We start from the raw sequence: 230,686 nt of genomic DNA on the forward strand, positions 1-230,686 counted from the left end.
ATATTATGTGCCGTGGGCACATCGAATCGGGCTCCGACGAGGCCCTGCACATCGAAAAAGGCGACGGGGTACTGCTGGAATGGACCGGAAAGGGCACGCCGATGATGCGCGACAGCTTCAACGTGTACTTGTGGGGCGAAAAATTCGGCACCCTGCACGCCAACCCCCGCAGCGAGGGCAAAGGATTGAAGCCGGACAGCGTGCAGGTACACGTAGACAACGCCCTGCTTTATACCGACCACTGGTATGAGGATTTGCAAACGGTGGTGCAGGCATGCGGCCTGCACGTGAAGAACGTGACGCGGCTGGATATCGCCCTCGACGGGCTGAATTACATCATTGAGTTTCTGAACCTCTACCAGAAACAGTTTGAGTGGAACAAAACCGTGCACCACAAGGGCAAGGCCCGCTTCACGGCTGGCGTGCTCGACAAGCGGACGATGCTGTATGACCACTTTAAAATCGGCTCTGGCTCCAGTGAGAAGCAAATCAGCGTCTACAACAAAACCAAAGAGTTAGAGCGCTCCAACAAAACATACATCGCCAAATACTGGCAGGCCAACGGGCTCCAGGATGGTGGGCTCGACTGCCCGGTGTACCGCGTGGAGCTACGCATGAGGGGCAAGGCCGTGAAGGAGGTGAAGGATTTTGCAATCCATAAGCTGACGGATTACAGCTACTTATTCGACCTGTTTCGGACGGGTTGTCACAATTACTTCGAATTTACCGAGACGCAGGGCCACCAGAACGTCAGCCGGCAGAAGCCCATCGACCTGATACCGTTCGACGCCCTGGGCGCCCGCCTGCTGGAGAAAGTGCCCCGCGCCCTGAGCGACGGCCGCTACAAAGCGAAGATGGCCGTGCATCTCACGGTGAAGGATATCGTGCTCGACCTTATACCCGACGACTCGCGCCCGCAGGCCCTGGGGGTGATGAAGGAGCAGATAGAGCGCTACGACCTCTACCCGTGGATGGCGCGCCGCCTGCCCGACTGGCTGAAGCACTACGGCAAGCTGGCCGACCGGCGCGGAATGCCCAACGGGGGAGGCCGGGCGGGCCACTGTGGGCTGATGGATATTCTGAAAGGCTACGCCCCGCCCCCCAATTGACAGCACGGCCGCGCCTGAGCTGCGCCCTCGACGCGCTCCAGGACGGAAGAAGTGACAGCAAAACGAATCGAGCTGAAGCCTGGCCGCGGCCGATAGTGACAGCAAAAGAGAATGCCGGCGAGCTGCTGCACCGGTGCAAATGACAGCAGCAATCAACCAACCCAACCCCCAATCCCACTATTATGGCCTACGACATGACCGGCCCCCTCATCGAAATTTTCGAAGAGCAACAAGTAAGCGAGAAATTCCGCAAGCGTGAATTTGTCGTGGAACTGCAAGGGCAGTACCCCGAGCACATTAAATTTCAGCTGGTGCAAGACAAGTGCGCCCTGCTGGATAACTACCAAATCGGCGACGAAGTGAAGGTGACCTTCGCCCTACGCGGCCGTGGCTTCAACAAAAACGGCCAGATGATTTACTTCACCAACCTCGAAGCCTGGCGCGTTGAGCCCGCCGGCAATACGCCGAACCGTAGCCAGCAGCGGCCGGCCGCTCAGAACCCCGCCCCGCGTGCTCAGCCAGCGGCCGCCCCGATTGCCAGCGACGACGACAACGATTTGCCTTTCTAAGCAATGGCAGCGGACGCAGAAACTACCGGCCGGAAAACCTTCCGGCTCGAAGCCGACGTGCTGAAGTTGCTAACGAGTGACGACACCAGCCGACGCTACGCCACCGAGAACGCAGCTATCAATGGGCTGCTGCGCGAACTGGTGAAGGCCCGCGAGAAGCTGGCCCAGCAGGAAATTTTTCAGGCCAACCAGAAGCAGCAGATTACCGAAGCGAACGAAATCGCCCGGCAATGGAAGCAGAAGCATGACGACAAATGCACTGAGCTAGGCCAACTGCAAGGTGCGCTGCAACTCATCGGCAAGTTTCTGCGCCCGCCCGAACTGTAGAAACGGACCGATACGGCACAAAAAAGCCGCTCCATGTGGGGCGGCTTTTTTTATGGGGTTTGGTAGCCGGTTTCGGCGCGGTTGTGCAGCGGTTTCGACGCGGTTTTGCAGCGGTCAGGAGAACGCGGCGCGAATCATGTCGGCTTCGGAGCGCCGGAAAATGCGCTTGGTGAGGTCGAGCCGTTCATTCTCGGGCAGTGCGTCGTTCCAATCCTTCACCCAGCGCATGAAGGTGCGCACCGAAACACGGAATTCACGAGCTAAGCTCCCCTTGGATTCGGTAGCAACAGGAGCCGGATTGGTAGTTTTCGCAGACATTAGAATAACATTAAGGCTCAAAGTTACTCAGCTAATAAACTCGGCACAAGCTGACAGAAGCTGAATTAAGCGGCATAAACTGAAATAAACGGCATAACCTGACAAGGCATCTGGGGAGGTTGCAGATTTGGACCCTGCTAACAAATCCACCCGCTGTGCTCAAGTTTCTACTTCCTCTCGGTGCCCTCGCTGCCTATGCCCTCTACAACAAGGGCGCCGGCGCGAAAAAACTCGACTATGAGGTGGTAGGCGTGCGGGTTCACAAGTTCACGCTGCCGGCCACCGTGGATTTGCGCATTGCGGTGCGTTTCCTCAATCCGTCGTCGCAGTCGTTCAAAGTGAACAGCGTGCGGCTGAACATCAAACAGGCCGGCACGCTGCTGGGCGACTGCTACGCCAACCTGGCATTTGCCATCGCCCCCGGCAGCCAGCCGGTGCAGGAATTTCCGGTGAACGTGCGCGGCCTGGCCGTGCTGCAAAAGCTGGTGCCGCTGCTGCTGGCCAATAAGCCGCTGCCCATTCTGGACATTTCGGGCTTCCTGACGGTGGAGGGCATCGAAGCCCCGTTGAGTGACATTCAGGTGCCCTTGGCCGCCTACGACCCGCGCAAGACAGCGGCCGCCACTACGCCGCCCAAGCCTGCCGCGAAAGCTCCAGCGGCCCCGGCCAAGCCTGCCCCCACGACCAAGCCCGCCGCGAAAACGCCGGCCAAGCCTGCGGCACCCAAGAAGAAAGCAGCCGCGCCCGCCAAGAAGAAGGCCGCGCCGGCTAAGAAGAAATATGCCACGAGTGCCCCCCGCCGATAATGCGAAGCGCGACGCTATTACAAGCTCAGGGCCTCGTGGCCCCACCTACCGGCGTAGTGCGGACGATTCACCGCGACGGCATCACCACCGAAATCATTTCGGAGGTGCGGGCCGTGAGCCGCGAAAGCGCCGGCCAAACGGCCCGCCTGGCGGAGCAGCTGCGCGGCGCCACCCCAGCCGAAAGCTGCGCGAACGTGTACCGCTTCGTGCGGAAAAATATCGCCTACCAGCTCGACCCGCCCGGTAAGCAATTCATCAAAACCCCCGCCGCCACCATCGGCAGCGGGTATTGCGACTGCAAGGGCTACGCCATTCTGACGAACGACCTGCTGCGCTGCCTAGGCATTCGAAGCGCGTTTCGCTTCGTCTCCTTCAGCCGGAACAGCCAGAATGTAACGCACGTGTACAGTGTGGCTTGGCCCCAAGAAGGCGGCCCGCTCGTGGTGCTCGATGCCTGCCTGCCCCGCTTCAATCAAGAGAAGCCCTACACTTACCACGAGGACCACATGACTGAAATCATCCGCGTGAGCGGCATCGGCCAGGCTGACCGCCGCCGCACCCTGCGCCCCGGCCGCGCCGGTCGGCCTGGCCGCCGCATCCGCCGCAACGAAACCCCGCTGGGTATTCACGGCTTCGAAACCAACGAGGAAATGACCCTGAAGCTTATGCGCCAAGGGGCTGAAGTAGAACGCAACACGGCTGCCCGCGTGATGGGCATCGGTAGCGTTTCTGTTGGCGACCATCAGGCCGCCGTGGACGACTACACCGAAGCCCTGGCGGCCCTGCACGGTGGCCCGGCCGCCGTGGGTGCCTTCCTCAGCAAGCTTAAGTCGAAGCTGAGGAAAATCCGGAGCGCAGTAAACCCGCTGGCCAAGCTGCATGACAAATTCAGCCCGCTCGCGCTGCTGAAGAAGAAAGTAGTCAGCAAGGCCCCGAATTGGGTGCGTAGCGTGATGCCCCAGGTGAACGGGGTGCCGTCGCTGTATGCCTACCGGGCCGACCGGGAAGAGCGCCGCATCGGCTTCCTGAAAAAGGTTTTCAAGAAGGTAAAAGCCGTTGCCAAAAAGGCCGGCGGCGCTATCAAAAAAGCCGCTAAAGCCACTGGTAAGGTGGTCGTAAAAGCGGCCAAAGCCACCGGCAAAGCAGTAGTGAAAGCGGGCAAATTTGCGCTGAAGGTAGCCACGCTGCCCATGCGCCTGCTGGCCAAGGGCGTGCTGGAAGTCTTCCTGCCGAAAATGGCGCCGATGTTCCTCTACCTGTTCGTGACGAACCAGAGCACCATCGCTAGCCTGCCAGCCGCCGCCGCCCGCAAGCGCAAGAAAGCGCTGAGCTTCGCCCGGTTCATCACCAACACCATCGGCATGAAGGAAGCCCACTTCCTGAAAATCGTGCGGACGGGTATTCAGCGGAAGATGGGCGGCACGCCGGAGCAGATTCTGGCGAAGAGCGTGAAGGGCCCCATTTCGGGTATCGGTGTGGCCCCGCTGCTGGCGCTGGTGCCGATGGCGCTCGACCTCATCAAGAAACTGGCCTCGGTGTTCGGCAAGAAAGCCAGCGCCGACGAGACGCCCAGCGCCAGCGACATGCCCGACCCCGAAGCGGATTTCGAAGCCGCCCCGGCCAAAGTGGTCCGCAAGGTGCAGGCCCACGCCGCCACCAAGCCGGCCAGCCAGCGCGGCGAAGAGCCCGACACCTACACCAACGAAATGGCCCAGGAGGCGGAGGAGGCCGCCACGCAGTACGCCGTGGACAACGAGCCTGCCGATACGCCGGTGGATGCCCCCCTGCCCGAACCGGACTACTCGGAGGCCGAAGCGCCCACCGACTACGCCGACGAATCGACGGACTACGCCCCCGGTGATGACTACGGCGCCGGCGACGAGTACGCCTCGGCCGAAGAAGGCGAGCCCCTCGAAGAAGAGATTTCGGGCATCGGTAACTACTTGTAACACTTCATTTTTTCATTCACCTTCATACCCCTAATGTTATGGCACGCAGTGCAATTGCTGGTGTTAAATCCAGCTCGCGGAAACTCGATTCCCAAATCAACAAAGAGTTGAAAAAAATCGAGAAAAAGAAAGAGCTCGAGAAAGCGAAGTCGGAGCGCGACGCGAAAAAGAAAAAGCTGGACAGCCTGCGCAAAAAACGCTAGTAAAGCGGCGCAAAGAGCTAGAAAGCAATCATCAACCGTCTAACATTCACAACCGTGAAACAAATCAATTTCAAAGGACTGGGCACCAAAGTAGCGGGCCTGGCTGCCGGCACGGTAGCCGCCGGCTTCGTGCAAAAGGGCATCAGTAAGCTGGGCCTTTCCGGCATGCTGTCGAACGTGGCGATTATCGCCGTGGGCGCACTCGGACCGGACCTGCTCGGCAAGCGAAACCCCCTCATTGGCTTCGCTGGCGACGCTGTAATGGTGAAAGGCATCAACGGCATCATAACCGAGCAGTTCCCCTCTCTCATCAGCGGCACCGAGGATGTGGCCGGCGCCTATGGCGACTACGAAGTGGGCGACGCCGCCGACGACGAAGTGGGCGATGTGGACGAGCAGGGTTTCGTGAGCGGCGCCGAATACGATGTGGCAGGGGTGGTGGGTGGGGGTAACTCGCTCTAGTAATACACCGGTAGCGGTGGCCCCGCCCCCGGTTTTATCAGCAACAATCTAACTTTTCAACACCGTGCAAAACATTAGCACTCGTGACCGCGCCCTGTACGACAAGGTGCTGAAGATGGCACCGCAAGGCACCATTCCTACCCTCGCCACCCTGCGCGAAGAAGCTGTATTGGTCAACAATAACGGCGTTTATACCTTCGAATTCAACGAGCAGCGCGCTGGCGTCCGCAAAACTGAAACGCTGCTGAGCATCAAAGACGCCTTTGTTGCCAACCGTATTGGCCTGAAGCTGCTGGTGGAGCGCAAAACCAAGCCGGGCAGCGGCGTACTGCTGGCTTTCCCCTGCCAGCATGCGCTAGTGCAGGCCGGTGCCGTGAGTGCGCAAGACCTGGAAGCCTTCTTCAATGGCACCCTGAAAGTGCAAATTGACCAACAAGTAATGATGGACCGCTTTTCGACGCGCCGGTTCCGTCATGTGCCGCAAACGCCCGGTATCGTGGTGGCCGAAGCCTTCACCGGCCCGTCGCAGTCCAGCGCCGACGACGGCATGGTGAACGTGGAACCGAACCTGGTTTTGCGCGGCACTAAGAAGAACACCTTCACCCTGTCGGTGCCGACGTTCGACGGCGTTGCGGCGGCTTGGGCCGCCGTAGATGCCGCCTTCGATGTGCGCGTGGTACTGCTGCTGGATGGCTTCATCATCCCCGGCGGCGCGGGCCTCAACTCGTAGCCCACCGGCAGCTACTCCACCGAGAGAAAAAGCCCCGGCCGTTCGCGGTCGGGGCTTTTGCGGTGCCGGCTGACAGCACCGCCGCCCCTGAGCTGCGTCCTCGACGTCATCCAGGGCGCAAGAAGTGACAGCATTTCACCCAGGGCGCCGGCGCTGCAGCGCAAAATTTTGACAGCAATTCAACCAGGCCTGGCGCAGCTGCGCCGGCAAAAATGACAGCATTATGATACAGTCCCGGACCCTCAAGAACAGCCTAACCATCGACCTGAAGGTGAATGGCAGCGTCCGAACCGCAATCGGCAATCAATCCACGCTGGCCGGTCGCCGCATCCTGGCAATCATTACCCGGATGAACGTCACCGGCGCATATGCCCCGGTGGGGAATGCATTGGCGGCAAATGTGGGATTTGCCTACCTGCAACTCGTGAATAGCAAAAACGAGGTGATTCACGATGCCTTCCCGCTGTCGTTGCTCGACCCGTCTATTTCGGTGAGCGGCATCACGTGGATTGATTCGCCTGATATCGACTGGACGAAATCGGCCGTGGTGTATCCGTCGGCCGCAATGGCTAACGACGACAACGGTAAGTCGATTCTGCTTACCATTATTTACGAGTAGGCCGATGTTTCGCAACCTAGGCGACTGTCTGGAAACGCTGGAGGATGCCGGCGCCCGGTTCTACACCATTACGGGCGCCGGTACCAACCTGTCGTTTGCGCCCGACGACGAAAACGGCGCCACCGTAGAAGCGGCCCTGCTACGCTTTGAGAAGGATTTCCAGAAGCTGGGGCCGGGCCGCTACACCGTCACCCACAAGAAGAACAGCGCCGCCAACCGCAACCCCGCTAGCTTCAGCTTTTTCAGGGCCGCCGAAGGAGCCGTGAGCGGCATCGGGGCTGACCCCGCCGGCTCGCAGATTGCTGCTTTACAAATGGAGATGCAGCAAATGAGGAATGAGATTGCGCTTAACGACATTAAGCGCGGCTATGAAGAGCAGATAAAGGCCCTGAAGCAGAAAGCCGACCAGCCGGACGGCACCGACAAACTGATTAACGCCGTGGGGCAAATCAACCAATTGTTCCAAAATTCCAAAACCCTGCCCGCGCCGGCCGTAGCCGGCACGAGCAGCGCCCCGGCCGTAGCCGGGGCCAGCGACGAGCAAAGCGCCATTGTGCAGGAAACCGTGGAGGCTATTCACGCGGCGCTGGGCGGCACCGAAGCCGAAACCTTCACCTTCCTGAAGCAAATCGGCGAAAAGGCCCGGACCCAACCGGCCGTTATCAATCAACTTAAAATGATGCTGTAACCTATGGCAACGGCTTATAAACTTGGTACCAATACCCGCTTTCGTGGTGCAGCAGTCTATCCCAAGGGCAGCGGTGTTCGGGTGCGCCGTCTCACGGCCGCCGGCCAGCCCGACATGCGCGAAGCCGGCGTACTGCGTTCGGCCTCGCGCCCGGCCGCGCTGGGCACCGGCACCGGCCGCCAGCTCGTGCCCGCCACCGGCACCGGCCCGGGCTGGCTGGAAGTAACGGACAGCAAGGGCAAGGCCGGCTGGGTGCGGTATGACCTACTGGGGCCGAAGCCAGTTGATGCCTTCAAATCGAATGAGGGGGAGGCGTTGGTGAAGGCTTACGTGCAGAATGAAATCACGCTAGGCAAGGTACTGGCTCGTAATCGGGTGATGCTCGATTTGATGGGTAAGCGCATCAGTGGGCCGAATACTGACAGTATTCTGAACGAGCAGAAACGCCTTGAGCTTCGGATGAAAGACCGGCAGCGCCGCCTAATGGCCTCAAAGGATGTCATCAAGGTGACAAGCTTTATTGACCCGCTTCACTTGGTATTCAAGCCCGCAGCTATTCGGCGTTGGTATGGTGTAGGTGTGCAGGGTGTCGGTGCTATTCCGTTTGCCGCCTGGGCGATTGGGGTAGGAGTGGTAGCCGGTATTGCATTAGTGTCTAGCATTACGTGGTCAATGGCTGCTAAACACTATACCACCGATGCGAAAGCTTCTATTGAGGATTTTGGGAAAGCCGAAACAGTACAAGCTTGGCTTAACGGCTTGCCTCCTGAGCAACGCAAAGCAGCAGAAGCAGAACTTGTGGAAGTTGGGCAGAATCTCATGGACAAAGGCGCGGCCGCTGCCGTGACCGAAAACGACAAGAAAGAAACCGGCGTGGTAGGGCAATTTGCTGACCTCATAAAGTGGGGTGGTGTCGTCTTTCTCGCTGCTAAAGTGTTACTGTAATGACGTGGGCTGAGAAAATCGCATGGTTCGGCAAGTGGTACCCGTTAGCCCTTGCCACTGAAAAGAAGTACGGCGTTCCCGCGCTGGTGACATTGGCCCAACACGTTTTCGAAGGTGGCTGGAACAATAAAAACAAAGGCTTTAACCTGTTCGGGGTAAAGCCCTGGGCCGGGTGGAAAGGAGCAACGCAGCTGCAGCGCACGTGGGAAGTACATAGCACTACCACGGTGAAATACCCAAAAGTCTATTCGGTAACGAAGCGGGCTGATGGGAAATACCGCTACGATTGTGAAGCCTACTTCTGCAAGTACGACAGCCCGCAGCAGGCGTACGACGAACACGCCCGTTTCTTGGTGGTGAACCCGCGCTATAAGCCGGCCTTCGCCGTGAAGCACGACGCCGAAGCCTTCGCCCGGGCCATTGCCAAAGCTGGCTACGCCACAGACCCCGAATACGCCGGTAAGCTGGTGAGCATGATTCGGGAGTTCAGCCGGCCCGACTTTGCAAAAAAGCCCGTGCCGCAGCCGGCGGCGGCCTTGGGCTCCTCCTCCTCGCCGGCCTCTGGTGGTACAGTCGCCGGCCAGAATCCAACGCCCCAGCCTAAATAGCAGGCGCTCTACCTCTATTTATCAGCGTGTATTTATCAGCGTGACCAATGAGTGTGATTGAATATATCCTGACGGGGTTGGGCAGCGTGGTGGGCCTGCTGATAGTAATTGTCGGCTGGTTCACTACGCGAACCATGCAGCAGCTCGATACCACAGTGAGCAACCTCACTACGGAAGTATCGGCGCTGAAGGAAGACCGCAAGGCCCAAGAGCAGTTGAACGACTTGCTGAGTTCTCAACTCAATGAGGTGAAGGAAGAAAATAAGTCATTCCGGCGCATCCTCAATGCACTGGACAAAATCATTTACAAAGCCTTGGGCATTGACATAAATTCGCTATGAGCTTCAAACTACGCAACATCGGCGGGCACCCCGTCAGCACCCTGTGGGGTATTCTGTTCATGTCGGCCCTGCTGGCTTTCGTGTACTTGGGCAAATGCAACCTGCATGACATTGAGCCCCTAACCGTGCTCGTGATACCCTTCCTGCTCTACGGCCCGGGGGGCAACTCGCCCGGCGCCACGCCGGCATATGACAGCAGTGCCGACACTGAGCAGCGCGGCATCGGTGAGCCAGGCGCCGACGGCTGACAGCAAAAAAGCCGGCCGTTCGCGCTGCAGTTTTCCTCGAGGAGAAAAGCGTGACAGCAAAACGCCGGCCGCGCGGCCGGCCAGGCGCCCAATAGTGACAGCAAATCAACCTGGCCACGTGCAGCTGCACGGCCGAAAATGACAGCAGCCATGCAACCAGAATTTGAAGCCCGGCCGGAAGTGGTAGAATTGCCCGCCGGCTACTCGGGCGAAATAGTCACCAACTGTCATGCTATCCGCATTCGCAACCGGAGCACGACGGCCCCACTGACGCTCAACGTAAGCGGTATGGCCTTTAAGGTGGCGGCCGGCAAGAGTTGGGGGATGGATACGGGCGATGTGCGGACCATCATCCAGAAGTCGTTCGAGATTTCTACCGGCAGCGCTACGGCGTTGGTTGAGCGTGTTTTTCTTTCCAAAATTTAAAGCAAGGGTATGCTCATTTCGGACAATGCGGTAGAGGGCAGCGGACCGCTGTATGAATTGGCCAAGATTCTGGCTTCATATGCACTTGGCGATACTACGCCTGTGGTGCTGATGCTGGCCAATGGCAACGAGGTCGGAAATGTTGGTGCACCAGCAGAAGTCTACATTGTCAAAGCTATATGCGCCAGTGGCATGCCAGGTGTCACTAGCCTAGTATTGCCATTCGGGCCCGGATTTGCATCTATTCAGCCCGCCACACTTGAGGCTTCTGGCGGCGTTATGATTTTCACCCATTATCAGGCTACAGAAGATACGATGTTGATTGGTTATAAAGTACAGCTTAAAACCGATGTTTAGTGAGTACAAACGATGGTTTGATGCGTTGCCTTATGCGAAGCAACTAGCCCTACAGCGTCAAGCCGGATTCAGCGAAGCCGACCCCGATTATCAGAAGCTAGTGGCGGCCGCCGCTGAGCAGGCCGGCTTGGCCCGCACAGCAGCGGCCGTCGAAGTTTTGTACGCCCGGCAGCACGGCGCTATCGGCTGCCCCTCGTGCGGTGGCAAGTGTGCCGACGCCCCGGTGGGGGAGCCGGCCGACTGCGTAGCCGTCGAATTTCCGCTGAAGGAAATCAGCCTCGACCCCGCCCGCTTCCAAAACCGCACCGACGCCTTTTCGGAGTTGAGCGCCGAAGCCGTGGCCCGCCACTACGACCCCAACAAGTTCGACCCGGTGGTACTCTGGCGCGACCCGGCCCAGGATGGCCGCGCCTACATGCTCAGCGGGCACAGCCGGTATGAGGGCATGGCCCGGCGCAAGGCCCGCACCATCCCGGCCCGCTTCTTCGCCGGCACCGAAGCCGAAGCAATCCAGTTTGCCCGCGTCGATGCCAACCGCGCCGCGACGGCTGAAAACTTGGTGGAGGACCTGGCCGCCTACCGCCTGATGCGCGACGGCGACGAAGCCCGCAACCTGAAGCCCGCCAAGAAAACGCAGCTCAGCCAGGCGTTCAAAGGGAAGCAGTCGAAGTTGGAAGCGTGGAGCCATTTGGCCCCGGGCGGCTTGTTCGTGGCGACGCTTGGCCAAGACAACCGCACCGAATTCCCCTACCTCGAAAAATTCGCCCTGTGGGTGGGCCAGCTGCGCGGCCGCCATGTCGCCGACTTCACCAACACCCACGAAACGGACTGTTTCAACTTCTTCTACTCGGACGCCAAAAATCACCGCATCACCCGCGAGGATTTTGAAACCGAAATTGAAAAGCGGCTGGCCTGGGGCAAGGCCCGGCTATTCCCCGAGTGCGACCGGGGCGGCTGCGTCAATCTTCAGGACTTGGCCAAACGCGGCGCGCAGGCCGAAACCTACCGGCACCTCGAAGCCCTCGCCAAGTTCCGCGCTACCATCACCGACCGCCTGCGCACCACCGACCGCGGCCTGCGCGTGTACACCGATACAGAACGCGAAAAGCTGAAGGAGCAAGGCCAGCTGATAGATTTGGAAATGCAGCGCCTGCGCCGTGACTTGGGCCAGGCAGAAGCCGCGCCCGGCCTGTTCGGCCCCGGCGACGTGCGCCGCGACGGTCCGCGCTACTTCCCCGGCCTGACGGTGGAGGCCGGCGACTTCCGCGACCTGGAAGAAATGCTGTACCTCATCCGTCAGCATTTGGAGGCCGTTGGCTACAACGACCAAGACCAGTTTACGGCCTTCCGCGTGTATGCCGACGAAAAGAAGGTGACCCGGCTACTGCTCGACTTGGAGGCCGTAGAGCCGCAAATCGTCGTCAGGGCCCCGCTGCCGGTGTTTGTGGTCGTTATTCCGAAGAAGTTTTTCGGCCTCGTGGATTCGCTGCTGCGGCAACGCCGGATAGATTATCAGTACCAGTTGCCGAAGTAGCGGCCTTAGTTTGCTGTCAAAAAATACGTGCACGCAGCTGGTCAGGCTCACAGAATGCTGTCACACTTTTTACACGTGGAAAAGCTCGAGTCGAAAACTCGGGCTTTGCTGCTGTCACTACTTTCGCCCTGGGGAAAGCCACCGGCGCCGGCGCCCGGGTGTGCTGCTGTCAAAAGTCCGGCATTGCGTCTATCGCACCGCCGTCGTGCAGTGCCCCAAGTTTGCGCAGATAGGTTGCCGTGATGCCAGCGTGAGTGTGTCGGCAGTGCCGCCGCACCAGTTCAATATCCTTTGTGGCTAGGTAAAGATTAATTGCACCGGTGTGTTTGTAGCCGTACATCGTGTAGTTCCCGTTATCAAGGCCGACAGCCGCGAGGATGGCCCGATGCCGCTTCGCAAACCAGTTTTTGCCTACTGCTACCGGGCCGGGCTTACGGCCCTTCGTGAACACGTAAAAGTCGGCAGGGTAGGAGCGTAGCCCATATTGTTGTATCAGGGCTTCCAATTGGCGGGGAATGGCTACGTGTTCGGCTTGGTCGTTTTTGGCCCGCGAGCCCGGCACCCGCACTGTACCAGGTAGCAGGTCGCGGACCTGCAGCAATCGCAGTTCGCTGCCAATCCGGATGAAGCAGTAATACACGAAGGAAATGAACAATTGCAACTGTTCATCATCACGCCGGGCTATTTCCTCCCGGATGGCTTGCCGCTGCTGTTCGGTGTAAGGTTGGTGCATATCACTAGCTACCACCTTGCGCCGGTCCACGCCCCGCACCGGGTTACGGTTCACTGCCTCCAACTTTAGCAGGTAGTTGAACACGGCTGATAGGGTGTCACGATAACCGTTGTAGGTTTTGGGCTCCATCCCACGCGCTGCCAAGTTATCCAAGAAAGCCAGCACATTCACCGGCCGGGCGTGCTCCAGTGCCGCATTGGCCAGCGGGGGGAACGACGTCAGCTCACGTAGCAGTCGCGGGTAATTTTCATGCTTGCGGCCGCTCGCCAGCTTGCGCTCAGTCACGAGCTTCACTGCATCGAGCACCGTAGGGTTTTTGGGCAATCCAATGTTTACGGCCGGTGTGGTGCCAGCCGTGAAACCATCTAATAGCAATTGGGTAATTTCGCGTAGCTTCGCATTAGAGTGCCGCCGCCTTTCCGTCAGGCTGCGATACTTGTTCATGCCGGTGTACTGCTTCCGTACGTACTTCTGTTTGTCAGTATCCCAAATCTGAAAATCAATGTACCACCGCTTAGTCATGTCTCCTTCGGCGTCGAATAGCCGGGGTTTACGGTCGGGGGGTAGCATTTTTTTCGTCTGTGTAAATTCTGTGATAAAAAACTTTTGACAACAAAAAAACCGCCCTGGCAATACTGCCAACGCGGTTTCTGAATGTAGCGGGGACGAGAGTTGAACTCGTGACCTCAGGGTTATGAATCCTGTGCTCTAACCAACTGAGCTACCCCGCCGGGTTTTGTGGGTGCAAAGGTACGGTGAAAAACCGCCTATGCAAGCCGTGAGGCCAAAAAACTTGTTTTTCCTGCCCGATTTCCGCGCCTTAAATTCGCGGCAAAATGGCTTTCTTTTTCTTAGCTGGATGACTTTGCCTGATACTCACAATAAAACCCGCTTCGTGGCGGAATACCCCATCAACGCGTCGCCGAAAATTCTTTTTCCCTACCTCTCCACGGCCTCGGGCCTGGCCCGCTGGTTTTGCGACGACGTGCGCTACGTGGAAGGACAACGCTTCAACTTTATCTGGGACCGCGAAAACCACTACGCCGAAATCGCCACCCAGCGCCTCAATAAGGCCGTGCGCTTCGTCTTCCTCGACGACCGCCGTCAGCCCATCGCCGACGCCAACTCCCTGGAGTTTTCGCTCGACTACTCCGAAGTGACCGACGAAGTGTACCTGCGGGTGGTCGATTATTCGCCCACCGTGGAAGCCGAAGAGCAGCAGGAAATGTGGGAAAGCCTGGTTTATAAGCTTCGGGAGCAGGTGGGCGGCTAGTTAGCCCTTCAAATACAATTAACGCGCGAACTTTGCGTTTGTGCCCCGGGCCGCTGGCTCCGGCGCGAACGTTGGAGTTCGCGCGCTTGTCTGTTAGCCGGCCGGGCCGCTGCCTGAGTCTTGTGAAGAACGTATGCTGAAAAAGCTCGATAAACTCATTCTGAAGGCCTTCGCCGGGCCGTTTCTGCTCACCTTCGCCGTGGTGCAGTTCATTCTGCTCACCCACACGCTGCTGAAATACCTCGACGATATCATCGGCAAGGACCTGGGCGCGGCGGTGTTGCTGAAACTGCTGTTTTATTTCAGCGTGCTCATCGTGCCGGTGTCGCTGCCGCTGGCCGTGCTGCTGTCGTCGCTCATGACCTACGGTAACCTCGGCGAGCACCACGAGCTGACGGCCATCAAGGCCTCGGGCATTGCCCTCACGCGCATTCTGCGGCCGGTATTTCTCGTGAGCATTGGCTTGGCCGGGGCCGCTTTCTGGTTTAATGAAAACGTAGTGCCCTGGGCTAACCTCAACGCCTACAGCCTGCTCTGGGACGTGCGCCAGCAAAAGCTGGCCCTCGACATCCGCGAAGGCGTGTTTTACAGCGGCATTCCGGGTTATACTATTAAGGTAGATAAGAAAACCGGCGAAAACGGCGACCGGCTGCACGGGGTGATGATATACGACCACACCCAGAAATCCGGCAACGCCACCGTGATGCTGGCCGACTCGGGCCGCATGTTCAGCCGCTTCAACGGCGCCTACCTGTGCTTCGAGCTTTTCAACGGCCACAGCTACGTCGAGCAGCCCGACGTGCAGAATCGCGCCGGTGCCAGCTTCATTCGCCAGGGCTTCACGCATAATACCATCACGTTTTCGATGGCTTCCTTCGGCCTGGGTATGACCCCCAAGGAATTATTCAAGGAAAACCGCATGATGCTCAACATCAATCAGCTGAAATACGCCGACGACTCCATGCGCCGGAAGCTGCATGTGGAGCGTCTGCAACTGCCCCGCCAGCTCGACGGCTACTACACTTACTTCCGCTTCGATACCCTCGGCCGGGCTGCCAACCGTAAGGTGGAGCACCTGCAGGTACCCGCCTCCCGTCTGCCCGCGCCTACCGTAACCATTATCCAGGCGGGCCAGAACCGGGCCCGTAACGCCCGTGCCCAGGTCGTTTCCGCCGCTGAGCGCCAGGATGATTCAATGCGCAACTCCGCCATGTTCCGCATCGAGATTTACCGCAAATACGCGCAGTCGGTGGCCGTGTTGATGATGTTCCTCATTGGCGCGCCGCTCGGAGCCATTATTAAGAAGGGCGGTCTGGGCGTGCCCATTCTGGTGGCTATTCTGTTCTTTATTATCTACTATGTGCTCAGTATCATGGGCGAGAAGTACGGCAAGGAGTTCGTGCTGCCGGTAGGGCTGGGCATGTGGCTGTCGAACCTGGTTTTGTTGCCGGTAGGGCTGTTTTTCCTCTACCAAGCTTACAATGACTCTGGTTTGCTGGAAATAGATTTCTGGCGGCGGCTGCCGCAGCGGCTGGGCATTCCGGCACTGCGCAAAATCACCGAGCCGGAAGTGGAGCCGGCGTAATTTCCTTGTCTTGTCATCCTGAGCGTAGGGAAAAATGACGGGACAAGGAAATCCAACAGCCTCTTTCATTCCCCAAAAAAACACCGTACCTTTGCGGCACCCCGAACTATGGGGTAAAACGTTTTTTATTTTTTCATCTTTAAATCCAAGACGGGAGTAGCCTCCTATCAACCGATGATTCTTACCACCGAAGCTAAACAGGCTCTTTTCGAAAAAAACAGCCTGCAACACGTGAAAACCGACACTGGGTCGGCCGAATCGCAAATCGCTCTGTTCACGCACCGCATCAACCACCTGACGGAGCACCTGAAAGTGAACAAGAAAGACCACAGCACCCGCCTGGGCCTGCTGAAGCTGGTTGGTAAGCGCCGTAGCATGCTGAATTATCTGCAGAATACGGAAATCAACCGTTACCGCGCGATTATCAAGGAGCTGGGCATCCGTAAGTAAGCCCAAATTAAGAGAGTAGGGGACCTTCAGCCGAAGGTTCCCTACTCTTTTTTATGCTATTTCCGAAACGGGGGAACGTTAGACATGAGACGGGGGAAACCGGCACGGTGCCGGGCTGCCCTGCTCGCCAAGCTGCCGGTTCCCACGTTTTTTCGCTGCCACGTCTCATGTCTGAACTCCCTATGTCCCAACCCACCGTCATTACCAAATCCGTGACGCTGCCCGACGGCCGCGCCATCACCATCGAAACCGGCAAGCTGGCCAAATTCGCCGACGGCGCCGTCGTGGTGCGCCTCGGCGACACCATGCTGCTCGCTACCGTCGTTTCGGCTCCCAGCCAGCGCGAAGGCATCGACTTCCTGCCGCTGTCGGTTGATTACCAGGAGAAATTCGGCTCGGCCGGCAAGATTCCCGGCTCGTTCCAGCGCCGCGAAGGCCGCCTGAGCGATTACGAAATCCTGATTTGCCGCCTCGTCGACCGTATCCTGCGCCCGATGTTCCCCAAGGACTATCACTACGAGGTGCAGGTGATGATTTCGCTGATTTCGGCCGATAAAGAGGTGCAGCCCGACGCCCTGGCCGCCCTGGCCGCCTCGGCCGCTATTGCCATCACCGACATTCCCTTCGCCGGCCCGATTTCGGAAGTGCGCGTGGCTCGCATCGACGGCAAGCTGCAAATCAACCCCAAAACCTCCGACCTGGCCCGCGCCGACATCGACCTGATGGTGGGTGCCACCGGCGACTCGGTAGCCATGGTGGAAGGCGAAATGAAGGAAGTGAGCGAGGAAGAAATGGTGGAAGCCATCAACTTCGGTCACGAAGCTATTAAAGCCCAGGTGGCTATGCAGCTGGAGCTGGCTGCTGCCGTCGGCCGCACGCCCGACGCCCAGCCCCGCGAGTATCCCAAGTACGAGGAAAACGACGCGCTGAAAAAGCTCATCCACGAAGGCATTTATAAAGGTGCTTACGACGTGGCCCGCGGTGGCAACACCAGCAAAGCCGGCCGCAAGGAAGGCTTCTCGGGCGTTAAAAAAGCGTTCCTCGATAAGCTGATTGCCGAGCAGCCGGAGCTGGACATGAAGATGTTCAGCCGCTACTACGGCTCGGCCGAGAAGAAAGCCATCCGCGACATGATGGTGAAGGAGCGCGTGCGCCTCGACGGCCGCCAGCTCACCGAAATCCGTCCTATCTGGTCGGAAATCAACTACCTGCCGGGCGCGCACGGCTCGTCCATCTTCACCCGCGGCGAGACGCAAAGCCTCACCACCGTGACGCTGGGCACCAAGCTCGACGAGCAAATCATCGACCAGCCCCTCACCAAGGGCTACTCGAAATTCATGCTGCACTACAATTTCCCCGGTTTCTCGACCGGCGAGGTGAAGCCTAACCGGGGTGCCGGTCGCCGCGAAATCGGTCACGGCAACTTGGCCCTGCGCTCGCTGAAGCAAGTGCTGCCCTCCGACGAGGAAAACCCCTACACCATCCGCATCGTGTCGGACATCCTGGAGTCGAACGGCTCTAGCTCGATGGCCACCGTATGCGCCGGCTCGCTGGCGCTGATGGATGCGGGCGTGAAAGTGCGCTCGGCCGTGGCGGGCATCGCCATGGGCCTCGTGCAGGATAAGGAAACCGGTGAATACGCCGTGCTTTCGGACATTCTGGGCGACGAGGACCACCTCGGCGACATGGACTTCAAGGTCACCGGCACCGAGAAAGGGATTTGCGCCTGCCAGATGGATATCAAAATCCAGGGCCTGAGCAACGAGATTCTGACTGCCGCGCTACACCAGGCCCGCGAAGGCCGCCTGCACATCCTGCGCGAGATGGCCAAGACCATCAACGCCCCCGCGCCGGAGCTGAAGCCCCACACCCCGCGCTCGCACAAAATGCTCATCGATAAAGAGTTTATCGGTGCCGTTATCGGGCCGGGCGGCAAGGTTATCCAGCAGATTCAGAAGGATACCAACGCCACGGTTATCATCGAGGAGAAGGACGAGAAGGGCCACGTGAGCATCTACGCCTCCAACCAGGAAGACATGCAGGGTGCCATCGACCGCATCCGGGCCATCGCGGCGCAGCCGGAAGTGGGCGAAACCTACAAAGGCAAGGTGCGCAGCATCCAGCCCTACGGTGCCTTCGTGGAAATCATGCCCGGCAAGGACGGCCTGCTGCACATCTCGGAGGTGACGCACGAGCGCATTGCCACGCTGGAGGGCCTGCTGGAAGTGGGTCAGGACATCGACGTGAAGCTGGTGGACATCGACAAGAAGACGGGCAAGTACCGCTTGTCGCGCAAAGTGCTGCTGCCGAAGCCCGAAGCTGCTAACTAAGAACGTTGTGGTAGGACGAATTCCGCGCAGCGGTTCGTCCTACCACTCTGACGTTGCACAATGAATCTGGACGATAAAGTGGTAGTACGAACCCTTCGGGGATTCGTACTACCACATCGGCCATTCGACCCCCAACTTCCGCCGCGAACTTTCGTTACTCGGGAACGGTTGTTCCCCGTTGACTTTCGGGCTAGCTCGGGGACGAATTTTCTCCCACTGCCTTCCCCTTAAAAATATCGTTCTTATACCGCTACAATGAGACAGCTAAAAATCAGCAAGCAGATTACCAACCGCGAAAGCCAGTCGCTGGATAAGTATCTCCAGGAGATTGGTAAGGTGGACCTGCTGACGCCCGACGAAGAGGTAACCCTCGCGCAGCGCATCCGCGACGGGGACCAGCAGGCGCTGGAAAAGCTGACCAAGGCCAACCTGCGCTTCGTCGTATCGGTGGCCAAACAATACCAAAACCAGGGTCTTAGCCTCGGTGACCTCATCAACGAGGGCAACCTTGGCCTTATCAAGGCCGCTAAGCGTTTTGATGAAACCCGCGGCTTTAAGTTCATCTCCTACGCCGTGTGGTGGATTCGCCAGAGCATCCTGCAAGCCCTGGCCGAGCAGAGCCGCATCGTGCGTCTGCCCCTGAATCGGGTGGGCTCGCTGAATAAAATCAGCAAATCCTTCTCGGAGCTGGAGCAGAAATTTGAGCGCGAGCCCTCGCCCGAGGAAATCGCCGAAGTGCTGGAGCTGACCACCTCGGAAGTGGTGGACACGCTGAAAATCTCGGGCCGCCACGTTTCCGTGGACGCGCCGTTCGTGCAGGGCGAGGAAAACCGCCTGCTCGACGTGCTCGAAAACGAGGACGAGGAATCGCCGGACATGGGCCTGATGAACGACTCGCTGCGTAAGGAAGTGCAGCGCGCGCTCTCGACCCTTACCAAGCGTGAGGCGGACGTGATTACGCTCTACTTCGGGCTGAACGGCGAAGCTGCCCTGACACTCGAGGAAATCGGCGAGAAGTTCAACCTGACCCGCGAGCGGGTGCGCCAGATTAAGGAAAAGGCGATTCGTCGCCTGCGCCACACCTCGCGCTCCAAGGCTCTGAAGCCGTATTTGGGGTAATTCTGGTTAGTTTTGTGAAGTTGAAAAACCCCGGCCAGTAGGTTGGGGTTTTTTGTACAAGTAGAGCCAAACAGAACGTGTCATGCTGAACGCAGTGAAGCATCTTCTCACGTTTTAACGAGGCAGTAACTCAATTCTTCTGGCGTGAGAGGATGCTTCACTGCGTTCAGCATGACAGGTATCATCTGATAACATTCAAGACGGCAAGCTAAAGCTTACCGCACATACAATGTCCGAACACATTAAATGCCTCATCATCGGCTCGGGCCCGGCTGGCTACACCGCCGCCATCTACGCCGCCCGCGCCAACATGAAACCCGTGATGTACATGGGCCTGCAGCCCGGTGGCCAGCTCACCATCACTAACGACGTAGAGAATTTTCCTGGTTATCCTGACGGAGTTATGGGTCCGCAGATGATGGAGGACTTGAAGAAGCAGGCCGAGCGGTTTGGCACCGACATTCGCTACGGCATTGCCACGGCGGTGGACTTTTCGGGCCACCCGCACAAGGTGACCATCGACGAAAAGACGGAGCTGACGGCCGACGCCGTCATCATCGCTACTGGTGCTTCGGCCAAGTGGCTGGGCATTCCCTCGGAGGCTAAGCTGAATGGCTCGGGCGTATCGGCCTGCGCGGTGTGCGACGGGTTTTTCTACCGGGGGCAGGAGGTGGCCATCGTGGGCGCCGGCGACACGGCGGCGGAGGAAGCCACGTATTTGGCTAACCTCGCCAGCAAGGTGACGATGATTGTGCGCAAGCCGGAGATGAAGGCCTCGAAAATCATGCAGCAGCGCGTGCTCGACAACCCGAAAATCGAGGTGCTGTTCAATACCGTGACGGATGAAATTTTGGGTGAGCACGCCGTGGAAGGCGTGCGGGTGAAAAACGTGTTGAGCCACGAAACCCGCGAGATTCCGCTGACGGGTTTCTTTGTGGCCATCGGGCACGAGCCGAACTCCAAAATCTTCCAGCCCTACCTGCACCACGACGAGCAGGGCTACCTCAAAACCCTGCCCGGCACCAGCAAAACGAACGTCGATGGCGTGTTTGCCTGCGGCGACGTGCAGGATTTTACTTACCGCCAGGCCGTGACGGCCGCCGGCACCGGCTGCATGGCTGCGCTGGATGCGGAAAGGTACCTAGCCTCGCTTGGCGTGCATTAGAATAGGTGTCAGGTTTTTGGTGTTGGGTATTAGGTCATCTGACATTGAACCCAATACCTAATACCAAAAACCTAACACCCAAACAGGTTTTTTCACTTCGTCAGCTTGCCTGACGATTTGCTTTTCTGCTTTTGCAACTACTGAAAATAACCACCCTGCGCCCGGTGCTGCTCCTGACTGCCCTGCTGCTGTTGCTGCTGGGCGTGGTGCAGCCGGCGCTGGCGCAGCGGCGCAAGCCGCCGCGCCCTAAGGCCCGCGCCGGTAATACCAACGGCAAGGGCGACTTCTTCCGCATCAAAACGCCCACCATGCGGTACGTGCGGCCGGATACCACCACTATTATCGAGACGGAAGAGCTGCCCGAGGAAGACTCGGACGCCATGAAGTCTATTTACTTCAACCCGGCCAAGGAACTGAGTATCGTGAGCGAAGACACGACGACGCTGGACCTGGGCAACCAGGAAATCGTGGAAATGTCGGAGGAAGTGCTCATCGACTCCAGCTGGATTAAGGTGGCGGGCTACTATTCCATCTGGGACACGCGGGTGGTGAACCCGTACCGCACCGATGGCCGCCGCATTAAGGACACGCTGGAGCTGAAGCTGACCGACCCGCCCCGGGAGCGGTACGCCAAGATGCCGCTGCACACGACGCCCATTACGTCGGGTTTTGCCTTCCGGGGCTACCGCTGGCACTTTGGGGTTGATTTGGACCTCGAAACTGGCGACTCGGTGAAGGCCGTGTTCGACGGGGTGGTGCGGATGAACAAGTGGGACGGTGGCGGCTATGGCAACTATATCCTGGTACGGCACTACAACGGGCTGGAAACCATTTATGGGCACCTGAGCAAGGCGCTGGTGCCGGTGGGTACGTTCGTGAAGGCCGGGCAGCTCATTGGGCGGGGCGGCAGCACGGGGCGCAGCACGGGTTCGCACCTGCACTTTGAGGTGCGCTACGAAGGGAATCCGATTGACCCGACGCTGCTCTATAACTTCCCGGGCTACGAGCTGCGGGGGGACAATTTTACGATTACCTCGGCCCTGTTTAACTATTACAACCGGGCGCTGCGGGCCAAGCGCAGCAGTGGCGGTGGCAGCAGTGGTTCAAGGAGCAGCGGGCAGCCCTCGGGGGCGCGCCGCACCGTCACGCACACCATCCGCAAGGGCGATACGCTGTCGGAAATCGCGGAGAAGTACGGGGTAGGGCTGAGCACTATTAAGCGCCTGAACCCGGGGCTGAAGACCTTGCAGTTGGGGAAGAAAGTGCGAATCAAATAACAGTTATCAGTTGCTCGTTGCCCGTTGTTAGCTAAGTTGTAACAACGGGCAACAGGGCCTGACAACTGACAACGAATAATGAACAACTGATAGATGAAACTCGATATCCTGGCTCTGGGTGCCCACCCCGACGACGTAGAAATGTCCGCTGCCGGCACGCTGCTGGCGGCCGCTGCCGCTGGCAAAACTATTGGCATCGTCGACTTCACGCGGGGCGAGCTGGGTACCCGCGGCACGCCCGAAACCCGGGCGGCGGAAGCGGCGGCGGCCAGTAAAATCCTGGGTTTGAGCGTGCGCGAAAACCTGGGCCTGCCCGATGGCTTCTTTCGCAACGACCGGGAGCACCAGCTGCCGCTCATTGCCGCGCTGCGCCGCTACCAGCCCGACGTGGTGCTCTGCAACGCCATTACCGACCGCCACCCCGACCACGGCCGCGCTGCCCAGCTGGCCGTGGATGCCTGCTTTCTGAGCGGCCTGCGCATGATTGAGACGCTGGACGAAAACGGCCAGCCGCAGGCTGCCTGGCGGCCCCGCGTGGTGTACCACTACATTCAGGACCGGGCCATTGCGCCGGCTTTCGTGGTGGATATCACCGAGTATTGGCCCGGTAAGTGGGCTTCCATTCAGGCGTATAACACTCAGTTTTTCAACCCCGACCTCAATGCGCCGCAGACGTATCTGTCGAGCCAGGAGTTCGGTCGCTTTATGGAGGCGCGGGCGCGGGAATACGGGCACATGATTGGGGCCGAGTTTGGCGAAGGCTACACGGTGGCGCGGCCGGTGGGCGTGAAGCAGGTGACGGACTTACTGTAGCGCGAACTTTGTAGTTCGCGTTCCTGCGCCGTTAAAGCCGTTCTGGGACGCGAACTACAAGGTTCGCGCTACACATAAAAAAGGGCATCCCGGTACTGGGATGCCCTTTTTTATGTGCCGAAGCCTGACTCAACGCCGCGCCGCTGACTTGGCTACGATGGCACTCACGCGGGCCTCGCGCCGGGCCGAGTGCTGCAGGTAGTGCGTCAGCTTGGCGCGCATGCTGGTGTCGGTATCGGGCGACAGTACGGGCTTCTGGAAGCCGTCGAGCAGGAATGAGAAGTCGGTGCCCTTGAGCTGGGTGACGCCGTGGCAGCCCTGGCAGCCGCCGGCGGTGAGCAGCTGGCCTTTCAGCAGGGTGTTGGCGCCGTTGTCGAAGGGTGTGCCAATGCCGCTGCCGTGGAAGTTGGCCAGCGTCGAATCCGATTCGACCACGTAGTTGGCCAGGAAGTAGTTGGAAGTGTTGGTATTGCCGGTAGGGGTGCCCTGCACGCCCGTCAGGCGGTAGTTGAGCCACACCGAGTTTGGGTTTAGGGCCTTCAGCTTGCGGTGGGCGGCGGCGGTGGCATAGTTCGTTACCGGCTCAATGGGGTGCAGGCGCTTGTAGGGCTGCATGTAGGGTGGTATCTCGCTGCCGTTGCTGTTGAGCAGCGACAGGCCCATGTTTTCCTTTTCCACGTCGATGTGCTCCCAGGTGGCAAACACGAAATCGGGGAAATTCACGGTTTTGTGGATGATGTGCATACCCACGAGGGCAAACGTGGCGTTGTCGTAATACACCTGCGTGCCCTTGGTGCGGTAATATATAACCTTGCGGGTGAAGAACTTGGTGGCATCCTCCGCCGGTGTGAGCATGCGCCAGGCCGTCTTGATTTCGATGGTGCCCTGGCCCTGGCCGCCCTGGGCCGGGGCGCCGCCGCAGGGCAGGCACAGTACGCCGGGCACCGCCACGGTGTCGCAGCTGCTGGTAGCGCCCTTGTAGTAAGCCTTGTACTTCTTGATGTGCACGGCCGTGGTATCGGCGGCCGCCTGCAGCTTAGCGGGGGTGTTGTAATTGGTGCCGATGTAGTTATACTCGGCGCGGTTCACCTTGGCCTGGTAGAGCACCATGCGGTTGCCGCCGGGCTGGCCCACCTGCCCATACAGGTCGCAGGAGCCGATTTCGTTGTTCTCGTCGAGGTTGTTGAACAGCGTGAAGCTGGGCTGGGCCGGGCCCGGGTAGGGCAGGGGCATCTTGCCAAAGCTGTAGTGCGGCGCCGCGTCGAAGGGCAGCACGGTGTAGGGCTGGTTGGGCAGCAGCTCGGTGCGGTGGGCGTAGGTTTCCCACACGGCCAGCGTGGCGTCGGGCTTCCTGAAATTCCAGGTAACCGTATCGGTGGGCGTGGCGCGCAGCTTGCTAGTGTTGTACGACGACTGCCAGTTCAGCGCGAAGAACTCGGCCCAGGCAAACTCGGCCAACTGCTGCGGCGTGGCGTCAGCCGGCAAATCCTGCGGCGGCAGGGCCGCGATGGTGATGTTGAACGCCGTGGTATCGACCGCGGCGGGCGCGGGGGCTTGCACGGTGTCGGTTTCGGTCTTGGTAGTGCTACCAGTACCGCAGCTGGCGAGCACACAGGCGCCGCCCAGCAACAAGGGAATCAGCTTTTTCATCTGAAAAAGAAGGGTAAAAGGTGGAAAATAAGGAAGAGTTGGTGGGGCAGGCGGCCGGTTACCGGTCCGACGCCTCAGGCGTCGGACCGGTTGGGCTTTCGCACCGATGTGGTTCCAATGTCAACCGGTCGAACGCCTAGGGCGTCGGACCGGTGGGCGAGCTACTTTGCTTGTTTCGCGTGCTGCTGGCGCAGCAGCATGGCCTGCAGCTGCGGGGCCGTCACCTGCCGGGCCCGGGTCGGAATCGACCACAAAAAGTCCGTTTCCAGGTTGTTCTGAAAGAACTTCGGGTCGCCGGCGCCGATGAAGCCGCCGGGCACGTAGTCGTTGTTGGGCCAGGCGGCCATGCGGTGGCAGCTCATGCAGTTTGAGAAAACGCCGAACCAGGTGGTCGTCGAGTCGCCGCGGCCGTTGGGCACGGTGCCGGTGAGGTTGGTTTCGAGGTAGGGATTGTACACCACCAGGGGCTGGCCGCCCACAGCCATGCCGCCCGAGTAGATGTTGGGCGGGGCCACCATGTAGTAGGCCGCCAGCATGTCATAGTTGTTCCAGGGCTTGCGCAGGCTGCGGGGCCGGTCGTTGCCGAAGTTGGAATCGTGGTGGTTGGGGCTCCACCAGAAGGTTTGCCAGGTCCAGTTGCTGATTTCCTTGCCTGTGACGTGCATACCCATGAGCAGCGCGTAGTTGCCGGCCTTCACCATCACCTTGATGGCTTGGGGGCTGCCCTGGTCGTGGCGGCCCACTTCATCGCCCGACGAGTCAGCGAACGTGCTGTAGTTCTTCGCCTCCTCCGCGGTGATTTTAATGTGGTAAAACTCATCCAGCGACACCACCGGCATGTCCAGCAGCTCGCCGTTGCAGCGCATGCGGGCCGTGGTGCCGACTTTCAGCTTGCCGGTGGGGTCCACTATCACGCCCTGGCGCCAGGTGTGGGGCTCGGGCTGGGTGAGGTTGGTGGTGGCTTGGGTCACGGCCCCGGCCCAGTAGGGAATCACCGTCGGCCGGTCGCCGCTGATGAACTGAAAAACCGGCTTGAGGGCAAACGACTTAGCGTCGGTGCTGTCTTTCGAGGTCTGCAGGCCCAGCTGGGCCAGCGGCGTGCCAGCCTGTACCAGCTGCCGGTATTTCTGCCCCAGCACGGCGCTGTCGTAGAGCTGGTTGTTCCAGATAAAGTGCGCCAGGCTGGGCGAGTAGCGGTTAAAGGCCACCGGCCGCTCGGCCACATCCACCGGGATGCGGGCTTTGTGGCCCTTGGCGTGCGCCATGTGGAAAAACTGCTGCGGCGAGTTGAAGTCGCGTAGCGTCAGGCGCGGCCCGCCCACCTGCTCAAACAACTCGTGGCCCGAGTACCAGTTTTCCCAGATGGGCAGCCCGTTGGGCGCCGTGGTGTTGATGGATTCCCAGATGTCCCAGGCGTGGGCGCGGATGGCGGGCATGTCCTGCCGCTTTATCCACTCGTTTACCCGGGCGGCCGAAGTGGGGAAGCTGCGCACTCGGGGCGCGTGGTAGGCCTGCCCGGCATCGGGCTGGTCGAGGGCGGCCGGGCCGTCGGCAGTGGCGGGGTTGGAGGAGGTGGGCGCGGTGTGCTCGCAAGCAACCAGCAGCCCCAGCGCCAGTACGGCGGGGTAGGGGTATCTCATCGGTTTGCAGAAAAAAAGTGGAACAGCTTAGCCGATGACATAAGACAGGGCCTGCACTGGGCAAGCGCTTTATGTCATTGGATGACCCAAATGTAGAGCTTGTAATTGGATATGCAATAGCCTGAGAAAATTTTTTCCCAAAGCCCGGCAGCTGCCGCCCACGGTCAGGAGTTGTCGACCGGCGAAACCTCCCCCGCTTCTCTTCCTGAAAGCGGGGCGGGGCGCTTTACAGCGGCACCCGCACCTGCACCCGGGTGCCGCGTCCCGGGGCGGCTTCCAGCCGCACGCTGCCGCCCAGCAGGGCCACGCGGTTGCGCAGGCTGGGCAGGCCGATGCCGGCGCTGGGGGCGGCGGGGTCGAAGCCCCGGCCGTTGTCTTCGGCGCGCAGCACGAGCCAGCCAGGCAGGGTTTCGACCTCCAGGGTGGCCTGGGTGGCGTGGGCGTGCTTTATCACGTTCTGGGTCAGCTCCTGGGCCAGGCGGTAGGCGGCCACCTGCAGGTGCTCGGGGACGGGGTATTCCTCGTCGAGATGGACCAGGCACTGCCAGTACAGGCCGGGGGACTTGAGCTTGTGGCAGATATCGTGCAGGGCGGCGGCCAGGCCGAAGTCGGCCACGATGCCGGGCGTGAGCTCGTGCGACAGGGTGCGGGCCTGCCGGATGGCGTCGCTTAGCAGGCCGGTGGCCTGGCGCTGCATGGCGGCCAGCTCGGGCACGGCCTTGAGCGCCGGGGCCAGGCCCAGCTGGTCAAACTGCAGCTTCACGGCGTAGAGCAGCTGGCCCACGCCGTTGTGCAGGCTTTCGGCGATGCGGCGGCGCTCCTCCTCCTGGGCCGTGAGCACGGCCTCGATGCGGGCCTGCTGCTGCGTCAGGCGCAGGTGCAGGTTTTCCTCGGCCAGGCGCTGGCTTTCGGCCTCGGTCTGCTTGCGGGCGCTGATGTTGAGCGTGGTCGTGACCAGGCCGTCGCCGAGCCGCACAAATGACGCGGAGTACCACTGGTTGCGGTCTTCGTAGGGATAAAAGTACTCCAGCTGCTGCGGCACGCCGGTTTCCACCACCTCGCGCATCTGGTCGAGCAGGCCGCTGGCCCGCACGCCCGGAAATTCCTCGGCGTAGAGCTTGCCCACTAAATCGGTGCGGCCCGATTCCCGGGTCAGCTCCTGGTTCACGGAGGCCATGCGGAAGTCGAGCACCGTGCCGTCGGCCCCGCGCACGGCTTCCAGCACGGTCATGCCCACCAGGGTAGTGTCGTAGATGGATTGCAGCACGTCGCGGCTGGCGCGCAGGGCCTGGGTGCGCTCGGCCACCTGCTGCTCCAGCGAGGCCGTGAGGGCCTGCAGCTCGGCCTCGGCCTGCTTGCGGGCGCTGATGTCGGTGGCGGCTCCAAACCATTCTACAATCTCACCTTGCTCGTCGAGCACCGGCACAGCGCGCGAGTACACCCAGGCCACCCGGCCATCGCCCTGCACCACGCGGTGCTCCAGCTCAAACACCTGCTTGCTGGCAATGGCCGTGGCTACAGCCGCCGCAATAGTGGCCCGGTCGTCGGCAAACGAATACTGCTCGGCCCAGGTGCTGCTGGGCGTGGGGGCCGCGCTCTGAAAGTGTTGCCCGTCCATGTACAGCAGCTGCTGCCAGTCGGGGCTCATGCGGTAGAGCGTGTCGGAGCTGGCCGTCACGAACAGCCGGAACTGCTCCTCGGAGGCCCGCAGGGCGGCGTCGGCGCGGGCCTGGCGGGCGTCTTCGGCCAGGTGCCGCTCGTGGATGTCGGTGGCCGCGCCCACCCACTGGCTGATGCGCCCCTGGGCGTCGCGCACGGGCTTCGAGCGGATTTGAAACCAGCGGTATTCCCCGCTGGCGCTGCGGATGCGGTGTTCCTGCCGCAGCGTGCTGCCTTCGGCCAGGGCCTGCTGGTAGCGGCTCATCGACGGCCCCCGGTCGGCGGGGTGCAGGGCCTGCAGCCAGCCGTCGGCCACGGCCTCGGCCGGCGTCTGGCCGGTGTAGTCGTACCAGCGCTGGTTATACCAGTCGGGGCTGCCGTGCGCGTCGGTGCGCCACAGCAGGTCGGGCACCAGCTCGGCCAGCGCCCGGAAGCGGGCCTCGGCCTCGGCGGCAGTCAGGGAAGCAGATTCTTCGTCGTTCATTGCGGGCCTCTACGGCACTTGGTAGCGCTACCGTTGCGGCTAAGTGGGCGGGCAACTTACAACACTTCCACTACTTTGCCATACACCAGCTTGGTCCAGCCGTTCACGTGGCCCTTGTTATTGCCTATCTGGCAGCCTTTGTCGGCGTTTTTGGCCTTTACGAGGTGCGTGAAAAACCGGCCGGCCACCTTGCAGTACACGATGTCGCCCACCGCCACTTCCTCCCAGCTGGCCGGGGCCAGCCGGTGCTCCTGGTTCGATTTGATGAGCGGCACCATCGAGTGGCCCTTTTCCTTCGTCACGAAGGATTCGCCCCGGGCTAGGCGCTCCATCTTGAAGTTCTTCATGCAGCAAAAATAGCTGGGCCGCTGGCGCGAGTTTAGCGCAGCGTAACTCGTGCCACACATTCGGGCGAGGCTGCGCCTCGCAATAGCGCGACCCGCCAAGAGGATTCTACTGGCGCTACCGGGGAGGCGCAGCCTCCCATGATAATCGGCACGAGTTACGCTGCGCTAAACTCGCGCCAGCTCTGCCAGCTACCCGCGCCCCACCCGCCCCAGGTGCGTATCCTGAAAGCCGCTGCCGTATTTCATCCCGTAGCCCAGTAGCCGGTCGAAGGCGCTGTGGCCCAGCAGCACGGCGCCCGCCAGTAGCAGCAGTGGCTGCCCCAGCAGCCAGCCGGCCAGCCCCACGGCCACGGCCAGCCCCTTGTGATGAAACAGATTGTAGCTCGCCGCGCCCACCCGCGGCCCGGCCAGGTAGCCCAGCATGCTCAGGTCGGGGAGCAGGAAGGTGGTCGGCAGCACCCACCAGGCGAAGGGCAGGTGGATGAATACGGCCACGGCCAGCAGCAGCTCGGCCAGCTCTTCGATTTTCAGGAGGGTTTTCATGGGACAGCGGTGATGGGAAATGATGCCACAAAATTCCGCCGGGCCTGCCGCTGGTTTCGTTAACAAAAGCTAAGAAATGCAGTCGGCCAACCTCACCCCCCGGCCCCCTCTCCAAAAGAGAGGGGGAGCCTGACGCCTACTAACGTAAGCGCCGAACCGGTGCCCCCCTCTCTTTTGGAGAGGGGGGCAGGTTGGCCGCCCGCGCCGCCAGAACGAAGGTCACCCCCGCGCCACCCGCGCCCGAATCCGGCTCAGCGACACCGCCGTTATCCCCAGGTAGTTCGCCACCAGGTGCTGCGGCACCCGCTCCAGAATCTTCGTCTTGCCGCTGCTTAATAAGGCCCGGTAGCGCTCCTCGGGCGAGAGCAGGAGCTGCTCCGTCAGCCGGGCGTCAGTGCCCAGCAGATGGTACTCGGCCACCAGCCGCCCAAACCGCTCGTACACCGGCCACTCGTCATACAGCCGCCGCAGCACGGCGTAGTCGAACGTCAGCAGCTCGCAGTCCGTCAGGGCCTGGATGTTGAGCTGGCTGGGCTGCCCCGTCAGGCAGCCGGGGTAGTCGCCCAGCAGGTGGTTTTCGAAGAAGAAGTAGGTCGTGCGCTCCTCCCCATCGGCCCGTAGGTAATACAGCCGGCAGGCCCCGCGCAGCAGCAGCGCCAGCTCGGGCCGCCGCTGCCCCGCCGCCACGAAGTGCGTACCCCGCGCCAGTGTTAGCGGCCGCAGCGCCGGGGCCAGCGCGTCCCACTCGGGGTCGGTGAGCGTGGGGATGAAGCGTTGCAGGTAGGCGCGGAGGGGGTGGAGCATGGGGGCAAAGGTCGCGGGTGCTGGCCTGAACGCAATAAGTCCCAGCTGCAACTCCGGGATTAATCGGAAGCCACGGCTGGGACTTATTGCGTTCAGAAACTGGTTTTACACGGCCACGCTATCAATACCTTTTTGCAAAGCAGTGGGCTCGAGCTCCGGGAGTTTGAGCCCTTCGGCCCGGGCCACGGTCACGTCGGTCATACCCAGAAAGCCCAGCATCCAGTGCAGGTAGGGGGTGGCAAAATCGTAGGGCTGCATGGGGCCCTCGGAGTAAACGCCGCCGCTGGCCACGGCCAAGTACACCTTCTTGCCCTTGATAAGCCCCTCGGGCCCGGTGGCGGAGTAGCGGAACGTGAGGCCCGCCCGGGTGAGGTGGTCGAGCCACGACTTGAGCGACGAGGGGACGTTGAAATTGTAGAACGGCACTCCAATCACGAGTACGTCGGCCGCCAGCACCTGCGCAATGGCCTCATCGGAGTGGCGCACGGCCTCCTGCTGCTCGGGCGAGCGGCCTTCGGCGGGCGTGAAGTAGGCCTGCAGGTGCGCCTCCTCGAGGTGTGGAAACGGCTGGGTGGCCAGGTTGCGCACCACCACGGTGCTGCCGGGCTGCGCGGCCCGCAGCTTGTTGATGATGCCCTGGCTGAGGCGGGTGCTGTACGACTCGGCGCCCCGGGCGCTGGCAATGACTTGCAGAATCTGCATAAAAAAAATGGGGGAGTGGGATAGTGAAATGCGCCCGCCGCCCGGGACCCTCCGGCCCCGGCGCTTAGCTGGTACGCTGGTTACCCCAAGTAATCAGCTGCCCTTTTGTTCGTAACTTGCGTCAACTACCGATTACGCCGCCGTAGTCTGATTACCGGTCGGTAATCAGCTGTGCCAGTCTCATTCATCCCTTTCTCCCCGCTGCCATGCCCAAGTCCGAACTCCACCAGTGCGCCCACACCATGCAGGGCCTGCGCAATTCCCTGCTGGTGGTCAACAGCAAGTGGAAGCTCCTGATTTTGGTGGCGCTGCAAACCGGCACCCGGCACTTCCGGGGGCTGGAGCGCAGCGTGCCGGGCATCTCCACCAAAGTGCTGGCCAAGGAGCTCAAGGATTTGGAAGCCCACCACTTCATTGCCCGCACGGTGCATTCCGGCCCGCCGGTGGTGGTGGAGTACGAGGTGCTGCCCTACGCCCGCACGCTCGACCCGGTGATTGAGGTGCTGAAGGCCTGGGGTATCCAGCATCAGCAGCGGCTGGAGGCGGGGGAGGCATCGTCCGCCGCATAAACCTCACCCCCTGACCCTCACAACACCTCCCAGGGTCTGTGGACAGTGGTGCGATAAGTAACGCGAAACTCCGTTTCCGCGACGAGCGCAGCGAGTATCTAACGTTTGGAACTCGCTGCGCTCGTCGCGGAAACGGAGTTTCGCGTTACAGAATGAGAACTGTCCACACAGCTTAGTCCAGCCCGGCCCGGCCACCAAACCAGCGGGCGGCGGCCTGTTGGAGTTCGCTGCCCGCCGGGGCGTGGTCGGCCGCCCAGGCCACAAAGCCATCGGGGCGAATCAGGGCGGCGCTTAGGCCCAGGTCGGCTTTGGTCCGGCCCGCCACATACTGCAGCTGGTCGCCGAACTCACCCGCCAGGGCTTGCAGCGACGCATTCGAGTCAAAATCAAGCAGCATTCCCCGCCCATCGCGCAGGAGCTCGCCCATCGTCGTGCCGTCTTCGAATTCAAAGTTGGGCACGCTGCGGCCGGCCAGCGGGTGGTCGCCGCCGAGCGGGTAATGCGTGGCGATGCCCCACACCCGGCCGGCAAAATAAGTGGCCCCATCGCGCGTGTTCAGCAGGTCGCGCACAATGGCTTGCAGGGCGCGGGCCTGGGGGCCGGGGCGCATAATGGCCACCTGTGCCCGCGACCAGTCCAGCACCTTGGCCCCAACAGGGTGCCGTTCGATGGTGTAGCTGTCCAGCAAGCCCGCTGGTGCGTGCCCCTGAATGGTGGCGGCCAGCTTCCAGCCCAGGTTCATGGCATCGCCCAGCCCCAGGTTGAGCCCCTGGCCGCCCAGAGGCGAATGAATGTGCGCGGCATCGCCGGCCAGCAGCACCCGGCCGTGGCGGTAAGTGGTGGCCTGCCGGGCCCGGTCGGTCCAGGTGGTGGCCGTGTGCAGGGCGCTGATGGTAACGTCAGTGCCCGAGATGCGGCGCAGCACCGCCTGCACGTGCTCGCGCGTGACGGGCTGGCCGGAGTCCCGGAAGGCCCCGCCGTCAAAATCCTGCAGCATCACGTAGCCCGGCTGCGATTGCAGGTACATGCCGGTGGGGGGCAGGTTGCGGCCGGGCCGGAGCTTCTCCGGGTCGGCAATGTCAACCTGGGTGGTGTAGCCGGTGAACTCCGGCTCGGTACCGGCAAACTCAAAGCCGCCGGCCTTGCGGACCACGCTGCGGCTGCCATCGCAGCCCACGAGCCACTTTCCGGCGAAAGCGTGGTCACCGGCCTGCACCGTCACCCCGTCCGCCGTTTGCTGAAAGTCCGTCATCCCAAGCCCGCGCCGGATGGCTGCTCCCAGCGTTTCGGCGCGGCGGGCCAGCACCGCTTCCAGCTCCGCCAGCTCCGTCATTAGGCTGGTTTCGGTCGAGCTGGGCAGGCGGTACGGCCACTGCGAGGGGTCGATGTCGCCGGCATGAAAGGGAATCCCGGCGAAGTGCCCCACCTGCCGGCGGGCCCCTTCGCCGTTGTGTTGGTGGGGGTTTTTAAATCGTTTATGCAGCTCCAGCTCCTGGAACAAGCCCCGGCGGTCGAGCGCTTCAATGGAAAGCGCATTCAGCCCCCGGACGCCGAACGGCAGCTGCTTCAGGGGCGACGACGGGCTTTCGGCCTGTTCCAGCACCAGCACCGAGCAGCGGCGCAAAGCCAGCTCACCGGCTAGGAATAGCCCGACCGGCCCGGCGCCGGCAATAATGACATCGTACCCCGACTGGCTTGGGGCGGATTGCGGGCTTTCGAGGGGAGTTTTCATGCCGCAAAGTTCCGGCCGGCTCCCGCGTCAGGCTTGTACAAACGCGACAAAATCGGGGCTGGCGGCCGGCGGCCCGTTCCGGGCTTTCCGCGCAAAGGCCGCCGGCGTAGTGCCGCTGTAGCGCTTGAACTCCTTGCTTAGGTGGGCCTGGTCGGTATAGCCCAGCTCCTGCGCCAGGCCGGCCAGGTTGGTCGTCGGGTGCAGCAATAAGTGGTTGCGCACCTGCTCGAAGCGCATCAGGCCCGACACGTCTTTCACCGTGTAGCCCGCCGCCTGCTTAAACTTCCGCTCCAGGGTGCGCACCGTGGCGTGGGCCGCCGCCGCTACCCGGCTTACCGGCAGCGTGCCGTGGGCCTCACTCATCGCCACGCCCGCTTTGGCCAGCAGCCGGTCGCCCGCCAGCGGTGGCCGGGCCTCCAGGAAATACTGGCTTACCTGCGCCAGGGCTTCGGCTACCTCTCCGGCCCGCATGCACGCGGCCAGCCCGACGTGCAGCCGGGCCAGGGGATGCTCGATAACCCGCACGCCGCCCTTACCGGCGGGCAGGCCCAGCAAATCGAACACCGTCCAGGGAAAGCACCGGACCCCAATGATTTCGAAGCGGTTTTGCGCCAAAAAAAGCGCCGGCTGCTGGAGCAGCCCCATCATAAACGGGGAGGGCAGGGGCTGCCAGCCGCCCGGGGTAGCCAGGCGGCAGCCGCTGCCGAAATGGAAGATGATTTCCGCGTAGCCATCCGGCTGCACCTCAAACTCCGAGAGCTGTTCCCCCAAATTCATCCGGTTATACCAAAAGCACTTGATGACATCCCGGAGCGCGGCCGGCGGTTCAAATTCCTGGTGCTGCATGGGGGATGGGGTAGTAGCGGGCATGGGAAGGCGGGAGCCGGTGGGCGGCCGCAAAGTACGGGGCTCACGTCGCGTCAGTCAGTGTCGGGATGAAGCGGGGGAGGGAGGGGCGGCCGGGCCGGAGCATTGGGGAGTGGGTTAGTAATACCGACACTATCTTTGTCAGGGGCACAATTGGCAGATATGAGCAAGTTAAAAGTTCAAAACTTTGGACCCATCACCTCCGGTTTTACCGAAGGCGACGGCTTCATGGATTTTCGCAAAGTCACCGTTTTTATCGGTAACCAAGGCACGGGCAAAAGCAGCGTAGCAAAACTGTTTTCTACCTGCAGCTGGCTGGAAAAGGCGTTGTTTCAAGGCCGGATTACCTCAGATTATGTAATAAAGTATAATCGATTCGTCAAGGAATACTGCGCTTACCAAAACCTCAAGAATTACTTTCGGGACGATACCATAATTGAATACCGGGGCCGTGCCTATACAATTATCTATCGCGACCGAAAGCTGGAAATTCATGCCATGCTACCCCATGCGCCAGCTTATCAGGTGCCGCAGGTAATGTATGTGCCAGCCGAGCGCAATTTCCTGAGTGCAGTAGACGACCCTGATAAATTAAAAGGATTGCCCAAGTCACTAGTGACTTTTTGGGATGAGTTACGCCAAGCGCAACGCGAAACGCCGACCGATTTTGTGCTTCCGATTGGCAATGCCCGCTTTGTGTTTGATAAGTCAAATAAAATTGCGCGTCTCGTCGGGCACACCAGCGGCAATGTTTCCTACCGGCTTCGTCTTTCGGAGGCATCCAGCGGCTTTCAATCCTTTGTGCCTCTTTTGCTGGTGTCGCGCTACCTGGCGGGTTCTATTTCTCGGGAGTACGACCCTTCCCGTAGTGAGTTGAGCGGCGAAGCTCTCCAGAAACTACGCGCCCAAATTGCTCAGATATTGGCAAATGATAAGCTTGTTCCCGAAGTACAACAACGTGCTTTAGAGGAATTGTCTTCCCAGTTTCGTAATGAAACGTTCCTCAATATTGTGGAAGAGCCCGAACAAAATCTGTTTCCGAAATCGCAGCAGATTATGCTCTACCAGTTGCTGGAATTTGCGAACACTACGCCGGGTAATGCTTTAGTGCTTACGACGCACAGCCCATACATTATCAACTACCTCACGTTGGCTATCAAAGCCGAGGAAGTACGTCGGGAAGTTGGTGCCGCTGCCCAATCGGCCAGGCTTCTAAAAAAGCTGGAGGCAATAGTGCCCAAGCAGGCAGCAGTGGCAGCTACCGATGTAGTGGTGTACGAATTAAACGAGCTAGGACAAATTGCGGAGTTGCCGACCTATGACGGTCTGCCTTCCGACGAAAATGACCTGAACGAGGCGTTAGGTGAGGCCAATGCTCGTTTCTCAGACATGGTAGAAATCGAGCTGGCCGCTGAAAATGGCTGATTTCCTCACCGGCTTTTGCCAGAATGGTAGTCCCTCCGACACTATTCTGGCCGACCCTCTTTTCGGTATCTGCGACGACCCCACCCCACCGGGCGCAATCCCAACGCCTGCTTATATCAACACTGACCTGACTAAAAAAGCAACCTGGATTGCAAGAGTTAATAACAGTGCTGGCTACGAGGTCACCTTCAAAGCTGTTGACCATTGCATCTTAGTGCTCAAAGCAAATGGCCAGTTACAAAAGCGCTGTGATGGCATCTTGCTCTATAATGCGCACATTGTTTTTGTAGAATTGAAAGAGCAGAAAGACCCTGGTCGAAAATGGGCTTCAGAAGGTGCCGAGCAAGTAAAGCAAACTATCAAAGATTATCAGGCCGCGCATAGTACCGAAGGCTTGACTGTGCGAGCCTATGTGGCTAATCGTATCCAGCCAAACGCTCAACAGTCGCATTTCAGCATCATCCAGAATTTCAGAAAAACTCTCCGAATTGCCCTGCGAATAGAAGGTGCAATTGACCTCTGAATCCCACCCCCGCCCCACCATCGAATAGCTACCAGCGAAACACAAAAAAGCCCCGCCTGCCAAACGCAGCCGGGGCTTTTCATTTTTAACCTCAATCTACACCGTCTTCCCATCATCCTCCTTCGGCCCTTGCCCGGCGTCAATCACCTGCCGGGCCTTCCAGTAGGCCTTCACCAGGTCGGGGAGGGCGCTTTCTAGGTTGGGCACCCGCACATCGAGGCCTTTAATGGCCTTCTTCGCCTCCTTCATAAACTCCACGTAGTCGTCGCGCAGCAGGCTTTTGGCATTGATTTGCTCGTGCGGCGTGCCCACCATCGGCTTATACAGCTTGATTTCGTCATCCAGCTTTTTAATCTGGTCCCCCGTCACCATTTCCCCGGCCAGGTCATCAGCCAGGGCCACGGCCTGCTTGTGCAACTCTTCGAGCGCCGCCACCTGCAACGAGTCGCGCATCTTATCCAGTTTGGCAAACGTGTACTTCGCCATTTTCTTCAGGCCAGGGTAGTCGCCATCGTGCGCCAGCGCCTTTATCCCCTTAATGATGGGCAGTGCTGCGTTGAGCGTCTTGATTTCGGCCTTGTCCTTGTTGGCGGTATAGCCTTCGCTGCTCAGGCCGCTCACTTTTTGCAGCTTCGCATCGATGCCGGCCAGCGCCGTATCGAGGCGGGAGTAGTCGGGCACCATCTTCGGATAGAGCGCCTCCCATTGCGGGCGCGCCGCCTCCAGCAGCTTGCGCACCTCCTTGGTCATGGTCCAGTAGTTTACTTCGTCGTCTGTCATGGTAAATAATGGGGTTGTAACTGGTGAAAGAGAAGCACCTACCTGGCTTTATTGCCAGTTAGGTGGCCAAATGTACTGAAAGGTTTGAAATAACCTATGCCGCTCACCAGCTACTGCTTAACTTTTTTTTGCCAGACCAGCCAATTTCTGCCTCCAAGTAGGATATTCTGGCAACCGAGTTGGATGCGCGTGTAGTCGAGTAGGATATTCTGGCAGTCGAGTTGGATATTCTCCGTCCCCAGCCGCATTTCCGGGCTCCAAGTAGGATATTCTGGCAACCGAGTAGGATGCGCGGGTAGTTGAGTAGGATATTCTGGCACGCGAGTAGGATATTCCCCTTAGCATCGCCGAAGTGCAAGCTCAAATAGGGCAGGGGCAAGCTTCCGAAAGCTCCCTTTCTTACCTTTGCCCCCGTAGAAACCACCCTACTCCGATGAAGTAAGCCCCCAAGCCCGACCACTCCTGGCCCCCGCGCCGCGCTCCTGAAGCCCGCCGCCCGCCACTGTGTCACCCAGTTGCCCCCGCCGCCCGGCGGCGCGGCCACGTCGCTTGGTCTTATGTAATTCATCGCCTGCCAACCATTCGGGTATCTCCCCGGTCCGACGCCCCCGGCGTCCGACCGGTTGCCATCTGCGCCAGTCGCGCCGGCCGCCGCTGGCGCGCGTCTCCGACGCGTGCCGACTGGCCCGGCGTCTCCCGACGCCCCAGTCGCGCCGGCTGGCCCCGCCTGCCCGATGCACCCAGGATTGCAGCACCCGCCAGTCGTTCTGGATAACGAGCCTGAGGCTCGGACCCAATCGGCACGCGTCAGAGACGCGCGCCAGCCGCGGCCAGCCCCGCCCTCATTCCCCCCGCTCTATGACCCTCACCGTCCACCACCTCCACTACCAGCACCCCGACCGTCAGCCCCTGTTCCACGGCCTCAGCTTCACCCTCAACCCCGGCGACAAAGCCGCCCTCGTCGGCCCCAACGGCGTCGGCAAAAGCACCCTGCTGCGCCTGCTGGCCGGCCAGCTGCCGCCCACCGCCGGCACCATCACCACCGCCGAAAGGCCTTATTACGTGCCCCAGCACCTCGGCCAGTTCGACCACCTCACCCTCGCCCAGGCCCTCGGCGTGGCCGACCAGCTGCACGCCCTCCACGCCATCCTGGCCGGCGACGCCGCGCCCGAGCACTTCGCCACCCTCGCCGACGACTGGGAGCTCGAAGACCGCATCCGGGCCGCCCTCGCGCCCTGGCAGCTGCCGCCCGGCCTAGCCCTCCGGCAGCCCCTGCACACCCTCAGCGGGGGCGAGAAAACCAAAGTCTTCCTGGCCGGCCTCCAGCTGCAGGCCCCCGGTCTCGTGCTGCTCGACGAGCCCAGCAACCACCTCGACACCACCGCCCGCGCCCGGCTCTACGACTTCATCCACACCACCAAAGCCACCCTGCTCGTCGTCAGCCACGACCGCGCCCTGCTCCGCCAGCTGCCCCTCACCCTCGAGCTCGGCCCCGCCGCCCTCACCACCTACGGCGGCAACTACGACTTCTACCACGCCCAGCAGGCCACCCAGCTCCAGGCCCTGCAAGCCCAGGCCGCCGAGCAGGCCAAAGCCCTCCGGCAAACCCAGCAAAAAGCCCGCGCCGTGGCCGAGCAGCGCCACAAGCTCGACGCCCGCGCCCCCGCCCAGGGCGCCAAAAAGGGCCTGCCGCGCATCGTGGCCGGCCACCTCCAGCGCCAGGCCGAGCGCAGCACCGCCCAGCTCCAGGCCACCCAGGCCAGCAAAATCAACGACTTAGCCGATAACCTCCACCAGCTGCGCACCCAGCTGCAGGCCCGCCAGCCCCTGGCCCTGCAGCTGCCCGCCTCCCCGCTGCCCCCCGGCAAGCTCCTGCTCGACGCCCAAGGCCTCAACCACGCCTATGCCCCCGGCCAGCCGCCGCTCTGGCCCGCGCCGCTCACGTTCCAGCTCCGCGCCGGCCAGCGCCTGCGCCTGGCCGGCCCCAACGGCAGCGGCAAAACCACCCTGCTCCGCCTGCTGCTGGGCCAGCTCCCGCCCACCCACGGCCAGCTCACCCGCGCCCCTTTCGCCGCCCTCTACCTCGACCAGGAATACTCTCTCATCGACCATAACCGGACGGTGCTGGAACAAGTGCAGCGCTACAACGCCCGCCACCTGCCCGAGGCCGAGCTGGGCACCCGCCTGCACCAGCACCACTTCCCCCGCGAGCGCTGGCTCAGCTCCTGCGCCACCCTCAGCGGCGGCGAGAAGCTCAAGCTCCTGCTCTGCTGCCTCGCCGTCAGCCATGCCGCCCCCCACCTGCTCGTGCTCGACGAGCCCACCAACAACCTCGACCTGCCCAGCCAGCAGGTGCTCACCCGCGCCGTGCAGGCCTTCACGGGCACCGTGCTGGTTATTTCGCACGATGAGGTGTTCATTGAAGAAATCGGCGTGACGGGCACGCTGGAACTGTAGCGCGGACGTTGTAGTCCGCGAGTGTGAACGTTTGCGGTTGTTCAGACTCGCGGACTACAACGTCCGCGCTACTGCGGCCCCGTCTCATCCAGCCGCTGCTGGTGCTGCATGCCCCAGTCGCGCAGCATAAAAATCACCGGGTCCAGCGTCTCGGCGTAGGGCAGCGCCTCGTAGTCCACCGCCACCGGCGGCCCTGGGTGCACCGTGCGCTTCAGCAGCTGCTGTGCCTCCAAATCCTTGAGCTCCTTGGCCAGCACCTTCGAAGAGATGCCCGGAATGCTGCGCTCCAAATCCCGAAACCGCCGCACGCCCGAGCGCAGCGCCATCAGTATCGGCAGCTTCCACTTACCGTTGATGATGGCCATGGCATTGCGCAGAAAAGGCATGGCCGCAATGCAGTGCGTATTCGAGTGTTCCAGCATGGTAACGAGGGGCAAAGACCGGCGCAAAGGTACGCCCCGCTTACCCGCAGGTTAGCAGCCGGGCCCTGGGCACCCTCACCAGCGCGCCGAAGGTGCCGGGCGGGGGCTTGGGCCGCCGGCTACTGCTGCAGCCACTGCCAGCCCGCCCGCAGCAGCACCGCGCTGCCCCAGCCCACCAGCCCCAGCAAGACAATAAAGCCCAGCAGCAGCAGCGCTACCAGCCCGCGCCCGCTGCCCTGGTGCCGGCCCTCGGCGTAGTGGCGGCGCAGCAGCTCCACGTTGCGCTCGTTGCTCTTGTAGGCAAAGTCGAAGATGTTGCCCAGCAGCGGAATGGCCCCCACGACGGTATCGAGCAGAATATTAAGTGCCATGCGCACCACCACCGCGCCGCTGGCGCCGTGCCGCAGCATCGTCAGCAGCAGGCTCACCGATACGGCCGTGGTGCCCAGGTCGCCGAGCACCGGAATGAAGCCCAGAATAGGGTCGAGCCCGAAGCGGAAGTTGGTGCCGGGCAGGCGAAACTGGCTGTCGAGCAGGCGCGAGATGCGCGCCACGTGGCGCAGGCGCGGGTCGGCATCGAAGGCGGCCGGGGGCGGGGTAAGGCGGTCGGGGAGGGGCATGGAGAAGGAGATTAGCGGGATGCTATACGAGTCAGGTGGTCAGAACGACGTAGAGGGCGGGGCTTGGCTAACTCCTACCTGCGGTGGCCCCCGCCCGCTCGCGGTCGCGCAATCAAAATAGCGCTTAACGCCAATGTTTTTTTACTGTCAATGCTTGTTTTTTAACCAGTGGCCGGACGGGGAATCCTCCGCTCAAGCGCCCATTGGTGCGCACTAGGCGCCCCAAGCGTGTCGGATAAGTGTATAAGCCGCCTTCCCAGGCAGCCGCCGGGAAGGGGAAACAAGGGCCGGAACCCCGCCTTTGGATGAACATTTGCGGGGTATGGCCCGGCATTGGGCCGTGTCCGGAGCCCCTGTTGCGGCTCCCATCCCGCCCGTTCCCCGTTTCCCCCAGTCCCACCCATGAACCTATTCGTTACCCGCCTGGCGGGGCTGCGCCGCCGCGGTGCGGCCGCTGGTGCCCTCGTTATTCTGCTGCTCACCCTGGCCGGGGCCGTCCGCGCTCAGGCGCCCTGCGTGGCCATTGCCGGGGCCGACCGCGACATCTGCTCGGGCCAGACCACGGCCTTGGGCGTGGGCCCGGTGGCCGGCTTCACCTACCGCTGGAGCCCCACCACCGGCCTCAATAACCCCAACATTGCCAACCCCACGGCGCGGCTCTTCAACCGGGCGGCCACGCCGGTGGTGCGCTCCTACACCCTCACCGTGACCGGCACGGCCACGGGCTGCACCGCCACCAGTACCGTCAACATCACCGTGAAGCCCGGGCCCGTGGCCGACCCCGGCCCCAACCGCACGGTGTGCTCGGGGCAGGTGTTTATGGTGGGCACGCCGGCCATCCCCGGCTACACCTACCAGTGGCCGGTGGGCAACGCCCAGGCCGGCCTCAGCATCGACAATCCCAACCTGGCCCAGCCCACCTACACCGCCACCAACCCCAACCAGGCCTCCTTTTTCCGCAACGTGCTGCTGCGCGTGACGGCCCCCAACGGCTGCGATACGCTGGTGACGCTGGTCGTGACGGTGCTGCCCGCCATCAGCGCCCAGGCCGGGCCCGACGTGAGCCTATGCGCCGGCACGCCCACCACCATCGGCACCCCCGCGCAGCCCGGCTTCACCTACAGCTGGAGCCCCGCCACCGGCCTCAGCAGCCCCACCGTGGCCAACCCCACCGTGACCCAGGCCAACCCCGGCAGCGCCCCGCTGGCCACCACCTACACCCTCACCGTGACCAACGCCGCCGGCTGCACCGCCACCGACCAGACCGTGGCCACCGTATATCCGCCCGCCGTGGCGCCGGCCGCCCCGGCCGTGGCCGTGTGCGCCGGCCAGGCCGCCACCCTGGCGGCGGGCGCCGCGCCGGTGCCCGGCACCACTTACAGCTGGAGCCCCGCCACCGGCCTCAGCAACCCCAATGTGCTCAGCCCTATGCTCACGCTGGCCACGCCCGGCAGCTACACCTACACCCTCACCGCCAGCGTGGCCCCGGTAGGCGGCACCGCCTGCACCGCCACCACCACTGTACCGGTGACCATCGCGCCGCGGCCCGTGGCCCAGGCCGCGCCCAACGGCCCGGTCGCGTTTTGCGCCAATGACACCCGGCCGCTGGGCGGGGCCGCCGCCGAGCCGGGCATCACGTACCGCTGGCGCCCCGCCACCGGCGTGGCCGACCCCACGGCGCCCACTACCACCATTACCCTCCCCAACACCACCGCCGCGCCCCTCACCACTACGTACACACTGGTAGCCACCTCGGCCGCCGGCTGCGCCGACTCCAGCCAGGTGAGCGTGACCGTGAACCCCGTCGCCGTAGCCGATGCCGGGCCCGCCGCCACCCTCTGCCCCGGCCTGGCGACCACGCTCGGCACGCCCGCGCAGCCCGGCTACACCTATAGCTGGAGCCCCGCCACCGGCCTCGACGATGCCACCGCCGCCCGCCCCCGCCTCACGGCCACCAATCCCACCGCCGCGCCGCTGGTGCTGAAATACTACCTGACGGCCACCCCCGCCGGCAGCGGCGCCGCCTGCCCCGGCCGCGACTCGGTGCTGGTGACCATCAACCCGGCGCTGGCGGCCGTCATCAGCGGCCCGGCCGTGCTCTGCGACCTCAGCCAGCCGCAGCAATACGAGGTGACGTCCGCGCCGGCCGGCACCACCTACCAGTGGAGCGTGACGGGCGGCAGCCTCGTCGCGGGCCAGGGCACGGCGCGGGTGACGGTGCAGTTTGCGCCGGGCACGAGCTACGGCTTGAGCGCCACGGCTACGTCGAGCCAGGGCTGCGCCAGCGCGCCCGGCGCCCTGGCCATCCGCTACGAGCCGGCCCGCGTGGAGCTGGCCGTGGCCTCCGTCGACGCCGCTTCCAACAGCTCGCTTACCATCGGCTTCGCGGCCGGGGGCAGCAACCCGGTGCAGGTGCTGCGCCGCGTGGCGGGCCAGGGCAGCTTTGCGGCCGTGGGCACCGCCTCGGCCACTGCCACGTCCTTCACCGATACCAGCGTCGATGCCGCCGCTAATTCCTACGAGTACCGCCTCGACCTGACCGATGCCTGCGGCACCGTGTTCAGCAGCAGTCTGGCTCAGACTATCCGCCTGCAGGCCAGTGCCACGGCCGGCTCCGGCGGCCGCGACGCGGGCACCATCACCCTGAGCTGGAATGCCTACGTGGGCTTTCCAGTGCAGGAATACCGCCTCTACCGCAGCCTCGACGGCGCCGTGCCCGAGCTGCTGCGCACCGTGCCGGGCAGCACCCTGCAGGCCAGCCTGCCGGCGGGCGCGGGCTTCAGCCAGCAGTTTCGGGTGGTGGCCGTGAGTGCCGCCGCCCCGGCTCTGCAAGCCGGCTCCAACACGGCCAGCGTCAGCTTCGCCAATGCCGTGCACACCTACAACGTCATCACGCCCAATGGCGACCAGCTCAACGACGTGCTGGTGGTCGACAACATCAGCCTCTACCCCGGCAACCGCCTGCGCATCTTCAGCCGCTGGGGCCGCGAGGTGTATGACGCCACCAACTACCAGAACAACTGGGGCACTGACCCCGGCCTGGCGCCCGGTCTGTACTATTACCTGCTCACGCTGCCCAGCGCTGGCACCACCATGAAAGGCTGGGTGGAGGTAGTGAAGTAGGAGCGGGGCTTGGCTAATGCCGACCTTCGGCTGCCCCCGGCCTCGCATCAACATGCTATGGCGCCGTATGGCGTAGCGGCCGTGCTTTGCAGAAAAATAGCCCCGCCTCGCGCGGGCTGGCCTCCTGCCCGCTTTTCTCACCCGCTATTCTGCATGAAGATTTCCTATTCACTTTGGACCAAAGCCTTGGCTTTGGTTGCCATTCTGGTGCTGGCGCGGTTCGTCAATCCGATGTAGGCGCTGCCGCGTGGGGGTAGCCCCTTTGGAGCCGCGCCCGCGCAGTATCTTTCGCTTGCCCCACCCATCGGCGGGGGTAGTTGCTATGTCAAGAATAGTTGGTTGCTTGCTGGTGCTACTGAGTTTGGGCGGTTCGCTGCGGGCGCAGTCGGGGCGGGGTAGCCTGCCGCCCGCGCCCGACAGCCTGCGCGCCCGGCTACAATCCGCGCGCACCCCCGCCGCCCGGCAGGCCGCCCAGCTGCGCGTGGCCGCCGCCTACGCCGCCGCCGTCGATTCGGTGGGCACCATGGCCTATGCGCAGGCGGCCGCCGCCCTGGCCCGCTCGCGCGCCGACTCGGCCGCCCTGGGCCGGGCGCACAGCCTGCAGGGCTTTCTGCTGCTGCAGCTGGGATTCCCTACCGCCGCCGCCCCGCTACTGCAGCGCGCCGAACGCCAGCTAGCCACCGCCCCGCTGGCCTGGCAGGCCGACAACCACGGCTACCTGGCCTGGCTGCTGGGCGATACTGACCAGCCCGCCCCCGGCATGCGCTACCTGCGCCGCGCCTACGCCGAGTATGGCCGCCTGGGCAACGCGGCCGCGCAGGCCGAGTTGTCGGGCACGGCCACTGTCATCTACCTCTACCAGGGCCGCGGCGACTCGGCGGCCTACGTGCTGCTGCGTGCCGCCCGCCAGCAGCACCGCCTGGGCCTGGCCCAGGAAGAAGCCAATACCCTGGGCACGCTGGCTACCGTGCTGCACCAGCTCGACCGCCTGCCCGAGGCCGAGCGCTACGCCCGCCAGGCCCTGGCCACCCTGCTTCGCCTCGGCAACGAGCCCTACCAGGCCCCCGTGTACCAAACCCTGGGCAACATCGCCTGGGCCCGCCACCGCCCCGCCGAAGCCGTGCCGCACTACCGGGCGGCCATCCGGCTGCTGCGCAAGCTCAATCAGGAAGGCAACCTCGTTCCCACTTACGGCAGCCTGGCCGGCGCCCTCAGCGACCTCGGGCAGGGCGACTCGGCCATCTACTACCAGACCAAGGCGTTGCGGCTCACCCAGCAGCTGGGTCTGAGCACCCAGGCGGCCGTCGAGATGAGCTCCCTGGCTTATATATACGCCCATCTGCGCCGCTGGCCCGAGGCCGAGCGCTGGGCCCGCGCCAGCCTGGCCGCCCAGGGCACCAAGCTGCTGCAGAACGAGCGCCCTCTGCTGGTGCTGGCCCAGGCCGCCGAAGCCCGCCGCGATTTCCGCGAAGCCCTGCGCTACGAGCGCGAGGTGCGCCGCCTGGCCGCCGCCCGCGCCACCCGCGAAAGCCAGGAGCTAGTGCAGAAAGAGCGCGCCCGCTTCGAAACCGACCGCGCCGAGCAGCAGGTGGCCCTGCTTACGGCCCGTACGCAGGTGCAGGCCGACCAGCAGGAACTCGAACGCCTGCGCTACCAGCGCCAGCTGCTGGGCCTGGCCGGCACCCTGTTGCTGCTATTATTGCTGGGCGGCACCGCCCTGTGGTACGTGCGCCGCCGCCAGGCCCGCCGCGAAGAGGCCCTGCGCAACCGCCTCGCCGCCGACCTGCACGACGACGTGGGCACGCTGCTCTCCCAAATCAGCCTGCAAAGCGGCCTGCTGCAGGAAGGCCTCGCCGACCCCGCCGCCCAGCGCCAGCACCTGAGCCAGATTACCGAGGCCAGCCGCTCGGCCGTGCGCCAGCTCAACGACGTGGTGTGGAGCCTCGACGCCCACAACGACAACCTCCAGCAGCTCGCCGACCGCCTCCGCGACTACGCCTACGAGGTGCTGGAGCCCACCGGCGCCCAGGTGCAGGTGGAAGTGCCCGAGCACCTGCCCGCCCTCACCCTGCCCGTGCTGCTGCGCCGCAACCTCTACCTTATCTATAAGGAAAGCCTGCACAATATCCTCAAGCACGCGGCCACCGCCACCCACATCCATATTCGCCTCCAGCTGCAAGGCTCGCTGCTCCGGCTTACTATCGACGATAATGCCCCGAGCCTGGTGTTGGCTGACGGTGAGATTAGCCGCCCCGCCCGCCGCTCCGGCCACGGCCTGCGCAACATGCAGGCCCGCGCCGAAGCCATTGGCGGCCAGCTCACCAGCGCCCCGCACCCTGATGGAGCTGGTTTCGGGGTGCAGCTGCGGGTGCCGATGTAATAAGAAACTGTCATCCTGAGCGCAGCGAAGGAACTTCTCACGGCAGAACGATTAGATTACCGCGTCGTCCAAGCGGATAAGTTCCTTCGCTGCGCTCAGGATGACAGAAGGTCGCATTAACATGCGATACCGCCGCATACCCGCGGTCAATACCTTTGCCCCATGCAAATCTCTCTGGCCATTGTCGAAGACCAGCCCGCCATCCGGCAGGCACTTAGCACCTACCTCTGCGCCCAGCCCGAGTTCAAGTGCGTGCTCGTGGCCGAGTCGGTCGAGGAGCTGCTGGCCGCTCTGGATTCCGGGGAGGGCATTGCCCCCCAGATTATTCTGTCCGATATCGGCCTGCCGGGCATCACCGGTATTGCGGGCATTCCGCTCGTTCGGCAGCGGCTGCCGCAGGCTGAGGTGGTACTGATTACCGTGTATCAGGACGCCGACCGGGTGTTTCAGGCGCTGTGTGCCGGTGCGGTGGGCTACCTGGTGAAAACCACGCCGCTGTCCGAAATCAAGCAGGCCCTGCTGGATGTGCGGGCCGGCGGCTCGCCGATGTCGTCGGCGGTAGCGCGGCACGTGGTGCGCTACTTCCGGCCCGCCCCAGCCGCCCAAAGCCCTCTCACGGCCCGCGAGGAGCAGATTGTGCAGGCCATCGAGCAGGGCCTGAGCTACAAGCTGGTGGCCGACCGCCTCGGCATCAGCCTCAACACCGTGCGCGCCCACATCCGCACGGTGTACGAAAAGCTGCAAATCAGCTCCAAAGGCGAGTTGATGGCCCGCCAACGCGCCCGCTGAGCCAGCGCGGCGTCTAGCATCTTTATGCTATTGCGCCCGGTTGGGCAGGCCGGTACTTTTGCTGTTATTGACTACAGCCCCGCCGTGATGGCGTTTTTGACTTGGCTGTCAGTCCGCCAGCATTGGCTTTTCTCTCTTTTTTTCTGCTGAATGGCCCGTGCAGTTGACACGGGCTTTTTTCTTGGGAATGTGCCAATTGGCAGTATATCAATTAGGCATGCCTACCTGTTTCGATAGAAAAAAACGGGCGGCCAAAAAAAATATCCTATTACGAGAATACGAGTTTCGAAAATCTTGCGTATGTTTGGGCCGTTGACCAGGGGTAGACTGGTTAGCATTCCCCGGAAAAGCCCGCGCCATTGGCGCGGGCTTTTTTGGTTAAGTTGTTTTGGGACGAAAAAAACAGGTCCCAAAGGCGAAGCCTGTGGCCGCAATACGCCACCGCCGGAACGGGCAAAAGCTATTTTTTTTAGCTTGCCTGCTGCCGAAAATTCGCGTAAATTTGACCGACAGGCGCAGGTTGTCGAAAACGGCAAGGTCGGAAAGCAAGGAGGGGTTGGCTAATATTTTTGGGAACTTTCTGCCCGGCTTCTTTCCTTTCGACTATTGCGCTCCGCGCTCCCAACGGTACTTTTGACAGCAACTCGGCTGATATTCCCTTTCCCTCGTGGCAACTCCTGATACTCCCACTCCCGATTCGCAACAACCCGATTTCCTCCAGCCCGGTGACTCCCTGGATTTTGATTTGACGGCCAGCACTGCGCCCGCCGACCCGGCCGAAGCCAGCGCCGCCAACTCCCCGGTTGAGGAAGGCCCGCGTGACCTCTTCGGCAACCCCACCGGCTCCATTTCGGAGCTGCCCGACGAGCTGCTGGCCGCCGAAGCCGAGCAGGCCGCCGAGGAGGAGCAGGCCGCCGCCCTGGCCGCCGCCGAGGAAGTCGCCATTGAGGAAAAGTTTGCCCCCGGCGAGGTCATTCACGACGTGGCCTCGGTGCGCGGCATGTACCAGAACTGGTTTCTGGATTATGCCAGCTACGTGATTCTGGAGCGCGCCGTGCCGGCCATTGAAGACGGCTTCAAGCCGGTGCAGCGCCGCATCATGCACGCCATGAAGGAGATGGACGATGGCCGCTTTAACAAAGTGGCCAACGTCATCGGCCAGACCATGCAGTACCACCCCCACGGCGACGCCTCCATCGGCGACGCCATGGTGAACCTGGGCCAGAAGGACTTACTCATCGAAACCCAGGGCAACTGGGGCGACGTGCGCACCGGCGACAGCGCCGCCGCCGCCCGCTACATCGAAGCCCGGCTTTCGAAGTTTGCCCTCGACGTGGTGTTCAACGCCGACACCACCGAGTGGCAGATGAGCTACGACGGCCGCAAGCGCGAGCCCACCACGCTGCCCGTGAAGTTCCCGCTGCTGCTGGCGCAGGGCGTGGAGGGCATCGCCGTGGGCCTGAGCACCAAGATTATGCCCCACAACTTCCGGGAGCTGTGCAAGGCCAGCATCGACGTGCTGCGGGGCCGCGAGGTGCAGCTGTTTCCAGACTTCCCGACCGGTGGCCTGTGCGATATTACCAACTACAACTCGGGCGTGCGCGGGGCCAAAATCCGCTTGCGCGCCACCATCGAGAAGGTTGATAAAACCTTGCTCATCATCCGCGATATTCCCTACGGCACCACCACCACGGCGCTGATGGAGAGCATCGTGAAGGCCAGTGAGGCGAATAAAATCAAAATCAAAAAGGTGGTCGACAACACGGCCGCCGACGTGGAAATTCAGGTGCAGCTGCCGCCCGGCGTCAGCCCCGACCTGACGATGGACGCGCTCTACGCCTTCACCGACTGCGAAATCAGCATTTCGCCCAACACCTGCGTCATCATCGACGACAAGCCGCGCTTCGTGGGGGTGGAGGACGTGTTGCGCCAAAGCACCCGCGCCACGCTGCGCCTGCTGGAGCGCGAGCTGGAAATCCGCCAGGACGAGCTGCAGGAAAAGTGGCACAACGCCTCGCTGGAGAAGATTTTCATCGAAAACCGCATCTACCGCAAAATCGAGGAGTGCGAAACCTGGGAGCAGATTCTCGAAACCATCGACACGGGCCTGAAAAAGTACGTCCGTATCGAAGGCGAGAAGCCCAAGGCCAACGACCTGCGCATCGTGCTGCGCCGTCCCATCACGGAAGACGACCTGACGCGCCTGACCGAAATCCGCATCAAGCGCATCTCAAAATTCGACGGTTTTAAGGCCGACGAGTACATCCAGCGCCTCGACGCCGAGCTGGCCGAAGTGGCCGACCACCTGGCCAACCTCACGCGCTACGCCATCAATTACTTCGAGGGCCTGCTGAAAAAGTACGGCGCCGGCCGCGAGCGTAAAACCCAGCTCCGTACCTTCGATGTGGTTACGGCCCAGAAGGTTGCTATCGCCAACCAGAAGCTGTACGTGAACCGGCAGGACGGCTTCGTGGGCTTCGGGCTGAAGAAGGACGAGAAGGCCGAGTTCGTCTGCGACTGCTCCGACCTCGACGACATCATCGCCATCAAGCGCGACGGTACGTTTATGGTAACGCGCATCGCTGAAAAGACCTTCGTGGGCAAGGACGTGCTGCACGCCGGGGTGTACAATAAGAACGACGACCGGCTGGTGTACAACATGATATACCTCGACGGGGCCAGCGGCATCAGCTTCGCCAAGCGCTTCCTCGTTACGGGCATCACCCGCGATAAAACCTACGACCTGACCAAAGGCACCAAGGGCACCAAAGTGCTATACCTCACCGTTAATCCTAATTCGGAATCGGAAATCGTGAGCATTCAGCTCTCCGACAAGGCTCCGGCCCGGGTGAAGCAGTTCGACTTTGATTTTGCCGACCTCGGCATCAAGGGCAAGGGCTCAATGGGCAACATCGTGACCAAGCAGCCGATTAAGAAAGTCACTCAGAAAGCCGTGGGCGACAGTACGCTGGGTGGCCGCGAGGTATTCTTCGACAGCGTGGTGGGCCGCCTCAACCACACCGGCCACGGCCGCTACCTAGGCACCTTCGACACCGAGCATCATGTGCTGGTGGTGTTTAAGGACGGCTCCTACGAGCTGACTGCGCCCGACCCGGCGCTGCATTTCGACGTGGCTAATATTGTGCTGCTGCGCAAGTTCGACCCCGAACTGGTGCTCTCGACCGTGCACATGGATGGCGAGTCGAAGCTCAGCTACGTGAAGCGCTTCCGCATCGAAACGCTCACGCTGGCCAAGCGCTTCAGCTTCATCAGTGAGGCCAAGGGCAGCAAAATGCTGGCCGTGACAGCCAACCCCGAGCCCGAAATCGAGGTGAAGCTGCAGCGCGACAAAAAGGCCGACAAGGAAACCGAGCACATCAAGCTGCACGAGTTTATCGACGTGAAAGGCTGGAAGGCGCAGGGCAACAAGCTGAACTACTATAAAATCCACGGCCTAACCCTGCTTACCGATGAGGGCCCCGAGCCGCAGCGCCGCGAAGTCAAGAAGCGCGGCCCGGCTGCCCCGCCCAAGCCCGGCGAACCTACTGATACACCCGCGCCAGCCGAAAACAACGGTCCCGTGGACGTGACGGCCGAGGAAGTGGCCCAGGCCCGCGAGCTGCTCAGCAGTAAGCGGCCGAAGGCGCAGTTGGGGCTGTTCTAGCACTGGATTAGCGTCGGCTGGCCGCGCTTGGGTAAAAGCCTTACCGCTGCCCCAAATCAGATATTTCTGATTTGGGGCAGCGGTAAGGCTTTTTTATGCCGGTATCGGCAACTGTTAGCTGGCGGCTAAGCGGTAAGCGGTTGGGGGTAGTGCCGGCGTACCCCGCTCCCAATTGGTTTACGCAGGGGTAGGCTGTTTATTGGAGCAGTGGGACGTTATTACATTTTCAGGGAATACTCTGATGCGGTGAAAAGAGGTGTGTTTAGCAGCCTCGTTTGTTGCGAGAAGTATAATAATGCAGTCGGGTTTCTCCCGCTCAATGTCACAAACCGAGTGGTTTTTGCAAAAAACTCGCGTGTAATCGTCGAATTAACGTATTGATGGACAGTCGATAAATATTTAGCCTATTCGATAAATACCAAAAACGGGGGGGGGTAAACAGGACGAAACTACGTGTCTGATTTAAGGCCTGTTCTTCCTTTTTTTGCGCTTGCGAACCTCGGAATTTTGTGCTGTTGGGAGAAAGAGAGGCGTATCTTGGCGCTTCACCATTTTCTCCCTATTGCCATGCTGTTTCGCTCGTCATTTCCCGTTTCGTTTCGTCTGTTCGTGTTGCCCTTGGTGCTGGGTGCCGGAGCTGTGGCCGCCCAGCCCGCTGCCGCCCCGCCCGACACGGCCCGCAGCTACCGCCACCACCTGGGCCTGACGGCCAGCCCGCAGCTCGACCAGTTCTTCACCGCCAACCGCTCACTGCCCATTGGCCTGCTTTATCGGCACCAGACGCGGCCTAGCCGGGCTTGGCGGGTGCGGGTAGTAGGGAGGTATGATTTCGACCAAGGGACAGCACCGCTGCTGGTTGGTAGAGCGTACGAAACCAGTATACTTCAATCAGAATTCGCTGGTGGGTTAGAAAGGAATGTGCGACTAAGTCCGCGCTGGCAAGCGTACGCAGGAGCGGAAACAGGAGTACGTTATAGTGCTTGGCGTACGCGCTATAAAGAATACACAACCAACGTTGAGGTCTTTAATCCTGGCTATCCTTCAACCCGAACCACGGTTGTACTTGATGGTATTAGAAAAGAACAGCTATTAGGCATGTTTCTGCAACCCTATGCTGGTATAAGATACCAATTAGCTAGGTGCATAAGTGCGGAAATAGAAAGTGCATTTCCTTTTTATTTTTATAGATTCACCTATAAAGAGAATGCTAAAGCCTATGATACAAAGACTGGTCTTGATTTATTTGGAGCAGGACCAATTGGTGTCAAAGGCGACAATACTTTTTATAAGTTCAGCGGCAAGTATCTACCAATTTGCAGAATTCACCTCGTTTACCTTTTTTAACCAAACATTTCATGAAAGCAAAACACTCCTTTGTTGGACTATTATTTTGGCTACTGACAGCTTTTTGCAGTAGCTCCGTCTCAGCACAAACTGGAACGTGGTCGATTGGTCTGCCAAGTGCAGTTTGTGCGGGACAAGAAACACAACTCCAATTGAACGTTGGAACTGACATCACTGCAGCCAACTATGTAACAGTAGATGGTGGAAACGTGATAGCCGGACCATCTAAAAACGGCAACGTTATTAGCTTGACGGTGCGTTGGGGTAATCAGAATGACCGCGGGTCAGTCGTTGTTAATTTAACACGTACGGTTACTAATCAAGATGGTACCACTAGCACAGTTCCAGTTGATTCTAACCCTACCAATTGCGGCCTGCGCAACTTCTATTCGCGTGCTCCACAGCAGATAAACGGCACCAGTACCTACAGCCTGCCTCTATGCAGTGGCGGTTCACCCATCACCCTGTCCGTGCCGGTAGAAACCTACACCGGCATCCCCTCCGAAACCATTGCCGACTAGACATGGATAGTGTCCAATACTTGGACGGTTGCCGGCAGCGGGGTGTCAGCATTCAACGGGCCATCTCAACCGGCCCCGGCGGGCTACCAAATGTACCGGGCGGGCCGCAGCATTAATGTCACGCCCGCTGTGGGCGAAGGCGACCGGGTAGTTGTTGCACGTTTCTACTCGCGCTATTGCAGTGAAACGTATTCGCCCGGCAACCCGCTGGTGAGCCTGCCCCGGCAAATTCAGTTTGTGCGCGAACCCACGCTCACTGTTTCGAACGTGCCGGCTACGGTGCGCTGCGGCAACCGCACGGCATTTACCCCCTCCGTTTCGGCCAGCCAGGCGGTGGCGGTTTCCTACGCCTATTCGGTGGGCACTGGCTGGACAACCGGCTCGGTGAAAAACGGACCTATTATGGTAACGCCCAGTGGCACGAATGGGACGACGCTTACCATCACGCCGACTTATAATTGTGGCGGTACGTCGGTACCCGGAACACCCAAAGCAGTAGCCATTGGGTTTGACGCTACCCAGCCCGTGCCTACGCTCGTAACCATCCCCGAACTGTGCCCTGGCCAGCGGAAAATAATCGTCGCCACCCAAGTGCCCGGTGCCAGCAGCTACACCTGGAGCGGCGTCAGCGCCCCGCTCACACTCACGCAGAATAATCCGACGGACTGGTTTGCCTATATCACGGCCCCGGCCAACCTGACTACATCCGTAAGGCCGGTGGTGCGCGTGACCGCCAACAGCGCCTACGGCTGTGCAGCCACCTATTCGGAAGCGCCGGTGAAGGCAGGCTATGGCAATTCGTACCTGGATATCTATCCGGCCCCGGTGAATGTGCAGGGCGTGCCCACGGTGTGTGCCAACAGCGTGCTAACCTACCGGCTACTGGAATCGCAAGCCATCGGTACCAATACAGAGCTGGAATGGACCGCTTATAACTGCACCATTCTGACGGACCTGACCTATGGCGCGCCGCCCGTAATTCAGGTACAGGCCCCATCCTACAACCCGGGTCAGAATGGCTTTTGGGTTAAGCTGCGCTATAAAGACGGTTGTGGCGAATATCGATTGCCGTATCCGGTAAATGGTACGTGGCAGCCCACTATTTTCGCAGGCAACAGCATCAACGGGCAGCCTTGCTCCGCCGGGCCAGACAACCCGCGTCCCACGGCCTACCCCAGCCCCGCCAACGAAAGCCTCACGCTGAAAAACCTGCGCGGCACTGCCGAACTCTACAACGCCCAAGGCCGTGTAGTGCGGCAGCAGCAACTGCCCGCAGTGGGCCCCGCTACCCTCGACATCCGCGCCTTGCCAGCAGGACTTTACTACCTGAAGGGAATGGATGCCACCGGCCAGGCCGTGCGGCAAACGGTGCAGGTGCAGCACTAAGCCATTCGTCCATCTTAGCTGCCGGGGAGGTTTCCATACGGGAGCCTCTCCGGTTTGCTGTTTCAGGCTGGTTGTATCTTTAAACTCCAACTACTCATCCACCTCAGTTATGAACCGTTTGCCATTGCTGGCCGCGCTGCTACTCCCGGCGCTGCTGACCCTGACGGCCCCCGCCCAGGCCCAAAACCCGCGTATCGACCCCAGCTTCTTACTCACCAATATGTACCGGCCAGCCAGTGGCACCGGGGCCCTGCAATTGCGCGATGGCAGCCGAGTGGTAGTGGGGAATTTCACCCGCGCCGAGGGGCAGGCCACACTCTCGGGCCTGGTGCGCTACCTGCCCTCCGGCGTGCCCGATGTGGTGTTCAACACGGCAATAGAGACGATGGGCATCGCGATAACCAGCATGGCGGAGGCCGCCGATGGCCGGCTCCTGCTGGGCGGGCTGGGGGGCATCACGCAGAGTGGTCGGGTTTTGCCGCCGCTGGTGCGCCTCAATGCTGATGGCACCCGCGACGCGACGTTTCAGGTGCCGACGCCGAATCCTCAGAGCGGCCACGTGACGGCCCTGCTGGTGCAGCCCGATGGCAAGCTGCTGGTGGGTGGCAACCTGAGCTTTATGGGCCTAAGCACTGGCCTGGCCCGCCTCAACCTTAACGGGACGCTGGATACCAGCTTTCAACCCCAGCTAACAGCCGGAGTGCTGACAGGGGTGCGCAGCCTAGTGCAGCAAGCTGACAGTAAACTGGTTGTAGCCGCTTACGTACAGCCTGCAGGCAGCCAGAACGGCACCTTCGAGCTGCTGCGCCTGCTGGCCAATGGCACCCAGGATACCAGCTTCCAGCCCGCCTTGGCGCCGGGCGTGGTGCTGGCGGCCGTGGCTCTGCAGCCCGATGGCCAGCTGCTGTTGGGCTCGGTTAGCGGCCCAGTGCTGGCGGGCGGCACGGCTTCTTTGGCGCGTCTGAGCCCGACTGGCCAAGCCGATGCCACATTCGCACCCCCCACCCAGCTGGTACCGAACACGCTGGCCGTCATGCCTACGATGGCCGTACAGGCCGATGGGCGCATTGTGCTCACGAATAACGGGGCCATGGTTACCGGCCAGCAGCCCGTGGCCCGGCTGCTGCCTTCCGGCGCCTACGACCCCAGCTGGAGCGTACCCCAGGCGCCGGCCGATATATTCCCCTTCGCCTCCACGGTGCAGCTGCTGCCCGGCGGGCAGGTGCTGACGGCTGGCCAGCTGCTGCGCCTGGGCGATGCCCACGGCCTGGCGCGCGGGGCAGCCGTGCTCAATAGCACCGGCCAGCCGCAGTCCTCGTTTGCCCCGCTGCTGCAGGAAAGCGGCGCGGTGCACGATGTAACCCAGCAGCCCGACGGCCGGCTGGTGGCCGTGGGCGACTTCTCGGAGGTGAACGGCACGGCCGTGCGTCAGATTGCCCGCTTCCAGCCCGATGGGCAGCTCGATACCACGTTTTGCCGCTTGGCGCGCCTCACCGGCGGGCTGCCCCTGCAGGTGCTGGCCCAGCCCAACGGGACGGTGCTGGTGGGCGGCCGGTTTGAGGCCGTGGGCGGTAGCGCGCGCGTCGCGCTGGCCCGACTGCTGCCCGATGGGCAGCTTGACGCCGCCTTTGTGCCGCCTCTGCTGGGGGCGGTGGGTACTGCCGGGAGCAGTTCGGTGACGCTGCTGGCCCGCCAGCCCAACGGCGCGGTGTTGGCGGCGGGCTCCATGCGCCAGGCTGGAATAGCCAACCGCACCTTCCTGCGCTTCGACCCCAGCGGCCAGCCCGATGCCAATTTTCAGCCATCACCAACGCTGATTCCCAATAGTCTGTTGGTGCAGCCCGATGGCAACATTGTGGTGGGCACGACGGGACCGCAGCCGCTACGGCGCCTGTGGCCCGATGGCTCGCCTGACCCGACGTTTACGCCGCCTGTATTCACCGTGCCCAGCGGCGTGTTGCGCGTGTCGGCTCTGGACCGCTACGCCGATGGGCGCCTGTTGCTGGCCGGCCGGTTTGCGCAGGTGGGCGGCGCGGCTACCACTAATGTGGCCCGCCTGCTGCCCGATGGCTCCGTCGATGCCAGCTTTGCCAGCCAGGTGTTTCAGCTGGATGGTCGGGTGACCAGCGTGGCCATTCAGCCCAACGAGCGGGTACTGCTGGCGGGCTCGCCACAGTTTATTCCCACGGCCACCACCAATTCGCTGTACCGCCTGCTGCCCGATGGCAGCGCCGATGCCTCGTTTGACGCCACGCAGGGGCCGGTGTTCGGTAGCCGCAACCAGGGCACAGCCCGGGTGCTGGTGCAGGCCGACGGCGCCATTGTGGCCGCCGGGGCGTTTGAAACCGTGGCCGGGCTGCCCATCGGCGGCCTCGTGCGCCTGCTCGACCCCAACGTGCTGGCCGTGCGCGCCGGGCAGACGGCCGGGCAACTGCAGGCCTGGCCGGTGCCGGCCCACGAAACCCTGCAGGTGAGCTGGCGGGCTGGCATTCCGGCCCGCCGGGCGCAGCTGCTCGATAACCTAGGCCGCGTGGTGCAGACGGTCGAGCAGCCCGCGCCGGGCCTGCGGCTGGCTACGGCCGGTCTGGCGCCGGGCCTGTACCTTCTGCGCGTAGACTATGTTGCTGCCAACCCGGGCTTTCGCCGCATTGTGGTGGAGTAATGGCGGGCGATTCGACTGGGGTGGACTTACCTTGCGACCCAGCCCGGCCGCGCAACCTCTGACGCACGGCCGCGTTTGCTTACGCCAATGCGTGGAATAATCTGGTTACGACAGTGCGGGAGAAACCTGACCGGCCTGCTGGCGCTATTGCTGCTGGCCATACCTGCCGCCGAGGCCCAGCACTGGTACAACCGCAAGGCCGAGAAGCGCATCAAGCCCGCCGTCGTCACCATTAAGCCGCCGACCGACCCGCCCGCCGTACGCGAGGCCCTGGCCGAGGCCAAAAAGCTGCAGGGCCAGTTCAAGGATTCGGAAGCGCTGGCGCAGTTTCAGGAGATATTGAAAATCAATCCCAAACATTTTAAGGCGTTGTGCGAATCGGCGGTGCTCAGCGTGCGCATCGGCGCCCGCTACTCCGACGAAACCCGCAAAAGCGCCTATTTCGATGCCGCCCGCCGCTACGCCGAGCGCGCGATGTTGCTGCAGCCGGAAGCCGGCGAAAGCAGCTACGCCGTGGCCCTGGCCATGTTCAATCAGGCCACGCTGCGCACGGCCCGCGCCCGCCTGCAGGCCTTCCGCGACCTGCGCCCCTACGTGTACCTGGCCACCGAAAAGCTGCCGAAGTCGCCCGAAGCCTGGCAGTTGCTGGGCCGCTGGCAGTTCCGGGTGGCGCACTATAACCTGCTGGAGCGCGCCTACAGCAAAGTAGTATTGGGTGGCGTACCCGGCGGCGGCGATAGTCGCGCCGCCATGGCTTCGCTGGAAAATGCCCGCGTGCTCGACCCCAAGCGCCTGCAGTTCTGCTACGATTTGGCTCGCATGTACCACTATCAGGGCCGCCGCCGCCGGGCCATCGCCGTGCTACACGAAGCCGAAAAGATAGTGCCCACCACCAGCGACGAGCTGGTAGTGAGCCGTCTGTGCCGCCAGATGCTCAAGCCCTTGGTGCGCAAAGACCAGCGCAAGCGCCGCCGCGAAGCCCGCCGCCAGCCCCAGACAGTGGCCGTGCCCGATTCCAGCGCCGCCCGTAGCAAGTAGGAGCGGGGCCGTACTTTTGGGCCCGCTTAGGTTATGGTGCATCAGGTAGTGAATCGGTTTTTGTTATGGATAGCGCTGCCCCTGGCTGGCGCGGGCGGCCTCCTGGCCTGCCAGTCCTCGCCCGAAGAGCAGCCCGATACCTTCGTAAACCTGGCCACCGTGCAGAGCGGCCCCCGCGTGCAGGCCGACGAGCTCGACGGCGCCATCCGCCGCGAGCCGCGCAACACCGCCCTGCTAGCCCGCCGCGCCACCCTGCGCCTGGCCGCCGGCCAGCCCAGCGCCGCCCTGCGCGATGTGTCCGCTGCCATCGACATTGACGACAACGACGGCCAGCTTTACTTTCTGAAAGCCCGCGCCCTGCGCGCCCTGGGCCGCCTGCCGGAAGCCCTGGCCGCCGCCCGGCAGGCCGCCAGCCACGGCTTCACCGCGCCCGAATTGCCGCTGCTGGTGGGCGAAACCCACTTGGCCGCCCGCAACTATGCCGCCGCCCTCGACAACTTCGACCGCACCCTGCGCCTCGACCCCGACCAGCCCGCCGCGCTGTTCTACAAGGGCCTGGCCTACGCTGCCACCGGCGATACGTCCACGGCCGTGCAGTACCTCGAAGATGCCCACAACCGCGAGCCGCGCCAGCCCGAAATCCTGCACCAGCTGGCTTTCCTGCTCAACGCCTGGCGCCTGCCCGCCGATGCCGCCCGCTTCGCCTCGCTAGGCTTGCGGCTCGATTCCACGTCCGGCCTGCTGCACTACGACTACGGCCGGCAATTCGAACTGCGCACCCCGCCCCGCGCCGACAGCGCCCTCTGGTACTACCGCCGCGCCCTGCAGCTCGACACCAGCGTGTACCGGGCCGATTATCGCGTGGCGCTGGCCGCCACGACCAACGGCCAGCGCCCCGCCAGCATCATCCCGCACCTGCAGCGCGCTCTGCGCCGCAACCCCCGCCTGCCCCAGGCCCGCGCCCTGCTCGGCGAAGCTCTCGAAGCCCAGGGCAAGCTGCCCGAAGCCCTCGCGCAATACCGTCTGCTGGTGGCCGAAAACCCTGGCAACCAGCACTGGACTTTCAAAGTGTGGAAGATAGGGGAGAAGGTGCGAATGCTGCTGCCCGACAGCCTGCGCCCCGCCCCGCGCTACTACTACCGCCGTCCGGTGGCCCTGCCGACCCGGCCGGCCCCAGTAACGCCGATTGCGCCGTTGCGGCCCAACGCGAACTAATTGCCGTCTTGCGAACGTCCTGCCTCACGGCTGAGCCCCTGCGAAACCCAGCGCCTGACCCTGCGCAACCCTGCGAGAAATTCACCAGCCAACAGCCCAAACTATTCAATGGGTGCTAACTTGCGCCCACTTTGCGCCTACCGCAAACCATTCCTATGCTCAACATCACCCTCCCCGACGGTTCCGTCCGTGAGCTGCCCGTCGGCAGCACGGGCTACGACCTGGCCGCTGGCATCAGCGAAGGCCTGGCGCGCAACGCCTTGGCCGTGCGCGTCAACGGCGAAATCCGCGACCTCCACCGGGCCCTGCCCGATACCGCCACCGTTGAAATCCTGACCTGGCGTGACGAAGGCGGCAAGTCCACTTACTGGCACTCTTCGGCCCACCTCATGGCCGAAGCCCTCGAAGCCTTGTACCCCGGCGTGAAGCTGGCCATCGGCCCGGCCATCGAAAACGGCTTCTACTACGACGTGGACCTGGGCGAAGGCCGCAGCATTTCCAGCGAAGACTTCCCGGCCATCGAGAAGAAAATGCTGGAGCTGGCTAAGAACAAAAGCAAGTACGAGCGCCGCGAAGTGCCCAAGGCCGAGGCCATTGCCTACTTCACCGAGAAAGCCGACCCCTACAAGCTGGAGCTGCTCGAAAACCTCGAAGACGGCAACATCACCTTCTACACCCAGGGCGGTTTCACCGACCTTTGCCGCGGCCCGCACATCCCCGACACCGGCACCATCAAGGCCGCCAAGCTGATGAACGTGGCCGGCGCCTACTGGCGCGGCGACGAGAAAAACAAGCAGCTCACCCGCCTCTACGGCATCACGTTCCCCAAAGCCACCGAGCTGGCCGAGTACCTCGAACGCCTCGAAGAGGCTAAGCGCCGCGACCACCGCAAGCTGGGCAAGGAGCTGAAGCTGTTCACGTTCTCGGAGCGCGTGGGCGCGGGCCTGCCGCTGTGGCTGCCCAAAGGCACCGCCCTGCGCGAGCGGTTGGAGCAGTTCCTGCGCAAGGCCCAGGTGAAGGCCGGCTACCTGCCCGTTGTGACCCCCCACATCGGCGCTAAAGAGCTGTACGTGACCAGTGGCCACTACGAAAAGTACGGGGCCGACTCGTTCCAGCCCATCAAGACGCCCAACCCCGGCGAGGAGTTCTTCCTCAAGCCGATGAACTGCCCGCACCACTGCGAAATCTACAAATCGGAGCCCCGCAGCTACCGCGACCTGCCCGTGCGCCTCGCCGAGTTCGGCACCGTGTACCGCTACGAGCAATCGGGCGAGCTGCACGGCCTGACGCGGGTGCGCGGCTTCACGCAGGACGACGCCCACATCTTCTGCCTGCCCGAACAGGTGAAAGAGGAATTCCAGAAGGTTATCGACCTGGTGCTGTATGTCTTCAAAGCCCTGGGATTCTCCGACTTCACGGCCCAGATTTCGCTGCGCGACCCCGAGAACACCACCAAGTACATCGGCTCGGATAAAAACTGGGCCCTGGCCGAAGCCGCCATCACCGAATCGGCCGCCGAGAAGGGGCTGACCACCGTGACCGAATTGGGCGAGGCCGCCTTCTACGGCCCCAAGCTCGACTTTATGGTGCGCGATGCCCTGGGCCGCCGCTGGCAGCTCGGTACCATCCAGGTCGACTACAACCTGCCCGAGCGCTTCGAGCTGGAGTACGTGGCCCCCGACAACACCAAGCAGCGCCCGGTGATGATTCACCGCGCCCCGTTTGGCTCGCTCGAGCGCTTCGTGGCCGTGCTCATCGAGCACTGCGCCGGTAACTTCCCGCTGTGGCTCACGCCCGAGCAGTTCATCATCCTGCCGATTTCGGATAAGTTCATCGACTACGCCAAGCAGGTGAAAGCCCAACTGGAAGCCGCCGACCTGCGCGGCACCGTGGACGCCCGTGACGAGCGCATCGGCCGCAAAATCCGCGACGCCGAAATGAGCAAAATCCCGTACCTGCTGGTAGTGGGCGAGAAGGAAGCCGAAGCTGGCCAGGTCGGCGTGCGCAAGCACGGCGAGGGCGACCTTGGTGCGATGAACGTGGCTGCTTTCGTGGCCAGCGTGCAACAGCAGATGGCCGAGGCAATGGCGCAGTAATGTGTCATAAAAGAACGTCATCCTGAGCCGAAGGCGAAAGGACCTCGCCCGCTTCTCTGTGGTAGTAATCATTTACTATTGCATGAGGCGTGGGCGAGGTCCTTTCGCCCTCGGCTCAGGATGACGTTCTTTTTTACTGTTCTTTAGGGTAAAGCTTGCCTTTCCGGAGAAAAACCCCGATATTTGCCCCCTGATTGCCCGGGCGTGCCCGAGCCATCCGCCTTAGAATCATAGTCTGACACTTTTTTCGCTACAGCCATAGCAACCCCGAATCGCCGTTACGTGCCCCGCCAACAGGTGGAGGAGCCGTTCAAAATCAATCAGAAAATCACCGCCCGCGAAGTTCGCCTCGTGGGCGACAACGTGGAGCAGGGCATCTATCCGATTGACCAGGCCCGCAAAATGGCCCAGGAGCAAAACCTCGACCTCGTTGAGATTTCGCCCACGGCCACGCCGCCCGTATGCCGCGTCATCGACTACTCGAAATTCAAGTACGAGCAGAAGAAGAAAACCCGCGAGCTGAAGGCCAAGCAAACCAAAGTTGTCATCAAGGAAATCCGTTTCGGGCCCAACACCGACGACCACGACTTCGCCTTCAAAGTAAAGCACGCGCAGGAATTTTTGCGCGAAGGCGCGAAAATCAAGAGCTACGTGCACTTCGTGGGCCGTAGCATCGTGTTTAAGGAGCGCGGCGAAATCCTGCTGCTCAAGTTTGCCCAGGCCCTTGAGGACCTGGCCAAAGTAGAGCAACTGCCCAAGCTCGAAGGCAAGCGCATGTTCCTCTACCTCGCGCCGAAAGCGGCCGTGGTAGCCAAGGCCGCTGCTGCCACCTCGAAACCCGCTGACAAAGGCGACGCCAAACCCGAGAAAAAAGCCCCGAAGCCCGCCGACGCCGACACCAAGGCCGAAGCAGCAGCGCCGGACGCCGAATAGACTTTACCGGTTGCGGATGGCTGCCCAGCATAGTGCTTGTCAGCGACCTCAACAATCAACAACCAACCAATTCCCTACCATGCCGAAGGTAAAAACCAAATCCGGTGCCAAGAAGCGCTTTGCGCTCACCGGAACGGGCAAAGTGAAGCGTAAGCACGCTTTCAAATCCCACATCCTCACCAAGAAGAGCACCAAGCGCAAGCGCGGCCTCACGCACACCGGCCTCGTTAGCAAGGCCGATATGAATCGCGTGGCTCAAATGCTGAACATCTAATTTCCAACCAGGCTTCCGGCTTTTTTAAGACATAAGTCGCCGGCTGCCAAAAACAACTAAGGTTATGCCAAGGAGTGTAAACCACGTGGCCTCGCGCCACCGCCGTAAGAAAATCATGCGTTTGGCGAAAGGCTATTATGGCCGTCGCAAAAACGTGTGGACCGTAGCCAAGAACGCCGTTGAAAAAGGCCTCACCTACGCTTACCGCGACCGGAAAGTTAAGAAGCGCGAGTTCCGCGCCCTCTGGATTCAGCGTATCAACGCCGGCGCCCGCGAGCACGGCCTGAGCTACTCGCAGCTGATGGGCGGCCTGAAGAAAGCCGGCATCGAGCTGAACCGTAAGGTGCTGGCCGACCTGGCTCTGAACCACCCCGCTGCTTTCAAAGGCATCGTGGAGAAGGCTAAGTAAGCTTCCCGCTTTAAAATTTGAAAAGGCTGTGCCCTGCGGGGGTGCAGCCTTTTTTTGTGTCAGGTGAATTCCGTGTATTGGTTTTCCCGGTCACTGCGCATTACTTTCTCAGTTTCTTTGCCCCATGACATCCGCTACTCCTGCTTCCCGCCTGCGCTCCATCGTCAGCGGCTCCATTGGCAATTTGGTCGAATGGTTTGACTGGTATGCGTACTCGGCCTTTGCGCTGTATTTCGCGCCGGTGTTCTTCCCGAAAGACAACGAGACGGCACAGCTCCTCAATACGGCGGCCATTTTTGCGGTAGGCTTCCTGATGCGGCCGCTGGGCGCGTGGCTGCTGGGTATCTACGCCGACCGGCACGGGCGGCGGGCGGCGCTGCTGCTCTCGGTGCAGCTGATGGCGGGCGGTTCGCTGCTTATTGCCTGCACGCCCTCTTATGCCCGCATTGGGGTGGCCGCGCCGGCGCTGCTGCTGCTGGCGCGGCTGGTGCAGGGCATCAGCGTGGGTGGGGAGTATGGTACTTCGGCCACCTACCTGAGCGAGATGGCGGGGGCGAAGCACCGAGGCTTCTGGTCGAGCTTTCAGTATTTGACTTTGATGGGTGGGCAACTGCTGGCGTTATCGGTGCAGCTCGGCCTGCAGGCGCTGCTGACGCCCGCGCAACTCGACGAATGGGGCTGGCGGGTGCCCTTCGTGATTGGAGCCATTGCGGCCGGGGCGGCGCTCTACCTGCGCACGCACATGGATGAAACAGCCGCCTTCGTGCGGCAGCAGGAGCCGACGGCAGCCCCGCGTCGTAGCCAACTGCAGGTATTGTGGCAATACCCGGGAGCCGTGCTGACGGTGGTGGGCCTCACGCTGGGCGGCACGCTGGCCTTCTACACCTTCACTACCTACGCCCAGAAATTTCTGGTGAATAGCAGTGGGTTCAGCAAGGCGCAGGCCACCAGCATTTCCTTTGTGGTGATGGCGGCGGCTTTGCTGTTCCAGCCCCTGCTGGGGGCAGTTTCGGATAAAATCGGGCGGCGGCCGGTGCTGCTGTTTTTCGGCATTGGGGCTACGCTGGGGACGGTGCCACTGCTGCGCCTGCTGGCCCACACGACCGATGCGGGCGTTGCCACCGGGCTGCTCATTGCCGCGCTGTTCGTGGTGGCGGGCTACACCTCCATCAATGCAGTGGTGAAGGCCGAGCTGTTTCCCACCGAAATCCGGGCGCTGGGCGTGGGGCTGCCCTACGCGCTGACGGTGGCTGTTTTCGGCGGTACGGCCGAATTCGTGGCGCTCTATGCCAAAGACCAGGGCGCGGAGGAATGGTACTACTGGTACGTGGCGGGTTGCGCGCTGCTGTCGCTGGTAGTGTATTGGCGCATGGGCGAGACGCGCACGGCCGGGCGAATGGCAGATTAACTTCCTTTCTGAGACTTTCGCTCGCGGCTAACCCACACGACCCACAAAAGTCCTCCGCTTACTATATACAGCAACCAGACAGGTCTGTGAGCGGTTTTACCAGTTCGGTATCCTACGGGGCTAGCACCTGTGCTATGATTATATTGCCCAAGTGCTCCACAAATAGCTAGTGCGAGAGCTATAGCAAGGAGCATCGTTCGGCCGTATTTATTCAGCCAGTTTCTCAGCCATTGCATAGTTGCTCGCTACCGCCCGGCCACTTCCTCCAGCACACTCTCCACCCAGCTTTTGCCCCAGTCTTCGAGTTCCTGGGCGCTCCAGAGCTGCGGGTAGAAAATGCGGCGCTGAAACTTGGGGGGCAGGTAGCTGCGCCAGTTGGTGCCGCCGGTGGCGGGCACGTCGGCGGGGTTGCGCTGCAGGTAGCGCACGGCCGACTTGAAGTGCATCAGCGGCCAGTTGATGTTGACGTTGACGTCGAGCTGCTTGAGGGCACGGAGGAGGCGCGGGTGGTGGCGGTCTTCCTCCGGGAGGCGTTGCACCACTGCCCACACGTTGCCGTCGCGGTAGGCGCGGGCGTGGGCCAGCAGCTCGGCCGAGTATTTGCGCTCGAACTCGATTAGGGTGAGGGCTTTGGCGCCGGTTTCTTCAATGGTGGCGCCAGCCTGCCAGTAGATGCAGCCGAACATCTTTTCGTCGTCGGGTGTCTGGCCCAGGGCCTTGCGCTTCTCGGCGTCGGTGAGGTTTTCGAGGGCCGTGCTGGCCAGCTCAATCATGCGGTACTGCACGCTCTGGAAGCCCGAGGCCGGCATCAGGCTCATGCGGAACTGCAGAAACTGCTGCTTGTCCATGCCATCGACCATCACGTCAAACGAGTCGATGAGATTCTCGAAATAGCGGTTGATGCGGCCGATGCGCAGCACGATTTCCTGCAGCGTAGGCTCGCGCAGGAGGCTGATTTGGTCGTACTCGCAGAGGCAGAGCTTAAAATACAGCTCCGTAATCTGGTGGTACATGATGAAAATCCGCTCGTCGGGAATGTTGGTGAGCGGGCGCTGGAGGCTGAGCAGGGTGTCGAGCTCGATGTAGTCCCAGTAGTTGACGTACTTGGCGTGGTAGAGGCCTTCGAGATAGGCGGCCAAATCCTGGCCATCGGGGGCGTATTTCTCCTGGAGGCGGCGCAGCTGGGTGAGGACGGCCGGGGAGAATTCGTCCGAAACGGGGTGGGCGGACATGAGGGGAGGGAAGAGGGTGAGCGGGAGGGATAGGTGGGTGGGCGGCAAATATCGGTAAAATACGAAGGATATTAAAGCAAGCTTAAGGAGCAAGGCCGACCCCCGACTGATTAAGCCGCAAATCAGCAGCCTGTAAGGTCGATAGTTCAGACATTTCATGGGAGAATTTTCCGGCCCCGGGTGAGGCCCGCCAATGCGGGAGAAGCCTTTTTGCCGTCGCTGCGGTCTTCGCGGCAGAGCTATTCACCCAGACCCTGTGCTATGACGCCTATTCCTGATTTCGCGAAGCGTTTTTTCTCTCATCAGCTACGTTCCGCCTTGCGCTGGAGCATCGGGTTGGCCCTGCTGGTGCCGCTGGGACAAGCCGCCGCGCAGGTGGCCCCGCTGAAAGTGTGGGACCGCCGCTTCGGCGGCACCTCTACCACGTGTAGCGGGGCCGACGAACTATTTACCCTGGTAGCGACCGCCGACGGCGGGAGCCTGCTGGGCGGGCGTTCCAGCTCCGACGCGGTGGGCGACAAATCGGAACCCAACCGGGCGTTTGGCGCTGACTTCTGGGTCGTGAAGCTTGATGCGCAGGGTAATAAGCAGTGGGACAAGCGCTTCGGCGGTACTCAGATTGAGACCCTGACGGCCATCCAGCCCACGCCCGACAGCGGGTACCTGCTCGGCGGCTACGCCGATTCGGGGGTGGATGGCGACGTGTCGCAGCCCGGACGGGGCGCCAACGACTACTGGCTGGTGAAGATTGACGCGCAGGGCAATAAGCTATGGGACACGCGCTATGGGGGCAGCGGCCAGGATTACCTGCTGGCCATCCAGCCCACGCCCGACGGGGGCTACCTGCTCGGCGGCTCGTCGCGCTCGGGCAGCAACGGTGATAAAACCGAGCCCAGTCGCGGCGACACTGATTATTGGGTGGTGAAAGTAGACGCGCAGGGCGCCAAGCTGTGGGACCACCGCTTCGGGAGCCCCGGGGAAGACTATTTCCGGAGCCTGCGGGTGACGCCCGACGGCGGCTGCCTGCTGGGCGGCGACTGCCTGGCGGGGCAGGGCGGCGACAAATCGGAGCCCAGCAAGGGTTACAACGACATGTGGCTGGTGAAGCTGGACGCGCAGGGTACCAAGCAGTGGGACAAGACTCTGGGTAGTAATGGATTCGATGGGCTGGGAGATTTGCGTGTGCTGCCAGGGGGCGGCTACCTGGTAGGTGGCTCCTCATCGGGAGGTATCGACGGTGATAAGTCGGAGGCTGGCCGGGGCAACGGCGACATGTGGCTGCTGCGCCTCGACGCCGCCGGCACCAAGCTCTGGGACCACTGCTACGGCGGCGCCAGCGGCGATGGCATGGCGAGCCTGCTGCTGGCAGCCGACGGGGGATACCTGCTGGCCGGTAATTCCCAATCGGACGTGGGCGGCGACAAAACCGAGCCGAGCCGGGGCAGCGGCGACTACTGGGCCGTGAAAACCGATGCACAAGGCATTAAGCAGTGGGATAAGACCTTCGGCGCGACCCTGAACGACAACCTGTACGCGGCGCAGCAGGCGGCCGACGGCAGCTACCTGCTGGCGGGCTTTACCGCCTCGCCGGTGGGTGGCGACAAAACCCAGGGCTGCTGGGGCAACGTCGATTACTGGGTGGTGAAGATGAGCGCGCCACCTGGTAGCCTGACCATCGGCACCGGCACGCTGGCCAGCCCAACCAGCATTCCGGCCGGTACCTATACCGCGATTACGGTGACGGGTACGGGCGTGGCCGAACTGGCTGGCAATGTGATAGTGAATACCGGCCTGACGGTGAGCGGCACGCTGCTCACCGCCTGCCGGCAACTGACGGGCAGCGGCAGCTTCACGCTGGAGGCCGGCGCCACGCTCGGTATCTGCGACGCAGATGGCATTAGCGGCAGCGGTAGCAGCGGGGCCGTGCAGACCACCGGGCCGCGCTCCTTTTCGCCCGAGGCCAGCTACCTCTACAATGGTACGGCGGCCCAACGCACCGGCAGTGGCCTGCCCGCCCAGGTGCGCAGCCTCACCACTACCAACGCGAATGCTCTGACGCTAAGCGGCGCCGTGAGTGTGGCCCGCACGCTGGCGGTGGCCGGCACGGGCAACCTCGTCACGAATGGCGTGGCACTGACGCTGCAGAGCAGCACCACCGGTACGGCCCTGCTGACCAACCTGGGCACTGGCCAGGTGAGCGGCAACCTGACGGTGCAGCGCTACCTCGACCCCACGCTGAACGCGGGCCTGGGCTACCGCCACCTGACTGCTCCCGTGCGCGGGCAAACGGTGGCCGCATTGGGCTCCGGCGGTACCTCGCTGGTGGCGAACCCCGCCTACAATACCTCGGCCACGCCAAACCTGGTGACGCCTTTCCCCTCGGTGTACTATTACGACCAGGACCGGCTGGCTACGGTTACTAGCAATCTGTCGGCTTTCGACAAAGGCTGGGTGTCGCCCGCCGCCCTCACTGCGGTGGCCCCGGTGGGCAGCCGCGGGTTTACGGCGCAACTGCCCGGGGGCAGCACGCTGGCCTTTACCGGCGAGGCGGAGCAGGGCAGCACCAGCGTTGCGCTGGTTCGCAACGCCGGCCCCACGGCCGCCGATGCGGGCTGGAATTTCGTGGGTAATCCCTACGCGTCGCCGCTGGACTGGAGTACCATTGGCGCCAGCCAGCGCCCGAACGTGGACGCGGCCGTGTACGTGTTCGAGAGCACCACGCAGTACGGCGGGCAATACCGCAGCTACGTCAACGGCCTGGGTGGCGGCAACCCGCTCATCGGTAGCAGTCAGGGCTTTTGGGTGCGGGTAAGCGCGGGCCAAATCGCCGGTTCGCTCAACCTGACCAATGCCAACCGCGTGAGCGACTACACTGACCAGGCTTCGGTGCGCCGGGGCGCGGCCGACCTACGCCCGCAGGTGCAGCTGAGCCTGGCTGGCTCTGGCAGTTCGGATGAGCTATACCTCTACGCCCAGGCTGGCGCCACGGCCGACGTAGACGGCGAGTTCGACGCCACCAAGCTGGCCAATTCTACGGGCCTGAACCTGGCTTCTCTCAGCGCCAGCGGCCAGCCGCTGGCCATTGATGGCCGCCCGGATTTCACTGCGGCTACCAGCATTCCGCTCTTTGTGGGCGTGCCCGGCGCCGGCCGCTATACCTTGCGGGCCGCCCGTCTCGCCAACCTGCCCGCCGGCCTGACACCTTATCTGCGCGACCAGCAAACCGGCACGGTGCAGAACCTGAGCCAGCAGCCCGACTACACCTTCCAGCTCAGCGCCGCTACTGCCGACGGGCGCTTCGAGCTGTTGTTCGCGCCACCGGCAGCCCTGGCTACGGCCCCGGCCAGCTTCAGCGCGCAGGTGGCGGTGTTCCCAAACCCGGCTGCCAAGGTCGTGTTCGTGGAGTTGCCCGCCGCCCTGACCCGCTCGGCCGTGACAGCATTGCTGGTAGATGCGCTAGGGCGCACCGTGCGGACGCAGTCGCTGACGGCGGCTGCTACGCCGTTCTCGCTGGCAGGGATAGCCGCCGGCGTGTACGCTCTGCGACTGCAAACGGCGCAAGGCACCCTGACCAGAAAACTGACGGTGGAATAACCTGCCTGGGCTAGCCAAAATTGAAAGTCCCGACCAACAAGTCGGGGCTTTTCTACACCTCCTCCCTCCGCAAAGCCCACGCAAGCCCAGGCGGTGCCGCAGAAATAAAAAATGGTGCGGTACTTTGCACGGCAGACGTGTAAATAATAGGCTGACGGCCGGCTATAGGCGAAAGTAGAGTATGGCAGAAAAATCCAGTATTTTCGATATGATTGGCCCGGTGATGATTGGGCCCAGCTCCTCGCATACGGCGGGCGTGGTGCGCATTGCGCGGGCGGCCATCCGCATCCTGGGCAGCCTGCCCACCGAGGCCACCGTGACGTTCTACAACTCCTTCGCCCGCACCTACGAAGGCCACGGCTCGGACCGCGCCATCGTGGCCGGGCTGCTGGGCTATGCCACCGACGACACGCGCATCCGCACGGCGTTCGAGCACGCGGCCGAGACAGGTTTGCAGTACACGTTTCAGAGCGTGGGCAATGCTTCGACGATGCACCCGAACACGATTAAGCTCAATTTGCTGGATAGCAATACCGGCCGCCGGGTGGAGGTGATTGGGCAGAGCCGGGGCGGGGGAGTCATCCGCATTGTGGAGGTGGACGGCTTTCCGTCGGATTTTTCGGCCTCGCTGCACACCCTGATTATTGACGCCGATGACGTGCCGGGCTCCATTGCCTTTATTGCCTCGGTCATTGCGCACGACGACTGCAACATCGCCACCATGTTCGTGTCGCGCAAGGGCAAAAACGACGCGGCTCGGCAATTTATCGAAATGGACAGCCCGATTAAGGAAATCACGCTGGCCTATTTGCGTCAGCTAAGCTGGGTGCACCAGATAATCTACATTCCGACCCTGGACTAGCCTGTACCTTTGCGGTGATACTCCTGACCAGCTTCATGAAAACAACGAATAAGCGGACCAGCCGCCGGGCGGCGCTGGCCGGCGCGCTGCTGGCGGGCCTGCTGGCCGCGCCGGTTGCGCAGGCCCAGACGGCCCTCGGCGGCGCCCCCGCCGCGGCCGCGCCCACCGGGCCCTGGACTTTACAGGCCGCCATCGACTATGCCCTGGCCCACAACCTGAACGTGCGCCAGAGCCAGCTTTCGGCCCAGAACAACAAGGCCGTGCTCACCCAGAGCAAGGCCGCGCTGCTGCCCACGCTCAACCTCAACGGCACCCAAACCTGGAACTACGGCCGCAACGTGAACCCGCTCACGTATGAGTACGAAAATCAGACGATTCGCTCGAATAACTTCTCGGCGCAGTCGCAGCTGGTGCTGTTTCAGGGTTTCCAGCTGCGTAACACAATTAAACGCAACGACCTCGACTACGAGGCCAGCCTGCGCGATATCGACAAGGCGCGCAATGACCTGGCATTGAACGTGGCGTCGGCGTATTTGCAGCTGCTGCTGAGTGAGGAGCTAATTAAGTCGAACCAGTCGCGGGTGGCCAGCTCGCAGGCGCAGGTGGCCCGCACCCAGATTCTGCTGAAAGCGGGCAGCGTGGCCGAAAGCAATTTGCTCGACAGCCAGTCGCAGCTCGCCTCGGACGAGTCGAACGTCATTACGGCTACCAACCAGCGCGACATTGCCCGCCTCAACCTCGTGCAGCTGCTGAACCTCGACGGCTCGGCCGCTGCTACCTTCCAGGTCGATGCGCCGCAGCTGGCCGACCCGGACGCCGAAGCGCCATATGCGCTCGACCTCAACCAGACCTTCGAAACGGCCGCCGGCACGCTGCCCGAAATCAAGGCCGCCGAGCTGCGGGTGCAGAGCGCCCGGCGCGGTATCGACCTGGCCCGCGGCGGCTACTACCCGCGCCTGAGCTTGTTTGGCTCGGTCGTAACGGGCTTTTCGTCGTCGGGCACCTCGCGGGTGCTGACAGGCGACTCCACGGCTACTGTACTGCCTGTTTATCAATACGACCCGCTGAACCCTGGCGGTACGCCCACGCTCACCAATTTCGCCGTAGTGGGCCCCACGCAGGCTAATTATAAATTCCTGCCGTCAGGGTTTTTCGACCAGCTGAGCGACAACGTGGGGCGCACGGTGCAGTTTGCCCTCACCATCCCGGTGCTCAATGGCTTGCAGGTGCGCACGGGTGTGCAGCGTGCCATCATCAATGAGGAAGCAAACCGTTTGCGCGCCGAGCAGGCCCGCCTCACGCTGCGCCAGAGCATCGAGCAGGCCTATGTGGATGCCCGCGCCGCCCAGCAGCAGTACGCCGCCGCCAAGCGCCAGGTGGCAGCCCTTACGCTCTCGCAACGCAACGCCGAAATCCGCTTCAACAACGGCCTGCTCAACGGCACCGATTATAACATTGCCAAAAACAACCTGACCTTCGCCGAGTCGAACCGCATTCAGGCCAAGTACAGCTTCATCTTCCGGCGCAAAGTGCTGGACTTTTATCAGGGCAAACCACTTACTCTTTGATTTAATTATGAGTTTTGAGTTATGAATTATGAGTTGCTGTTCTGTTGAAACTCATAATTCATAACTCAAAACTCATAACTCCGCTCATGAACAACAACCGTTTACTCTATATCCTGCTCGGCGTCGTGGTGGTGCTGCTGGCGGGGTTTGCCATTGCTAAAAAACAGGGTTGGGTGGGCCAGCCGACCGGCACCGAGGTACTGGTGGCCAAGGCCGCCACGGCCAATATCGTGGAGAAAGTCAGCGCCTCGGGCAAGGTGCAGCCCGAGAATGAAGTGAAAATCTCGCCCGACGTGTCGGGCGAAATCATCGAGCTGTATGTGCAGGAGGGCGACTCGGTGAAGAAAGGCCAGCTGCTGCTCCGCATCCGGCCCGACAACTACCAGGCCGTGGTGAACATGCAGAATGCCCAGGTGGGCACCCAGCGCGCCAACGTGGCCCAGGCCCAGGCGCGCCTGCAGCAGCTGCTGGCCTCGGCCAAGCAAACCGAGCTGACCTACCGCCGCAACGCCTCGCTCTACAAGCAAAAGGTGATTTCGCAAGCCGACTACGAAGCCAGCCAGGCCGCCTACAATGCCTCGCAGGAGGAAATCAACTCGGCCCGCCAGCAAATCCGGGCCGCCCAGAGCACCGTGAGCAGCGCCAGCGCCTCGCTCGACGAAGCCCGGCGCAACCTGGACAAAACCACCATCTACTCGCCCGTGAGCGGCACCGTGAGCAAGCTCAACGTGAAAAAGGGTGAGCGCGTGGTGGGCACCACCCAGATGGCCGGCACCGAAATCATGCGTATTGCTAACCTCAACAACATGGAGGTGCGGGTGAATGTGAATGAGAATGATATCATCAACGTGCAGCTTGGCGACTCGGTGGAGGTGGAAGTGGACAGCTACACTAGCAAGGACGAAAAATTCCGCGGCCTCGTCACCAACATCGCCAACACCGCCAAGGACGCCCTCACGGCCGAAGCCGTGACGGAGTTCGAAGTCCGAATTCGCCTGCTGCCCGAAAGCTACCAGCACCTCGTGCGCCAGGTAAACGGCCAGACCGTAGTACCGTTCCGCCCCGGTATGACGGCCTCGGTCGACATCATCACCGACCGCAAGGCGGGCGTGCTCAGCGTGCCCCTGGCGGCCGTCACCACCCGCTCCGACTCGGCCATGCAGAAAGACAGCGAGCAGCAGCGCGGCGGTAGCGCACCCGGCTCGGGCCGCCGCCCCGGCACGGCCACGGTAGAAGAGCCCAAAGGCAAAGCCGCCAAGCCCGAAATCGAAGAAGTCGTCTTCGTGGTGCGCGAGGGCAAGGCCATCCTGACGCCCGTCAAAACCGGCATCAGCGACTTCGAGCGCATCGAAATCCTCAGTGGCCTGCAAGTGGGCCAAGAGGTAGTGAGCGGGCCTTTCCGCGCCGTTTCGAAGACGCTGAAGGACGGCACCCGGGTGGTGATTAAGGACGAGAAGACCTTAAACAAGGAAGCGCTGAAGGACGAGCCGGAAGGCGGCAAGTGAGAACGAAACTCCCCTCCTTGGAAAGGAGGGGATGTTTCAGCGCAGCTGAAACGGGGGTGGTTCGCCCGTCCGCGCCGGTTGGGCTTTCGCGCCGAATTAGCCGTTAAAGGTGGAGAGTTAAAAGTTAAAAGGCCATAGTTGTGCTTTTTAACTTTTAACTCTCCACCTTTAACGGCACTACCAAACGGCTGCTGGCTGCCAGTCTCCCGCAAAATCCGTTCTTTTACATCGTTCGGGTGCCGTTCTGGCGGCGCGACCGATTCAACCACCCCCGTTTTGCCTGCGGCAAAACATCCCCTCCTTTCTAAGGAGGGGAGTTTTTCGTTCTATTCCATTTCCCCACCCGTGGAAAAAATTGCCATGCTCGGCGGCGGCTCCTGGGCCACCGCACTCACCAAAATCCTGTCTGAAAACGGTGCCCGCGTCGATTGGTGGCTGCGCTCGAAAGAAGACGTGCAGCACTTGCTGCGCACCCGCCACAACCCGCGCTACCTTTCGGCGGTGCAGTTCGACCTCAACCGCGTGTACCCAACTACTGACCTCGAAGAAGCCATTGAGGAGGCTGATTGGCTGGTGCTGGCCGTGCCGGCCGCCTTCGTGCAGCCGGTGCTCGATAAGCTCGACCGCGACGCGCTTAAGCATAAGAAAGTCATTTCTGCCATCAAGGGCATGATTCCGGGTAAGAACATTCTGGTGACGGACTACGTGGCCGAGCGGTTCAAACTGGCACGCACGCAGCTGGGCGTCATTGCCGGGCCCTGCCACGCCGAGGAAGTGGCCCTCGAGAAGCAGAGCTACCTCACTATCGGCTCGCCCGATGCGGCGCTGGCCCAGCGCTTCTGCGAGCTGCTGCGCAACCGCTACGTGCGCGCCCACCCCGCCACCGACCTCGACGGCATCGAATACTGCGCGGTGATGAAGAACATCATCGCCCTCACCGGCGGCATTGCCCACGGCGTGGGCTACGGCGATAATTTCCTGGCCGTGCTGGTGAGCAATGCGGTGCAGGAAATCCGCCGCTTTCTGCAGGCCATCAGCCCGCAGCCGCGCGATTTATCGGGCTCGGCCTACCTCGGCGACTTGCTGGTGACGGCCTATTCGCAGTTTTCGCGCAACCGCACCTTCGGCGGCATGGTGGGACGCGGTTACTCGGTGAAGTCGGCGCAGCTGGAAATGAACATGATAGCCGAGGGCTACTACGCGGTGAAAAGCATCTTCGAGCTCAATAAGAAGCTGGGGGTGCACATGCCCATCACCTCAGCGGCCTACCGGGTGCTGTATGAGAAGGTGGCCCCGCCGGTGGAGATGGAAATTCTGAAGGAACAGCTGCGGTAGCCTTGCAAGGTGTTCACAATGGCATTCTGGTTTACGGCCTTATGCTGCTGGGTGTCTTTATAGTCGTGGGCTGTGTATTAGCTGCTCTTACTTTGCTGATTGTGGGTCTTGTCAAGTGGGGCAGGCGTCATTTGAGCCACAGTACAAAGAGTCTGAAGAACAACAATAAGTGATTGATTGCGATTGCCAGAATGCAGGTTCCAGTTATTTTACTAGAGTTTGATGGGGTGCTGGTAACCACACCTATTTGGCGGCCGGTAGAACTGTTGGCAGATGGATTTATGAAGTTCAATGAGAAGGCCGCTGGTAACTTGAATCGCATTATTGAGTTGACTGGGGCGGAATTGATTCTCACAACCACTCACCGCATCACATACGGCATAGATGAATGGTGCCGCTTGCTAGCAACAAGAGGAATCAGGGCACCCCGCATTTCTAAAATAAACGAGGCCGCTACGATAAGCGCAATGAGTAAGCGGGCAGCGGAAATCGAAGCCTGGGTCACAAAATGCGGCGTTAAGAACTATGTTGTAATTGACGATGACTCGTCAATTAATGGATTGCCCGATTTTATAAAGAATAGATTCGTGCAGACAAAGCCGATGCTTGGTTTAGATGACGAATCGGCTAGAAAAGCTCTGGGTATTTTACGCTCCAGGATTAATTAGCCAATAATTACGCCTAGAAAAAAATATGAAAATAGTCGGTTTCACCTTCGTTCGCAACGCCATTACCTACGACTACCCGGTCCTGGAGAGCATCAACTCGCTGCTGCCGCTTTGCGACGAAGTCATCGTCGCCGTCGGCAATTCTGCCGACGACACGCTGGGGCTGATTAAAAACATCAACTCCCCCAAAATCCGCATTATCGAAACCATTTGGGACGACTCCTTGCGCGAGGGCGGCCGGGTACTGGCCGTGGAAACCGACAAGGCGCTGGCCGCCGTGCCCGCCGATGCCGACTGGGCCATTTACCTGCAGGCCGACGAGGTGCTGCACGAGGCCGACTACCCGGCCATCCGGGCCGGGATGGAGCGCTGGAAGGATAATAAAAGCGTAGACGGCCTGCTGTTTAACTACCGTCACTTCTACGCTTCCTACGACTACGTGGGCGACTCCAAACGCTGGTACCGGCGCGAAATCCGCATCGTGCGGCCGGGCATTGGCGTGTATTCGTACCGCGATGCGCAGGGCTTCCGCCGGGGCGACAACCAGAAGCTGCGCGTGAAGCTGCTCGAAGCCAGCGTGCACCACTACGGCTGGGTGAAGCCGCCGGCCGCCATGCAGCGCAAGCAGGAAACCTTTAATAAGCTCTGGCATTCGGATGAGTGGGTGGCTGAGAACGTGGCGTCGGCCGCCGAGTTCGACTACAGCCAGATTGACTCGCTGCAGCACTTCACCGGCACCCACCCGCGGGTGATGGAGGAGCGCATCCGCCAGCAAAACTGGCGCTACGACCACGACATGAGCCGCAACCGCCTGCGGCTGAAAGACCGGCTGAAGCACTTAATAGAGCAGCTGACGGGCTACCGCATCGGCGAATACCGTAATTACAAGCTGGGGTAATTTCGCCCGCCTTCAATTCTTAAAACCGACCATATGGGAGCCTGGGGCCACCGCAATTTTGAAAACGACGCCGCGCTGGATTTTCTGGCCGAGTTCCGGCAGTCGCCCTCGGAGGTGGCGCTGGTGGAGGCGCTGACCATCGTCGTGGAGATGGGCGAGGACGAAGAATACATCGACGCTGATGAGGCCGGGGCCGCCCTGGTCGCGGCCGAGCTGGTGGCCGCTGCCCGGCAGTGCCCCGCCGCGGACTTCCCGGCCGATGTGGCCCCGCTGCTCGTTGCGCTGGACACCGCCGAGGATGAAGACCTGCTGGAGCTGGCCCAGGACGCCGTGGCGCAGGTGTTGCGTAAATCGGAATTGCAGAAGCTGTGGGCCGAAAACGGCGAACCTAACGAGTGGCAGGCCGTGCAGCAGGATTTGCTGGTGCGGCTGGCGGAGTAAGCGATGATGAACTGGCTACCGCTGGCGCTGCTCACGGCTTTGTGCCTGGCGCTCTATAATTTCTTTATCAAGCTGGCCTCGTCGCACTTGCCGGCGGCGGTGGGCGCGGTGGTGCTGCAGCTGGTGGCGGCTGCGTTGGGCGGCCTCTGGCTGCTGCAGCTCAAGTGGCAGGGGCAGCCGCTGCCGGTGAGCAGCAAAGGCTTGGGGCTGGCGGTGCTGGCGGGCCTGGGCGTGGGGCTGGCCGAAATCCTGACGTTCGTGGTATTCAAGCGCGGGGTGCCGTCGTCGGTGGGCACCCCGGTAATCGTGGGGGGCTCGGTGCTGCTGACGGCGGTGCTGGGGCTGCTGTTCCTGCGCGAGGCGCTGACTGGCGCGCAGCTGGCCGGGCTGGGCCTGATTGTGGTGGGCATTGCGCTGCTGGCGCGGGGGCACTGAGCCCGGCCGGGCGGGTAGTTTTTTTGGTGCCCAAAACCAGTCTGTTCGCGGGTAAGATTCGGGCTTTCGGGTGTGAAAACCTCGTTTTTTCCGAAACTTCTGCCACCTTTGCCGGTAATGCACGGGGCCCGGCGCGGCTCCCTCCGAATCTGTCTTTTTTCAACTTTTTCTTAACCAACAACCTTATTTATCATGAGCGAGCATCAAGCTAGCACTGGCAACGGCACGGGAACGGCCGTCACCGGCGCGGGCAGCGCCGAAGACCAGCGCACCGCCGTCGGCGAGGGCGCCCAAACCCTTACCACCCGCCAGGGCCACCCCGTGGTGGACAACCAGAACGTGCGCACCGTGGGCAGCCGCGGGCCGACGACCCTGGAAAACTACCACTTCCTCGAGAAAATCAGCCACTTCGACCGCGAGCGGACGCCCGAGCGGGTGGTGCATGCCCGCGGCGCCGGTGCCCACGGCACGTTCGAGGCCTACGGCACGGTGGGCGACGAGCCCATTGCCAAGTACACCCGCGCCAAGCTCTTCAATACCAAGGGTAAGGAAACGCCGGTGTTCGTGCGCTTTTCGAGCGTGATTCACGGCGGGCACTCGCCCGAGACGCTGCGCGACCCGCGCGGCTTCGCCACCAAGTTCTACACCGAGGATGGCAACTGGGACCTGGTGGGTAACAACCTGAAAGTGTTCTTCATCCGCGACGCGATGAAGTTCCCCGACATGGTGCACTCGCTGAAGCCCGACCCGGTGACCAACCGCCAGGACGGCGGCCGGATTTTCGACTTCATGTCGCACCACCCCGAGGCGCTGCAGATGATTACCTTCCTGTTTTCGCCTTGGGGCATTCCGGCCAACTACCGCGAGATGGAAGGCTCGGGCGTGAATACCTACAAGTGGGTGAATGCGGCCGGCGAGGCCCAACTCATTAAGTACCACTGGGTGCCGCAGCAAGGCGTGCGCAACCTGACCCAGCCCGAGGCCGAAGCCATTCAGGCCAAGGACTTCAATCACGCCACCGGCGACCTCTACGATAACATCAAGGCCGGCAACTTCCCCAAGTGGGAGCTGTGCGTGCAGATGATGCCCGACGGCGAGCACAACGAGCTGCCCTTCGACCCGCTGGACGATACCAAAATCTGGCCCGAAGACCAGTTCCCGTACCTACCCGTGGGCATGATGACGCTGAATAAGAACCCCGAGAACTACTTCGCCGAAGTGGAGCAGGTGGCGTTCGGCACCGGTGTGCTGGTGGACGGCCTGGATTTCTCGGACGACAAGATGCTGCAGGGCCGCACGTTCTCGTACTCGGATACCCAGCGTTACCGCGTGGGTGCCAACTACCTGCAACTGCCCATCAACGCGCCCAAGAAGCACGTGGCCACCAACCAGCGCGACGGCCAGATGACGTACCACGTGGACACCGCGCCCGGCCAGAACCCCCACGTCAACTACGAGCCCAGCCGCCTCAACGGCCTCAGCGAGTCGGCCCCCGCCGGCAAGGAGCACGAGCCCGCCTACGAGGCGCGCCTGGTGCGCCAGAAGCTGGAGCGCCACGGCGACATCGACTTCCAGCAGGCCGGTGACCGCTACCGCCGCCACACCGACCGCGAGAAGGACGACCTCATCAACAACCTGGCCGACAACCTGAAAGGGGCCGATAAGTCGGTGCAGGACAAGATGGTGGAGCTCTTCACGAAGTGCGACGCCGACTACGGCCGCCGCGTGCGCGAAGGCATCGACAAGGCTATGGCTGAAAAAGCCGGCATGAATGGCCACGGCCACGCCGAAGTAGGCGTGCGCTCGGCTGGCACGCAGAAGCCGTCTATGGCTTAGGTTTTAGCTGTTAGCTTGAATTCAGAAAGCGCCGTCCCAGGTTGGGGCGGCGCTTTTTTTATGGTAGTTGAAAGCCTTTGGGCAGGCGGTAAATTTCCACTTCCGGGTTGCGATAGGCGGGCGGGAATGGGTATTTCGGCTGGAAGTAGCCGCGTTGGTTGGGGAAGGCCAGCACGTAGGCGTAGGGGGTGGCGGGCCGGGCGGCGGCGGCGAAGCGCCAGCGGCGGGCGGGCGTCAGGGCGTGGCCGAAGAAGCGGAAGTAGAGGTTGTGCAGCGGCTCGGGGGCCAGCACCGGGCCGGGCGGCTGGGCGGCCAGCCATTCGAAGCCGGCCTGGTAGGCGGCCACGGGGCGCTGGTTGCGTCGGTTGAGGCGCTCGACAGTATAGGTTTGGTAAACAATGAAAATTAACACACTGACTAGTAGCATGGCTTGCGACCAGCGACGGGCCAGGTGGCTTAGCGGGCGGCGCAGCCACCAGTCGGCCAGCAGCGCTACGAGGATGAAGAAGAAAAACGCTTTGTAGAGAAAAACCCGCTCGGGGGGGAATACGCGCTGCATTACCACCAGCGCGTAGGGACTGATGGTGAACCACAGGGCTGGTTTGCCCAGGCGGTGGAATCGGGAAGTTGTGCTGGCCGGGTAACGCAGTAGTAAGTAGCCGAAGCTTAGCAGCCCCGCCAGTGTCAGGACGGCGCCGATGCTGCGCTGCCCGGCGAGAAGGCCTTCATTGAACCACAGATAGGCCGGCAGGCCGGTCCAGAACTCGGCGGCTGGGCGGGGGGCCACGAAGCCGTTGCCGGTCAGTACGTCGAGGCCGGAAACGAGCAGGAGGGGGGAATAGAGCAGCGTTGCGCCGAGGATGGTCAGCGTTCCGATGGCAATGGCTTGCGCCAATTCCGGCCAGCGTTTTTGCCGCAGAAAGACCAAGCCCAGCCACGAAAATGCCGCCACCAGCACGTAGGCGAACGAGGGGATAGTGTAGCTGCCCAGCACGCCGCCCACCAGCAGGGCGGCCCAGGCGGCGCGCCGGGCGCGGGCATTGCTCAGGGCCAGGGTGGCAAAAAACACCAGTCCGGCCAGGGTGATGAGCAGCCAGTAGCCGCGGGCAGCGCTGGCGTTGTACAAGCTCAGCTGTAGCCAGCTGAATAAAAACGTGGCAACTGCCGCCACTCGGAAATTGCTGACGCGCAGCAGGCTGCCAAACAACAGCACCGTGCCAAGGGTGCTGATGAGCAGCACCGGCAGCCGCATGCACCACCAGAAATTCGGACTCAGCAGATAAAGCCAGCCGCTGATGGTGTTAGACAGCACGTGGTTGTTGGGAATCGGGTAGTAGGCGCTGGTAGCCAGCAGGCCCGGCCGCACGAAAAACTCATACGAGGCTAGCTCTTCGCCGTGCAGTGGTTTGGTGAGGCTGAAGTAAGTGCGCAAGGCCGTCAGGAAGCCCAATAGTAGCCAGAATAAGGCACGCTGTTGGCCGGGCAAGCGCTGAAAGCAAGCGGTTATTCCGCTGGCAACGGCCTTGACTTCCCACCCCAGTAACTGCCACTCACGGCGGCCGGTTGCCCGGCGCGACAACGCAAGGAGTGCGCCACCCGCCAGTGCGACTACCACCTCCAACCGCACTAACAAGTGGCGGAGCTCGGCCGCCTGCACCGGCCGGATGTGCCACTGCATGTGCTGCGTGATGTGGTCGAGCGCCTGAATGGCGGGCAGCGTCGCCTGGTGTAGCAGCAGTGCCGCGTAGCCGGCCGTCAGCAGCAGGAGCAGCAGGCCCACTTGCAGAAAATAACGGAAGGGTGGCATCAGCGGGTCGAGGCGTAGATGTTAACCAGCTCGTCGTGATACGCCAGGCGGTACGAAAACGGAGCGGAGTGTTTCGGCTGATTTTTAACGACCAGATAGTCGTAGTGTACGGCGGTTGGGTAACGCCGGCCCGAGTGCAGCACTCGCAACGGCCCCGGCTGCTGGCGGGCGTAGTGGGCAAAGAACAGCTCGTGCAGCGGCGCATTCAGCCAGATGCGGTGGGCGTCGGGCTGGTGCTGCAGCCAGTCGTAGGCTTGCTGAAAAAGCTGGGTTTCGCGGCGGGAAGCCTGTAGCCGCACTTGGTCGAGCTGTAGGCGGTAAGCGCCCAGGCCCAACCCAGCCAGCAACGCCAAGGCCTGGGCTATTCGCTGGTGAGCCCGGCGTAGCGTGGGCAGTCGCTCGGTCAGGAGCAGCAATACCAGCAGATAGCCGAAAAACGTGAGGTGTAATAAGGTGCGCGCCGGCGCATACACGCGCTGAACAGCCATCAATAGCAGCGGCACAGCCAGTTGCAGCCAGACCAATAGCGCCAGCGTACGGCGCGGCCCCGGCAGCACCAGCCGCCCGGCGGCCAGGCCGCCCAGCGCCGCCAACGCCAGCCAGGCCGGGCCACTCAGCCTTAGCGAAGGGCCAAACAGCTCGGCCCCGATTTCATAGAGCGCCGCCCGGTAGTGCAGCCAGAAATCCGGCCGGGCTGCCACGTAGCGGTTGCCCAGCAGCTGCCCCCAGCCCGACACCGCGCCGACGGGCGCATACAACAGTCCAGCCAGGAGCACGATGCCAGCCCCTGCCAGCGCCAGCGTGGGCAGCTCAGGCCAGCGGCGCTGCTGCAGTAGCCCCGCTGCCAGTCCCAGCCCCAGGGCCACCAGCGGATACGCGTAGCTGGGCACCGTGTAGAGCCCCAGCACGCTGCTGCCCAGCAGGGCCAGCCAGCTGAGCCGCTGATAACGCGAAGCCGGGCGCAGCAGCTCAACTATCGCGAACAACCCGATTTGCAACAGCCCGAACTGCACGAAATATCCCCTTCCATTAGCCGCATAATACACCCACAGCGGAGCCAGGCCCACCAATCCCAGTAGCAAAGTTGCCCGCCACCAGCCCAAGAGCCGGGCCAGCAGCACGCTGCCGAAGCTTGTGCCCAGCAGTCCCAGCAGGAGGGAGGGTAGGCGCATCGCCAGCCGCGGCGACAAGCCCAGCTCGGCCAGCGGCCAGGCCAGCAGGTTGTAGAAAATATGATTGTTGGGAATAGGGTAGAAGCTGGTGATGACCGCCGGCCCGCCGCGCACGAAATAGTCATACGACGCCACTTCGTCGGTGCTGAGCGGATATTGGGCCAGGTACCACAGCCGCGCTGCCAGCACGGCCAGCAGCAGCAGGCCCGCCGCCAGTTGGCTGCGGCCCGCCTGGGCGCGCCACCAGGCCCGGCCGCGCGTGCCGGCCCGGCGCCATTCGGCCCGCAGGGCAGCCAGCGCGCTTGCGGGCCGCAGTAGCGCCAGGGCTAGCAGACTGCCGGCGGCCGCGCCGCCCAGCGCCAGCAGCAAGGCCTGATAACGGCCCGGCGTGAGCGCCAGGGGCAGCTGCGCAAAGCCGTTTTCGTGGTAGCTGATGCGGCCGAAGCCCGCCAATACGGCATAACCGGTGCCGCCAAACAGCAGGCCGAGACTGCCCGCCACCAGCAGCACCGCCGCGGCAATGCCCAGCGCCAGGGTCTGGCGCGCAGTCGCGGGTTGTTTGCTTAAGCTGTCGGGCCGCCTCACCGTCACGAAGAATGCTGCGCCGGCAACGCCCCGAGAGCCGCCAGCTCGCTCCACACCCGGTGCACCGGCAGGCCCATCACGTTGAAGTACGAGCCCTCGATGCGGGTGATGGCCACCATGCCAATCCAATCCTGCGCGCCGTAGGCCCCGGCTTTGTCGAAAGGGTGGTACGTAGCAACGTAGTGCTCGATTTCGGCCCGATTCAGGGGGCTGAAATGCACCGTCGTCTGGTCCGAAAACACGACCTCGCGGCCGTCGCCGGTGCGCAGGCACACGCCGGTGAACACCTCGTGCGCCCGGCCCTGCAGGCGGGTGAGCATCGCCACGGCCTCGGCAGCATCAGCGGGCTTGTTGAGCACGTCGTCATCCAGGCACACAATGGTGTCGGCAGTGATAACCAGCTCATCGGGCGCCAGGTCGGGGAGGTAGGCGCTGGCTTTGTGGCGGGCCAGGTACTCGGCCACCTCGCCGCGCACGAGGTGGGGCGGAAAATCCTCGGCCACTTCCCGCAGGCGCACTTCATAAGCCAGGCCCAGGTCGCGAAGCAGCTGGCGGCGGCGCGGCGAATTGGAGGCGAGGATGAGTTTGGGGCTTGGTTTGATAAGCTGCTCGTTTAACATAATGAATGGGCGGCGTGGAAAATTTTCAGCCGCAGTTTTCAGCTGCAGGCAATTGCTGGATTGGGGGTGAATTTTTGCTTATTTAACATAATGATGGGCGGCTCGATTTTCAAAATTTTCCCCACCCGCCGGGCCGCTGGCAGGGATAGGGGAGGCCGCTCAAAATTTCCGGATTCCGGCCGACTTTCCGGGTTTTTCAGGGTTGATTTTCCTGAAAAACCTGGTCGAATACCTTGCCCGCTTCCTCATCCGCAATGCTGCTGAACAGAAATCCGCCGATGGTTTTGGGGTAGAAGAAGGTCGATTTGGGCGGCATCACGGCGCCGGAATGGCACACGGCTTCGACTTCGGCCATACTTACCTCGTTCACAAGGAAGGCGGCGCGGGCCTCACCGCGGTCCACGCGCTGCAGGCACTCGGCAAAGTTGCGCACGTAAGCCACGCCCGGCCAGCTCCGTTGCGCATCCGGCCCGACGATACCCAGCACCTTTTCGAGCACGAAGAAGTGCAGCACCGTCAAATCCAGGTTTTTCACTTCCGAAGTGGTATCCCAGTCCAGCAGCGCATGCACCTCCGGCCGCAGCCGGATTTTGTACGCCTGCCCATCTACGTACAAGCCAAACGCCCAGCGCTTGCCGGCAATAATCTCGGGCAAATCCGTCGCCTCGGCCTGCGGCAGCAGCGTAAAGTAAGGCTCCAGCCGCGCCAGCAGCTCACCGGTGCTCAGGCCGCCGGGGAGCTCCAGCAGCAGCCGGTGCGTGGGCAGAATGCGCAGGTCGTCGGCCGCCCCGTTGGTGAGGTACATGAGGTGGTAATTCCAGGGCTCGCGACCGGTGGCGCTGGCGCCGGCGGCCTGCTGCCGGGCTTGGCGGTAGGCCAGCGAGCCTTCGTAGCGGTGGTGGCCATCGGCCAGAATTACTTCCCGTGCCGCCAGTACTGCCTGGAACCGCTTAATTACCTGTACGTCCTGAATGACGGCCAGCACGTCGCGGGCGCCCTGGTAGTCTTCCTCCGTCGCATACAGCGGGCTCTCAATAGCCTCATCCAGGTAGCGTTCCAGCTCAAAATCCTCGTCGCGGTACAGCCCGTGGGTGGCGCTGGTCTGAAACCGGGTGCGGGCCAGCAGCTCGGCCCGGTCGTTCACCGAGGCGGGCAGGGTGTTCTCGTGGCGCAGCACCACGTTCTCATCCCAGTCGTAGGCCCGGATGTGGCACATGAAGCCCTTGCGGCAATATTCCCGCGTCGAGCCCGGCAGCCGAAAATATTGATAATAAGCGTAAATGCCCGGCAGCTCGTCCTGCCGCAGAATGCCCTGGGCCTGCCACTCGCGCAGGCGGGCCAGGGCCGCGCCGGCCGGGTCGTCGCCCCGGGGTACGGATAAATGAATGGAATTGAGTGGGTTGCGGTACAGCGCCTCGCGCTGCTTTACCGACACCACGTCGAACAGCGGCGACACGTACTCGTCAATATTGGCGCTCAGGGCCGGGGCGTAGCGCCAGCCGCGCAGGGGTTGAATTTCAGCCACGTAGGCAGTAAGTTAGCAGGTTAATCAATCAATCAATCAATCCAGAGCGGCCGCCGGCCTCGCGTCAGGAAACCCTTATTGGTGAGCAGAACCCCGTGCCCGTGCCAGGCGCGGGAGTAGTCGAAGGTATCAAGCTGCCGCCATTCATTATCGGCTGCGGCCGCCGGATGGTCGGGCGGGGGCATGGTAATGAGCTGGCCAGTATCACTTACCAGTATGGACCAGCGCTTGTGCGAATCGATGCCGAAGCTCCAGCCATTCGGCAGCAGCCGGGTGTGGCGGGTGGCGGGTGAGCGGCCGATTTCGCACAGCTGCGCGTCCAGGTAGCGCCAGGTGTCGGGCGCTTGGATTAGGTAAGCGGCGCCGGGGGGCGAACTACGGTACGTGAACGGTAATTGCCAGTGCCAGAGAACGTCATCGCCCCGGCGGTCGCTGGCGGTTGTGTTCTCCCAGAGACTGCTCCAGCGCGGGTGATAAATGGGGTAGGGCGACTCGTAGCCCACCGCGCCGGTCGAGTCGCGGAGCGTCCAGCCGTTGAGGTCCTGGCTTAGCAGCCAGCCTTCCGGAGTCGGGAAGCCCCGGCCCGGCACCCAGGGCGTGCACAGGCGCCCAGTGCTGTCGGCCAGCGCCCAGGCGGCCGGCTCGGCGCGGGTCAGGTACAGCCGGCGGCCCCGGCTTGTTTGCACGTCGATGCCCCGGTAGTCGCCGGCCAGCAGCTCGCGGCCCGAGGCGGCATCGACGAGGTAAGTGGTATCGGCCCGCTGCAGGCAGGCCAGCCCCCGGAATGGCCGCAGCAGCACGGCATCGTACCGGCAGGGAGTAGTTTCTCGGCCGGAGGCGCGGGCCACCAGGCCGTAGTAGCCATCGCGCCACCCGACCAGGTAAGCCGTGTCGGGCAGCAGCCGCCGGGGCCATAAGCCGGGCGGCACGCCGTAGACTTCTTGACTCGCCAAATCGGGGTCGGCGCTCATTTCCCGCAAGTCATCCTCCGTAAATTCCCCGGAACCAGTCGTTTCCGGGTCGCCATTGCCGAACCGGGGGGCGGCCGTCAGCGAGTGGTAGGCCTCGGGCGTTAGCCAGACCCCGGCCCGGTTTATCAGGCCGGCGCGCTCGCCCTGCCGCACCCAGGCGCGGCCCTGCACAAACGGCCCGGCATCGTCGAAGCCCGCTCCGGCAAAAGCGGGCTGGCCCGTGGTGGTCAGGTACTGAAACTGGGCGGCAATGGGCTCAGGGGTTGGGGGCTGCCAGCGCAAGCCCAGGCGCCGATACCGCTCGCGCTGCCGCTGCACCGAATCGGGCGATGCGGTAACCGACTCATAAATTATGATTTGGGTGCGCACCAGCCCGGCTTCATCGGGGTCGCTCAACCAGTTGGCTTGCAGGGGAAATTGAAATTTGCCCTTCGTGTCGATGATGCCGTAGCGCAGGCCTTGTCGCACCACGGCCACGCCCCGGCGGAAGTCGGATACCTCGTCGAATGCTGGCCGGATGCGCCAATGGCCGGCCCGGTCGAGGTAGCCCCAGCGGGCGGGCGGGCGGCCGGAGTACCAGCCCTGCTGCCGGCCGATTTTTTGCCAGTAGGTGTCGTGCCGGACGCTGGTGGCCGCCAGACCATCCCAGAAGTGCCTGATGTGGCTGAACTTATAGCCGGTCAGCCGCTGACCCCGCGTCGTCGTCAGGGCGTAATGACGGAGCCGCTCCATGCTGCGCTGGTAGTAGCGGCCCCCAGGGGGCGTAATCGTGTGCGTCGCCCGGTCTTCCCCCAGGTAGTGCTCGTCGTAAGTGTTATGGTAGCGCGGTTGGTCGTTGGGAAAAACGATGGTTGTATCGTCGCCCCGGCCAAACTGCCGGACCGTAAACTCTACGAAATCCCGCAGCAGGGGATGAGTAGCGTCGTGCTGCGGCAGCAGCACCCGCTTGCCCACGGCCTGCGGGCGGGGAGTGGCCCGCAGGCTGCCATCGGGCTGGAGCACGGCTACTTCTTCCCAGCGCACCGCCAGCACTTCGCCCCGGCCATTCATAAAGGCCCCGCTGAGCGTGGCCACGGGCGGCTGCCAGGTAGCGGGCAGGGCCGTAGGTGGCAAAAACACGAAGCCCAGCTGGAAAAACGGTAGCGGCTCGTAGTCAGTCTGAAAGATTGGCGGGATGGCCACTACGCCGGTGGTGTCGGCGTAGCCCCACAGCTGGCCTTGCCGGAAGGGCACCAGACCGCCGGACGGCTCGGGCACCGGGCGCAGCTGCGGCACGGCCCGCAAGGGTGGCGCCGCCGGCTGGGCCTGGGCCACGCCCGCCAGCAGCAGCCCGGCGCTGCCGATAGCCGCCAGCCGTTGCCAGGGCCCCGATAACCACCACCACCGCTTCACGGGGCCAGCCGGCTGATTTTCCAGCTGCCATCAGCCTGGCGGTCAAACTGCAGCCGGTCGTGCAGCCGGCTCGGGCGGCCCTGCCAGAACTCCACCCGCGTGGGGCGCAGCACGTAGCCGCCCCAGTGCTCCGGGCGCGGCAGCGGCTCCTGCCCGGCAAAGCGCTGTTCCATGGCCTGCTCGCGGGCCTCCAGGTCGGTGCGGTCGGGCACGGGCTGGCTTTGGGGCGAAGCCCAGGCGCCGAGCTGGCTGCCCCGCGGCCGGCTCTGGAAATAGGCGGTCGAAACTTCGGCGCTGGCTTTTTCCACGCGGCCTTCCACGCGCACCTGCCGCTCGAGCGCGGGCCAGAAAAAATTAAGCGCCGCCAGCGGCTGCGCGGCCAGCTCGCGGCCTTTGTGCGAGTCGTAGTTGGTGAAAAACAGGAAGCCCTCATCCTCCGGCAGGCCTTTTAATAAGACCACCCGCGACGAAGGCTGGCCCGTTGCCACATCCACCGTCGACAGCGTCATGGCCGTGGGCTCGTCGATTTTTGCCGCCAGCGCTTCATCGAGCCAGGCTCGGAACTGTGGCACGGCGTCGGGCTGCACATCGGTTTCGGTAAGCGTGCGCTGGGCGTAGGTCTGGCGCAGGTCGGCTAGTTGGGCGTCGGTCATAGAATAAGAACAGGAGTTGCGGCGGGCCAACTGAATGGCGCCAAGCTCATGGGCGCAAAGAATAATCAGCCCGCGAAGGTAGCCACAAGCGCCGGGCCGCCGGATATGGCCTTGGCCGGGTAGCTTGCGTAGGAATGGAAATGAGACTGAATTTTTCCGAAATATTTTGGTGCCCGTAGTTGGCGGAGTTTGGAACTCAAAACGAACTGCCCGGCCTTCTTTAATTTCAATGAAAGTGAAGCCGGAAAATACCATTACCGGCCGCCGCTACTTCACGTGGCGCTCACCTGTCGCCCTTCTCTTTGCCCGCCCCGTTGCGCCATCTGCTTATGAAACCCGGTACTCTTCTCATTTCGCAGCCCTTCCTGGGCGACCCCAACTTCGAGCGTAGCGTCATCCTGCTCTGCCGCGACGAGCCGGCCGATGGCTCTTTCGGCCTCGTACTCAACCGCCAGACCCAGCTGACCCTCGGCGAGGTAATGGAGCTGCCCCTCGGCGACTTATCGCCGGCGGCCGGGCTGCCGCTCTACCTCGGCGGCCCCGTGCAGCCCGATACGCTGCACTACCTGCACCGTCGCCCCGACGTGCCCGGCGCTACCGCGCTGGGGCAAGACGTATACTGGGGTGGCGACTTCGACGTGGTGCTCGGCCTGCTGCAAAGCGGCGAGCTCACCAGTGAGGATGTGCGCCTGTTCGTGGGCTATTCGGGCTGGTCGGAAGGCCAGCTGGCGGGCGAAATGGAGGAGCAGGTCTGGATTCGGCAGCCCGCAAGCGCCGGGAAAGTGTTTACTTTGGCATCTGATGCGTTCTGGCAGGAGATTTTGCGGGAAAAAGGCGGCCGTTTTCGGATGCTCTCCAATTACCCCATCGACCCGCGCCTGAACTAAATTTTACTGCTTCGGCTTTTTCGAACCTCCCGTACCTTCGTACGAATTTCCGCCCCACTTACCCGGCCCCACTGCGAGGGCTGGCCTTTACGTCGATATGTCTGCTGACCAAAATCCCATCGAGCCGTCCGCCGAGGACCGGATGACCATCCTTGAACGCCGCCTGGCCGAAATCCAGGCCAAAGCTGGCAGCGCGCCCGCTGAGCGCGTCGAAACCGAAAACCCCGCTTCGGCCACCGAAACGCCCGGCTCGGCCCAAATCGAAATGCCCGCTCAGGGCACCCCGCCGCTGCCCGAGGGCCAGCCCGCAGGTGCCGGTACCGCCGAGCCCGTGCCCGCCCCCGCCGATGCGGCTCCCGTAGCCACCGCGCCCGCGCCCAACACCCCCGAGGCTGCCGCCGCCGCCGAAACCGCCCAGCACGTGCCCGATTCGGTGACCGTGGACGGTAGCGACATGTCGGCCCCGCAGGCCCGCGCCGTCGCGCACTACGGCGAAGAAATGGTTGCCAAAGCCGAAGCGCCTGCCGTGGAGGCTGCGCCCGAAACGGCAGGCGAAAACCCGGCTGTTGCCGAAGAGGCCCCGGCCATTCCGACGGCTCCTGCCGATGCCACGCCCGTTGCCGAAGCAAAAGTTGCTCTCGAAGCCGAAGCCGCCCCGCCCGTTGCCGAAACTGTGCCCGACGCTTCGGCCGAAACGCCTGAGCCCATCGCCAGCACCGCCCCGGCCCTGGTAGCCGACCCCGAAACTTCCCTGAACGCCGGCACCGCGCCCGGCATCGTGTCGGCCACCGAAAGCGAAGCCGCTTCGCTGACCAGCGCCGCCCCGGTTGCTGCTTCGGAAGAAACTTCGACGGAAGAAGCAACGGCGGCTGACGCTGACGACGCTTCGGAAGCCGACAGCGAAGCCGAAACCGAGCTGCCCGCGCCTGACTTCACCGAGCTCGACCTGCCCGCCCAGGCAGCGTACCTAGTGCAGCTGCTGCGCCGGCCTGATGCCCGCAAGCACCGCAAGCAGATTCAGGACCTCACCCGCCAGTACGAAGCCAACGTGGGCTCGGCCCGCTCGGCCGCCCGCCAGAAGTTCGCCGAAGGTGGCAACGAGGCCGAAGCCTTCGCCTTCCAGCAGCCCGAAGGCCAGCAGGAGCTGAACAAAGCCCTGCAGGAATTCCGCGAAAGCCGCCAGCGCGAAGCCAAAGCCGAAGACGCCAGCCGCTCGGAAAACCTGGTAAAGAAAAACGCCCTGCTTGACCAGCTCCGTACCCTCGTGGAGGCGGCCGACACCAAGGACAGCTCCGGCAAGCTCAAGGCCCTGCAGGCCGAGTGGAAAGCCGTCGGCCCCGTGCCCCAGGCCGACAGCCAGGCTAACTGGGACACCTACCACGGCCTGCTCGACATCTATTACAGCAAACAAGGCCGCTTCCACGAGATGCGCGACCTTGACCGTCGCCGCAACCTCGAAGCCAAGGAAGCCCTCATCAAGCGCGCTGAAGCTCTGAAAGATGCCTCCGGCATCAACAAAGCCCTCGACGAGCTCACCAAGCTGCACGAGGAGTGGAAGTCCATCGGCCCCGTGCCCAACGAGCAGCGCGAGCCGCTATGGCAGCGCTTCATCGCCGCCTCCGATGGCCTGCACCAGCGCCGCAAGGAGTTTGCCGACCAGCGCTCGGGCGTGGAGAAAGCTAACCTCGAAGTGAAGAAGGCCCTGCTCGACCGCATCCTGCCCTTCGCCGATTTCGATACCGACCGCGTGAACCTGTGGCGCTCGAAAACCGACGAAATCCAGGAAATCAAGCAGGAGTGGGAAGCCGCCGGCCTCGTGCCCCGCGCCCAGGCCGACGCGCTCAACAAGCAGTACTGGAACGCCTACAAGGCTTTCTTCAACCGTAAGAACGAGTTCTTCAAGTCGCTCGACAACGAGAAGAACACCAACCTGAAGGCCAAGCTTTCGCTCATTGAGCAAGCCGAAGAAGCCCTAAACAGCCCTGACTGGGAAGCCGCCCGCAACACGGTTATCCGTGTCCAGAAGGAGTGGAAGGACATCGGCCGCGTGCCCGAAAAGCAAGCCGACAAAATCTGGCACCGCTTCCGCACGGCCTGCGATAATTTCTTCGACCGCCCGAAAAACGAAGCCCGCCAGCGCGAGGAGCGCGTGACGGCTTCCTCGGCCGAGCAAACCGCCCACCTCGAAAAGCTGAGCGAAGAAGTAAGCGCCCTCACCAAAGAGGAGGGAGGCACGCTCGAAGGCTTCCGTGCCATCATCGCCGACTGGTCGGCCGCCTTCGACCCGACCGAGGACCAGCCCGGCCGCGGCACCGGCGACCGCAGCGAAGAGCAACTGCTCGGCCTGCTCGGCAAGTACCTCGACTGCGTACCCGCCCTTAGCTACGCCGACCGCAACGAGCTTTTGTTCCAGGCCGAAATCGCCCGTCTCAAAGCGCGCCCGCAGGCCCAGCAGCAGCTCACCAAAAAAGAAATGGCGCTGCGCAAAGAAATCAACGAACTGGAAAACGACAACGCCACGCTCCAGACCAACCTCGATTTCTTCGCCCGCTCCAAAAATGCTGCCCAGCTCCGCGAGGAGTATCAGGGCCGGATGGAGGAAGGCCGGAAGCGCATCGAGGTGCTGAAAAAGCAACTCAAGGCCGTACGCAGCTAGAAGCTGAGTTTACACATTTGGCTTTTCTGAATGTGTAAATGCAAAATGTGTAAATAAAGCCCGATTGGCGTCAGCTGGTCGGGCTTTATTTTATTTGATTGTCCAAATGGTTCATAAGACCCTACTGGCTACATAAAATTGCTCGACAAAAAATGCTGGCAATGCTTGGCTAAATCCGCCGCGTGGCGTACTTTTGCAGCACCAACCCGCCTCCTTAGCTCAGTTGGTAGAGCTTCTGACTTGTAATCAGAGGGTCGTTGGTTCGAGTCCGACAGGAGGCTCCAATAGAAAAGCCCGCTGCAGATATTCTGCAGCGGGCTTTTCTATTGGAGCCTCCTGTCGGACTCGAACCAGCAATGGCTAAAATTTACTTCGGCCGCCAGGTCAGCGTGAGGCCGGTGCCGCCGGCCGGGCTCCAGGCGGGCATCATGCCGATGTCACCGATGCCCCGGCCCAGCGGCTTGCGACCCCAGCGGTTGCGGTGGGAGAGATAGGCCAGGTGGGCTGAGAGAATCCCGATGCCCGCGCCCGCAAACACGTCGGACTGCCAGTGCCGGTTGTTGAGCATGCGTAGCACGCCCACGCTCGTGGCCACGGTGTAGGCCCCGATACCGTACCATTGGCTTTTATCGCGCAGCTCGGTGTGGACGATGCTGGCCGCCAAGAAGGCCTGCGCCGTATGGCCCGAAGGAAAGGCGTTGCGCGAGGAGCCGTCGGGCCGCAGGATTTTGCTGGTTTGCTTGATGGTGTAAACGGTGGTCAGCATCAGCGCCTCCGACTTAGCTATCACCAGCAGCAGATTCAGCCGGTCGTTGCGCGACTCGACGCCAGCCAGCACCGTGGCGCCCAGCTCCAGGTAGGGCACGAACTGCAGGTAGTCGTCGACCTTGGTATGAAAGCCCGGAAACTGCTGCTGAATGTCGCTCCGGGCATCGTAGGAGCTGTAAAAGCCGTGGTCGTTGATGGTACTGATGCCGTAGCCGATGAGCACCGCCGGCACGATACTGGCCCGGAACAGTTTGCTTTTGTAAAAAGGCTTGCGGGGCGTGGCGACCGGCGCTGTGTTTTCGTATTTGTGTAAACTATCGACAGGGGTAGTGGCGGGTGTTGCTACCGGAGTTTGGGCTACTGCCGGAGCGGTGACCGCTCCGGCGAGTGAGGCGGCCAGCACCAGCTGGCGAACGTGGGCACGAATGTTCATCCCGCAAAGATGGCCCTGGTGAGCAGGAACGTCGTGTGGGTTGCTGGTTTGGGACGCCTGGCGTTTCTTTGCGGTGCGGCCGCTGGCGGCGGCACTGTGGTCACTGGCTTTAGCTATGCGTTGGGCAGTCCGTTCGGTAAAATGCGTCATACTGGGGGCGCTGAGTGCCGGGGGCCTGGTGGGCTGCGGCTATGTTTCTTACTTTATTCCACTCAATCCAATGTCAGCAAGCGCTGCACCGGTCAACCACGCGCCCTGGGACGCGCTGCTCAAAAAGTACGTGGATTCGGCCGGCATGGTCGATTACCGGGGCTTCCAGCAGGATAGCGTGGCCCTGAACGACTATCTGCAGCAGCTCGCCGCGCACCTGCCCAGCCCTGCCTGGAGCGAGCCGGAGCGGCTGGCCTACTGGCTTAACGCCTACAATGCCTTTACCATTCAGCGCGTGCTGCGCGATTATCCCATCCGCAGCATCCGCGAGCTGGGCGGCGAAATGACTTTGCTCAATACCGTGTGGGACCAGCCTTTCATTGTACTGGGGACCGAGCATTACTCGTTAAACGACCTCGAGCATCGGCTTATCCGCCGGCAGTTTGCGGATAACCGGATTCACTTTGCCTTAGTGTGCGCCGCCCGCTCGTGCCCACGTCTGCGCAACGAGGCCTATACTGCCGCCCAACTCCACGAGCAACTGGAGGCCCAGACGCGGGAATTCATCAATAACTCCAGCAAAAACAACCTGACCGAGCCGGAGGCACCCGCCGTATCGGCCATCTTCGATTTCTATCCCGAAGACTTCGCCAAAAACGGCAGCACCTCAGTGCCGGAGCTCATCAACCGCTACGCCGAGCGGCCGATTGATGCAGCAGCGCCGCTCTCGTACCTGACGTACGATTGGACGCTAAACGAACAATGATTTCACATTTTGTTAATTTTACATTTGGACTTAATAGCAAAAACGGCCGCCTTCATTCGTGAGAAATTTGCCAGCGAAGGAAGCGGCCACGACTGGGCCCACATCGAACGCGTGTGGCACATGGCCCGCCGCCTGGCCACCCACACGCCCGGCGCCGACCTACAGGTAACCGAACTGGCCGCCCTGCTGCACGACATCGCCGACTGGAAATTCCACGGTGGCGACTACGAGGCCGGTCCCGCCGCCGCCCGCGCCTGGCTGCTGAGCCAGGGTGCCGCCGAAGAGTTCATTCAGCGCGTCGAAACCATCATCCGCGAAGTTTCCTTCAAAGGCTTGGGCGTGGCCACACCGGTGTCGTCCATCGAAGGCGCCCTGGTGCAGGATGCCGACCGGCTCGATGCCATCGGGGCGATTGGGGTTGCGCGGGCGTTTGCTTATGGCGGGCACAAGGGCCGGCTGCTGCACGACCCGGCTATTCCACCGGTAACCCACGCCGACTTTGCCAGCTACCAACAGAACGTCTCGCCCACGCTCAACCACTTCTACGAGAAGCTGCTGTACCTGCACGAGCGGCTGCACACCGATGCGGCGCGCGAAGTGGCCGTCGGGCGGCAGCGGTATATGGAAGAATTTGTGGCGCAGTTCTTGGCCGAATGGGATGGCGAGCGGTAAATGACCGCGCATCTGGTCGGGGAGGAATTGGTTTGGGGAAAGCAATGGGCTCCGGCCGCTACATTTACGCCATGAACCGTTTTATCTGCCTGCTCGTGCTCGGGCTGGCGCTGCTCAGTAGCTGCCGCACCTGTCCGATTGTGTCGTGTCACACCCGCAAGAAACACCTGCACAACGGGGTGGTGTACCGCGGGCAGCCGCTCTGGAAAAAGCAGAATCCGGCCGTGGGCGAGAAAATCAAGACGTACGGCCAGGGTAAGACCAAGCGGGCCAACGATAAAAGCAAAAGCCTGTAGCAGCGGGCCCGCCGGGGCGAAGCGGCTTGTCAGTAGTAACCTTTGGCGGCCGGCAATGCCTGTACTTTGACACTGGCCAGGCCAGAGGTCTGGTTTGTATTCTGAATAGTTCAAAAAAAGCCCGCTGCGCTTGTCGTTGCGGGCTTTTTTGCGTATCTTCGCGTGCGTAAATAGAAGTTCTCACCCTGCGGCTAAAAACCCGGTAAAACCGGCCATTTCTAGCCGCCTTAGCACCCCCTGAATGGCGGACGGAGAAAAAATCATCCCGATAAACATCGAAGACGAGATGCGCGGGGCCTACATCGACTACTCGATGTCGGTTATCATCTCGCGGGCCCTGCCCGATGTGCGCGACGGCCTTAAGCCCGTGCACCGGCGCGTGCTTTACGGCATGAGCGAGCTGGGCGTATCCTATAACAAGGCCTACAAGAAGTCGGCGCGTATCGTGGGCGAAGTGCTGGGTAAATACCACCCGCACGGCGACAGCAGCGTGTACGACACCATGGTACGCATGGCCCAGGACTGGAGCCTGCGCTACCCGCTCGTGGACGGCCAGGGTAACTTCGGCTCCATTGACGGCGACTCGCCGGCAGCTATGCGTTACACCGAGGCCCGCCTCAAGCGCCTGTCCGACGAAATGCTGGGCGACCTCGACAAGGACACCGTCGATTTCCAGCCCAACTTCGACGACTCGCTGGAAGAGCCCAGCGTGATGCCGGCCAAGTTCCCGAACCTGCTCATGAACGGCACCACCGGCATCGCCGTGGGCATGGCTACCAACATGGCCCCGCACAACCTGACGGAAATCGTGGCCGGCATCGTGGCTTACCTCGACAACCCCGACATCACGGTGGCCGAGTTAATGGAGCACATCAAGGCCCCGGATTTCCCCACCGGGGGCATCATCTACGGCTACGAAGGCGTGAAGCAGGCCATGGAAACCGGTCGCGGCCGGGTGGTGATGCGGGCCAAGGCCACCTTCGAAACCAGCAAAACCGGCAAAGACCAGATTGTGGTGACCGAGATTCCCTACATGGTGAATAAGGCCAGCATGATTGAGAAAACGGCCGCGCTCATCAACGATAAGGTGCTCGAAGGTATTTCCGATTTGCGCGACGAATCGGACCGCGACGGCATGCGCATCGTGTACGACCTGCGCAAGGATGCCATTCCGAACGTGGTGCTGAACAACCTGTTCAAGAAAACCCAGCTCCAGAGCTCGTTCGGCGTCAACAACGTGTGCTTGGTGAAGGGCCGCCCGATGACGCTGAACCTCAAGGACCTGATTCACTACTTCGTGGAGCACCGGGCCGACGTGGTGGTGCGCCGCACCCGCTACGAGCTGGCCGAGGCCCAGAAGCGCGCCCACATCCTGGAAGGCCTGCTCATTGCCCTCGACCACCTGGATGAAGTCATCAAGCTCATCCGTTCCTCGCGCGACGGCGACGTGGCCCGGGCCCAGCTCATCGAGCGCTTCGCCCTGAGTGAGGTGCAGGCCCGCGCCATCCTCGATATGCGACTGCAGCGCCTCACCGGCCTGGAGCGTGACAAAATTGTGGCCGAGTACGAAGAGTTGATGCGTCAGATTGACTACCTTAAGTCGGTGCTGGCGTCGGAGGAATTGCAGCGTGGCATCATCCGCACCGAGACGCTGGAGATAGGGGAGCGGTATGGCGATAAGCGTCGCACCGAAATCAACTACATCGGCGGCGACTTCTCGACCGAGGATATGATTGCCGACGAGGCCATGGTGATTACCGTGAGCCGGGCCGGCTACATCAAGCGCACCAACCTCGACGAGTACCGCGCCCAGGGCCGGGGCGGTATGGGCTCGCGCGGGGCTACCTCGAAGAAGGACGACTTCACGGAGCACCTCTTCATCGCTACCACGCACGAATATCTGCTGTTCTTCACCGAGCTGGGTCGGGTGTTCTGGCTCAAAGTGTACGAAGTGCCGGAAGGCGGCAAGGCCACCAAGGGCCTGCCCATTCAAAACCTCATCCAGATTCCGTCGGACGATAAAATCCGCTCCGTGCTCAACGTACGCGGCCTCAAGGACCCCGATTACCTGGAGAATACCTTCCTGATGTTCTGCACCGAGCAGGGCACGGTGAAGAAAACCCCGCTCGAAGCCTACTCGCGTCCCCGCACCGCCGGCATCAACGCCATCACCATCAACGAAGGCGACCGGCTGCTCGACGTGCAGCTGCTGGCTCCGAATGCCGAAGTGGTGCTGGCCTCGCGTAGCGGTCGCGCCGTACGCTTCAACGAAGCCACGGTGCGCTCGATGGGCCGCTCGGCCGCCGGCGTGCGTGGCATCCGCCTCGAAGAGGTCGAGGGCAACCGCGTCATCGGCATGGTGTGCGTGGCCGACCCGACGCAGGAACTACTGGTAGTGAGCGAGAACGGCTACGGCAAGCGCAGCGAGCTGGCTGAGTACCGCGTTACCACCAACCGAGGTGGCAAGGGCGTGCGGGCCATGAAAATCACCGATAAAACCGGGATGCTCGTGGCCATCAAGGACGTGAATGACGGTGACGACCTCATGATTATCAACAAGTCGGGCATTACCATCCGGCTGCGCATGAAAGACTTGCGCATCATCGGCCGCGCCACTCAGGGTGTGCGTTTGCTGAAAATCAGCAGCAACGATGAGATTTCGTCGGTAGCCAAAGTAACGGCTGATGATAAGGAAGAAGGGCAGGAGGGCGTCGAAGCCCCGCTGCTGGTGGGCGAAATGGCGGAAGGTGCGCCTGGTGCCGCCGTGCTACCAGCTGGCGCCGAATTCTCTGAGGAAGACGATGCTGCTGATGAAGAGGCAGATGACGACCTCGACGAGGACGATGATGCTGCCGACGAGGAGGACGCGAAAGAATCGGCCGAAGACGTGGCCTGATTTCTGAATAGGAGTGGGGCGGCCCGGAAGGGCCGCCCCTTTGTTTTGGCAAAATGTGCCAATCGATGCTGGTTTACAACGAACCTCAACTGCTTCAGGTGCGTTTTGTCAGCCGCAGCGGGCTGTGTATTTTGGCCCGCGTGTGCATCTTTGCTTTTAAATTCCCCCAATTTTCAGCTGCGGCTCGCCGCAATGAAATCCAAACAATCCGCGCAAAACAGCGAATTATGAAGAAGACCCTGTTGACCCTGGCCACTGCCGCCGCTTTGGCCACCGCCTTGCCCCAACTAGCTACGGCTCAAACTTCGGCCATCACTAATGCCATACTCTATCAGCGTCAAGGCCTGCTTGACAAGGCTAAAATAGATATTGACAAGGCCGTAGTGCACGAAAAAACCAGCGGCAAAGCCAAAGCCTGGTATACCCGGGGCGAAATCTATGAGCAGATGATGGACAGTCCCATCTATGGCAAGCAGCTGCAGCCGGGCGAAGGCACCCAGAAGGCTTTTGAGTCGTATCAGAAGGCCATGACGGTGGAAGGCAAGGACAACGAGTTTGCCAAGCAGGCCGCCACGAAGATGGACAACATCTATGCCCGGGCCTTCAACGATGGTGTGAACAGCTACAATGCCAAGGACTACGATAAGGCCATTGCCAGCTACAAGCTAGCCGCTCAGGTGCGGCCGCAGGACACGACGGCGGTGCTCTACACGGCTTATTCGTACGAAGCCAAGCAGGAGCCTGCGAATGCCAAAGCGGCCTACAATCAGCTTATTGGCATGAACTACAAGTCGGTAGCGATTTATTCCCGCCTGGTGCAGATGGCCCGCGCCGAGAAAAACGACGCGGAGGCGCTGAAAGCACTGCAGCAGGCGCTGGCGGCGTATCCCACCAACAAAAACTTCATGCTGGAGGAGCTCAATATCTACCTGAGCACCGGCCGGGGCAAAGAAGCCCTCGATAAAATCGAGCGCGCCATCGCCGCCGACCCAACGAATTCGAACCTCTATGCCGTAAAAGGCTCGATTCTGGACCAGGACAAGCGTCCGGCCGAGGCACTGGAGGCTTATAAGAAGGCCGTCGAAGTTGACCCGAATAACTTTGACGCCCAATTCAACCTGGGCGTGTACAACTACAATAAAGGGGCCGATGCGTACACCAAAGCCAGCAAGATGGACCTGAAGACGTATCAGGTATCGGGTAAGAAATTCGAAGCCGAAGGCAAGAAGTATTTCGAAGCCGCGCTGCCGTATTTCGAGAAGGCGCTGTCGCTGCAACCCGCGGACCGCAACACACTTTCGTCGCTGCAGAAGGTGTACGCCCGGTTGGGTCGTACTGCTGATGCAGACCGGATAAATGCCCGGATGGAATCGGGGAAATAATCGACGTGACTTGAGAGTAGGGCACTGGTTCAGACCAGTGTCCTTATTCTGGCAGAGTTAATTTAACATAATATAAATTATAAGACAATTATTTGGGATGGTTTTGAATGGTTTTCTGGTTAGTTTCCGGTTGGGTAGCTGGATTGTTCTTGCTGAGTTAATCGTAGTTTGGGGGTGTGTTGGGTATCATGTATTATGTGTCATTTTTGAGTTGTGGTGTGAGCAACGCGTCACACACGCTACACAGTAGCTATTTCTTTTGTCATTGAGAAAGGGAACGGTGCAGATGCCGAGGTGTAGCCATAGCTTCCGCAGGAGTATTATAAAAAAAATGTAGCTGCAGATGCTTCAGTGGCTCTAAGTTATTGCTGACTCAACAAGAGGCTCAATAAGAAACAGCAGTTATAAATCTCAGCCCCTCCTTCGGTACGGCAATAAAAAAGAGAGAAAGTAAAAAAACGGGAAGTACCTTAAAGTATAAAAAAGTACAAAAAATAATTATAAATTTGTACTTTTTTATACTTTTTAGAATTATTTACTACTTTTGATGCTAGCACTCGTATTATTGCTACTCCTTCTTTTTTTGTACCTAGCATATGCCTAAACTAATTGACTATCCCAGAACTACCTATGCCAGTGCCTGGGAAATAGCTGAAGTTGTAGACGACACCGGTGGTAAGTGCGCCATTGATACTGCAGCCCGCAAGCTCAATCGGAAAGTTAGTGGCTCCTTCAAAGCTATTATCGGCTCAGCCGTAAAGTTTGGGTTAATGACCAGCAAGCGCGAATTGCTCAGCACAACAACCCTGTTTAAGCGTATCAAACATGCTTACGACAAACAGGAAGAACTGCTGTTTCACCGAGAAGCTTTCCTGACGCCGCCGTTATTCACGCAGCTTTGCCGGAAGTTCCGCTCCCGCGAGCTACCCGTACAGATGCTCGATGTGATGCTCATCCGCGAGTTCGGCGTAGAGGAAATCAATGCCCAGGCAGTCGCCCGGGCTTTTGTGGAGGGCGCGCGTATGGTTGGGCTAATTGATGAACACAATATAATTGCTGATATCGACCAGCTTGCCAACCAACAAACTCCCCGGCGCGAACTCGCTAGTCCCCCACCCTCACTCAATAGCTTTCGCTCTGCCGACACCGGTATGGCCACTGCAGCGCCTACGGCAACTGCAGAAACAAAGACCACACCGACGGCCACCTCGATAGCTTCCTCAGTCGCACCGACACGCCCGGCCAATCAAGCTCGTCCTATTACTGAAATAAGCAGTTCGGATGCCGTCGCATCCCTGTTTGGGCTGAATAACATACAACCAACTGCTTCACCAGTTCCTGTCGATAAGTCTTCTACTGCTCCGACGCTTCCGATAGCCCAACCCTCCCCAACATTAGTACCTCCTGCAACAGCCGCAGCCCCAACACCCCCTAACCGGCCGCCAGCCAGCTCTACTCCTACTTACCTCATCCAAATCAGCGGGCCGGGAGTCGATACCAGCTTATCGATAGTTGATGTGGACGACCTGGCCATTGTACAGGCAATGCTGGAGAAAATCAAACGGCAGATTAGTACCATCTAATACAGGGCGACCCTTTCATTCATTATGTTAAACTGGCTGCGAGTTAGCGGCAATTCCTTACCTTGCCATTCTCCACAGCCCACTAGGCCGTGGTTAAAACAACATTGTGCATCCACACATTTGGTAAATAAACCAAGCAGCTTACCTTTCATATCAATAACGCCAACTTATTTAATCACATAAAACATTATTTTACAGAGCTTTGCATTAAAGTGACCACGCCTCACATATTACACATTTGGCCAAACCGCTCCGGTATATTAGTGCGGGTCATCTTGCTTAATTCGGGGGTCGAACACGAAATCCTCCCGCCCCGCCAGCCGAACCTTTGCAAAATCGGGGTGTTGGGTGTTGAATATATAATTGAACTCGTGGGCAATAACTGAGGACGGCACTCGTAGTACAGCCGCGTCACGCCGAGCATACCAGGCAGCTCCAATAGGCTGGCACCGAGCATAGTTCTGCGATAATTGCCAGTCGGCCGGAAGGTCGGCCAGCAATAGTTCTTCTTTCGTGAGGTCATCTGGAAATTCTATTCGAACTACTTTAAACAGGTCGCTAAGTCCCTCCCCACTCCGATGGACCACGTTTTCGAGACAAGCCAGGGCACGGCTACCCGCCGCATAAATTACAAACTGACCACGCACGTTCCAACGCGCCGGATAGCCCGATGCCACCAGGGCATCGGCATACTTAGCCAGGCAGATGCGGTAAACTTCCATTGACCGGATAGCCTAGGCCAGGTCGCCGTAGGCAATTCGGTTCAGTTCCTCAGCTACCAGGTCGATACCGCCACTGGTTTGCAACAGGCTTAGTGGCAGCTGCCCACCCAGACCATAGGCTGACTTATTGAGCCAACGCCGAAAAGTGGCACCATCGCCAAATATCTCTTCCCCTTGCCGGGCCAGGGCAAACATTTTCAGCACCTGTTCGCTCGCGGCCGGGCTGAGCCGCTTGCGCGCCTGCCGATAGGTCCGCAGGGTTTTAGTGGTGGTGTGCAGCAGGTCAGCCAACTCATCAACGTGCAGCTGCAGTACGCCGGCCACATCGAAGGCAGTTTTGGCCAGCACGCCGGTGCGGGCTTCCATTACCAGAGCAAAGGGGTCGGCCACAACGGTAGCCAGACTCAACAGAGCAGCTGAGTAAGTAGAGACGGAGCGGTGAGCGGCAACAGCTATCATGGCAGGGAAAGAAATTTTCAACTCAAAGATGGGAAAAATTTCTTTTATAACGAGAAAATTTTCCCTTTGGGTTCAACAGCCTAATCAGCGCCTCCCTCCTACTTCCAGCAACTTCTTAAAACAGAAACCCAGACCGCCAATCATTATGTTAAATAAATAATTATCCAGCAAACGACAAGCGGCAAATTTTTGCTCCCTTAATTGAGCCACTTGAGTACCGGGGAGAACACACTCCCTCCGTCGATTCCGCCCCACGGCCGCCGAAACCTGATTCCACCGGCACACACACCCACATGACCGATTTACCAATCGGCTCAATTAGCAATGTAACGTCTTGACAATTAGCTAAAACCTCGCTATCACCCGCAGATTTACCACGCGCTGGGAGAGGTAGCTGGGTACGGCATAGGTGCGGCCATTGACGTCCTGCAGATAGCTGTAGCCGGCCACGTTATTGGCATCCAGCACGTTCAGGATTTCCAGACCCAGCCACAGGCTTTCGAGGCTGTAGAGGTGGGGCCGGGGGCCGGTGCGCAGGCTGAGGACTTTCGACACGCCGAGGTCGACGCGCTTGTAGCTGCGGGTCAGCTCGTCGGTGCCACGCTCGTCGGGCAAATTGGGCGGGCTGAAGGGCAGGCCGGTGCCGAAGACCACGTTGACATAGCCGCGCACGGAGGGGTTGTCGGGCAGGTGGTCCTGGAAGAAGATACCGACGTTGAGGCGCTGGTCCTGCGGGCGGCGGATGTAGCCTTTGGGGGCGCGGCCCGCCACGCTGCCGTCGGGGTTGTAGGTAGTGGTGGAGTCGTCGCTGAGGTTTTCGCGGGTGGTGAGCACGCCCAGGCTGAACCACGACTCGGCCCCTTTCACGAACTCGCCGCTGATGCGGGCATCGAAGCCGGCGGCGTAGGCCGTAGCGTTGTTGCGGGCGAAATAGCGCAGGCGCACGTTATCCACGTCGTAGGGCACCACGTCGGTAAGGTACTTATAATAGGCTTCGGTGGTGAGCTTAAACGGCCGGCCGAACTGCTGAAACGTGACGTCCTTGCCCACGATGAAGTGCAGCGAGCGCTGCGCCCGCAGCTCGGGGTTGAGGGCGCCGGTCTGAACCAAGGGCTGGCTGGAGTCGCGGCGCTCGCCAATCTGGCTGCGCAGCTCGCGGTAGAACGGCGGCTGGTAGTACACCCCCACGGCGGCCTTGAAGGAGCGGTTGGGATGGCGGCGGCTGATGGCCGAGAACTGCACCCGCGGGCTGATGACCGTCTGGCCGTTGACACTCCAGTGGTGAACCCGGGCCCCGTAAGTAAGCGTGCGCAAGGTATCGAAAGCCCAGGTGTCCTGCACGTAGGCCTGGGTGCGGGTGCTGGTCAGCTGCAGGTTGGAGAGCAGGCGGGTGCGGCGGGAGTCGGGCACGAAGTCGGCCGAATCGACGAAGCTGTACTCGTCGAGCACGTCGGTGATTTTCTCGTGGCCGATTTTGGCACCCCAGCGCAGAGTATGGGCGCTGCCGGGCGTCCAGCGGCCGCGGTATTCGGCGGTGAGCACGCGGGCTTTGAGGGTATTGCGCGAGTGCCGGAACTCCGAGCCGATATTGCGCTGGCGCACGGGCTCATTGAACTGGTCGGAGTTGGGGTCGCGGTTGATTTCGGCAAAGGTGTAGGCGGCCTCCACGTCGCGGTATTCCAGCTCACGCGAACCCACGGCCGAGCCCAGCAGCTCCATCTGCAGGCGCGGGGTGAAATCGTGCTTCAGGCTCAGGCCGCCCTGATAGGTGTCGTACTGCATCCGCTCGCGCCCCTTGTACACGATGAATAGGCGGCTAATCTGGTTGGTGGCAGTGGAAAAAGAGGCTTGGCCGGTTTCGGGCGAAAAGCGGTAGTCGTTGTGAACCAGCACTCCCAGCAGACTCAGCTGCGTGCGCTGCATGTCGTCCCTCTTGCCCAGCCCAATGGTGACGAAAGCCTGCCCATCGTAGAACGTGGGGTTGTAGCCGCCCTGCTGCTGGCGCAGGGAGCTGAGCACGTACTGCGCATTTTTGTAGCGAATGCCCGCCAGGTAGCTCACCCGGCCGCTGGCCGAGCGGGCCTCGGCGTGGGCCGCGCCGCCGGTGAGGCTGGCCGTGAAAGAGGCCGCAAACTTCTCGGGGGTCTTGTAATCCACACTCAGCACCGAGGCCAGCTTGTCGCCGTACTTGGGCTGCCAGCCGCCGCTGCTGAACTCCACGCTCCGCACCAGGTCGGGGTTGATGAAGCTCAGGCCCTCCTGCTGGGCGGTGGTGACGAGAAACGGCCGGTACACCTCGAAGCCGTTGACGTAGACCAGGTTTTCGTCGTAGTTGCCGCCGCGCACGTTGTAGGTGCTGCTGAGCTCGTTGTTGCTCTGCACCCCGGGCAGGGTTTTCAGGATGGCGTTGAAATCACCAAATGGTGAGGGCAGCACCTTGGCCGAGCGCGGGTCGAGGCGGGTGATGCTGACCTGCTCGCGCTCATTGGCCTCGTCGGAACGGGCCCGCACCGTCACGCCCCCCAGCGAACGGGCGTCGGTGCGCAGGGTGAAGCTGAGCTCGCGCCCGGCATCGGCGGGCAGGCTCAGTACCTGGCGCACCGTGGCAAAACCCAGCCGGCGCACCACCAGCACGGCCCGCTGGCCGGCGGCGGGCTGGCGGATTTTCAGCTCGAAATGGCCCTGAGCGTCGGTGTTGGCCCCGCCGGGCTGGCCCTCCACTCCTACTACGACCAGCTCCAGCGGCTGGCCGGCGGCGTCGCGCACGGTGCCGCGCAGGGTGAGGACGGTGGCGGGGCTCACGGCGGCCGGGGTAGTTTGGGCCCACCCGACCGGCACCAGTCCTATTCCCAACAGCACTGGCAAGCTCCCCCGGCCCACGGCCCGAACCAGCTTTCCTTTCCACAAACGAACGAACGGCAAACGCGGCGACTTTTTTTCTTTCACGAACTGGATAACGCCTCTCGGGTGCTTCTGGTATGCGGCAAATGGATTTTAGCGGCGGTCGGCGCTGGCTTCCTGGGTGTCCCAGGCGGCGAGGTGCTCGCGCAATTTGGCCAGCGTGGCCACCGGGCCCTCGGGGGCGCTGAACACGAAGTTGCCCGCCACCAGCACGTCGGCCCCGGCATCGACCAGCGGGCCGGCGTTGGCGAGGCTTACGCCGCCGTCCACCTCAATCAGGGCGTCGGAGCCGGCGTCGAGCAGCAGGCTTTTCACCTGGCTGACTTTTTTCAGGGTATTGGGAATGAAGGCCTGGCCGCCGAACCCGGGGTTCACCGACATCACCAGCACCAGGTCGAGGTCGGCGGCAATGTCTTCGAGCAAAGCCACCGGCGTGGCGGGGTTGATGGCCACCCCGGCGCGGCAGCCCAGCTGCTTGATTTGCTGCACCACGCGGTGCAGGTGCGGGCAGGCTTCGTAGTGCACGGTGATGCTGTCGGCCCCGGCATCGCGGAAGGCCGCCAGATAGTTCTGCGGCTCCTCAATCATGAGGTGCACGTCGATGGGCTGGCGGGCGTAGCGGCGCACGGCCTGTAGCACCGGCAGGCCGAAGGAAATATTGGGCACGAAACGGCCGTCCATCACGTCGAAATGCAGCCAGTCGGCGGCGCTGTCGGCCAGACGCTCGGTTTCGGCTTGCAGGTTGGCGAGGTCGGCGGCCAGGAAAGACGGGGCTAGTAGTGGGGCCCGGCGGGGTTCATTCATGTCTGCGAAGATACGGCCACCCGGCAGAAGCCTCGTACTTTTGTTCGCTGCTCGGGCTTCGTAGGTGTTGGGTAATTGGTGTTCGGTTCCAGGTATTAGGGTAGCAAAAGCGGCTTGCTTTCCCAAAACCTAAAACCAAACACCAAATACCCAACACCCCAGACCGAAAACCTCATTCGGGCAGCTTTCGACTTTTAGATTTTTATGCCCTACCCCGTTCCGCTGCTCATTCGCGGTATCAACAACCTCTCCGATGCCCGCTACTGCGCCGGCATGGGGGCCGATAAGCTTAGCTTCATTCTCGACCCCGCCCTGCCCGGGCACCTGGCCCCGGCCGTGGTGAAGGAGTTGGCCGGCTGGGTGGCCGGCGTGGAGCTGATTGGCGAGTTCGACTCCCTGAGTGCGCCCGAAATCAACGCCCTGGCCGCCGACTGCGCCCTCGACGCCGTGCTGCTGCGCACGCCCCGCCCCGCCGCCGAACTGGCCGAAATTGCCCCGCCGGTGCTGCTGGAGGTTGCTTTTGACCAGCTGCCCACCTTCCCCGCGGCCGACTTTAGCGATTCCGTAGCCGGCGTGCTGCTGGAGCTGCCCGAAGCCGTGGCCGCCTACGACGCGGCCCTAGCCAGCGACGCCGTGGCCATCCTGGCCCGGCAGCTGCCGCTGTGGCTGGGCCCGGGGCTGCACCCGCACCGCGCCCGCCAGGTGCTGGTGGCCGTGCGCCCGGCCGGACTGGTGTTTGCCTCGGGGCACGAAATCAAGCCGGGCCTGCGGGATTTTGACCAGTTGGAGGCGGTATTCGAGGCGCTAGAGGAGGAGTAACTGCAGCTCAGGCAACCATTTTCAGTTTGAAATTGTATATTTGTCTTGGGAGCGGAACGTTTCGGACGCTTAAGAGGAGGACGGATTTGGCTTGCTGAATCTATGTGCATTGCTCGCCGCTCATTTGGAAGGCCAACTACTCACGTAGTTGGCCTTTTCTTATACATAGTCACAAGCACCAGGCGACGACGGCCGGGCCGGTACTCCAGCACTGCACTTACCAGACCAGTCGGCTGACTACTCTGAAGCTCGCAGCACGGCATGGGATGTTTTCCCAAACGTGGCTTGCCGACAATGATGCTATCGGGTTGCAACACCCAGTCTACCAAGTCTTGAAAGTCGGCTTGTACAATAGGGAGTTGTCCTTGCGCCAGCTGCGATGCCGCCGCGTGTAATCCATGTTTTTTGAGCGTATGACGTACTCCTGACAGGTCAAGCATTACCGTAAAACCGGCCACTTGGAGGCCAGTAACAGCTAGAATGTCGGCGGTCATTTTTTGCGTCACCTCCCCAACGCGGTAATAACTTTCGCTATGCGGGATGGCAGGCTTCTGCAATTGAAGAAGTAGGTCGGCAATAGTGGCAAATTCCTGGTACATGGTGGTAAATGTAGGGTTTCGGCCGCCCAGTACACCCACAACCTGCCTGTGTTAGCTGAATTGATTCGTTTATCTGACGAACTCCATCTGCAGCCCTGCGTAGGTTTGCCCCATGAACCTGCGCGACACTGCTTCCAACCTCTCCGAGTGGACTGACCATTTTGTGACCCGCTTTTCGGCCCGGCGCGGCTGGCTGCGGCCGCTGCTCATTGAGGCCTACCGCAGCTACGGCACCCCCCAGAAGTTCTACATCAAGGGCCGGCTGGTGGCCGACCGCGGCATTGTGGCGGCCACGGCCGACGACTCGGCCTGGCGCAACTTCCGCAGCATGGTGCGCCGCTTCAACTCGCGCGAGGTGGCCGACGCTGACCTGCTGGCCGAGCTGCCCGACGGCAGCCAGCACCTCGTGACCACCGACGACGAGGGCTACTTCACGCTCATCATTGAGCCGCAGGCGCTGCCGGCGCCCACCAACTTTGTGTGGTACCCCATTCCGGTGCGGGTGCAGCGGCTGCCCCGGGCTTTCACCATGCCCAAGGAGCCCATTGCCGCGCAGGCGGCCGTGCTGGTGCCCCCGCCCGGGGCCGAGTTCGGCATCATTTCCGACCTTGACGACACGGTGTTTGAAACCCGGGCCACCAACGTGTTCAAGATGCTGGGCCGGGTGCTGTTCAGCAATGCGCAGTCGAAGCAGCCCTTCGCGGGCGTGGCCGAGTTCTACCGCCAGCTGCAGCTGGGCCGCACCGGGCGGCCCGACAATCCCTTTTTCTACGTCAGCAGCAGCCCCTGGAACCTCTACGACGTACTCGACCAATTCCTCGGCCTGCACCAGATTCCGCCGGGGCCGCTGCTGCTGCGCGACCTGGGCCTGGGCCGCGTGGAGGCCGAGATTCCGTCCGGCATCGGCGGTTCGGCGGCCATTCACTTCGCTCACAAGCTCCACGAAATCGGCGACGTGCTCGACACCTACCCCGGCCTGCCCTTCGTGCTCTGCGGCGACAGCGGCCAGGAAGACGCCCGCATTTACCGCGAAATTGTGCGCCGCTACCCGGGGCGCATCCGGGCCATTTACATCCGCGACGTGCAGGTGCCCGAGCGGGCGGCGCTGGTGACGCCTATAATAGAGGAGCTGGGGCGCGAGCAGGTGCCCATGCTACTGGTGCCCGACTACGCGGCGGCGGCGGCCCATGCGCGGACGGTGGGACTGGTGGCCTAGCGCGCCCCGCCACGGGGTAGCGCTGGCATATCTCCTCCTCCTCCTATAAAAATACGCTAGCCGGGCAGCTCGGCTAAACTCACCGCCAGCACCTGTTCCAGCTCCGTGCGGTGGGTGTTGCCCCATTCCTCCATCACCGCAATAACCGGCAGCAGGGACTGCCCCAGGCTGGTGAGGTGGTACTCCACCCGGGGCGGCAGCTCGGGGAAGACGGTTTTGGCAATCAGGCCGTGTTGCTCCATCTCCGTCAGCTGCACGTTGAGCACGCGCCGCGTGGCGCTGGGGATGGTACGCTGCATGGCGCTGGGCCGCCGCACCCCCTGGGCAATGCACGAGAGCAGGGTGGATTTCCATTTACCATGCAGCACTTCTTTGGTGAGCACGGAGCCGCAGCTCAGCGTGTTGGCAATTTTCTTCTGGTACATTGAGGCAACGGGTTAGTCGGGCCGGACAGGGATTAAATCCGCCCTATGAGCTAAAAGAATCGGGGGCCGAATAAGTTTTCCGTACTTGTCGGGCCTTCCCACGTGCCGGAATTTTGCTCCGCGAACAGCGCTTCAGCTGCGCCGCAAACGCCACCCAATTCAACCACTTCCTCCAGCATCATGGGAAAACTCACCGGAAAAGTAGCCGTCATTACCGGCGGCACCTCGGGCATGGCCCTGGCCACCGCCCAATTATTCGTGGCCGAAGGCGCCTACGTCTTTATTACGGGCCGCGACCAGGGTAAGCTCGACGCCGCCGTGCGCACCATCGGCCACAACGTCACGGGCGTGCTCGGCGACGCGGCCAACCTGGCCGACCTCGACCGCCTCTACGAAACGGTACAGCGGGAAAAGGGCCGCATCGACGTGCTGTTTGCCAGCGCGGGCGCCGCCGGCTTCGGCAAGCTGGGCGAGATTACCGAGGCCCTCTTCGATACCATCTTCGACCTCAACGTGCGCGGCACGCTCTTCACCGTGCAGAAAGCGCTGCCGCTCTTCGCCACGGGCGGCTCCATTATACTCAATGGCTCGGGTGCCTCCATCAAAGGCTATCCGGCCAACAGCGTGTACAGCGCCAGCAAAGCCACGCTCCGGGCCTTCGTGCGGGGCTGGCTGGTCGATTTGCAAGACCGCCACATCCGGGTGAACCTACTGAGCCCGGGAGCCATCGATACGCCCATGATGGCTGCTACCGGCCCCGAGTTCAAAACCCAGATAGCCGCCCTGATTCCCCGCGGCGAAATGGGCCGCCCCGAGGAGATTGCCGCCGCCGCCCTGTTTCTGGCTTCGCCGGACGCCAGCTTCGTGAATGGCATCGAGCTCTTCGTGGACGGCGGCATGGGCCAGATTTAGCGCCGCTAACCCCACCCCTCCTGACCCGGCGGCGCTGGGCTAGCGGCCCGGCGGGCGCAGAAAATCCAGCACGGCGGCCAGCACCTGCGCCGGCTGCTCCTCGAATAAGTAGTGGCCGCTGTCGAGAATGCCGACGACCCGCACGTCTTCGGCCACGTAGGGCAGGCTCATTTGCAGGTACTCGTACGACACGCCGCTGCCGATGCCCAGCACCGGCATGGCCAGGCGCGGGTAGGTGCCGGCGTCGGCAATGTCCTGGTCGAAGGCCTGGTACCAGGCGTTGGCCGCCCGGATGCTGGCGGGCTCGTTGTACACGGCCGCGTACACCGCCCGGTCGAAGGCCGTCATGCGGCTTTCGTCCAGCATCACGTAGCGAAACAGGTAGTCGAGCAGATACGCAAAGCGCCCGGCCAGCAGCTGCTCGGGCAGTTCCTTCACCTGGTTGAAGGCCATCCACCATACGTAGGGCTGCTGCCCGTTCATCTTGGCGGTGAAGGAGCCGGGGGCCGGCAGCAGCGGCAGCTGGCGCAGCCCTTCGCTGGGGTGCGCCCCATCGGCCAGGATGAGCGCCGTAGTGGCCTCCGGGTAGTTAAAGCCGAAGCTGCTGGCCACCATGCCCCCGATGTCGTGCCCCAGCAAGCTGGCCTGCCCGATGCCCAGGTGGCGCAGCAGCTCGTGGATGTCGCGGGCCATGGTTTTCTTGTCGTAGCCCCCGGTGGGCTTGTCGGAGCTGCCCATGCCGCGAATATCGACGATGATAACCCGGTAGTGCCGGGCCAGCCCGGCGGCAATGGGATGGTAGGAATACCAGGTCTGGGGCCAGCCCGGCAGGCACACCAGCGCCGGGCCGCTCCCGCCCGCCACGTAGTGCAGGCGCACGCCGTTGACGGTGGCGTAGTGATTGGAAAAGCCCGGCAGCTGCTTGATGAGCTCCTCGTCGGAGTAGGGCGCCGGGGTGGCGGACGTAAGGGTTTGCATGAAATGAAACAATTAAGCGGTTAGGAAAGTGGTGGCCGAAGTCCAGCGCAGGCCGGCGTAGCGGGCATTGTCGAGGGGCTGGTTTTGCACGCTGAACATGCTCAGCAGGTACTGCATTTGCTGCCAGTCGGCGTAGAGCTGCTGCTCACCAGCGGGGTTGGCGGCGCGGGCCTGCTGCACCCGGGCGCTCAGCTCGGCCCGCGAGCCCAAACGTACCAAAGCCAGCGGCCCCCGGCCGGCCGCGGCGGCCGCGCCCACCAGCTCGCGCGGGCTCACCTGGAAGCCGGCAATGCGCAGCCAGCGCGGCGCAGCCGGGTCCAGGGCCGTGGCGGCCGTGAAGGCGGCCGTGTCGGCCATCGTCGTGAAGTCAATCCGCCAGTCGGCATCTTCCCAGTACCCCACCTGCTGCTGCCGGAAATCGAGCAGCGGGATGTTGTAGCGCAGCACCTCGGCAAAGGCCCCGTTGAGGATGGACGTGGCGGCGATGGGTGCCTGGTCGAGTTGGGCCCGGAACTCCCGCCGCAAGTCAAAGTTGCGGTTCAGGCCGGGGGCCTGCTGGGTGTAGTCGCTGGCAAAATCGGAGGGAATGAAGCGGGGCACGCCGGCGGCCACGGCCGCCGCCAGCAGGGCCGCCTGCGCCTCCACGATAACCTCGCGCAGCCCCGCCACTACCGACACCACGCAGCTGACGCCGGTGCAGGCCCGGGCCAGAGCCGCCGCGTCGGTGAAGTCGGCGGGCCAGACTTCTGCGCCCAGCCGACGCAGGCTATCGACCCGGGCCGGGTCGGTGGTGGGGCGTACCAGCGCGCGCACCTCGGCGCCGCGCTGCCGCAGGGCCGCCACTATCAGGCCGCCCAGCTGGCCGGTGGCACCGGCTACCAGAATAAGAGAACTCATCAGAAAAGAGAATTGGGGTGAAGCCGACGCCTTATTGCCCCGGCTTTATGATACCCCAAAGGTCCCCCGACGCTGCAGCGCCCGACGCCCGATTCTTGCGCTTTTCTTGTCAATTCCTGCGCTTTTGAGCCGTAGGACAGTCCAATCGACGTAGGGGCGGGGCTTGCCCCCGCCCGCCGGGACTGCACAAGACCACCTAACCGGCGCAGTCATGCCGGGCGGGGGCAAGCCCCGCCCCTACGTCGTTCAGCTTTGCTGAAACGCCCGCGGGCTTACCCCCACGGCCCGCTTGAAGGCGGCCGCGAAATGCGCCGGCGAGGCAAAACCCAGCGCATCGCCGACGGCGGCCACCGGCAGCGCGCCGGCCCGCAGCAGGGCCTGCGCCCGCCGGATTTTCCAGCCCAGCACGTACTGGTAGGGCGAGTTGCCGGTGCTCTGCTTGAAGCGGCGGGCGAAGTGAAACACGCTCAGGTTGGCCAGCCCGGCCAGGGCTTCCAGCGTGACGGGGGCTTCGGCATGGGCCTCCAGGTAGGCATCGAGGCGGACCAGCACGGCCGCCGGCAGCGCCGCCGGGGGGCGGCCCCCGGCCGGCCGGCGCGCCCAGGTGGCGTGGTGCTCGATGAGGTAGTAGCTGAGCGCCGTGGCCAGCGACTCGGCGTAGAGCCGGCCCAGGGTGTGCGGCCGGCCGCTGGCCGCCAGTAGCTGCTGGCTCAGCTGGGCGAGCAGGCCGTCGTCGCAGCGAAACCGCTCGCGCAGGGCAAACTGCGTCAGGTCGAGGTCGCGGCGGGCCCGGTCTTCGAGCACCTGGGCATCGAGGTGGACGTGGATGAGGTCGACCGGCCCATCCCAGCCGAAGGCGCCGTACTCGCCACCGGGGTACAGGCCCACGTCGCCGCAGGCAAACCGGTCGGTATCGACGCGGCGCCCGGTGCGGCGGCTGGCCACCACGGGCCGCACGCCCTGATGCACCAGCAGCAGGTGCTGGGCATGGGCGTGCGCCGGCAGCGTCATAGCGTCGAGGCAGTAGTGCTCGACCCGCACGCCCGGCCAGGCCAGGGCGGCGCTGCTGGCCAGGGCCGGCCGCTCATACAGCTCGGAGGTGTAGGTACAGGAAGTGGGAATGGTCATCGGCAGGTGGTAACACCGGGGGCAGGGAATGGTTGGCTTTGGGCTTCCGCTTTCCTTTGCTCAACAAGGAAGACGCCCGCATCTACCGCGAAATCGTGCGCCGCTACCCAGGGCGCATCCGGGCCATTTATACAAGAGAGTTGCAGGTGCCCGAGCGGGCAGCGCTGGTCACGCCGATTATCGAGGAGCTGGGGCGCGAGGAAGTGCCCATGCTGCTGGTACCGGATTATGCGGCGGCGGCGCACACGCGCACGCCGGGACTGGTGAAATAGGAATTCGCCACCAACACCAGCGCTTCATGACGCAATTGCTTACTAAAACCGCGCCAGCAGATTTTCGGGCGGTAGTGTGATGTTTGCTTTCGTTTGCTTTAGCTTTTTACGGCCGCTCAAAAAACGAAAGCAAAACGGTTTTCGCAAGTGCTTCCGCTTTTTCGCGTTCTTGAGACGGTGGCGCAGGCACTGGGCTGGTGGGGTACCTATCCAGTAGGCAGCAGGGACGCCGGCTGCTAGTATTTCTGCAGGTACTCGGCCGGGTGCAGCTGGCGAAAACGCTCGGGAATGGGCGCCTGCCAGTAATCAATGCCTTTGCTTTGCAGGTAGGCCACCAGCTCCATCTTCAGCCGGTAGGCCTCCGAGTCCAGCGGAAAGCGCCAATCGCGCAGATACTCGGCGATGTGCTGCGGGCGGGGGGTGATATCATAGCTGACGGGCTGCTGCAGGTCGAACGGGTAGTGCGTGAGCAGGCGCAGCACCAAGACCGGGTCGCGGCCCAGCAGCGCTTCCTGCAGCGCCGAGCTGCCGTAGGCGCTGCGATACTGCACGTCGGCGCCGGCCGCCAGCAGCTGGTCCACGGTCTGGGGCCGCTCGGCCCAGATGGCGGCGATGAGCGGCGTAGGGCTGCCCGTGCGGTTGGGCACGAGCCGGGCCGCCAGGCTGGGGTCGGCGCCGTGGGCCAACAGCAGCTCCACGAAGTAATCGGAGCGGTGCAGGTCCTCAGCGGCCTCAATCAGCGGCGTGCGTCCGGAAAACGTTTCGTGAATGTTGGGGTTGGCCCCGCCGGCCAGCAAGGCGGCGGTGGCCCGGCGCTTGCGGTTAATAATGGCCCAGCTTAGCAGGGGCTGCCCTTCCACGCTGTCGCGGGTGTCGGCCCAGCTGGGGTGCTGGCGTAGCAGCCGGCGGATGGCGCCGGTGCGCTGCTGCTGCACGGCCCGGGCCAGAGCCCGCTCGGGACCGACGTAGCGCTCGGTAGCCCGACGCGGGTAGGTGTCCTCCCCCGATTGGCCCTGCGTGAGCCGCCGGGCATCGGTCAGCGAAATGGATAGTTGGGCCGGAGCCAGCAACGGACACCCCAGCAGCAGGGCCAGTAAATAACGGTGCATTAACGGACGAGTAAGGGGTAGTAGAATCGCGGCCCGCGAAAGTGCCTCCGCGCATGGGTATTCTGAAGATTGGTATGCCGGGGGCAGCGGCGGCAGGCCGCGCGGGCCTGACAACTGCCCGAAAATGCATTTCCACGGGGCCGCTGGTTTGGCTGCCCGACAATGGCCTCGCCCAGCGGCCGCGTGCCGCCGGTAAACCGGGCCGGGCTGTAGCCCAATGGTGGCCGGGTGCCGGCTTGGGCCACGGCCGGGGCCAGCAGCCCGAGCGACAGCAGCAGGAGCAGGTACAGGAAACGCATGCAGGGAAGCGTTGAATGAGGGCCGTAAGTTACTGCGGCAGCCGCACCTGATTGTAGTAACGGATGAAAGTGGGCAGGTCCAGTGCCGGCGCCAGGTAAGGCAGCTCGGCGGCAAAGCGGCGGGCCTCCGGGCCCTGCGGCTGGTAGTCCTCGGCCACGGGCGCGGGCTGCCGGGCCAGCTCGGCCACCATATTCGTCCAGTACGACAGCCCCAGCGTGTGCGTCAGCAAGGTGAAATACCCCCGAATATCGAGCCCCAGCGGGTACGGCGTTTCGCCAAATTCGAGCAGGTACAGCGCCGGGCTGGCCTGCGCGTTGTGCAGCAGCCCCACAGCGGTTTCGTCGCCACGCCGGTCTACGGGCCGGAACTCCGGCAGCCGCGGGTCTTCGAACGCGCCTTCGCCGGTATACACAATACCCTGCCACGACTGGTAGATACGGTCCAGCGGCAGCAGGTCGATGTGCCCCGTTACCTTCACCGAGCCCTTGGATTCCCAGCTCAGCAGCAGCCCGTTCAGGTGAGCCCCGTAGTCGCGCATCGCCGCCGGTATCCACTCCGGTGGTTTCACCTTGGCCGTGTCTTTCCTGGTGGCTGGCGCCGAACTTCTGATGCGAAGAATGGTGGCGAAGCGGTCGACATTATCTACTAATTCGTCGCCCAACTGACGGTAACTAAGCTTTCCGCTGAATTCATTCTCCATAAGGTTCAGGAAAGGCGCAAAATACAGCGTGGGCTACAAAGCCGTTAGCGGCGCAGACGCACCTGGTCGTAGAGATGCACGAAGGCGTCCAGGCTGAACTCGGGCAGCACGGCCGTCATTTTGACCACAAATATCTGCGAGGCAGGATAGCTCGGCCCGGCAAACGGCTGGTCCGGCTGGGTGGTGAAATGTAAGTGGAGCTCGCGCATGAGCACGGTTCCGTAGCTATGGCCCAACGACAGGGTGAGCAGTTGCAGGTAGCCGTCAAAGTCCACACCTAATGGCTCAGGCAGCTCTTCGCCCAGGCTACAGCGATAGAGCTCAGGGTCGCGGGCGGCGGTGAGATAGAGCCCCACGGCGGACTCGTCATTATACATATCCACGACTTTAAAGTCGCGCAGGCGCTGCTGCTCGGCCGGGGCGTCGGGCGCCTGCAGAAACTCCTCGAAGTACACGATGCCTTCCCAGCTGGCGCAAATATCTTGCAGGCGCTGAATGTCGATGCGGCCGCTTACCAGCGCGGGACCTTCTGGTAGGGTTGTTTCGGTATGCCAAGGTTGCGTATAGCCGTTGAAGACGCTCAAGAACGCGTACAGCTGGTCGGGCAGCCATTCCGGATGCACCAGCTTGCCCAGTTCCGGCCTCTTAGGCGTAGCATAAGTGCGCGGTGGGTCAGACTCGTAGTAGTCTGCCCGTCCGGAAATAGTCCGCAGAATTTCCAGGTAGTCCAAAGCCATGCGAACTATACTAATAAAGAAGAGTAGCCGAAGAATTACGCCTAGTACCGAAGGGCCGTGAAGGAGCCGGCAAAGATGCACCCGGTTTTCAATTCCGCTTGCCAGTTCCGGCCCTACACGACCTGCCCCAGCTCCCGGCGACTTGCTTTCGCTTTCGGAGCTATTCCAAAAACCGAAAGCACTTCGGCCCGGCGGCGGGGCCGCGCCATGGTGGCGCAGGAAAACCGGCCCGCTCAGCAAAGCAACTTCGGCCTTTTCAGCAAAGCCCCCCGGCGCAAGGGCGGCGTAATTTTGCATCGTTCCAACCGCCCGCCCCGATGACCTTCCAGCAGCAGACGCCCTACGCCGACATCCTCCTGGCCTGTGGCGGCGACCAGCGCTACGGCGGCGAGAGCAGCTTCGAGGACAACGTGCTGGTGAGCGTGCTGGCCGGCGAGCTGCGCGTGGTGCAGGCCAGCCACACCCGCTGCTGCCCCGCCGGCAGCACCGTGCTGCTGCCCCGCAAGCAGCCCACCACCCTGCTCAAGTATCCCAAAGACGGTGCCGCGTACCACGCCATCGTCATGAAGCTGCCCACGGCCCTCGTGCGGGACTACTACACCCGGAACAGTCCGGCGCCCACCGCCGCTTCCTCCGCCGAGGTGCTGGTGTTTGCCAAAAGCCCGCTGCTGCAGAGTTTATTCGCCTCACTGCTGCCCTACCTAGAGCTGGAGCAGCCCCTGCCCGACAAGCTCCTGGGCCTGAAGATTAGCGAAGTGCTGGAAGTGCTGCGCAGCCTCGACCCGCGCAGCGACGCCGTGCTGGCCGATTTCGCCGAGCCCGGCAAGATTGACCTCGTGGCCTTCATGGAAACGCACTACATGTTCAACCTCCCGCTGGCCCGGTTCAGCTACCTCACCGGCCGCAGCCTCACCACCTTCAAGCGCGACTTCAAAAAAGCCTTCCAGCTGAGCCCCCAGCGCTGGCTCACGCAAAAGCGGCTGGCGCTGGCCCACTACCAGCTGGCCGAACGCCAGCGCAAGCCGGTGGAGCTGTACCTGGAAGTGGGCTTCGAAAACCTGGCGCATTTCTCCTACGCCTTCAAAAAGCAGTTTGGCTACCCGCCTACTGCGCTGGTCAAACCAGCGGCCACCGGGGTGTAGAGACGCGACCCATCGCGTCTCGTCGGTCGCGCCATCCGGGAATCGTTCAACGACGAGACGCGATGGGTCGCGTCTCTACACCCGCCAAACAGCTAATAGCATCTCGGCAAATTCCGCCACCAGGCCCCGTCAGGGCCTGGCCAGGCAAGCTATGCCCATCCCATAATATCCGGCCGGAACGGTTCCGCCGGCTCATCTTCCCTTACCCATTACAGTTCCCCATGAAAACCGCACTCGTCACCGGCGCCAACAAAGGCATTGGCCTGGAAGTCGCCACCCTCCTCGCCCGGCAGGGCTTTTTCGTATACCTCGGCAGCCGCGACCTCGCCAACGGCGAGGCCGCCGTGCAGCAGATTAAGGCCAGCGGGCTCACCAATCTTGCGGCCGTGCAGCTGGACGTTACCAGTCCCGAATCTATCCAGGCCGCCCGAGCGGCCATTGGCGAGCAAACGCCCGTCCTGGATGTGCTAATCAATAACGCTGGCATCTCCGGCGGCGCGCCGCAGTCGGCCCGCGAAGCTACGTTGGAGCAATACCGGGCCGTGTTCGAAACCAACGTCTTCGGCGTGGCCGGCGTCACCCGGGCCTTTCTCGACTTGCTGGCGCAGGCCCCGCAGCCGCGCATCGTGAACGTGAGCAGCGCCATGGCCTCGCTTACGCTCTACGCCGACCTCGACAACCCGAATTTCGCCCACCGCTACCCCGTATACCAGGCCTCAAAAGCGGCCCTCAACATGTACACCGTCAACCTGGCCCACGAGCTGCGCGGCACGGCCTTTAAGGTGAATGCCGTGTGCCCGGGCTACACCCAGACTGACTTTACCGGCCACCAGGGCACCAGCACGGTGCAGGAGGCCGGCCAGCGCATCCTGAAGTACGCTCTGCTGGCGGCGGCCGGCCCCACCGGCCAATTCTTCAGCGAAGAGTATTTCCCGTCCCCGGCCAGCTGCCCGTGGTAAGCGGCGCGGGCGGGATTATGTGGCCAGGGCTACAAGGCAGAATACAGGCAGCCCCGGATTTGACGAATAGCCAGCCCGCGCAACGGGTCTTCGGCGTAGGTATTGAACCGGATGATACACCGGCCTTGCCGGGCCGAGCGGAACAAGCTGATGCCAATGCATTCCTCGGCCCGGTTTTCCCGGTTCCGGCATTCATAAACAATGCTATCCATCACCAGCTGGCTCCGGGCCGCATCCGCAGCGGTTTGGTAGCACAACACTTCGATGGTGCCGCTTTCCCCAATCGGCTTGCGAAATCCCGTGCGGAAACCCTGCCGCAGCCGGTCTTCACGCCGGGGGCCTGCCAGGTTGTAGGGCGGGTCGACCCGGGGGTCCTCAATAAAACAAGTGTCGGTTTCAAAAACCGCCCGGTATTGCCGTTGCTTGCCCTGGCAGCTGCGCTGCACGCAGCCCGGGAACACCTGGTCTATCTGGCGCAGCAGCCGGCTGACCGAGTCCGGCCGGGTGGCATACGCGCAGGGAGGCCCCCCGCGCTGGGCGACCCGCGGGGCACCCGAAGCCAGCAGCAGTTGACCAGCCCCCACCAGCCCCAGGAGAATCACGAAACGTTTCATTGCAGCTACTTGTGGCTTGTTATGGTTGTTGCGCTGATTAATAATCCCCCAGCCACTGCTCAAAATTCTCATGCGCCTGGTAGGCACGCGCCATCACGGCGGCCGGGTCGGGGGCAATGGCAAGCTGCGCGGTGTGGGTGAGCCAGTCCATGTAAAGGTGATGTTCCGAATACTCCTCGGCAGTGGCGGCCAATACCTCCCGTGCGTATGCAGAGGTGAACTTTTGGGCATACCGACCAGGAGAATCCCGCTCCGACTCAAAGTAGAACAAAATCTCGTCAATGTAGCCCGTGCCATAGGGCAGTAGGGAGAGGAATTCGGCGAACGAGCTGGCAAATACTCCCATCGTTCCTTCACTACCTAGCAGGACGACCGGTCGTGAGGGCCCAACATTGCCGGGCTCTTGCCAGGTGGCGATGGTGCTCCCATCGCCCATCAGGCCGAAGATATCGAGCCGACTGGCTATTGCTGGCGCAAAGCCGCGGGCATAAACCCGTTGGGCAGCTTCAACCGGTATTAGCTCAAAATCGCCGAAATCTGTCGTCGTCTGGAAGAGCGTGGCAAAGGCCTGCCGCAGTTCAGCCTCCGAAAGAGCAGTCATTGTCAGTAAATAATAAAGTCATAGGGAATAAGGGCAATCAGCCCGCCGCCGCACCTGCGCCGGCCCGACGCCGGCAAAGATGCGCCGGGTTTTCAATTCCCCCGCCCGGCCCCGGCAGCGGGCGAAGCGGCCGCGGCCGCCGCAGCTTGCTTTCGCTTTTCGGAGTGGCAAAAAAAGCGAAAGCAACACCGTTGCGCTTTTTGCTTTCGCTTTTTCGCGTTGCTTAAAAATGGAAAGCAGCGCCACCTTGCTGCTGCGCCTTTTCGAGGCTTTAGCTGCGCGGGGGATTGGGTTTCTCCCCGGCAAGGATGGGGTTATCAGATGCCAGGGGCCAGCTTGACCTGGTCGTAACGGGCCACGAACTCCTCCAGGCTGAAGTCTGGGTAGACCTGTAAGAATCTCGGCAATATCATGCGCAGCGTGTCGCAGGTAGCTCTATCAGCATCCAGAGTGAACGGACGCGCCAGCCCCCGGGGGCTGGCCAACTCGACCAGCAGACTCTGCCAATTCAGAAAGCCCAGCGTGAGTTGCAGCAGGTTCATGTACCCTTGAATATCGACTTCCAGCGGCAGGAGCCGAGGCCATCCGCGCTCTTCGAAGTGATACAAGTGCGGGCTGCGCTGCGCATCGTGGAGCAGGCCCACGCAGGCATCCGCCTTAAAGATATCCACGGGCCGGAAATCCTGGAGCCGGGCGTCGTCGTTGGTGTCGTAGATATAGTAGATATAAAAGTCGTCGGGCGTGAGGGGCGCATAGATTTCCTGCACCCTGCTGCAAGCTGTGAGCGGTACTGAACAGGTTCCTGCCGGCCTTGGCTAGTTACGTAGGCGTACTTGAGCGTAACACTTTACTAAATTGTCCAAGTTAAAACCGGGCACTACTGATGTCATACCGGCGACGTAAGCCTTAGCCTCCGCACTTTGAGGTGTGTAGGTTTCATCATCAGGGGTGCTACTTAGTTCTAGCAATACCCGGTGCCAATGCTCCCCCGCCATTGAGTGAGCCAACAAAGCTAAATAACCCGGAGCTAAATAACCCGGAAAATCCACTCCCAATGCTAAAGGCAAGCCTTCAAAAGGGTAGTAGTAAAGCTGGTTGTCGTTGCGCTCATCGTAATAAAACCCAACACATTTTTCAGCGCCAAAAATAAAATCGATTATTTTGAAGGATTTGCGCCAGGCATCAGCAGGCTCTTTAGAACCAAAGTCAATTATTCCTTTCCAAGGACTAAAAATGGAGGAGAAGTCTTGAATTTGTACTGCCCCTACTTGTATTGGCTTTCCGTTTATTGTTGCAACACTTTGCCATTCAAAAAACAAACCATTTGTTTCCTGTACAAAATCAATGATTGATTGCGGAAGCCCCTTTGAACGTCGAAGGCGGGCCTTCTCATTCTTTCTTAAGCCGTAGGAAAGACCTAAGTTGCTAATTACAAAAATGTCAGGCAATTTATTAAATCGAAGCACCCAATCAATAACGGCTGCCAAAGGCGCTTGAATTTCCATGTGGTTGTAGTGGTTGGTGTGTAAGAAAAGCACCTCGCAGATTACGCAAATCTACGCCACCTGCTTTCGCTTTTCGGGACGCGGTAAAAAGCGAAAGCAAAACGCTTCGCACAATTGCTTTCGCTTTTTCGCGTTGCTTAAAAATGGAAAGCACTTCTGCCCTGCTGCCACGCCTGCGCGCTTTTTTCGGGCTCAGCCAGACGGCGCTCGGGCGCGCCCTGCGGCTGGGCCGCGTCATGGTATCGCAGGTCGAGCGTGGCCTGCGCTCGCTGCCGCTGGCAGCGGGCCTGCCCCAGGCCGCCCTCACCCTGGCCTACCAGCGCACCCCGCCCGAGCCGCCCGCCGAGGCCCCCGATGCCCGCGCCCTGCTGCGCCGGGCCCGCGCCGACGAGCACCGCGCCGGGCAGCTGGAATTTGAGCTCAGCCGGCTGCCCGAACGGGCCGTCTGGGCCCGGCGCCGGCTGGCGGCGCTGCCCACCCTCACGGCCGCCCTCGCGCCGGCCGGCGGCCCGGCCCCGTCCTGGCTGAGCGGCTTTGCCACCGAGGCGCGGGCCGAGCTGCTGCGCAGCGGCAGCACCGCCCAGGCCCGGCTGCGCGCCCGCATTGCCGGGCTGCGCGCCGAGGCCGCCGCCCTGACGCAGGAAGCGGCCGAACACCAGGCGGCAGCCGACGACGCCCGCGCCTAGCGGGGCAGCTTCACGGCATCGTAGCGGGCCACGAACTGCTCAAGGCTGAACGAGGGCACGAGTTGGGGCAGGCCGGCCAGCAGCTCGTCAATCATGTTGCCGTGCACGTCAGGCAACACGCGGAAGGGGCGCGCCTGGCCCGCGGGGCTGGCCAGCTGCACCAGCAGGCTCTGCCAGTGGGGCCAGCCCAGCGTGAGCTCGAGCAGCTCGAAGTAGCCGGGCAGGTCAACGCCGGTGGGCAGCAGCTCGTCGTCGATGTTGTAGTGATAGAGCTCGGGGCTGCGGCGCTCGTCGTGCAGCAGGCCCACGCTGGCCGCGTCGGCGAACCGGTCCAGGGGGCGGTACACGCGCAGGCGGGGGTCTTCTCCCTCCAAGCCGAAGTAGATTTCGCCCTCCCGGCTGGGGCCGTAGAGCTTGTCCAGCGGGAGCAAGTGGACGTGAAAGACAGTCCCGCCTTTATGAGCCGTCCATTGCATGTGGATGCCGTTTAACCGCTTGGCGTAAGTGATGATGGAGGCAGGAATGCGGTCGGCTTTGGCCTGCGCCACCTGCTTCTGCGTTGCTCCGCGATAAGCAACATGAATATCCTTAGTGGCCAGCTTAAAGAGGCAATCGTATAGCCTGCTGATGGGGGCTCGAAAGTTGTAATCAATCATGGAAGAAAACGACGGGTCCGCCCAAATATACCAGGAATATCAACCCGGTTTGAGGAGGCTGGTGGGCCGGGCCGGGGCCCGGGCAAGCTCCCTTTGCTCGGCCCCGGGCCCGGCGCCCGCCCACAACCCCGGCTTTGCCGGCTGCGTACCCGGAGCCGGCCGGGCCCTGGTTTGCCCGCGCCGTTCACTTATTCACTTTATCCCTTGAAAACCCTCATTCTCTTTTACTCCACCTACGGCCACGTATATAAGCTGGCCGAGGCCATTGCCGAAGGCGCCCGCGAAGTAGCCGGCAACGAAGTCGTCATCAAGCGCGTGCCCGAAACGCTGCCGGCCGAGGTGCTCGCCAAAATGGGCGCCACCGAGGCCCAGAAAGCCTTCGCCCAGGTGCCCGTGGCCACCCCCGACGAGCTGGCCGACTACGACGCCATCATCTTCGGCACGCCCACCCGCTACGGCAACATGTGCGGCCAGATGCAGGCCTACCTCGACAGCACCGGCGGCCTCTGGGCCAAGGGCGCGCTGGTGGGCAAAGTGGGCGGGGCCTTCGTGAGCACCGCCACCCAGCACGGCGGCCAGGAAACCACCATCCGCGCCGTGCATACGGCCCTGCTGCACCACGGCTTCATCCTCGTGGGCCTGCCCTACGCCTGGCAGGGCCAGATGGGCCACCACGAAGTAACCGGCGGCACGCCCTACGGCGCCAGCACCGTGGCCGGCGGCCAGGGCGAGCGCCAGCCCAGCTCCAACGAGCTCGAAGGCGCCCGCTTCCAGGGCCGCCACACCGCCCAGATTGCCAGCAAGCTGGCGGGCGGCGCCAGCTAGGCCGCCTTTTCGACTTATAAACAGCACAAGCCCGGTCTGCTCCCTGCAGGCCGGGCTTGGTGCGTTTAGCGGCGGCGGTCGGGCAGCACCTGGTTGGGGTCGAGGCCCAGGCGGTGCAGGTCTTCCTCAATCCGGTGGGCAAAGCCGGGGCTTTCGTACGTGAGCTCATCCGTCCGATACAAGAGCTGCCACTGCGCTACCCCCAGGCAGGCAAAGGCCCGCAGCAGGTAAGTGGTGAAGGACAACTGCAGCGGATAGATATCATCCAGGTCACCGCTGAGCCAGCAGACGTCGGTCGGCGCATCCGGTGTGGCTGGCAGCCGCAAACAAGGGTACTTTTCGGCATCAATGTTCTCAAACGGATGCAGCTCCGCCAAGCCGGGAACCCAGTCGGCATGGCCGACGGCCCATAGTACGCCATCATTCACCCGGTGGTCCCAGTGCCTGACTGTTCTCGAGTTGTGCCCCCCAAATACCCGCGCCAGCGGCCACAAGTCAATGGAGCCCCCCCGTTGTGCTTCCCCGGCCGGCCGTTCGGCCGTATCGGCCCAGTTCCACCGCAGGGTACAGCCGTCTAACTGGCCGTAAAACGCCCGCAGCTCGCCCGGAACCGGCTGCCCGGTTTCCCGGCGCAGCCGCTCAAAGGTTCCCAACGTCATGCCGAAGGAAGGGGGAGCCTGGTCGTCTTGCAGGCCCCGCCAGTACTGGCCCCACTGGGCATAGAGCTCGACGCCCGGCACCGCCTGCAGATACGCGATAGCATCGGCGAAGAGCTGACGGTAATCGGGGCCGGCGGCGGGTGCGGGCGCGGCATACCGCGCCACGTGCGCCGGCAGCAGCGGCAGGGCCTCCGGAAACAGGGCCCGCACCTGGGCCACGACCGTCCCAATGGCCTCGGCGTAGTCCGCCTGCTCGTCTTCGGCAATGAACAGCAGTTGCCACAGCTCGATAAAGCGCAGGGCTACGCCGGTTTCCACGTACTGCGCTGGCGTGAATGGCAAGCGGTGCAGGCGGTCAAAGCCCAGATAAAAGGCCAGTTCGGTTCGCTTATCCACCTCGCGCCAGAGCGTGTAGGTGTTGTGCTGTAGGCGGTCCAAGACCCGGTACGTGCGAAGCTCCTCCTGTTGGGCAGCGGGTAAGGCAGGGTCCCAGAAGGGTTCCGTCTGTAATGGTTTATCTGGGTAATAAAAACTGGTTTCCTGGATTCCCAACCCAGCGAAAGGGGTAAACCAGGCGTACCCGGTGATAAGCTCCGGGCCTAGCTGCGGCTGGCAGCCAAACCACTCCACGCTCAAGACCGAAACCTGGTTATAGATGGCCAGTAAATCGGCGGGAACCCCAGTTGGCAACCGCTGTCGGAATATCTTGCGCACCTTGGACCACTGTACGGGTTCGGTGGGAGCTGTTGCCTTAAACCGTTGCACAAAAACGTGCTCCAGCTGCTGCATGGCGGCAGCTACCTCGGTAAATAGGGAGTGGTAGTTCATCAGCCGGACAATTCTTTAGTGAAGCGCCAAAGGTATACCTTCTCGAAGCCTCGTTGCGCAACGTCGCGGCTGCCAGCCCCGGCGTTAAGCCCGGCGGTCTGGCAGCACTTGGTCGGGGTCGAGGCCCAGACGGTGCAAGTCTTCCTCAATCTTGCGGGCGAAGTCAGGGTCCTCCCCCTGCAGCTCGTCGGTCCGGTAGAAAAACTGCCACTTGTACACCCCGGCGCACGCAAAGGCCCGGGTCATATAGTCCGCAAAGCCCAGGCGAAGCGGATAGATTTCGTTGAGGTCGCCGGTCAGCCAGAATAGCTCGGGCGGCACTGTCGGGTCAGGCATGAGCTTCAGACAGGGGTAGTACTCGGCCCGGATAAGCTCAAACGGCCGCAACGGCCCCAGGCCCGGGACCTCGGCCGCGTGCCCACGTGCCCACAGCTCGCCATCGTTGAGCGTATCGTCCCACACTTTGCGCCCCGAACTATTAAAGCCGCCAAATACCCGGTCCAGCCCCCAGAATCGCAGCGACCCACCCCGCCGCTCTTCATGGTGGTCCTGGTCTGCCCACCACCACGTCAGGTAGCAGCTGTCGAGACGGCCGTAAAAGGCTTGCAACTCGGGCGGCACGGTCCAGCCCGTTTTGCGGCGGACCTGCTCGAACTGCCCGAGCGTGGCCCCACACAGCCGCGAGCTACTACGCTCTTCCAACTCCAAGCCGGGCACGGCGCGCAGGCGTTCCAGCACTTCCAGGTACAGGCGGCGGTAGTCTGGGCTGGGGGGCAGCGGCGGCGGGGCCGGAAAGCGGGCCGTCACGTGGACCGGAATCCGGTCGGCCGACTCGGGAAACAGCTGGCGCACCTGGGCGGCCACCGTGCCGATGGCATCGGCATAGGCCGCCTGTTCGGCTTCGGGAATGAACAGCAGCTGCCAAAGCTCGATAAAGCGCAGGGCAAACCCGGTTTCCACGTATTCGACGGGGGTAAAGGGCAGCGGGAGCGGGCGCCCGTCGGCCAGGTAAAAAGCCAGCTCTTCCCGGTCGGGGCCCGGCCGCCACAGCGTGCATGTGTTGGCGGGTGCGTAATCGAACACGTGGTACCCGGCGGCTTCAGGGTGCGAATTGGCCAGCCAGTCACCTTGCCCATTGGAGTAGGCATGGGGGCAACTGGTAAACAGGTTTAGTATCGGTACGATAAAGCACTCACCGATGATGCCCGGCGGCTGGCCCGCCGGGTCATCGTATTTCCAGCGAACCGATAGGTCATTGGTCTGCTCGTAAATGGGCAAAAAAGCCGCCGGCACCTGGCGGATGGCCGCTTGCTTGCTTGCTTGCTTGCTTGCTTGCTTGCTTGCTTGCTTGCTTGCTTGCTTGCTTGCTTGCTTGCTTGCTTGCTGCGCGGGTACGCCTTGGCCACGGGCAGGCGCTCCAAGGGGCCGACTACAAACCAAACGTCGCGGAAGCCCGGCTGGTGTTGCATGCGCTCGCTTAGTTCAGCCGCAAGAGGGGCAAGTGGGATCATAGTTCGATATTGTTACCGAGGGTAGTATTGCTTTGCTCAAGTTCGCTGGCAATTGTTTGCGCAACGCAAGGTCAGGATAAAGTTAGTTACGCCCGGCAAGCAAGCTGCTGCTTAGCCCCGGCAGCCGCGCCCGTCGTAGCAGGCCGCCAGCGCCTGCAGGTTGAAGGCGGGCACGAATTACTGCGCCGCCGCCGCGTAGGCCTGGGTTTCGGGGCTCCAGCCGGCGGGCGGCCCGCAACAGCGGCCGGCGCGGCTTCACCAGCTCCTGAGCTACGTGGTCGTGGTGCCTTCGCTTTCGGAGGAGGGCGTGTAGTTCTGGAGTTTTACCGCGTGATAACAGGCCACAAACGCGTCGTAATCGAATTCCGGCACCCAGGCCGTCATGTCGCGGCGGAATTTCTCCGGACGGTCCACGCTTGTCCGGTAGGCCGGATTCCGCCCATCGTTGGGCAGCAGCGAGAGTACCACTTTGGGCCAGTAGAGGTAGCCCATCGTGTGACGCAGCAATTGCAGATAACCGGCAAAGTCGACGTGCAGGGGGTAGGGCTCGTCGCCGTTGCCAAACTCCAGGTAATAGAGGCCCGGGTCCTGGGCCGCGTCGTGGTACAGGCCCACCCCTGCTTCGCCCACGAAGATATCCACGATTTTGAAGTCCCGCAGCCGCGGATTTTCCGGTTCCAGGCCCGGCTCGTCGGGCATGTCGAAGTAAGCGGCCCCCTCCCAATCACCGTAGATGTCTTCGAGCGGGGGAAAGTCGTAGCGGCCCCGGCAGGCGGGCCGGCCCGAGCCATCGTCGGGTGTTTTCCAGCCCAGCCGCCGCACGCCTACTTCCTTGTCATACTGCCGGAGCGCGGCCGGAATCCACTCCGGGTGGGGTATTTTGGCCAGCGCCTTGCGGTTGCGCTTGGTATCCGACAAGGTCTCCGTCGTCGTGAACAACTCGAAAACCCGGTCATCTACGTCCAGGAGAAGGAATATCATTTCGCGGGCCATCACAGCGCAGCGCCTGGGATGTAGCAGGCGACGGGCGCAAGATAACGCCGCTTACCCGGGCAGAGCCATGAGCACGGAGGCGGCCGCGGTTAAGGGCGCAGGCGCACCTGGTCGTAGAGTTTCACGAAGGGTTCTACTCCAAACTCCGAATGCCCCCGCCCCTACGCCACCAGCTGCGCAAACAGCCGCGCCAGCAGCAGCTCGCCATCCTCGCACAGCCCCGGGTGCACGGCCGAGCACTGCAGCACCGTGCTGCGCGTGGCCGTGAGCCAGCGAAACCGCTCGGCCAGGCCCAACTGCCCGATGGGCCCGCCCTCGGCCCGGCCCCGGCAGATGCGCTCGAAGGCCCGCAGGCGCTCTAGCACTTCTTCCAAGTCAAAATTCTCGCCCGCGAAGGCGCGCAGCCGCTCGGCGGGCAGCTGGTAGCGCACCTGCAGGAAGTTGAGCCCCCGGCAGTACACCACCACGCCCACGTTGAGGAATTCCTCACGCTCGACCCGCGGCACGACCCGCAGCACGGCGTACTCAAAAACGTGCTTGACGGGCATTTTCAATTTCCTGAACAAAGGTTTCGGATGCCGCCAGCCGGGCTTTGATAAAGCCGGCGTAGGCCTGGCGCTGAGCTTCAGCGGTAGAGTCGGGCGCGGCTTCGAGCAGCCAGGCCTCGGGCACCAGCGCCACGATGGCGCGGATGACTTCGGGTGTGAGGCGGGCGTGGCCCTGAGCGTCGGCGGCCGGCAGCTCGGTGGCGCGGGGCAGCAGCACGTGGTCTTTTATCTGCAGAAAGGGGCGCGGGCGCGGCGTGGCCCACTCCGGCCCGGCGTGGTGCACATACAGCGCCGCCCCGTGGTCGATGAGCCACAGCTCCTTGTGCCACATCAGCATATTGGTGTTGCGGGCGGTGCGGTCCACGTTCAGCGTCAGCGCATCCAGCCACACGATGAGCGAGGCCTCCTCCGGCGTTACCTGCGTCGTGAGGGGGTCGAAGGTAATGGCGCCGCTGAGGTAGTGCAAAGCTAGGTTCTGGCCGGTGCTGGCGCGCAACAGGTCCTGAATTTCCTCGTCGGGCTCGCTGCGGCCGAAGGCTTCGTCGAGGTTGATGAACACCAGCTCGGGCATGCGCAAGCCCAGCGCGCGGGCCAGCTCGCCCACGATGAGCTCGGCGATGAGAGCCTTCACGCCCTGCCCCGCTCCGCGGAATTTCACCACGTAGAGAAAGCCGTCGTCGGCCTCGACCAGCGCGGGCAGCGAGCCACCCTCGCGCAAGGGCGTCACGTAGCGCGTCACGTCCACGGTGCGCAGGGAGAAGTTGGGGGTTGGCATGGGGCAAAAGTAGCGCGGACTTTGTAGTCCGCGAGTCTGAACGTTATTCATCGCGGACTGCAAAGTCCGCGCTACTAGCTCGAATGGTCGGCCACAATCACCCACTGCCCCCGCACTTTGCGCAGCACCAACAGATAATGCCCCTGCAAATCAGTCAGCCCACCGGTGCGGGCCAGGTGCCAACGCCCCACCACCTGCGCCGCCTCAGCCCCGAGCAGCGTCACGCGCAGGCCGGAGAAGTCGAGCTGGCCCATCGCAGCTTTATCGGGGTAGCTTTTCTGGTAGTTGGCCAGCGTGGGCTGCCAGCCGTAGGTCAGGCCTTTTTTGCCGATGAAGACCAGCGAGTCGGACTGCCAGTAGCCCTGCATGTAGCCGGGCAAATCGCCGCGGTTCCAGGCGGCGGCCTGCACCGTTAGTACTTCTACGATAGCGCGTTTGGCTGCAACGGTATCGGCGGCGCTGGGCGGGCGGGTGCTGGTGCAGGCCGCAAGGAACAGCGTTATGGTGAGTGCCCCGAAGCAGCGCAACCAGCTTATTTTGTATTTTTTGACGTTCGGCATACAATTATCAGACAATATTACGTCTGTCATGCTGACGAAGGAAGCATCCTCTCGCGCTCGAACGAAATCGTGATGGCGCGAGAGGATGCTTCCTTCGTCAGCATGACAGTTCCGCGCTCAACGCTACTCATCCTGCAATGCCTGCACAAATGCCGGCCCCAACTGGCGCATGTTGCGCAGCACCCGCCGCTGCTTGGCCCGCGCCTGCGGCCCCGGGTCGGAGGCCCGGAAGCGCAGCGGATTGGGCAGCACGCCGGCCAGCAGCGCGGCTTCTTCTTTTGATAACTCGCTAGCGGGCTTATTGAAATAGCGCCGACTGGCCGCCTCCACCCCGAAGGTGCAGTCGCCCATCTCGGCCACGCTGAGGTACATTTCCATGATGCGGCGCTTGTCCCAGAGCAGCTCGATAAGCACCGTGAAGTAGGCTTCGGCGGCCTTGCGCACGTAGCTGCGACCGTGCCAGAGAAAGACGTTTTTGGCCACCTGCTGCGAGATGGTGCTGCCGCCCACGATGTGCTTGCCGTCGCCGTTCCAGTTGTGCTTGGCGGCGCTGACCATCGCATCCACGTCGAAGCCGTGGTGCAGCAGGAAGCGCTGGTCTTCGGCCGCTACCAGGGCCAGGGGCACGGCGGGCGCCACTTCGTCGAGGGTGCGGAAGTCGTAGCTGATGTGGCGCGGCGCCTCCTGGATGCCGTAGTAGCCCTTGCCCACGGGCGGATGGGCGCGGCGCTCCAGCATTATCCAGGTGGCGGGCGGGGCTACCCAACGGTAGACCAGCACCCAGGCCACCGATAGCAAAAACAGCACCGCCAGCACCTGAAGCAGGATTTTGCCACCCAGCCGGAGGTAGTGGGCCACGGGGAAAGCGGAAGTAGAAACAGCCATTGGGCCGTAAAATTAACCCGCTCACGGCGACGACCCACCGACCGGCCGGGAGAAAATCAATTTATAATTCGTCTAAATAAGCCCGGTTGTAGTGTACCTTTGCGCCATCAAAACACTTTTTCCTGCCTGATGGACCACATTATTACCCGGTCGACTAAACTCCTTGCTACTTCCTGCTTCGTGCTGCTGGCCAGCGGCGCGCACGCCCAAACCAGCACCGGCAGCCTGCGCGGCCGCGTGCTGCTGGGCGCCGACCAGCCCGCCGCCGGCGCCTCGGTGATGCTGGCTGGCACCACTACCGGCACCAGTACGGACGCCAACGGTAACTTCCAGCTCGACAACGTGCCGGCCGGCACCCACACCCTCACGGTGCGGCTGGTGGGCTACGCCACCCAGGAGCACCGCGTGCGCGTGGCCCAGGGTGAAACCACCACCCAGAACTTTGGCTTACGGGAAAGCGCCAGCGAACTCGACGAGGTGACCGTGGCCGGCGACCGGCCCAACAAGTTTGTGCGCCGCACCTCGGAAGACGTGGGCAAGATGCCGCTCCGCAACCTGGAAAACTCGCAGGTATACGCCACCGTGGGCAAGGAATTGCTGACCGAGCAGTTGGTGTTTTCGGTGGACGATGCCACGCGCAACGCCCCGGGCCTGCAGAAAATGTGGGAGCCCACCGGCCGCAGCGGCGATGGCGGCTCGTTCTACGCCTCGCGGGGATTTGTGGTGGCCAGCCAGCTGCGCAACGGCGTAGTGGGCGCCGTTACGAGCACCACCGACGCGGCCAACCTGGAGAAGCTCGAAGTCATCAAAGGCCCTTCGGCCACGCTCTACGGCTCGGCCCTGACGTCGTACGGCGGCCTGCTCAACCGCGTGACTAAGAAGCCCTACGAGAAATTTGGCGGCGAAGCGGCCTTGTCGGCTGGCAGCTACGGCTTCCACCGCGCCAGCCTCGACGTGAACACGCCGCTCAACGCCTCTAAAACGCTGGCGTTCCGCCTCAACGGCGCTTACAACTACGAGGACAGCTTCCAGAATGCGGGCTACGCCGGCTTTGCGAAAAACGTAGCTATTGCGCCCAGCCTGCAGTTTCAGCCCAACGACAAGCTGACCATCAACCTCGACGCCGAGATATACCGCGGCACCAACGTGGGTAAGCAGATTATCTACCTGTATTACCTCGACCAGGTGAAGAACTTCGGCTTCTCGCGGGCCGACCAGGCGCCGCTCGATTACCGGCAGTCGTACCACGGCCCGGGCCTGACGCAGGACTCGCGCAGCACCAACCTCTTCGGGCAGGTGCGCTACCGCATTTCGCCCAGCTTTACCTCGACTACCTACCTCAGCTCGAGCCGCAGCTACTCCGAAGGCAAAGGGCCCTACTTCTACCTGGCCTCCGATATTGCCCTCGATACCACCGCCACCGCGCCCGGCGTGAGCCGCCTGCTGCGGGCCGACCAGTCGACGCAGAACAGCATTCGCCAGACCTACGAAGTGCAGCAGCTCTTCAACGGCGACTTCCGGCTGGGCAGCCTGCGCAACCGCGTGGTGCTGGGCCTCGACTTCCTGCGCATCGACTCGGATATTGACTTCTTCGGCGGCATCATCGACCAGGTGCCGCTCAACGTGCCGGGCTACGACTACCGCACCTTCAACGGCGCGGCCGTGAATGCCGCCTACGCCGCCACGCCGCAGTCGCACTACCTGGTTACCACCAAAATCAACACCTACAGCGCCTTTGTGTCGGATGTGCTCAACCTCACCGACAACCTCAACGTGCTGGCCGCCGTGCGCATCGACCGCTACGACAACAAGGGCGGCCTGCTGTACTCGCCGATAGAAGCCTACGAGCAGACGGCCGTGTCGCCCAAATTTGGCCTGGTGTACCAGCCGGTGAAGGACCGCGTGGCGCTGTTTGCCAACTACCAGAACAGCTTTACCAACCAGAACGCCACGTTCATCGACCCCGCCGGCACGTCGCGGGTGAGCAAGCCCGAGCGCGCCAACCAGTTTGAAACCGGCGTGAAGCTCGACGCGGCCGCCGGCCGGGTAAGCGCCACGGTGAGCTACTACGACATCCGGGTAAACAACATTGTGCGCAACCTGGGCACCGACCCCGGCACCGGGCTGGGCATTGCCGTGCAGGACGGCACGCAGTGGAGCCGCGGCACCGAGCTAAACCTGACGGCCAACCCCGTGCCCGGCCTGAACATCGTGGGCGGCTTCGCCTACAACTACTCGAAGTTCGTGAACACCAGCGACGACGTGAACGGCCGCCGGCCCAACACCGCCTCCTCGCCCTACCTGGCCAATGCCTGGGTGAGCTACCGCCTGCCGGCCGGCGCCCTTAAAGGCCTGGGCCTAGGTGTGGGCGGCAACTACGCCAGCGACAACGACATCCTCAACAGCGCCTCGGCGGGCGTATTCACCCTGCCCAGCTACACGGTGCTTAACGCCAGCGCCTTCTACGACCTGGAGCACTACCGCTTCGCCGTGAAAGTAGACAACCTCACCGACCAGAAGTATTGGATTGGCTACACCACCTTCAACGCGCAGAAGCTGCGCAGCATCGTGGGCTCGGTGGCGTATAAGTTTTAATCTTGAGTAATTTGTAGCGCGGACTTTGGCTTCGCCGACCTTCGGTTGTGGTCGGCGAAGCCAAAGTCCGCGCTACTTCCCCCTGTAAGCCCATGACCTTCAAACAAGCCGTCGGCAAGTTGCATCTCTGGCTGGGCCTGGCCTCGGGGCTGGTGGTGTTCATCATCAGCCTCACGGGCGCCATCTTCGTCTTTCAGGATGAAATCCGCGACGTGGTGGAGCCCGGCCGCAAGGTGGAAGCCCAGACGGCGCCCATGCTGCTGCCCTCGCGCCTGCAAAGTATTGCCTTGGCGAAGCACCCCGGCGTGCCAGCTTCGACTACCTGGACCACCTACTTCGGCCCCGAGCGCGCCGCCACGGTGTTTTTCACCGATTCGGCCCAGCGGCCCATTATGGTATCACTGAATCCCTACACGGGTCAGATTCTGAACGAGCAGAACCTGCAGCGCCACTTTTTCAGCATCGTGCAGGCCATCCACATGACGCTGCTGCTGCCCGAGCCGGTGGCCGGCTGGGTGGTGGGCGGCAGCGTCATCATCTTCGTGGTGATGCTGCTGACAGGGCTGGTGCTGTGGTGGCCCAAGCGTCAGCAGGAGCGCAAGCAGCGCTTCACCATCAAGTGGGGCGCCCGCTGGCGGCGCATCAACTACGATTTGCATAACGTACTGGGCTTCTACGCAGCCAGCATTGCGCTGCTGCTGGCCCTCACCGGCTTGTTCATGATTTATCCGAAAATGCTCGACGCCGTCATGCTGGTGGCCAACGGCGGCCGCAGCTACCCGCAGGAAAAGCTGGACGCCAAAATCGACACCCTGCAAACCGTGCCCCGCGCCGCCCAACCCCTGCCCGACCTCATCTACCGCACCGTGCGCCAACGCTCGCCCCGGGCCGAGATGGTGCTCATAGGCCCCGCCGGCGACGGCAAGGCCCCGGCCTACTGCTGGGTGTATGGCAAGGCCCTGCACTACTATCACCGCGACGAATACGCCTTCCACCCGCAGTCGGGCCAGCTGCTGCAGGCGCTTTTCCACGATACCAAAAGCGCCGGCACCCGGCTTTCCGACATGAACTACGACCTGCACACGGGCCAGATTCTGGGCCTAGGTGGCAAAATCGTGGCCTTTCTGGGGAGTTTGATTGCGGCCAGTCTGCCCGTCACGGGCACCGTGCTGTGGTGGGGGCGGCGGCACAAGAAGCCGAAGAAGCAAAAGGCGCGGGCGGTGGCGGCCTGAATTTTCCAGACGTTTCACCTTGCCCTGACGAGCCAGCAACTCTTGCTGCTGGCACGCGTTTTTTAGGAATCACTGTTGGTAGACGTTGTATCTTCGCAGCATGGATTTGTTTGGAGAAACGCAGGGCGCAAAACCTTTTCTGAAGTGGGCAGGCGGCAAACGACAGTTGATTCCCGCCATTGAGGCAGCCCTCCCATCGAACTTCCGGCACCTGCGCAATGTGACATACGTTGAGCCTTTCATTGGCGGGGGCGCGGTGTTATTCTGGCTGCTTCAGGCCTATCCGAACATTCAGCGGGCCATCATCAACGATATCAACCCCGATTTAACTACCGCCTACCGGGTAGTGCAACAACGGCCCCAGGAATTGATTACGGCCCTCATGGCTCTGCAGGAAGCCTATTACTGCCTCGCTACTGAAGCCGACCGCCGCCTTTTTTTGAGGAGCTCCGGGCTGAGTTCAACACCCGCCCGCTGGCCGATGTACGCAACACGGCCGTGCTATTCTTCCTGAACCGGACCTGTTTCAACGGTCTGTACCGCGTTAATAGCAAGGGCCATTTCAATGTCCCATTCGGCCGTTACAATCAGCCAGTCATTTGCCACCCCCACACCATTTTGGCGGATAGCCAGTTGCTGGCCCGCGTCACGATTCTACAGGGAGATTTCGCCGAGGTGTTGTCACAGGTACCTGACCGCAGCTTCTTCTACTTCGACCCGCCGTACAAACCCCTCAGCAAAACCGCCGCTTTTAACGCTTACGCCACCGAAACCTTCGATGATGCAGCACAGCAGCGGCTGGCGGCGATGTGTCGGACGTTAGATTTTCAACAGTCGCCGTGGCTGCTCAGCAACTCTGACTTGCACAACGAGGACACTACCGATACTTACTTTGATGACTTGTACGCCGGTTTTACCATCCGCCGTGTTCAGGCCAAGCGGAGTATCAATTCCAAAGCAGAAGGACGGGGCAAACTCAGCGAGCTGCTTATCAGCAATTACGCTACCGAGCCGGCGGCACTGCTGGTGTAGCTGCCAATTATTATAAGCCTAAGCCTGGTTCGGCCAGGGGAATTTCTTTGAAGAAGTAGCGGCAGCCCACTTCTTCAATGTATTCCAGCACGTCCCGATATTCGGGTTTTCGAAACCAGTCATTGAGCAGATAATAAAACTCTATCCGTAGTTTTAATGGCGCCACCAGCCGCTCATACTGCCGTTTTTTGAAATGACAGGTTTGAAGCTTTTCATCGACGGAGCCAGCGCCCGCCTGGTATTTTTTCTCAATGACGTACAGCACGCCACCGACCAGCACCGCTCCATCGGGCAATAGCTTTTTGCTGACCAGCTGCTTATACCAGCTGCTTATAGTCGACCCCGTGCGCCGCCAGCAGATTTTTATACAGCTTGTTCTTCTCAAACAAGGTGCCGACGGCCAAATCTGTCAAGGTATCAATGACGGTATCACCGCGCAGCTTGTAACGCTCGTGTTCCGCGAAAGCATCGCGTAGCTCGGTGCTGCGCTCGAACTCCAGCCCGTTGCGGTTGGTATTAGCGCCGCCGCCGGCGGTATTAAACGGACGTGCCAATGGTCGTTTCGTAGTGAGTGAAGAAGTTCGGCAACGAAACCCCCAGCGTCCGGCATAAGGTCAGGATATTCAGCAGCGAAGGATTCCGCTCGCCCCGCTCAATCTGGCCGATGTAGGTGCGATGAAAACCACAACGACTGGCCAGTTCTTCCTGCGATAGTCGCTGCCCGGTCCGCCAGTGGCGCACGGCTTGCCCGAATGCTTTGAGTTGTTGTTCCCGCACCCCCAAAACACGCTACTTATTGTCGGCAGCACAACCGACAATAAGTAGCATTTTCGGGCGCCCGCCCTAACTTGCCCCCATGAAGCTCCCCCTGCTCCTGCCCCTCCTGCTGGCCCTGCCGCTCCTCGCTCCCGCCCAAAAAGCCACCCCGGCCCCGGAAAACCTCCTGCAATATGCCCACCCGCTGGTGGGCACCCAAAAGATGGGCCACACCTACCCCGGCGCCACGGTGCCCTTCGGCATGGTGCAGCTCTCACCCGATACCGATACGCTTAGCTACGAGCTCAACGGCAAATACAACCCCGACATTTACAAGTATTGCGCGGGCTATAACTACGACGATAAAACCATCGTCGGCTTCAGCCACACCCACTTCAGCGGCACCGGGCACTCCGATTTGGGCGACTTCCTCCTCATGCCCACCACCGGCCCGCTGCAGCTCAACCCCGGCACCGCCGACCGGCCCCAGGGCGGCTTCCGTTCCGCGTATTCGCACAAAAACGAAGTGGCCGAGCCCGGTTATTATAAGATATTGCTCGACGACCACCGCATCCTGGCCGAGCTCACCGCCACTACCCGCGTGGGGCTGCACCAGTATACGTTTCCGGACCGGGAGCCCGCGCACATCATTCTGGACATGATGGCCGGCATCTACAACTACCCCGACAAAAACGTGTGGAGCTACGCCCGCATCGAAAACGACTCCACCGTGACCGGCTACCGCCAGACCACCGGCTGGGGCCGCACCCGAACAGTGTACTTCGCCATGCAGTTTTCGAAGCGCTTTAAAAGCTACGGCGCGAAGAAGTTCGACCCCAAACAAACCTACCGGGGCTTCTGGGGCCGCTTCGACCAAACCCGCAACTGGCCCGAACAGGCCGGCCGCCAGCTGCGCCTGCACTTCGATTTCGACACTGCCCCAAGCGAAAAGATACTAATCAAATTCGCCCTCTCGCCCGTGAGCAGCGCCGGCGCCCTGGCCAATATGCAGGCCGAGCTGCCCGGCTGGAACTTCAACGCGACGAAGCAGCAGGCCCAGCAGCTCTGGCAGCAGGAGCTGGCCCGCGTGACCATCCAGACGCCCGTGCGCGCCGACAAGGAAAACTTCTATACCGCCCTCTACCACGCCAGCCTCGGCCCCACCATCTACCAGGATGTGGACGGGCAGTACCGCGGCCTCGACCAGCAAACCCACCGCGCCGAGGGCTTCACCAACTACACCACCTTCTCGCTCTGGGACACCTACCGCGCCCTGCACCCCTGGCTTAACCTCACCCAGCCCCGCCGCAACGCCGACATGGTCAACTCCATGCTGGCCCACTTCGACCAGAGCGCCGAGCACATGCTGCCCGTCTGGAGCCACCACGCCAACGAAAACTGGTGCATGAGCGGCTACCACAGCGTGTCGGTAATAGCCGATGCCGTCATCAACGGCGCCATCCCCCGCGACCAGGCCTGGCGGGCCCTGCACGCCTGCGTCACCACCGCCCGCCACCGCTGGTACGACGGCCTCGGCGACTATATCGACCACGGCTACGTGCCCGATGCCCGCAGCGGCACCTCGGTTTCCACCACTCTCGAATTTGCCTACGACGACTGGTGCATTGAGCGGCTCGCCTATTATATCGGCGAAGCCGTGTACGACGGCGGCCCAGTGTCGACCGAATTCCAGGCCCGCGCCACCAACTGGCAAAACGTCTTCGACGCCCGCATCGGCTTCATGCGCCCCCGCGCCGCCCCCGCCGCCACCGGCCAGGCCCCCGGCCCGTTCCGCCCCAAGTTCGACGTGCTCAGCACCAACGGCCAGGGCTTCATCGAAGGCAACGCCTGGAACTACAGCCTCTTCGTGCCGCACGACCCCGCCGGCCTCATCGCCCGCCTCGGCGGCCCCGCCCGCTTCGTGCCCCACCTCGATTCGCTCTTCACCATGCCCCTGCCCGACCGCTTCTTCGCCGAAACCGAGGACATCACCCGCGAGGGCATCATCGGCGGCTACGTGCACGGCAACGAGCCCGCCCACCACGTGGCCTACCTCTACAACTACGCCGGCCAGCCCCACAAAACCCAGGCCCAGGTGCGCAACATCCTCGCCTGCCAGTACCACCCCAGCCCCGATGGCCTCGGCGGCAACGACGACTGCGGCCAGATGAGCGCCTGGTACCTCTTCTCGGCCCTGGGTTTCTACCCTGTCGCCCCCGCCTCGGGCCAGTACGCCCTCGGCAGCCCCCTCGTCCACGGCGCCGTCCTCCACCTCGACAACGGTAAGGAGTTCATCATCCGCGTCAAAAACCAAAGCCCCAAAAACGTCTACGTGCAGCGCGTCAGCCTCAACGGCCAGCCGCTGACGCAGCCGCTGCTGGCCCAGAGTGAGGTGGTGAAGGGCGGCACGCTGGAGTTTGTGATGGGGGCCAAACCGGCACGGAAGTAAGCGTTGCGCCGGGCGGCCCTCCGCCCTACCTTTGCCGCAACGCACGGTTACTCCACCTCACCTCGGCTAGTCTCTAAAAAGACGAAACCCCGGCTGTTGGAGCAGCCAGGGTTTCAAAGAAGCAGGTGGTCGAACACCTAATCTTCTTCCCGAAATGAAAGATAAGCGTGTGCAAAAACTACTCTGGGCAGTCGGTAAGGCTGTTCTGTTGGGGTTTGCAAGTGGGGCAGCGAAGGCCATCGGCCTGTTGCTGTTCACTTACCTGCTCCAGCGGTAGTTTGGTAAGGGGTCGGGCCGGAAGGTTCGGCCCCTTATTTTTTGCTGACGCTGCAAATGTACTACAATGTATGAAAATGCAATACAGAAGCTGCTCCCTGTAACGTAGAGTTGCTGGCAATAGGTTGCAGAAACCAATGTTTTGCCATTTTACACGTTAACTTCCCATCATGAAGGCTAACTCAACTTTCTATAAAGACTCCCCGCTCCAGCTCGTCGCCTTCAACGACGTCGAAGACGAGCTCTTCGGCGCGCCCGGCACCCCCGACCGCAACGAGTACGAAGCCCGCATAGCCCTGGAGCTCCTGCCCCAGTCTATCCGCGAGTACCGCCTGCGCAACCACCTCACCCAGGACGAGCTCGGCCAGCGCCTCGGCGTACAAAAGTCCCAAATCAGCAAGCTGGAACGCAACGCCTCCAATGTGACCATTGACACCCTGCGCCGCGTCTTCAAAGCGCTGAATATGGAGGTGAAAATCTTATTGCAGCCAGCAGTACCGCAAGCTTAAACCAAAGCCCCAAAAACGTCTACGTGCAGCGCGTCAGCCTCAACGGGCAGCCGCTGGCGCAGCCGCTGCTGGCCCAGGCCGAGGTGGTAAAGGGCGGCACGCTGGAGTTTGTGATGGGGGCGCGGCCAAAGCTCTGAGCACAAAATACTGCAATTCAAAAACTATACGCAACAAGCTTGAATCACATTCAAACAACCTTTATTTTAACAAAGGCTCTATCATCATATGAAACATTCCCTAAAACTCGTCCCTTCGTTGCCTTATAAGAAGTGATACATAAAGGGTCTTTTCTCAAAATAGTCTTCAGATACTTTTCAGAAGACTTTAGTGTTTTCTGCAATTGTGGATATCCGTCAGTAGCCAAAACCACATCACTCATTATAACTTTTATCACACTCACATTTTTAACATCAATTTTAAATCCATCAAATACGGTGTAGTTATATTCACTCGCGCCACTAGCATTCTGAAATATTGTTTGCTTCAGTAACAAAGGCAAAATATACTCTCGTCCTGCATCATCAACTACCAAATCTTCTATAGGTCTCCCACTCATAATCTCACTTTTCAAATACAACGCCCTAACCTCTGATAATATATTGTCGATTTTCTTATCGGCTTTATAAACCTCACCGTTAACAAAACATTGACAATCCCCTATCACCCATACCTCTCTTCGGTATTGACTATAAATGGCTGCACAAGCAGAAAACCTATCTGCTTTATTAGCTTTCATATGACCGACCAGTTTATTGTTTTTATAAAAGTCGAATATTTTTTTCGTTATCAGCTCTATTGCAGAAATCACATCAGATTTACAATCTAACGTCTTAATTGCTTCACAGACAAGTTCACTAGCAACTCTGCCAGAACTTTTACCATCAAACTTAAAATCAGTTTTACTTGTGGCACCATCTATCACGGCAGCAAAATTTGCATCATAATAAATAGCATCCTCACACAACAAAGAATTATTGTGCTTACCCATTAAGAAAGATTCAACAATCTTAAAACTCATGCTTTGCAACGACTTTTATGTTAATTGGATTTTCCTCTTCAACATCGCATTCAACAATGATGAAAACACTCTGATGTATTTTCGAGAGCAAGCTATGTTGTTTAATATACTCCTCTGTAAAGTATTTTGCAGCGGCGATGGTACCATAAGTATGGCATCCGGCAAACAAACAAACTGATGCCGGACTGGCGTCAAAAGAGGAATACGGGTTTTTCATTCTTATAATCAACCCATAATCCTTGACCACTTTCTCACCTGTTGTCTCCCCAATATAAACACGTTCACTACCTTCTACTTTCCATGATATCTCGTCATCACTATCACAACTCACAACGCCGAGCTTGTCAATTTTCTCCAAGAATTTTCGTGTTTTTTCATTATGTTTTTTTCCCCCTAGTAATATCAAGTCATCACCCATTCTAGCTTTAAAATCCTCATCTGATAAAAAAACATTTTGGCAGGTAATATCATAGGCAGAACCTATGCTTTCTATAATGTACCCAAAGGCTTTCACTTGACCAACTCCTGTTGTTGCCTTTATATGCTGTCCTGTGTTGACACGATGCGAAGCAGACATGCAAATAGTAAGCTTTTTCACATCTTTCAAATTCCACATTTTTTTGACTGGGTCAATTTTTTTCACATGCGTAACAACTGACTTTGATACATAGCCAAGCACACCACTTATAGCAAGCCAAATTCCTTTTGAAATAAATTCAGATTCGTACCAGGAAGCCATAAAAAACCACAATTGAATTACTACAAAAGACTTGGCACTAAAATGAAGCCGCCTGCTTCCTAATCGGAAGCGGGCGGCTCCGTTTCCAAAGCTACTAAAATTTACGCCCCCGGCGTCACCTCTCCCTTCCCTTTCCCACCCCCCGAGTCAATAATCTTCCGCATCTGTACGTACCCATCATAAATCGGCCGGTCAATCAGCTTAAACGCCTTCATATCCTCGTCCAGCTCGCGCAGCTCGTCCATCAGCTCGCCGAGCAGGTCTTCGAGGGCCGCGCCGGAGAGCACCCGCTCGTCAATCGTTTTGCGGGTGGCGGGCTGGGCCGTGCGGAAGTTCTCGTGGGCCTTCACCAGCGGCTTCAGGGCCGCGGCGCTGAGGCCCTGCTTGGCCAGCTCGGGGGCCACGTCGGCGCGGGCGGCGCTGCCCAGCACCGCGCCTACTACCCCGATAAACGCCAGCGGCCGCAGCTTCCGCAGCTGCTTGCCCGAGAGCGTCACCGCCGCCCGCAGGTCGTCGTCGCCCAGGCGGGTGGCCACCCGGCCCAAGGGCCCCAGCAGGGCCGGCAGCAGGTCGAGCAGCGTGGTGTGGGCCGTTTCGGCGGCCTCGGTCAGCTTCTTGGTGCGCTTGGCGGTGCCGCCCCGCGCCCCCGAAATCTTGGTGTAGATTTTCGTCACTTCGGCCGCCTGTTCGGCCGCGATTTCGCTCGCGGCGATGGAGTCGGCGTTTTCGGTTACGTAGTCCACCACCCGCCCGCACATCACCAGCTGGTCTTCTTTAAACTTGTCCATGCTAATCTATGGTAAGTAACTGACGGAAAACGCCCCGCCCGCGCCCAAAGCCCTTGCTTGGGGCTGCCAAGGTACAGGTTATTTTGAAAAGCACAATACCGCAGTTCCAACTAAAAACCCTATCCGAGTATCCCAAAACCCTATTGAGGTCCCGCTCGCCGCAATTGAAGCCCGGCAAGCAGTAAACCCGGCGAGTTATTTACCTCGTGAGCGCACGCAGTGTGCAATCGGGCGGCGGGCAGCATCCGTCTTTCATATCCCCGCTCCCGTTTGCATGCGCTCCATTCTACTTGCTTCGTTAGTTGCCCTCCTGCTCAGCTTCCCGCGCATTAGCTTCGCCCAGCCCTACTCCTTCAATCCCAGTAGTACCTGGTCCTCCCGCCTGCTGCTTACTCCGCCGGCACTGTACCTGCCGGCGGGTAAGCAGCAGCTACAACGCGCCATCACCTACGTAGTGGTGGCCGGCAAGCGGCTGCGGCTGGAGGAGCTGCACTACGACCAGCAGGGCCGGCTCGATACCAGCAAAGCCTACACCTTATCCGCCGATGCGCAGGGCAACCTGCAACCGCTCCTGCAAACCCAGCGCTTCTACCGCACGCAGCTACGCGGCGATTCCCTGCGGAGCGAGGTGGAGCACTACTTCGGGCCTAATATCCCCTCCCGCAACTGGCGTATCAGCGGCAGCATCCCCCTTACCGAGCCCCTGCTCGGCACCGGCCACCAGGCCCACCAGCTGCCCGGCGCCACCCCCGGCCAGGCCGATACCCTCCGCGACGGCCCCGGGCTTTTCTGGGCGTGGTCTTACACCCCAAGCGAGCAAAAAGCTGCTTTCCACCGCGCCCAACGATACTCCGCGCACGACTACGTGGGCTGCACCGCCGAGCTGGACCTGGCCCAGCGACGCCTGACGGCCCACCTGGGCACCAGCCGCGGCGGCTCGGTTACCTATCGCCGCCGCTACGAAGGCCGCAGCCAGAACTACACCGAAACGTGTCACAGCTCCTGGGTTTCCGGGGGCGGCGGCGCCACCACCGAAGGCGACCTGTACCGGCGCACGGTGCGCTGGCGAAAGGGCCTGTGCCGCAGCGAGCACTTCGTCGTGCTTAGCTCCTTAACCGCCGAAGGGACGTATCCCGAATTCACCGTGTACCATGCGTATACCTTTTATTAAACCAACACCCGCGAAGCACCGGGCCTTGGCATAGCTCCCCCCGCTAGTCCCATTTCCCAAACGGCACTTGGCATAGCCGAAACGCTATTCTCCCTCCCCAAACGGCATTTGGCATAGCTGAAACGCTGTTCTTCCTCCCTAAACGGCACTTGGCGCACCCTAAACACCATTCCGCTATTCCCAAACACCCCTTGACCTTGCCCAAACGGCACTTGGCGGTCCCCAAACACCCCTTGGCTATTCCCAAACACCATTCGACGCTGCTAAAACGGCATTTGGCTAAGGCAAAACACCATTCGACCCTGCCCAAACGGCATTTGGCTAAAGCAAAACCGGACTTGGCGGACCTTAAACACCATTCGACCGTCCCCCAACACCCCACGACCCTGCCCAAACACCTCCCGGCCCCACGCAAACGGCCCCCGCCAGCAAGCTGACGGGGGCCGTTCAATCCATTCAACCCTAAACCTTACGGGTTCCGCGTCGCCGCCAGCTCGCGCTGCCAGAAGCGGTGTTGCTTCATCGCCTCGATAAAGGCCGGGGCCAGGCTGCCCACTTTCGTGCTCTCGCTCACCACCACGCCCGGCGCGCTCAGAATATCCTCCGCCCCGGCGTAGGCTGCCGCTTTCAGCAGCGCCACGCCCGCCTCCGAGGCCCCGATGGGCTTGCAGTGCCGGAACGCCTCGTGCACGAAACGCACCGCGTCGGGCTCCTGCGTCAGGGCCGTCACGCTGGCCGCGCCGCTGGCCACGTACACCGCGTCAAACAGCGCCGAAGAGGTACTCTGGAAGGTGTGGTTCACCAGCAAACTCTGGCCGCCCTCGCCCTTAATGCTGCCCAGGTGCGTGGCCACAATCTGGGCCTGCGCCCCCTGGTCCATCAGCGTGCGCACCAGCTCGGCGATGGCCGGCACGTCGGCCCCGTCCGTCGCCAGCACGGCCACGTGGCGGGTCTTGATGCTGGCCTTGCCCGCGTTAATCGGGCTGTCCGGGGCCATGCTTAGGGCCGGCGAACTGCCCTCCTGCCCGGTGGCCGGGGCCGACTGGTAGTCGGCCGGATTGGCATCAGCCGGCACGGCCAGGTTCAGCTGCAAGCCCTCGGCGCTGGGCACCGCCACGCCCAGCCCGGCCGCCACGCGCTCGGCCAGCTCCGGCGCTACCTGCGCCAGCTGCACCAGCGTGCGCTCGCGCGGCAAGTCCTTCTGCACGTGGCTCAGCTCGAAGCGCAGCGCCTTCACGATGTGCAGCTTCTCAATCTCCGTCTGGCTGTTCCAGAACAGCCGCGCCTGCGAGTAAAAATCAATAAAGCTCTTGCTCCGCTTGCGCACCTTGAAGGCCGCCACCGGCTCGGGCACCGTGCTGTAGCCGCCCTCGCTCGCCTTGGCCTGTTGCGGGAAGTTGTCGTTGAGCAGGTTCGGCCCGTAGCTCACCTGCCCCTTATTAATCGTCTGGCGCATGTGGCCGTCGCGCTGCCCATTATGCACCGGCGCGATGGAGCGGTTGATGGGAATCTCGTGGAAATTCGGCCCGCCCAGGCGCTTAAGCTGCGTGTCGGTGTACGAAAACAGCCGCCCCTGCAGCAGCGGGTCGTTCGAAAAATCAATGCCCGGCACCACGTGCCCCAGGTGGTAAGCCACCTGCTCCGTCTCGGCGAAATAGTTGTCGGGGTTGCGCGTCAGCGTCATCTTACCGATGGCCTGCACCGGCACCAGCTCCTCCGGGATGAGCTTGGTCGAATCGAGCAAGTCGAAGTCGAACGAATGCTCGTCCTCTTCCTCCACCACCTGCACGCCCAGCTCCCACTCCGGGTAAGCCCCCATCTCAATCGAGTTCCACAGGTCGCGGCGGTGAAAGTCGGGGTCTTTGCCCGAAATCTGCTGCGCTTCCTCCCAGGCCACCGAATGCGTGCCCAGCAGCGGCTTCCAGTGAAACTTCACGAAGCGCCACTTCCCTTCGGCGTTCACGAAGCGGAACGTGTGTACCCCGAAGCCCTCCATCATGCGGTAGCTGCGCGGCAGGGCCCGGTCGCTCATCACCCACAGCAGCATGTGCATGGTTTCGGGGTTGATGGAGATGAAGTCGTAAAACGTGTCGTGCGCCGAGGCCGCCTGCGGAATCTCGTTGTGCGGCTCCGGCTTCACGGCGTGCACGAAGTCCGGAAACTTGAGCGCATCCTGAATGAAAAACACCGGAATGTTATTGCCCACGAGGTCAAACACGCCCTCCTCGGTATAAAACTTCACCGCAAACCCGCGCACGTCGCGCGCCAAATCCGACGAGCCCTTCGAGCCCGCCACCGTCGAGAAGCGCAGAAACACCGGCGTCGTCACCCCCGGCTGCAAAAAGCCGGCCTTGGTCAGCTCCGTGGCATTGCCGTAGGCCTCAAACACCCCGTGCGCCGCCGCCCCGCGCGCATGCACCACCCGCTCCGGAATGCGCTCGTGGTCGAAGTGCGTCATCTTCTCCCGGAAGTGGAAGTCCTCGAGCAGCGTCGGCCCGCGCTCGCCGGCCTTGAGCGAGTTCTGGTCGTCGCTGATGCGCAGGCCCTGGTTGGTGGTCAGAAACTGGCCGTAGCTGTCCTCGCGGTTGGGGGCCAGCTCATTGGTTTTGGCCGTGCGCGCCACGTCCTCGTGGGTTTGCTTGGCAACAGGTTTTTTCATAGCAGGAAAGAATGCGTTGACTTGTCTCAACGGGCTTTCCCCGCCGGGGTTCCGGCCGAGCTTGGTAATAGGCCCCACCCGCGCCCGCCCACCGGCCCGACTTGTCCATCGTCGGGCGCCGCCCTACCTTTGCCCTTCACCCAACCTTCCGGCTATTTTATTCCGGCCCCGCCGCGTCTGCTTCTTATGACCGTTAGTGAATTCTTTGAGCTGTTTCTCGACGAGCTCCGCCAGAGCCCGGAGCTCACCAGCTACTATAAGTTTCTGGCCGACCCCGGCAGCTTCGAGTTTCGCAAGGCCTACGTTGTGCAGCGCCTGCACTACATCCTCGACCATTTGCCGAATAAGGAAGCCGCCATCTGGGACTGCGGCTGCGGCTACGGCACCACCGCCATTTTTCTGGCCCTCAACGGCTACAAAGTGCATGGCACCACCCTCGAATTCTACTACGAGCACATTGCCAAGCGCATGGCGTACTGGTCGCAGTTCGGCGACGTGGTGGGCTTCACCTACAGCTACGAAAACCTCTTCGACTCGCCCCCGCCCCCGGCGTCCTACGACCACGTCATCATCCAGGACACCCTCCACCACCTCGAGCCCCTGCAGGACGCCCTGCGCATCTTCCGCGAAAGCCTGCGCCCCGGCGGCACCCTCATCCTGGTGGAAGAAAACGGCGGCAACGTCGTCCAGACCTTCAAGCTCTACCTGCGCCGCGGCAACAAGCGCATCATCACCATCTACGACGAGCAACTGAAGAAAGACATCCTGCTCGGCAACGAAAACATCCGCAACCTCGCCACCTGGCGCCGCGAGCTCGCCCAGCAGCAGCTCTACATCCCCGACGCCGAGGTGCAGTATATCCGCCTATTCCCCCCCTTCTTCTTCAAGCCCGGCCAAACCCCCCAGGTGCTGGCCCGCGAAAACAAGCTCTGGCGCACCAACTCCTTCCTCAAGGAAAACTTCTTCTTCGGCCTGAATTTCATCGTAGAGAAGGAGCCGCGTAAGTAGGTTTCTGTCATGCTGAACGCAGTGAAGCATGACAGTACCGGCGTTCAGCCCACCCTCAGAAAACCTACCCCAGCACCCCCGCCGGCACCGGGTGCAATATCAGCCACACCAGCTCCCGCAGAATTTCACCGTCGTCCATCGAGCCGCTGCCAATGCCCTTGCTCTGCGCATCGGCCCGCCGGATTTCGTGAATAATATCCACCACCCGCGCCAGCGGATACACCTTCAGCGCCTGCTGGTAGTCCTTCTGGGCAAAGGAATTCATAATCCCCAGGCTCTTAAACACGCCATCGTTCAGGTTCGGCCCCGCCTGGTGCAGCACCAGCAGCTTGGTAAAAAACCCAAACAGCAGCGTCAGATTCGGAATCAGCGGATTCGCCTTCGGATTGGCTGCGAAGTACCCCAGAATGCGGTTGGCCTTGAGCACGTCACGCTGCACCAGCGCCTTTTGCAACTCAAAGATGTTGTAATCCTTGCTGATGCCCACCAGCCGCTGCACCAGCTCTTCGTCGATGGCCTGGTTGGGCTTCAGGTTCAGCGCCAGCTTGTCCACCTCATTGGCCAGCCGGCCCAGGTCGGCCCCGATGTACTCGGCCAACAGCGCCACGGCTTGGCCACTGATTTGCAGGCCGCGCTGGCGCACGTTGGCCGTCAGCCACTGAGGCACCTGACTGTCGTAGAGCTTTTTGCTGGTCATCAGCACGGCGCCGGGGGCGTCTTTGCCGCTCAGCAGCTTGCCCAGCTTCTTGCGCGAGTCCAGGGTTTTGTGCTTGTAGCACAGCACCAGCACCGTGCTCGGCAGCGGGTTCTTCAGGTACGCTTCTAGGAAGGGCCACACCTTTTCGCTTTCCAAATCGGCCACCGCCTGCGCCTCCTTCACAATCACCACGCGCCGCTCGCTCATCATCGGAAACTGCTTGGCCTGGCCAAGAATGGCCGTCGTGTCTACGTCCTTGCCGTAAAGCACCACCTGGTTGAAGCTGCAGTCGTGCTCGGGCAGGGCCGTTTGCTCGATGCGCTCGGCCACCACGTCGATGTAATAGGGCTCCTCCCCCTGCAGCACGTACACGGGGTGGAACTTACCTTGCTGCAGTTCCTTAAGTAAAGCGTCGGCGTCGAGGGTCAAAGTAATTAGCTGTAGAGACGCAAAATAGTGCGTCTCGTCGTTGAACGAAATCGGCCATGCGGCGCAACGACGAGACGCACTATTTTGCGTCTCTACACCCAGGCATCACCGGCAAAAATAAGGCTTGCCCGCCGCCGGCCCTACCTTTGCACCGACTTACGCCCCGGCACTTTTCGGCGAAGTCTTTTCCATCAGTCCATGTCTTCAAGTACCCAACCGCAGGAAGGCGTTAGCCAAGTCCCGCATTCCCTGATAGATGAACTCCGCTGGCGCGGCATGTTTCACGACATGATGCCCGGCACCGACGAGCACCTGCTGAAAAACGCCCCCGTGAGCGGCTACATCGGCTTCGACCCCACCGCCGCCTCGCTACACATCGGCAACCTGGCCACCATCATGCTGCTGGTGCACCTGCAGCGCGCCGGCCACCGCCCCGTGGCCCTGGTGGGCGGCGCCACCGGCATGATTGGCGACCCCAGCGGCAAATCGGCCGAGCGCAACCTGCTCGACGAGGAAACCCTGCGCCGCAACCAGGCCGGCATCCGCGCCCAGCTCGAAAAATTCCTCGACTTCGCCGAAGGCCCCACCGGCGCGCTGGTGGTCAACAACTACGACTGGTTCAAGGAGTTCAGCTTCCTGGGCTTCCTGCGCGAGGTGGGCAAGCACCTCACCGTAAACTACATGATGGCCAAGGATTCGGTGAAGCGCCGCATCGGCGGCGGCGAGGATGCCGACAGCAGCGGCATCAGCTACACCGAGTTTAGCTACCAATTGCTGCAGGGCTACGACTTCGTGCACCTCAACAAGACCCTGGGCTGCACCCTGCAAATGGGCGCCTCCGACCAGTGGGGCAACATCACCACCGGCACCGAGCTCATCCGCCGCGTGGCCAACGCCGCGGGCACCGACGCCAAAGCCTACGCCCTCACCGGCCAGCTCATCACCAAGGCCGACGGCACCAAGTACGGCAAGTCGGAAACCGGCACCGTGTGGCTCGACGCCACCATGACCTCGCCCTACCAGTTCTACCAGTTCTTCCTCAACTCGGCCGATGCAGACGCGCCGCGCCTTATCCGCGTCTTCTCGCTGCTGAGCCAGGCCGAAATCGAAGCCATCGAAGCCGAACACGCCGCCGCTCCTCACCTGCGCACCCTGCAAAAAGCCTTGGCCGCCGACGTCACCACCCGCGTGCACGGCGCGGCCGCTACCGAAGCGGCCCTCGCCGCCTCGCAAGTCCTCTTCGGCGGCGGCGACCTCGCTTCGCTCGATGAAGCTACACTATTAGATGTATTTGCCGGCGTGCCCCGCCTGCAGGTGCCCCGCACCGATATGGCTAATGCCGACGCCATGACCTTGCTCAGCGAGCTGACAGGCAAGGAAATTCTGCCTTCCAAAGGCGAGGCCCGCAAGCTTATTCAATCCAACGGTATCAGCATCAACCGCCAGAAAGTGGCCGCGCCCGATGCAGCCGTGGCCGAGTTGGAACCGCTCCACGGCAAGTATCTGGTGGTGCAGAAAGGCAAGAAGAACTACTTCTTGGTCGAGTTGGTGTAAAATCGTCTGTCATGCTGACGAAGGAAGCATCCTCTCACGCCAGACTGGGTTTACCGCCTCGTTTCGGCGTGAGAAGATGCTTCCTTCGTCAGCATGACAGTTTCAAATAGACGCGTTAGAAAACCAAAAAAGGCCCCGCCAGTAGCGGGGCCTTTTTGCATCCGTCCACAAAATCCGCGAAATCCGAAAAATCCGCTGGAATCCGTGGTTCAGACAAATTACTTCTTGGCGGGAGCCTTCTTAGCCGGAGCGGCTTTGGCGGGAGCAGCTTTTTTGGCGGGCGCAGCCTTGGTAGCCGGCGCGGCGGCGCCACCAGCGGCTTTGGTCGTGTTTTTCATGTCCTGCACTTCCTTGCGGATGCGGGCGGCTTCGTTCTTCAGCTCCTGCATGCCCTTGCGCACGCGGGTACCGGCAGCCGAGTTGTTCTTATCGTACGACTTGTCGAAATCGTCTTCCAGCGAATGGATGAGGTCTTTCAGTTTGCTAAACGGGTTCATTGAGGGTTGGGAATTGGGGTGAAGAAAAAGTGAATTGTGGTGTTTTGCCGGCCCTAATATACAGGGATTTCAGATGCGGGCAAGTTTTCCGATTTTTTCCTAAAACGGCCTCCACAGCTTTTTGGCGGCCTTTTTTGAAAAAAACTTTTTTTTCAACTTGCCACCGGCTACTGACCCGCTTGGAATAGTACAAAAACAAGAGCGCCGGCCACCCTCACGGGCGGCCGGCGCTAACGTCATTAGCAGGCAATGCTAAACTGCTTCGGGCACAGCCGTCGTTTTGCTGTACAGGCCCTTGCTGAGCTTGTCCTGCACGGCCTCGAAGGCGGTGATGGTTTCCTGTACGTCGGCCAGCGTGTGCATGGCCGTGGGAATGATGCGGAGCATAATCACGCCCTTCGGCACCACCGGATAGACTACGATGGAGCAGAAAATACCGTGATTCTCACGCAAATCCAGCGTAATCTGGGTAGCGTCCGGAATTTCGCCCTCCAGCAGCACCGGCGTTACGGGCGAGGTGGTGGTGCCGATGTTGAAGCCTTTTTCGCGCAGGCCGCCTTGGATGGCGTGCACGATGGTCCAGAGGTTTTCGCGCAGCTCGGGGTGGTTGCGCAGCAGCTCGAGGCGCTTGAGGGCGCCCACCACCAGCGGCATGGGCAAGGATTTGGCGAAAATCTGGCTGCGCATGTTGTAGCGCAAATATTCAATCACGCTCTCGGGGCCCGATACGAAGGCGCCGATGCTGGCCATGCTCTTGGCGAAGGTCGAAAAATACAGGTCGATGCCGTCCTGGGCGTCCTGCGCCTCGCCGGTGCCGGCCCCGGTGGCGCCCATCGTGCCGAAGCCGTGGGCGTCGTCGACGAACAAACGGAAGTTGAATTTCTCCTTCAGCGCAATCACGCCGCGCAGGTCGCCCTGGTTGCCCGACATGCCAAACACGCCCTCCGTAATCACGAGGATGCCGCCGCCGTTTTCGTCGGTGATGCGCTTGGCGGCCGTCAGCTGCTTTTCGAGGCTGGCCATATCGTTGTGGCGGTACACGAAGCGCTTGCCGGCGTGCAGGCGCACCCCATCGATGATGCAAGCGTGCGACTCGGCGTCGTACACAATCACGTCGTGGCGGCTCGACAAGGCGTCGATAATCGACACCACGCCCTGGTAGCCGAAGTTGAGCAGGCAGGTGGCGGGCTTCTGCACGAAGTCCGACAGCTCGTCTTCCAGCTGCTCGTGTAGGTTGGAGTTGCCGCTCATCATGCGGGCGCCCATGGGCAGGGCCATGCCGTATTCGGCAGCGGCCTCGGCGTCCACGCGGCGCACCTCGGGGTGGTTGGCCAGGCCGATGTAGTTGTTAAGGCTCCAGTTCAGCATTTTCCGGCCGCGGAAGGTCATGTGCGGGCCGATTTCGCCTTCGAGCTTGGGAAATGTGAAATAGCCGTGGGCGTAGTGCGAATGCGAGCCCAGCGGACCGCGGTTGGCCGAAATCCGGTCGAAAATATCCACTGAAAAAGGAAAAAGGAAGTGATGAAAAACGGAAGGCAGGCCGCCAGCCAGCCCCTGACGGACTTACAAAGGTAACCCCGCCCCCGCGCTTGTACATAATTTGGGGGTAATAACCGGAATGGCGGGTGGGGGTTTCAAGCGGAACGTGGCACGCCGCGGCCCTCGAAGTCGGCAAGCGGGCGTACTTTCAGGTAGTGAATCGGTTGCCGGGCCCCTGGCTACCCCATCGTTTCCCGATGATTTCGTCGTTTTACCTGCGCTCACTCCTATTACTCTTGTTGCCCTGTGCCGCGCTGGCCCAGGAGCTGCCCCCGCCCGACGGCTGGCCCCTGCGCCCCGTGGCCGCGCTGCGGGCCGTGCCCGAGCCGCCGGGCGGGCTGGTGCCCTACCGGCAGGGCGAGCTGTGGGGGTTTGCCGATACGACCGGGCGGGTGTGGATTCGGCCGGTATTCCGCTTCGAGCCGCCGTGCTTCGGGGCGGGGCTACTGCTGCAAACGGAGCAAGCTTCCGAGCCGCATCAGACTACCTATCAGTACCGCCCGCTTCAGCCGGGCACTAAGCTCCCTCGCTGGCTACCTAGCTGGAACCTGCGCTACGGCTGGCTGCATGCGGCCGAAGACTACGGCCCGCTTATCTGGAATGTAAGCTTCCGCAAGCCCAGCAAAACCGGCGTTTCTTTTGTGCTCAACGCCCACGGCGAGCAGTTGCTGGTATCGGCCCGCGAGGCCATTGCCAGCACGGCCGGCGGGGGCTGGCAGGCGGTGGCCCGGCCCGCACGTGCCACCGGACAGCACGAGCTGGCAGCCATTGAAAGCAGTGAGATAGAACCCTACTGGCAGCGGCCGGGCCGGTTGTTTACGGTGCCGCTGGGGGCACAGCCGCCGGGCGTGCCAGCCCGCTTCATGCGCCGCCGCGCCTACGACCCCGAGGTCGATTTTGAGGCCCCGCTGCCCGCGGGCAGCCCGCTCTACCTTGCGCAAAAAGTGAACTGGCTGCGGCCCCACCGCCTGGTGTGGCACTCCCGCGACGGTATCAGCCGCCAGCTGGCCGGCACCCGCTACCGCTACCATGGCCGTATGGCTTTGTTTGATGCGCGGGGGCACCGCCTCACCGACTACCGCTACCGCGGCATGAAGCAATTATTGCCGCAGCGGCTGGCTTACTGGCAGTACACCGACAGCTTGTATTACGACCGCGAGGCGGCTGACTCGGCGGGCCTGGCCCGCAACTGGCTGATTGGCGAGGGTCCCGACGTCATGGCCTGCCGCTACGGCCTGCTCGACCGGCGGGGTCGCGAAATCACGCCTCCCCTGTTCCTGCGCCTGGAGGCCGCCGGCCCCAATAGCCTGTGGGTGGTAGCCGTGCGCCAGCAACGCCTGCACTACGGCCTGATTGACACTCTGGGCCACTACCTGCTGCCCCTCAGCCCGCGCCCTATCAGCCTGCCCGATGCCGCCGGGTTGCTGCGCCAGCTCAGCCAGGCGCCGCTGCCGCACGGACGGTTTAACAATGCTACCAAAGTGCGGTACCCCGACAGCACCACCGTGCAGTACCTGCGGCCCGACGGCCACCCGGCCTTCCCGGGCCGCTTCACGCGGGCCGATGCGTTCTGGCAGGGCCGGGCCCTGGTGCAGCAGGGCAAGCAGTTTGGCTTGCTCGACTCGCTGGGCCACTGGGTGCTGCCGCCGCAGCGGGAAATGCTGCGCTACTACCGCTACGCCAAAGCCCATCACAACCAATGGGATATCACCGACCCGCTGGAGCTGTTTGATTGCCTCAGCAGCGAAGGCCAGCGTGGCAGCAGTGATTATATGTTACCCAACGAGCCCCTGCTGCTCTTGGCTTACTCCCCGCCCCAGGGCTTGGCCTGCGCGATGCCCGCACCGGGGAAGTAGTAGTGCCGGCCGTATTCGCAGAGCCGCCGGTGCAGTGGTACGGCGGCGTAGTATGCTGGCGGGGCGGCCAACGGCTGGGCTACTCCTACACCGGCTGGGCCTTCAACCCCGACCTGCCCACCAGCTACCCGCTCGGCGTGTGGCAGCTCGCCGCCCACGCCTACGTGTACCGCCCGCTGCTGCAACGCACCGAATCGGGCTGGCTCACGCGCGGCGGCCGCCAGCTGTGGCAGGACTGACGGACCCGCCCTAGTATCTTCGCCCTTCCCACCCTTTGGGCGCGCCCGCGCCCGCTTTCTAGTTTTCCAATGAAAAAAATCACCAAGCTCCTGGTTGCCAATCGCGGCGAAATTGCCCTGCGCGTGCTGCGCTCGGCCAAGGAAATGGGCATTGCCACGGTCGCCATCTACTCCGAAGCCGACCGCAACGCCCTGCACGTGCGCTACGCCGACGAAGCCGTGTGCGTGGGCCCGCCCGCCTCGAAAGACAGCTACCTGCGCGGCGACAAGATACTCGAAGTCTCTAAGGAACTGGGTGTTGACGCCATTCACCCCGGCTACGGCTTCCTCTCGGAAAATGCTGGTTTTGCCCGCGCCGTGCGCGAGGCGGGGCTGATTTTCGTGGGCCCCTCGCCCGAAGCCATGGAAATAATGGGCGACAAGCTCTCGGCCAAGCAGGCCGTGCAGGCCTACAACATCCCGCTGGTGCCGGGCACGGCCGAGGCCATTGCTGACGTGCAGGAGGCCAAGCAGATTGCCGAGCAGGTGGGCTTCCCCATCCTTATTAAGGCCTCGGCGGGCGGCGGCGGCAAGGGCATGCGCCTGGTGCATCATGCCGGGGAGTTTGAGGAGCAGATGCAGCTGGCCATCAACGAGGCCGTGTCGGCTTTTGGCGATGGGGCGGTGTTCATTGAGAAGTTCGTGACCGGGCCGCGCCACATCGAAATTCAGGTGCTGGGCGACGAGCACGGCAATATCGTGCACCTGTTTGAGCGCGAGTGCAGCATCCAGCGCCGCCACCAGAAGGTGATTGAGGAAGCGCCGTCGGCCGTGCTCACGCCCGAGCTGCGCGCCGAGATGGGCCGCTGCGCCGTGGACGTGGCCCGCGCCTGCAACTACGCCGGGGCCGGTACGGTAGAGTTTCTGCTCGATGATAAGCGCAACTTCTACTTCCTGGAAATGAACACCCGCCTGCAGGTGGAACACCCCGTGACCGAGCAGATTACGGGCCTCGACCTGGTGAAGGAGCAAATCCGCGTGGCCGAGGGCTACCCGCTGCCTTTTGCTCAGGAAGATTTGACCATCACCGGCCACGCCCTGGAGCTGCGCGTGTACGCCGAAGACCCGCAGAACAACTTCCTGCCCGACATCGGCACCCTCACCACCTACGTGCGCCCCCAGGGCCCCGGCGTGCGCGTCGACGACGGCTTCGAGCAGGGCATGGACATTCCGATTTACTACGACCCCATGATTGCCAAGCTGGTGACCTTCGGGGCCAATCGGGAAGAAGCCATTGCCCGCATGCTGCGCGCCATCGAGGAATACCAGATTACGGGCATCGAAACCACGCTGGGCTTCGGCCGCTACGTGCTCACGCACCCGGCCTTCGTGAGCGGTGATTTCGACACGAACTTCATCAAGGACCACTACCCGGCCGGCGCGCTGGCCCCGGCCGCACCCGATGAGGCCACCGCCAAAGTGGCCGCCGCCCTGGCCGCCATGCTGCTCACGGAGCAGAAGCCCAAGCCCGCGGCGGCCGAGACGGCGGGCGCGGCGGCTTCGTCGGGCTGGAGGCGCAACCGGCTGGGGGTGCGGTAAGGCTCTTCCAAATCGACTACCGAGAAACCCGGCCCATTGGCCGGGTTTTTTGTTGGTATTGGCTAAAAAGTAGGTCCAGAGCCCCACCAGGCGGTATTTTTGCGGTTCTGCATCTACCCGGCGGATTTGTGAACAGGAATTATTCTTTCTTTTTTAAAGTAGTTATGCAGCACACTTTTCGTTTCCTGGCCGGGCTGGCCCTGGCTGGTTTGTCTTTTAGCGCCCAGGCCCAGACCGTGGGCATCGGCACCACCGGCGACACCAATGCCGCCCTCGATATTTCGGCTGGCACCGGCAATAACAAGGGCCTGCTCATCCCGCGCATGACGCAGGCACAGCGTCTGTTAGTGACCACCACCACCGAGGGCATGCTCGTGTACCAGACCAACGGCACGCAGCCGGGCTTCTGGTATTACACCAACAATGCCTGGGTGGCCTTGCCCTCGGGCGTGGCCTCGGGCGCGGGCTGGCTGCGCACCGGCAACTCGGGTACCGACCCGGGGCCCAATCCGGGCGTGGGTGACATTGTGACGCCCGCCACCAACTTCATCGGCACCACCGACAACAAGGACCTGGTGCTGAGCACCAACAACGTCGAGCGCCTGCGCATCACCACCGATGGCTCGCTCTACAGCCGCTCAACCTACGGCCTGATTCTGAATGCCAACGATGCCCCAATGATTACCCGGGGCTGGGATAAGTTTACCTCGGGCTCGTTTAACGGGCTGGGACGCTGGGGCCTGTTTATGCGCGCCAGCCAGCTGACGTCGGGCATTCCGAACGATGGGGGCAAGTCGTTTGGCTGGGTGACCTGGAACGCCAACTCGACCGTGGCCAGCACCCTAATGACCCTCACGCAGTCGGGCAACCTGGGTATCGGGCTGAACGGTGATGCCGCCAGCACCCGCCTGAGCATCATCGGCACCGGCACCGGCAACCCCAATACCACCGGCGCGGGCCAAAGCGGCGGCCACCTGGCCCGCTTCCGCGACAATGGCAACGTGGGCCTCGACCTGGGCAGCAGCGGCAGCACCACCGGCCTATGGTTGCAAAGCACCAACCCCACCGACCTGAGCACCAACTACGCCCTGCGCCTCAACCCCAACGGCGGCAACGTGGGCGTGGGCACCGGCACCACGGCCCCGAACAGCACCCTGAGCGTGGGCGGCACCATGAGCGTGGCTACCAGCCTGGCCATTCCGGGCAGCCCCGGCGGCTCCAACACCAGCCCCACCGACCTGAGCACCTACCGGGCCGGCTACCTGGGCCTGGCCCCTACCGCCGGCAATGCTGACTTCCGCCTGCCCGACCCCACCACCTGCGCGGGCCGCATCTACTACCTGCGCAACAACAGCGGCAGCCAGGCGGCTTACCTCACGCTCACCAACTACGCGGCCGGCTCGAAGGAAATTTTTGCCGGCAGCAGCAGCTCGCCCAATGCCAGCGGCTACTACACGCTGCCGGCCAGCGGCAACGGCAAAACCATCATCGCCATTTCGGACGGCGCCAACTGGACCATCGGCCAGATTAACTAACTAAACCCGCCCGTTTGCCCGTATAGCTTATCCAGCTGTTTCCCGGACCCCGGCCTGTTCCAGTGCCGGGGTTCGTTTTTTTTCGCCATTCCCCGCCGTAGCCGGCATCTTTGCGCGGTATGAAAAATCTGTTTTCGACCAGCCGGGGGCTGGTTGCTTTGTTTGCCCTCGTGCCGATGACCATAGTTGCCCAACCCACCCCCCGCCAGCTCTACTCCGGCCTCTTCGAGGCCGTGCAGCTGGGCCAGGTGTACCCCGATGGCAAAACCTTCGTGGACGTGCTGCCCCACGGCACACCCACCGAGATACTGGCTGCTTATCAAAAGGAGAAAAACCAGCCGGGCTTCGAACTTAAGGCCTTCTGCCAGCGGCACTTCTACCTGCCTGCCACGGACCAGACCCGCTATCAGAGCAACGTGGCGGCCGGCATCTACGCCCACCTCGACACGCTGTGGACGGTGCTACTGCGGCCGGCCCAGCCCACGGTGCCCGCGTATTCGTCCTTGCTGGCGCTGCCGCACGCCTACGTGGTGCCGGGCGGGCGCTTCCGCGAGGTGTACTACTGGGATTCGTACTTCACGATGCTGGGGCTGCGCGAGGCCGGGCGCACGCAGCAACTGCGCGACATGGCCGATAATTTTGCCTATCTGATTGACAAGCTGGGCTTCGTGCCCAACGGCAACCGCACCTATTACCTTACCCGCTCGCAGCCGCCGTTCTTCGCCCAGATGGTGACGCTGCTGGCCCAGGGCCGCGACTCGGCCCAGGTGCTGGCGCGCTACCGCCCGGCCCTCACCCGCGAATACCTCTACTGGATGGCCGGCGCCAAGGACCTCAAGCCCGGGCAGGCCCACCGCCGCGCCCTGCGCCTGCCCGGCGGCGAATACCTCAACCGCTACTGGGACGACAGCGACGAGCCCCGCGAAGAATCGTACCGCGAAGACGTGGAGGCCGCCAAACGCAGCGCCCAGCCCGCCCCGCAGCTCTACCGTCACCTGCGGGCCGCCGCCGAGTCGGGCTGGGATTTCAGCGCCCGCTGGCTGGGGGCCGATGGGCAGCTGGGCTCCATCCGCACCACCGATTTCGTGCCCGTAGACCTCAACTGCCTGCTGCTGGTGCTGGAGCAAACCCTGGCCCGCGCCCACCGCAGCGCCGGCGAAACCGAGGCCGCCGCCAGCTACGACTTGCGCGCCACGGCCCGGGCCGCCGCCATCCAGCGCTACTGCTGGAACGGCAAGGCGGGCTGGTTTGTGGATTACGACTTCGGGCAGCACCGTCCGGCCGCGCCGCGCACGCTGGCGGGCGTGTTTCCGCTGGCCTACGGCGTGGCCACGCCCAGCCAGGCCCGGCAGGTGGCCCAGGGCCTGCAAAAGGACTTTTTGCGTCCCGGCGGCCTGCTCACCAGCCTGGTGCCCAGCGGCCAGCAGTGGGACGCCCCCAACGCCTGGGCCCCGCTCGAATACCTGGCCATCGAGGGCCTGCGCCGCTACCGCCATACCGCCCTGGCCGACACCGTGGCCCACCGCTGGACGCAGCTCAACCTGCGCACCTTCCAGCAAACCGGCAAGCTGCTGGAGAAATACGACGTGAGCGACCTGCACCGCCCCGCCGGCGGCGGCGAATATCCCCTACAGGATGGCTTCGGCTGGACCAACGGGGTGCTGCTGAAATTGCTCAACGAGCGCTAACTGCCCCCCGGCAGCGGCCCCGGCCCCATCGGATGCGTTTCCGGGGCGTTCGAATGGCTTCCGGAGCGTTCGGATGCGTTTCCGGAACGTTCGGACGAGGTTCCGGAGCGTTCGGATGAGGTTCCGGAACGTTCGGATGAGGTTCCGGAACGTTCGCACGAGGTTCCGGAACGTTCGAATAGCTTCCGGAGCGTTCGGATGAGGTTCCGGAGCGTTCGGATGAGGTTCCGGAGCGTTCGAATAGCGCGGACTTTGGCTACTGCCCGACCGGTAGCGTGTAGCGCTGGCCGTGGGCCAGCAGGTGCAGGCGCAGGTCGCGGATGGAGAATACTTCGCCGGGCTCAATCTGGTAGATAGTGTTGCCGGTGCAGGCGTGGCCGTCGAGCAGCACGGCCATGCCGCGGCCGATGACTTCGAGCTCGCGGCCCTTGGTGACGAGCACGGCCGTGTCTTCCTCCAGCCCCAGACCGATGCAGCCGGGGTTGGTGGCGATAATCTGGGCCATGCGCACGATGCGGCCGCGGGCGATGAAGTGCGTGTCGATGGCCACGTTGCGCAGCAGCTGCAGGCCGGTGGTGATGTGAATTTCGTCCTTCACGAAGCCAGCGTCGTTGCGGCCCTGGTAAATCATGGGCGTGCTCATGGCGGTGGCTCCGGCGCTGGTGCCGGCCACCACCAGGGGCTCCTGCACGTAGCGCTCGCTGAGGCGGCTGAGCAGGGCCGTGCCGCCGAGCAAGGCCGTGAGCCGCAGCTGGTCGCCACCGGTGAAGAACACGCCGTCGGCGCGGTCGAGCACGGCAAAGTGGTCGGGATTGTTGGCTTCTTCGCGACTCTGCACGTCGAGCACTTCCACATGCGCGATGCCGAGGTCGGTGAAGGACTGCAGGTAATCGGACAGGCCCTGGCTAGGGTCTTCGGAGGCGGTAGGAATGATGACGACCGTGCGCCGGGCGGCCAGCTCTTCGACGAAGCGCTGGAGAATGAAGTCGGCCGACTCGTCGGGGCCATCGGCGCCCTGACGCTGCTCGCGGCCGCCGATGGCCAGCAGCTTGCCTTTGGGAATAGTGGTGCGAAGGGACATGGGGAGAATGGGCGGCAATGCAAGCCGCGTCTGCCGCTAATACGCCCGGCCGGTCCGGCGGTGCGAACGGCAAATACGGATTTTGCCCTTCCACCTTACGGATTTGGCTTCCGTATTAGTACGCAGGCCTGGCTCAGGGCCGGCTCTGCGGGCGCGCACGAACGCGGCCATCCATCCCAGCGCCAGGCTAATGGCCGGTGCACCGACACCCGAAAACATTCGAAAAGAGCTTGGCAAGGGTTGAAGACAGCCGCTGGCAGCCGTTTAGCCTACCCAAAGAAAGGCGGTGGCCAGATTCAACAGAGCAGTTGGCTCAATCAGCTGTTAGCTGGGCAGGCTTTAGGCGGGCAGCCAGCAGCGCACCTGATAGCCGCCGCCCGGCGCGGGCCCGGCCGCACAGCGCCCGCCCAGCGCCGCAGCCCGGGTGTGCATGTTGCGCAGGCCCCGCCCGCCCGGCCGCAGCGTCGCAGTGGGCGCCTGCCCGTCGTCGTGCAGCGTCAGCTGCAGCCCGTTGTTTTCCGGGGCCAGCGTGGCCTGCACCAGCGTGGCCCCGGCCGCGTGCTTCACCACGTTGTGCAGCGCCTCGCGGAAAATCAGCGTCAGCGCGTGCCGCGGGCCGGCCGGCAGCAGCCGCTCGGCCAGCCCCGGCGCCAGCGGCGTGAAGAGCAGGCTCAGCTCGTGGGGCGAGAGCGACTCGTGGGCCTGCTCGCGCAACTGCTGCACCAGTTCGCCCACGGGCGCCGGCGCGGCGGCGGCCGGCCCCTGGTCGAGGTCGCGTAGCACGTCGCCCAGGTGCTGGGCCGCCTGCTGGCTCGTGTGCCCCAGCCGCTGCAGCCGCGCCAGCAGCTGCGCCGGGGTGAAGACGTTTTCGCGCAGCAGACTGCTTTCCACCGCCAGCTGCGTCAGCAAAGGCCCCAGGTCGTCGTGCAGGTCGGCGGCCAGGCGGTGGCGCAGGGCCGCCTCGCGGGCTTTCTGGCGGCGCCGGTAGCCCAGCACGATGCCCCCCAGTAACAGGCTCGCTGCCAGCGCCCCGCCCGTACCCAGCAGCCGCGTGCGCGTGGCCCGCCGCTCGGCTTCCAGCGCCTGAATCAGCCGGTCCTTTTCCAGCCCCGCAATGCGCGCTTCCTGCCCTTTGCGGTCGAAGCGGGCCTGGGCGGTGGCCACGGCCGCCACCCGCTCGTGGGTAAGGAGGGTGTCGCGCAGGGTGGCGTAGCGGCTGAGCGTGTCGTAGGCGCCGGGGCGGTGCAGGGCGGCCAGGGCGTCGGCCTGCAGGCGTAAGGATTTGGCCAGGCTAGCCTGGTCGGACCAGGCGCGGGCGGCGCGGGCGGCCTGCCGGGTGTAGGGCAGCGCCAGGGCGGGCTGGTGCTGGTCGAGGGCCAGCTTGGCGAGGTGGCGCAGGGCCTCGGCCTCCAGGTCGGTGAGCTGGGCGGCGCGGGCCACCTGCACCGCCCGCAGCCAGTTCTGGCGGGCCGAGTCGGGCTGGTGCTGGGCCAGCTGCACGGCGCCCAGATGGGCGTAGTAGAGCCCTTCCATGTTGGGGGCGGGCTGCAGGCGCAGCAGCTCGGGCATGGGGCGCAGGGCCTGCCGGGCCAGGGCCGGCTGGCCCTGCAGCAGGTGGTAGTTGGCCAGGTTGGCAGCTACCAGCAGCTCGCCGCTCACGTAGCGGGGGCGGCAGGCGGCGTAGGCCTGCCGGGCCTTGGCGTAGTACGCCACGAAGGCCGGCGCATTGTGCAACTCATTGGCCACGTTGCCCAGGCCGATGTAGGCCCGGCCCACCATGATGGTATCGGACAGGCGCCGGCCCAGGCGCAGGGCCTGCTCGAAGGCCTGCTGGGCGGCCGTGATGTCGGTGGCATAAAACTCCACCGCCCCCAGAATGGACCAGGCGCGGGCCGCCCCCCAGTCGAAGCCCCGCCGCTGGGCCAGGCGCAGGGCCTGCCGGGCGTAAAGGCGGCTGCTGTCCTGCTGGCTGCTTAGGTACAAGGTACTGAAACGGAGCAGGTACTTCACCCGGGTGGTATCGGGCAGGCCGGGGCGGGCCAGGCGGGCGCGCAGCGAGTCGGGCCGCATGGGCACGGCGGGCATGCGCTCGGGGGGCGGCGAGCTTTGGGCGGGAGCCGCCAGCGACAACACGCTCAGCAACAGAAACAGGAAGCAACGGCGCACGGCGGGTGGTTGAGAGAGGTCCGCAAATATAACCCGGCCCGGCCCCAGCCACCAGCCGCTGCGGGCTAGCTGGGCAGCCAGCAGCGCACCTGGTAGCCGCCGCCTGGCGCGGGCCCGGCTTCGCAGCGCCCGCCGAGGGCTTCGGCGCGGGTACGCATGTTGCGCAAACCCCGGCCCCCGGGGCGCAGGGTGTCGGCGGGTGCCTGCCCGTCATCGCGCAGCGTGAGGCGCAGGCCGTCGGTTTCGGCTTCCAGCGTGGCCTGCACCAGGGTAGCGCCGGCGGCGTGCTTGACCACATTGTGCAGGGCTTCGCGGAAGATGAGCGCCAGCGCGTGCCGCGTGACGGCCGGCAGCAGCCGCTCGGCCAACGCCGGCGCCAGCGGCGTGAACAGCAAACTCAGCTCGTGGGGCGAGAGCGACTCGTGGGCCTGCTCGCGCAGCTGCGCCACCAGTTCGCCCACGGGCGCGGGCGCGGCGGCGGCCGGCCCCTGGTCGAGGTCGCGCAGCACGTCGCCCAGGTGCTGGGCCGCCTGCTGGCTCGTGTGCCCCAGCCGCTGCAGCCGCGCCAGCAGCTGCTCGGGCGTGAAGACAGTTTCGCGCAGCAGCGAGCTTTCTACCGCCAGCTGCGTCAGCAAAGGCCCCAGGTCGTCGTGCAGGTCGGCCGCCAGCTGGTGGCGAAGCGCCGCCTCGCGGGCCTTCTGCTGGCGGCGGTAGCCCAGCACGATGCCGCCCAGCAGCAGGCTGGCCGCCAGCGCCCCGCCCGTGCCCAACAGCCGCGTGCGCGTGGCCCGACGCTCGGCCTCCAGCGCCTGGATGCGGCGGTCCTTTTCCAGCCCCGCGATGCGCGCCTCCTGGCCGGCCCGGTCGAAGCGGGCCTGGGCCGTCACCACGGCTTCGGCCCGCTGCCGGGCCAGGCTGCTGTCGTAGAGCACCAGGTAGCGGCGCAGCGTGGCGTAGGCCTCGGGCCGGCGCAGGCCGGCCAGGGCGTCGGCCTGCTGTTTCAGGGCGTCGGCCTGCTGCTGGGGGTCGCCCCGGTCGCGAAACAAGGTTTCGGCCAGCCGGGCCTGGCGCAGGGCGGCGGCGTAGTCGGCCCGGCGCAGGGCCAGCCCGGCCAGCTCCTGCCGCGATTCGGCTTCGGGGCTGGGGTCGTGGGTGGCGCGGGCTACGCGCACGGCCTCCTCAAAGGCCAGGGCCGCCGAATCGTACAGCTGGCTTTGTTTATACACCAGGCCCTGCTGCATCCGGTAGGCGGCCGGGTGCCGGGCCTGGGGCAGCTGGCGCAGCAGGGCCAGGGCCTGCCGCACCAGCCGCCGGGCCTGGGGCAGCGAGTCGCGGTCGAGGGCATTGTAGGCGCGGTTGCCCAGCACGGCCAGCTGGCCCTGGCGGCTGGGGGGGCGCTGGGCGGCGTAGGCCTGCTGGGCCTGCCGGAAGTAGCGCTCGGCCCCGGCGTAGTTGTTGAGGTCGCGGGCCACGTTGCCCTGGCCCATGTAGGCGGCCGCCACCATTTCGGGCCGGGCGGCCCGCCGGGCAGCCCACAGCAGCAGGGTGTAGGCGCGCTGGGCGGCCGGGTAGTCCGACGAATAGTAGTACACCGTTGCCGCATAGTTGAGGCCGTACACCAGCGCTTTGCCCTGCCCCCGGCGCCAGGCCAGGGCCACGGCCGACTCCGACAAGCTGCGGGCGCTGTCGAGGTTGGTGTTGATGTGGCGCAGGGCTTCGTCGATGAAGTAGTTGAGCCGCACCGTGTCGGCCGTGGGCGGCCGCACGACCCACACGCGCTGCGAATCGGGGTTGAGCAAGCCCGCCGGCAACCGGGCGGGGTGCTGCGCCCGCAGGCCGGCGGGTAGCAGCCAAAGCAGCAGGAGCACGACAAAACGTGGCATTAGCACCGGGAAAAGTATGGATTGGGCCGGCAAGTTCGACAAGAAATGCCAACTCATCGGTATACTCCCCTACTCCAAAATGGCCTGACGGGCAAGCCTGCGCCACAATAAATCCAGCGGGCCTGTCACGTACCTTGGCCCCATGAATGCGCCACTCCTCCCCTCACTTGCCAGCCGCCGCCGCCGGGGGCTGCGGCTGGCCCTGCTAGCCGGGCTGGCGGCGGCCGCCGGCTGCGAGCCGGCCGCCACCACCCGGCAGACGCCAACCGTGGCCCCCGCGCCCCCGGCGCCTCCCCAGCTGCCAACGCCCCCCGAGCTGCCCACCGCCGCCCAGCTCGGCTACCGCCGCTACGAAGGCACGGTGGATGGCCGCCCGGTGCTGGCCGAAATCAACCTGTGGCTGGAAGAAAACGTGTACATTAAGGAGCAGTGGTATCCGACGCCGAAGTTCAGCGGCTACTTCTACTACCGCGCCACGGGCGAAACCGGCACGCTGGGCGAGGCCCACACCTTCCCGCCCGCGCAGACGCTGGAAACCTGGCACTCCGCGATAGTAGGGCAGTACTACGAACGCATTGCCGTGCTCTGCGCCGACCAGCCGCCCGGCGGGCCGCTGCTCAGTGGCTGGTGCCGCCAGCCCGGCCAGCGGCGGTGGCTGCCGGTGCGCCTGCACGAAAGCTACACCGACGGCGTGCGCTATGAAATCCTGCGCGAGGAAAGCGACACCGGCGACGGGCGGGACGACGCGCCTGCCACGGGGCGGGTATCCCGGGATTACCTTCACCTGCTCGGGCCCGACACGCTGCGGCCCGCCCGGGCCCGGCTGCAATGCCCGCCCCCCGCCGCCCGGCAGCGGGCCTGCCAGCGGCTGCTGGCCCACATCGGCGAGTTAAACACCGACGAGGAATCCCTCGACGTGACCCTCAACGAGGCCGAGCTGCTGGCCTGCACGGTCTTCTGGATAAAGGAGTCGGGGCCGCGCTACTACATTCAAAGCGCCTACCGCCGGCTCTACGACCTGCGCAGCGGCCGCGAGCTGCGTCTGCTGGACCAGCTGCGGCCCGGCGGCCGGCGCCAATTGCAGGAGCTGCTCACGCGCCGGGCGCTGGCCGACACCGCCTACGCCCGCCACCGCGACCACTGGCGGCACGGCCCGCTGCTGGCGCTGCCCAACGAGGGCTTCGAGCTGACGCCGCAAGGCTGGACGGCGTGCTACGGGGACCCAACGCCGGAAGACAGCTACGGCTACGGCCGCGAGCTGACCTGGGCCGAGGTGGGCCCGCTGCTGCGCCCGGGCAGCCCGCTCCAGCGCCTGCTGCGGGTGCGGGGGCTGTAGGCGGCCACCGGCGGCACAGCTACCGGATAACCCGGATGGTGTGGTTGCCATATTCGGCCACGTACACCGTGCCCGCCGCGTCCACGGCCACACTATAGGGCATGAAGAAGCGGGCCTTCTTTCCCTGGCCATCCACCCAGCCCAGGTCGCCCGCCGCCCCGGCCAGCGTAGTTACCACCCCGGCGGGAGTTATTTTGCGGATGGTGTAGTTGTCCGGTTCTGCCACGTATACCGTGCCCGCCGCGGTCACGGCCACGCCCAGGGGGTTGTTGAAGCGGGCCGCCGCGCCCGCGCCATCGGCACTGCCATGCTCATCGGCCGAACCCGCCAGCGTGCTCACCACCCCGGCGGCCGTGATTTTGCGGATAGTGTGGTTATCCGAGTCACTCACGTACAGGGTGCCCGCCGCATCCATGGCCACGCCGTAAGGGCGGTAGAAACGGGCGGCCGCGCCCACGCCGTCGGCGCTGCCGGGCTCACCGGCCGAACCCGCCAGGGTGCTCACTACCCCGGCGGGCGTAATCCTGCGGATGGTGTGGTTGTAGCAGTCGGCCACGTACACAGTGCCCGCCGCATCCACGGCCACACCAGTGGGGTGGTTGAAACGCACCACCGTGCCGGTGCCATCGACGCTGCCCTTGTAACGGACCGTACCCGCCAGGGTCGTCACCTCCCCCCGCCGCCGTGATTTTGCGGATGCTGTTGTTGTAGCTATCGGCCACGTACAGGGTACCCGTCGCGTCCACCGCCACGGCGGTCGGATTGTGAAAGCTGGCGGCGGCCCCGACACCGTCGGTACGGCCGATTCGGCCCGGTGCGCCCGCTTGGTTGTCCGACGCCCCGGCCAGGGAGCTCACCACGCCTGCCCGGGTGATTTTGCGGATGGCCTGGTTTTGCGAGTCGCACACGTACACCGTGCCCGCCGCGTCCACGGCCACCCCGGCGGGGCCGTTGAAGCGGGCGGCCGGGCCCGGGCCGTCAAAATAGGAGGCGTCGCCGGCCTTACCCGCCAGCGTGCTTACCTGCCCCCGGTTGGCGGGCACCCTGCCCGGCTGGGCACGAGCGCGAGGGGCCGCTAACAGCGCCAGCAGCACCAGCCAAAGATGGCAGGTCAGACGGAGGCAGACAGTCATCAGTGCCAGGAAGTTTGACCGGAGCGCACGACTCCGGCCAGCCGGGCAAAGGTACGACGCCGCGCCAGGCTACCGCCGCGCCGGCCCCTCCCCGGCTGCCCCCTTGGGCATTCTGCGGCCCAGCTACTACATTTAGGCGCGCTTTGCCAGTGAGGCGCCTACCCCCATCTTATGGAAGACCTGCCTCCCCCCTCCGCCGACTCCCTGCTGCCGGGCACGCCCGAGGCGCGGGCCGCCTACATCAAAGAAGCCCAGACCAAGCGCGACCTCAACGCCCTGGCGCGCCTGTTTGAGGCCGAGCTGCTGGCGCAGCCGGCCTTTGCCGAGGCCATGACGCCGTACTTCGCCCAAAGCCCGCCGCTCGTGGCCCGCATGTACGCCAACGCCAAGGCCGCCGCTTACATCAAAGGCCCCATGCTGCTGAAGCATACCGGCGCGCGCTTCGTGGAGCTGCGCGAGGCGGCGGCCCACGACCTGTGGGAGATTCAGCAGAAGAAGCTGTTTGACCTGCAGTGCCGCTGGCGGGCCGAGCAACTCACGCTGCCCGGCGTGCGCCACACCGAGGAGTTCCGGCAGTGGGAGAAGTACATTGAGCACTGCCCGTGGCTGCCGCCCATCACGGCCGACGAGGTGGCCCTGTACGAGGATTACCTGCGCTCCGACGCCTACGAGCCCAGCCGCAACTGGGCGTGGCAGGACTACGACACCTTCCGGCGGGCCGCCGAAGGCGACGAGGAAGGCCCGGACGACGACGACCACAACGAGGACGAGGCCGACGACGGCTACGAAGCGGCCGAGACCCGGGCCCGCCGCACCCTGCCGGCGTGGTACCGCTACCACGACGCGGCCACCGGCGCGGGCTCGCTGCTGGCTCTGCCCGACGTGCGCGGCGAGAAGGAAGCGTACTACATCGGCCTCACCGAAGCCGACAAAGCCGAGAAGCTGGCCGCCCAGCGCGCCCGCGGCGATATGGCCGCCAGCCTGCCGTGGCACCCGTTTATCATGGGCAAGGAGCGCCGGTATTTCCAGCAGTTTGAAGACCCCGCTGAGCTGCCGCGCCTGCTGCGCTGGTACGATGCCGAGCGCGCCGACTGGCGCCGCCGCAACGGCTACCTCTACGAGGCCACCCACTGGATAGAGCGCGCCCTGGAAAGCCAGACAGCGCCGTGGCCCATCGCCGCCCACGCCGACTGGCGGCAGGCGGTGATAGCCGCCGGCATGCGGGCCTGGGGGCACCAGCTGGCCGAGGTGCTGGCCGAGGTGTGGCAGGAGCAGGAACAAAGCCGGGCGCTGGGCCTGCCCGTCACGGGCCCCAGGGTGTACGGCGACCGCCAGCCGTTCGAGGAGCTGGACTGGGCCGAGGAAGAAACCTACCAGCCCAAGTTTATCCTGCGCGGCCGCGAGCTGGCCGGCGAGCCGCGCGACTTCAACTTCTGACCGGGCCGCCGGCACCTGGCGACCGGCGGCTTCTTCCGTGGGCAAGGCCCCGCGCTGGCGCCGCCCTGAGCTACTTGCGCGCCGGCCCGCCGGCCTCCAGGGCCCGCAGCCGGGCCTCGAAGGCCTTGGTGGCCGCCGCCGCCTGGGCCTCGGCCGTGGCCACGCGGGCCTTGAGGGCGTCGTTCTCGGCCTTCAGCTCCTTCATGGCCTGAATGAAGAGGGGCGTGAGGGCGGCGTAGTTCACCATGTAGTGGCCGTCCTGCTGGCTCACGGCTTCGGGCAGCACCTGCTCCACCTCCTGGGCCAGCACCCCGGCGGCGCGCTGGGCTTTCTGGCCCTTCTCCGCCTCGTTGGGCAGCAGGTTGAAGGCGTAAGTGTAGCCGCTCAGGGCGGTGAGCTTGCGCAGGCCGTCGGCAATGGGCGTGATGTCGTGCTTGGCCTTGGCATCCGACACCTGGAAGTACTGGCCGCTACCGTCGATACGGGCCTTCAGGGCGCCATTGTCGTACGCGGTGCCGCCGCCGTTGAAGCCGTCCTCGTCGAGGAACTTGACCAAGTCGTTGTCGCCGGGACTGTAGATGGCGGCGTATTCGCCGTTGGCCCAGAAGCCGCCCTCCTCATTCTCGTTGTTGCTGAGGTGCACCCCGCTGCTCCCCCCGTCGAACTGGTCGGCGACGCTCTGCGGGGTGGTGGCCCGGCGCAGGCGGTTGGCGGGGTTCTGGGTGCGCAGCTCGCCGCCGATGCTCACCGTGCCGCCGGCCAGCTCAAACTCGCCGGTAGTGGCCCCGTTGGTCGACAGGTACACGTTGCCGCTGGTGGTGTAGAGGCCCACGTGGTTGTTGGCGCTGAGGGTGGGGAAGCCGCGCTGCAGGCCGTGGCCGGTGTTGCCCAGCACCAGGCCGCCGCCGGTGTTGGCCGCGGTGCCCACCACAATGCGGGCCGAGCCATCGGCCGAGCGCACGTCCAGCTTCTGGGTGGGCGTGTTGGTGCCCACGCCCACGTTGCCCGCCACCAGGCCGTTGCCGGTGATGCGGAAGGAAGCGGCCTGGTTGGTGGCGCTCTGGTTTTCGATGAAGTCGAGGCCGCTGGGCAGCGGGTACGAGGCAAAGGAGCCGTCGTTGTTCACGGCCACGGTGCGCGGCGGCGCGGGCGGGCCAAAGGCCTGCAGGGTGTTGCCCCCGTTGTTGATGACGTAGGCCGTGGGGCCGCTGGCCGCCACCAGGTAAGGCTGGCTGCCGGTGGTTACGATGCCGAGCGACACCGGCGCGGCCGGGTCGGTCACGTCGAAGGTTTGCAGGGTGTTGCTGCTGCGGTTCACCACGTAGGCGCGGGTGCCGCTCACGGCCACGCCGTGGGGCTGGCCGCCGGTGGGCCGGGTGGCCAGCAGCACCGGCGCCGCCGGGTTGCTCACGTCGAAGGTCTGGAAGGTGTTGGCGTTGTAGTTCACCACGTACACCGTGGTGCCGCTCACGGCCACGTTGAGGCTGGCGGTGCCGGTGGCCACGCTGCCCTGCAGCACCGGCGCGGCCGGGTTAGCGGCATTGAATACCTGGAGCAGGTTGGCATAGCCGGTCACGTACACCGTGGTGCCGCTCACGGCCACGCTGTAGGGGGTGTTGGCCGTGGCCACGGTACCCACCAGCACCGGGGCGGCAGGCGTGGCCACGTCAAACACCTGCAGGCTGTTGCTGGCGTTGTTCACCACGTACACCCTGGTGCCGCTCACGGCCAGGCTGATGGGGGCATTGGCGGTGGCCGCGCTGCCGAGCAGGGCCGGGGCGGCCGGGTTGCTCACGTCAAACACCTGCAGGGTGCGGCTGGTCTGGTTCACCACGTAGGCCGTGGTGCCGCTCACCACCACGTTGAAGGGCAGCACATCGGTGGCCACGCTGCCGAGCAGGGTCATGGCCGTGGGGTTGCTCACGTCGAACAGCTGCAGGGTATTGGCGCCCCCCACCACGTAGGCCGTGGTGCCGCTCACGGTGAGGCCCAGCGGGCCGGTGGCCGTGGCAATGGTGCCGCTGGCCACGTTGGCGCCGCCGGGGGTGGCGGTGTACACGGGCGGGCTCACGCTCAGGGTGCCGTCGGGCAGCACCACGGGCAGGCGGGTATCGTTGCCGGCCAGGGTGCGGATGCGCGCGTTGCCGTTCACGTCGAGGGCGGTGCTGGGGGTGGTGGTGCCGATGCCGACGCGGGGGCTGTTGAGGGCGTTTTCAATCGTCAGCACGTGGATGTTGCCCGTGCCGGGGGCCGTGCTGCCGGTGGGCGAAGAGCTGCTGTTGAGGTAGAAGTCGAGGGAGTTGCCGCCGCCCGAGGCGGGGCTGACGCTGTGCCGCGAGCGCACGAAGTGGCGCAGGCCCACCCCGCGCCAGCTAAAGGCCAGCGCCACGGGGTCGTTCGTGCCGTTGCTCTCGGCCCCGCCCTGGATTTCGAGCTTGGCCGCCGGGGCGGCGCTGCCGCCCAGGCCCACCCGGCTGGCCGGATTGGTGGGGAAGAGGCTGGTGCCGCTCTGCGTCCATTGCGCGTCCTGGAAGGCCACGCTGCCGTTGGCCTGCTGGGTGAGCACCTGCCCGGCCACGCCCGCCACCGCCGGCAGGGCGTAGCTGCCGGGGCTGGCCTGCCCGAAGCGCACGTTGGGCGTGGTATTGCTGGGGCTGTTGGTCACGCCGCTGGTGGTAGTCAGCAGCGCGCAACCGGCGTCGTTGGCTTTAGCCAGGGTCCGGACGCCCTGGTAGCTGGCGGGAGTGTAGAGGCCGAGGTCGTCGGAGATGGCCGCCGTATTGTCGAAGCAGGTTTCGATGACCAGGTTGCTCGTGCCGTCCCACACGAAGGGCGTGCTGAAGGGGTGCGTGTTCCAGCCCGGCACGGTCGTCACGGGGCCCGTAAACACCGTGCTGGTGGCCAGCATGGCCCCGGTGGCGGTGGTGGCCGTGGTGTGGCCCACCTTGATGGTGAAGTTCGGGAAGGGCAGCGTGGAGTTTTTCACGGCCACGAAGAAAGCCAGCGAGTTGATGGGGCCGGCCACCAGCCCGGCAGCCGTCAGGTCGGCGGCGCGGTACAGGAACTGGTGGCGGGCATCGGTGGCGGAGCCCTGGTAGAGCGCGGCGGTGCTGCCGCCGGTGCCCACCGTCACCAGGCCGGTGCCCACCGGGCCGGGGCCCACCTGCAGGCCGGTGGCGGGGTCGTAGCTCAGGCCCGCCGAATCGGTGAGGCGCAGCCACTTCGGGGTGGTGGCATCGCCGGCGTTGTAGTAAAAGCCCGCCGGGGCGCCGGTCTGAAACACCAGCAGGCCCGTGGCGGGCGTAGCCAGCGCGGCGGCCGAGGCCACGCGGGGCAGCAGCGCGCCCTTGGTGGAGCTCACAATGTCGAGGGCCGCCGAGGCATCGGGCGCGGTGGTGCCGATGCCGACGCCGGTTTGGGCCAGCGCGCCGAAGGGCAGGGCCAGCAGGAAAGCCAGCCCCAGGGGGCGGCCAATGCGGAAAGGTGTTATCATAGCAAGCGGGTTTCCGCGGCGGGTTGCATGGGGCGCCGCGGCGCTGCAAAGCACGGCGCCCCGGCCACGCGGCGCAATGACGCAAATGCGTCATTTTTCCTTCTGCCGGGTGGCCGTTGCGTTTCTTTGCAGCAGCACCACCATCCGTCCTTTCCCATGCCTCCTCCCCCACCCGCCACCGTGGCCCAGTGCCGCCAGCAGCTGCTCGACCGTCTCAAGAGCGGGGCCTACGCCCTTTTCTCGGCCGATAAGGAGGGCTCGCGCACGCTGTGCTACTTCCGGGGCACCTTTCTGCGGGCGGCCGTGGGCGACGAGGGCACCAGCCTGCTGCGCCTGCCCACCGACGAGCACCTGCTGGGCCACGTGTGGCAGCTGGCCGGCCCGCTGCTGGAGCTGGTGGAAGGTCGCCCCCAGTGGCGCTACGACCTCACGCCCGCCGAAGAGCTGGCGCAGTGGCAGCAGCAGCTGGCGCGCCTGCAGCCCTTCAGCCCGGGGCAGCAGCAGTTTGTGGCCCGGGTGCTGGCGGAGTTTGCCAGCCTGGCCGGCAGCCCCGGCTAGCATGGTCACTACGTGCGCAACCATGCCTACCACGTGCCCACCCGTGCCCACCACGTGCGCAACCATGCCCACCACGTGCCCACCCGTGCGCACCATGTGCGCAACCGTGCCCACCACGTGCCGACGGCTTTCCACCACGTGGTGAGCACGGGTACACAAAAAATGGCCACGCCGCTTGCACGACGTGGCCACCATTTAAACGAGCCCAACTGCCCCCTACTGCACCCGCACCCAGGCGCTGCCGCCCCAGATGTACATCACGCCGTGCGTGCCGGCCTGGCCGGCGGCGGCCAGCACCACGGCGGCGGTGTTGTCGGTGTTGGTGCCCTCAATGGTGAGCGTGCTCTCGGTGGCGGTGTTGAGGATGGTGAACTGCTGCCCGAGCACCTGGCCACCGGTAGCGGCATCGGGCAGGCGCAGGCCGGCCACGTAGTTGCCGGTGCCGGGCGTGGTGCGGTAGATGCTGAAGGCCACGTCGGCGGCGCCGAGCAGCACCGTGGCGGCGGGCGGCGGGCCGGTGGGCAGGGTACGCACGGCCAGGCGCAGGTTGCCGTTCACGTCGAGCTTGGTGGCGGGGGCGCTGGTGCCGATGCCCACGTTGGCGTTGTTGCCCAGCACCACGGAGTTGCTGGCCGTCACCACGGCATCGGCCCCGATGGCGGTGGTGTTGCTGAGGTTGGTGCTGCCGCTGGCCGGGCCGCTGTTGGTGCCCAGGGCGGTGTTGCGGTTGCCGGTGGTGTTATACTGCCCACTCAGGGTGCCATAGAACGCGTTGCTGCTGCCGCTGGTGGTGCCCAGGCCGCTCTGCACGCCCGTAAACACGTTCTGGTTGCCGCCGTCGTTGTAGTAGCCGCTCTGCGCCCCGCTAAAGGTGTTGTTGCTGCCGGTGGTGTTGCTCAGGCCGCTCTGCAGGCCGGTGAAGGTGTTGGTGCTGCCGCTGGTATTGTAGAACCCTGCCTGGTAGCCCGCAAACACGTTCTGGCGGCCGGTGGTGTTGTTGGGGCCCGCCTGGTAGCCCACGAACTGGTTGAGGGTGCCCTGCTGGGGGGTGGTGCCGGTGTTGGGCGTGTTGTTGATGCCCGCCTGATACCCCAGGAAGATGCCGTTGCCGGTGATGTTCTGGCCCAGGTTCAGCCCGCCCTTGTCCGTGATGCCCACCCCGATGCCGCTGATGCTGGCGCCGGTGCCGGTGAGGGCGTTGGCGCCCAGGTTCAGGGCCTGGGTGGCGGTGTGGTTGCCGAGGTTGTCGCCGGCGCCGCTGCCGCTGGGCAGCGTCACGCTGTTGCCCCCGCTGATGCTCAGGGTCGAGCCCGTGATGGTCAGGGTCTGGGCGTCGGTATTGGTTGGGATGGCCTGGGTGGCCAGATTGCCGCTGGCGTCGGCCGTCACCATGCGGGCGCCGGTGCCGCCCAGGCTTTCGAGGCGCACGTTGGGGGTGCCGGCGGTGCCGGCCACGTGCAGGCGCACGGCCGGGGCGGTGGTGCCCAGGCCCACGTTGCCGCTGCCATCTACGATGAGGTCGGTGGTGAGGGTGGTGCCGCTGCTCACGTCGGTGAGGCTCGTGCGGTTGCTGCGGCCAATCTCAAAGTCCTGCCCGGCCACGCGCCAGATGCCGGCCTCGCGGTTGGCGTACTTCATCAGGCCCACGCGCCGGCTGCCGCCCGCGTCCACGATGAGGCCGCTGTTCTCGGCGTTGGTATACACGCTGCCGGCCACTTCCAGCTTCTCCCCGGGCGCGCTGCTGCCGATGCCCACGCTGCCGCTGACGGTGGCGCTGCCCGCCACGTCGAGCTTCTGCGCCGGCGTGGTGGTGCCGATGCCCACGTTGCCGGTGCTGCCGTTGGTGCCGCCGGTGTGCAGCACAATATTGCCGTTGCTCTTGCCGTCCAGGGTCAGGGTGCTGGTGGCGTTGCTGCCGGTCTTGCGGATGCCGTCGTACGTCAGGCTCACGCCCTGCGTCTCGTTCAGGGGCTGGAAAGTGGCGATGGGGTTGGTGCTGTTGTCGGCGGCCTGCACAGCCAGGCGGCTGGCGGGGCTGCTCGTGCCGATGCCCAGGCTGCCGCTCACGGTGGCGCTGCCGGCCACGTCGAGCTTCTGCGCGGGGCTGGCGGTGCCGATGCCCACGTTGCCGCTGGTGGTGGCGCGCAGCACGTTCACGCCAGTGGTGCCGTCGAAGGACTCCAGGAAGAAGCCGTCGGCGCTGCCGCGCTGGTCCACGCCCAGGCGCCAGCGGTTCTTGCTGGTGCTGTAGCGGGTTTCGCCGCTGGCATTGCTGCCATTAAAGCCCAGGAAGCTGAAGCCGCTGTCGCCGCCGGTCAGGGTCTGGAGCACGATGTTGCCGCTGATGGCCGTGCCGTCGGCCACGCCGTTGGTGATGCGCAGGCCCACCTCGGCATTGGTGGCGGGCTGCACCGTGAGCTTGGCGCTGGGGCTGGTGCCCGTGCCGATGCCCACGTTGCCGGTGCCGGCTAGGTTGAGGTTGAAGCCGGCGGCGTTGAGGGTGGTATTCTTGGTGAGCGTGCCGCCCAGGGCAATGTCGGAGCCGGTTTTGGTGAGGCCGTTGCTGGCCGTCACGGTGCCGCCCCCGGCGGCGGTGGTCTGGGTGGTGCCGTCGGGGAAGGTGAGGCCGTTGCCGGTGCCGGTCACTTTAATATTGCCCAGCACTTCCAGCTTCTGGCTGGGAGTGCTGGTGGTGCCGATGCCCACGTTGCCGGTGCTGCCCACGGCCAGGCCGGTGCTGCCGCCATTGCCCACCAGCAGGTTGGGACCCAGGTTGAGGTTTTGGGTGGCGGTGTGGTTGCCCAGGTTGTCGCCGGGGCCAGCGGGGAGGTTCACGATGTTGCTGCCGTCCAGGACCGGGGCGGCGAGGCCCCGGCTGGGGGTGAGGGTGATGCTGCCGGCCCCGGCCTGATAGGAGGCTGTCATCACCACGTCGTCGCTGCCAGTGGGCGTCACCCAGCTCGAACCGCCGCCCCCACCCGCCAAGCCACTGCCCCCGCCGCCGCCGTAGTAGCCGCCGCCGCCGCCGCCGCTGCTGGTTCCTATGGCGTTGCCCCCCTGCCCCAGCGTGCCGCCCGTGCTGCCACCCGCCGTTTGCGTAGCGCCCTGGCCTGGCGTGGAATTGACAAAAGCGCCGCCGCTGGCCCCGTTGGGGGCGCCGCCCCCGCCGCCGTTGGTGTAGTAGCCGCTGCCCCCACCCCCGGCGGCCACCAGCAGGCGCTCGGCCAGGCTGGTGCTGGGCGCCGTGGCCGAGCGGCGCACATCGCTGGCGCCCCCCCCGCCCCCGGACACGAAGCCCGTGCCGCTATCGGTACCGGTGCCGCCGCCGTTGTAGCCGCCCGCCGTAGTAGCTCCGGTCCCACCCACGTACACGGTCAACACCTCGCCCGGCGTCACCGCCAGCGTGGCCTGCACCCGCGCCCCCCGGCCCACGTTGTTGGTGGTGTTGCTGCTCCCCCCGGCGGCCCCGGCCGCGTCCACGGTCAGGGCCGTCACGTTGTTGGGCACGGTGTAGGTATACTGCCCCGGGACGTTGAAGTTCGCGGCCGCCCCCAGGTTGGCCGGCTGGCTGCCGCCTATTAATTCCTCCCAACGACTGCCGTTCCAGGTGTTGAGCTTGCTGGTGGTCGTATTATAGATGGTGAGGCCCGCCGCCGTACTGGCCGGGTTGATGGCGTTGCGCTGGGCCAGGGTCATGCGCGGGGGCAGCAGGCCCTTGCTGGTGCTGCTCACGTCGAGCGCGGCCGAGGCATTGGGGGTGGTGGTGCCGATGCCCACGCCCGGCCCCTGGGCCAGGGCGCCGAAGGGCAGCGTGAGCAGGAAGGCCGCGCCGAGGCGGCGGGCAAGGAGGAGAGATGCTGTCATAGCAGAGTAGTTGCCGCCGCGGGTTGCATGGGGCGCGGCGACGCCACAAAGCACGGTGCCCCGGCCACGCGGCGCAATGACACAAATGCGTCATTTTTTCCGGCCCCGCCCCACGCGCCGACGCCCCCAACGGGAGCAGCCGGGTGCGGCCCCCACCTACTGCACGATGCGCGTGACGGCCGCCGACCACTGCAGCGGGGCCGTGTCGTTCCAGGGGGCGCACTGCACGCAGTAGGCCACCTCGGCATCGAGCCCGCCGATGACGACGCTGGCCAGGCGGCTGATTTCGGTGCGGTAGCAGAAGCCCTTGGCGAGCTGCTCGGCGGGCATGTCGCGGGGGCGCACGCGCCAGAGGTAGCCGTACATGCCGGGCTGCTGGTCGCAGCTGGCTTCCAGGGTCAGGGGGGCCTGGCCATCCACGAGGCGCACGTTGGTGGCGGGCTGGCTCAGGGGGCGGGGGCTGGTTTCGCCTTTGGTGAGCTCCCAGCCGGCGCTTTCCCAGAGGTCGGGGCGGGCGGGGGTGGTGGCGCCGGCGTAGTCGGCGTTGCTGGTCAGCAGGGCCTCAAAGTCGGCCCGGGCGCGGTCGCGCACCTTGGCCGCGCCCAGCACCCGCGTGCTCACCTGCCCGATGGCGGTGGTCAGGGTTTGCAGGCTTTCCTTGAACGCCTCCTCCGTGACGGGGGGCTTGGAATAGGCCGGGTTGTTGTAGAATTTGCCCAGCAGCCGGGTGCCCAGGTCAGTCACGAACTTGTCAGGCTTGTTCGTCCAGTTGTAGGCAATGTATTGAATCCGTTCCATACGGTGAGAAAAGGGGGTAAAGGTGAGAAGATGAGGCAAGCAACCCACTTGCCCGCGAGCAAATGTAGGCAATGCGCAGCTATTTGACAATACCCGACTGCTACGGGCCTTGAAGAGGGAAATACGGCCGTTCGGCGCAGGAGCACAGTGGCTCTGTAACTGCCCACCCGTGCCCACATGGTTCGCACCCGTGCCCACGTGGTTCGCACCCGTGCCCACGTGGTTCGCAACCGTGCTCACGTGGTTCGCAACCGTGCTGACGTGCTGCCCACCCGTGCTCACGTGCTGCCCACCCATGCCCACGTGCTGCCCATCCGTGCCCACGTGCTGCCCATCCGTGCCCACGTGCTGCCCACCCATGCCCACGTGCTGCCCACCCATGCCCACGTGCTGCCCACCCATGCCCACGTGCTGCCCACCCGTGCCCACCACGTGCCCGTCCCGGCCCTTAACGACAACAGCCGTGCCCCCGACGGGAGCACGGCTGCTGGCCTGGGGGCGACGAAGGCGGCCGGGCCGGGGCGTCTAGTTGGCGTTGCCGGCGCGGAACACCGTCCAGCTCACGCCATCTGAGATGATGGTGACGGACTTGCTGCTGCCGCCCGCGTAGAGCGTGTAGGTAGCGGCGCCGGTGCTCCCTTCGTCGGCCGCATCGAAGAACACGTTGCCGCCGCCCTCCACTCCCAGGTAGGCCGGGCGCGAGGGGTAAGTGGCGCCGTTGGCACTGCTGGTCACGTTGCGCACGTAGTACACGCGGCCGGGGCAGCTGGCGGGGGCCGGCAGCAGGTAGTAGTCGCTGCCGGCGGTGGGGGCCAGGGTGAGGTAGCTGGCGGCGTAGCTGCTGAAGCGCGTGCCCGCGCCGCTGCCCGCCAGGTTGCGGGCCACGCCCACGGCCACCGTGCCGGCCACCTGCAGGGTGCTGCTGGGGGCGGTGGTGCCCACGCCCACGTTCCCACTGTTGCTAATGCTGAGGCGCTTGCCGAAGCCGGTGTAGAAGTCGAGGCCGTACTGGTTGGGGTTGCCGGCGCTGCGGGCCGAGCCCAGGCCCTCGCCCGTGCCGCTGCCGCCAAACACCAGGTCGGGGGCGGTGCCGGTGTTGGTGCCGGCCACGCCCACGCTCACCGTGCCGTCGTTGCCGATGGTAAGGCGCTTTACGCTGCTGGTGTAGAAGTCGAGGCCGAGCTGGTTGGGGCTGCCCGCAGCCCGCGCCGAGCCGATGCCCTCGCCATAGCCCGCGCCGCCAAAGGAGAGGTCGGGGCCGGTGCCGGCGTTGGTGCCGGCCAGGCCCAGGCTCACGTTGCCGGCACCCGTCCAGCGCAGGGCCGGGCTGATGGTGGTGCCGTCGGTGGTGGCGCCCAGCGCGCCGCCGCTGTAGCCATACAGCAGGGGGCCGTCGTAGGTGGCGCTGTAGGTCAGGGCGTGGTTGTTGTCGTTGGCGGTGCGCAGGCGCAGCATATTGTTGTTCAGCGTCAGGGGCTGGGTGGCGGTGTGGTTGCCCAGGTTGTCGCCCAGGGTGCTGGCGGCGGCGCTGCCCAGGGTGCCGTCGGCAGCGGTGGTCACCACGCCGGCCGTGGTCAGCCCCCGCAGACGGGCGCCGCCGTCCACGTCGAGCATAGCCGTGGGGGCGGTGGTGCCGATGCCCACGCTACCGTCGTTGGTGATGGCGACACGGTTGAGGCCACCGGCGAAGAAGTCGAGGCCATTTTGGTTGCCGCCGCTGGTGCGCTTGCTGGCAATAAACTCGCTGCTGCCGCCCGAGGCCCCGAAGAACAGGCCGGTGGCGCTGTTGCCAGTGCCGTCGTTGGTGCCGTTGGCATCCACGCGCAAGGTGCCGCGCACCACGGCGGCCCCGTTCACATCGAGCCGCTGGGCGGGCGTCGTGGTGCCGATGCCCACGCGTTGGCTGGTGCCCAGCACAATGGTGTTGCTTTGGGTGGGTCGGGCGGCGGTGCCCAATGCCACGGTGTTGGTCAGGCCATCCACGTTGGGGCCGGCGTTTTGGCCCACGGCCACGTTGCTACCACCCGTGACGTTGGCCTGCCCCGCGCTGATGCCCACAAACACGTTGTTGTTGCCGCTGGTGTTCTGGTCGCCGGCACTGCTGCCCACAAACACGTTGCCGCCCCCGCCCACGTTACTCACCCCGCTCCGTTGGCCCACAAACGCGTTGTTGCTCCCGGTGGTCGTGCCCTGGCCGCTGCGATAGCCACTAAACACGTTGTCATTGCCCGAGGTCAGGAACTGGCCGCTGCTGTTGCCCATGAAGGTATTGCCGCTGCCGCCGCCGCTGGCCGCGCCGCTGTTCACGCCCAGGTACACGTTGCTGCTGCTGTTGGTGCTGCCCGCCCCCGCCCGGTAGCCCAGGTAGATGCTGTTGCCGGCCGTGTTCTGGCCCAGGTTGAGGCCGCCGTCGGCCCGCACGCCCACACCCACGGCCGTGCCCACGCTGGCGCCGGTGCCGGTGAGGGCCTGGCCTTGCAGGTTCAGGGCCTGGGTGGCGGTGTGGTTGCCGAGGTTGTCGCCGGCGCGGGCCTTGTCGGGGATAAACACCCAGACCGCCCCGGTGTGGTAGTAGAAGCCGGCGCGGGGGCTGGTCTGGTACACCAGGAGGCCGGCGGGCGGCGCGGCAATGGCCACGCGGGTGGCCGAGTCCATGCGCGGGATGAGCAAGCCCTTGCCCGTGGCCGTGATGTCGAGGGCGGCGGCAGCATCGGGCGTGGCGGTGCCCACGCCCACGCTCTGGGCCCGGGCCATAGCAGGCAGCAGGCCAGCCAGCAGCGCTGGCAGCAGTAAACGGTGTTTCATAGGCTAAAGGTCGGGCTTTTTTTGCGTTTGGCAAGCCCCCGGCCGCCGGGCCGGGCGGCCGGGCGGCCCGCGCCTGTACCCCGCAGGCACCCGGCTGCGCTAGGCTAGCATCAACATGCGATACCGCCGCATAGCCCCCGCGCCGACCTTTGTACCCGTATTCACTTCCCTACTCCCCCTGTTCACATGAAACACCTCTTCTTATGCCTGCTGGCCGCCCTGCTGCTGGGCGCCGGCCCCGCCTGGGCCCTCACCCCCCTGAGTAACGTGGTAGTGACCAACGGTCAAACCACCACCTTCACCGGCGCCGCCGTGGCGGCCGATAACAACTACTATTCGTACATCGAAATCCAGAGCGGCGGCACGGGCGTGTTCAACGACGCCGAGTACGTGAGCCAGCTGCTGGTACGCACTGGCGGCACCCTCGTGTTTGGCAGCTTGGGCCAGGTGCGCACGCCCGGCGTCACGGCCTCCGAGCCGCCGACGCCCAGCATCACGCTGGAGCCGGGTGCTGCTGTGCAGCTGGCCACGCCGGCCGGCCTGCCCTTTGCGCAAGGGGACTATTTTACCAATAGCTCTGGTGGAAACATACCCAGCACTGCCTATACCCTCACCCTCAGCCCGGACGCGCGCTACACCTTCAATGGCACCACGGCCCAGACCACGGCCGCGCCCGCGCCCCGGCCCTCGGGCGGCACGGCGGCTGCTTCGGCCAATGGCGTGGCTCTGCCCGCCACGGTGGGCCGCCTCACCCTCAGCAACAGTGCCGGCCTCACGCTGGTCAACAGCACCGGCGTCAGCCAGGAGCTGCACCTCACCAATGGGCAGCTTACCCTGGGCTCGGGTGCCACGCTCACGCTGCTGAGCAGCGCCGCCGGCACGGCCCTGGCCGAAAACCAGGGCGGCGGCACCCTCCTCGGCCCCCTCACCGTGCAGCGGTACATCGATGGCAGCCGCAACGCCGGCGTGGGCTACCGCCACCTCAGCGCCCCCCTGGGCGGCACCACCGTGGCCAGCTTCGCCAACGGCAGCTTCACGCCCCGCGTGAACCCGGCCTACAACACCAACCCGGCCGCCGTGCCGGCCGCCAGCTTCCCCACTGTCTTCTCCTACCGCGAGGCCCGGGTGGGCGGCGCCGTGGGCCCGGTGGGCTTCGACCAGGGTTGGGAGTCGCCCAACGCCCTCAGCGACTTCCTGTCGCTGGGCCTGGGCTACACCGTGCACACGCCGGCCGGCGGCACCATGAGCTTCACGGGCTCGCTGGCCACGGCCACCATCAACCGCACCGGCCTGGGCCACACCGCCGCCGGGGGCTACCACCTGCTGGGCAACCCCTACCCCGCCCCCCTCGACTGGGACCTGACGGCCGCCGCCACTACCGGCATGAACCGCACGCTGTACGTCTTCAAGAGCACCGGCCCCTACACCGGCTTCTACACCACCTACCTGCCCAGTGCCCCCACCGGCGCCAACACCGGCAGCCGCACCGTGCCCGTGGGCCAGGGCTTCTTCGTGTATAACCCCACCCTGGGCACCACCGGGCAGGTGAGCTTCCTGCCCAGCCAGGCCTACACCAGCGTCGATGCTGCCGCCGCCCCCGCCGTGCAGCGCTCCACCGCCGACCTGCGCCCCTACCTGCGCCTCACCCTGCACGATGCCGCCGCCACCCAGCAGCACGAAACCCTGGTGTACTTCGACCCCGCCGCCACCGCCGGCCTCGACAACGACTTCGACAGCCCCTTCCTGCCCGGCCCCGGCCAGCCCCTGAGCCTCAGCACCGAGCTGGCCGGCCAGCAATACAGCACCAACGGCCTGCCCGCCCTCGGCACTACCGATGTGACCGTGCCCCTGCGCCTGAGCGCCACCGCCGCCGGCCTCTACCAGCTGCAGGTGGCCGCCCTGGCCCACCTGCCCGCCGGCACCCGCGCCTACCTGCTCGATGCCACCGCCGGCACCCGCCAGGAGCTTACGGCCACCAGCACCATCGGCGTGGCCCTGCCCGCCGGCCAGCCGGTAGCCGGCCGCTACAGCCTGCTGTTCAGCAGCGCCGCCGCGCCCCTGGCCAGCGCTCCCGCCGCCCTGGCCGCCCTGGCCAGCCTCTACCCCAACCCCGCCAGCGGCACCGCTACCCTGCGCCTGCCCGCCGCCCTGCGCGCCGGCCAGCCCACCACCGTGCGCGTGCTCGACGCCCTGGGCCGCGTGGTAGCCACCGCCACCCAGCCCGCCGCTGCCGCCGAGTTCACCCTGCCCCTCACGGGCCTGGCCCCCGGCACCTACACCGTGCAGGCCCAGGCCGCCGGCGGCACCGTGGCGCGCCGCCTCACGGTGCAGTAGCCGCCCCGGCCGCCGCTGCCCCCTTGCATCAGCCGCCCCCTGCCCCGGGGGCGGCTTTTTGCGGCCCCTGCCCCCCAGCAAAACAGCCGTGCCCCCCCCCGGGAGCACGGCTGTTTGCGTGTAGAACGGCGGTGGGCCGCCGGCCCCGCTCTTACTATTCTACCTTATTAATAGTATAGTTCACCCGCACCCCGCGCAGGGTGAGGCCGTTGGTATTCACGGCCCCGAAGCTCACGCGCACCGAGTAGGTGTTGTTGTCGTTGTCGACGGTGGTGGCAATGGTGGCCGAATTTACGGAGGTATAGCCTGGGGTGCCGCTGCTAGCCGCCGTGGTTAGCGTCGTACGATTGGCACTGCTGGTGGCCGTGTATGTAATCAGGTCCGCCGTCAGGTTGGGGGTCACAAAGTCGTAGCCCAGCAGCGTGATGCTGGTGATGACGGCGCCCTGCGGCAGGTGCACCGGCGCCCGGAACGCCGGGGTGGTGCCGTTGGTGGGGTAGAATTCATCGGTGCTGCCGTCGATGGCAGTACCAACGGTGCCGTTCTCGGCCTTGAAGTCGAAGCCGCCCAGCATGAGCGACTTGGGGCGGGCCGCGGCGTAGGTGTAGCTGTTGGCGGCCGGAATGCGCACGTCGCCCACCACCTCCAGCTTGGCCGCCGGCGCCGTGGTGCCGATGCCCACGTTGCCGCTCACCGTGGCCGGGCCCGTGATGGTGGTGGCCCCGGTGATGCCCACGGTGCCCGTCACGGTCGTCGGGCCGGTCAGGGTCAGGGCCCCGGTGCTGTTGCCGATGCTGGTGGCGGCCGTGCCGCTGGTGTTCACCGCCGTGGTGCCCGTCACGGTGGTGCTGCCGCTGATGCCGGTGCTGCCCCCGCTGCGCCCGATGCTCACCGCCCCGCTGCCCGTGCCGGTGCCGATGCTGGTGGTGGCCGCCCCGGTGCCGGTGTTGATATTCGTGTTGCCGGCCACCGTCACCGGGCCATACAGGAAGGTGTCGCCGCCCACGCGCCCGATGCTCACGGTGCCGCTGGTGGCGCCGGTGCCAATGTTGGTGCCCGCCGTGCCGGTGGTGTTGATGTTGGTAGCGCCCGCCACCGTGGCCCCGCCGGTGGCCGTGAGCAGCCCGCCCACCGTGCCGGTGCCCGCCACGTTGAAGTTGCTGTTGGCCTGCGGGGTGGTCTGGTTCTGGATGAAGTCGGTGCCGCTGGGGGCGGCCGTGGTGCTCAGGATGCCGCTGGCGTCGGCCGTCACCAGGCGCGTGCCGGTGCCCACCAGCGAGCCGAGGCTCACGGCCCCGGTGTTGCTAATGGCCAGGCGGTTGGTGTTGGCCGTGTAGAAGTCCAGCCCATACTGGTTGCCGCCGCTGGTGCGCTTGCTGGCAATGCCCTCAAACGAGGCCGAGGAGCCGTTGCCGAAATACAGGGCCGCGTTGGTGCTCAGGCCGCCGTTGTTGGTGTCGTTGGCATCCACGCGCACGGTGCTGCGGCTCCAGATGGAGCCATTCACGTCGAGCCGGGCGCCGGGCGTGGGGGTGCCGATGCCCACGTTGCCGCCCACCAGGGCGTCGCCGCTGATGCGGAAGCCGCCGGCCTGGTTGGTGCTGGTCTGGTTCTGGATGAAGCTGGTGCCGGTGGCAGCAATGGCCTGGGTGCTGCCGTCGGGGAAGGTGAGCACGCTGCCCGCGCCCGTGAACTTGATGCCGCCGGCCACCTCCAGCTTCTCGGTGGGGGCGCTGGTGCCGATGCCCACGTTGGCGTTGTTGCCCAGCACCACCGAGTTGCTGGCGGTTACCACGGCATTGGCCCCCACGGCGGTGGTGTTGGTGAGGGCATCGCTGCCGGTGGCCGGGCCGCTACCGGCACCCAGGGCCGTGTTGCTGCTGCCCGTGTCGTTGTAGCGCCCCGCCTGGAGGCCCACGAAGGTGTTGTTGTTGCCCGTGGTGGTGCCCCGGCCGCTTTGCGTGCCCGTAAAGGTGTTGCCGCTGCCGCTGGTGTTGACGAAGCCGCTCTGGTTGCCGGTGAAGGCGTTGTTGGAGCCGCTGGTATTCACCACCCCACTCTGGTAGCCCAGGAACACGTTGAAGCTGCCCGTCTCGTTTTCGCGGCCGCTCTCGTAGCCGGTAAAGGTGTTGGCCCCGCCCGTGGTGTTGTCGCGCCCGCTGCGCACGCCCGTCAGGGTGTTGCGGGTGCCGGTCAGCCCGCCGCCGGGCGTGGTGGCCGCCCCGGCCAGGTAGCCCAGGAATATGTTGTCGGAGGTGTTCTGCCCGATGTTCAGCCCGCCGTCGGCCCGCACGCCCAGGCCCACGCCCGCAATGCTGCTGCCGCTGCCGGTGAGGGCATTGCCTTGCAGGTTCAGGGCCTGGGTAGCGGTGTGGTTGCCGAGGTTGTCGCCGGTTACGCCGGCGGGCAGGCTGGTGCTGCTGCTCAGGTTGCCGTTGGCGTCGGTTACCACCAGGCCCGCCGTGGCCAGGCCCCGCAGGCGGGTGCTGCCGGCCACGTCGAGGGTGGCGGTGGGGCTGCTGGTGCCGATGCCCACGCTGCTGCCGCCCTCGCCCATCACCGTGGTGCCGCGCAGGTAGTTCTTGCCGTCGGAGTAGTTAAACCAGGTGTCGTTGCCGCCGCCGCCGGGCAGGCGCACGGTGCCGCTGGCCACGTCGAGGGTGCCCTGCGGGTTGGTGGTGCCAATGCCCACGCGGCCGGTAGCCTTCACGGCCAGCAGCGAGGTGCCGGGGGTGTTCTGGGCCCCCTTGCTCACGTCGAGGGCGAAGGCCCCAGCGTCGCTGCCGTCAATCTTCACCACCACGCCGTGGCTGGCAGCGCCCGTGCCGCCGTTGTAGAACTGCGCCACGTAGCCCGCCTGGTTGGCGGCCCAGTTCAGCGAGCTGCCCCCGCCGCCGTGGATATACGAGCCAAAGGTGTTGACGCTGGTGTTGGCCAGCTGCCCACCGGGGCTGGTGGTGCCCACGCCCAGCTGGCCGCCCACGTAGCCGTTGCCCGTCACGTTGGCGCTGCCGTTCACGTCCAGCTTCTGGCTGGGGCTGCTGGTGCCAATGCCCACGTTGCCGCTATTGGCCACCGAGAGGCGGGGCGTGAAGTTGGTGTAGATGTCTACGCCGAAGCCATTGGGGCCGCCCGCGCGGTTGGCCCCGATGCCCTCGCCGCTGCCGGCGCTGCCAAACACCACCCCCTTAAGCGGGCTGCTACCGGTGAAGGTGCCGGTGTTGGCGTTGGCGGCGTCCACAAACACGGTGCTGGTGGCCGCCAGCCGGTCGGCCGTGCCGGTGCCGCTCACGCGGAAGCCGCCAGTCTGGTCAGCGGCCGTCTGGTTCTGGATGAAGTCGGTGCCGCTGGGGGCCGCCGCGCTGCCCAGGTTGCCCTGGGCATCGGTGGTCACCACGCCGGGCGTGGTCAGGCCGCGCAGGCGGGTGCTGCCGTTCACGTCGAGGGTGGCAGTGGGGGCGCCGGTGTTCACGCCCACGCTGCCCGCCCCGGCGTAGAGCGCCGTGGCCGGCCCCGCGCTGAAGGCCACGGTGAACTCCAGGTCGAGGTGCGGTTGCGCACTGGTGCCGACGTACACGGTGCCCCCGTTGTACACGTTGCCGTTATGAGTTGACACCCCGTTGCCGGTGGCCAGCACGAGCGTGTACACCCCCGCGCCCACCGCCAGCGGCGTCGGCAAGGTCACGGTGGCCGGGCTGCCGGCCGTGAAGGATATCGGCAGGGCGGCCGTCAGGGCAGTGCCCGCGTTGCCGGCCCCCGTGTAGAGGGTGAGCGTCGTGGCATACGTGTTGCTGGCGCGCAGCGTCACACTGGTGATGGTGGTGGCCGTGTTGAGCGTAAACGACTGCCCCAGATTGGCCATGCCGGTGCCCAGGACGTTCACCGCCGTCGCGGTGCCCACCGTGCCCGCCCCGCTGCCGGCGTAGGTCACGCGCAGGTCGCCCACGGTTTCCTGCCGGGCCGTGGGCGTGCCGGTACCGATGCCCACGCTGCCACCGTTGGTGAGCACAAACTGGTCGGTGCGGTTGCTGTTGCCCGACAGGTACAGGTTGCCGGCCGTGGTGTAGAAGCCCACGTTGTTGTCGGCGTCGAGCGTGGGGAAGCCGCGCTGAATGCCGTGGCCGGTATTGCCGAAGGCAATGCCGCCGCCCGTGTTGGCGGTGGTGCCCACTGTGATACGGGCCGAGCCGTCGGTCGTGCGCACGTCGAGCGTGGTGGCCGGGCTGCTGGTGCCCACGCCCAGCCGGCCCGTGCCGGTCAGGCCCAGGTCGAAACCCGCGGTGGCAATGGTGGTGGCCTGGGTCAGGGTGCCGCCCAGCCCGATGGCCGCGCCGGTTTTGGTCAGGCCGTTGGTGGCCGTGAGGGCCGCGCCCGCCGCCGTGGCAATCTGCTGCCAGTTGGGGGCGGCCGGCGTGCCGGCATTGTAATAGAAGCCGGGCGTGCCCCCTGTCTGGAACACGAGCAGGCCGGTGGCCGGCGTGGCAATGGAGGTAGCATCGGCCACGCGGGGCAGCAACAGGCCCTTATCAGAGCTCACAATGTCGAGGGCCGCCGACACGTCGGGGACGGTGGTGCCGATGCCCACGCCGGGCGTCGTCTGGGCCAGGGCCTGGTAGGCGCCCGGCAGCAGCAGGGCCAGCAGCAGCGGCAGCCGGCGGGAAGTAGCAGTAGTTGTCATACTGGGAAGGAAAGGAAGGGGGCGGCCGGAAGGTCGGCCATTCGGGATGCAAAGGTCGGTGCCCCAGCCACCCCGCGCCATGACACAAATGCGTCATTTTTCCAGAGGCAGCCCGGTGCCCGGCACAATGAGGAGCCGCCACTGGCCCGGGCGTTTCGTTCGGCGGCCGCGCTGGCATCGTTACCGGCATCGTTTGCATAACTTTAGTCGGGGCTCCGGCGGGCTACATGCTCGTTTCCTGCTGCTACTGCGCTAGGTTTGTGCGAATTATTGCCATCCTGTCATTACCCACCCAAAATGTCTCAGCCTATGAAGCGGTTGCTTGCCTTACTTCTAACCCTGTCGCCGCTGGCCCTGCGCGCCCAGGCCCTCACCATCGTCGAACAAACCGGCTGGCAGGAGTCCGCCTACGTGCGCTGGCAGCCCATTGCCGCGGCCCAGAGCTACAACGTGTACTACAGCGGCGGCGGCCTCGTCAACCAGCGCATCGACGACCAGCTCATCCGCAACTACGGCACCTTCTACCGGGCCGATGTGCCGGGCCTGGCCCCGGGCACCTACACGCTCAGCGTGGCGCCCGTGGTGGGCGGCGTCGAAGGTACCCCCACGGTCACCAACTCCCTCACCGTGCTGCCGCAGGACCGCACCGGGTTTGCCTTCCAGGGCGGCCGGATACCGGGCGCCTACAACCTCAACGGCACCGTGAAAAGCGGGGCCGTGATACTCTACATCACGCAGAACACCAAGAACACGGTATCGCTCAACGTGACCGGGGCCACCGTCAACCCCTGCGTGGGCTTGCAAACCATCCTCGACGGCTTTAAGAAGGGCCGGGATGCGCGGCCGCTGCTCATTCGCCTGGTGGGCCAGATTACCGACCCGAGCTACCTGCTGGGCGGCGACCTGGTTATCGAAAACGACAACCTGGCTACCAGCGCCATCACCCTCGAAGGCGTGGGCAACGACGCCGTGGCCGATGGCTGGGGCATCCGGGTGAAGAATGCTTCCAACGTGGAAATCCGCAACATCGGCACGATGAACTGCGACAGCGACGAAGGCGACAACATTGGCCTGCAGCAGGACAACGACCACGTCTGGGTGCACAACGTCGATTTCTTCTACGGCAGGGCCGGCAGTGCCGCCGACCAGGCGAAGGGCGACGGCGCGCTGGACTGCAAACGCTCGGCCTACGTGACGTTCTCCTACAACCACTTCTGGGATTCGGGCAAGTGCAACCTACTGGGCCTGAGCGAAACCGCCAACACCCCGGGCCTCTATATCACCTACCACCACAACTGGTACGACCACTCCGATTCGCGCCACCCGCGGGTGCGGTTCTACTCGGCCCACGTGTACAACAACTACTACGACGGCAACTCCAAGTACGGCTCCGGCTCGACGGAGGGCTCCTCGGTGTTCATGGAAGGCAACTACTTCCGCAACTGCAAGTACCCGATGCTGACCTCCATGCAGGGCACGGACGTGTTTAACCCGGCCACGCAGACCAACAACTACAACACGATGCCCATCTTCTCCAACGAGGACGGCGGCACCATCAAAGCCTTCGATAACTACATGGTGGGCCAGACGCGCTTCGTGCCCTACGGCGCGGCCGGCTACCCCAACCCGACCCGCGACTTCGATGCCTACGTGGTGAGCACCCGCACCGAGGTGGTGCCCAACACCGTGCGCTCGGCCTACGGCAGCAACGTCTACAATAACTTCGACACCAACGCGGCCGTGATGTACCCCTACACGCCCGACAGCCCGACGGCTGGCCGCGACAATGCAATGCTGTACGCGGGCCGCGTGAAGGGCGGCGACTTCCAGTGGACCTTCAACAACGCCGTCGATGATGCCTCGTCGGCGGTGAATGTGCCCTTGCAGCAGGCGCTGGTAGGCTACGCCACCGGCCTGGTGGCGGTGCAGGGCGGCGGCGCCACCAACCCCGGCAACCCCGGGGGCGGCGGCACCGGCACACCGGCCGGCGGCATGGTGCACAACTTCACCGCCTCGGGCACCACCAGCACGTTCTACACCATCAGCGGCAACCTCTCCACGTCGCAGGGCACGGTCAGCTACGGCGGCCTGAGTCTGACGCAGTGCCTGAAGCTGGAGTCGGCCACCAACATTGCCTTCACGGCCACCGGTGCCGCCACGCTCACGCTGGTATTCAACGACACGTTCAACGGCACGGTGAAGGTGGACAACGTCAACCAGACCGTCAGTGCGGGCCGCCTCACGATGTCCATCGCAGCCGGCGCCCACCAGATTACCAAAGGCTCCACCGCCAACCTCTATTACATGAGCACGGCCTACGTGCTGGCCACGCGCAGCCAGGCCGCGCGGCCGGCCCTCACCGTGTACCCCAATCCGGCGGCCGATGCCGTGACGGTGGGCTGGCCCAGCACGCGGGCGTTTTCGCTCTACACCGTGGCGGGCAGCCTCGTGAAAACGGGCCTCACCAACCAGCCCGTAGACCTGAAAAGCCTCCAGCCCGGTCTGTACCTCATCACGGTGCGGGATGAGAACGGCTACCTGCGCACGAGCCGCCTGCTCAAGCAATAAGAACGAAAACTCCCCTCCTTGGAAAGGAGGGGATGTGAGCTGCGCTGAGCAGCGAACGGGGGTGGTTGATTCGTTGAACGAAACCAGAACGACTGAATGCCAAAGGGCCGAGGCAGAATTTCTGTCTCGGCCTTTTTACTTTTTCTATCGGCGCGGACGGGCGAACCACCCCCGTTCGGCGCTCTTCGCGCCTCACATCCCCTCCTTTCCAAGGAGGGGAGTTTCCGTTCTATTACTCTCCACAGCCTCTAGTTCCGCCGCCGCATCGTCAGCGCCAGCAGCTCGCCTTTCGAGTTCACCTCCAGCTTGCGGTAGATGGCCCGGATGTGGTTGCGCACCGTATCGACGCTGATAAAAAGCTTCGTCGCAATGAGCTTGGCACTCAGGCCCTGCTCCACCCAGTGCACCACCTCCTGCTCGCGGACCGTGAGGGCCTCGGCGCCGTTGCCGGCCGCCTGGGTCGGGCGGAAGCACTCGATGATGTGCCGCGCCACGGCCGGGCTCATCGGCGAGCCGCCGGCCGCCACCTGCAGCAGCCCTTCCTTGAGCTGGGGCAGCGGCGTACTCTTGACGAGGTAGCCCACGGCCCCGGCCGCGATGGCTTCCACCACCCGGGCCGCGTCGGTGTACACGCTCAGCATGAGCACCTGGGCCTCGGGCAGGCGCTGCCGGATGATGCGCACGCCCTCGATGCCGGTGCGGCCGGGCAGCTCGATGTCACTCAGCACGAGGGTGGGCGGCTCAGGCAGCCCGGGCAGGGCCGCCAGAAAGTCCTCGACCGACTCGGCAATCAGCACGCAGCGGAACTCGGGTTGGGCACAGAGGTACTCGCTCATGGCTGCCCGCAGGTCGGGGTGGTCCTCGATGAGGGCGAAGGGAATGGGTAGAGTTGACATCGGGACAAAGGTAGCGGCGCCGGGCGGGCGGGGGAATAGCGCATTTGCGTCATTTTGGGGCGGCGGGCCGGCGGCGCGAACCGGCGGCCAGTGCCGTTCTTTGCAGCGGCCGGTTGCCGTTCGCCGGCCGTTTTGTTCTTGTTTCGACGCTGCTGCCTTTTGCTTGGCGGGCTGGTGCTGGGCTTGCCCGCCTGCCGCCCTGCCCCGCCCGCGCCCTGCGACGGGGCGGCGGCGCTGCACGCGGCCTACCCTTTCCCCATCGGCGTGGCGGTGAACCCGGCCTGGCTGTACACCCCCGGCGATTACCAGCGCCTGACCACCCGGCACTTCAACAGCATCACGCCGGAAAACATCTTCAAGCCCAGCTACCTGCACCCGGCCCCCAATCAGTACGCCTGGGCCGAGGCCGACGCGCTGGCTACCTTCTGCCAGGCCCACGGGCAGCGGCTGCACGGCCACGCCCTGGTGTGGCACCAGCAGCTGCCGGGCTGGATGGAGCACTTCGCGGGCAGCCCCGCCGACTGGGATGCCCTGCTGCGTGAGCACATCCAAACCATCTGCCGCCATTTTCGGGGGCGGGTGGGCAGCTGGGACGTGGTGAACGAGGCCTTCGACGCCGACGGCGGGCTGCGGGCCACCATCTGGAGCCAGCACCTGGGGGCGGCCTACCTCGAAAAAGCCTACCGCTACGCCCACGAGGCCGACCCGGACGCCAAGTTGTTCTACAACGACTACGACCTGGAATCGAACCCGGCCAAGCGGCGGGCGGTGCTGGGCTGGCTGCGCACCATGCGCCAGCGCGGCGTGCCCGTGCATGGCCTGGGCTTGCAGCTGCACATCTCAGTAGCCCACCCCGACAACACCCAGCTGGCCGCGGCCCTGCGCGAGGCCCAGGGCACCGGCCTGCTGCTGCATTTGTCCGAAATCGACGTGGCCGTGCACCCGCTGGGCCAGACCGGCCCGCCCGACGCCGCCCTGCTCCAGCGCCAAGCCGACAAGCTGGCCTTCGTGGTGCGCTGCTACCGCGAGCTGCCGGCGGCCCAGCAGCACGGCCTCACCTTCTGGGGGCTGGGCGACGGCGACTCCTGGCTGCGCAGCTACGCCCACCGCGACGAGTACCCCCTGCTGTTCGACGATTCTTACCAACCCAAGCCCGCCTTTTGCGCCCTCGCCCGATAACTTCTGCCGCCGGCCTGCTGCTGGCGGCCCTGCTGGCCCTGCCCCGCCCGGCGGCGGCGCAGGTGGCCGTCACGTACTTCCCGTTTCAGTCGGTGTTGGGCGTGGCCTCGAACCCCGAGCGCCGCCTGTGGGCGGGGCTGAACGTGGAAACCAACACGTTTATCTCGAACGTGAACGTGGAGCTGCACGGCCTGGTGAACCTGCACCGCGCCGAAACCGTGAATGCCTACCTCGGCCTGGGCGTGAACACCAACCCGGCCGCCGCCGTCAACGAGCTGCCGCTGCTCAACGGCTACCTGCTCACGCTGGGCACCCGCCTCAAGCCCCTGGCCGCCAACCGCCGGGTGCAGGTGGTGTTCGAGCTGGCGCCCTACGTCAATACCTCCTTCGACGGCGGCACCCTGCGCACGCTGCTGGGCCTGAGCTACAGCTTTCGGCGGCGCGACTAGCTCCCTCAGCAAAAAGCCCCCGACCAACGCGGCCGGGGGCTTCCCTTGAGTTGCAGAAAAGAAAAACCGGGCGGCCGGCCGTGCTCCCGGCTCTCCAGATGAGAGGGGCCGGCCCGCCCGGCAGCTGTTTATTCGACCGTGAGGCGGCGGCTCACGGTGCCGGCGGCGGTGTGCGCCCGCACGGTGTAGAGGCCGGCGGCCAGGCCGTCGAGCGACAGCTCCAGGGTGGCGGCGGTGGCGGGCTGGGTGGCGCGGCGCACCACCTGGCCCAGGGGGTTGAGGATATCAACTGCGGTAGCTGACGTGCCGCGCAGGGCCTGGGGCAGCAGCAGCGTGGCCGTGCCGTGGGCGGGGTTGGGGTAGAGGCTCACCAGGGCGGCGAGGGCTGTGGGGGCGGTGGCCAGCACGCGGCTTTGGGTGGTGAAGAGCAGGGCGTAGCGGCCGGCCAGGTCGGCGTTGGCGGCCAGCGTGAGGGCCACGGCGGGGGTAGTGGCCAGGTCGGTGTAGGTGCCGGTGAGGGCATCCTGCAGGTAGGCGTGGTAGGCGGCGGGCAGGTTGGCCAGGTCGTCTACGTTGAGGGTGTAGGCGCCGGCGGCGGTGGCGCTCAGGTGCAGGGGCAGCAGCACATCGGCGCCCGTGAGCAGGGGCTGGCCGTTGATGGCGTAGGCCTGGCCGGCTACTTCGGTGCGCAGGGCCAGGGGCTGACCGGGGCCGGGCAGGTAGGCGGCATCGTAGGCACCGTCATACGCCGGGGTGGCGGCGGCGTCGAAGTACACCAGGGTTTCGTGGGTGAGGTCCTGGGCGGCGTTGTGCAGGCTGAGCTGCAGGTGGGGGCGCGGGTTGGTGGCGGGGCGCGCCGCGTCGGGCTCGTAGGCGAGGCGGCGCGAGGCCAGCGGGAACGTGAAGCTGCCGGCCGTGGTGCCGGCCGAGGCCCGCACGAAGAAGCCCTGGGCAATGGGCAGGCGGTCGTAGCCGCCGTTGAGGCCGATGCCGGTGCCGCCGGGGGTGCTGGGGCGCAGGTAGCTGCCGTAGATGCCGGCGTAGGGGCCGGTGGTGTAGAACACGTACACCGTGCCGTCCATGCCAGTGCTGCTCACCAGGTCCAGGTCCACGTCGGTGCCGAAGGGGTTGCCCAGCAGGTGCCAGCCGGCATCGGCGGCGGGGCCGCGGCCAAGGGCATTCACGGTGAAGTCGGTGTTGACGGGCGCGCCGCCAAACTCAAGTACGTTGCCGGCCTCCAGGTGCACGGCATAGCCGCGGCCCATCGTGAGGGCCTCGGTGGTGCTGGCCGGCGACACCCAGCCCTGGTCGAAGCTGCCGGCCGCCCCGGGCACGCCGGTGGCGCCCACGCGGCTCTGCTGGTAGCCGAATACCGTGGGGAAAGGCGTCACGGAGTTGCCGGTGGTGTTGTACGCCGGGTTCACGGTGGGCTGGAAGCCGCCCTGCCGGGCCGTGAAGCTGGCCACGGTGGACGCGCCCAGCGAGGGGCTGAGGTGGCGGTAGCCGGGGCCGGAGATGTAGCCGCTCAGCACGTAGCGCTGCTGCACGATGGGCAGCACGGCGTTGCCGGCGTAGGTGCCCGTGGTGGCCTGCAGGGGGCCGGCCTCGTAGATGGCCGTGCCCATATTGTCGGAGAGCAGCGTGAGGCGGGCGTTGAGCGTGTCGATTTGCTTCACCAGGCGACCGTTGAGGAGGTGCAGCTCCTGGCTCACGCTGCTGCCGTTGTAGAACAGCGCCCCCTGGGGGTTGTTGAGGGTGAAGGTGGCCATGCGGCGCGGGGTGTGGGGCTGGCGGGAGCCGTTGGCGCTGATGGTGTCGTCGACGCTGAAGAACTGCGGGTTGGCCGTACCGGTGCCGTTGAGCAGGTAATGCACCTCCGGGCTGATGTCGTAGCTAAAATAGCCGTCCTGCGCGGGGGTAATGGATGGGCTATCGAAGTTGAAGGGAACGCTGCCTTTCAGCTCCAGGCGGGCGCCGGGCTCCAGCGTGACCGAGGCGGCGGGGCTGGTGATGGTGGGCGGCGCCAGGATTCTGCCGTTCGCGCCCACCTCCAGGGTGCCGCCGCTGTGCACGAGCACCGTCTGGATGTACTGCGTGGTGTTGACAATGGCCCGGCCGCCGTCTTCCACCGTCAGCGAGCGGTAGTAGTCGGCGTAGTCGGTGGAAGGGCCACCCGCTATGGGCGAGGGCACCGACCGCACGCTGCCCTGGGTCAGGGTCACGGTCTGGCCGTTGGCCACGGTCACGGGCGCAATCACGGTGCCCTGCAGCGGGCGCATGGCCCAGGCCGGGCGCACGCCCAGCAGCAGCAGCAGGCAGCTACCTAAAAGAAAAGAGAGGTGTTTCATAAGGGGTTTTGAAAAGGAATAAGTGAGAAACAACTACCCGGCCCGCCCACCCGGGCGGCACCGCGGCACAAAGGTCCGGCCCCGCCCCAGGCGGCGCCATAGCAGGAATCTGTCATATTGGGCGGGGCCGAACTGCGGCACAAAGGTCCGCGCCGGGCCCACGCGGCGGTATCGCATGTTGATGCTAGCATGAGGGACTAGCATGCCGCCCGCGCCGGGACCTAACCGCAAGGCCCGGCGGCCACTAGCGCCGCCGAAGCGCGGCCGTGGGGCTTGCAGGGGTCAATTTATTTTGCTTACTTGGCGCCCTGAAATCACATGGACCCAACTACTCTCCCACACGAGTACCTATGACGTCATATGCCTCCAAAACGGAGTCATTCTGTCAGTATATGACGCCGTAGGCGCCCAAACCGGAGTCATTCTGTCAGCATATGACGCCATAGGTACGCAGCCGGGGCCCCGACCGGGCCCCTATGACGTCCGCGGCCTCCGCCCTGCCCTGCCCTGCTTTGCTTCACCTTCACCTTTTTCATTTCACTTGTTGCATGGAACCCCAAAATCCCACCCCCGACCCCAGCAACCACCTCGGCTGGATTGCTCCCACCGAAGCTGGCCGCGCCGCCCAGCTGCTACTGGCGCACCCGCACCTCGTAGCCGAGAAGCTGGAGCTGCGCTGGTTTCCCAACGCCCAGCTGCTCACCCACGCCACCACGCACCAGTCGGCCATCGATAGCAAAAGCACCCTGGCCACCGGGCGCCCCATCCACACCCGCGCCATTGAGAAGGCCGTGGCGGGCATGCGCCAGCCTTTGTCCGAGCTGCGCGGCGTCATCAAAAAGAAATTCAAGGACGACTACGAGGCATATTACCCCACGTTCGGGCTGGTGAAATCGGGCCCCAACTGGATACTGCCCGTCGACCACGACGTGCTGGTGAAGAATCTACAGACCAAGCTCCTGCCCGCCCTCACCAAGTACGGCTTCGCCGACGACCCCGACACCGGCACCGCCATCTGGCAGCCCCTGCTCAATGCCCTCGACACGGCCAACACCGATGCCAGCAAAACCGACGCCAGCCGCGCCGAGGCCGTGGGCACCAGCGCCCCGCAGGACGAGCAGACTACCAAGGCCCTGCGGGCGCTGGTGCACCTCGTGCAGGCCCAGTTCCCCGATACCTGGGAGGCCGTGCTCCGGGAGTGGGAGTGGCAGAAGACGAGTTTTTAATTCAGGTTTGAAATGAAAACACCCCCGGCTGGCGGCCGGGGGTGTTTCTTTGTGGAGTGGTTTTACTTTTTAGCTGGCAGGAATGATTGATGAAATTGTAATTCAGGATTTCAAAAGCTATGACCAGGCAAACCTTGTTCTAGCACCTTTGACTCTACTCATTGGAGCGAATGCTTCTGGGAAAACGAATGCCATTGAGGCATTGCGCTTTCTTTCTCGAATGGCACGAGGACAACGCTTAAATGACATTCTTGAGGATTTTCGGCAGGACGACTTATTGATTAGGGGAAAAGTTTCAGATATTCCTTACGATGGTCAAAACACATCGACACAATTTCCTCTGATTGGTTTCTCAGTGTTTTTGTCATTGCCCTCTAAGTGGCGCTACTTATCTATCTCACTGGAGATGCAAGCCGCGCCTGTAGATAGCCGAGTAATTTTCGAGTCAGTCAACGAAGAATGGGACGCAAAAAGCCCTGTTTTGTATGAGACTGGAATTAATGTTGAGGCCTATATTCACCAAGTTCAGGTTTCCTACAACAGCTTTACTAATAGGAAGCATTCCTCACTTGCCGTCTCCAACCGCCAAGCTATATTCACCCAGCTTGACGTCCCTTCTCGCTTCGAAACTAAAAAAGCCCAAGAAATCATCCCCGCCGTCGTCACCGAATTCCAGGAAGCCCTGCGCAACATCATCTTCCTCGACCTGAACCCGCGGGCGATGGTGGACTACAGCTTCATCGTGGACAAGGTGCTGCGGCCCGACGGGCGCAACCTCTCCAGCGTGCTCTACGACATCTGCGAAACGCAGCAGCGCAAGGCCGAGGTGCTGCGCTTCATCGGCGAGTTGCCCGAGCAGCGCATCAGCGACGTCAAGTTTCTGGTAGGCCCCCGGCAGGAAGTGATGGTGCAGCTCACCGAAACCTTCGGCGGGCAAACCACCGACCGCGAGGCCCCGCTCCTCTCCGATGGCACCCTGCGGGTGCTGGCCATTGCGGCGGCCCTGCTCTCGGCCCCCACCGGCGGGCTGGTGGTGGTGGAGGAAATCGACAACGGTGTGCACCCCAGCCGGGCCCGCGAGCTGCTGGCCAACATCCTGGCCGCCTCCAAAAAGAATAGCCTGCGGGTGCTACTCACCAGCCACAACCCCGCCCTGCTCGACACCCTGCCCAAAGAATCGGTGCCCGACGTGGTGTGCTGCTACCGCGACCCCGAGCAGGGCGACAGCCGCCTCGTGCGCCTGGCCGACCTCACCGACTACCCCGACCTGGTAGCCCGCGGCCCCCTCGGCCAGCTCATGACCCAGGGCCTGCTCGACCGCTACCTCAAAAACCAGCGCACGCCCGAGCAAAAGGCCGAACAAGCCCAGGAATGGCTCCGGCAGTTGCAGCTCGACGATGAAGAGGAAGATGCCATTGAACCCGTTAAGCAGGGAGAATAGTCATGCACGAGGTTCTGCTTATCGACACCAGCGTGTTCTGTCGCATTCTGCGGGTAGAGCATAAATGCACGGCGGCCGAACACGCCGCCACACTAGCCGAGCTGGAAGCACTGATAGTGCGACCCGGCATCATCACCAACCTGCTGCTGCCAGCGGCCACCATCTACGAAACCGGCAACCACATTGCTCAGAACGGCAACGGCACCGAGCGCCGGAAAGCGGCTCTACGCTTCGTCAAACGTGTGCAACAGGCCTTCGACGGCCAAGCGCCTTGGACGCCGACCGAGCTACCCGGCCTCAGCCAGATGCGCGGCTGGCTGGCCGAGTTTCCTGACCGCGCCACAATGGGCGTAGGTTTGGGCGACCTCTCTATTATCAAAACCTTCGAAGACCTGTGCGGCAAGACGCCTAACGCCCGGGTCCGCATCTGGTCGCTTGACCACCACCTAAGCAGCTACGACCGTCAGCCCACCGGCTCCCTAGCGGGCTAAGCACCTGCCAGCGCTTTGACGTTGTCTTCGACGTAAAAAGCCCCGCTGCCAGCCTGGCAGCGGGGCTTTTTCATGCTTAATAACCGGCTACTCCACCACCAGCCGCCCGGTGGCCGCGCCGGCCCGCAGCAGGTAGAGGCCGGGGGCCAGGCCCGTCAGGTCGAGGGGTACTTCGGTGGCCTGGGCGGGCACCGTGAGGGCGCGCACCGGGCGGCCCAGGGCATCGAGCACGGCCAGCGGGCGGGCCGTGGCGGCTGGCGTGGGCAGGCGCAGCACCGCCCGGCCGTGGGCCGGGCTGGGCAGCACCGCCAGCGCCGGGGCCGGGGCGGCCGCGCGGGCGGGCAGGGTCGTCACATTGGCCAGCTTGGCCAATACCACGTCGCCGCCGGTGGCGTAGGAGGTGGCGCCGCCCGGGCTCCACTGCAAGGTGCTGCCCCCCACGGTGAGGCTGCCGCGCAGGCTGCCCGTCAGGTAGTAGTTGGCCTGGCCATCGAGGGTCCCGCCCATCAGGCCGAAGCTCAGGGCGCGGGCCGGGCGCGGCATCAGCGTGGGCGCGTGCCACCGCCCGGCCAGGTCGAGCTGCGCCACAAACACCTGCAGCTCGCCGGCCGGACAGGCCACCGTATAGCTCCCCAGGCTGGCCTGCACGGCCGCCGGGCGGCCACCCACCACGCCCAGCACCACCACGTTGCCAGTTGCATCAAGCCGCGGCTCCAGCAGCGCTGCCGTGCTCGGTGTGGTAGGCTGCAGCAGGTGCACGGCCTGCCACTGCCCCGTGCCCGACAGCCGCGCCAGGAAGCCCGCAAGGCTGTTGCCGCCCAGGCCGGCCGGTGGGGCCAGCGTGGTGCTGCCCAGCCCGGTGCCGGCCTTGCCCCGGCCGCTCACCCACAGCTCGCCGCCGGCGGTGTAGGCGCCGCCGATGACCGCGCTGGTGGCGTGGCCGGGGTCGTCCAGGGCCCAGTCCCATTGGTTGGTGGGGCCCAGCTGGGCCACCAGCCAGGACTCGTTGGCGCCAGCCGGGGCCGTCAGCCGCAGCGGACCAAATGCCAGCTCGCCGGCGCTGTGGCTACCCAGCACCGCCACCTGCCCGGCCGGCCCCACGGCCACCTCCAGGGAGGGGAAAAAGTCGGTGGTGCTGGTGGCGGCGGCCGCCGCCAGCCACTGCCCGGCTGCGCTCAGGCGGGCCACGTAGAGGTTTTGCTCGTTCCACGCCCCGGCCGGGGGCAGCACGGTACTGCCAAAGCTCAGCGCGTCGTTATAGGTGCCGGCCAGCACTACGCCCCCCGTGCTGGGGTCGAGGGCCAGGGCCGGGCGGGTGCTGCGGGCCGGCACGGTGCGCAGCCACTGGCACTGCCCCGTGCTGCTGAGCCGAGCCACAAACAGCCCCTCCCCCCCGCTGCCCAGCGGCTGGCTTTGCCCACCGATGACGACGCTGCCCCCGCGCGCATAGCCACTCACGTACACCTCGCCGGCCGGGGTCGCGGCCAGGCCGGTCACGTCGGCATCGTACCCGGCACCGCCCCCCAGCGGCGTGCTGCTGATGGGCGTGAGCCAGGCCCACTGCCCGGCGGGCGTGGCCTGCGCCACGTAGCCCCCGGCAGCGGGGCCCACGCTGCCGGCGCTGCCAAAGTCGCGCCGCAGGGGCGCCCCGCTGCCGGGCTCGTACTCGCCACCCACGTACACGTTGCCGGCCGCATCGGTAGCCAAGGCATTGGGCTGTATCCGCGAGTTGTCGGTAGGGGTCGGGTTGGTGGTTTGCAGGCCCCACTGCCAGGTGGGGGTTTGGGCCGGGCCCAGGGTGGCCAGCAGCACCAAACTCAGGGTGCCGCAAAGGCTGGAAATACGCAGCATAAATCAGGAAAGCCAGGTAAGCGTGCTGGCTGATACAAAGGTCGGGCAGAAACCACAAGGCGCACCATCCCCGCGGCTGGGGATGGTGCGCCTTGTGGTTTCGGCAGCGCCGGGAGTGGGTTATTCCTTCACCACTTTCAGCCGCTGCACGGGCTGCCCCGGCACCGCCAGGTGCAGCACATACAGGCCGGGCGCGAGGGCCGCCAGGTTCGGCAGCGCCAGCTGCGAGGTCCCGGCGGGGGCGGCTACTTCACGCTGCAGCTGCACGCGGCCGGTGGCATCGGTGAGGCGGAGCGTGGCCCCGCTCAAGGCCGTCGGCGCGTCCAGGGTCAGCCTCAGCTGGTCGCGGAAGGGGTTGGGGGCCACGGTGAGGCGGTGGAGTGGTGAAGTGGTGAGTTGAACCGCCCGCACCGGCGAGTAGCTGGCCGTGCCATCAAGGTCCACCTGCCGCAGGCGGTAGTAGCGGGTATGCGGGTCGGAGGGCATGGGGGTATGAGGGGCTAAAAAGGTGTAGGCCGTGGCGCGGGCGGTGCTGCCCTGGGCCTGCTCCTCTCCTATTTTCTCGAAGCGCTTGCCGTCCAGGCTGCGCTCAATCTCAAAGCGGGCGCTGTTCTTCTCACTAGCCGTGGCCCAGCGCAGGCGGGCGGCGCGGCCCTCAGCCTCGGCCGTGAAGCCGGTTAGCTCCACCGGCAGCGGGGCTTCGTTGTAGCCGATGGTGAAATCGGAGAAGCCGGTGAGGCCGGCGCGGCTGAGTACGGGGGCGGTGTTGGAGCCGGTGGTGGCTACCGGGGTGCCCAGCAGGGCCCAGGGCGAGGCGGCGTCGGGGCGCTTGAGTAGCAGGGTTTCGGCGTAGCTGCTCACGCCCTGCATCCCGGTGAAGGTGAACGTGGCCGTGTAGCTGCCGCCCGCCAGGCCATTGGCGGCGATGAAGCGCCAGAAGCCCCCGGGGGCCGCCTTGTGCACGGTGAGGCTGCCCTCGGTGAGGGGCAGGCCCTGGTCGCCGGCGGCTTCGGCCACAAATTCGGCCGTGAGGGTGCCGCCCGTGGTGGGCGCGGTGGTGTAGTCGATTCGGGCCGGGCGGTCCAGGCTGCCCAGCACCAGGGGAAACTCGCGGGGGCCGTTAGCGGTGCTCAGCCAGCACCGGAACGGGCCGGCCACGCGGCCGGTGTTGCCGGGCGTCGCGTCGAGCCAGCCCTCATACGCCGTGCTGATGCCCAGAGTGAGCAGGTTGGTCGCCGTGCTGGTTACGATGCCCTGCTTGAGCTGCAACATCCCGGCTACGTTAACCGGCAGCCCCAGCGTCACCCCGGCGGGGTTATCAAACACCAGATGGGCATTGGGGCTGCTGAGGGAGGCCGCCGGGAAGGCACTGGTCAGCGTTTGGGGCGTGGTGCCGCTGAGCACATAGCTGGTGCCCCCCGCAAAGGTGCGCGTGCCGGTGCTTTGAATGTTGCCCACGGCCGCCGTGCCGGTGGTGGCCCCGGCGGGGTCGCCCAGGCGCAGGGTGCTCACCACGGCCCCGCCGGTGGTGGTGAAGGTGCCGGTGCCGGTGAAGAGGCTGGTGCCCATATCGAGCGTGGCGCCGGCGGCCACCAGGGCATTCACCCGCCCGCTGATGGTGCCGGTGTTCAGGAAAGTTTGCCCGCCGGCCTGGGCGAAGCTCAGCTTCTGGCCGGTGCTGGTGGCGCTGGTGTTGCCGGTGCTCACGGTGCCGGCGTTGCTGAAGTTGCCGCTGAGCGTGACGGTGCCCACGGTGTAGGCCAAGGTGGGGCCCGTAGCCCCCGACAGCAGGTGGAACGTGGCCCCGCTGGCCACCACGAAGTCGCCGGCCACGGCCAGGGGGTTCGGGCGTAAGGTATTGGTATTGGTATTCGCCGCCTGGGCCGCCGCGAAGGTGCCCCCGTTGAGCTGGAAGCTGCCCCGCACGTTCACCACCGTGCTAGTGATGGTGCTGATGCTGCCAAAGCTGCCCACTACTTTGGTGCCGGCCTGCTGCACGTAGCCGCCGCTGCCGTCGGCCGCGCCCAGCGTGAGCGTGCTGGCGGTCGCACTGGGCACATTGAACAGGCGCAGCGTGCCCAGGCCGGTGCTCACCACGCGCAGCGTGCCGGTAATGGTGGCCACGGCCGTGGCCGCCCACACCGATGGCGTACCCACCGTGAGGGTGCCGACTGGCAGGGTGCTCAGGTTGATATCCACGTTAGAGTACGTGGCCGTGGTGCCCGTCGTACTGAAGCTCTGATTGGTGATGCCCCCGGCCAGCTCCAGCGTCGAGCCCGCCTGCCAGGTGGGCGCGGGCAGGGCAATGTTCGCGGCCGTGGCGTAGTACACCAGCCGGCCGCCGGGGCCGATGGTGGTCGTCGTCGTGTTGATACCCCGGCTGACCGGCGTGTTGGCCGCCGCCCCCAGGTTGAGTACCAGCGTACCATTCACGGCCAGGGTGCCGGCCAGGGTAAGCGTGCCCAGGTTGCTGCTGGTGCCCGACACGCCGTCGGCCCCGCTCAGCTGGCCGATGGACAGCACGCCGCCCGCCGCCACCGTCACGCCGGCGCCGGCGGGGATGGTCAGCAGCTGGCCGGCCACCGTGTTCAGGATGCCGCCGCTCTCGATGGTCACGGTTTTCAGGCTTTCGGCGGCGGCCACCGTCACGGTGTGGCCGCCGCGCACCGTGGCCGTGGGCCCAAACTGGTAGGCCGGGGCCACGGGGGCCGGGGCCCAGCTCAGGTTGTCGGAGGAGCTTTCCCAGGTGGCCGGGCTGCCCCAGGAGCCGCTGGCCGCGCTGCGGAAGTAGCCCGGCGCCACCACCGACTGCACGGTGTAGGTAGTCGTGGCTTGCTGGTCTTCCGACCGTACCACGATGCTGACGGTGCCGCCCACCGGCAGCGCCGCCGTGGGCGAGCCAGCGTACACCCGCGTACCATCCACCACGACAGAGGCGTAGTTGTTGCTGGCGATAGGCGTGAGGGTGAACGTGCTGGTGCCGGCCGGCACATACACGGTGTAGCTGGTGATGCCCGTCGTCAGCACCGGTCCCAGCACACCAGTCGAGGGCACCAGGTTAGTCAGCCGGGCCTCGGTGCCGATGGTGTGCAAGGCCATCACGTTCGAGTTGGCCCCCTGCCCCAGGCTGGCGTTGGTAGCCCGCACCCGAACGTAGTAGTCCGTGCCGCTCGGCAGGCCCGATACCACCTGGCTGGTAGTAGTGTAGCCGCTGATGGTGAAGGGCGAGCCCGCCACCGCCGACGCAAACGCGGGGCTCGCCGACACGTCGAGCACGTAGCCATCCACCAGGCTGGGGATGGCAGCGCCGTTAATGAGCGGGGCCGTCCACTGGACCGTGAAGCCCGTGGTGTTGAGAACGGCACCCCCGGCCCGGGGCACCACCATTGCGTAGCTGCTCACGTAGTTCGAGGTAGTGTTGCCGTTGCCCAGGTTGAAATTAGTAAGGATGCCGAGGGCCGCGCTGGCTGACTGGTCGGGCAGGGTGGTGAAGCCCACGTTGGCGCCGCCGGGCGTGCCCTGGTCGCAGTTGTAGTAAGCCACCAGGCTACCCGGCACGGCGGGGCTGGTGCTGGTCATATCGGCCTGCACCTGCTCCTCGGTCAGGGCCGTGTTGTACACGCGCACCTCGTCGAGACGGCCGTTGAGTTGCTCGCCCACGCTATTGTCGGCCAGAATGCGGCTGCCCAGCCGCCAGCCGAACCCGGTGGTATTGAAGGCCGGCTGCAGGTTGGTGCCGACAATGGTGCCATCCACGTACAGCCGCAGGGTGGTGCCGTCGTAGGTGGCCGCCACGTGGTGCCAGCGCCCGTCGTTGATGGCTTTCGAGGTTGGGAAGTCATTGAATTCGCCCACGTAGTACAGCCGGCCGCTGCTGACCATCAGGCCCGCGCGCTGGTTGGTGGTGGCCGTGCCGTAGTTGCAGATGACGGCGGTGGTGCTGGTGGTCTGCACCCAGGCTTCGAGGGTGCGGGCAGCGTTGCCCTGCGGCAGCTGCGAGCTGGCGCCGGCCACGTAGTCATCCGTGCCGTCGAAGGCCAGTGCATTGCCGGGCGGCGAGTAGGCCGAGGGGCCGGCGGTGGTGGTGGCCATCAGGTTGCTGTAAGCGCCCTGGCCCTGCGGGCTCAGCGAGGCTTTTTCGGCCCGCACGCGGTAGTAGTAGGTGGTGGCCGGGCTCAAGCCCGTGAGCGCCTGGCTGGTGGTGCTGCCGCTCAGGGCGAAGGGCGAGCCGGCCACCAGCGTGGGTGCCGCAAAGGTGGCCGAGGTGGCCACGTCGAGCACGTAGCTATCAGCCGTGCCGATGGCCGAGGCCGCCCAGTTGGCCGTGAAGCCGGCCGTGCCGATGCCGGTGGCCGCCGTGGCCGTGGGCACCACCAGGGCGTAGCTTTCCACGAAGTTGGAGGTAGTGTTGCCGCTGGTCAGGGCGAAGTTGCTCAGGTATTCGCCGTTGCCGAAGTAGCCGCCGCTGGTATTGGTAATCTGCTGTAGGGCGGTATTGTCGCCGCTGTCCACGGTACTTACCGGCGCGTAGCCGCTGGTGGAGCCCTGCTCCATGGCGAAGTAACCAATGAAGCGGTAGGCGTTGGGCGTGGCCTGGGGCACCGGAATAATGGTTTTGTAGGTAGCGGTCACCTCGGCAGCCGTGAGCTCCCGGTAGAAGAAGCGCAGCTCATCGAGCCGGCCCCGGAAAAGGTTATAGGGGTACAGGTTGTAGTTGGGGTACTGGTATAGCTGGTTGGCCAGGCCGCCGATGGCGAGGTAATACGGGTCGTTGCGCCGCCCGGTGCCGCCCGTGCCCGCCGCTTCCAGCTGCCCATCCACGTACAGCCGCATGGCCCCCGAGCTCATGGACCGCGTCACGGCCACGTGGTGCCAGCGCCCGTCGTTCACGGCCGTGGTCGACTGAATGGTTACTTCGGGGTTGCCAATGCCAAAGGCCACCTTGCTGCCCACCAGCGAAATGCCAAAGTCGTTGGTGCTGCCGCTCCGGCCGCCCATCGTCGCATCGACAATGCCCTGGCCCGCGTACCACTGCGAGCCCGCCCCGCCGCCGCCGGTCTGGGTGGTGTTCAGCCAGAACTCCGTGGTGAGGTCGTGGTCGGAGGGTACCATTATCCTCACGTAGTCGTCGATACCATCAAAAGCCAGGGCGTTGCCGGGCCCTTGGGCGCTGGCGAAGCGGGCCGCCAGCAACAGTCCTAATAAAGCCAGCAGCTGCAGGATACGGGGGAAGAAGTTTGTCATACTCGGGGTGGTGGAGAGTGGTTGGCGGGTGCTAATACATAAGCTGCCTTTTTCAGCGGCATTTACATATTTCAACCCGATACAAAGCTACCGGCCCTCCCAAGGCCGCGCAATCGCATGTTGATGCTAGGGCCTCTGCTCCTGCCCGCACGCAAAACCGCCCCGTCCGGCAGGGCCGAACGGGGCGGTTTTGCGTGGCACTTATACTCGTGGTAGTGCGCTTAGTAGAATCAGTAAATCATTTGTACACGCTGCAAAAAGTCTGTTCGCAGTAACGGAACTCGCTGCCAGTAATTAAACAATGCCTCAACGTGCTTTGGAGGCATCAACTCCATTATGCGTCCTACTTTCCAAGATTCTGCGAGTCGCTCCAACATTTCTATCACTATACGCTTGATTTGCGTCGGGTCACCTCCACTCAATACCGCCAGCCGCTCAAAAGTGGTTTCGTCAATGTGAAACAGGTTTTTCGTACCGGCAAATTTTAAGGCCCATTCGATTTTCATCGAAGCTACGGGCGGCGGCCAAGCCACCACTGCAACCTGGTCATAAAGTGGAGTTAGTACCGGCCTCTTGCCGTCAGGATACAACAAGGACCAATTTTTCAGATGGGCATCTGTATTGCCGGAAGCGACCATGAAAACCAGCCGTCTGATAAACTCTTCGTATCCCTCAACGCCACATATTGCTCTTATTACACGAGCACAGGTTTCATATTTCCATTGTTCATACTTCAATGATGGCCGCAATCCCGCTACCTGCGCTAGGTCTTCCTGATGAATGCGAATTGTCCCTTGTCGGTCGTAACGTTTTATCAAGTACACATTTCCTGTCGGAGCTACACGACTCAGCAATTCCGCTGGAAGTTCGCTAACTGGACGCACCTGGCACTCTGGCACCTCAAATCCAGCTGCTCGGGCCCATTCCATCGTAGCAAATTCATTGGCGACTAAACCTGGATAAATATCCGAGTCGAACTTCACAATCCAGTCTCCTTGCTGATTGTGTGTTGGCAATAAAAGCTTCTCATTGGATTTCAACAATGAAAATTTCATTTGTACGCCCGCCAGTGAGAAACGAAATACCGCTTCTTCGTCTGCTACTCCAGTTTCTATCACAGCCCCATTTGGCTCAGCTGTAGCGTCCAATAGGTTAGTGGTTGCTTGGCTAGGACGAATGCGAACTGCTCCCGGCAAATCGTGGCCTAACGCTGCTAGCAACTGCAAGTCATCACCTTCAGTCAATTCCAATGAATACAACAACAACTCGCGCAGAGCTCCTTCCGGAACTAAGTTGGCGAAAAAGGCCGGCAGCTCTTCCCGCACGCCTGAATAGGTTTTCAGCAGATTGTCCTCAAAATGCTGTCCTAACACAGGCCGATATGGCAGTTGTCGGTATTCCTCGGTAAAGCGAAATAACACCTTACCGGACTGCACCCGACCTAACTGACCGACTACAACCTCGCCTAATAAAACATCAAATGTCTGCATCAAGTAAGGTCAGCAGCTTCGGTTTGAGCTACAAGTTGGTTGATGGAAATTCGGTCAGGTTCGCCCCAAGCAGCGAGGCGGTTGCTTTGCTGACGAACCAGCCGTTCAATTTCTGTCCCCCGCACACTTAGGAAAGTTTCTCGGTCCCGTTTATGTAGAGCCTCTAACGCCGCTTGGCTAATAACGTGAGATGTTAAAAAGATAGCATCTTGCTGCCAATCAGCAGCCATCAGTCGCGGTAACAGGGGAGTTTCCGTGGGAAATAGTATGCGGTTGGCCGGACCGAATGCCATAGGCATTTTTCCAACGTTTAGGCTTGAAGTAGAGATTATGTAGTTGTTACCTCGTTGAATAATAGCGCCTAATTCAATCAACTCGACTGCTTGTCCATTTTCTCGTAGCGGATTTTGCTTGAACATTGCGCATAGCGCCAGCCTACTATCTGTGGCCCGGGCATCAAATCGGTCAGGTAACTGATACTGCAATTGCTCAGGTAATTCATTCGGTATCAAGTTTAATAATAACTGTGCTTGCACTTCGTCGTTACCCGGTTGCAGGCTAATCACACCGTATCGTAAAAGCGTACGCTCATCAAATAAAGCCAGCCCTGTTAATACCCGCCAAGTCCAGCGAGCCAAAAGTTGCAGACTACGATTGGATGGCTGTGGGAATAGCCTAAAATACCGGGTTAGTACGACAAATGGCAGTATCCGAGGCAGAAGACGTAGATGCGGAATTTCGGCGTTGTTACGCAGAAAATCAAGCACTCTGCCGATTACTGGTAATGCATCTTGAACTGACGTCTGTAATTTCTCAAGTTCTTTCTCTCCGCCCCGTCGTGCATGTTCTGTTAGATTACGTGTAGGGTCTAACCCCTCAAAAGCCATCAGTGAAGTTAGCAACTGCTGCTGTGTAAGCTGCCCCATTTGATGGTTAGCCGCTAATGCTTCACTCAGGTCAGCTAGTGTAGAGGGATACTCGCCTTGTTTACTAAATAATGCTTTATGCACATCCTCCCAAGCCATCACTTTACCAAAAGTGTTGGTACGGTAAAAAATATCCCGCAATACGCTTTCCTCCTCGGTTACAACAGTGTAAAGCGGCACTTGATACTGACGCAACCGAGTACCTGCTTCAAACACCGAGGTCCGTAGCTCTGGCTCCTGACTATGTTGCCAACTAAATATCCATTCAATAAGCCCTGAAGCATCCAGCAATTGTGCCACAGGAACCCACGTACTTGGTACTACGCCATTCCGCTGAGGCGATTGAAAAGTACTGGTTTTAGCATCAAAGTATACAATAAATGGGTCATCGGGTGTAGTGGGCACCGGCGTAGGACGTGCCAGGCCCGCCGCTAGCGAAGTCAGCCGCTGCTGACCATCTATTACCCATAGAGCATCATGGACTGATGGAGCAGCAATTCGCAATGGTCCCAATATTACTTCGGCTGCTTCGGCACGTTTTTTTTGCAGTAGTAGCGACCCAATCGGATAGCCTTTATAAATACTGTCGAACAAAGCCACTACTTGCGGCGCTTCCCAACGCAGAGGGCGTTGAAAGCTCGGTATTCGCACTTGTCCGCTTCGGACACTTGCTACTAGATTCTCAACAGTTGCGGTGCCCGCTTCTGGTCGAATAATTAATTGCTTATCCATTCCTCGCCGTTATTTTGAGAGTGGAAGACCGATTTAATTACAAAGTTTAAACGTTAAGCCTACACCTCCTCCAGCACCGTCTCGGCCACCGGCAGCACGTCGCTGGTCACGAGGTCCTTCTCCAAACGCAGGTTTTCGATGATAAACTCCTGCCGCGCCGGCGTATTCTTGCCCATGTAGTACGTCAGCACCTGCTGGATGGAGCGGTCCGACTGCAGAATGACCGGCTCCAGCTTGATGTTCTCGCCGATGAACTTGCCGAACTCGTCGGGCGAGATTTCGCCCAGCCCTTTGAAGCGCGTCACCTCGGGGTTTTTGCCCAGCTTGCGCATGGCGGCCTGCTTCTCGCCTTCGTTGTAGCAGTAGATGGTTTCCTTCTTGTTGCGCACCCGGAAGAGCGGCGTTTCAAGAATGAAAACGTGGCCGTTACGCACCAAATCGGGAAAGAATTGCAAAAAGAACGTCAGCAGCAGCAGCCGGATGTGCATGCCGTCCACGTCGGCATCGGTGGCAATGACCACGCGGTTGTAGCGCAGCCCCTCGATGCCTTCCTCAATGTTCAGGGCGTGCTGCAGGAGGTTCAGCTCCTCGTTTTCGTACACGATTTTCTTCTTCAGCCCGAAGCAGTTCAGCGGCTTACCGCGCAGGCTAAATACGGCCTCCAGCTCCACGTTTCGGCTCTTGGTGATGGAGCCGCTGGCCGAGTCGCCCTCGGTGATAAACAAGGTGGTAAGCGGCTCCTTTTCGGCGCCGTCCTTGGCGTTTTCGCCCAGGTGGAAGCGGCAGTCGCGCAGCTTGCGGTTGTGCAGGTTGGCTTTTTTGGCGCGCTGGTTGGCCAGCTTTTTCACGCCGGCCATGTCCTTGCGCTCGCGCTCGCTCTGCTCGATGCGCTTCTTGAGGGCCTCGGCGGCGGCCGGGTTCTTGTGCAGGTAGTTGTCGAGGTGCTCCTTCACGAAGTCCACGATGAAACCACGCACCGGGCGCACCGGCCCGCCGCTGCCCTCCGGCTCCATGTTTATCGAGCCCAGTTTGGTCTTGGTCTGACTTTCAAATACGGGTTCCTGCACCCGTATCGAAATGGCCCCCACGATGCTGGCGCGGATGTCCGAGGCGTCGTACTCCTTCTTATAAAACTCGCGCACCGTCTTCACCACCGCCTCGCGGAAGCCGGCTAAGTGCGTACCACCCTGCGTAGTATACTGCCCGTTCACGAACGAGTAGTATTCCTCGCCGTAGTCGTTGCCGTGCGTCAGGGCCATCTCGATATCCTCCCCTTTCAGGTGGATGATATCGTAGCGCCGGGCGTCCGGGTCGGTTTTGTCCTGCAACAAGTCGAGCAAACCATTCTTGGCCTCGTAGCGCTGGCCGTTGAAGTGAATGGTGAGGCCGGCGTTGAGGTAACAGTAGTTGCGAATCTGATTTTCAAGGTACTCCGGGATGAAGCGGTAGTTCCGGAAAATCGTCTCGTCGGGCTGGAAGGTGATGAGCGTACCGTTGCGCTGCGAGGTTTTCTGCGGCTTGGGGTCGGCCGTGAGCTGGCCCTGCGAGAATTCGGCAGCTTTCAACTGGCCGTCGCGCACGCTCTGCACCAAGAAGTGGCTGCTCAAAGCATTCACTGCCTTGGTACCCACGCCGTTCAAGCCCACCGACTTCTGAAAGACCTTCGAGTCGTACTTGCCGCCGGTGTTGATTTTGCTCACCACATCCACCACCTTGCCCAGCGGAATGCCGCGGCCGTAGTCGCGCACCTGCACCCGGCTGTCCGAAATCTTGATTTCGATGGTGCGGCCGTAGCCCATCACGTGCTCGTCGATGCAGTTGTCAACTACCTCTTTCACCAGCACATAAATGCCGTCGTCATAGGCCGAGCCGTCGCCCAGCTTGCCAATGTACATGCCCGGCCGCAGGCGGATGTGCTCGCGCCAGTCGAGCGAGCGGATGCTGTCTTCGGTGTAGCCGTGCTCGGGCGCTTTGGTGGTTTGGCCCGGCTCGTCGGTCAGTAGTTCGTCCTTCATCTTCGTTTTCCGTATGGGAGGGGTAAAATAACGCAAATTTTCGGCAGAAAGCTAGTTTTAACTTGCCAGCCGGTTTAGCAGCTGCCGCTAATTTCGTTGGATTTTTAACACCGTTTTTCGCTGGTTCAGTTCACCCGTTGTTTATTCGTATCGGGTATTGGGTGTTAGGTTTTCGGTGTTTGGCATCAGGGCCCATAAGCCCCAAAACCCAATACCCAACACCGAGAGCCTAACACTGTTAAAGTTACCCCTCCGCTCGTCCGTTTTACCTCTTTCATGCTTCCCCCCAACCATTTCCCGCCGCGTCCCACGCAGGCCATTCCCCACTCGCCCGCCGAAGTCCGGCAGGTGCCGGTTATCCGCTACACCTTCCTGCTCATCGGCCTCACGCTGCTGGTGTACGTGCTCCGGGTGCTCGACAGCGTGCTGCTGCCGCTGCTGTTTTCGGCGCTGCTCTCGGTGCTGCTGCTGCCGCTGGTGCGCAAGCTCGAAAGCTGGAAATGGCCGCGTATCCTGGCCATTATCGTGGCGCTGCTGCTGGTCATTGTGGCGCTGGGCGGCCTGTTCTACCTCTTTGGCTCCCAGCTCATGGACCTGCGTAAGGAGTGGCCCCTGCTGCAGAGCAAATCCGTCCTCTACTTCGACCAGATTCAGCAGTGGGCCAGCCATAAATTCGGCTACCAGCCCATGAGCAAGGACGAGTTCATCGACCAGACGATGAGCTCACTCAAAGACTCGGCCGGCTCCTACCTCAGCACCACCCTCAGCACCACGGCCGGCGTGCTGAGCACGGTCACGCTGGTGCCCATCTACATTTTCTGCTTCCTCTACTACCGCGACCACATGCGGCAGTTCCTGTTCCGCTTCGTGGCCCCCGACAAGCGCACCGGCGTGCTCCACACCATGGACAGCATCCAGACTGTGGTACAGGCCTACATTTCAGGTTTGCTGACGGTTATCGTCGTCGTCTCCATCCTCAACGGCATTGGTCTGCTGGTGCTCAACGTGAAATTCGCCATCTTCTTTGCCATTTTCGCCTCGGTGCTGGCCGTCATTCCCTACATCGGTATCATGGTGGGGGCCACCATCCCGGCCCTGATTACGCTGGTCGAAACCGGCTCGCCGGCCAAGGCGGCCGCCGTGGTGGGCGTGTTCGTGTTCGTGCAGTTTCTGGAGGGCAATTTTATTACCCCCATGATTACCGGTTCAAAAGTGAGTATCAATCCCATGGCTGCTATTGTGGCCCTCATCCTGGGGGGCGAGCTGTGGGGCACGCCGGGCATGATTCTGAGCATTCCGCTGGTGGCCGTTATCAAGGTCATTTTTGATGCCAACAAGACCACCGAACCCTGGGGCTTTCTGCTCGGCGACGTGGCCGATGGCGAAGAAATTCAGACCGATAAGGCGGCGGCGGACGAGCCGGGAATGCTGGGCAAGCTCTGGCGCATGGTACGGCGGATGTAGCAAAATAGCGCGGACGTTGTAGTCCGCGAGTGAGAACGTTAGGGATATTCTAACGGACCAGACTCGCGGACTACAACGTCCGCGCTGCTTACGCTGCAACCTTCTCCCCTACTAAGTTTGTTAGCCCCTCTCCACGCCCCACCCAGCCCGCGCCCGATTTGTACGCCATCGTCGACATCGAAACCACTGGCGGCCAGCCCGCCCAGGACCGCATTACCGAAATAGCCATCTTCGTGCACGATGGCGAGAAAATCATCGACCAGTTCAGCAGCCTGGTGAACCCCGGCCGGCAGATTCCCGCCTTCATCACCCAGCTCACCGGCATCACCAACGACATGGTGAGCGACGCGCCGAAGTTTCACGAAGTGGCCCGCCGCATCGTGGAAATCACCGAAGGCTGCGTGTTCGTAGCTCACAACGTGCGCTTTGACTACTCGTTCCTCAAAAAGGAGTTTGGCGACCTGGGCTACAACTACTCGCGCAAAACGCTCTGTACCGTGCGGCTCTCGCGCAGCCTTATTCCCGGCCAGCCCAGCTACAGCCTCGGCAAGCTGTGTAAAAACATCGGCATCCCGCTCGAAGGCCGGCACCGCGCCGCCGGCGACGCCCACGCTACCACCCTGCTGTTTGATAAGCTATTAAAAATCACTCAGGAAAGCGAGGACCTGCCGCACGGCCAGGACACCAGCCATACCCTGGCCCGCGTGGATGCCCTGGCTCCGGCGGGCAAAAAGCCCTCGCCCAAGCGCGTGGCGGCCGTGGCGGCGGCCATCAAAACGGCGCTGCTCCCGCCGCTGGTATCGCCGGAACTGGTGGCGAGCCTGCCGCAGGCCACGGGCGTGTACTACTTTCATAATGAGGCGGGGGAAATTATTTACGTCGGCAAGAGCATCAACATCTTCAAGCGCATTCAGCAGCACTTTGCCATTGATGTAAAGTCGCGCAAAAGCCTGGAATTCAAAAACTCCATCGCCGACATTACCTGGGAGCTCACCGGCTCGGAGCTGGTGGCGCTGCTCTACGAGTCGCACCTTATCAAGCACCTCAAGCCGGCCTACAACCGGGCCCAGCGGCGCTCGGTGTTTCCGGCCGGTATCTATCTGCGCACCAACGAAGACGGCTACAAAGTGCTGGCCTACGGCCGCGCCGATGCCCGGAACATGGAAATACCCATCATCGCGCTGGGCAACCAGTATAAGGCGCAAGGCTTTCTGTACCACAAGGTAGCAAAGTACAACCTCTGCCAGAAGCTCTGCGGCCTCTACAAAACCCAGGGCCCGTGCTTCGACTACCAGGTGCACCGCTGCCAGGGCGCCTGCGTGGGCCAGGAGCCGCCCGAAACCTACAACGCCCGCGTCGATGAGGCCATCGACAGCATTCGCTATGAGCACGAAAGCTTCGTCGTCATCGGCCCCGGCCGAACGGAGCAGGAAAAGACTATCGTACTGGTCGAGAATGGCTACTACCGCGGCTTCGGCTACGTGGATGAGACGTTTACGGCCCGCCGCATTCAGGATTTTCGGGACGCCATTAAGCCGTATTCCGACAACAAGGACACGCAGCAGATTATCCGGCAGTACCTGCGCACCAAGCGCAAGGGGGAGCGGGTGAAGGTGTTTGCGTGAGGCTACCTCAACAGGAATATAAGTAAGCAGACTGGTTGCCAATAAACTACTTCGGGTGAGATGACTGGTAAAAAAGGAGTTCTGCTTCTGGTAGCGCTGCTGGCGCTGGCTCGCACCGGCACGGCGCAGCAACTGGTGGGCGCATGGTACTGCCCTACCCGCGGCGGGTTGCTGGAGGTAGCTATCGACCAGCTTACTATTCGCGGCCGCTTGGTTACCACCGATTTCCGAGTCATTGAAGAGAGCCCGCCGGTGTTTCCGGTGCGGCGGACGCTCAGTTTTGGCAGCCGCGAGATGCTGCTGTTGCAGCATACGCCCGACACGGTCCATTTCTCCGCCCTTATTGCGTTTGACATTGTACCGGGGAAGGCTTTCCGGCGGGCCTGGAACGTGCCCGACACGCTGCGTAACACGACGTTGCAGCTGCTGGCCCCGTACGTTGCCACGGGCGGCCAGCTATGGGGGCCGCGCTTCTACAGTGCCCGCTACCTGGAGAAACTTCAGCGGCTGCGCCCCCTGGAAAGCATGACCAAACAGGAGTTTGCGCAGTATTTCAGCGCTTACACGGCCAATTATCTACGTCAGGCTCCGGTTTTCGACGGGCAACATTACCGTTACTCGCTGGCCAACTACAACTTTGACATGCTCACCGAAACTCTGTACGAAGGCGGCTTTAATCCTTTGCAAACCCGGGCCACCATTGAGGAGCTGTTTCGGCGATTTGCACCCAGCAAAAAGGCCTTCCGCAAGCTACAGGCCATGCTGGAAAGCTAGCTTGCGGCTACCAGCGTAGCGGTTTCGCTCCGCGCTGACTGAAAGGCGGGTTTTGTGCACAACAAACCCCGGTTTGTGTAGCTCGCCAGCCCTACCCCAACCGGAGCTTTGCATTATCAATTAACCCCCTTTTTGAAAATGCAAACCTCCCCAACCTTCCCCGCCACTTTTAAATTAGGCGGCGACCTTGCAATCAACCGCCTGGGCTTCGGCGCCATGCGCATCACCGGCCCGCAAATCTGGGGGCCGCCCGAAGACCGGCCCGCTATGCTGGCACTACTGCGCCGCGCCGTGGAGCTGGGCGTCAATTTCATCGACACGGCCGATATGTACGGCCCCTTCACCTCCGAAGAGCTGATTGGCGAGGCCCTGGCCCCCTACCCGACCGACGTGGTAGTGGGCACCAAAGGCGGCCTGGTGCGCTTCGGCCCCTGGGCTGATTTTCTGAACGATGCCACGCCCCAGCACCTGCACGACGCCCTCGACGGCAGCCTGCGCCGCCTGCACCTGGAGCGCATCGACCTCTACCAGCTGCACCGCATCGACCCGCGCCTGCCGGCCGAGAAGAGCTTTGAATTCCTGGCCGAGGCGCAACGCCAGGGGCGCGTGCGGCACCTGGGCTTGTCGGAAGTGACGGTAGACGAAATCAAGCACGCCCAGCAATACTTTACGGTGGCCTCGGTGCAAAACCGCTACAGCCTGTTTGAGCGCGAGGCTGAGCCGGTGCTCGACTACTGCCGCGAGCAGGGCATTGCCTTCATTCCGTGGTTCCCGATTGGCGGCGGGCAGGAAATCGGGCAGTCGGGGCTGCAACGCGTGGCCGACCGGCACCAGGCCTCGGAGCGGCAAGTAGCCCTGAGTTGGCTGCTGCACCACGCGCCGAATATTTTGCTGATTCCCGGCACCTCCAGCATCGGGCACCTCGAAGAAAACATGCGCGCCGCCGAGCTGCGCCTGACGGCGGAGGATATGCAGGAGCTGGACGCAGTTAGTCAATAAACAACGGTAGCTGGCGCGCGTCTCCGACGCGTGCCGACTGGGTTCGAGCCTCTGGCTCGTTGGCAGAGCGATGACGCAAGAACCCGCTCTATCAATAAGTCAGGGGCACTTCACCAACCAATTGTCTAACCACCGGTTACAACCCCCATGAAACAGACTGCAAAAGACTTCCAGCTGCTGGCTTCAGTGTCGGATTTCACCCGGTTTTTCGGCTTCCCGGCCCCGGCGCACCCGTTGTTTACGGTCATCGACCTGGCGGGCCACCAGCCGCCGCCGGAGTCGCAGCAGCCGGCTTTGCGGCAGCTATACCTGGTGTCGCTCAAGCGCAACCTGAACGGGCGGCTGCGCTATGGCCACGGCAGCTACGATTTCAGCGAGGGCGTGCTGGGGTTTTACGCGCCCGGGCAGCTGTGCGCCAGCGACTATCCCGCCGAAGCTTTTGACGTAACGGGCTGGCTGCTGGCCTTCCATCCCGACCTGCTGGCCCGCTACCCGCTGGGCCAGAAAATCAACGGCTACAACTTCTTCTCCTACCAGGTGAATGAGGCCCTGCACCTCTCGGCGCAGGAGGAAACACAACTCAACGAGCTGGCCGCCAGCCTGCGCCGCGAAAGCGAGCAACCTGTCGATGCCTTCAGCCAGGATGTGCTGGTGGCCCAGCTCGACCTGCTGCTGACCTACGCCAACCGCTTCTATCACCGCCAGTTCCAGACGCGCCGCACCGCCAGTCACGACCTGCTCACCCGCTTCGAAGCCGAGCTGACGGCCTACTTTGCCGCCTCCGACAGCCGCCCGCTGCCCACCGTGCAGCACTTTGCCGATGCCTTGCACGTGTCGCCCGCCTACCTCAGCGACCTGCTGCGCACCTACACCGGCCAGAATACCCAGCAGCACATCCATCAGGCCCTGATTGAGAGGGCCAAGCATCTGCTGCTGAGCACCTCGCTGAGCATCAACGAAACGGCTTTCCGGCTGGGGTTTGAGTATCCGCAGTATTTCAGCCGCTTATTTAAGAATAAAACCGGGTTTACGCCGGCGGAATTTCGGTTTTCGGTGCAGTAGCAGAACTGTCATGCCGAACGCAGTGAAGCATCTTATCAAGTTAGAACAAGTCGTTTCTGCTTGATAGGATGCTTCACTGCGTTCAGCATGACAGTTCTGCTACTTCTTACCCGCCACAATTTCCTCCACTACCAGCGGGTCGAGCAGCGTCGTGGTGTCGCCCAGGTTCTGCGTTTCGCCTTCGGCTACTTTGCGCAGAATGCGCCGCATGATTTTCCCCGAGCGGGTTTTGGGCAAGCCACTTACGAGCTGAATTTTATCGGGCTTAGCAATGCGGCCGATGTTCGCCACCACGGCTTCGAGGATGGAGCTTTCGACACGCTGGCGGTCAATATCATTATCCGGCAGACCATTCTGGCAGATGACGTAGGCATAGATGCCCTGGCCTTTGACGTCGTGCGGGTAGCCGACGACGGCGCTTTCCACTACCTCGGGGCTTTCGTTGATGGCGCTTTCAATCTCGGCCGTGCCGAAGCGGTGGCCGCTGACGTTGATGACGTCATCGACGCGGCCGATGATGCGGTAGAGGCCCTGGGCGTCGCGCCGGGCGCCGTCGCCGGTGAAGTAGTAGCCGGGATAGGGCTGGAAGTAGGTCTGGCGGGCGCGCTCGTGGTCGCCCCAGGTGGTGCGGATGATGCCCGGCCAGCTGGCCTTGACGGCCAAGTAGCCTTCCTGGTCGTTGCCTTCGATTTCGGTGCCGTCCTGATTGAGCAGTACCGGCAGTACGCCGGGCAGCGGCAGGCCGGCGCGGGCGGGCACGCTGGGTGTGATGCCGGCCAGGGCCGAAATCAGGATGCCGCCGGTTTCGGTTTGCCACCAGGTGTCCACGATGGGGCAGCGGCCTTTGCCCACGTGCTGGTGGTACCAGTGCCAGGCTTCTTCGTTGATGGGCTCGCCGACGGAGCCCAGCACGCGCAGGCTGCTGAGGGAGTAGGCCAGCACGTGGTCCACGGAATGCGCCATGAGCGAGCGGATAGCGGTGGGCGCGGTGTAGAAAATCGTGACGTGGTGCTTGTCAATCACCTCCCAGAAGCGGCCCGGCGAGGGGTACGTGGGCACGCCCTCGAACATGAGCGAGGTGCTGCCGGAGAGCAGCGGGCCGTAGAGCAAATATGTGTGGCCCGTCACCCAGCCGATGTCGGCGGTGCACCAGTAGACGTCGTTTTCCTCGACCTGAAAGACGTTCTGGAACGTGAAGCTGGCCCACACCATGTAGCCGGCCTGGGTGTGGACGACGCCCTTGGGCTTGCCGGTGCTGCCGCTGGTGTAGAGGATGAACAGCGGGTCTTCGGCCTGCATTTCGACGGCCGGGCAGGCTTTGGCCACGCCCTGCACTTCGTCGTGAAACCACACGTCGCGGCCTGCCTGCATATTGACGGGCCAGCTGGTGTGCTCCACTACCAGCACGCGGCGCACGCCGGGGCAGCTTTGCAGGGCCTCGTCCACCACGCTTTTGACGGGGATTTGCTTGGCGCCGCGGTTGAGGCCGTCGGCCGTTACCACGAACTCGGCGCCGGCATCCTGCACGCGGTCGGCGATGGCGGTGGCGGAGAAGCCGGCGAACACCACCGAGTGCACCGCCCCGATGCGGGCGCAGGCCAGCACCGTGATGGCCAGCTGCGGAATCATGGGCAGATAAATGATGACGCGGTCGCCTTTCTGCACACCGTTCTTCAGCAGCACGTTGGCCATCTGGCACACCTGCTCGTAGAGCTCGCGGTAGGTCAGGCGGGTGTGGCGCTCCTTGGGGTCGTTGGGCTCGAAGATGATGGCCAGCTTGTTGGCGCGGGTGGCCAGGTGGCGGTCGAGGCAGTTCTCGGTGAGGTTGAGCGCGGCGCCCTCGAACCAGGTGCTCGTGCCGGCGGGCGAAAACTCGCCGCCGCGCACGGTGTTCCACTTCCGGCGCCAGCTGAAGCCTTCGGCGATGTCGCCCCAGAACTTATCGGGGTGCGTGGCGGCTTGCTCGTAGGCGGCGTGGTATTCGTCGAGGGTGCGGATGCGGGCGAAAGACATGGGTGGGAATTTTCAGTGGGGGCAATTACGCCCGACAAAGAGAAGGCTTTTTGCGGTAAAAATGCGCAACGGCGGCGCAGTTGCGACGATTATGGAAGAAGATGCGACGATTGCGGCGGCGCGGCGCTCCGGTGCAACGGCCGCTGACCGGTAGTGCGGTCCTGGTTGTTACCGGGCTTTGCTGCAGGCGTAATCAGTCCATTATCCGGACGTTGCGCAGGTCTTTCATCAGGGCGCTGCCAATCATCCAGCACAAAGCGGCTATGATAACCGGGTAAATCAGCCCCGCCAGCATGGCGTGTTCCTTGAAAAGCGTGCCGGCGGGCTGGGTGTTGGCCCACACCGTAATCCAGGTGGCCACCAGCGGCACAAAGCCGCCAAAGATGCCGTTACCAATGTGATAGGGCACCGAGAGCGAGGTGTAGCGCACCTTGGTCGGGAACAGCTCGACGAGGTAGGCGGCGATAGGGCCGTAGACCATCGTCACGAACAGCACCAGGCAGAAGGTGAGCAGCGTCATCATGGGCAGGTTGGGCGAGAGGGCTTGCTGCACTGCGGCTACCGCCTGGCCGGCAGCGTTTACCGTGGCGGGGGCTACTTCGGTCAGCGGCCCGGCGTAGGCCCGGATGCCGTAGAAGAGCGGCACCGTGAACAGGGCGGCGCAGAGCAGGCCGGTCATGATGATGCGCTTGCGGCCGATGCGGTCGGAGAGCGCGCCGAAGTACACGAACAGCGGCGTGGCCAGCACCATGCTCACCACCAGCACGATACTGGCATCAATCAAATCCAGCTTCAGCGCGTTCTGCATGAACGAGTAGGCGTAGAACTGGCTGGTGTAGAACACCACGCCCTGCCCCATGGTGGCCCCAAACAGGGCAATGAGCACCAGCCGCCGGTTCACGGGGTTGAGGAAGGAGTCGCGGAGGGGGCTCGTGCTGGTTTTGCCTTCCGCCTTGGCTTTCTGGAACAACGGCGACTCGTGCAGCTGCTGGCGAATGTAGTAGGAAGCAATAATGAGCACGCCCGACAGCAGGAAGGGAATGCGCCAGCCCCAGGTTTTGAAGTCGGCCTCGGGCATGGCTTTTTTCGTGAGCACAATCACCAGGATGCTCAGCACCAGACCGGCCGTGGCCGTAATCTGGATGAAGCTCGTGAAGTAGCCGCGCTGGTGGTCGGGAGCGTATTCGGCTACGTAGGTGGCGGCCCCGCCGTACTCGCCACCCAGCGCCAGGCCCTGGAACAGCCGCAACACCAGCACGATGGCCGGCGCCACCCAGCCGATTTTGTCGTAGCTCGGCACGAGGCCGGTGGCCACGGTGGCCCCGCCCATCATCAGCAGGGTGACGAGAAAGGTGTACTTGCGCCCAATCATGTCGCCGATGCGGCCAAACACCACCGCCCCGAACGGCCGCACGATGAAGCCCACCCCAAACACCGCCAGGGCCCCGAGCAGGGTTTCCTCCGGCTTGCCCTGCGAGCCGAACAGCACCGGCCCGATAATGGCGGCCAGCGAGCCGAAGATGTAGAAGTCGTACCACTCGATGACCGTGCCCACCGACGAGGCCGTGATAACCTTCCAGATGGTGCCGGTCGAAACGGCGTTGTTGTCGTGGGCAGCAGGGACGGTTGGGTCGGTCACGGGGGGCGGGAATGAGGAATGAGAAGCGAAAAGTAGGGCTTCCGGCAACGTTTCCAAGCGCTGTGGGGCAACAATATTCGCGGTAACGTTGCCGGTAGCGTTTTCAGGCGTTGGGTAGGGCAGCGTTCGGCCACCACCTACCTGGCTGGCACTTCGGAGTACCGTTCAATCGGCAGTAGCTTTGGGCACCACCTTACCCGCCTGATGCCGCTTCTTATCCGTCGTTTGTCGCTGCTGGCGCTGTTGCTACTGTTTGGCAGCCTGCTTTACCTGCATTGTGAGCAGATTTTTGAACGCTGGGGGCTGCAGACGCAGGCGTTACTGTACTACTTATCGTTTCCGATGCTAGGGTTGCTGGCTACCATGACTACCTGGTCGGCGGAGCCAAAATCCCGGTTTTGGATTATCTGGCATTTGGTTAAATCCCTGCTGTTGGTTCCAATTGGTTGTTTTTTGGCTATCGGCCTAGCCCAGCTGGCCCAACACCGCCTCACTCGGCAGCGCAGCCGACAACTCATCGTTGCGCTGGATAAGTATCATGCCCGGCACCATCATTATCCGGACGCTCTCAGGCAGTTGATGCCGGCCCAATTTGACCACGTCCCAACTACGGCGCTGGGATTATTCCGGGCAAACCCGTTTTATTACCAGCTAATTATCAGTGACAGCGAGCATAAAAGGCCTTATTACCAGCTCACCTACTTCTATCCCAAAGTAACGTATCAGTATAACAGTGCCACCCGCGAATGGCAGGTAGAGGACGAGGAAGACTAATTGCCGCTTTCGCCTGAACTTTGACCGCTCATATCTCCCCCATGCCCGCCTCCCCCTTCCGCACCATCACCCCCGGCACCCTGCCCGGCCCCGACTGGCACCAGTTGCTGCTGGGCGCCGTGGCCCCGCGCCCCATTGCCTTCGCCAGCACCATCTCGGCCGCCGGCGAGGTCAACCTCAGCCCCTTCAGCTTCTTCAACGTCTTCAGCTCCAACCCGACGACGTTCGTATTCTCGCCCGCCAACCGCGTGCGCGACAACACTCAGAAGCACACCCTGGAGAATGTGCGCGAGGTGGCCGAAGTCGTCATCAACATCTGCGACTACGCGCTGGTGGAGCAGATGTCGCTGGCCAGCTGCGAGTACCCGCGCGGCGTCGATGAGTTCGTGAAAGCCGGCCTCACCGCCGCGCCCTCCGACCATGTGCGCCCGCCCCGCGTGCTGGAGTGCCCGGCGTCGTTTGAGTGCGTGGTGGAGCAGGTGGTGTCCGTCGGCGACGGCCCCGGCAGCGGCAACCTCATCATCTGCCGGGCCGTGCAGGCCCACTTCCGCGAGGATATCCTGCTGCCCTCCGGCCTCGGCATCGACCCGCACAAATTCGAAGCCGTGGCTCGCCTGGGCGGCGACTGGTACAGCCGCGTCACCCCCGACAGCCTCTTTCTCGTGCCCAAGCCAAACCGCAACCTGGGCATCGGCTTCGACGAGCTGCCCGCGCACATTCGCCACAGCGAATGGCTTACGGGCAATGAGTTGGGCCGGCTGGCGAATATTGAGCGCGAGGCGGTGCCCACGGCCGCGCAGGTGGAGGAATTTAAAGCCGAGCCGATGGTAGCTTACCTGCTCAATAAACACCGCGACGACACACCGGAACTGCGAAAACAGCTGACGCTGCTGGGGCAGCAGTTGCTGGCCGAGGGGCGCGTGGCAGAGGCCTGGAAAACGCTGCTATTGATTCAGGAACAATAAAAGCACCACATCACATGTGTAGCAAGTGCTTCGAGGACCAAATCTATAGCTTCATTTTTACGGAAGAGTTCGCAAGATTTGAGCAACTGCTCTCTGCCAAACTAATCAGCGGGCAAATGGTCAAAGGCAACCCATCACAACCAGCCCTGCTGTACAATGCAGAGCAAGCTCTCACTTGCGAAAGCTGCGATGAAATTTGGATTTTGTCAGCGCCTGATAACGCTTGGCGAGGGTATTTTCTTCCTCAAACCGTCGCTATAAGCTATTCCAAACAATTACGTAATTCGGACATAACGAAACGGATAGCAGGCTTGTGCTTGTTTGCCATCTTGTTATCCCTCTTTTTCTGGGCTTTTCTGTAGACCAACTTTAGCGGCTAATTCCACACCGTAACTTGGCCATTGGCTTTGATGAACTTGCCTGCGCACCTTCGCCACAGCGAATGGAAGGGCCACGCAGGGGGAGGAATTCAAGTCTGCGCCGATGGCAGTTTACGTGCTCAACAAGCACCGCGATAATGCGCCTGAGCTGCGGAAGCAGTTGCTGGCCGAGGGGCGCGTGGTAGAGGCGTGGAAGGCGTTGCTGCTGGCGTAGTCCTGCCTGAAAGCACGGTTACTATTCATGCTCAGCCTACAATGGCCGCACCATTTCCCAAAGGGTGAGCTCTTGAGGTGCCCATTGCCGGGCTTTCAGGAACTCATAGCCCGTTCCCTCCGGCACCAAGTAGCACAGCAGGTTTTTGGTTGAATACGCCGCCTCTATGGCCTCCATCAGCCGCGAGCCCCAGCCTTGCCGCCGGTGTTGCCGGGGCACCAGCAGGCACAGAAATAAGGTGCGGGCAGGGTCTTCGCGCACGACAGCAAAGGCTTTGTTTTCTAGTTGAAAAGCCCGTATCGGCGGGGCAAAAGCAGCCAGCGTTTCGGGCGCGAGCATCCACGGCAATTCGCCGTCTGCCTGCTGGCTCAGCAGGCGCGCTACTTCCCGGGGGTCCGTTTCGAGCAGCCCGCTGTCAGAGACTTCTGCTGCTTTGGGCGGGCACTGAAAGTTCGTCAGCAGCCGCGTATTCCGAAATCCCAGCCGCTCATACAGCCGGCGGGCCGGCTCATTGGCCGTAAACACTTCCAGCAGCAGGTTGCGGTCGCTGCGAACAGTAGCCTCATCAATAGCTGCTTGCAGCATTACTTTGCCGTAGCCTTTGCCACGCTCGGCCACTACCAACCCCATGCCCGCTACCCGGCTATTCCAGCCCCGCCGGGCAACGAGCACCAGTCCCACCAGCACCTCACCCCGAAACCACAGCTTACTGGCTTCCGCATCCAGGTTTTCGCTGCGAAACCGCTGCTCAAAGCTGGCCGGCGTGAACGCCATCGAAACAAAATACTCCTCAAAGGAGCGATTCATGGCTTCGCAGGCTTCAGCAGCGGTAAATTCAAGCAGTGAGCGTCCGGTTAGTTCAGCATTCATGTGCTAGCCTGATAGTGTTAATTCCGCACCGCAATCAACAGCCCCAGCTCCTTATACCGCAGATTAAACTTCTTCGCAATAGCCGCATTCGTGAGCGAGCCGCGGTAGATGTACACGCCCGAGCGGAAATGCTCGTTCGTGAACAGCACCTCGTTGATGCCACCGTGCTGGCTGATTTCCTGCAGGATGGGTGTAAATATGTTACTCAGCGCGTTGGTGGCGGTGCGGGGCACGCGCGAGGCCATGTTGGGCACGCAGTAATGCACCACGTCGTACTTGCGGAATACGGGGTTGCTGTGCGTGGTCACCTCGCTGGTTTCGAAGCAGCCGCCCTGGTCGATGCTCACGTCGATGATGACCGAGCCGCTGGCCATGCTGGCTACCATTTCCTCGGGCACCATGAAGGGAATGCGGCCATCCTCCACCGCCAGCGCGCCGATGACCACGTCGGCCCGGCGGATTTGCTGGCTCAGGGCGAAGGTATCCAGCGTACTGGTGTACAATTGCATACCCAGGTTGTGCTTGAGGCGACGCAGCTTGTAAAGGTGGTTGTCGAACACTTTCACCTCGGCCCCGAGGCCGGTAGCGGCGCGGGCGGCGTACTCAGCCACCGTGCCCGCCCCCAAGATGACCACCTGCGACGGCGGCACCCCCGTAATGCCCCCCAGAATGATGCCCTTGCCCTCGTTGGAGCGCGCCAGATACTCGGCCGCAATCAGCATCACCGTCGAGCCCGCGATTTCGCTCATGGCCCGCACCACCGGGCGCGCCCCACTAGGGTCTTTCATGAACTCAAAGCCGATGGCGTTGATTTTCTTGCGCATCAGGGCCGCGATGTATTCGGCGTTCAAGGCCCCCATCTGCATGGCCGAAATCAGGGTCTGGTTGGCGTGCATCAGCTCGATTTCGTCGAGTGTGGGCGGGGCCACTTTCAGCAGAATATCAGCCTTGTACACTTCCTCGGCCGAGTAGGCAATGGTGGCCCCGGCTTCGGAATAGTCGTGGTCGGCGTACTTGCTGGGCTCGCCGGCGCCGGCTTCCAGCACCACCTCGTGCCCGGCCGCTACCAGGTGCTGCACGGCTTCGGGCGTGAGGCCGATGCGGTTTTCCTGGAGCGAGGTTTCGCGCGGCAAGCCGATGAAGAGCTTGCGCTTGCGCGTTTCCACGGCCAGCATCGATTCCTGCGTGAAATAGGCGCGGCTCGTCGCCAGGGATTCAAAACCAGAGGGTAGCTGTTCGGCCATATTGAATTAAAAATTATAAATTAAGAATTAAAAATTGGTGGTTACTAGCCCTTGGGCGTTGAAGACGTTCGGCAGGTCTTCAATTTTTAATTATTCATTCTTAATTCTTAATTAAACCCCGGACCTCCCGACGTTCATCCGGCAGCACCACCACGTTGACTTCCAGATAAGGCGGCGGCAGAAGCCTGGCCACGCGGGCCGGCCATTCCACTAAGCAAAGATACCCCGAATCGAAGTACTCCACGGCCCCGATGCGCTCAGCTTCCTCCGGCGAATCAATCCGGTAGAAGTCAAAATGATATACAGGCTTATCACGGGCGTCGCGGTACTCGTTGACCAAAGCAAAGGTGGGGCTGCTCACATCGTCGGCCACGCCCAGCTCGGCGGCCAGGGCGCGGATGAGCGTGGTTTTGCCGGCGCCCATTTCACCCTCGAAGGCTACGACGGAGCAGTTGCTGTCGGCAATTACCTGGCGTAGCTGCCGGGCGGCTTCAGGCAGCGCCGACAAGCTCGGAATGGAAATAACAGGAATACTCATGCGACCACAAAAATACGGCGGCCCGGCCCGTCAGCCGCCCCTACACCCGCGCCTCAGGCCGTAACTTGCAGCCCCGACAGTCGGGCCCCACGGTCCGGTTTACTACTACCTTACTTTCCCTCATGCAAGTATCCCAAATGGCGGGCAGCCTCATTGGCTCCGAAATCATCAAAATCGGCAGTGAAGTCAACGAAATGATAAAGCGGGGGCAGGAAATCTGCAACCTGACCATCGGCGACTTCGACCCCTCCATTTACCCGATTCCCGCCGGCCTGGCCGAGGGAATCACGGCTGCCTACCAGGCCCACCACACTAACTACCCGCCCGCCAACGGCATCGCCGAGCTGCGCCAGGCCGCCCACGATTTCCTGAAAGCCCGCCTGGGCCTCGACTACCCCACCAACGATTTCCTGGTGGCCGGCGGCTCGCGCCCGCTCATCTACGCCACCTACCGCGCCCTGATTGATGCCGGCGACCGGGTAGTTTTCCCGGTGCCCAGCTGGAACAACAACCACTACTGCCACCTCACCGGGGCCACGCCCGTGGCCGTGCCCACGCGGCCCGAAAACCAGTTTATGCCCACCGCGGCCGAGGTAGCCCCGCACCTGCCCGGCGCCACACTGCTGGCCCTCTGCTCGCCGCTGAACCCCACCGGCACCACGTTCTCACGGCAGGATTTGGAGGACATCTGCGACCTCGTCATCGCCGAAAACCAGCGCCGCGGCCCCGATGAAAAGCCGCTCTACGTGCTCTACGACCAGATTTACTGGCTGCTGACCTTCGGCAACACCCAGCACTTCGACCCGGTAAGCCTGCGCCCCGAGCTGCGGCCCTACGTCATCTACATCGACGGCATTTCCAAGTGCTTCGCCGCTACCGGCGTGCGCGTGGGTTACGCCTTCGGCCCGGCCAACGTCATTGACAAGATGAAGTCCATCTTGGGCCACGTGGGAGCCTGGGCGCCCAAAGCCGAGCAGGTGGCCACCGCCAAATTCCTGCCCGACGCCAGCGCTGTCGATACCTACCTGCACGACTTCAAGGGCGAAATCCAGACCAGCCTGCAAACCCTCTACGACGGCCTGCAAGCCCTGAAAGCCGACGGCTTGCCCGTCGATGCCATCGCGCCCGCCGGAGCTATCTACCTCACCGCCAAGCTCGACATCCTGGGCCGCACCGCGCCCGACGGCCAGGTGCTGACCTCGACCAAAGAGGCCACTTCGTACCTCATCCACGCAGCCGGGCTGGCGGTAGTGCCGTTCAGCGCCTTCGGCTCGGGGGCGGCAGAGCCGTGGTTCCGCATGTCGGTAGGGGGCGCTTCGCTGGCGTCGATTGAGGCGGCACTACCACGGCTGCGGGCGGCGCTGGAGCAGTTGAGCTAACAAAATTCCACTCCATTTGGACCAACTACTATATGTGGCTTTGGTCCCTCCCGGTTGTCAAGTAGCCGCCAGTACTCGTGGTATTCATCATTTTTCGAATAACTCGGAAAAGCGCTAAATACCAAGTCCTGACTTAGAAACAAGGAGAATCCTCCGTACGCGTCTGTTTCTACAGCTTCTACTATTTTACTCTGTATTAGAAGTTGCTGTAGCCTGACATCACGCAGGTTATTACCAATTATTTCCCAGTCAAAATCTTCATCAGCATCAGAGATTCCGTCAGCAGGCTCATACAAATCAGAGCTACCGACCAATAATTTCTCGCTGCTTGTGATTCGCCACGGACACTGCAAGTGCAGAGCAAATTCTCCAATATTGTATAGCTCGCCTGAACGGTCAACAATTGCCTGTTCGCCGAACTTTAGACATTCCATATCAGCTGCCCTGGTAGAACCAGTTAGCATCAGTCCGACAAGTTGCCGGAGGCTATGGTAGGTTTGTTCTTTCATCGTGTAAATAAAAGCGGCAAGCTTCTTTCGAGGCTTGCCGCTTTTGTATATCAGAAAAGTGGTTTTTATCCCTTCGCCGTCAGCGTCACATACGGAATAATGCACTCTTCCAGCGAGATACCACCGTGCTGGAAGGTATCCTTGTAGTAGTTCACGTAGTAGTTGTAGTTGTTCGGGTAGGCAAAGAAGTAATCGCCGAGCGTGAAGACGTAGGCGGTCGATACGTTTTCGCGGGGCAGGAAGATGCGCTCCGGCTTACGCACCACGTACACGTCGCGCGAGTCGTCGAAGCCCAGGTTTTTGCCGTGCTTGTAGCGCAGGTTGGTGTTCGTATTACGGTCGCCCACAATCTTATACGGCCGCTTTACGCGAATGGTGCCGTGGTCGGTGGTGATGATGAGCTTGCCTTTTTTCTCGGCAATGGTTTGCAGCATCTCGTACAGCGGCGAGTGCAGGAACCACGAGCGGGTGATGCTACGGTAGGCCGACTCATCGGCCGCCAGCTCGCGAATCATGGCCATGTCGGTGCGGGCGTGCGAGAGCATGTCCACGAAGTTGTACACGATAACGTTGCACTTGTACTGGTTGTGCAGATTGCTCATCTTGCCCAGCAAGTCCTTGCCGGCCTGCAGGTTGGTTACCTTGTGGTAGCTGTGCTTGTATTTCTGGTTGTTGCGCTGGAAATTGATTTCCATGAACTCCGCCTCGTGCAGGTTTTTGCCCTCGTCGTCGTCGTCGTTCACCCACAGGTTGGGGTATTTTTTCTGGATGTCGCCGGGCATCATGCCCGAGAAAATGGCATTGCGGGCGTAGGCCGTGGTGGTGGGCAAAATGGCGTAGTACATCTCCTCACTATCCACCGTGAACATCTCGGTAATAATGGGTTCGAGCACCTTCCACTGGTCATAGCGCAGGTTGTCGATGAGCACGAAGTACACCGGCGTGTCGCCGGTCGCCTTCAGCGTCGGGAATACCCGTTCCTTGAAGAGCTGGTGCGACATCAGCGGCGCGTTCTTGTCGTCGCCGTTCACCCAGTCCTCGTAGTTCTCGGTGATGAAGCGGCCGAAGTAAGTATTGGCTTCGTCCTTCTGCATGTTGAACACCTCGGCCATGCTCTTCCCCTCGGTTTCATTGATTTCCAGCTCCCAATACACCAGCTTTTTGTACACGTCAGCCCACTCCGAAGGCGACAGCCGGTCGGATAGCTGCATACCAAGCTGGCGGAAATCGCGCTGGTAGCCCGAGTTGGTAGCCTCGGTTACGAGGCGCTTGTTATCCAGCACCTTCTTCACCGACAGCAGAATCTGGCTGGGATTGACGGGCTTAATAAGGTAATCGGCAATCTTGGCACCGATGGCCGACTCCATGATGTGCTCCTCCTCGCTCTTGGTAATCATCACCACCGGCACCGTCGGCCGGATGGCCTTGATTTCGGTCAGCGTTTCGAGGCCGGTGAGGCCGGGCATGTTTTCATCCAGGAAAACGATGTCGTAGGTCTGGTCCTGAATCTGCTCGATGGCGTCGGCGCCGCTGTTGACGGGCGTCACGTCGTAGCCTTTTTCCTTGAGAAACAGGATGTGCGGCTTGAGCAGGTCGATTTCATCGTCGGCCCAGAGGATGGTGGTTTGCATAGGAAAAGCTTGGGTACTGAAATTTACAAGGGAAGCAGCCGCGTCTGAACGGGCCACCAGGCAGAAATATTGTCGAACATGACCCGGCAAAGGGTCGTAGCTTCGCAATACCGTTATTGACGGGTTTCGGCCGTAAATGTTGCTCTTATTCGCTACATCGCCGCCGTTTTCCGCCCTCCCCAAGCCTTCCGCAGTGAATAAAAAGAAGATTTTTAACGACCCGGTTTATGGCTTCGTCACGATTCCGACGGAGTTCTTATTTGACCTGATTGAGCACCGCTATTTCCAACGCTTGCGGCGCATTCAGCAACTGGGTCTCACGGGGTTTGTGTATCCGGGGGCGCTACACACGCGCTTTCACCACGCGCTGGGAGCTATGCACCTGATGTCGCTGGCCCTGCGCACCTTGAAGGACAAGGGCACCAAAATTTCGGCTGCCGAGGGCGAGGCGGCGCTGGCCGCCATTCTGCTGCACGACGTCGGCCACGGCCCTCTCTCCCACGCCCTGGAAACGGCTATTTTTCAGGATGTGCCGCACGAGCAGCTCTCGCTTTATCTGATGCAGCGGCTGAATGTGAAGTTTAAGGGCAAGCTCGATTTGGCCATTGCCATGTTTCAGGGTAGCTACTCGCGGCCGTTTTTTCATCAGCTGGTGAGCAGCCAGCTCGACATGGACCGCCTCGATTACCTCAACCGTGACTCCTTTTATACCGGCGTGGCCGAGGGCCGCCCCGGCGCCGACCGCCTCATCAAAATGCTGCAGGTGGTGAACGAGCGGCTGGTGCTGGAAGAAAAAGCCGTGTATTCGGTGGAGAATTTCCTGGTGAGCCGCCGCCTGATGTACTGGCAAGTGTATCTGCACAAGACGGTTACCAGCGCCGAGCAGATGGTCATTCGGGTAGTGCAGCGGGCGCGCGACCTGGCCCGCCAGGGCGTGGAAGTGCCTGCCAACAGCTGCCTGGGCTACTTTTTGGGCCGGGCCGTCACGCTGCTCGACTTCGAGCGCGACGATAAGATTCTCAACCACTTCGTGGAGCTCGACGACTACGATATCTGGTCGGCCATCAAAAGCTGGGCCGGACACCCCGACAAAGTGCTCAGCTACCTGGCCAAGAGCATTCTGCACCGCAACCTGCTGAAAATCGTGCTGGCCCCCGAGCCTTTTGATGAGGATTTTCGCCTCGGTATCCAGGAGCTTATTGAGGAAAAATTCGGCCTGCCGCCCGAAGAAGCCGCCCTGCTTATGATTCCCGGTCGCCTGAGTAACAGCGCTTATAATGCCAGCGGTGAGCCCATCGAAATTCTTACCAAGAAGGGCGACATCGTGAATGTGATGGATGCTTCCGATTTGCCCAATATCCGGGCCCTGAGCCAGCGGGTCGAGAAGTTCTACATCTGCTACCCGAAGGAAATTATTTAAGCCGTTAGCTATTGGCTGTTAGCCGTTAGCTTTTTTACTGAGCGAAAGCTAACGGCTAACAGCTAGTCGCTAACAGTTCAAGCAAGTTACTTTTGCTTCATATGGAATTCACAGTTCAGCAAATTGCGGAAGTGCTGGGCGGCACCGTCGAAGGTGACCCGACGCTAGGCATCTCCAGCCTCGCCAAAATCGAAGAAGGTCAGGCCGGCTCGCTTTCCTTTCTATCGAACGCGAAGTACGAGCAGTTTTTATACACCACGCAGGCCACGGCCGTCATCGTGGCCCGCACGCTCGAGTTGCGCCAGCCCGTGCGGGCGGCTTTGGTACGCGTCGACGACCCGTATTCGGGCTTTACCAAGCTGCTGGAGTTCTATGCCCAGGCCACGCGCACCGGCAAGCGCGGCGTGGAGCAGCCTGCCTATCTGGGTGAAAGCTCGGAAATCGGGCCGGGCCACTACCGGGGGGCTTTTTCCTACATCGGCGAAAACTGCCGGATTGGGGCCAACGTGCTGATTTTCCCGCACGCCTTTATCGGCGACCGGGTGCGCATCGGCGAGGGCAGCATCATCCACGCCGGGGCCAAAATCTACGCTGACACCGTGATTGGGAAGTATTGCGTGGTGAAGGCCGGCGCCGTGGTAGGCACCGACGGCTTCGGCTTCGCCCCGCAGGCGGATGGCTCTTATAAGGCTATTCCCCAGATTGGTAACGTGGTGCTGGAAGATTTCGTGAGCATCGGGGCCAATGCCACGGTTGACTGTGCCACGATGGGCTCGACTACCGTGCGGCAAGGCAGTAAGATTGACAACCTGGTGCAACTGGCGCACAACGTGGAGATTGGACGAAATACGGTGATTGCCGCGCAAGCGGGAATTTCCGGTTCCAGTAAGGTAGGCGACAACTGCATGATTGGCGGCCAGGCCGGTTTGGTCGGCCATATTCAGCTGGCCAATAAAACGACCATCACGGCCCAGTCCGGAGTGCAAAAAGCAGTGAAGGACGAAGGCCAAGTGCTGCAGGGCTCGCCGGCCTTCAACCTGCGCGACAGTCTGCGCGCCAATTCTGTTTTTCGTCGCCTGCCGGAGCTGCTACGCCGCGTGGATGAACTTGAAAAGGCGCAAAACGCGCCGGAAAAGCCCTAGCTTTGCGGTAAGGTTTAGCTGTTAGCTAATAGCTGCTAGCTGTTAGCACCTCACAGCCAGCCTCAAAAGCTAATAGCTAACAACCAGTAGCTAAGGGCCGTATAAAGGCCCCGCTAACAGAATGAACGACAAGCAACACACCATCAAGGCTCCCGTGACCGTGCGCGGCATCGGGCTGCACACGGGCGTTGAGGCCACGATGACCTTTTGCCCGGCGCCCGTCAACCACGGTTTCAAGTTTCAGCGCATCGATTTGCCAGGCCAGCCCACCGTCGATGCCGACGTGGACAACGTGGTGGACCTCTCGCGCGGCACCACCATCGAGCAGAACGGCGCCCGCGTGAATACCGTGGAACACACTTTGGCCGCACTGGTAGGCTTGCAGCTTGATAATGTGCTCATTCAGCTCTCCGGCCCCGAGCCGCCCATCATGGATGGCTCCTCGGCCGAGTTCATTAAGGCCCTGCACACCGTGGGCATGGAAGAGCAGAACGCCCTGCGCAACTACTACGAAATCCCGGACACGATTCGCTATGTCGACAACGCCCGGGGCGTCGAAATCGCGGCCCTGCCCCTCTCCGACTACCGCCTCACGGTGATGGTGGACTACAACTCGCCGGTGCTTGGCTCCCAGCACGCTACGCTGGCTGATATCAACCAGTTTGAGGGCGAAATTGCCTCGTCGCGCACCTTCTGCTTCCTGCACGAGCTCGAATATCTCTACAAATCGAACCTTATTAAAGGTGGCGACTTGTCGAATGCCATCGTGGTGGTGGACCGCGTGGTGAGCGAAGACGAGCTCAGCGACCTGGCCACGATGCTGGGCAAGCCCCGCGTATCGGTGCGTAAGGAAGGCATTCTCAACAACGTAGAGCTGCGCCACAAAAACGAGCCCGCCCGCCACAAGCTGCTCGACATGGTAGGCGACCTGGCCTTGGTCGGCCGCCCCCTGAAAGGGCAGATTCTGGCCGCCCGGCCGGGCCACGCGGCCAACGTGGCTTTCGCCAAGAAAATCAAGAAGCGCATGCTGGAAGAGCGCACCAACCCGGTGCCGCAATACGACCCCAACCGCGAGCCGGTGCTGGACGTGAACCAGATTATGGAGCTCCTGCCCCACCGCTACCCCTTCCTGCTGCTCGACAAGGTGATTCACCTCGACGACCAGGCTGTGACGGCGGTGAAAAACGTGACCATCAACGAGCCCTTTTTCCAGGGCCATTTCCCCGGCAACCCGGTGATGCCCGGGGTGTTGCAAATCGAGGCCATGGCCCAGACCGGCGGCATCCTGGTGATGAACACCGTGCCCGACCCCGAAAATTACTGGCAGTATTTCCTGGGCATCGAAAACGCCCGCTTCCGCAAGCGGGTGCTGCCCGGCGACACGATAGTGTTTCACTGCCAGCTACTGGCGCCCATCAAGCGCGGCATCGCCAAGATGCGCGGCCAGGCTTTCGTGAACGGCAAAGTGGTGTGCGACGCCGAGATGAGCGCCGCCATCGTCCGCAAGGACGCTTAAATTTTAAGTTATGAGTTAGGAGTTATGAGTTATGAATTGGCAGCCTTGCTCTTGCGCCAACTTCAATTAACTCATAACTCCTAACTCAAAACTCATAACTCACCCCAGAATGATTTCCCCCCTTGCCTATATCCACCCCGATGCCCGCCTTGCGCCGGGGGTTTCCGTTGACCCGTTCACGACCATTGCTGCGGACGTGGAAATCGGGGAAGGCACCTGGATTGGGCCCAACGTGACCATCATGGATGGCGCGCGTATCGGGGCGCACTGCCAGATTTTTCCGGGCGCCGTGGTGGCGGGCATTCCGCAGGATTTGAAGTTTGCCGGCGAAAAAACCACTGCGCATGTGGGTGACCACACGGTGCTACGCGAGTACGTGACCGTGAACCGCGGCACCGTGGACCGCGGCGAAACCCGCGTGGGCGCGCACTGCCTGCTACAGGCCTACGTGCACGTGGCCCACGACTGCCTCATCGGCGATAACTGCGTGATTTCGGGCGCTACGCAGATTGCCGGGCACGTCACCATCGGCGACTGGGGCATCATCGGCGGCGGCACGCTGGTGCAGCAGTTTGTGAGTATCGGGGCGCACGCCTTCGTGGGTGGCGGCTCGCTGGTGCGCAAGGACGTGCCGCCCTACGTGAAGGCCGCCCGCGAGCCCCTCACCTACGCCGGCATCAACTCAGTGGGCCTACGCCGCCGGGGCTTTGGCGACGAGCAGGTGTACGCCATCCAGAACCTCTACCGCCTGTTGTACCTGGCCGGCCTGAACACCCAGGAAGCCCTGGCCCGCATTGAGGAGGAAGTGCCGGTATCGGCCGAGCGCGACTTTGCCACGGACTTCATCCGGGCGGCCAATCGGGGCATCATCAAAGGGCCCAGCAAGCGCAAGCGCGACGACGAAGAAGGAGAATAACTGTACAACGAACAATTGGCAATGAGCAACGAACAATTAGGTTCGGACTGCTCACTGCTAGTTACTCATTGTTCATTGCTCATTGCCAATTGTTAATTGACGCCAACGGCCTGGGAAAACGCTTTCAGCGCGACTGGATTTTCCGGGGGCTGACGCGGGCCTTCCGGCCAGGCAGCGCCACGGCCGTGCTCGGGCCGAACGGCGCCGGCAAAAGCACGCTATTGAATACCATTTCGGGTCAATTGCTGCCTACTGAAGGCACGTTAAGCTACTCGCTGGCTGGCCGCCCTGTGGCGGTAGAAGACGTGCCGCGCTACCTGGCTTACGCCGCGCCCTACCTGGAACTCCTGGAGGAGCTGACGCTGCTGGAGCTGCTGCGCTTTCACACCCGCTTCAAGCCCTTGCGGCCGGGCTGCACCATCGAGAGCCTCATCAGCATCATGTACCTGGAGCCGGCGCGGCAGCGGCTGGTGCGCGAGTTTTCGTCGGGCATGAAACAGCGGCTCAAGCTGGGCCTGGCCCTGTACGCCGATGCGCCGCTGTTGCTGCTCGATGAGCCGACAACTAACCTCGACGCCACTGGCGTGGCCTGGTACCAGGAACACGTGCGGGCCACCCGCGCCGGGCGCACCCTGTTGCTCAGCTCCAATGTGCCGGCCGAGTACGATTTCTGCGACGAGCAGCTGCTGGTGACGGATTTTCAGTCGGGGCCGAAGGAGCGCTAGGATTTGGCGGCAGGCGTGTATTTTTGATAAATGCAACTTGCAGTTTTATGAGCGCACAACCTAACTACCGCCACTACATCACGGAAGAAGAATACTTAGCCGCTGAGCGTCAGGCTGAGTTCAAGAGCGAATACCTGAACGGTGAGGTTTTCGCGATGGCAGGAGCCAGCTATGAGCACAATCTGATTACCGGCAATCTGGTTACCAGCCTGAACAATCGTCTGGGCGACCGCAACTGCACTGTACAGGCTAACGACATGCGCCTTCAGGTTTCGGAAGCGGGGCTTTACACGTACCCGGATGTATCAGTGGTGTGCGGCGAACCACAGTTTCGGGACAAGGCCTACCTTGACACCCTTCTGAATCCGGTGGTACTGGTAGAAGTAATGTCGCGTAGCACTAAAGGATTTGACCGGGCTGGGAAACTTCAATTTTATCGCAGCATTCCCAGCTTGCGGCACTACTTGCTGGTAGCTAGCAACGCCGTTAACGTGATGAGTTACTCCCGGCTTGAGGACGATATCTGGCGCATTGCGGACTATACCGGGTTAACCGACCTCATCCCCCTCACGGCCCTCGACCTGGAGCTTCCCGTGGCCGAAATCTACCGCAAGGTGCCCCTGCCCGAACGCTCCGCCCAAGCCTGATTTGTATCAAAAAAAACCGGCCGCGCACTTAACCCAACTCCGCGCCGCCGCGTATCTTCGCCGCCTACTTCATCCCTTGTTTCACCCAACTATTTTACCGCCCCGGCCATGAAAAGCTACGACGACCTGGACGACGACCTGCTCGACGACGACGATAACCTGGACTCCTACGCCAGCAAAGGCGGCGCCAAAGCCGCTGGCAACGAAGAAG

189 protein-coding genes, 2 tRNA genes and 3 pseudogenes (2 of these 194 cut by a window edge) are annotated in these 230,686 nt (G+C 63.0%); 111 read left to right on the top strand and 83 right to left on the bottom strand.

What is annotated here, in order from left to right:
- The 3 genes from Q5H93_RS02920 to Q5H93_RS02930 form a co-directional block, all read left to right on the top strand.
- A protein-coding gene (locus Q5H93_RS02920; protein WP_305004987.1) for a replication initiation factor domain-containing protein crosses the window boundary here: on the top strand, positions 1-1,109 show its 3' portion. Its footprint begins 7 nt before the window's first position; the window shows 1,109 of its 1,116 coding nt (coding positions 8-1,116); its start codon lies beyond the left edge, outside the window; its stop codon occupies positions 1,107-1,109.
- A gap of 182 nt (positions 1,110-1,291) precedes the next feature.
- Entirely contained in the window at positions 1,292-1,678 is a 387-nt protein-coding gene (locus tag Q5H93_RS02925) for a DUF3127 domain-containing protein (protein ID WP_305004988.1), read from the top strand.
- A 3-nt stretch (positions 1,679-1,681) separates the two neighbouring features.
- A complete protein-coding gene (locus Q5H93_RS02930; protein ID WP_305004989.1) occupies positions 1,682-2,005 on the top strand; it encodes a hypothetical protein in 324 nt (107 codons plus the stop codon).
- A 114-nt stretch (positions 2,006-2,119) separates the two neighbouring features.
- On the opposite strand, the gene Q5H93_RS02935 is transcribed toward Q5H93_RS02930, so the two are convergent.
- Positions 2,120-2,323, bottom strand: a complete 204-nt coding sequence (locus Q5H93_RS02935; protein ID WP_305004990.1) for a hypothetical protein — start codon at positions 2,321-2,323, stop codon at positions 2,120-2,122.
- A 155-nt stretch (positions 2,324-2,478) separates the two neighbouring features.
- On the opposite strand from Q5H93_RS02935, the gene Q5H93_RS02940 reads away from it, so the two are divergent.
- From Q5H93_RS02940 to Q5H93_RS03005, 14 genes are all read left to right on the top strand, one after another.
- The gene (locus Q5H93_RS02940; RefSeq protein WP_305004991.1) at positions 2,479-3,129 is read left to right on the top strand and encodes a hypothetical protein; all 651 of its coding nucleotides are present in this window, start codon (positions 2,479-2,481) and stop codon (positions 3,127-3,129) included.
- A gap of 35 nt (positions 3,130-3,164) precedes the next feature.
- Positions 3,165-5,078 (top strand): transglutaminase-like domain-containing protein, encoded by a 1,914-nt coding sequence (locus Q5H93_RS02945; RefSeq protein ID WP_305004992.1) that lies wholly within the window; start codon positions 3,165-3,167, stop codon positions 5,076-5,078.
- 38 nt (positions 5,079-5,116) lie between these two features.
- A complete protein-coding gene (locus tag Q5H93_RS02950; protein ID WP_305004993.1) occupies positions 5,117-5,281 on the top strand; it encodes a hypothetical protein in 165 nt (54 codons plus the stop codon).
- A gap of 54 nt (positions 5,282-5,335) precedes the next feature.
- On the top strand, positions 5,336-5,743 hold the full coding sequence (locus Q5H93_RS02955; RefSeq protein ID WP_305004994.1) for a hypothetical protein: 408 nt from the start codon (positions 5,336-5,338) through the stop codon (positions 5,741-5,743).
- A gap of 64 nt (positions 5,744-5,807) precedes the next feature.
- Positions 5,808-6,473, top strand: a complete 666-nt coding sequence (locus Q5H93_RS02960; RefSeq protein ID WP_305004995.1) for a hypothetical protein — start codon at positions 5,808-5,810, stop codon at positions 6,471-6,473.
- A gap of 223 nt (positions 6,474-6,696) precedes the next feature.
- A complete protein-coding gene (locus Q5H93_RS02965) occupies positions 6,697-7,092 on the top strand; it encodes a hypothetical protein (protein WP_305004996.1) in 396 nt (131 codons plus the stop codon).
- A gap of 4 nt (positions 7,093-7,096) precedes the next feature.
- The gene (locus Q5H93_RS02970) at positions 7,097-7,780 is read left to right on the top strand and encodes a hypothetical protein (protein ID WP_305004997.1); all 684 of its coding nucleotides are present in this window, start codon (positions 7,097-7,099) and stop codon (positions 7,778-7,780) included.
- 3 nt (positions 7,781-7,783) lie between these two features.
- Entirely contained in the window at positions 7,784-8,725 is a 942-nt protein-coding gene (locus tag Q5H93_RS02975; RefSeq protein WP_305004998.1) for a hypothetical protein, read from the top strand.
- On the top strand, positions 8,725-9,333 hold the full coding sequence (locus Q5H93_RS02980; protein WP_305004999.1) for a glycoside hydrolase family 73 protein: 609 nt from the start codon (positions 8,725-8,727) through the stop codon (positions 9,331-9,333). Before Q5H93_RS02975 ends, Q5H93_RS02980 begins: the two co-directional genes overlap by 1 nt.
- 47 nt (positions 9,334-9,380) lie before the next feature.
- Positions 9,381-9,674, top strand: coding sequence for a hypothetical protein (locus Q5H93_RS02985; protein ID WP_305005000.1), 294 nt, complete (start codon positions 9,381-9,383; stop codon positions 9,672-9,674).
- A complete protein-coding gene (locus tag Q5H93_RS02990; protein WP_305005001.1) occupies positions 9,671-9,922 on the top strand; it encodes a hypothetical protein in 252 nt (83 codons plus the stop codon). Before Q5H93_RS02985 ends, Q5H93_RS02990 begins: the two co-directional genes overlap by 4 nt.
- A gap of 150 nt (positions 9,923-10,072) precedes the next feature.
- A complete protein-coding gene (locus tag Q5H93_RS02995) occupies positions 10,073-10,348 on the top strand; it encodes a hypothetical protein (protein WP_305005002.1) in 276 nt (91 codons plus the stop codon).
- Positions 10,349-10,357: 9 nt separating this feature from the next.
- Positions 10,358-10,705: a hypothetical protein gene (locus Q5H93_RS03000; protein WP_305005003.1), complete on the top strand. Its 348-nt coding sequence runs from the start codon at positions 10,358-10,360 to the stop codon at positions 10,703-10,705.
- Complete coding sequence (locus tag Q5H93_RS03005; protein ID WP_305005004.1) at positions 10,698-12,239, top strand: hypothetical protein; 1,542 nt, start codon at positions 10,698-10,700, stop codon at positions 12,237-12,239. The genes Q5H93_RS03000 and Q5H93_RS03005 overlap by 8 nt, the downstream gene beginning before the upstream one ends.
- Positions 12,240-12,408: 169 nt before the next feature.
- On the opposite strand, the gene Q5H93_RS03010 is transcribed toward Q5H93_RS03005, so the two are convergent.
- Positions 12,409-13,542, bottom strand: coding sequence for a tyrosine-type recombinase/integrase (locus Q5H93_RS03010; RefSeq protein WP_305005005.1), 1,134 nt, complete (start codon positions 13,540-13,542; stop codon positions 12,409-12,411).
- Positions 13,543-13,629: 87 nt separating this feature from the next.
- A tRNA-Met gene (locus Q5H93_RS03015) sits at positions 13,630-13,703 on the bottom strand.
- A gap of 128 nt (positions 13,704-13,831) precedes the next feature.
- On the opposite strand from Q5H93_RS03015, the gene Q5H93_RS03020 reads away from it, so the two are divergent.
- From Q5H93_RS03020 to bshB1, 8 genes are all read left to right on the top strand, one after another.
- Positions 13,832-14,245, top strand: a complete 414-nt coding sequence (locus Q5H93_RS03020) for an START-like domain-containing protein (RefSeq protein ID WP_305005006.1) — start codon at positions 13,832-13,834, stop codon at positions 14,243-14,245.
- A gap of 133 nt (positions 14,246-14,378) precedes the next feature.
- Complete coding sequence (locus Q5H93_RS03025; protein WP_305005007.1) at positions 14,379-15,830, top strand: LptF/LptG family permease; 1,452 nt, start codon at positions 14,379-14,381, stop codon at positions 15,828-15,830.
- Between the two features lie 174 nt (positions 15,831-16,004).
- Positions 16,005-16,280 (top strand): 30S ribosomal protein S15, encoded by a 276-nt coding sequence (rpsO, locus tag Q5H93_RS03030; protein WP_305005008.1) that lies wholly within the window; start codon positions 16,005-16,007, stop codon positions 16,278-16,280.
- Between the two features lie 182 nt (positions 16,281-16,462).
- On the top strand, positions 16,463-18,610 hold the full coding sequence (gene pnp, locus Q5H93_RS03035; RefSeq protein WP_305005009.1) for a polyribonucleotide nucleotidyltransferase: 2,148 nt from the start codon (positions 16,463-16,465) through the stop codon (positions 18,608-18,610).
- A gap of 255 nt (positions 18,611-18,865) precedes the next feature.
- Positions 18,866-19,729 (top strand): sigma-70 family RNA polymerase sigma factor, encoded by an 864-nt coding sequence (locus Q5H93_RS03040; RefSeq protein ID WP_305005010.1) that lies wholly within the window; start codon positions 18,866-18,868, stop codon positions 19,727-19,729.
- 229 nt (positions 19,730-19,958) lie between these two features.
- Positions 19,959-20,894, top strand: a complete 936-nt coding sequence (gene trxB, locus Q5H93_RS03045) for a thioredoxin-disulfide reductase (protein ID WP_305005011.1) — start codon at positions 19,959-19,961, stop codon at positions 20,892-20,894.
- A gap of 131 nt (positions 20,895-21,025) precedes the next feature.
- Positions 21,026-22,171 carry a peptidoglycan DD-metalloendopeptidase family protein gene (locus Q5H93_RS03050; RefSeq protein WP_305005012.1) on the top strand — a complete coding sequence of 382 codons (1,146 nt, stop codon included), beginning with the start codon at positions 21,026-21,028 and terminating at the stop codon, positions 22,169-22,171.
- A gap of 93 nt (positions 22,172-22,264) precedes the next feature.
- Complete coding sequence (gene bshB1, locus Q5H93_RS03055; RefSeq protein ID WP_305005013.1) at positions 22,265-22,984, top strand: bacillithiol biosynthesis deacetylase BshB1; 720 nt, start codon at positions 22,265-22,267, stop codon at positions 22,982-22,984.
- 129 nt (positions 22,985-23,113) lie between these two features.
- Here the strand turns inward: bshB1 and Q5H93_RS03060 are convergent, their stop codons facing one another.
- From Q5H93_RS03060 to Q5H93_RS03090, 7 genes are all read right to left on the bottom strand, one after another.
- Positions 23,114-24,634 carry a hypothetical protein gene (locus tag Q5H93_RS03060; RefSeq protein ID WP_305005014.1) on the bottom strand — a complete coding sequence of 507 codons (1,521 nt, stop codon included), beginning with the start codon at positions 24,632-24,634 and terminating at the stop codon, positions 23,114-23,116.
- Between the two features lie 161 nt (positions 24,635-24,795).
- Positions 24,796-26,274: a hypothetical protein gene (locus Q5H93_RS03065; RefSeq protein WP_305005015.1), complete on the bottom strand. Its 1,479-nt coding sequence runs from the start codon at positions 26,272-26,274 to the stop codon at positions 24,796-24,798.
- 226 nt (positions 26,275-26,500) lie between these two features.
- Positions 26,501-28,417 (bottom strand): PAS domain-containing sensor histidine kinase, encoded by a 1,917-nt coding sequence (locus Q5H93_RS03070; protein ID WP_305005016.1) that lies wholly within the window; start codon positions 28,415-28,417, stop codon positions 26,501-26,503.
- A gap of 56 nt (positions 28,418-28,473) precedes the next feature.
- Entirely contained in the window at positions 28,474-28,764 is a 291-nt protein-coding gene (locus Q5H93_RS03075; protein ID WP_305005017.1) for a hypothetical protein, read from the bottom strand.
- Positions 28,765-28,953: 189 nt separating this feature from the next.
- A complete protein-coding gene (locus Q5H93_RS03080; protein ID WP_305005018.1) occupies positions 28,954-29,307 on the bottom strand; it encodes a DUF4260 domain-containing protein in 354 nt (117 codons plus the stop codon).
- A gap of 219 nt (positions 29,308-29,526) precedes the next feature.
- Positions 29,527-30,111 carry a Crp/Fnr family transcriptional regulator gene (locus Q5H93_RS03085; RefSeq protein WP_305005019.1) on the bottom strand — a complete coding sequence of 195 codons (585 nt, stop codon included), beginning with the start codon at positions 30,109-30,111 and terminating at the stop codon, positions 29,527-29,529.
- Positions 30,112-30,216: 105 nt separating this feature from the next.
- Positions 30,217-30,813: an FMN-dependent NADH-azoreductase gene (locus Q5H93_RS03090; protein WP_305005020.1), complete on the bottom strand. Its 597-nt coding sequence runs from the start codon at positions 30,811-30,813 to the stop codon at positions 30,217-30,219.
- 206 nt (positions 30,814-31,019) lie between these two features.
- Between Q5H93_RS03090 and Q5H93_RS03095 the strand changes: the two genes are divergently transcribed.
- Complete coding sequence (locus Q5H93_RS03095) at positions 31,020-31,382, top strand: winged helix-turn-helix transcriptional regulator (protein ID WP_305005021.1); 363 nt, start codon at positions 31,020-31,022, stop codon at positions 31,380-31,382.
- 172 nt (positions 31,383-31,554) lie between these two features.
- On the opposite strand, the gene Q5H93_RS03100 is transcribed toward Q5H93_RS03095, so the two are convergent.
- Both Q5H93_RS03100 and Q5H93_RS03105 read right to left on the bottom strand, forming a co-directional pair.
- Complete coding sequence (locus Q5H93_RS03100) at positions 31,555-33,114, bottom strand: FAD-dependent oxidoreductase (RefSeq protein ID WP_305005022.1); 1,560 nt, start codon at positions 33,112-33,114, stop codon at positions 31,555-31,557.
- Positions 33,115-33,141: 27 nt separating this feature from the next.
- On the bottom strand, positions 33,142-33,984 hold the full coding sequence (locus Q5H93_RS03105; RefSeq protein ID WP_305005023.1) for a helix-turn-helix domain-containing protein: 843 nt from the start codon (positions 33,982-33,984) through the stop codon (positions 33,142-33,144).
- A gap of 159 nt (positions 33,985-34,143) precedes the next feature.
- Here Q5H93_RS03105 and Q5H93_RS03110 point away from each other — a divergent pair, with 159 nt between their 5' ends.
- Both Q5H93_RS03110 and Q5H93_RS03115 read left to right on the top strand, forming a co-directional pair.
- Positions 34,144-35,406 carry an AAA family ATPase gene (locus tag Q5H93_RS03110; RefSeq protein WP_305005024.1) on the top strand — a complete coding sequence of 421 codons (1,263 nt, stop codon included), beginning with the start codon at positions 34,144-34,146 and terminating at the stop codon, positions 35,404-35,406.
- Positions 35,399-35,929 carry a hypothetical protein gene (locus Q5H93_RS03115; RefSeq protein WP_305005025.1) on the top strand — a complete coding sequence of 177 codons (531 nt, stop codon included), beginning with the start codon at positions 35,399-35,401 and terminating at the stop codon, positions 35,927-35,929. The genes Q5H93_RS03110 and Q5H93_RS03115 overlap by 8 nt, the downstream gene beginning before the upstream one ends.
- Positions 35,930-36,025: 96 nt before the next feature.
- On the opposite strand, the gene Q5H93_RS03120 is transcribed toward Q5H93_RS03115, so the two are convergent.
- Positions 36,026-36,709, bottom strand: coding sequence for a hypothetical protein (locus tag Q5H93_RS03120; RefSeq protein ID WP_305005026.1), 684 nt, complete (start codon positions 36,707-36,709; stop codon positions 36,026-36,028).
- A gap of 858 nt (positions 36,710-37,567) precedes the next feature.
- Here Q5H93_RS03120 and Q5H93_RS03125 point away from each other — a divergent pair.
- Positions 37,568-39,166: an ATP-binding cassette domain-containing protein gene (locus tag Q5H93_RS03125; RefSeq protein ID WP_305005027.1), complete on the top strand. Its 1,599-nt coding sequence runs from the start codon at positions 37,568-37,570 to the stop codon at positions 39,164-39,166.
- A gap of 68 nt (positions 39,167-39,234) precedes the next feature.
- Here the strand turns inward: Q5H93_RS03125 and Q5H93_RS03130 are convergent, their stop codons facing one another.
- The gene (locus tag Q5H93_RS03130) at positions 39,235-39,588 is read right to left on the bottom strand and encodes a winged helix-turn-helix transcriptional regulator (RefSeq protein WP_305005028.1); all 354 of its coding nucleotides are present in this window, start codon (positions 39,586-39,588) and stop codon (positions 39,235-39,237) included.
- A gap of 119 nt (positions 39,589-39,707) precedes the next feature.
- On the bottom strand, positions 39,708-40,208 hold the full coding sequence (locus tag Q5H93_RS03135; protein WP_305005029.1) for a DUF4112 domain-containing protein: 501 nt from the start codon (positions 40,206-40,208) through the stop codon (positions 39,708-39,710).
- A gap of 402 nt (positions 40,209-40,610) precedes the next feature.
- On the opposite strand from Q5H93_RS03135, the gene Q5H93_RS03140 reads away from it, so the two are divergent.
- The 3 genes from Q5H93_RS03140 to Q5H93_RS03150 all read left to right on the top strand — a co-directional run bounded on the left by Q5H93_RS03140 (position 40,611) and on the right by Q5H93_RS03150 (position 46,500).
- Positions 40,611-43,331, top strand: coding sequence for a T9SS type B sorting domain-containing protein (locus Q5H93_RS03140; RefSeq protein ID WP_305005030.1), 2,721 nt, complete (start codon positions 40,611-40,613; stop codon positions 43,329-43,331).
- Between the two features lie 322 nt (positions 43,332-43,653).
- Positions 43,654-45,711, top strand: coding sequence for a tetratricopeptide repeat-containing sensor histidine kinase (locus Q5H93_RS03145; protein WP_305005031.1), 2,058 nt, complete (start codon positions 43,654-43,656; stop codon positions 45,709-45,711).
- A 162-nt stretch (positions 45,712-45,873) separates the two neighbouring features.
- Positions 45,874-46,500 carry a response regulator gene (locus tag Q5H93_RS03150; RefSeq protein ID WP_305005032.1) on the top strand — a complete coding sequence of 209 codons (627 nt, stop codon included), beginning with the start codon at positions 45,874-45,876 and terminating at the stop codon, positions 46,498-46,500.
- A 378-nt stretch (positions 46,501-46,878) separates the two neighbouring features.
- On the opposite strand, the gene Q5H93_RS03155 is transcribed toward Q5H93_RS03150, so the two are convergent.
- Complete coding sequence (locus Q5H93_RS03155; RefSeq protein WP_305005033.1) at positions 46,879-47,049, bottom strand: hypothetical protein; 171 nt, start codon at positions 47,047-47,049, stop codon at positions 46,879-46,881.
- A gap of 370 nt (positions 47,050-47,419) precedes the next feature.
- Between Q5H93_RS03155 and Q5H93_RS03160 the strand changes: the two genes are divergently transcribed.
- From Q5H93_RS03160 to Q5H93_RS03215, 12 genes and pseudogenes are all read left to right on the top strand, one after another.
- Complete coding sequence (locus Q5H93_RS03160) at positions 47,420-50,164, top strand: DNA gyrase/topoisomerase IV subunit A (RefSeq protein WP_369810980.1); 2,745 nt, start codon at positions 47,420-47,422, stop codon at positions 50,162-50,164.
- A 567-nt stretch (positions 50,165-50,731) separates the two neighbouring features.
- Positions 50,732-51,508, top strand: coding sequence for a hypothetical protein (locus Q5H93_RS03165; protein ID WP_305005035.1), 777 nt, complete (start codon positions 50,732-50,734; stop codon positions 51,506-51,508).
- An 11-nt stretch (positions 51,509-51,519) separates the two neighbouring features.
- Complete coding sequence (locus tag Q5H93_RS03170; RefSeq protein WP_305005036.1) at positions 51,520-52,029, top strand: hypothetical protein; 510 nt, start codon at positions 51,520-51,522, stop codon at positions 52,027-52,029.
- A gap of 9 nt (positions 52,030-52,038) precedes the next feature.
- Positions 52,039-53,415, top strand: coding sequence for a T9SS type A sorting domain-containing protein (locus Q5H93_RS03175; RefSeq protein WP_305005037.1), 1,377 nt, complete (start codon positions 52,039-52,041; stop codon positions 53,413-53,415).
- A gap of 109 nt (positions 53,416-53,524) precedes the next feature.
- On the top strand, positions 53,525-56,077 hold the full coding sequence (locus Q5H93_RS03180; protein ID WP_305005038.1) for a delta-60 repeat domain-containing protein: 2,553 nt from the start codon (positions 53,525-53,527) through the stop codon (positions 56,075-56,077).
- 87 nt (positions 56,078-56,164) lie between these two features.
- Positions 56,165-57,115 (top strand): tetratricopeptide repeat protein, encoded by a 951-nt coding sequence (locus tag Q5H93_RS03185; protein ID WP_305005039.1) that lies wholly within the window; start codon positions 56,165-56,167, stop codon positions 57,113-57,115.
- Between the two features lie 33 nt (positions 57,116-57,148).
- Entirely contained in the window at positions 57,149-58,330 is a 1,182-nt protein-coding gene (locus tag Q5H93_RS03190) for a tetratricopeptide repeat protein (RefSeq protein ID WP_305005040.1), read from the top strand.
- A 155-nt stretch (positions 58,331-58,485) separates the two neighbouring features.
- A complete protein-coding gene (gene thrS / locus Q5H93_RS03195) occupies positions 58,486-60,426 on the top strand; it encodes a threonine--tRNA ligase (RefSeq protein ID WP_305005041.1) in 1,941 nt (646 codons plus the stop codon).
- A 258-nt stretch (positions 60,427-60,684) separates the two neighbouring features.
- Positions 60,685-61,242, top strand: a pseudogene (gene infC / locus Q5H93_RS03200) (translation initiation factor IF-3); the annotation flags it as partial.
- Between the two features lie 196 nt (positions 61,243-61,438).
- Positions 61,439-61,633, top strand: coding sequence for a 50S ribosomal protein L35 (rpmI, locus tag Q5H93_RS03205; RefSeq protein ID WP_305005042.1), 195 nt, complete (start codon positions 61,439-61,441; stop codon positions 61,631-61,633).
- Positions 61,634-61,697: 64 nt separating this feature from the next.
- The gene (rplT, locus tag Q5H93_RS03210) at positions 61,698-62,042 is read left to right on the top strand and encodes a 50S ribosomal protein L20 (protein WP_305005043.1); all 345 of its coding nucleotides are present in this window, start codon (positions 61,698-61,700) and stop codon (positions 62,040-62,042) included.
- A gap of 124 nt (positions 62,043-62,166) precedes the next feature.
- The gene (locus Q5H93_RS03215) at positions 62,167-63,450 is read left to right on the top strand and encodes an MFS transporter (protein WP_305005044.1); all 1,284 of its coding nucleotides are present in this window, start codon (positions 62,167-62,169) and stop codon (positions 63,448-63,450) included.
- 245 nt (positions 63,451-63,695) lie between these two features.
- Here the strand turns inward: Q5H93_RS03215 and Q5H93_RS03220 are convergent, their stop codons facing one another.
- Positions 63,696-64,682: a tryptophan 2,3-dioxygenase family protein gene (locus tag Q5H93_RS03220; protein WP_305005045.1), complete on the bottom strand. Its 987-nt coding sequence runs from the start codon at positions 64,680-64,682 to the stop codon at positions 63,696-63,698.
- Positions 64,683-64,943: 261 nt separating this feature from the next.
- Here Q5H93_RS03220 and Q5H93_RS03225 point away from each other — a divergent pair, with 261 nt between their 5' ends.
- From Q5H93_RS03225 to Q5H93_RS03270, 10 genes are all read left to right on the top strand, one after another.
- Positions 64,944-68,276, top strand: a complete 3,333-nt coding sequence (locus tag Q5H93_RS03225) for a T9SS type A sorting domain-containing protein (RefSeq protein ID WP_305005046.1) — start codon at positions 64,944-64,946, stop codon at positions 68,274-68,276.
- A gap of 181 nt (positions 68,277-68,457) precedes the next feature.
- Positions 68,458-69,138, top strand: coding sequence for an L-serine ammonia-lyase, iron-sulfur-dependent subunit beta (gene sdaAB, locus Q5H93_RS03230; RefSeq protein ID WP_305005047.1), 681 nt, complete (start codon positions 68,458-68,460; stop codon positions 69,136-69,138).
- Between the two features lie 35 nt (positions 69,139-69,173).
- Positions 69,174-70,706, top strand: a complete 1,533-nt coding sequence (locus Q5H93_RS03235) for a TolC family protein (protein WP_305005048.1) — start codon at positions 69,174-69,176, stop codon at positions 70,704-70,706.
- 86 nt (positions 70,707-70,792) lie between these two features.
- Positions 70,793-72,211 carry an efflux RND transporter periplasmic adaptor subunit gene (locus Q5H93_RS03240; RefSeq protein WP_305005049.1) on the top strand — a complete coding sequence of 473 codons (1,419 nt, stop codon included), beginning with the start codon at positions 70,793-70,795 and terminating at the stop codon, positions 72,209-72,211.
- 345 nt (positions 72,212-72,556) lie between these two features.
- A complete protein-coding gene (locus Q5H93_RS03245; RefSeq protein WP_305005050.1) occupies positions 72,557-73,546 on the top strand; it encodes an NAD(P)H-dependent glycerol-3-phosphate dehydrogenase in 990 nt (329 codons plus the stop codon).
- Between the two features lie 173 nt (positions 73,547-73,719).
- Positions 73,720-74,214 carry an HAD domain-containing protein gene (locus tag Q5H93_RS03250; RefSeq protein ID WP_305005051.1) on the top strand — a complete coding sequence of 165 codons (495 nt, stop codon included), beginning with the start codon at positions 73,720-73,722 and terminating at the stop codon, positions 74,212-74,214.
- Positions 74,215-74,239: 25 nt separating this feature from the next.
- Positions 74,240-75,112: a glycosyltransferase family protein gene (locus tag Q5H93_RS03255; RefSeq protein WP_305005052.1), complete on the top strand. Its 873-nt coding sequence runs from the start codon at positions 74,240-74,242 to the stop codon at positions 75,110-75,112.
- Between the two features lie 33 nt (positions 75,113-75,145).
- A complete protein-coding gene (locus Q5H93_RS03260; protein WP_305005053.1) occupies positions 75,146-75,553 on the top strand; it encodes a DUF4259 domain-containing protein in 408 nt (135 codons plus the stop codon).
- 3 nt (positions 75,554-75,556) lie between these two features.
- Positions 75,557-75,988, top strand: coding sequence for an EamA family transporter (locus tag Q5H93_RS03265; RefSeq protein WP_305005054.1), 432 nt, complete (start codon positions 75,557-75,559; stop codon positions 75,986-75,988).
- Positions 75,989-76,180: 192 nt separating this feature from the next.
- The gene (locus Q5H93_RS03270; RefSeq protein ID WP_305005055.1) at positions 76,181-77,824 is read left to right on the top strand and encodes a catalase; all 1,644 of its coding nucleotides are present in this window, start codon (positions 76,181-76,183) and stop codon (positions 77,822-77,824) included.
- Positions 77,825-77,882: 58 nt separating this feature from the next.
- Here Q5H93_RS03270 and Q5H93_RS03275 read toward each other — a convergent pair whose 3' ends face one another.
- From Q5H93_RS03275 to pdxH, 6 genes are all read right to left on the bottom strand, one after another.
- Complete coding sequence (locus Q5H93_RS03275) at positions 77,883-79,631, bottom strand: hypothetical protein (RefSeq protein ID WP_305005056.1); 1,749 nt, start codon at positions 79,629-79,631, stop codon at positions 77,883-77,885.
- Positions 79,631-81,388 carry a hypothetical protein gene (locus tag Q5H93_RS03280; protein WP_305005057.1) on the bottom strand — a complete coding sequence of 586 codons (1,758 nt, stop codon included), beginning with the start codon at positions 81,386-81,388 and terminating at the stop codon, positions 79,631-79,633. The genes Q5H93_RS03275 and Q5H93_RS03280 overlap by 1 nt, the downstream gene beginning before the upstream one ends.
- A gap of 2 nt (positions 81,389-81,390) precedes the next feature.
- A complete protein-coding gene (locus Q5H93_RS03285; RefSeq protein WP_305005058.1) occupies positions 81,391-82,008 on the bottom strand; it encodes a Maf family nucleotide pyrophosphatase in 618 nt (205 codons plus the stop codon).
- A gap of 196 nt (positions 82,009-82,204) precedes the next feature.
- A complete protein-coding gene (locus tag Q5H93_RS03290; protein ID WP_305005059.1) occupies positions 82,205-83,533 on the bottom strand; it encodes a DUF1015 domain-containing protein in 1,329 nt (442 codons plus the stop codon).
- Between the two features lie 32 nt (positions 83,534-83,565).
- Positions 83,566-85,896: a WG repeat-containing protein gene (locus tag Q5H93_RS03295; protein ID WP_305005060.1), complete on the bottom strand. Its 2,331-nt coding sequence runs from the start codon at positions 85,894-85,896 to the stop codon at positions 83,566-83,568.
- A complete protein-coding gene (pdxH, locus tag Q5H93_RS03300; protein WP_305005061.1) occupies positions 85,893-86,549 on the bottom strand; it encodes a pyridoxamine 5'-phosphate oxidase in 657 nt (218 codons plus the stop codon). Before pdxH ends, Q5H93_RS03295 begins: the two co-directional genes overlap by 4 nt.
- 329 nt (positions 86,550-86,878) lie before the next feature.
- Between pdxH and Q5H93_RS03305 the strand changes: the two genes are divergently transcribed.
- From Q5H93_RS03305 to Q5H93_RS03315, 3 genes are all read left to right on the top strand, one after another.
- Complete coding sequence (locus tag Q5H93_RS03305; RefSeq protein WP_305005062.1) at positions 86,879-87,436, top strand: YqgE/AlgH family protein; 558 nt, start codon at positions 86,879-86,881, stop codon at positions 87,434-87,436.
- 97 nt (positions 87,437-87,533) lie between these two features.
- Positions 87,534-90,092 carry a DUF349 domain-containing protein gene (locus Q5H93_RS03310; RefSeq protein ID WP_305005063.1) on the top strand — a complete coding sequence of 853 codons (2,559 nt, stop codon included), beginning with the start codon at positions 87,534-87,536 and terminating at the stop codon, positions 90,090-90,092.
- 208 nt (positions 90,093-90,300) lie between these two features.
- Positions 90,301-90,376: transfer RNA gene (locus Q5H93_RS03315), tRNA-Thr, on the top strand.
- Between the two features lie 83 nt (positions 90,377-90,459).
- On the opposite strand, the gene Q5H93_RS03320 is transcribed toward Q5H93_RS03315, so the two are convergent.
- Positions 90,460-91,293 (bottom strand): phosphatase PAP2 family protein, encoded by an 834-nt coding sequence (locus Q5H93_RS03320; protein ID WP_305005064.1) that lies wholly within the window; start codon positions 91,291-91,293, stop codon positions 90,460-90,462.
- Between the two features lie 220 nt (positions 91,294-91,513).
- Between Q5H93_RS03320 and Q5H93_RS03325 the strand changes: the two genes are divergently transcribed.
- The 6 genes from Q5H93_RS03325 (at position 91,514) to Q5H93_RS03350 (ending at position 99,038) form a co-directional block, all read left to right on the top strand.
- Positions 91,514-92,209, top strand: coding sequence for a DUF547 domain-containing protein (locus Q5H93_RS03325; RefSeq protein WP_305005065.1), 696 nt, complete (start codon positions 91,514-91,516; stop codon positions 92,207-92,209).
- A 24-nt stretch (positions 92,210-92,233) separates the two neighbouring features.
- Positions 92,234-92,881 (top strand): HD domain-containing protein, encoded by a 648-nt coding sequence (locus tag Q5H93_RS03330; RefSeq protein WP_305005066.1) that lies wholly within the window; start codon positions 92,234-92,236, stop codon positions 92,879-92,881.
- A 71-nt stretch (positions 92,882-92,952) separates the two neighbouring features.
- Positions 92,953-93,177, top strand: coding sequence for a hypothetical protein (locus Q5H93_RS03335; protein ID WP_305005067.1), 225 nt, complete (start codon positions 92,953-92,955; stop codon positions 93,175-93,177).
- Positions 93,178-93,418: 241 nt separating this feature from the next.
- Positions 93,419-96,073 (top strand): DNA gyrase subunit A, encoded by a 2,655-nt coding sequence (gene gyrA / locus Q5H93_RS03340; RefSeq protein ID WP_305005068.1) that lies wholly within the window; start codon positions 93,419-93,421, stop codon positions 96,071-96,073.
- Positions 96,074-96,300: 227 nt separating this feature from the next.
- Entirely contained in the window at positions 96,301-97,455 is a 1,155-nt protein-coding gene (locus Q5H93_RS03345; RefSeq protein ID WP_305005069.1) for a tetratricopeptide repeat protein, read from the top strand.
- Positions 97,456-98,051: 596 nt separating this feature from the next.
- On the top strand, positions 98,052-99,038 hold the full coding sequence (locus Q5H93_RS03350; protein ID WP_305005070.1) for a hypothetical protein: 987 nt from the start codon (positions 98,052-98,054) through the stop codon (positions 99,036-99,038).
- A 260-nt stretch (positions 99,039-99,298) separates the two neighbouring features.
- Here the strand turns inward: Q5H93_RS03350 and Q5H93_RS03355 are convergent, their stop codons facing one another.
- From Q5H93_RS03355 to rpe, 4 genes are all read right to left on the bottom strand, one after another.
- On the bottom strand, positions 99,299-99,760 hold the full coding sequence (locus Q5H93_RS03355; protein ID WP_305005071.1) for an RES family NAD+ phosphorylase: 462 nt from the start codon (positions 99,758-99,760) through the stop codon (positions 99,299-99,301).
- A 12-nt stretch (positions 99,761-99,772) separates the two neighbouring features.
- Entirely contained in the window at positions 99,773-100,219 is a 447-nt protein-coding gene (locus Q5H93_RS03360) for an Xre family toxin-antitoxin system antitoxin (RefSeq protein ID WP_305005072.1), read from the bottom strand.
- A gap of 345 nt (positions 100,220-100,564) precedes the next feature.
- Positions 100,565-103,126: a TonB-dependent receptor gene (locus tag Q5H93_RS03365; RefSeq protein ID WP_305005073.1), complete on the bottom strand. Its 2,562-nt coding sequence runs from the start codon at positions 103,124-103,126 to the stop codon at positions 100,565-100,567.
- 87 nt (positions 103,127-103,213) lie between these two features.
- Entirely contained in the window at positions 103,214-103,924 is a 711-nt protein-coding gene (gene rpe, locus Q5H93_RS03370; protein WP_305005074.1) for a ribulose-phosphate 3-epimerase, read from the bottom strand.
- A 204-nt stretch (positions 103,925-104,128) separates the two neighbouring features.
- Between rpe and Q5H93_RS03375 the strand changes: the two genes are divergently transcribed.
- A complete protein-coding gene (locus Q5H93_RS03375; RefSeq protein ID WP_305005075.1) occupies positions 104,129-104,743 on the top strand; it encodes a beta/alpha barrel domain-containing protein in 615 nt (204 codons plus the stop codon).
- A 140-nt stretch (positions 104,744-104,883) separates the two neighbouring features.
- Here the strand turns inward: Q5H93_RS03375 and Q5H93_RS03380 are convergent, their stop codons facing one another.
- Positions 104,884-105,342 (bottom strand): hypothetical protein, encoded by a 459-nt coding sequence (locus tag Q5H93_RS03380; protein ID WP_305005076.1) that lies wholly within the window; start codon positions 105,340-105,342, stop codon positions 104,884-104,886.
- A gap of 112 nt (positions 105,343-105,454) precedes the next feature.
- Here Q5H93_RS03380 and Q5H93_RS03385 point away from each other — a divergent pair, with 112 nt between their 5' ends.
- Positions 105,455-106,558 carry an App1 family protein phosphatidate phosphatase gene (locus Q5H93_RS03385; RefSeq protein ID WP_305005077.1) on the top strand — a complete coding sequence of 368 codons (1,104 nt, stop codon included), beginning with the start codon at positions 105,455-105,457 and terminating at the stop codon, positions 106,556-106,558.
- 56 nt (positions 106,559-106,614) lie between these two features.
- Here the strand turns inward: Q5H93_RS03385 and Q5H93_RS03390 are convergent, their stop codons facing one another.
- Entirely contained in the window at positions 106,615-106,983 is a 369-nt protein-coding gene (locus Q5H93_RS03390) for a winged helix-turn-helix transcriptional regulator (RefSeq protein ID WP_305005078.1), read from the bottom strand.
- Between the two features lie 180 nt (positions 106,984-107,163).
- Between Q5H93_RS03390 and Q5H93_RS03395 the strand changes: the two genes are divergently transcribed.
- Complete coding sequence (locus Q5H93_RS03395; RefSeq protein ID WP_305005079.1) at positions 107,164-107,895, top strand: SDR family NAD(P)-dependent oxidoreductase; 732 nt, start codon at positions 107,164-107,166, stop codon at positions 107,893-107,895.
- Between the two features lie 39 nt (positions 107,896-107,934).
- Here the strand turns inward: Q5H93_RS03395 and Q5H93_RS03400 are convergent, their stop codons facing one another.
- The 3 genes from Q5H93_RS03400 to Q5H93_RS03410 all read right to left on the bottom strand — a co-directional run bounded on the left by Q5H93_RS03400 (position 107,935) and on the right by Q5H93_RS03410 (position 110,898).
- Complete coding sequence (locus tag Q5H93_RS03400) at positions 107,935-108,873, bottom strand: alpha/beta fold hydrolase (protein ID WP_305005080.1); 939 nt, start codon at positions 108,871-108,873, stop codon at positions 107,935-107,937.
- Positions 108,874-108,885: 12 nt separating this feature from the next.
- The gene (locus tag Q5H93_RS03405) at positions 108,886-109,770 is read right to left on the bottom strand and encodes an NmrA family NAD(P)-binding protein (protein ID WP_305005081.1); all 885 of its coding nucleotides are present in this window, start codon (positions 109,768-109,770) and stop codon (positions 108,886-108,888) included.
- Between the two features lie 246 nt (positions 109,771-110,016).
- Positions 110,017-110,898 carry a helix-turn-helix transcriptional regulator gene (locus Q5H93_RS03410; RefSeq protein ID WP_305005082.1) on the bottom strand — a complete coding sequence of 294 codons (882 nt, stop codon included), beginning with the start codon at positions 110,896-110,898 and terminating at the stop codon, positions 110,017-110,019.
- A gap of 56 nt (positions 110,899-110,954) precedes the next feature.
- On the opposite strand from Q5H93_RS03410, the gene Q5H93_RS03415 reads away from it, so the two are divergent.
- Positions 110,955-111,170, top strand: a complete 216-nt coding sequence (locus tag Q5H93_RS03415) for a hypothetical protein (RefSeq protein WP_305005083.1) — start codon at positions 110,955-110,957, stop codon at positions 111,168-111,170.
- A gap of 236 nt (positions 111,171-111,406) precedes the next feature.
- Here the strand turns inward: Q5H93_RS03415 and Q5H93_RS03420 are convergent, their stop codons facing one another.
- Genes Q5H93_RS03420 through Q5H93_RS03435 form a run of 4 tightly spaced genes read right to left on the bottom strand, consistent with a single transcriptional unit; the run spans position 111,407 to position 114,016 of the window.
- Positions 111,407-112,279: an ankyrin repeat domain-containing protein gene (locus Q5H93_RS03420; protein ID WP_305005084.1), complete on the bottom strand. Its 873-nt coding sequence runs from the start codon at positions 112,277-112,279 to the stop codon at positions 111,407-111,409.
- On the bottom strand, positions 112,279-112,578 hold the full coding sequence (locus Q5H93_RS03425) for a hypothetical protein (protein ID WP_305005085.1): 300 nt from the start codon (positions 112,576-112,578) through the stop codon (positions 112,279-112,281). Before Q5H93_RS03425 ends, Q5H93_RS03420 begins: the two co-directional genes overlap by 1 nt.
- Before the next feature lie 29 nt (positions 112,579-112,607).
- Positions 112,608-113,279, bottom strand: a complete 672-nt coding sequence (locus tag Q5H93_RS03430) for a hypothetical protein (protein WP_305005086.1) — start codon at positions 113,277-113,279, stop codon at positions 112,608-112,610.
- 44 nt (positions 113,280-113,323) lie between these two features.
- Positions 113,324-114,016, bottom strand: a complete 693-nt coding sequence (locus Q5H93_RS03435; RefSeq protein WP_305005087.1) for a hypothetical protein — start codon at positions 114,014-114,016, stop codon at positions 113,324-113,326.
- A gap of 317 nt (positions 114,017-114,333) precedes the next feature.
- Between Q5H93_RS03435 and Q5H93_RS03440 the strand changes: the two genes are divergently transcribed.
- Both Q5H93_RS03440 and Q5H93_RS03445 read left to right on the top strand, forming a co-directional pair.
- Complete coding sequence (locus Q5H93_RS03440) at positions 114,334-115,158, top strand: helix-turn-helix domain-containing protein (RefSeq protein WP_305005088.1); 825 nt, start codon at positions 114,334-114,336, stop codon at positions 115,156-115,158.
- 221 nt (positions 115,159-115,379) lie between these two features.
- Entirely contained in the window at positions 115,380-116,117 is a 738-nt protein-coding gene (locus tag Q5H93_RS03445) for an SDR family oxidoreductase (RefSeq protein ID WP_305005089.1), read from the top strand.
- Between the two features lie 29 nt (positions 116,118-116,146).
- On the opposite strand, the gene Q5H93_RS03450 is transcribed toward Q5H93_RS03445, so the two are convergent.
- The 4 genes from Q5H93_RS03450 to Q5H93_RS03465 all read right to left on the bottom strand — a co-directional run bounded on the left by Q5H93_RS03450 (position 116,147) and on the right by Q5H93_RS03465 (position 118,837).
- Positions 116,147-116,731, bottom strand: coding sequence for a hypothetical protein (locus Q5H93_RS03450; protein ID WP_305005090.1), 585 nt, complete (start codon positions 116,729-116,731; stop codon positions 116,147-116,149).
- 37 nt (positions 116,732-116,768) lie between these two features.
- Entirely contained in the window at positions 116,769-117,332 is a 564-nt protein-coding gene (locus tag Q5H93_RS03455; protein ID WP_305005091.1) for a hypothetical protein, read from the bottom strand.
- Positions 117,333-117,649: 317 nt separating this feature from the next.
- Positions 117,650-118,099, bottom strand: coding sequence for a hypothetical protein (locus tag Q5H93_RS03460; RefSeq protein WP_305005092.1), 450 nt, complete (start codon positions 118,097-118,099; stop codon positions 117,650-117,652).
- 48 nt (positions 118,100-118,147) lie between these two features.
- The gene (locus Q5H93_RS03465) at positions 118,148-118,837 is read right to left on the bottom strand and encodes an SMI1/KNR4 family protein (RefSeq protein WP_305005093.1); all 690 of its coding nucleotides are present in this window, start codon (positions 118,835-118,837) and stop codon (positions 118,148-118,150) included.
- A gap of 143 nt (positions 118,838-118,980) precedes the next feature.
- Between Q5H93_RS03465 and Q5H93_RS03470 the strand changes: the two genes are divergently transcribed.
- On the top strand, positions 118,981-119,523 hold the full coding sequence (locus tag Q5H93_RS03470) for a hypothetical protein (RefSeq protein ID WP_305005094.1): 543 nt from the start codon (positions 118,981-118,983) through the stop codon (positions 119,521-119,523).
- On the opposite strand, the gene Q5H93_RS03475 is transcribed toward Q5H93_RS03470, so the two are convergent.
- Positions 119,520-120,179: a hypothetical protein gene (locus Q5H93_RS03475; RefSeq protein ID WP_305005095.1), complete on the bottom strand. Its 660-nt coding sequence runs from the start codon at positions 120,177-120,179 to the stop codon at positions 119,520-119,522. The genes Q5H93_RS03470 and Q5H93_RS03475 overlap by 4 nt on opposite strands.
- 204 nt (positions 120,180-120,383) lie before the next feature.
- Here Q5H93_RS03475 and wrbA point away from each other — a divergent pair, with 204 nt between their 5' ends.
- Positions 120,384-121,004 (top strand): NAD(P)H:quinone oxidoreductase, encoded by a 621-nt coding sequence (wrbA, locus tag Q5H93_RS03480; RefSeq protein WP_305005096.1) that lies wholly within the window; start codon positions 120,384-120,386, stop codon positions 121,002-121,004.
- A gap of 65 nt (positions 121,005-121,069) precedes the next feature.
- Here wrbA and Q5H93_RS03485 read toward each other — a convergent pair whose 3' ends face one another.
- From Q5H93_RS03485 to mtgA, 7 genes are all read right to left on the bottom strand, one after another.
- Positions 121,070-122,101: a hypothetical protein gene (locus tag Q5H93_RS03485; protein ID WP_305005097.1), complete on the bottom strand. Its 1,032-nt coding sequence runs from the start codon at positions 122,099-122,101 to the stop codon at positions 121,070-121,072.
- A 474-nt stretch (positions 122,102-122,575) separates the two neighbouring features.
- Positions 122,576-123,769 (bottom strand): hypothetical protein, encoded by a 1,194-nt coding sequence (locus Q5H93_RS03490; RefSeq protein WP_305005098.1) that lies wholly within the window; start codon positions 123,767-123,769, stop codon positions 122,576-122,578.
- A 503-nt stretch (positions 123,770-124,272) separates the two neighbouring features.
- Positions 124,273-124,983, bottom strand: coding sequence for a hypothetical protein (locus Q5H93_RS03495; protein ID WP_305005099.1), 711 nt, complete (start codon positions 124,981-124,983; stop codon positions 124,273-124,275).
- A gap of 173 nt (positions 124,984-125,156) precedes the next feature.
- Positions 125,157-125,543, bottom strand: a complete 387-nt coding sequence (locus tag Q5H93_RS03500) for a DUF3037 domain-containing protein (protein ID WP_305005100.1) — start codon at positions 125,541-125,543, stop codon at positions 125,157-125,159.
- Positions 125,521-126,318: a HipA family kinase gene (locus Q5H93_RS03505; protein WP_305005101.1), complete on the bottom strand. Its 798-nt coding sequence runs from the start codon at positions 126,316-126,318 to the stop codon at positions 125,521-125,523. Before Q5H93_RS03505 ends, Q5H93_RS03500 begins: the two co-directional genes overlap by 23 nt.
- A 74-nt stretch (positions 126,319-126,392) precedes the next feature.
- Complete coding sequence (locus tag Q5H93_RS03510) at positions 126,393-126,878, bottom strand: YybH family protein (protein ID WP_305005102.1); 486 nt, start codon at positions 126,876-126,878, stop codon at positions 126,393-126,395.
- Positions 126,879-127,001: 123 nt separating this feature from the next.
- The gene (mtgA, locus tag Q5H93_RS03515) at positions 127,002-127,736 is read right to left on the bottom strand and encodes a monofunctional biosynthetic peptidoglycan transglycosylase (protein ID WP_305005103.1); all 735 of its coding nucleotides are present in this window, start codon (positions 127,734-127,736) and stop codon (positions 127,002-127,004) included.
- A 156-nt stretch (positions 127,737-127,892) separates the two neighbouring features.
- Between mtgA and Q5H93_RS03520 the strand changes: the two genes are divergently transcribed.
- The 4 genes from Q5H93_RS03520 to Q5H93_RS03535 all read left to right on the top strand — a co-directional run bounded on the left by Q5H93_RS03520 (position 127,893) and on the right by Q5H93_RS03535 (position 132,622).
- Positions 127,893-130,358: a TonB-dependent receptor gene (locus tag Q5H93_RS03520; protein ID WP_305005104.1), complete on the top strand. Its 2,466-nt coding sequence runs from the start codon at positions 127,893-127,895 to the stop codon at positions 130,356-130,358.
- Between the two features lie 92 nt (positions 130,359-130,450).
- The gene (locus tag Q5H93_RS03525; RefSeq protein WP_305005105.1) at positions 130,451-131,590 is read left to right on the top strand and encodes a PepSY-associated TM helix domain-containing protein; all 1,140 of its coding nucleotides are present in this window, start codon (positions 130,451-130,453) and stop codon (positions 131,588-131,590) included.
- A gap of 100 nt (positions 131,591-131,690) precedes the next feature.
- Entirely contained in the window at positions 131,691-132,104 is a 414-nt protein-coding gene (locus tag Q5H93_RS03530) for a DNA adenine methylase (RefSeq protein WP_305005106.1), read from the top strand.
- A complete protein-coding gene (locus tag Q5H93_RS03535) occupies positions 132,065-132,622 on the top strand; it encodes a DNA adenine methylase (protein WP_305005307.1) in 558 nt (185 codons plus the stop codon). Before Q5H93_RS03530 ends, Q5H93_RS03535 begins: the two co-directional genes overlap by 40 nt.
- 10 nt (positions 132,623-132,632) lie before the next feature.
- On the opposite strand, the gene Q5H93_RS03540 is transcribed toward Q5H93_RS03535, so the two are convergent.
- The 3 genes from Q5H93_RS03540 to Q5H93_RS03550 are packed head-to-tail and all read right to left on the bottom strand — an operon-like array spanning position 132,633 to position 133,399.
- Positions 132,633-132,917 carry a hypothetical protein gene (locus tag Q5H93_RS03540; RefSeq protein ID WP_305005107.1) on the bottom strand — a complete coding sequence of 95 codons (285 nt, stop codon included), beginning with the start codon at positions 132,915-132,917 and terminating at the stop codon, positions 132,633-132,635.
- A gap of 22 nt (positions 132,918-132,939) precedes the next feature.
- Positions 132,940-133,176, bottom strand: a complete 237-nt coding sequence (locus Q5H93_RS03545) for a hypothetical protein (protein ID WP_305005108.1) — start codon at positions 133,174-133,176, stop codon at positions 132,940-132,942.
- A complete protein-coding gene (locus Q5H93_RS03550; RefSeq protein ID WP_305005109.1) occupies positions 133,160-133,399 on the bottom strand; it encodes a helix-turn-helix domain-containing protein in 240 nt (79 codons plus the stop codon). The genes Q5H93_RS03545 and Q5H93_RS03550 overlap by 17 nt, the downstream gene beginning before the upstream one ends.
- Positions 133,400-133,478: 79 nt before the next feature.
- Between Q5H93_RS03550 and Q5H93_RS03555 the strand changes: the two genes are divergently transcribed.
- The 3 genes from Q5H93_RS03555 to Q5H93_RS03565 all read left to right on the top strand — a co-directional run bounded on the left by Q5H93_RS03555 (position 133,479) and on the right by Q5H93_RS03565 (position 136,749).
- Positions 133,479-135,827: a GH92 family glycosyl hydrolase gene (locus Q5H93_RS03555; RefSeq protein ID WP_305005110.1), complete on the top strand. Its 2,349-nt coding sequence runs from the start codon at positions 133,479-133,481 to the stop codon at positions 135,825-135,827.
- A 446-nt stretch (positions 135,828-136,273) separates the two neighbouring features.
- Positions 136,274-136,612 carry a helix-turn-helix domain-containing protein gene (locus Q5H93_RS03560; protein WP_305005111.1) on the top strand — a complete coding sequence of 113 codons (339 nt, stop codon included), beginning with the start codon at positions 136,274-136,276 and terminating at the stop codon, positions 136,610-136,612.
- Positions 136,613-136,635: 23 nt separating this feature from the next.
- Positions 136,636-136,749, top strand: a complete 114-nt coding sequence (locus tag Q5H93_RS03565) for a hypothetical protein (protein WP_369810976.1) — start codon at positions 136,636-136,638, stop codon at positions 136,747-136,749.
- 50 nt (positions 136,750-136,799) lie between these two features.
- Here the strand turns inward: Q5H93_RS03565 and Q5H93_RS03570 are convergent, their stop codons facing one another.
- From Q5H93_RS03570 to Q5H93_RS03580, 3 genes are all read right to left on the bottom strand, one after another.
- A complete protein-coding gene (locus Q5H93_RS03570) occupies positions 136,800-137,630 on the bottom strand; it encodes a hypothetical protein (protein WP_305005112.1) in 831 nt (276 codons plus the stop codon).
- Positions 137,620-138,369, bottom strand: a complete 750-nt coding sequence (locus Q5H93_RS03575) for a hypothetical protein (RefSeq protein ID WP_305005113.1) — start codon at positions 138,367-138,369, stop codon at positions 137,620-137,622. The genes Q5H93_RS03570 and Q5H93_RS03575 overlap by 11 nt, the downstream gene beginning before the upstream one ends.
- A gap of 101 nt (positions 138,370-138,470) precedes the next feature.
- Positions 138,471-139,157, bottom strand: coding sequence for a hypothetical protein (locus Q5H93_RS03580; protein WP_305005114.1), 687 nt, complete (start codon positions 139,155-139,157; stop codon positions 138,471-138,473).
- Between the two features lie 274 nt (positions 139,158-139,431).
- Here Q5H93_RS03580 and Q5H93_RS03585 point away from each other — a divergent pair, with 274 nt between their 5' ends.
- On the top strand, positions 139,432-140,328 hold the full coding sequence (locus tag Q5H93_RS03585; protein WP_305005115.1) for a hypothetical protein: 897 nt from the start codon (positions 139,432-139,434) through the stop codon (positions 140,326-140,328).
- A gap of 469 nt (positions 140,329-140,797) precedes the next feature.
- Here the strand turns inward: Q5H93_RS03585 and Q5H93_RS03590 are convergent, their stop codons facing one another.
- A complete protein-coding gene (locus Q5H93_RS03590) occupies positions 140,798-142,987 on the bottom strand; it encodes a catalase (RefSeq protein WP_305005116.1) in 2,190 nt (729 codons plus the stop codon).
- Positions 142,988-143,173: 186 nt separating this feature from the next.
- Between Q5H93_RS03590 and Q5H93_RS03595 the strand changes: the two genes are divergently transcribed.
- A complete protein-coding gene (locus Q5H93_RS03595) occupies positions 143,174-143,995 on the top strand; it encodes a class I SAM-dependent methyltransferase (protein WP_305005117.1) in 822 nt (273 codons plus the stop codon).
- Between the two features lie 64 nt (positions 143,996-144,059).
- On the opposite strand, the gene holA is transcribed toward Q5H93_RS03595, so the two are convergent.
- Positions 144,060-145,121 carry a DNA polymerase III subunit delta gene (gene holA, locus Q5H93_RS03600; protein ID WP_305005118.1) on the bottom strand — a complete coding sequence of 354 codons (1,062 nt, stop codon included), beginning with the start codon at positions 145,119-145,121 and terminating at the stop codon, positions 144,060-144,062.
- A gap of 198 nt (positions 145,122-145,319) precedes the next feature.
- Here holA and tyrS point away from each other — a divergent pair, with 198 nt between their 5' ends.
- The gene (gene tyrS, locus Q5H93_RS03605; RefSeq protein ID WP_305005119.1) at positions 145,320-146,675 is read left to right on the top strand and encodes a tyrosine--tRNA ligase; all 1,356 of its coding nucleotides are present in this window, start codon (positions 145,320-145,322) and stop codon (positions 146,673-146,675) included.
- Positions 146,676-147,001: 326 nt separating this feature from the next.
- Here the strand turns inward: tyrS and Q5H93_RS24120 are convergent.
- Together Q5H93_RS24120 and Q5H93_RS03615 are read right to left on the bottom strand one after the other, a co-directional pair.
- A pseudogene (locus Q5H93_RS24120) lies at positions 147,002-147,172 on the bottom strand (BF3379 family histone-like protein); the annotation flags it as partial.
- A gap of 252 nt (positions 147,173-147,424) precedes the next feature.
- Positions 147,425-148,672 carry an aminotransferase class I/II-fold pyridoxal phosphate-dependent enzyme gene (locus Q5H93_RS03615; RefSeq protein WP_305005121.1) on the bottom strand — a complete coding sequence of 416 codons (1,248 nt, stop codon included), beginning with the start codon at positions 148,670-148,672 and terminating at the stop codon, positions 147,425-147,427.
- A 275-nt stretch (positions 148,673-148,947) separates the two neighbouring features.
- Between Q5H93_RS03615 and Q5H93_RS03620 the strand changes: the two genes are divergently transcribed.
- The 5 genes from Q5H93_RS03620 to treF all read left to right on the top strand — a co-directional run bounded on the left by Q5H93_RS03620 (position 148,948) and on the right by treF (position 155,607).
- The gene (locus tag Q5H93_RS03620; protein WP_305005122.1) at positions 148,948-150,567 is read left to right on the top strand and encodes a hypothetical protein; all 1,620 of its coding nucleotides are present in this window, start codon (positions 148,948-148,950) and stop codon (positions 150,565-150,567) included.
- A 2-nt stretch (positions 150,568-150,569) separates the two neighbouring features.
- Entirely contained in the window at positions 150,570-150,806 is a 237-nt protein-coding gene (locus tag Q5H93_RS03625) for a hypothetical protein (RefSeq protein WP_305005123.1), read from the top strand.
- Between the two features lie 69 nt (positions 150,807-150,875).
- Positions 150,876-152,384 (top strand): acetyl-CoA carboxylase biotin carboxylase subunit, encoded by a 1,509-nt coding sequence (accC, locus tag Q5H93_RS03630; RefSeq protein WP_305005124.1) that lies wholly within the window; start codon positions 150,876-150,878, stop codon positions 152,382-152,384.
- A 164-nt stretch (positions 152,385-152,548) separates the two neighbouring features.
- Positions 152,549-153,919, top strand: coding sequence for a phage tail-like protein (locus Q5H93_RS03635; RefSeq protein WP_305005125.1), 1,371 nt, complete (start codon positions 152,549-152,551; stop codon positions 153,917-153,919).
- Between the two features lie 119 nt (positions 153,920-154,038).
- The gene (gene treF / locus Q5H93_RS03640) at positions 154,039-155,607 is read left to right on the top strand and encodes an alpha,alpha-trehalase TreF (RefSeq protein WP_305005126.1); all 1,569 of its coding nucleotides are present in this window, start codon (positions 154,039-154,041) and stop codon (positions 155,605-155,607) included.
- A 256-nt stretch (positions 155,608-155,863) separates the two neighbouring features.
- Here the strand turns inward: treF and Q5H93_RS03645 are convergent, their stop codons facing one another.
- The 3 genes from Q5H93_RS03645 to Q5H93_RS03655 all read right to left on the bottom strand — a co-directional run bounded on the left by Q5H93_RS03645 (position 155,864) and on the right by Q5H93_RS03655 (position 160,737).
- Entirely contained in the window at positions 155,864-156,688 is an 825-nt protein-coding gene (locus Q5H93_RS03645; protein ID WP_305005127.1) for a cyanophycinase, read from the bottom strand.
- Between the two features lie 339 nt (positions 156,689-157,027).
- Positions 157,028-158,854: a histidine kinase gene (locus Q5H93_RS03650; RefSeq protein WP_305005128.1), complete on the bottom strand. Its 1,827-nt coding sequence runs from the start codon at positions 158,852-158,854 to the stop codon at positions 157,028-157,030.
- Positions 158,855-158,919: 65 nt separating this feature from the next.
- Positions 158,920-160,737: an ATP-binding protein gene (locus Q5H93_RS03655; RefSeq protein ID WP_305005129.1), complete on the bottom strand. Its 1,818-nt coding sequence runs from the start codon at positions 160,735-160,737 to the stop codon at positions 158,920-158,922.
- A gap of 142 nt (positions 160,738-160,879) precedes the next feature.
- Here Q5H93_RS03655 and Q5H93_RS03660 point away from each other — a divergent pair, with 142 nt between their 5' ends.
- Positions 160,880-162,073, top strand: a complete 1,194-nt coding sequence (locus Q5H93_RS03660) for a hypothetical protein (protein ID WP_305005130.1) — start codon at positions 160,880-160,882, stop codon at positions 162,071-162,073.
- Between the two features lie 19 nt (positions 162,074-162,092).
- On the opposite strand, the gene Q5H93_RS03665 is transcribed toward Q5H93_RS03660, so the two are convergent.
- Both Q5H93_RS03665 and Q5H93_RS24125 read right to left on the bottom strand, forming a co-directional pair.
- On the bottom strand, positions 162,093-162,743 hold the full coding sequence (locus tag Q5H93_RS03665) for an NHL repeat-containing protein (RefSeq protein WP_305005131.1): 651 nt from the start codon (positions 162,741-162,743) through the stop codon (positions 162,093-162,095).
- A gap of 31 nt (positions 162,744-162,774) precedes the next feature.
- Positions 162,775-163,206: pseudogene (locus tag Q5H93_RS24125) on the bottom strand (hypothetical protein); the annotation flags it as partial.
- 171 nt (positions 163,207-163,377) lie between these two features.
- Here Q5H93_RS24125 and Q5H93_RS03670 point away from each other — a divergent pair.
- Positions 163,378-164,643, top strand: coding sequence for a hypothetical protein (locus tag Q5H93_RS03670; RefSeq protein WP_305005132.1), 1,266 nt, complete (start codon positions 163,378-163,380; stop codon positions 164,641-164,643).
- Positions 164,644-164,713: 70 nt separating this feature from the next.
- Here the strand turns inward: Q5H93_RS03670 and Q5H93_RS03675 are convergent, their stop codons facing one another.
- Positions 164,714-168,136 carry a phage tail-like protein gene (locus Q5H93_RS03675; protein ID WP_305005133.1) on the bottom strand — a complete coding sequence of 1,141 codons (3,423 nt, stop codon included), beginning with the start codon at positions 168,134-168,136 and terminating at the stop codon, positions 164,714-164,716.
- A gap of 156 nt (positions 168,137-168,292) precedes the next feature.
- Between Q5H93_RS03675 and Q5H93_RS03680 the strand changes: the two genes are divergently transcribed.
- Positions 168,293-168,694 (top strand): hypothetical protein, encoded by a 402-nt coding sequence (locus tag Q5H93_RS03680; RefSeq protein WP_305005134.1) that lies wholly within the window; start codon positions 168,293-168,295, stop codon positions 168,692-168,694.
- Positions 168,695-168,910: 216 nt separating this feature from the next.
- On the opposite strand, the gene Q5H93_RS03685 is transcribed toward Q5H93_RS03680, so the two are convergent.
- The 3 genes from Q5H93_RS03685 to Q5H93_RS03695 form a co-directional block, all read right to left on the bottom strand.
- Complete coding sequence (locus tag Q5H93_RS03685; RefSeq protein WP_305005135.1) at positions 168,911-172,558, bottom strand: beta strand repeat-containing protein; 3,648 nt, start codon at positions 172,556-172,558, stop codon at positions 168,911-168,913.
- Positions 172,559-172,714: 156 nt separating this feature from the next.
- Positions 172,715-173,356, bottom strand: coding sequence for a hypothetical protein (locus Q5H93_RS03690; protein WP_305005136.1), 642 nt, complete (start codon positions 173,354-173,356; stop codon positions 172,715-172,717).
- 525 nt (positions 173,357-173,881) lie between these two features.
- On the bottom strand, positions 173,882-176,161 hold the full coding sequence (locus Q5H93_RS03695) for a beta strand repeat-containing protein (RefSeq protein WP_305005137.1): 2,280 nt from the start codon (positions 176,159-176,161) through the stop codon (positions 173,882-173,884).
- A 186-nt stretch (positions 176,162-176,347) separates the two neighbouring features.
- Between Q5H93_RS03695 and Q5H93_RS03700 the strand changes: the two genes are divergently transcribed.
- Positions 176,348-178,495, top strand: coding sequence for a DUF8693 domain-containing protein (locus Q5H93_RS03700; protein WP_305005138.1), 2,148 nt, complete (start codon positions 176,348-176,350; stop codon positions 178,493-178,495).
- 154 nt (positions 178,496-178,649) lie between these two features.
- On the opposite strand, the gene Q5H93_RS03705 is transcribed toward Q5H93_RS03700, so the two are convergent.
- Entirely contained in the window at positions 178,650-183,173 is a 4,524-nt protein-coding gene (locus tag Q5H93_RS03705) for a beta strand repeat-containing protein (RefSeq protein ID WP_305005139.1), read from the bottom strand.
- A 309-nt stretch (positions 183,174-183,482) separates the two neighbouring features.
- Between Q5H93_RS03705 and Q5H93_RS03710 the strand changes: the two genes are divergently transcribed.
- Positions 183,483-185,741 carry a pectate lyase family protein gene (locus tag Q5H93_RS03710; protein ID WP_305005140.1) on the top strand — a complete coding sequence of 753 codons (2,259 nt, stop codon included), beginning with the start codon at positions 183,483-183,485 and terminating at the stop codon, positions 185,739-185,741.
- 248 nt (positions 185,742-185,989) lie between these two features.
- Here the strand turns inward: Q5H93_RS03710 and Q5H93_RS03715 are convergent, their stop codons facing one another.
- Positions 185,990-186,637, bottom strand: coding sequence for a response regulator (locus Q5H93_RS03715; protein ID WP_305005141.1), 648 nt, complete (start codon positions 186,635-186,637; stop codon positions 185,990-185,992).
- Positions 186,638-186,796: 159 nt separating this feature from the next.
- Between Q5H93_RS03715 and Q5H93_RS03720 the strand changes: the two genes are divergently transcribed.
- Both Q5H93_RS03720 and Q5H93_RS03725 read left to right on the top strand, forming a co-directional pair.
- Positions 186,797-187,816: an endo-1,4-beta-xylanase gene (locus tag Q5H93_RS03720; RefSeq protein WP_305005142.1), complete on the top strand. Its 1,020-nt coding sequence runs from the start codon at positions 186,797-186,799 to the stop codon at positions 187,814-187,816.
- The gene (locus tag Q5H93_RS03725) at positions 187,798-188,265 is read left to right on the top strand and encodes a hypothetical protein (RefSeq protein WP_305005143.1); all 468 of its coding nucleotides are present in this window, start codon (positions 187,798-187,800) and stop codon (positions 188,263-188,265) included. Before Q5H93_RS03720 ends, Q5H93_RS03725 begins: the two co-directional genes overlap by 19 nt.
- A 128-nt stretch (positions 188,266-188,393) precedes the next feature.
- On the opposite strand, the gene Q5H93_RS03730 is transcribed toward Q5H93_RS03725, so the two are convergent.
- The gene (locus Q5H93_RS03730) at positions 188,394-190,613 is read right to left on the bottom strand and encodes a DUF8693 domain-containing protein (RefSeq protein ID WP_305005144.1); all 2,220 of its coding nucleotides are present in this window, start codon (positions 190,611-190,613) and stop codon (positions 188,394-188,396) included.
- Positions 190,614-191,161: 548 nt separating this feature from the next.
- Between Q5H93_RS03730 and Q5H93_RS03735 the strand changes: the two genes are divergently transcribed.
- The 3 genes from Q5H93_RS03735 to Q5H93_RS03745 all read left to right on the top strand — a co-directional run bounded on the left by Q5H93_RS03735 (position 191,162) and on the right by Q5H93_RS03745 (position 193,771).
- Positions 191,162-191,839: a hypothetical protein gene (locus tag Q5H93_RS03735; RefSeq protein ID WP_305005145.1), complete on the top strand. Its 678-nt coding sequence runs from the start codon at positions 191,162-191,164 to the stop codon at positions 191,837-191,839.
- 82 nt (positions 191,840-191,921) lie between these two features.
- Positions 191,922-193,280, top strand: coding sequence for an AAA family ATPase (locus Q5H93_RS03740; protein ID WP_305005146.1), 1,359 nt, complete (start codon positions 191,922-191,924; stop codon positions 193,278-193,280).
- A 2-nt stretch (positions 193,281-193,282) separates the two neighbouring features.
- Complete coding sequence (locus tag Q5H93_RS03745; RefSeq protein ID WP_305005147.1) at positions 193,283-193,771, top strand: hypothetical protein; 489 nt, start codon at positions 193,283-193,285, stop codon at positions 193,769-193,771.
- An 87-nt stretch (positions 193,772-193,858) separates the two neighbouring features.
- On the opposite strand, the gene Q5H93_RS03750 is transcribed toward Q5H93_RS03745, so the two are convergent.
- The 5 genes from Q5H93_RS03750 to Q5H93_RS03770 form a co-directional block, all read right to left on the bottom strand.
- Complete coding sequence (locus Q5H93_RS03750; protein WP_305005148.1) at positions 193,859-195,622, bottom strand: T9SS type A sorting domain-containing protein; 1,764 nt, start codon at positions 195,620-195,622, stop codon at positions 193,859-193,861.
- A gap of 120 nt (positions 195,623-195,742) precedes the next feature.
- The gene (locus Q5H93_RS03755) at positions 195,743-200,866 is read right to left on the bottom strand and encodes a LamG-like jellyroll fold domain-containing protein (protein ID WP_305005149.1); all 5,124 of its coding nucleotides are present in this window, start codon (positions 200,864-200,866) and stop codon (positions 195,743-195,745) included.
- Positions 200,867-201,096: 230 nt separating this feature from the next.
- Complete coding sequence (locus Q5H93_RS03760) at positions 201,097-202,356, bottom strand: type II toxin-antitoxin system HipA family toxin (RefSeq protein ID WP_305005150.1); 1,260 nt, start codon at positions 202,354-202,356, stop codon at positions 201,097-201,099.
- Complete coding sequence (locus Q5H93_RS03765; protein ID WP_305005151.1) at positions 202,356-204,014, bottom strand: DUF262 domain-containing protein; 1,659 nt, start codon at positions 204,012-204,014, stop codon at positions 202,356-202,358. Before Q5H93_RS03765 ends, Q5H93_RS03760 begins: the two co-directional genes overlap by 1 nt.
- A gap of 59 nt (positions 204,015-204,073) precedes the next feature.
- Positions 204,074-206,029: a DNA topoisomerase IV subunit B gene (locus tag Q5H93_RS03770; protein WP_305005152.1), complete on the bottom strand. Its 1,956-nt coding sequence runs from the start codon at positions 206,027-206,029 to the stop codon at positions 204,074-204,076.
- Positions 206,030-206,305: 276 nt separating this feature from the next.
- Here Q5H93_RS03770 and Q5H93_RS03775 point away from each other — a divergent pair, with 276 nt between their 5' ends.
- The 5 genes from Q5H93_RS03775 to Q5H93_RS03795 all read left to right on the top strand — a co-directional run bounded on the left by Q5H93_RS03775 (position 206,306) and on the right by Q5H93_RS03795 (position 211,953).
- Entirely contained in the window at positions 206,306-207,493 is a 1,188-nt protein-coding gene (locus Q5H93_RS03775) for an AI-2E family transporter (RefSeq protein ID WP_305005153.1), read from the top strand.
- Between the two features lie 158 nt (positions 207,494-207,651).
- Positions 207,652-209,118, top strand: coding sequence for an exonuclease domain-containing protein (locus Q5H93_RS03780; RefSeq protein WP_305005154.1), 1,467 nt, complete (start codon positions 207,652-207,654; stop codon positions 209,116-209,118).
- Positions 209,119-209,178: 60 nt separating this feature from the next.
- Positions 209,179-209,892, top strand: a complete 714-nt coding sequence (locus tag Q5H93_RS03785; RefSeq protein ID WP_305005155.1) for a hypothetical protein — start codon at positions 209,179-209,181, stop codon at positions 209,890-209,892.
- A 138-nt stretch (positions 209,893-210,030) separates the two neighbouring features.
- Positions 210,031-210,891: an aldo/keto reductase gene (locus tag Q5H93_RS03790; protein WP_305005156.1), complete on the top strand. Its 861-nt coding sequence runs from the start codon at positions 210,031-210,033 to the stop codon at positions 210,889-210,891.
- Positions 210,892-211,038: 147 nt separating this feature from the next.
- Positions 211,039-211,953: a helix-turn-helix domain-containing protein gene (locus Q5H93_RS03795; protein WP_305005157.1), complete on the top strand. Its 915-nt coding sequence runs from the start codon at positions 211,039-211,041 to the stop codon at positions 211,951-211,953.
- 99 nt (positions 211,954-212,052) lie between these two features.
- Here the strand turns inward: Q5H93_RS03795 and acs are convergent, their stop codons facing one another.
- Both acs and Q5H93_RS03805 read right to left on the bottom strand, forming a co-directional pair.
- Complete coding sequence (acs, locus tag Q5H93_RS03800; protein WP_305005158.1) at positions 212,053-213,966, bottom strand: acetate--CoA ligase; 1,914 nt, start codon at positions 213,964-213,966, stop codon at positions 212,053-212,055.
- A 193-nt stretch (positions 213,967-214,159) separates the two neighbouring features.
- The gene (locus Q5H93_RS03805; RefSeq protein ID WP_305005159.1) at positions 214,160-215,605 is read right to left on the bottom strand and encodes an MFS transporter; all 1,446 of its coding nucleotides are present in this window, start codon (positions 215,603-215,605) and stop codon (positions 214,160-214,162) included.
- A gap of 204 nt (positions 215,606-215,809) precedes the next feature.
- Between Q5H93_RS03805 and Q5H93_RS03810 the strand changes: the two genes are divergently transcribed.
- Both Q5H93_RS03810 and Q5H93_RS03815 read left to right on the top strand, forming a co-directional pair.
- Positions 215,810-216,379: a hypothetical protein gene (locus Q5H93_RS03810; RefSeq protein WP_305005160.1), complete on the top strand. Its 570-nt coding sequence runs from the start codon at positions 215,810-215,812 to the stop codon at positions 216,377-216,379.
- Positions 216,380-216,420: 41 nt separating this feature from the next.
- The gene (locus Q5H93_RS03815) at positions 216,421-217,344 is read left to right on the top strand and encodes a flavin reductase family protein (RefSeq protein WP_305005161.1); all 924 of its coding nucleotides are present in this window, start codon (positions 216,421-216,423) and stop codon (positions 217,342-217,344) included.
- Positions 217,345-217,974: 630 nt separating this feature from the next.
- Here the strand turns inward: Q5H93_RS03815 and Q5H93_RS03820 are convergent.
- The 3 genes from Q5H93_RS03820 to tsaE form a co-directional block, all read right to left on the bottom strand.
- Complete coding sequence (locus tag Q5H93_RS03820) at positions 217,975-218,745, bottom strand: GNAT family N-acetyltransferase (protein WP_305005162.1); 771 nt, start codon at positions 218,743-218,745, stop codon at positions 217,975-217,977.
- Positions 218,746-218,825: 80 nt separating this feature from the next.
- Positions 218,826-220,052 (bottom strand): alanine dehydrogenase, encoded by a 1,227-nt coding sequence (locus tag Q5H93_RS03825; protein WP_305005163.1) that lies wholly within the window; start codon positions 220,050-220,052, stop codon positions 218,826-218,828.
- A gap of 100 nt (positions 220,053-220,152) precedes the next feature.
- Positions 220,153-220,590: a tRNA (adenosine(37)-N6)-threonylcarbamoyltransferase complex ATPase subunit type 1 TsaE gene (gene tsaE / locus Q5H93_RS03830; RefSeq protein ID WP_305005164.1), complete on the bottom strand. Its 438-nt coding sequence runs from the start codon at positions 220,588-220,590 to the stop codon at positions 220,153-220,155.
- Between the two features lie 122 nt (positions 220,591-220,712).
- Here tsaE and Q5H93_RS03835 point away from each other — a divergent pair, with 122 nt between their 5' ends.
- On the top strand, positions 220,713-221,969 hold the full coding sequence (locus Q5H93_RS03835) for a pyridoxal phosphate-dependent aminotransferase (RefSeq protein WP_305005165.1): 1,257 nt from the start codon (positions 220,713-220,715) through the stop codon (positions 221,967-221,969).
- On the opposite strand, the gene Q5H93_RS03840 is transcribed toward Q5H93_RS03835, so the two are convergent.
- Positions 221,966-222,478 (bottom strand): hypothetical protein, encoded by a 513-nt coding sequence (locus Q5H93_RS03840; protein ID WP_305005166.1) that lies wholly within the window; start codon positions 222,476-222,478, stop codon positions 221,966-221,968. The genes Q5H93_RS03835 and Q5H93_RS03840 overlap by 4 nt on opposite strands.
- Positions 222,479-222,543: 65 nt before the next feature.
- The gene (porX, locus tag Q5H93_RS03845) at positions 222,544-224,109 is read right to left on the bottom strand and encodes a T9SS response regulator signal transducer PorX (protein WP_305005167.1); all 1,566 of its coding nucleotides are present in this window, start codon (positions 224,107-224,109) and stop codon (positions 222,544-222,546) included.
- Positions 224,110-224,302: 193 nt separating this feature from the next.
- Here porX and Q5H93_RS03850 point away from each other — a divergent pair, with 193 nt between their 5' ends.
- The 7 genes from Q5H93_RS03850 to Q5H93_RS03880 all read left to right on the top strand — a co-directional run.
- On the top strand, positions 224,303-225,529 hold the full coding sequence (locus Q5H93_RS03850; RefSeq protein ID WP_305005168.1) for an HD domain-containing protein: 1,227 nt from the start codon (positions 224,303-224,305) through the stop codon (positions 225,527-225,529).
- A gap of 101 nt (positions 225,530-225,630) precedes the next feature.
- Positions 225,631-226,671, top strand: coding sequence for a UDP-3-O-(3-hydroxymyristoyl)glucosamine N-acyltransferase (gene lpxD, locus Q5H93_RS03855; RefSeq protein WP_305005169.1), 1,041 nt, complete (start codon positions 225,631-225,633; stop codon positions 226,669-226,671).
- A 121-nt stretch (positions 226,672-226,792) separates the two neighbouring features.
- Complete coding sequence (locus Q5H93_RS03860) at positions 226,793-228,187, top strand: bifunctional UDP-3-O-[3-hydroxymyristoyl] N-acetylglucosamine deacetylase/3-hydroxyacyl-ACP dehydratase (RefSeq protein WP_305005170.1); 1,395 nt, start codon at positions 226,793-226,795, stop codon at positions 228,185-228,187.
- A 109-nt stretch (positions 228,188-228,296) separates the two neighbouring features.
- Positions 228,297-229,103 (top strand): acyl-ACP--UDP-N-acetylglucosamine O-acyltransferase, encoded by an 807-nt coding sequence (gene lpxA / locus Q5H93_RS03865; protein ID WP_305005171.1) that lies wholly within the window; start codon positions 228,297-228,299, stop codon positions 229,101-229,103.
- A gap of 89 nt (positions 229,104-229,192) precedes the next feature.
- Positions 229,193-229,828: an ABC transporter ATP-binding protein gene (locus tag Q5H93_RS03870; protein WP_305005172.1), complete on the top strand. Its 636-nt coding sequence runs from the start codon at positions 229,193-229,195 to the stop codon at positions 229,826-229,828.
- Between the two features lie 47 nt (positions 229,829-229,875).
- Positions 229,876-230,475 (top strand): Uma2 family endonuclease, encoded by a 600-nt coding sequence (locus Q5H93_RS03875; RefSeq protein WP_305005173.1) that lies wholly within the window; start codon positions 229,876-229,878, stop codon positions 230,473-230,475.
- Positions 230,476-230,583: 108 nt separating this feature from the next.
- A protein-coding gene (locus Q5H93_RS03880; RefSeq protein WP_305005174.1) for a hypothetical protein crosses the window boundary here: on the top strand, positions 230,584-230,686 show its 5' portion. The gene runs 260 nt beyond the window's last position; the window shows 103 of its 363 coding nt (coding positions 1-103); it begins with the start codon at positions 230,584-230,586; the stop codon falls past the right edge of the window.

The sequence above is a fragment of the Hymenobacter aranciens genome (assembly GCF_030580865.1).
Taxonomy (GTDB): Bacteria; Bacteroidota; Bacteroidia; order Cytophagales; family Hymenobacteraceae; genus Hymenobacter; species Hymenobacter aranciens.

Bases quoted from the DNA above. Each gene is read 5' to 3' on its own strand.
- Q5H93_RS03760 (WP_305005150.1), bottom strand. From the start codon at position 202,356: ATGCAGACATTTGATGTTTTATTAGGCGAGGTTGTAGTCGGTCAGTTA.
- Q5H93_RS02930 (WP_305004989.1), top strand. From the start codon at position 1,682: ATGGCAGCGGACGCAGAAACTACCGGCCGGAAAACCTTCCGGCTCGAA.
- Q5H93_RS02965 (WP_305004996.1), top strand. From the start codon at position 6,697: ATGATACAGTCCCGGACCCTCAAGAACAGCCTAACCATCGACCTGAAG.
- acs (WP_305005158.1), bottom strand. From the start codon at position 213,966: ATGTCTTTCGCCCGCATCCGCACCCTCGACGAATACCACGCCGCCTAC.
- Q5H93_RS03715 (WP_305005141.1), bottom strand. From the start codon at position 186,637: ATGTCAACTCTACCCATTCCCTTCGCCCTCATCGAGGACCACCCCGAC.
- Q5H93_RS03450 (WP_305005090.1), bottom strand. From the start codon at position 116,731: ATGAAACGTTTCGTGATTCTCCTGGGGCTGGTGGGGGCTGGTCAACTG.
- Q5H93_RS03410 (WP_305005082.1), bottom strand. From the start codon at position 110,898: ATGACCATTCCCACTTCCTGTACCTACACCTCCGAGCTGTATGAGCGG.
- Q5H93_RS03125 (WP_305005027.1), top strand. From the start codon at position 37,568: ATGACCCTCACCGTCCACCACCTCCACTACCAGCACCCCGACCGTCAG.
- Q5H93_RS03405 (WP_305005081.1), bottom strand. From the start codon at position 109,770: ATGAGTTCTCTTATTCTGGTAGCCGGTGCCACCGGCCAGCTGGGCGGC.
- Q5H93_RS03150 (WP_305005032.1), top strand. From the start codon at position 45,874: ATGCAAATCTCTCTGGCCATTGTCGAAGACCAGCCCGCCATCCGGCAG.
- Q5H93_RS03100 (WP_305005022.1), bottom strand. From the start codon at position 33,114: ATGAAAACTCCCCTCGAAAGCCCGCAATCCGCCCCAAGCCAGTCGGGG.
- Q5H93_RS03730 (WP_305005144.1), bottom strand. From the start codon at position 190,613: ATGAAACACCTCTCTTTTCTTTTAGGTAGCTGCCTGCTGCTGCTGCTG.
- lpxA (WP_305005171.1), top strand. From the start codon at position 228,297: ATGATTTCCCCCCTTGCCTATATCCACCCCGATGCCCGCCTTGCGCCG.
- Q5H93_RS03355 (WP_305005071.1), bottom strand. From the start codon at position 99,760: ATGGAAGTTTACCGCATCTGCCTGGCTAAGTATGCCGATGCCCTGGTG.
- pnp (WP_305005009.1), top strand. From the start codon at position 16,463: ATGTCCCAACCCACCGTCATTACCAAATCCGTGACGCTGCCCGACGGC.
- Q5H93_RS03335 (WP_305005067.1), top strand. From the start codon at position 92,953: ATGAACCGTTTTATCTGCCTGCTCGTGCTCGGGCTGGCGCTGCTCAGT.
- Q5H93_RS03795 (WP_305005157.1), top strand. From the start codon at position 211,039: ATGAAACAGACTGCAAAAGACTTCCAGCTGCTGGCTTCAGTGTCGGAT.
- Q5H93_RS02980 (WP_305004999.1), top strand. From the start codon at position 8,725: ATGACGTGGGCTGAGAAAATCGCATGGTTCGGCAAGTGGTACCCGTTA.
- Q5H93_RS03110 (WP_305005024.1), top strand. From the start codon at position 34,144: ATGAGCAAGTTAAAAGTTCAAAACTTTGGACCCATCACCTCCGGTTTT.
- Q5H93_RS03020 (WP_305005006.1), top strand. From the start codon at position 13,832: ATGACTTTGCCTGATACTCACAATAAAACCCGCTTCGTGGCGGAATAC.
- Q5H93_RS03000 (WP_305005003.1), top strand. From the start codon at position 10,358: ATGCTCATTTCGGACAATGCGGTAGAGGGCAGCGGACCGCTGTATGAA.
- Q5H93_RS03390 (WP_305005078.1), bottom strand. From the start codon at position 106,983: ATGTACCAGAAGAAAATTGCCAACACGCTGAGCTGCGGCTCCGTGCTC.
- Q5H93_RS03670 (WP_305005132.1), top strand. From the start codon at position 163,378: ATGGAAGACCTGCCTCCCCCCTCCGCCGACTCCCTGCTGCCGGGCACG.
- Q5H93_RS03080 (WP_305005018.1), bottom strand. From the start codon at position 29,307: ATGAAAACCCTCCTGAAAATCGAAGAGCTGGCCGAGCTGCTGCTGGCC.
- Q5H93_RS03350 (WP_305005070.1), top strand. From the start codon at position 98,052: ATGCCTAAACTAATTGACTATCCCAGAACTACCTATGCCAGTGCCTGG.
- Q5H93_RS03185 (WP_305005039.1), top strand. From the start codon at position 56,165: ATGCGTGGAATAATCTGGTTACGACAGTGCGGGAGAAACCTGACCGGC.
- Q5H93_RS03040 (WP_305005010.1), top strand. From the start codon at position 18,866: ATGAGACAGCTAAAAATCAGCAAGCAGATTACCAACCGCGAAAGCCAG.
- Q5H93_RS03815 (WP_305005161.1), top strand. From the start codon at position 216,421: ATGCCCGCCTCCCCCTTCCGCACCATCACCCCCGGCACCCTGCCCGGC.
- Q5H93_RS03065 (WP_305005015.1), bottom strand. From the start codon at position 26,274: ATGAGATACCCCTACCCCGCCGTACTGGCGCTGGGGCTGCTGGTTGCT.
- Q5H93_RS03475 (WP_305005095.1), bottom strand. From the start codon at position 120,179: ATGATTGATTACAACTTTCGAGCCCCCATCAGCAGGCTATACGATTGC.
- Q5H93_RS03495 (WP_305005099.1), bottom strand. From the start codon at position 124,983: ATGATATTCCTTCTCCTGGACGTAGATGACCGGGTTTTCGAGTTGTTC.
- Q5H93_RS02975 (WP_305004998.1), top strand. From the start codon at position 7,784: ATGGCAACGGCTTATAAACTTGGTACCAATACCCGCTTTCGTGGTGCA.
- treF (WP_305005126.1), top strand. From the start codon at position 154,039: ATGAAAAATCTGTTTTCGACCAGCCGGGGGCTGGTTGCTTTGTTTGCC.
- Q5H93_RS03520 (WP_305005104.1), top strand. From the start codon at position 127,893: ATGGACCACATTATTACCCGGTCGACTAAACTCCTTGCTACTTCCTGC.
- Q5H93_RS03220 (WP_305005045.1), bottom strand. From the start codon at position 64,682: ATGTCCGCCCACCCCGTTTCGGACGAATTCTCCCCGGCCGTCCTCACC.
- Q5H93_RS03235 (WP_305005048.1), top strand. From the start codon at position 69,174: ATGAAAACAACGAATAAGCGGACCAGCCGCCGGGCGGCGCTGGCCGGC.
- Q5H93_RS03555 (WP_305005110.1), top strand. From the start codon at position 133,479: ATGAAGCTCCCCCTGCTCCTGCCCCTCCTGCTGGCCCTGCCGCTCCTC.
- Q5H93_RS03530 (WP_305005106.1), top strand. From the start codon at position 131,691: ATGGATTTGTTTGGAGAAACGCAGGGCGCAAAACCTTTTCTGAAGTGG.
- Q5H93_RS03635 (WP_305005125.1), top strand. From the start codon at position 152,549: ATGCAGCACACTTTTCGTTTCCTGGCCGGGCTGGCCCTGGCTGGTTTG.
- Q5H93_RS03465 (WP_305005093.1), bottom strand. From the start codon at position 118,837: ATGGAAATTCAAGCGCCTTTGGCAGCCGTTATTGATTGGGTGCTTCGA.
- porX (WP_305005167.1), bottom strand. From the start codon at position 224,109: ATGCAAACCACCATCCTCTGGGCCGACGATGAAATCGACCTGCTCAAG.
- tsaE (WP_305005164.1), bottom strand. From the start codon at position 220,590: ATGAGTATTCCTGTTATTTCCATTCCGAGCTTGTCGGCGCTGCCTGAA.
- Q5H93_RS03180 (WP_305005038.1), top strand. From the start codon at position 53,525: ATGAACCGTTTGCCATTGCTGGCCGCGCTGCTACTCCCGGCGCTGCTG.
- Q5H93_RS03820 (WP_305005162.1), bottom strand. From the start codon at position 218,745: ATGAATCGCTCCTTTGAGGAGTATTTTGTTTCGATGGCGTTCACGCCG.
- Q5H93_RS03655 (WP_305005129.1), bottom strand. From the start codon at position 160,737: ATGCCACGTTTTGTCGTGCTCCTGCTGCTTTGGCTGCTACCCGCCGGC.
- Q5H93_RS03675 (WP_305005133.1), bottom strand. From the start codon at position 168,136: ATGATAACACCTTTCCGCATTGGCCGCCCCCTGGGGCTGGCTTTCCTG.
- Q5H93_RS03840 (WP_305005166.1), bottom strand. From the start codon at position 222,478: ATGAAAGAACAAACCTACCATAGCCTCCGGCAACTTGTCGGACTGATG.
- Q5H93_RS03380 (WP_305005076.1), bottom strand. From the start codon at position 105,342: ATGTACCAGGAATTTGCCACTATTGCCGACCTACTTCTTCAATTGCAG.
- Q5H93_RS03075 (WP_305005017.1), bottom strand. From the start codon at position 28,764: ATGAAGAACTTCAAGATGGAGCGCCTAGCCCGGGGCGAATCCTTCGTG.
- Q5H93_RS03310 (WP_305005063.1), top strand. From the start codon at position 87,534: ATGTCTGCTGACCAAAATCCCATCGAGCCGTCCGCCGAGGACCGGATG.
- Q5H93_RS03275 (WP_305005056.1), bottom strand. From the start codon at position 79,631: ATGCCACCCTTCCGTTATTTTCTGCAAGTGGGCCTGCTGCTCCTGCTG.
- Q5H93_RS03685 (WP_305005135.1), bottom strand. From the start codon at position 172,558: ATGACAGCATCTCTCCTCCTTGCCCGCCGCCTCGGCGCGGCCTTCCTG.
- Q5H93_RS02970 (WP_305004997.1), top strand. From the start codon at position 7,097: ATGTTTCGCAACCTAGGCGACTGTCTGGAAACGCTGGAGGATGCCGGC.
- Q5H93_RS03525 (WP_305005105.1), top strand. From the start codon at position 130,451: ATGACCTTCAAACAAGCCGTCGGCAAGTTGCATCTCTGGCTGGGCCTG.
- Q5H93_RS03690 (WP_305005136.1), bottom strand. From the start codon at position 173,356: ATGGAACGGATTCAATACATTGCCTACAACTGGACGAACAAGCCTGAC.
- Q5H93_RS03270 (WP_305005055.1), top strand. From the start codon at position 76,181: ATGAGCGAGCATCAAGCTAGCACTGGCAACGGCACGGGAACGGCCGTC.
- Q5H93_RS03595 (WP_305005117.1), top strand. From the start codon at position 143,174: ATGACCGTTAGTGAATTCTTTGAGCTGTTTCTCGACGAGCTCCGCCAG.
- Q5H93_RS03095 (WP_305005021.1), top strand. From the start codon at position 31,020: ATGCCCAAGTCCGAACTCCACCAGTGCGCCCACACCATGCAGGGCCTG.
- Q5H93_RS03785 (WP_305005155.1), top strand. From the start codon at position 209,179: ATGACTGGTAAAAAAGGAGTTCTGCTTCTGGTAGCGCTGCTGGCGCTG.
- Q5H93_RS03560 (WP_305005111.1), top strand. From the start codon at position 136,274: ATGAAGGCTAACTCAACTTTCTATAAAGACTCCCCGCTCCAGCTCGTC.
- Q5H93_RS03010 (WP_305005005.1), bottom strand. From the start codon at position 13,542: ATGCTACCCCCCGACCGTAAACCCCGGCTATTCGACGCCGAAGGAGAC.
- Q5H93_RS03575 (WP_305005113.1), bottom strand. From the start codon at position 138,369: ATGGCTTCCTGGTACGAATCTGAATTTATTTCAAAAGGAATTTGGCTT.
- Q5H93_RS03570 (WP_305005112.1), bottom strand. From the start codon at position 137,630: ATGAGTTTTAAGATTGTTGAATCTTTCTTAATGGGTAAGCACAATAAT.
- Q5H93_RS03305 (WP_305005062.1), top strand. From the start codon at position 86,879: ATGAAACCCGGTACTCTTCTCATTTCGCAGCCCTTCCTGGGCGACCCC.
- Q5H93_RS03225 (WP_305005046.1), top strand. From the start codon at position 64,944: ATGACGCCTATTCCTGATTTCGCGAAGCGTTTTTTCTCTCATCAGCTA.
- Q5H93_RS03060 (WP_305005014.1), bottom strand. From the start codon at position 24,634: ATGAAAAAGCTGATTCCCTTGTTGCTGGGCGGCGCCTGTGTGCTCGCC.
- Q5H93_RS03255 (WP_305005052.1), top strand. From the start codon at position 74,240: ATGAAAATAGTCGGTTTCACCTTCGTTCGCAACGCCATTACCTACGAC.
- bshB1 (WP_305005013.1), top strand. From the start codon at position 22,265: ATGAAACTCGATATCCTGGCTCTGGGTGCCCACCCCGACGACGTAGAA.
- Q5H93_RS03120 (WP_305005026.1), bottom strand. From the start codon at position 36,709: ATGACAGACGACGAAGTAAACTACTGGACCATGACCAAGGAGGTGCGC.
- Q5H93_RS03510 (WP_305005102.1), bottom strand. From the start codon at position 126,878: ATGCCGAACGTCAAAAAATACAAAATAAGCTGGTTGCGCTGCTTCGGG.
- Q5H93_RS03420 (WP_305005084.1), bottom strand. From the start codon at position 112,279: ATGCACCGTTATTTACTGGCCCTGCTGCTGGGGTGTCCGTTGCTGGCT.
- Q5H93_RS03825 (WP_305005163.1), bottom strand. From the start codon at position 220,052: ATGGCCGAACAGCTACCCTCTGGTTTTGAATCCCTGGCGACGAGCCGC.
- Q5H93_RS03700 (WP_305005138.1), top strand. From the start codon at position 176,348: ATGAAACACCTCTTCTTATGCCTGCTGGCCGCCCTGCTGCTGGGCGCC.
- Q5H93_RS03265 (WP_305005054.1), top strand. From the start codon at position 75,557: ATGATGAACTGGCTACCGCTGGCGCTGCTCACGGCTTTGTGCCTGGCG.
- Q5H93_RS03090 (WP_305005020.1), bottom strand. From the start codon at position 30,813: ATGCAGATTCTGCAAGTCATTGCCAGCGCCCGGGGCGCCGAGTCGTAC.
- Q5H93_RS03835 (WP_305005165.1), top strand. From the start codon at position 220,713: ATGCAAGTATCCCAAATGGCGGGCAGCCTCATTGGCTCCGAAATCATC.
- Q5H93_RS03165 (WP_305005035.1), top strand. From the start codon at position 50,732: ATGCTGTTTCGCTCGTCATTTCCCGTTTCGTTTCGTCTGTTCGTGTTG.
- Q5H93_RS03360 (WP_305005072.1), bottom strand. From the start codon at position 100,219: ATGATAGCTGTTGCCGCTCACCGCTCCGTCTCTACTTACTCAGCTGCT.
- Q5H93_RS03755 (WP_305005149.1), bottom strand. From the start codon at position 200,866: ATGACAAACTTCTTCCCCCGTATCCTGCAGCTGCTGGCTTTATTAGGA.
- Q5H93_RS02925 (WP_305004988.1), top strand. From the start codon at position 1,292: ATGGCCTACGACATGACCGGCCCCCTCATCGAAATTTTCGAAGAGCAA.
- Q5H93_RS03395 (WP_305005079.1), top strand. From the start codon at position 107,164: ATGGGAAAACTCACCGGAAAAGTAGCCGTCATTACCGGCGGCACCTCG.
- Q5H93_RS03470 (WP_305005094.1), top strand. From the start codon at position 118,981: ATGGAAAGCACTTCTGCCCTGCTGCCACGCCTGCGCGCTTTTTTCGGG.
- Q5H93_RS02990 (WP_305005001.1), top strand. From the start codon at position 9,671: ATGAGCTTCAAACTACGCAACATCGGCGGGCACCCCGTCAGCACCCTG.
- Q5H93_RS03375 (WP_305005075.1), top strand. From the start codon at position 104,129: ATGCCCTACCCCGTTCCGCTGCTCATTCGCGGTATCAACAACCTCTCC.
- sdaAB (WP_305005047.1), top strand. From the start codon at position 68,458: ATGGCAGAAAAATCCAGTATTTTCGATATGATTGGCCCGGTGATGATT.
- Q5H93_RS03775 (WP_305005153.1), top strand. From the start codon at position 206,306: ATGCTTCCCCCCAACCATTTCCCGCCGCGTCCCACGCAGGCCATTCCC.
- Q5H93_RS03260 (WP_305005053.1), top strand. From the start codon at position 75,146: ATGGGAGCCTGGGGCCACCGCAATTTTGAAAACGACGCCGCGCTGGAT.
- rplT (WP_305005043.1), top strand. From the start codon at position 61,698: ATGCCAAGGAGTGTAAACCACGTGGCCTCGCGCCACCGCCGTAAGAAA.
- Q5H93_RS03140 (WP_305005030.1), top strand. From the start codon at position 40,611: ATGAACCTATTCGTTACCCGCCTGGCGGGGCTGCGCCGCCGCGGTGCG.
- rpsO (WP_305005008.1), top strand. From the start codon at position 16,005: ATGATTCTTACCACCGAAGCTAAACAGGCTCTTTTCGAAAAAAACAGC.
- Q5H93_RS03770 (WP_305005152.1), bottom strand. From the start codon at position 206,029: ATGAAGGACGAACTACTGACCGACGAGCCGGGCCAAACCACCAAAGCG.
- Q5H93_RS03435 (WP_305005087.1), bottom strand. From the start codon at position 114,016: ATGGCTTTGGACTACCTGGAAATTCTGCGGACTATTTCCGGACGGGCA.
- Q5H93_RS03660 (WP_305005130.1), top strand. From the start codon at position 160,880: ATGAATGCGCCACTCCTCCCCTCACTTGCCAGCCGCCGCCGCCGGGGG.
- Q5H93_RS03105 (WP_305005023.1), bottom strand. From the start codon at position 33,984: ATGCCCGCTACTACCCCATCCCCCATGCAGCACCAGGAATTTGAACCG.
- Q5H93_RS03875 (WP_305005173.1), top strand. From the start codon at position 229,876: ATGAGCGCACAACCTAACTACCGCCACTACATCACGGAAGAAGAATAC.
- rpmI (WP_305005042.1), top strand. From the start codon at position 61,439: ATGCCGAAGGTAAAAACCAAATCCGGTGCCAAGAAGCGCTTTGCGCTC.
- Q5H93_RS03005 (WP_305005004.1), top strand. From the start codon at position 10,698: ATGTTTAGTGAGTACAAACGATGGTTTGATGCGTTGCCTTATGCGAAG.
- thrS (WP_305005041.1), top strand. From the start codon at position 58,486: ATGCTCAACATCACCCTCCCCGACGGTTCCGTCCGTGAGCTGCCCGTC.
- rpe (WP_305005074.1), bottom strand. From the start codon at position 103,924: ATGAATGAACCCCGCCGGGCCCCACTACTAGCCCCGTCTTTCCTGGCC.
- Q5H93_RS03455 (WP_305005091.1), bottom strand. From the start codon at position 117,332: ATGACTGCTCTTTCGGAGGCTGAACTGCGGCAGGCCTTTGCCACGCTC.
- Q5H93_RS03680 (WP_305005134.1), top strand. From the start codon at position 168,293: ATGCCTCCTCCCCCACCCGCCACCGTGGCCCAGTGCCGCCAGCAGCTG.
- lpxD (WP_305005169.1), top strand. From the start codon at position 225,631: ATGGAATTCACAGTTCAGCAAATTGCGGAAGTGCTGGGCGGCACCGTC.
- Q5H93_RS03070 (WP_305005016.1), bottom strand. From the start codon at position 28,417: ATGAACGACGAAGAATCTGCTTCCCTGACTGCCGCCGAGGCCGAGGCC.
- Q5H93_RS03145 (WP_305005031.1), top strand. From the start codon at position 43,654: ATGTCAAGAATAGTTGGTTGCTTGCTGGTGCTACTGAGTTTGGGCGGT.
- Q5H93_RS03645 (WP_305005127.1), bottom strand. From the start codon at position 156,688: ATGTCCCTTCGCACCACTATTCCCAAAGGCAAGCTGCTGGCCATCGGC.
- Q5H93_RS03215 (WP_305005044.1), top strand. From the start codon at position 62,167: ATGACATCCGCTACTCCTGCTTCCCGCCTGCGCTCCATCGTCAGCGGC.
- Q5H93_RS03240 (WP_305005049.1), top strand. From the start codon at position 70,793: ATGAACAACAACCGTTTACTCTATATCCTGCTCGGCGTCGTGGTGGTG.
- Q5H93_RS03500 (WP_305005100.1), bottom strand. From the start codon at position 125,543: ATGCCCGTCAAGCACGTTTTTGAGTACGCCGTGCTGCGGGTCGTGCCG.
- Q5H93_RS03710 (WP_305005140.1), top strand. From the start codon at position 183,483: ATGAAGCGGTTGCTTGCCTTACTTCTAACCCTGTCGCCGCTGGCCCTG.
- Q5H93_RS03115 (WP_305005025.1), top strand. From the start codon at position 35,399: ATGGCTGATTTCCTCACCGGCTTTTGCCAGAATGGTAGTCCCTCCGAC.
- Q5H93_RS03445 (WP_305005089.1), top strand. From the start codon at position 115,380: ATGAAAACCGCACTCGTCACCGGCGCCAACAAAGGCATTGGCCTGGAA.
- Q5H93_RS03790 (WP_305005156.1), top strand. From the start codon at position 210,031: ATGCAAACCTCCCCAACCTTCCCCGCCACTTTTAAATTAGGCGGCGAC.
- Q5H93_RS02950 (WP_305004993.1), top strand. From the start codon at position 5,117: ATGGCACGCAGTGCAATTGCTGGTGTTAAATCCAGCTCGCGGAAACTC.
- Q5H93_RS03400 (WP_305005080.1), bottom strand. From the start codon at position 108,873: ATGCAAACCCTTACGTCCGCCACCCCGGCGCCCTACTCCGACGAGGAG.
- Q5H93_RS03430 (WP_305005086.1), bottom strand. From the start codon at position 113,279: ATGGAGAATGAATTCAGCGGAAAGCTTAGTTACCGTCAGTTGGGCGAC.
- Q5H93_RS03750 (WP_305005148.1), bottom strand. From the start codon at position 195,622: ATGCTGCGTATTTCCAGCCTTTGCGGCACCCTGAGTTTGGTGCTGCTG.
- Q5H93_RS03860 (WP_305005170.1), top strand. From the start codon at position 226,793: ATGAACGACAAGCAACACACCATCAAGGCTCCCGTGACCGTGCGCGGC.
- Q5H93_RS03695 (WP_305005137.1), bottom strand. From the start codon at position 176,161: ATGAAACACCGTTTACTGCTGCCAGCGCTGCTGGCTGGCCTGCTGCCT.
- Q5H93_RS03765 (WP_305005151.1), bottom strand. From the start codon at position 204,014: ATGGATAAGCAATTAATTATTCGACCAGAAGCGGGCACCGCAACTGTT.
- Q5H93_RS03590 (WP_305005116.1), bottom strand. From the start codon at position 142,987: ATGAAAAAACCTGTTGCCAAGCAAACCCACGAGGACGTGGCGCGCACG.
- Q5H93_RS03025 (WP_305005007.1), top strand. From the start codon at position 14,379: ATGCTGAAAAAGCTCGATAAACTCATTCTGAAGGCCTTCGCCGGGCCG.
- Q5H93_RS03085 (WP_305005019.1), bottom strand. From the start codon at position 30,111: ATGCTCCACCCCCTCCGCGCCTACCTGCAACGCTTCATCCCCACGCTC.
- Q5H93_RS03325 (WP_305005065.1), top strand. From the start codon at position 91,514: ATGTCAGCAAGCGCTGCACCGGTCAACCACGCGCCCTGGGACGCGCTG.
- Q5H93_RS03810 (WP_305005160.1), top strand. From the start codon at position 215,810: ATGCCGCTTCTTATCCGTCGTTTGTCGCTGCTGGCGCTGTTGCTACTG.
- gyrA (WP_305005068.1), top strand. From the start codon at position 93,419: ATGGCGGACGGAGAAAAAATCATCCCGATAAACATCGAAGACGAGATG.
- Q5H93_RS02985 (WP_305005000.1), top strand. From the start codon at position 9,381: ATGAGTGTGATTGAATATATCCTGACGGGGTTGGGCAGCGTGGTGGGC.
- Q5H93_RS03745 (WP_305005147.1), top strand. From the start codon at position 193,283: ATGCACGAGGTTCTGCTTATCGACACCAGCGTGTTCTGTCGCATTCTG.
- Q5H93_RS03170 (WP_305005036.1), top strand. From the start codon at position 51,520: ATGAAAGCAAAACACTCCTTTGTTGGACTATTATTTTGGCTACTGACA.
- Q5H93_RS03130 (WP_305005028.1), bottom strand. From the start codon at position 39,588: ATGCTGGAACACTCGAATACGCACTGCATTGCGGCCATGCCTTTTCTG.
- Q5H93_RS03505 (WP_305005101.1), bottom strand. From the start codon at position 126,318: ATGCCAACCCCCAACTTCTCCCTGCGCACCGTGGACGTGACGCGCTAC.
- Q5H93_RS03440 (WP_305005088.1), top strand. From the start codon at position 114,334: ATGACCTTCCAGCAGCAGACGCCCTACGCCGACATCCTCCTGGCCTGT.
- tyrS (WP_305005119.1), top strand. From the start codon at position 145,320: ATGTCTTCAAGTACCCAACCGCAGGAAGGCGTTAGCCAAGTCCCGCAT.
- Q5H93_RS03585 (WP_305005115.1), top strand. From the start codon at position 139,432: ATGCGCTCCATTCTACTTGCTTCGTTAGTTGCCCTCCTGCTCAGCTTC.
- Q5H93_RS03580 (WP_305005114.1), bottom strand. From the start codon at position 139,157: ATGGACAAGTTTAAAGAAGACCAGCTGGTGATGTGCGGGCGGGTGGTG.
- Q5H93_RS02995 (WP_305005002.1), top strand. From the start codon at position 10,073: ATGCAACCAGAATTTGAAGCCCGGCCGGAAGTGGTAGAATTGCCCGCC.
- Q5H93_RS03735 (WP_305005145.1), top strand. From the start codon at position 191,162: ATGGAACCCCAAAATCCCACCCCCGACCCCAGCAACCACCTCGGCTGG.
- Q5H93_RS03190 (WP_305005040.1), top strand. From the start codon at position 57,149: ATGGTGCATCAGGTAGTGAATCGGTTTTTGTTATGGATAGCGCTGCCC.
- Q5H93_RS03285 (WP_305005058.1), bottom strand. From the start codon at position 82,008: ATGTTAAACGAGCAGCTTATCAAACCAAGCCCCAAACTCATCCTCGCC.
- Q5H93_RS03425 (WP_305005085.1), bottom strand. From the start codon at position 112,578: ATGCGTTTCCTGTACCTGCTCCTGCTGCTGTCGCTCGGGCTGCTGGCC.
- Q5H93_RS03740 (WP_305005146.1), top strand. From the start codon at position 191,922: ATGATTGATGAAATTGTAATTCAGGATTTCAAAAGCTATGACCAGGCA.
- trxB (WP_305005011.1), top strand. From the start codon at position 19,959: ATGTCCGAACACATTAAATGCCTCATCATCGGCTCGGGCCCGGCTGGC.
- Q5H93_RS02935 (WP_305004990.1), bottom strand. From the start codon at position 2,323: ATGTCTGCGAAAACTACCAATCCGGCTCCTGTTGCTACCGAATCCAAG.
- Q5H93_RS03345 (WP_305005069.1), top strand. From the start codon at position 96,301: ATGAAGAAGACCCTGTTGACCCTGGCCACTGCCGCCGCTTTGGCCACC.
- Q5H93_RS03705 (WP_305005139.1), bottom strand. From the start codon at position 183,173: ATGACAACTACTGCTACTTCCCGCCGGCTGCCGCTGCTGCTGGCCCTG.
- pdxH (WP_305005061.1), bottom strand. From the start codon at position 86,549: ATGACCGACGCCCAACTAGCCGACCTGCGCCAGACCTACGCCCAGCGC.
- accC (WP_305005124.1), top strand. From the start codon at position 150,876: ATGAAAAAAATCACCAAGCTCCTGGTTGCCAATCGCGGCGAAATTGCC.
- Q5H93_RS03135 (WP_305005029.1), bottom strand. From the start codon at position 40,208: ATGCCCCTCCCCGACCGCCTTACCCCGCCCCCGGCCGCCTTCGATGCC.
- Q5H93_RS03385 (WP_305005077.1), top strand. From the start codon at position 105,455: ATGAACCTGCGCGACACTGCTTCCAACCTCTCCGAGTGGACTGACCAT.
- Q5H93_RS03320 (WP_305005064.1), bottom strand. From the start codon at position 91,293: ATGAACATTCGTGCCCACGTTCGCCAGCTGGTGCTGGCCGCCTCACTC.